Here is a 230,686-nt window from a genome sequence, read left to right on the forward strand (position 1 = left end):
TTAAAGGATAAATGCTCTTTTAAAACAATAACTTAAGAAATAATTAATCTAATTACGCGCAATATTTTCACCCTTTTGCTACTCAGTTTTGGACTTTTCCAGCCAGCTTATGCGCAATTTGGCTCATTTTTTGGCCCTGACTTTGGAATTAAATCGTTTCAAAACATTTTTGTATTTGAAAACGAAACAGCCTTAAATGACTTTGTAAATTCTGGCTGGACTTTTGGCTGCCAAGTTACCGCAGCAGCCAAATATGAAAAAGATGGTGAGGCCTATCAAGACGCAACCGTTGTGGCTCCGGGCGTACTAATGTATCAACTTACCGACTCCGGCCTTGCCGCAGAAATTACCGGCAAAGGCACGCAGTACTATAAGAATACGGACGTAAATAAATAAAATTCGTATTCGATGACTCCCAGCATTAGGGAGTCATCTGCGCATTGAGTTTTACTTGACTAGGGTCGTGCAATTTATTTAAAGCGGAAAAGTACGCTTTTGCAGAGGCGGCAATGATGTCAGGATCAGTGCCCACCCCATTCACAATACGCCCACCTTTCGCTAAGCGCACCGTAACCTCACCCTGCGATTGAGTTCCTGCTGTGATCGCGTTTACCGAATAAAGCAACTGCTCTGCACCACTCTGCGCTATCACTTCAATTGCATTTAAGCTGGCATCCACCGGGCCATTGCCTTCGGCTTCAGAGCTAATCTCTTTATCACCCATGCGAAATGTCACACGCGATTTAGGGCGCTCACCAGTTTCTGAATGCTGGCTCAATGAAATGAATTTGTAATGCTCGCCCTCTTCTGCTGGAGCTGAATCAGACATGATGGCAATAATGTCTTCATCAAAAATTTCCGCTTTTTGATCGGCCAGGGCTTTAAATCTAGTAAATGCCTCGTTCAAATCCGATTCAGCTTCTACGGTAATTCCCAATTCTTGTAAGCGTTGTTTAAAAGCGTTGCGGCCTGAGAGCTTGCCTAAAACAATCTTATTGGCAGACCAACCCACATCCTCTGCACGCATGATTTCATAGGTGTCGCGGTTCTTCAAAATACCGTCTTGATGAATGCCTGAAGTGTGAGCAAATGCATTAGCACCCACTACCGCCTTATTAGGCTGAACCACAAAACCGGTGATCTGAGAAACCAATTTAGAAGCCGGAACGATTTGGGTTGCGTCAATACCGCAGACCATATCAAAGTAATCCTTGCGAGTGCGCAATGACATCATGATCTCTTCCAAGGCGGTATTGCCAGCGCGCTCACCCAAGCCATTAATAGTGCACTCAATCTGACGAGCGCCACCTATTTTCACTCCAGCTAATGAATTGGCAACCGCCATGCCCAAATCGTTATGGCAATGCACCGACCAAATTGCTTTATCAGAGTTCGGCACGCGCGTACGCAAGGTTTTAATAAATTCTCCATACAACTCTGGAATCGCATAACCTACCGTATCCGGAATATTGATCGTTGAAGCGCTTTCATTAATGACCGCCTCAACCACGCGACATAAAAAATCCATTTCCGAGCGATAACCATCTTCAGCCGAAAATTCAATATCTGCCGCCAAGTTACGAGCAAAACGAATCGAGCGCTTAGCTTGCTCTAAGACCTCTTCCGGGGACATGCGCAACTTAACCGCCATATGCAATGGACTCGTGGCCAAGAATGCGTGAATACGTTTTGCGTTAGCGGCTTGCAATGCATCGGCAGCACGCGTGATGTCCTTGTCATTGGCTCTAGCGAGTGAGCATACGATGGAGTCTTTAACAGCTGCAGCTACGGCAGAAATTGCCTGAAAGTCACCCTCTGAGCTAGCTGCAAATCCAGCCTCAATCACATCCACCTTAAGACGCTCTAACTGACGTGCAATGCGCACTTTTTCGTCTTTGGTCATAGATGCACCAGGAGACTGCTCTCCATCACGCAAGGTGGTGTCAAAAATGATTACTTTGTCGCTCATCACTACTATCCAGTTTTGATACTTATATTTAATTACAGCTTAATTTAATCTTTAAAACAAAAAAAACCAGCAATTTGCTGGGGCTGGTATGTGGTGGCTAATGAATATCTTTTATCTCATTAATTCAGACCTTACCCGCCCCAAGCTTGAGGATTAGCGCTAGCAGAAGGAGGCCAGTTAAAGGCGAGAAATTGATCAACATGGTTGAAATATACCCCAAAAAGAGTGGTTTAGCTAAAACGCTTGCCACTCAGTCTTTCGCATGCCCAAATGACATAACCAGAGATTGAATACACCACGAATAGACCAAATAGAGTTAAAGGCGGGTTGGATGAGATCAGCACAAAGGTCAGAATCATCAATACCATGACACCAAATGGCACGCGGTAACGAACATCTAGGGCCTTGCCACTATAAAAACGCGCGTTCGAGACCATGGTTAAACCTGCGTACACGGCAATGAAGAAAGTTGCCCAAGGAATGGCTGTATCTCGCACCGGGATCTTATTGTCATCGGTCAGCCAGATAAAACCAGCCATTAAAGCGCCAGCTGCTGGACTAGGTAAGCCCTGGAAAAACTTCTTATCTACGACACCAGTATTTACATTAAAACGTGCCAATCTCAATGCCGCTCCTGCGCAGTAGGTAAATGCGGCCAACCATCCCCATTGACCCAAATCTTTTAAGGCCCACTCATAGGCAACTAATGCCGGAGCAACACCAAAAGAAACCATATCCGCCAGTGAATCGTATTGCTCTCCAAAAGCGCTCTGCGTATTAGTCATGCGAGCGACTCGCCCATCCATGCCATCAAGCACCATTGAGGCAAAAATAGCAATGGCCGCAATTTTAAACTGGTGATTCATCGCATTAACGATGGCATAGAAACCGCAAAATAAAGCAGCAGTTGTAAATGCATTCGGTAAAAGATAAATGCCCTTGCTACGCAAGCGGGGCTTTTGAGGATGCAGCTCCTCTACCTCGCAATCAACCCCATCACCCAATTCTTCCGCCAACTGGTGTGCAGAGGATGCGGTAGATCTATGAGAAAAGCGGCTACGGTCTATGCGACCACGACGGCGAAATGTAGTCAAAAAATATCCTAGTGAATAATATTTCGAATCAATCTAAGCCAGGCAAACGCGCCAAGGCTGTATTTGTTGCAAATACTTTATCACCAACACTAACTAGTGGCTCTGCAGTCAACGGCAAATACACATCAACACGTGAACCAAAGCGAATAAATCCATAACGCTCGCCCACTTTAAGACGGTCACCGACATGGATGTAGCAAAGAATGCGGCGAGCCAGCAAACCAGCAACCTGAACCAAAGTCACGATTTGACCATTGGCATCAATCACAACGGCATTACGCTCATTCTCTGTTGATGCTTTATCCAAATCCGCGTTTACGAACTTACCAGGGAAATACTGAACTTCCTTCACCAAGCCGTTTACTGCACTACGGTTTGAGTGAACATTAAATACATTCATGAATACGCTAATTTTGAGCGCTTCACGACCAGCGTAAGGATCGTTGGTTTTTTCAACAACCACGATACGCCCATCAGCAGGAGATAGCACTAAATCGCGACCCATAGCAGGAATACGTTGTGGGTCACGGAAGAACTGCAGAACAAAGATAAAGATGATCCAAAGAGGCCATGACCAAACAATACCACCAAGATAGTGGACAAGTAAAGTCACTGCCCCCACTAACGCCAAATACGGCCATCCTTCTTTCGCAATAATGGGGTGTGGATACATCATCTTTGTTCTGAGTCTTTGAATGAACTTCTATAAATGTGACACTTAGTTCTTAGTTTGATCAACCAATTTGTTCTTGGCAATCCAAGGCATCATGGCGCGCAATTTAGCGCCCACCACTTCGATGTCATGCTCTGCATTCAAACGACGACGTGAAATCAATGTTGGAGCGCCTGCCTTATTTTCAAGGATGAAGTTCTTCGCATATTCACCAGTCTGGATGTCTTTTAAGCACTGACGCATTGCGTTCTTAGTGTCTTCTGTAACAACACGTGGACCGGTCACATACTCACCGTACTCAGCGTTATTAGAGATTGAGTAGTTCATGTTGGCAATACCACCTTCGTAGATCAAGTCAACGATCAACTTAAGTTCATGCAAGCACTCAAAGTAAGCCATCTCAGGAGCGTAACCAGCTTCAACCAAAGTTTCAAAACCTGCTTTGATCAATTCAACTGCGCCACCACAAAGAACAGCCTGCTCGCCGAACAAGTCAGTTTCAGTTTCTTCGCGGAAGTTGGTTTCGATGATGCCGGCACGACCGCCGCCGTTTGCTGTTGCGTATGACAAAGCAACATCACGCGCTGAACCAGATTTATCTTGGTAAACAGCGATCAAATGAGGAACACCACCACCTTGAGCATAAGTACCGCGTACTGTATGGCCAGGCGCTTTTGGAGCAATCATGATGACGTCCAAGTCAGCGCGTGGCTGAACTTGACCGTAGTGAACGTTAAAGCCATGAGCAAGCGCCAGGGCCGCGCCCTGTTTGATATTGCCATGCACTTCTTTATTGTAGACGTCAGCGATTTTCTCGTCAGGCAACAACATCATGACTACGTCGGCATCTTTAACCGCTTCGCCAACTTCTTTCACTGCCAAACCAGCATTGGCCGCTTTACTCCAGGAAGCACCATCTTTACGCAAACCAACAGTAACGTTGACGCCAGAATCTTTTAGGTTCAATGCGTGCGCGTGACCTTGTGAACCATAACCAATGATGGTGACTTTCTTGCCCTTAATGAGGGACAAATCAGCGTCTTTATCGTAAAACACTTGCATGCTCTTTCCTTGTATTGAAAATGTAATTAATGCAGTAATCAGTTAAAAAAAATTAAACTTTGAGGATACGCTCTCCACGACCAATTCCAGATCCACCCGAACGGACAGTTTCTAGAATCGATGCGCGATCGATCGAATCAATAAAGGCATCCAGTTTGGCACCATCACCAGTTAACTCAATGGTGTAACTCTTATCGGTCACATCAATGATGCGACCGCGGAAGATATCAGTAGTGCGCTTCAGTTCTTCACGTTCTTTACCTACAGCGCGAACCTTAATCATCATCAGTTCACGCTCAATATGCGGGCCTTCACTTAAATCAAAGACTTTCACCACTTCCACTAGACGATTCAAGTGTTTCGTGATTTGCTCAATCACATCATCAGAACCAAAAGTCACGATGGTCATCCGAGACAATGACGGATCTTCGGTAGGCGCAACACTCAATGTATCGATGTTGTAACCGCGAGCAGAGAAAAGACCTACTACACGTGACAATGCGCCCGGCTCGTTCTCAATTAGTACAGAAATAATATGGCGCATTAGAGATCCTAACTAACCAACAGCATTTCAGTGATACCTTTGCCAGCTTGAACCATAGGCCAAACATTCTCCTCTGGGTCAGTCTGGAAGTCCATGAAGACGGTACGATCTTTTAAACGAATCGCCTCCTTGAGAGCGTATTCAACATCAGACTTCTTCTCAATACGCATACCAACATGACCATAGGCTTCAGCCAACTTCACAAAGTCTGGCAATGAGTCCATGTATGAACTGGAATAGCGCTTGTTATAAGTCAACTCTTGCCACTGGCGCACCATGCCGAGATAACGATTATTCAGGGAAACAATCTTTACAGGGGTGTCATATTGTTTGCAAGTAGATAACTCTTGAATACACATCTGAATGGAGCCTTCACCAGTAATAGTGAAAACATCCTTCTCGGGGAACGCTTTCTTGATACCCATGGCGTATGGCAAGCCAACACCCATAGTGCCAAGGCCACCCGAGTTAATCCAGCGACGTGGTTTATGAAACTTGTAGAACTGAGCGGCCCACATTTGATGCTGACCTACGTCAGAGCAAATGAATGCATCGCCACCAGTGAGCTCCCATAACTTTTGAACAACGTACTGCGGCTTGACGATTTGAGAGGCTTCATCGTACTTCAGACAATCTTTTTTACGCCACTCGTTAATCTGAGCCCACCAAGCAGCAACTTTATCGCTGTTTTTACGCTGGCCAGCAGCTTTGAGTTGGGCAGTCATCTCAACTAATACCTCTTTGAGATTACCGACAATAGGAACATCGACCTTCACGCGCTTAGAAATAACGGATGGGTCGATATCAATGTGAATGATTTTTCGCGGATGACTTGCGAAGTGTGCTGTATTGCCAATCACGCGATCATCAAAACGCGCGCCAATCGCAATCAACACATCACTGTGCTGCATGGCCATATTGGCTTCATAAGTACCGTGCATACCGAGCATGCCCAAAAACTGTGGGCTTGTTCCAGGGAATCCGCCCAAGCCCATCAAGGTATTGGTAACGGGATAACCCAAGAGGTCTGCAAACTCTTTTAATTCAGGGGCTGCATCAGACAAAATCACGCCACCACCGGTGTAGATGTATGGACGTTCTGCTTCTTGTAACAAAGCTACTGCTTTGCGAATCTGACCGCTATGACCCTTAATCACCGGGTTGTAGGAACGCATTTCCAGAGTTTCTGGATAAACAAATGGTCCCTTGGCTGCAGATACGTCTTTAGGAATATCAATCAACACGGGACCGGGTCGACCGGTCTGTGCGATGTGGAAAGCCTTCTTGAGTACCAGCGGAAGATCTTTCACGTCTTTTACCAAGAAGTTGTGCTTCACCACTGGGCGAGTAATACCAACGGTATCCGCCTCTTGGAAAGCATCTTCACCAATAGCGTAGGTTGGCACGTTTCCACTGATGATCACCATCGGAATCGAATCAGTGTATGCAGTAGCGATACCGGTTACCGCATTCGTTACGCCAGGACCTGAGGTCACTACAGCGACGCCAACCTTACCGGTTGCGCGCGCATATCCATCGGCCGCATGAACCGCCGCTTGCTCGTGGCGAACAAGAATGTGTTCAAACTTATCCTGCTTAAAAATTTCGTCATAGATAAAGAGAACGAAACCACCTGGGTAACCCCAAACGAATTCAACACCCTCTCTGTGCAGTGCATGCACGAGCATATCTGCGCCAATCATTTCTGGAGGCGCTGCGTCATTATTTGTATTTGCTGTGTCTTTGTTAGCTTTAGTAGCTAAAAATTCGGCGCTGCTTGTATTCATCTTCTTTCGTCCTTTGCAATTTTTGGTAAAAAATTGTTTGGTCTGCTCTATCTCCTGCTTATGGCCTGAGTTCGAACGGCGCTGCTACCGGAAAAAACCACTGCACCACTTCTTGAATGAGATTCTAGGTAGTAATTCCTACATTCTATAGCAATCCCCTAAATTGACCCAATTCCTAATGATTCAGGTCTAATCCAGTGCATGGCAGCAGCCCAAGAACTATCTGACTTTTTAAGTAGTGTCGAGCAGCGCGTTTTTAAGCAGGCGGTCTATGCTGTGCGCGACGACGATGCTGCCCTAGATATTGTTCAGGATGCCATGATCAAGCTGGCTGAAAAATATGGGGATAGGCCCGCAGCGGAACTCCCCCTGGTATTCACTAGAATTTTGCAAAATCGCATTCATAATTGGTTCAGAAGACAAAAGGTCCGCAATACCTGGGTCACCCTGTTTTCCAATATGTGCAAAAAAACCGATGAAAAAGACGATTTTAACCCCATAGAGTCTTTGTCAGCCCCAGATGACAGTGAAATGCACCAAGATTGGGCACACAAACTGGAAAAAAAGTCAGCTTTTACAGGCTTTGGAGTCAGAAATATCTAAATTACCCGTACGTCAATGAGAAGCCTTCCTAATGCGTTATTGGGATTAGCTAAGCATTACTGAGACGGCCAAAGCAATGCGTTGCAGTGAAGGTAGTGTCAAAACACACTGCTCTAGGGCCACCCAAACATTAGATAAAGCATTGAAATTAAAAGGAATTACGCTGTGAAACACTTTGATGAACCATTGACTCAGACCCAAGCCGATCAATTTGGTCAGGCTAGCGCTGCCCTGCTTCGCCAAGGTACCCAGAATATTCCGCAAAATATCAAATACCGACTTTATGCGGCACGTATGAAGGCCGTAGCCATTAAAAAGCCTGAAAAAGTGCGCATTCAAAAAGCGGTATTGGCTGGCACATCTCGCAATTTGGCCTCAGGCTCAAATGGCCTATGGGATACCGTAGGCTGGATCGCCCCTTTAGTTGTTTTGATTTTTGGCCTTATCTGGATTGCCCAATGGCAACATAACTCTCGCATCAATGACATCGCCGAAGTTGATGCAGCCCTTCTCTCTGACGACGTGCCACCAGACGCATATGCTGACAGCGGGTTCATGGCCTTCCTGAAGAATGGTCCCTTATCTGACTCCAGCAATACATCTGATTCGGTTCGCAAATAATTCAGACGCTGAATGTCAATTACCAGTAAAACATTTTGGGCAAGCAGCTTTGTGTTGCTGACGACTCTATCTGCCGTTCAGATTGGCCCTGTTCTAGCGCAAACGCAGACTAGCGGCGCTCATGGAAAATCCACGGCTATCCCCGAAAAAAAACCAGACGGTACGTTGGAAAGTCTCAAGCCTGCTCAACAAAAAATCCTTGCGCCACTGGAGGACGATTGGGACTATATGCTTCCGGATAGTCGTAAGAAATGGATTCAGGTGGCGAATATTTACCCCAAAATGAGCGCGCAAGATCAAGAGCGCCTCCAGTCGCGCATGACTAGCTGGTCCAATCTCTCACAAAAAGAGCGGCGCATCGCGCGTGAAAATTACCTTGCTAGCCTCAAGTTCCTCGCCGAGAAAAAGGCAGAGGCGTGGAGCGCTTACCAAAAACTGAGCGACGAACAAAAAAAGAAATTGGCAGAGTCTGAGCTTAAGAAAAAACCAACAGCTGCAAACGCCCCGACACTACAACAACGCCCGATCTCACCAAAAGCAGCTCTTCCACCAGCCGCGATTATTCCCAGCTCACCTTCGCCTGCACCAGTTGAAAATTCAGGGGCCAGCGCGGACAGCGCCCCTTCTATAATTCAGGAGTTTATGACCCCCGCCGAGCTTAGCGCATTACCATCACCGCAGTTTTGGCGTCGGGTTGCCTGTGGCCTCTACGAACAACTCGTATTGCTTGGTGTTATTGCCATCACCTTTTTAGTGCCAAATCTTGGGCTTGGAATTTTATTTGGCATCTCCTTGCCCAGTTGGCTCACCTTCATATACCTCTACGCCGTCTTAGGAATTTATTTTGTCTGGTACTGGACGAAGTCTGGGCAAACACTTGCCATGCAAACTTGGCGCATCCGAATTATTGGAGGCAAAGGATTTAATCTCACTAGACGACAGGCTTATTGGCGCTATGTCTATGGCTCTCTATGGTTAATTCCCTGCGTTCTTTTGCAATGGGCTTTTCATTTGCAAAAGTGGCAAATTATTGAAATGCTCTTTGCTGTTGCGCTCTTTATTTGGCCACTAAGCATCTATTTGGATCGTCAAACTATCTTGTATCGACAAAGCCTTCCAGACAGGCTCGCTGGCACTCGCTTAGTTGAGCTCCCCAAGAACCTGGTGACCCTGTCCTAACTACTTGGCTCTAGACCTCACGCAGGCATTCAATCGCCGTTGTCTTCTGAACGCTTTTGAAAGCGGTAACCGGATGCGAGACAGGCAAGCACTCCAAAAGCAGCCCCCATCAATAAGGCCTGACCGAAGGCGTGAAATTCGATTTCCAATACGTAGCGGCCTAATGCCAAAGCAGCCACCCCCGAACCCAATCCCGCAAGGATGCCCGCCAACAACCCAATCACCACTAATTCAGTATTTGCAATGATCCCTAGCGTGCGTTTAGAGGCACCCAAAGCCTTCAGTAAAGCCGCATTCTTAAAGCGCCCATCTTGTGTAGCAGCAATTGCGGATAGGAGCACCAAGACCGCGGCAATAACAGTAAATACCAATAACAAGCATAAGACCGAGGAACGTTTGTTCAGAACTTCCTGAATTTGCCAAAGCGAAGTGGATACATCAACAATGGTTAAGTTGGGATAGGCTTGACTTAACCGATAATCCAAGGAATCTTGCACTGGCGGTTGATAGTAGGACGTAATCCAGGACTGAGGTAATGCCTGTAACTGAGCGGCCGGCATGATGACAAAGAAGTTCACACGCATGGAGCCCCAGTCCAGTTTTCTCAATGAAGTAATGGGGGCTGTTATTTGCTCCCCCGCCACCTCAAATGTTAGTTCATCACCCATTTTTAATTTTAGGGTTTTTGCAATCCCCGTTTCCATTGAGATCTGCGGCGCATCGCCCTCAATCCATTTGCCCGACAATATTTGATTGTCTGATGGCAATTGATCCGTGTAAGACAAATTAAAGTCACGGTCGATAAAGCGTTTCGCATTTTTTTCTTCTGAATAATGATTTGGAGTCACGGCACTTCCATTCACTTCAACCAAACGACCCCTTACCATTGGATAAAACTGCGGGGTCGAAATGCCTGCACCCCGAAGAGATTTAGCAAGGCTTTGTTTTTTCTCTTCTTGGATATTAATCATAAAACGATTTGGTGCATCACTCGGCACACTCCCTTGCCAGGCACTTAAGAAATCTGCACGCATTAATAAAACCAATAACAGTGCCATTAATGCAATACTCAATGCGGTAACTTGTACAAGCACTAAACCACTACTTCGGCCTTGGGATAGGGCAACCAACCTGAGCGTAAAGCGCTTGGTGGGTATGGCGCAAAGCAATCGTAAAATTCCCCAAGACGCAAGAGCAAAAAGCACTATCGCGACTGAAAAACTAATGCATGTTCACAAAGCCAATTTCCAATCTCTAGCCGCAGCCATAATCAATGCAACTGTAGCACCCATCCCAAAAACAGCAATCCAAAAGGTGGAGATGTTGACTACATTCAATTCATTTCTATCGTCTTTGAATTTGCGCCTAAGCATTTCAGAACCGCGCAGACGCTGACCTGTTTGCGTGCGTAGCGATAGGCGGATAGAGCTATAGCTACCGCAGCTATCATGGCGGTCACAAGCGCGATCAATGACAGAAACCGGTCTGCGCGTTCGAGCGCTTTACGCATCAATGGTTTGGCATTTTTCAAAGTTTCAATGCGAACACCATTAAGCCCATTTATTTCCATATATCCGGCAGCCCATGCTTCATACCTAGCAATTTGCTCATCTGCACCAGCCAGCAATACTCGATAAGTAACCCTGCTTCCTATTCCAATGAGGCCGGTTGCGCTTAAATCAGCCATGGACATCATCACGCGGGGTGCGAAGTTCATAAAACCGGCGCCTCGATCAAGCTCGCGTTCTAGAGTGGCATCGATCACAAAGGATTGGCGGCCAATTTGCATCACGTCTCCTTCTTGCGCATGTAGGGTTGCCAACATTGCGGGATCGACCCAAACAGAGCCCTGTTCAGGTCCAGTAGAAATAGTATTGCTGCTACCTTTTGAATGAATGCGCAATGAACCGCGAAGAGGATATCCAGGGCTGACTGCTTTAATAGACCACAGCTTGCTGTTTACGCCAGCGGTAACCATGCTTGGAAACACCACAGTTTGCGCAACCATCAAACCACTGCTTTGCGCCTGCTCTACAAATAAATTGGGTAATGGTTGAGCAGAAACAATGAGGAAGTCTGCAGCTAGCAGCTGACGAGCGTCGTATGCGCAAGCCATTTGCATGCGATCCGCCAAAACATTTACGCTCGAAAGCGCGGTTACCGATAGGATTAGCGCTACAAAAAGCCAAGCCAACTTAGAGCGAAACTCACGCCTCAAACTACTGAAGAAGCGAAGAATAGATTGACTCAAATTGCCTGAATTTGGCCGCCATCAACACGCATGACGGTGCCTGTAATAAAAGAGGCATTTTGACTAGCCAAAAAAGCCGCCGCATCTCCATACTCCTCGGGATCGCCATATCTTCCCATGGGTATTTGTCTCAAGCTAGCCTTAACAACGTCTTCGTAACTAGTACCTTCACGCTGCGCTGACACATACCAGGCAAAACACGATCGGTAATCGCAATGAGCGATAGCACCATATCGTTAAAACTCTTTTGCCAGAGCGCGGGATCTTGTCCTGCAGCCTGTGTTGGTGGTGGGCCGCCAGTATTGTTGATCAAAATATCGATTGGGCCCAACTCACTTTCAACCCGCGTAATCAAGCCATCAATCACCGAAGAATCTGAGAGGTCCCAATTGAGCGCAAGCGCCCTCCCTCCGGCAGTCTCGATTAATCCAACCGACTCTTGTAAACCTTCGGCATTGCGCCCAGCAACAGCCACCTTAACTCCCCTCGCGAGCGAGCGACACAGCCATGGCCTGCCATAAGCCACGGCTAGAAGCCATTACCAAAGCTATCTTACCCTGTAATCCCAAATCCATCTAATCTCCAAAGACTATTTTTTATATTTTTAATCCAACTGCAATTTTTGTTTGGCTACTACCTCTTTGTAGAGGGTGTACTCCGCTTTAATCTCTTTTGCAAATGCCTCAGGACCATTCACATTAATAATGGAACCAGTGTCTTCGATCCGTTGTTTGACACCAGGATCCATCACCACCTTTTGAAGCGCTGCACTTTATCCACAACATCTTTTGACATACCGGCAGGCCCCCAAAGTCCGTAGTAAGCCATTCGATTTACTGGAGCAAGGCCCACTTCAGCAAAAGTAGGCACATTCGGCAGTTGAGCCAAACGGCTTTGGAGCGGCAATCACAATCGGCACTAGCTTGCCATCTTTGATAAATGGCAGCGACGAAGGCAAGTTATCAAAAATCATGGAGACCTGCCCGCCTACTGTATCCGCTAATGCAGGACCCGCACCACGATAGGGAATATGGACAATGAATACACCAGTCAAACTCTTAAACAACTCCGTTTGCAGATGGCCAATTCCACCAGTTCCCGAGCTTGAATAAGAATACTTACCGGGATTCGCCTTCAATACTTGCATAAAAGTCTTAAAGTCCTTGGCCGGAAAAGATGGGTTAACTGCGATGATATTCGGCGTCGCTGCGATATTGCTAATAGCCGTGAAATCAATGACGGGATCGTAGCCAATCTTCGGATTAATTGCTGGATTAGCCGCTGTCGTCGAAACTGTCGCTATGCCGATGGTGTAACCGTCCTTAGGTGAACGCATGACTTCTAAAGCGCCAATAGAACCGCCGCCGCCTGCTTTATTCTCAACAATCACTGGCTGACCCAGCTGACGTCCCAACGCATCGCCCACGGCTCGAGCGATGATATCGGTGCTACCACCTGGCGCAAAGGGCACAATCAAGYGAATAGGCTTAGTAGGGAAATTTTGTGTCTGAGCATTTGCCTGCAATACAAAAGAAAGTGATACAGCGATAAGCAGAAGTTGAATGAAGCGAATTGCAAAAGATTTCATCTGTTTACTGACCTAGTGGTTTTGGTAAATTAGCTGCATATTTTGAGAGCTGGCCTTCATACTCCTTGAAGATCGCAGCTAGGGCTTGCTGTTGACCCACAACAAGCGCCTCTGGCGTATTGTCTTTGAGTGCAATTCGTTTTGAATAACGATTTGCACCAATCAAGGGATTGGCTTTACCCCCTGTGCTTTCGGACAAGAAGAATTCAACACCAACCACTTCCTCAGGCTTGATGCGGTAGTCGCCATAACACTCATTTACCGTCAGCTGCAAAGTGTAATAAGGGAAAAAGCTATTATTCTGGCCAACCGTCGCCGCAAAGATATTGGCCTTATTCAGCCACTGACGTTCAGCATTTGAAATCATCTCGGCCGGAATGACGGTGTAGACATTGTAAAAATCTTTTTCGTAGCACTGATCACCCAAGCGATAGACCAAAGCTCTCCCATCAAATGGTGGCGCCACACTCACAGACCCAACGTTTAACCAAACATTGGAGCGAGTTTGAATGGCTGGCCCAGTTCGATCAGGCGAAACCATCCAGCTTGTTGGCGTCACCGGCGCTCTCGTTGGCAAAGAGCATGCGGTTAGCACCAATATCGCCACTATGAATAGCATTCGTTTAATCATTTTTGCACTCCAGATGCGTCAGCGCCATTTAGTGGTGGCGTCATTTTTGCCGGTGACTCACCCCAAATGAAACTTGATCGAGATTGACTGGCAATCCGGCTGAACTCATTCAAGTTTTCGCTAGCTTGTTTTAGGTTCTCAATCGTCAAACTGGTATCGCCTTGAATGCTGGTCACCGTTTGACGTAAAGCTACCATCGCTCCAACCAATTCACGCATTAGCACGCCAAGCTCATCTTTGTCTGTAACCTTGACCATGCGAGCCATAATGACATTCAACCGCTTCACAGATTCAATAAAGCCCTCATTTCCTTTGCCATCACCTGCCATTAATACATTAAGGTTACCCAGCAGTGCGTCTAACTTCTTCTGGATACCATAAATATTCATATCGTTGAGAGTGCTGATCAACTTCTGAGTACCAGAGATGATTGCATCAGCCTGGTTTGGAAGAGAGGGAACAACTGGATACTCGGGCTTCCATGAATAAGGCGATTGCGGAGAGCCGACTGCACTTGCAACAAAGTCAAACTCCACATAATTTACGCCCGTAATACCCATAGACTTCACGCGCGCGTAAATTATTTTTCACAAACTCGCTGATTTGGTTTTCATTCACCTTATCGCCAAAAATTTGCATTCTGACAACAACATACTCGCGGCGATCGTGAAAAGGCAAGTCTTTTTCATATATATCGCCAGATAGTCCAATTAAGGTGACCTGTCCGATCTTCACACCCCTAAAGCGAACCGCGGCACCAGCATCCAATCCGTTAACAGATTGCTTCATGTAGGTCTCTACGTAAAAAGATTTTTTAAAGATCTGCCCTGAACCAAAGATCAAAATAATCGCTAAAAGAACCCCTATTCCAGCTAAAATAAATACACCTAAGCGGAAAGAATTCGGATTTGAGTTGTTGCTCATGCTGCGTCCTTACGCATAATGAAATTGAAGAATTGATGCACTCTTGGGTCTTTGCTGGTATCTCTCAATACCTTTTGGTCACCCTCGGCAATAATGCCCTTGGCGTCCTTATCTAACATGATGACTTTATCTGCGATGGCGTAAATACTGGCCAACTCATGGGACACAATCACAAACGTAATGCCTCAGTTCTTTGATAAATCCTGGATCGTACTATCCAGATCAGCTGAAGTAATTGGATGAAGACCCGTTGAAGGCTCATCCAAAAATAGAATTTTAGGGTCGAGCGCCATTGCCCTGGCAATCGCCGCACGTTTTTGCATGCCGCCACTGATTTCGCTAAGCATATAAGACTCATAAGGTAGAAGCCCAACCAGGTCTAGCTTGCAACGTGCAAACAAATCCATTTGCGCCTGAGTTAACTGCGTATATTCCTGCATAAACAAGGTAACGTTATAAAGCAGATGCATCGAACCCAAAAGCGCGCCCTGCTGATACATCACCCAGAAACTGGTCATGATCTTTTGGCGCTCAGCGCCCACTGCTGTTGTGATATTTTGCCCCTCAATGAGGACATCCCCAGCCAAGGGTTGATATAAGCTAAATAGATTCTTCAGTAGACTTGATTTTCCACAACCAGAGCCTCCAAGAATCAAAAAGATTTCTCCGTTATTGACGGTGAAATTGAGGTTCTGCATCAGAACCTTAGATCCATATCCTACCGTGAGGTTTTGGACATCAATTGCGTATGAGGATTAATTTGGTGCGTCCATCAGAAGCCTGTTGTATAGGAGATGAAAGCAAAGATACCGTCAACGATGACGCTCATGACAATACGGCTAACCACTGCACGAGTTGCCGAGATACCAACGGCGGCAGCGCCAGTTCCAGTTTGTATGCCGCGCAAACATCCCATCGCCGAAACCACTACACCAAAAAGCGTTGCCTTGAGCAATCCAGACAAAATATCTTCTACATCCACAGCGGAAAGCATACCGTTGTAGAAATTAATAAATGGAATGCCATAAATCAACATCGTCAGCATCGAGAAAAAAATACTCACGATGTCGGCAAATAAAGTCAAAATAGGCGCAACCAAAATACCGGCAAGTACTCGAGGCACAACCAAGAATTGAATCGGGCTTAAGCCACCCGACACCAATGCATCTACTGCGCTGTTCACCGTCATCGTACCAATCTCAGCAGCAAAGGCAGCCGATGATCGTCCGGCCAACAAAATCGCGGTAATCAGCGGGCCCATTTCACGAACAATGCCTAGGGCCGCTCATGGACCAACAAAGGAGACGGCACCAAATTATTGCATACCAATCGCGGCCTGAAAGGAGAGAATGACGCCAATCAAAAATGCGACCAATCCAACAATGGGCAGAGCGGCAATACCAGCCACTACCGCGGCATTAACAAAGTCACCCCAGCGAACTTGCCTGGGGTTGCGAGCATACCACACCAAATCAGCAAACAAATGTCCAACAAAATCAATCAGCCCCGCCACATCATCAAGCAAATTCTGCACAGCCATTCCAGTGCTGACAATCAAATTGCGTCTTGGCTTTACAACGGGCGCTGGAAATAAGTTAACAATTGGATCAAACTCTTTTAAAAGCGGCTGATAGCGCTCATTTAGACCCACTAACTCAACTTTACCGCCAGCAATAGTTTGCGCTTCTTCCATTGAAATCAAAAAAGCAATGCCAGCGCCATCTAGCGAAGTAATCGCCGCAGAATCCACGCTCAGTGTTTTTAATTTGCCATCGCCTTGCTGTAACCACACATCTTGAGCATCGCGAATCTGAGTCCACACACCACCAAAGGAGTACACATTGACGATTCCACTCAACGACACCTTTTGCAGTGGCGGCATGTGTTTGCTCCCAAACAGCGACTGGAGCCGCAGAATTAGCGGAAATGGTGTCAGAAATGCTAATCGTCAAACTATAAGGGATCTATGTGAAATTGATGAAAAACACATAAAAAAAAGAAAAAGGGCCCAGTTTTTCAACTAGGCCCTCATATAAGATGGTGCGGCTGGCAGGAATTGAACCCACGACCCCTTGGTTCGTAGCCAAGTACTCTATCCAGCTGAGCTACAGCCGCAACAGCCATAATTATGCCATGGAAGAGAAGAACTACATCACACCCGCAGGTCACGAGCGCATCAAAACCGAGCTTCTGCAGCTCTTAAACCTTGATAGACCGGAGGTTGTCAAGGTAGTCCACTGGGCTGCTAGCAATGGAGATCGATCCGAAAATGGGGACTATATCTACGGAAAAAAGCGCCTAAGAGAGATTGATAGGCGCATTCGCTTTCTCAATAAACGCCTAGAATTTGCCGTGGTTGTCGATAATTCCGCCAGAAAAACCGGCGAAAATGATGCTGATCAGGTATTTTTTGGCGCTACCGTCAGTTACAGCGCCCTTGATGGCCCAGAAGCCGGCAAAGAAACGGTTATTACCATCGTCGGCGTAGATGAGGTTGACTTGGACAAAGGGCACGTCAGCTGGGTATCACCCATAGCAAAAGCCATCATTAAGTCCCGCATTGGGGATTGCGTCTTTATCCAAACCCCAACCGGCCCAGCTGAAATTGAAATCCTAGATGTTCAGTATTTGTAAAATTAAATAGCACGGGTTCGTGTTACGCGCATCACATCTGGGTTAGCGCGTAAGCTTCGCATCACCTTAGAAAGGTGTAGGCGATCATAGACCTGAATCGTAAAGCGAATGGTGACAGAGTCTTCATTGTAGCGATCTTCCATGGAAACATTCATGATGTTAGAATCAGCTGCGGTCACGCTACTGGCAACCCTGGCCAACACACCTTTTCCTTGACGTGTATCGATGGCCAAATCCAATTCAAACTCACGGTTAAGCTCTTTTCCCCACTCCACCTCAACCCATTTGTCACCATCTTTGGAAAGCATCCGCAAAGCCAACGGACAATCATTGGTGTGAACTTGTAGACCTTCGCCCTTGCCCAGATATCCGATAATGTTGTCACCTGGAATCGGATGGCAACAACTTTGAAAGTGAATCGAATTGCCCTCACGACCATCCACCAAAATCGCCTGGCGTTGATGGGGCTTGATCTCTTGATTTGGCGATACCCAATCCGCGGCGCCCAAGCGCATCTGCTCATCACCACCTTCATCATCAATCAAAAGTTTCAGACGAATAGCCAGCTCTTGAGGCGACCTTCTTCCCAGGGCAATATTGACACAAGCCTCTTCACGAGTCTTGTCCCCAGTCCAATGCATCAGCTTTTCCCAAATTTCAGGAGTAAGCAATGCGGCATCTACGCCCTGTTGGCGCAAAGCATTCGCCAACAGACGTTCACCCAGCTGCAAAGACTCGGAATAATGCTTGGTCTTCAAGGAATGGCGAATAGATGCCCGGGCTTTTCCGGTACGCACAAATGCCAACCAACCTGGATTCGGTTGTGAGCTCGCGGAAGTAATCACCTCAACAATATCGCTATTTTTTAGCTCGCTGCGTAAAGGCAATTGCAAACCATTGATCTTGACCGCAACACAGGTATTGCCTAGGTCACTATGTATTGAATAGGCAAAATCTAAAGCGGTTGCACCCCTAGGTAAAGCTCTGATCTGACCAGTAGGCGTAAAGACATAGACCGCGTCTGGGAATAAATCAATTTTGACGTGCTCTAAAAACTCTTGAGAGTCCCCACTGCTATCCTGAATGTCCACCAAAGACTGTAGCCATTGATGGGCTCGGTTTTGCACTTCGCTCATATCTGGTGAGCCATCTTTATACGCCCAATGCGCCGCTACACCCGCCCCAGCAACCGCATGCATATCAGTCGTACGAATCTGAAACTCCACAGGCACTCCTGAGGGGCCCAGTAAGGTCGTATGCAATGATTGATAGCCATTCAATTTAGGTATCGCAATGTAATCCTTAAATTTGCCTGGCATAGGCTTGTATAAAGAATGCAAAATTCCAAGTGCTCGGTAGCACTCATCAATTGACTGTACCGTTACCCGAAACGCATAGACATCGAGCACCTGTGAAAAACTGAGATGCTTTGAACGCATCTTGCTATAGATGCTAAAGAGGGTTTTTTCACGGCCACGAATGTCCACCTCTAAATTGGCTTTGGCAAATGCCATACGAGAAGCCTGCAAAATCTTCTCAACCATTTCCTTACGATTGCCACGCGCCCGTTTTACGGCGCTCTCAATGACGCGAAAGCGGATCGGCATGGAATAGCGAAAACTTAAATTCTGCAGATCACGATAAATCACGTTTAAACCAAGTCGGTGCGCGATTGGCGCATAGATTTCAATAGTTTCAGCGGCTACACGGCGACGCTTCTCCATCGGCACCGCATCGAGAGTACGCATATTATGCGTACGGTCTGCCAGCTTAACCAGAATAACGCGAACATCACGCGCCATCGCCATAAACATTTTGCGAAAACTTTCTGCTTGCGCTTCCGCATGACTCTGAAACTCCAACTTATCGAGCTTGGTGAGACTCTCAACCAGTTCAGCAACTTTGTTGCCAAACTTTTCAACTAAGTCAGCCTTTGTGCAACCCGTATCTTCAATCACATCATGGAGTAGTGCCGCCATGATGGATGGCGCATCTAAACGCCAGGTCGCACAGAGTTCCGCCACAGCCACTGGATGCGTAATATAGGGCTCACCACTATGACGATATTGACCTAAATGAGCGGCATCAGAAAACTGAAATGCTTTTTTAATCTGCGCAATCTCTTCAGGCGTGAGATAGCCAAGCTTGGAGATTAAGCCCTCAATAGAAACAACTTGGTGTTTTAAGGGTGTACTAGGGGCCGATGTGGGCCCAAATAAATGACGACTCGATTGCGCCAATAAGGATGCAATGATCGATTTCTTGCCATTTATATCTGTTGGTGTATCCAACAGATCTGCTTGGTGAGATCCAAGCGAGGCTTCATTAGACGAAACCCCTCCTGCTAATTCCGATGTATTGGTTGTTCCTAAATGGAGCTCCACACCGGACCCCTTTTTTACAAAGGTACTTTAGTCAACATGTCACGGTCAGTCACGCCAGCCGCCACTTCGCGCAATGCAACTACAGTGGCTTTATCTCTAGACTCAACACATGGAGAGTGACCTTGAGCTAGTTGGCGAGCGCGATAAGTCGCAGCCAACACTAATTCAAAACGATTTGGGATGGTTTTAAGGCAATCTTCTACAGTAATACGGGCCATGCTGAACTCACTTAATTTAGCTTCAATAACCGATAGGATAACTGATTAGACCCCTAAGCGCCTTAAAAGCGCTGTATTTCTGGCCATACTGGGGCCTGAACGCAGGCGGCTTGAAGCGAGGATATGCTTCAGATCCACCAAGGCTTGATCAAAAGAATCGTTCAACACGATGTAATCCGCCTCATGGGCATGCATTAGCTCCACGTGGGCGGCCGCCAAACGACGCTGAATCGTGGCCTCATCATCTTGACCACGCTTACGCAGTCGTTCTTCTAAGACATCAATAGACGGTGGAACAATAAAAATCCACTGCACTGACGGAATAAGCCTTCTAATTTGCTGAGCGCCCTGCCAATCAATCTCCAGCATGACATCGCTACCCGCCTTCATCTGCGACTCAATCCAAGGCTTGGATGTTCCATAAAAATGACCGTGCACTTCCGCCCACTCCAAAAAATGCCCTTGGTCGCGCTCTTCCAAGAACGCTTCTTTTGTCAAAAAACGATAATCTTTGCCGTCTACCTCACCAGGTCTTGGCGAGCGAGTAGTAGTTGATAAAGATAACTTCAGGCCCTGGTCTTCCTTTAACAATGCATTAACCAATGACGACTTGCCGGCGCCCGAAGGAGCCACAATCATCAACATACTGCCTTGGTAGGATGGTGTCAAAGTAGAGTTTGTCATCAGTAGAAAATATGGATCACTCGAGGTTTTGAACTTGCTCACGCATTTGCTCAATAAACAACTTAAGTTCTAACGCTGCTTGTGTGTATTCTTCGGATGCAGACTTAGAGCTTAAGGTATTGGCTTCGCGATTGAGTTCCTGCATCAGAAAATCTAGGCGTTTACCAACTGGACCCTTACCATTGAGCGCCGTATCTACCGCCTGAAGGTGTGTGTTTAAGCGCGCGAATTCTTCAGCAACATCAATACGAACTGCATAACCACCTCTTGGCGAATGCGTTCCATGAGCTCTGTTCAAGCCTTCGCTTGCTCTTGGGCTGCCAATGCCTCAGCCAATCGTTCTGTGAGTTTTTCTTGATGCTGCGCCACATATTCAGGAACTTTTGGCTCAATCACCTTAACAATGTCGCGCATCTTAGCGGTAATACTGGTGAGCACTCCAACCAAAGCCCTGCCTTTGGTATGACGACTCTCGATCAAGGAATCTAATGCTGCTCGCCCTGCTTCAACAGCAGCACCAATCCAACTTTCCTCTTCGCCGCGTGGCTCAGAAACGACTCCAGGCCAACGCAATATTTCAGCAATACTAAATTCCTGCGCCTTGGGAAATGCATCTTGTGCTTTTTCTTGTAGGGTATATAAAGCATCTAAGCGGTCTTTGTTAATGGCGCCAAGGGCATGCGGGTTTGACTTAGCCGAATTGGCTGCTCCGGCATTCACTCGCCATGCGGCCCTAAACTCCACCTTGCCTGAAGATAATCGTTGGGTAGCCATCTCTCGTAGCGCAGGCTCAGCCCCGCGGCATTCGTCCGAAAGACGAAATCCTAGATCCAGAAAGCGGCTGTTGACAGCCCGACATTCCACCTGCAGATCAGCAACTACGCCCGCTCTTAGGGAGACGTGGCGAGAAGCGCTGCCATAACCAGTCATGCTCGATATCATATGGACATTGTAGATTCATTATTGATCCAGACCAAAACCACAGGACCCCATCTCCATGAGCACTGCCAATCCAGCTAATATTGCCCGCCCTAGCGGCCGTCAGCCAAAAGATCTGCGCCCGGTAACTATATCTCGAGCCTTTACTCAGCATGCAGACGCCTTTGGCGACACCAAGGTTTTCTCCACTGCCAGCATCCTCGAAAAAGTACCTCCCCATAAGAGAAAGGCTCGGGCGAAGGTTGGGTCACCGCCAAGTACGGCATGCTGCCCCGCTCTACCCACACACGCAGCGATCGAGAGGCAGCTCGTGGGAAGCAATCTGGTCGCACTCAAGAAATGCAGCGTCTGATTGGACAAGCCATACGTAGCGTCTTTGATTTAAAAGTTCTAGTCGAAAGAACCATCCATCTGGGCTGCGATGTATTGCAAGCGGATGGCGGCACCGGCACCGCATCCATTACCGGCGCTTATGTGGCTGCCCGAGATGCTGTGAACCAATTACTCAAGAGTGGCGCCCTCACGCAGGACCCTATCATTGATAGCGTTGCCGCAATCTCCGTTGGAGTTTATCAAGGCGTACCAGTTCTCGATTTGGAGTACCCTGAAGACTCCTCATGCGATACGGATATGAATGTGGTCATGACTGGTAAAGGTGGAATGATTGAAATACAAGGTACTGCCGAAGGCGCAGCCTTCTCAAGAACCGAGCTCAATGCCCTGCTAGATTTAGCTGAGCAAGGAATAGAAGAGCTCACACAAATGCAAATTCAGGCATTGAAGTAAAGATCGCAATGCAAAAGCTTGTTCTCGCATCCAATAATGCCGGCAAGGTCAAAGAATTTCAGGCGCTCTTAGCTCCTTTAAATTTTCAAGTTGTTCCTCAGGGTGAGTTAGGGATACCTTCTGCGGAAGAGCCTCACTGCACCTTTGTTGAAAATGCCTTGGCCAAAGCGCGTCATGCTAGTGCGGCATCTGGGTTGCCGGCATTAGCCGATGATTCGGGAATTTGCGCACATGCTTTAAATGGCGCGCCTGGTGCTTTATCAGCTCGCTTTGCAGGTGAACCCGGCAATGATGCAGCTAACAACCAAAAGCTCATTCAAGATTTAAATGGCAAGAGTGATCGGGGCGCACATTATGTTTGCGCACTGGTATTGGTCAATAGCACAGATGATCCAGAGCCCTTAATAGTGCAAACCCGTTGGCATGGGACGATTGTGAATCAAGCGTCTGGCAGCAACGGCTTTGGCTATGATCCTTACTTCTTTTTGCCAGAGCAAAATTGCACCGCAGCCGAACTAGATCCCGCAACAAAGAACTTGATTAGTCATCGTGGTCAAGCTTTACGCGAACTCATTGCACAACTTCAAGCTCGTGCTTCATTCCAACCCTAATAAAGTGAGCCTTGGCGCACTGCCACCGCTGGCTTTGTATATTCATTTCCCTTGGTGCGAAAAAAAATGCCCCTATTGTGATTTCAATTCCCATCAAATCAAGGACGGAAAAGTAGGCTTTGATGAACAACGCTATATCAATGCACTCATTGCAGACTTGGAAACTGAGCTCCCCAATATTTGGGGGCGTCAAGTACATAGTGTTTTTATTGGCGGCGGCACCCCAAGTTTGCTATCTGCAGAAGGCATGGATCAATTGCTTTGCGCTATCCGCGCCAGAGTCAATTTAGAGCCAGATGCAGAAATTACTATGGAAGCCAATCCAGGCTCAGTTGAGGCTGATAAGTTTGCTGGCTTTGCCAAGGCCGGGGTAAATCGGGTCTCATTAGGCATTCAAAGCTTCCAGGATGAGCAACTAAAAGCATTGGGTCGCATACACAATGGTGAAGCGGCAAAGCGCGCCGTGCAGATTGCGCTGGCACACTTTAAATCCGTGAACTTAGATTTAATGTATGGCCTACCTAATCAGACTCTTGCCGCAGCGAAAGCCGATATAGAAACCGCCCTATCCTTCAAAACACCCCATCTGTCTTTTTATAACCTGACTTTAGAACCCAATACCTACTTCGCCAGCTTTCCACCCAATTTACCCGGCGAAGATGAGATTGATGCGATCTATGAACACAATTTAGATTTACTCACCAAGACAGGCTATCAACGCTATGAAATTTCTGCGTATGCCCAGAAGAATCAAGAATGCAAACATAACTTGAACTATTGGCGCTTTGGCGATTACATCGGTATTGGCGCAGGAGCGCATGGCAAAGTTTCATACCAAGACCGAATCACGCGGCAAGTTCGAGAGCGCCAACCCGAAGCCTACATGACTGCGATGGAAACCAAAGGCAATTCACTGATTGAAAACCGTGAGATAGCAGCTAAAGATCTTCCTTTTGAATTTATGCTCAATACCCTAAGACTGACCGATGGCGTTGATACCAACACCTTTAGCGAGCGCACTGGCTTGCCTTTAAGCGTCATTGGCAAAGGTCTGAAAGAAGCCAGCAACAAAGGGTTGTTAGACGACAATCCCAGTAGATTAAAAGCCACTGCAATGGGAATTCGCTATCTCAATAATTTACAAGAGCTATTTTTAGACTAAAGGTAACTTTTGATTGTTATTTGCCAGTCAAAGCTGGAGGCTCACCATTTGAAAATGCAGTGACGCCATTTTTAAAATCAGCACTATCGTATGTTTCAGCAATTAAATCATCGCAATCAGGTAAATTGTTTTTAATTAACCGTGCCAATGCTAACTTGCTGGATTTTTGCGTAGTAGGCGCTAATTTACTGAGTCGCTCAGCGAGAATTTCAGCCTCGTTATCAACCTCTTCTTGTTCATGAATGGCAAACACATAACCGTGCTGGATTCACTCTTCAGCAGAAATCATTTCCGTCAACAAAAGCATCCGTTTGACGATATTGATATTGAGATGATCCGCAAGCCAAGCTATCTTTCCAACCGACAAACAATTGCCTAAAGTTTTTGCTATAGGCAGACCAAATTTAGCGCCTGGTGTAGAAATCCGAAAATCACAGCAGCTAGCGATTGCTAGCCCCCCAACTGCCATACCATCAATCACAGCAATTGTTGGAATGGGTAAAGTAGCTAAAGGAGCTAAATAGACATCAATCCCCTGTTCATAGCGGATTCCATCCTGACCGTCGTGAAAACTCGCAAATTGCGCAATATCACTACGCGATACAAAAGACTTTCCTCCGACGCCACGCAGTATGGTGACGCGTACCCTCGGATCTTTAGCAATACTTTCGCATATCGTCTTTAAGCTCTGGTACATGTGGGCAGTCATCGCATTGCGCGCCGCCACATGATCAAAGTTAATATGGGCAATATTGCCGCGCACCTCTAACAAAACTTGCGCCACATTACCCACTTGACTCAATTTACTCATGCAGCGTTATTCAGCCTTGATATTTCAACTCTTCACGAGGCGCTGATATTTAGCCAACTCGCCAGCCAAGAACAAACTAAATGCAGCAGGCGTTGCGGAACCTTCAGGTTGCAAACCTTGCGCATCGAGCGTTTTCTTAATTGGTGGATCAGCTATAGCAGCCTTTACCGCCTGATCAATCTTATTTACTACGGCTGGATCCATGCCTGTGGGACCCATGACGGAGTACCAATTCGTAACATCAAAGCCAGTAATGCCAACTTCGTTAAAAGTAGGCACATTCGGAAGAATAGACAAACGTTTTGGCGTTGAAATGGCCAGGGCTTTCAGGCTACCATCTTTAATCTGCTGCAAATTGGGAGGCAGGGTGTCAAAGTTCATCGTAATTTGCCCGCCAAGTAAATCGATAATGGCTTGACCGCTACCTTTGTAAGGGACGTGATTGAGTTGAATGCGAGCAATCTTGGCAAATAAGACTCCTGCCAAATGTTGTGTGCTGCTGATGCCTGAAGATCCATAGGTCATCTGACCAGGATTCGCCTTAGCAATGGATATAAGCTGCGAAACCGAGTTCACAGGTAATTAGGCTTTCACAACCAATACATTTGGAACATACCCAAGGTAAGTAATTGGAGTGAAATCGGTTGCGGGATTATAGGGAACATTTGTTAGCACATACGGCGCAATCGCATTCGAGTTGGAATGTCCCACGAATAAAGTATAATTATCTGGCGTGGCTTTAGCGATTTGATCGGCCGCTATCGTACCAGCCGCACCAGATTTGTTTTCAACAATCACGCTCTGACCAAGAATCTCACCCATCTTTGGCGCAATCGCAAGAGCAACAATATCAGTACCGCCGCCTGGCGCAAAACCAACGATCAATCGAATTGGTTTTGCGGGATAGACTTGCGGACCTACTGCAAAAAATGAACTTGTGGCCAGCGTAATTGCTAGCAAGCCACGCATAGCCCACCGAGGTGTTTTAACCAACATAAAGTCTCCAACAATATGTTTTTATTGTGTTTGATACTATTAGAGGGTAATTCTAAACATATAAAAACAATTGAGACAATGACGAAAACATCTATAAAAAAATGGCTCTTTGAGTGATGCCAGCACGCAACCCTCTAAGCCACTACCCCTATTGGGAGTCCGTGTTCTTGACGTAAGTCAAGTGATGGCTGGACCCTATTGCTGCATGTTATTAGCCGACTTAGGTGCGGACGTCATCAAGATTGAGCAGCCTAGCACTGGTGACCAGACACGAGGCGCCATCGGATTCAAAATGAAGGGTTTAGTAGCATGGGCTTTCTAAACATGAATCGCAACAAACGCAGTCTGACCTTAAACCTCAAAACTGAGGCAGGCAAAAAAGTATTTTTTGAGCTCGTTAAAACAGCGGATATCTTGGTTGAAAATTATCGCCCCGGTGCAATGAAAAAACTCGGCATTGATTATGCCTTCTTGCAAGCAATCAATCCCGGCTTAGTCTATGCCAGCATCTCGGGCTTTGGTCAAACGGGTCCTTGGGCAGATCGCCCAGGCTTTGATTTACTGGCGCAAGCAATGTTCGGCGTCATGAGTGTCACCGGCCATCCAGATGGACCCCCTGTTAAAGCGGGCGTACCAGTTGCCGATATTGGTTGTGCACTATTCGTGGTCTACGGAATTTTATCGACCTACATCGGCAAGACTAAAACTGGTGAAGGCCAATTTATTGATGCCTCACTCTTTGATTCCGCGCTGGCGTTTTCAATCTGGGATACTGCTCAATACTGGGGTACCGGTGTCGAGCCTTATAAGCTCGGCACAGCAAATCATATGAGTGCGCCCTATCAAGCCATGAAAGCATCTGATGGATATTTTGTGATGGGTGTCACGAATCAAAAATTATGGAAATTACTTTGCGACAAAATTGATCGCCCAGAATTATTTGAAGATGCCCGCTTTAAAACCAACCCCTTGCGTTTGGCCAATCGCCTAGCACTTGCTGCGGAATTGGAAAAATCCTTCGTCAATAAAACCAGTGAGGAATGGGTTGATGTCTTACTGGCTGCCGGCATTCCAGCAGGTCCAATCAATACATACCCACAAGCATTTGATAGCGAACACGGACGTCATCGTAAGATGCGCATGGAAATCGATCATCCTATTGAAGGCACAGTGCCCAATATTGGCTTTGCCGTCAAGGTGAATGGCATCCCTCAAGAGGTATACCGCCATCCCCCTTTGCGGGGCGAACATACCGGTGAGCTTTTGGCTGAACTTAAGATCACAGGCGAAGAACTCAAATCACTGGAATCCGGCGGCGCTTTTACCCCATAAAACACACTGCCCCCAGCTAAACGAAAGTAAAGCGGGCATTAAAAAAGGGCTCACAGAGCCCTTTTTATTTTCTGACCACCACTCACACTACTCAGCTTATTTGCCGGCCGTAATGGCCATCTCTTGCACCGCAAACGGATCCTGTGCTGGGTGCGCAGCCGGTTTTGGCGCTGCCTTTGACTTAGTGCCCGGCATGAGTTCAAAGTTGGGTACAAACACAGTCAAAGATCACCATCAAACTTCACCTTGCCTTCCGCTAACAATTTGTCAAAAGTCGTTTGGCCACCCATCACTTGTTCAAGATCACTGCGATTTAAAGTGACTGTTAGATTTGGATTTTTAGCTTGCTGGCCTTTTAATGTTCGCTCAAGCAGCATTACTCATTTCAACCACAAACTTTTCACCGTTATCTGGTGTGGATAGATTAAGCACAAAGTTCATACCAGCAGCTTTCTTGCTATCCATACTAATAGCCAAAGCATTGAGCCAAAGCGCTGTGGTCATCCCTTTAATCATGTCGGGACCATTTGATTTTGGTGAAGCGCCTGTTGTCATACCATGACCTAGTTCATATGCAGCACCCAGAAAGCTATTACGCATACTTGGGCTTTCTTTTTGATAGCCAATTTGCTCAAAAATATCCGCCAGCAAATCTTTAGCATCCGTATTGTTTGGCTGCGCATAAACCAATTTATTGACGATCTCCATGGCTTCTCGATACTTACCTTGCTTATATAGCTCTTTATCCTTGGCCAAAATCTTGGCAGAGCCACCCATCATCTCAACATATAAAGGGGCAGAATCTTTGGGCGAAAGAGGTGCAAGGGTTGCTGGGTTGGCATCCCAGTAACCGAGATAGCGATTAATCACGGCACGGCTGTTGTGCTCTTCAGATCCATGATAGCTATGCCGCCCATTGCTTTTTCAAGCTCTCAGGCTGCTTATAGACATTCTGGCTTTCGTTAATCGCGACGCCATTATGTACCAAGCGAAGCACTTCGTTATGCAAGTGCGCATAGCTATCGCGCTGCGTACGCATCACTTCTTGAATACGCTCATTACCCCAACGCGGCCATGTTGCGAAGCAAACATCACTTCACTCTCATTGCCATAGCGATATAGCGCATTGTTAATATTTTTGGACCATGCCAGGGAATCGCGCAACAAAGCACCGCGCAAGGTATAGATGTTGTGAATGGTGCCAGTAATATTTTCCGCAGCCCAAAAGGCCTTGAATTGGGGGAAGTAGGCGTTCATTTCCGCAGGGGCTTCTGTACCGGGCGTGTTTTGGAACTCCATTTCGACGCCATCGACCGTCATCTTTTCATAAGGTTGGTTGATATAGACATTGGGCTCAATTAAACCCAATTTACCAGCGGCGGTATTTTTACCAATCGATTGATCTACGTGCCCAAATGGACTACGAGGCAACAAGACTCCGTACCGGAAGTACATTCTGCGAGTCATGGCATTACCTGAATAAACGTTTTCAGCAATCGCATGATCCATAAAGCCTGCTGGAGCAATCATTTTTCCATTGCCGCTCTTGACATCCGCTTCATCGACGACACCACGTACACCGCCAAAGTGATCTCCGTGCGAATGTGAGTACACGACGGCTACCACCGGACGTTTACCGAGTTTTTCATTTGCCAGCTCGAGGGCTGCGCGCGCTGTCTCCTGAGCAGTCAACGGATCAAAAACAATCCAACCACTATTGGTTTTAATAAAACTGATATTCGCCATATCAAAGCCCCGAACCTGATAGATCTTGCCTGGTACAACTTCATATAGGCCGTATCCCATATTCAAAAGCGCCTGGCGCTGCAAAGAAGGATGTATGCTATCAAAATCCTTGCCCTGCAAGAGAAATTCATAGCTACCCATATCCCATGCCACATTACCAGCATCAGCCATGATGGCCTTATATGGAGGCGCAGCTATACAACCTTTTTTTGATTCCTCAAAATCACGCTTATCCTCAAACGGCAGTGTTTTACGCAAACCGTTTTGTAACTCCACGGTATAACCAGAGGGCATCTTGCCTTTAGAATTAAAATGCTTGCCTTGCATTGCGCCGGGATCGGCAACTACTCCTCCTCCACCAGCCGCTAAAGCCAGTCCAGAACTAATAAACGATGCCGCAAGTGCGATTTGAGTGAGTTTGATTTTCACATTCTTCTTTTCCATATGAGATGAATATCGTACAAATGCCAAATATCAAATGATATGACGTGCCCCGATCAAGGCAATTAGCCGAAGAGCTAATAAAAATCCACTTACCTACAATGAGGCTATTGAATGAATAGGTAATCGCATCACAAACTTTGCGCCACCGCCAGAGTTTGCCTCATGCCAAATAGCACCTCCGTGACGAGTCACTATATGCTTTCATAATCACAACCCCAGACCCATACCAGCGCCTTTACTAGTTGACAAGAGATCAAATAACTTGGATTGAGAATTTAGAGGAATACCATCGCCATTGTCGGCAATACTCAATTCAATGTCCTGGCCTGCAAATCCCCAAGAAAGAAAACATTATTTTGTTCGTTTGCTGCGAATCAGCCAAAGCTTGAATTGCATTGTTGATCAAGTTAAGAATTACCTGCTGTATCTCACCCCGATTGGTATTGAAATACAAATTAGATTCTATGTTTTTCTTTACCGTAATGTTTTTAGAGAGAATTTCAGGGTTAGCAATATTAAACACTGACTGAACCAACTCACCCACATTAATTCTGGAGGTTGGAATTTTGTCATCCATAAAGATAGAGCGCAGCGAACCAATGATATTGGCGGCCCGTTGGTTATCTACCAACAAGGTATCCAATACTTCTTTTTGCGTAGCGGCATTTAATTGCCCATCCTCCAGCTTTTTTGTAAAAACTGAATGTTCAGACTTGAGGCTCCCAAAGGTTGATTGAGCTCATGGGCAATGGATGCTGATAATGCTCCCGTAGCAGCAGTTTTGTTAGCCTGCAATAATGAGGAAATCAGTTGCTCGCGCTCTTTTAAAGGGCTGCGAATTTCCTTGTTTTCCCCTTCAGATCCCATATTGGCTACGGTAATTTGCTCAGTCCAATATCCACTAATTGCTATATACGATAAGGTTGTCATCACCATCTTGGTGACTGTAAAGAGAATCAAAATTTGCGGTATCTGCTCAACCTGCCTAATGATTCGCGAGGAGGATATTAAAACACCCAGGCGCCCGAGGGCAAACAGTCATTCCGCCGCGCTCGCATACTGTAGATACGCAATCTGACTGGACGATTCCCGTCTTCGGGTTTGCCGTATTTCAATGCTTTGCAAAAAATAAAATCCGCTAGCCAAAACACACATAAAGGCGGTGCGGATCTCAAAATTACTTACATTCCTCAAGAATTCAAACACGAGCAAAAATACGAATACAGAAATCGCGAATCCAATTTTGCAAGCCTGCGGGATGGGCCGATTTAAAGACAAACAAAACAGCGCTTGCAATACTGCCGCCACATAAAATAGGGCATCATCGATGGTGAAATTAAATTCAGGCTTAGCAATATCATCTATAACAACAATGCCACCCCCAAAGATAAGCAATGTCAAAATATACTTGTCAGCAATGAGCTCATCCAGTACGGTCTCGGTTTTACAGTATTTTGTGATCTGCAGGAGTAATAAACACCGAAGAACAAGCGCATCTGAATAATGGCCAGAATGAAAAAATAGAGGGCTATCAACAATTTCATAGTGATATCGTACAATGGGCTAATAATAGGTAGTCGCTAAACGTTATCCCATTATGTATTAGCCCTAGGGCCACTGCTCCAGTCTTCATCTTAAAATATTACGCAGCCTTTCAATTCTCAGAATCAATTAAGCCATTTAAGATGAAGCTCCATCTGCGATACCCACTGTATTTATGCTGCATTTTGGTTTTTCTAGGTAGCAATTGTGCACAGGCTCAATCCGCCTTATATAACGTCGCCAATAATTACCTCAAGAAACGAGCCGATGCCTTCATGACAATCACTGGCCACTCCCTTACGCCAGACGTCACAACGGGATCTTTATCGATTCGCAATAATGATGGTGATAACTCAGCTTTACAGATGCTTGCATTAGGGGGTGGCGATCGGATTTGCGCCAAGTTCCCACTGTATCTCGAAGGAACACTAGCAGTGAACCGATCCAACCCCACTTTTACCGATGGCATCGCTGGTAGCTCTGTCACGGTCCAGGTGCATTGGAACAGCATCACGGGCACCGGTGGGATTGGCCGGGATTTTCCAATTACGGATGAATGACGTTTCAGACCGATCGCCAATGTCATGCTTGGGAATTGAGATAGCGATCTTTCCATTGCTTCCAGGGTGATTCAAAATCGCACTGGAGTAGACATGCAATTTTTAAATGGCGGACGTATGAACTCATGCGGCCTGGGTGGATCTGTCATGCTCGATTACGAGCATTACAAACCAGATCAAGAAATATATGTGGAATTACGCTACCAAGATTCCCGTGCAAACATTTGACTCATCGACCGCCGTTAAGGGCTCTGCTGGTTCTCAAAGCATCGCTTTGTGGGCTCGCAGTCGCATCCCCACTCCGATCATCCTATTAGATAGACCATTACGAGCCATCTTTGAATTAGCTCATACAGAATTCTTGGGCAATTTGCGCGGTGCCCTAGGTTTTGATTCCCTATCCTCAGTCGGTACCGGTATTGCATTAGATCGCAGCGCCTCAGACCCGATCTTCTCGAGAATTAGGGTCGTATTTAGATACCAATTTTGTCAAAATGTGCATGGCACATCCATAGGCTTAGCGGCCAGTTTTTAGCATCGCAAAGGAAAGCAAAAAAATAGGCCAAAGGCCTCTTTTTATATTTGGCGGAGGAGGTGAGATTCGAACTCACGGAGGACTTTCATTCTCGCCAGTTTTCAAGACTGGTGCATTCAACCGCTCTGCCACTCCTCCAAGTACTTGAATCAGCTTCGATTCAAGCCCTAGATTATAAAGAACTTTTGATTTGCCAGTCTAAATGCTTGGCAATGGCTAGGCTGGAGGTCAATCCTGGAGACTCAAAGCCATATAAATTAAAGAGTCCTTCAAAGCCATGGTCCTTGGGCGTATTGAAGCAAAAGTCGCCCGCAGGCGCATTGGTCGGGACTATTTTGGCTCTTACGCCTGAATAATCAGGTTGTAACGCACCATCTTTTAGGCCTGGCCAGTAAGGTCTTACAGCCTCATAAAAGCCTTCCCCCCGCTTTGGATTGACTGTGTAATCAATTTGGTTTTCTTCATTGATTTCCAACCATTCCACATCAGGACCAAATTTTGCTTGCCCACCCATATCCAGCGTGAGATGAACGCCGAGGCCACCAGGTTCTGGAATGGGATAAATCAAATGCTGAAATGGCGATTTCCCTGAAAGAGAAAAATAATTTCCTTTAGCAAAATACGCTTTAGGAATTTGCTCTTGAGAAAGCCCCCTCAATCTTTTGCGCTACTGCCGGCGCACTCATGCCAGCGCAATTAATGAGAAGTTTCGTTTGAATCTTCATACCGTCAGCGCCACCGATCTCCAACTCAAATCCGTCCTGTGCATTGACGCCTAGTGGCTTAGCGCTGATGAGTGTTGACTGATAAGCAATCATTCCCCCAGCATCCTAATTTCGGGAACGCCATTGTTTTGCGTTTTATAAAGAAAATAGCGCTTAAATCATCTCATTGGGTTTCATCGCTTGCGACGATGAGTTTGCCGTAACGCGCTGTTGATACCCGATAATCGCGACAGTATTCATATAAGAGGCGATTGCCCTCAACACAAAGCTGGGCTTTTAAAGAATCCTTTGGGTAATAGATGCCAGCATGAATGACATCACTGTTTCTGGCGCTACTAATCGTGCCAAAAGCACTCTCGCGCTCGAGCAAAATGGTTTCCCTGCCTTGCAAGGCCATCTCTCGCGCCACAGCCAAACCCACAACTCCCGCGCCGATAACAACGCAATCGACCTGCTCCATCTATTTGTCTCGTCTCATCTAGAAATTCTCTTTTTAATTGATCGATACATACTGAAATATACCGAAATCCTAACATTTTCAGTGTTTTAGAGGGGTTTTGCGGGGATCTTGATAAAATCTAGCAATGTCTTCTACCCTCAACAAAAATACATCTCATTTGCCTGGTACAGCCATTACGGCTGTCGATGTGGTTTTAGACACCGCCTATCAAAATATCAGCACCGCACAGTGGAAAAAACTATTTACTGCCGCTAAAGAGGCTGCAATCCCTCAGTTTATTGTCGATATATTTGCCGGTAAGCCTATTAACCAAAGCGAGAATCGCCCTGCTCTACATTCGGCCTTACGCAATCTCTCCAAAACACCAGTCGTGCTTGATGGCAAGGATGTCATGCCAGCAGTTGCTGATGTATGGCGTCGCATTGAAGCGCTGTGCAATAAATGGGTTGGCGTTACCGATGTCATTCATATCGGCATTGGTGGTTCCGATTTTGGTCCACGCTTAGCAATTGAAGCGCTTGCTCATGTACCTGGCATTGAGAGCCATGGCATGCGCATGCACTTCCTTGCCAATATTGATACCGCTGAATTAGCCCGTATTTTGGCTAAGGCTCTGCCCCATAGCACCCGCGTCATTATTGTCTCCAAGTCCTTTACCACTCTAGAAACCAGTATGAACGCTAAGGCGGTTGTCACCTGGCTAAAAGACAGTGGTTTGACGAACAGACAAATCAACAAGGCTTTATACGCTGTCACCGCTAACGTGCCTGCCACCAAAATATTTGGCGTTGAAGAAGACCATATTTTCCCTTTTTGGGCTTGGGTCGGCGGTCGTTACTCCGTTTGGTCTGCTGTTGGCCTACCAATTGCTTTGCAATATGGCTATAAAACCTTTGAGAAATTTTTGGCTGGTGCGCATGCCATGGACTTGCATTTCAGAGATGCGCCTCTAGAAGAAAATCTACCCGTCATCATGGCGCTCGCGCTATTGCATCAGCAAGAAAAACACAAAATCAAAGCTTATGCTGCGATCCCGTATGCTGATGCGCTCGATTGGTTTCCGAAGTGGTTGCAGCAACTCGATATGGAAAGCAATGGCAAAAGCATTGGAAAAGATGGTAAAGCAGTAAAACACTCTTCACCGGTGGTCTTTGGTAGCGCTGGCAGCAATGCACAGCACTCCTATTTCCAGCTGTTCCACCAAGGTCCCGAAATTATCCCAATCGACTTCATTGCGGTACGCAAACCCATGAGTGAGCGCCATGAAGCGCTTGCTCATCACCGAATATTGCTCTCCAACTGCTTAGCTCAAGCTCAGGCTTTAGCCCATGGCAAGGATGCCACCAATCCAAATGATGTTTACCCCGGCAAGCGCCCTAGCAATCTCTTATTGCTGCCCGAGCTGAATGCCTTTTACTTGGGTGCGCTATTGGCGCTTTATGAAAATCGCGTAGCCACCTTAGGGGCGCTTTGGAATATCAATAGTTTTGATCAGCCCGGAGTGGAATACGGCAAAGTACTTGCCAAACCAATTGAAAAGGCTTTGAGCAGTGGCTCACAAGATATCCAAGCCAATGACTTTATCGATGCAGTCACCGCAGCACGAATAAATTTTCTAAATAGTCAATAACCATTATTTAACTCATCACCTATCTGCCATGCAATTGTCCCCATCTATTTTTAAAGCGTATGACATTCGTGGCATCATCGATCAAACCTTAGATCCCTCGATTGCCAAATTGATTGGCCAGGCTTTTGGCACTGAGATGCGCAATCTCGGCGAGACGGAGATAGTGATTGGTCGCGATGGTCGCCTATCAGGCCCTAGCTTAATTGAGGCCTTGACTGAAGGCCTGCTATCGACCGGAATTAATGCGATTGATCTGGGCATGGTTGCCACCCCAATGGTGTACTTTGGCGCTAATCAAATGCTCAATGGTAAAAAACCAAAGTCTGGCATCATAATTACCGGTAGCCATAACCCACCCAACTACAACGGCTTCAAAATGGTTTTTGGTGGCGCTGCAATTTATGGCGATCAGATTCAGGAACTGCGCAAGCGCATAGAGGCAAAAGACTTTGCCACTGGATCCGGAACAAGAAGCACTTTCGACATCTTCCCGATGTACCTGAATCACATCGTTGGCGATCTCAAATTAACTCGCCCAATGAAGATTGCGATCGATTGCGGCAATGGTGTTGGCGGTGCATTTGCAGGTAAATTGTTCAGAGCTTTGGGTTGCGAAGTACAAGAACTCTTCTGTGAAGTGGATGGCCATTTTCCAAACCACCATCCAGATCCTGCGCATCTTGAGAATCTGCAAGATCTCATCAAGAACTTACAAACAACCGACAATGAGCTTGGCTTAGCCTTTGATGGCGATGCCGATCGCTTAGGTGTAGTTACCAACGATGGTCAAGTGATTTTCCCTGACCGCCAACTGATGCTTTTTGCTAAAGATGTACTCTCTCGGAATGCGGGCGGTCAAATTATTTATGACGTCAAATGCACTCGTAACCTTGCTGCCTGGGTAAAGCAGCACGGCGGCGAACCTCTCATGTGGAAAACAGGTCACTCACTGGTAAAAGCTAAGCTCAAAGAGACTGGCGCGCCTCTCGCTGGTGAAATGTCTGGTCATATTTTCTTTAAAGACCGCTGGTTTGGCTTTGATGATGGTTTGTATACAGGCGCTCGTTTGTTGGAGATTCTTTCTAAAGAAAAAGATCCGAATCAAACACTCAATGACTTACCAAATGCGATTTGCACCCCTGAACTACAACTGACTTGCGCTGAGGGTGAGCCTTTTGCCTTATTGGAGACCATTAAGGCCAATGCCAAGTTCCCCACTTCAGAGTCAATCAATACGATTGATGGTGTACGCGTTGAGTACAAAGATGGATTTGGTCTTGCTAGACCATCAAATACCACTCCTGTAGTGGTGATGCGCTTTGAGGCTGATAGCGATGAGGCGATTGCCCGGATTCAAGCAGAATTTAAGGCGGTATTGTTGTCGGCTAAGCCGGATGCGAAGTTGCCTTTTTAAGAATCCAACAGAGAAATCTAGTGTCAAGTAAGATTTCGTATGAATTCAACTGCCAGCACCCCTATTTCATTTGATTACCCCCAGCAAGACTCTGCTGGAGTCACATGCACTGCCCAGGCTTGGGCGAAGACCCACCCCAACTTCATAGCTCCGAGAAGGCAGCTGTGATTGCCCGCATCAAACAATTGTTGAGTGAAAAAGATGCGGCTTTAGTTGCCCACTATTACGTCGATGGCGATATTCAAAATTTGGCTTTATCTACTGGCGGCTATGTTGCCGACTCATTAGAAATGGCGCGCTTTGGCACAAATCATCCCGCCAAAAATTTGATGGTTGCTGGCGTGCGCTTCATGGGTGAAACCGCCAAGATTTTGTCTCCAGAAAAACGGGTCTTCATGCCGGACTTAGATGCAACCTGCTCTCTTGATCTAGGAATGGCTTACAAGGAATTCTGAATTGCCTTGAGAATGCTTCTGGTGAAATTGTGATTGATGAGCCTATTCGCGTAAAAGCATTAGGATGCATCGAGCGCATGTTGGATGTCACGAAACATCACCCTGACCTGCTTGCCAAAGCGCAGCATGGCTTTGTAAAAAATATTGGCGCAGCTTAATTTAGTTATTGTTTTTCTTGTTTACCTCTTCATTCTTTTTGAATGTATTTTTTGCAATTTTTATTTATAGCTAGATATTGTTTTTCATATTTGAATATAACGAAACACTCGAGCAAGCCCGCCAACGTAATATTGCAGATGCACTCATGGAAGACATTGGCACTGGCGATTGGACTGCAAAGCTAGTTCCCAGTAAACCAGTTAAAGCCCAGCTGATTGTTCGTCAAGAAGCCGTGCTTTGCGGCGTCTACTGGTTTGAAGGAACACTCAAGAAACTCGACCCCAATACGAAAGTGACCTGGCATTACCTTGAGGGTGACTTGATGAAGTCAGACACCAAGGTATGTGACATCAAGGCCGACTCTCAGGCCCTGCTTTCTGCTGAGAGTACTTGCATTCACTTCTTGCAAACACTTTCGTGGACGGCAAGCATTACTCGCCAACACGTAGATGCGATTGCTGGTGCTAGTCCCAATCCAAATGGCTGCGCAGTGCTGGATACACGCAAGACCATTCCGGGATTACGCCAGGCACAAAAATATGCAGTACTGGTTGGTGGCGGAAAAAATCAACGTTTAGCCCTATGGCATGGCATTCTCATTAAAGAGAACCATATTGCTGCCGCTGGCAGCGTAACTGCCGCCCTGAAAAATGCGCAAGCCTTAAATGCTGGGGTAGATATTCAGATTGAAGTAGAAAACTTTGCTGAATTGGAGGAAGCTTTAGCGGCAGACGCCAAGAGCATTCTGCTAGATAACTTTAATACCGAGCAAATGAAACAAGCTGTAGCTATTACTTCTGGCAGAGCTTTGCTCGAAGCCTCTGGTGGCATCAATCTAGATCAAATGCGCGCTATTGCCAGCACTGGTGTTGATCGCATTTCACTGGGAAAACTCACCAAGGATGTGAACGCCGTTGATTTTTCAATGCGCATCTTGTAGTGGCTTCAAGCATTTAGTAGCGATACAAATATAGACTCACTCATCTTAGCTTGGCGATACGAATATTTGTCACCTTCCTAGGGGTAAGCATAGGAGATTTTTCAAGACACAATGTCTTCATATTAGAAAAATCATGCTTTGTTAATAAGCCATAATTATTTAAGGATTCAGCTAGCTCTAAGAGCTCGTTCAGGACTCTTTTTGCTTCAGTCTTGATTTTTGATTCATAGCAATTATTCCCTTTAAAAGCATTTGCCTAATTAGCCCTCCCCATACCCCTATAAATCATCTGCCGCTCTAGTGCGTTACGGATGAACTCAATATTACTTCTCAAGCTATAACACTCAGCAGTGGCAAGCTTAGCCGCTTTTGATCTAAGCACTCTTCGCTCCATCTCATTGAGTACCTCAATATATTCGCTTCTACGATTAGGGTCAAAATTCTCGATTGTGGTTTGTTCAAATTTATCCAATTCTTTATAAATTGAATTAATCTGCTTCTTCGCCAAATTGGTTCTGTAAGTGGGAATTGATTTAATAATGGGATAAGCAAACGCCGCAAAGGGAAGCAAGAGGAAGAACATGCGCTCCAAGAATTCAGTCAACCAAAATGGCAGATCCTTCATTAGAATCGGCATACCTTTTTGAGAAAAAAACTTAGCCTCTTCGCTCAATGGTGCTTCGGTATTCATGTAGACAGGAAACTCCCCCGCCTTTGAGAAATACGATTTGGGGCCATTAATCTCACGGGCGGCCTCTAAAAAAAGCACCTGGATAGCTGGGATGCAGGCGATCGTCAATCAAGAGATTGGTGGTAGTGGGGATGAGCTGGATAGTGTGATCGCGAATATTGTTTCCTAGCTCAAAACCACCCATCGGCACAGAAACCTCCTCTAAACAAGGCAATAAACGAGTATAGTCATCTGCGCGCTGAAATGTAGACAGCCTAATAGCGGGATTTGTAATTAGTTTTTGGACATTTGGAGAGTCAAAGCCATCTACTAAAACAACGCCATCGATTTGACCCGACTCTAGCGCTTGTACTCCATCGGCATTTCCAAGTCTTAATAAATTTGGAGAATGAGTATTTAAATTATTTAACTTAAATATATTTAACGCCTGCGTACGTGTGCCACTGCCAACCGGTCCAATATTAATCTTCAGCTTAGCGATATCTCGGTCAGTAATATGAGCACGCTCATTAAAGACATCCTTGCGATAAAAAATCCATACTGGCTCATGGTCCACACTACAAAGAGACTGAACACCGGCTCAGTTTTCTACCGCAATCATTCCTCCTTGTACAAAGGCTGCCTGTATGTTGGGTCTTTGCGATCTATCAGGTGCTGGAGATTTTCTTTAGAGCCATGCGTCTCCACCAACTGAAGATCAATTCCTTTTTTCTCAAAATAGGATTTGTATTTCTCACACAGGACCTTGTAGGAGCCGCCTGAACCAGTAGCCATCAACACCTTATTGGGCGGCGCAGGTTTTGCAAACCAGATCAAAACAGTTAAAGCAAGAATAAGAACAAATATCAGCGGCCACACTTCTTTTAAAACGCCAAACCTTAATCTCATCTGCAGCGGTTTGGTAAACCGCTGATATGTGTTCGTAGCCCTCTTCTTTCAAGCTAGCCATGACACTCCCCCGTTTGCTTTTGCTAGCTTAGCACCAAAAATCACTGTTTTATCTGGTCGAGGTTTAACTTGAGCTGGGTTAGCCTGGTCTTATGCTTCTATGCAGCTGAATCGCTCTCAGCGCCTTCCACTTGGGGAGTCAGAATAGTTGGATAAGACACTGCCCAAGTACCGGGGTAATCGCGGCTGTAATGCAGCCCCCTACTTTCTCTACGCATAAGCGCCGATCGAACGATAAGCTCCGCACACTCCAGAAGATTTCTAAGCTCGATTAAGTCACGCGTCACCTTAAAGTTAGCGTAATACTCTTGCACTTCATAACGGAGGAGTTTAATGCGATGAAGCGCTCGCTCAAGACGTCGATTGGTTCTCACGATACCGACGTAATTCCACATCAGAGAGCGAAGTTCGTCCCAGTTATGAGCAATCACCACTTGCTCATCCGCATCTTCAACCTGACTCTCATCCCAAAGTGGCAGATTTGGCATTGCTGGCGTCTTCCAAGAAGAAATATCTTCAGCCGCAGCTTTACCGATCACTACACACTCTAATAAAGAGTTGCTCGCTAAACGATTGGCACCATGTAAACCGGTGTAGGTTGCCTCGCCTACTGCATAGAGTCCCGGTAAATCGGTGCGACCTTTAAGATCAGTCACCACACCACCGCAGGTGTAATGCGCCGCTGGCACTACCGGAATAGGCTCTTTAGTGATATCTAAGCCGATACTTATGCAGCGTGCATAAATCATCGGAAAATGCTCTTTAATAAATGCTTCGCCAAAATGGGTAGCATCTAGATGAACATAATCTAAGCCATGCTTCTTCATCTCAAAGTCGATTGCCCTAGCGACAATGTCACGCGGAGCTAATTCATTGCGGTCATCGTGCTCTGACATAAAACGTGTGCCATTAGGTAGCTTCAATAAACCACCCTCTCCACGCATCGCTTCGGGTAATCAAGAAAGTGCGGTCACTCGGGTGATACAAACAAGTCGGATGAAATTGAATAAATTCCATATTGCCTACACGGCAGCCTGCGCGCCAGGCTATGGCAATACCATCACCAGTGGCGATGTCAGGGTTGCTGGTATAGCGATAAACCTTACCCACACCACCAGTAGCCAAAACCACCGATTTGGCTTCAATCGTTTCTACGCGATTATTTTTAATGTCGAGTGCATACACACCATAACAACGATTCGGCTTGGTGCGCTGCGTTTTTGCATCTAATTGACGATTAGTAATGAGATCAATAGCAATCCAATGCTCCAGAATCTGAATATTTTTATGCGCCCTCGCTTTATCCAAGAGTACTTCATGAATTGCTTTGCCAGTTGCATCTGCAGCGTGCGCAATACGACGATGACTATGGCCACCTTCACGGGTTAAATGCAAAACCATGAGGCCCGATTTATCTTCTGTAAATGGAACGCCCTGCTCAACCAACCAACGCATGGCTTCCGCACTTTCTTCAGCGATATACCGGGCTGTTGATTCCACCACAAGACCTGCACCAGCATCCAAAGTATCAGCTACATGAGAATCTATACTGTCATGCTCTTTGTCTACCACCCTAACAATACCGCCTTGAGCCCAAGCTGTAGCAGCCTCACCTAGACCGCGTTTAGCCATCAAAATCACGGGCTGAGATTCAGCCATGTGCAAGGCAACAGTCAGACCAGCTAAGCCTGCCCCAATAATGAGGACAGGATGCTCAGCTTTACTGCTGGAGCTTGAGGAGGGTTTTGAACTGGCCATCGAGGTCTTATTCTAAAGGTCGTCCGAGATATTCGCTTATTTATCGCTTAATGTCTCGATAGAAATTTTCATGAAACCCTATAGAGTCCAAATAAATTAGTCTTAACCCACCATCCACCGAATATCCAAGCAAATAAAGCTGGTTGCCACTTCTAAACTGAAATACCCACAATTCAGACAAGTCGCCCTTCTTTTTTCTCCAATGGTGGGTTTTTAGCCACCTCGACTACAGCGTCATCGACATCCTGGGCGATTTTGTCATTTAGTTTTTTGTATTGTCTAAGGAATCGGCGTGTTTGCAATACATTACCGTCTGGACGATAGCCATCTTTAAAAACAAAAATGCGGAATATCAATGCCGTGGCACTTGGCCGTCTTGAGAATTGTCTCCCCTTCATAAGAAACAATCGTCTTGCCATCTAGGTTGAACTCAACAGTTTGCAACTCGAGTGCTTGAGGATTTGTTGGTGCGTTCATGTTTGTCTCGTTATTCCCTGATTTTTATATGTACTGTTATTAAGCTACTTCTTCCGGGAAATATTTATGAATACAGCGGATTGGATTTGGAGCGGCTTGACCTAGACCACAAATAGAAGCGTCAACCATCACGGTTGCTAGATCTGCTCAAGTTTCCTGATCCCAGGATTTAGCCTGCATCAATTGCGCAGCCTTGCCTGTACCCACGCGACAAGGAGTGCAGTGACCACAACTCCTCATGCTCAAAGAAGTGCATGACATTCAACGCCATATCGCGTGCTTTTTCTTTATCTCTCAACACCATGACTTCGGCTGATCCGATGAAACATCCATAAGGCTGCAAAGTATCACAGTCGAGCGGAATGTCGTTCATAGTTGCTGGCAAGATACCGCCAGATGCTCCGCCTGGTAAATAACCGTAGAACTTGTGACCCTCTTGCATGCCGCCACAATATTCATCAATCAGTTCTTGGATGGTAGTACCTGCTGGCGCTAGTTTTACTCCTGGTTTCTTCACACGGCCACTGACGCTAAAGCTACGCAGCCCCTTGCGGTCATGACGACCGCAAGAACTAACACTCGGGGCCACGTTGCACAATATCGCGCACCCAATAAAGCGTCTCAAAGTTGTGCTCTAAAGTTGGCCTACCAAATAAACCAAATTGAGCGATGTATGGAGGACGCATGCGAGGTTCGCCGCGCTTTCCTTCGATACTTTCAATCATTGCGGACTCTTCACAACAAATATAGGCGCCTGCGCCGCGACGCAACGCAATATTGGGGCAACTGGAATGGAGGATTAGCCTTGAGCTTTGCCACTTCCGCCTCGAGCAACTCTCGACAACCATGGTATTCATCGCGCAAATAGATGTAGAAAGCATCGATGCCCACTACATTTGCAGCAATCAACAATCCCTATAAGAAACGATGGGGGTCGCGCTCCAAGTAAGTGCGATCTTTAAATGTCCCTGGCTCACATTCGTCGATATTGACTGCCATCAACTTTGGAGCAACTTGATCTTTTACAATGCGCCACTTACGACCCGCCGGAAATCCTGCGCCGCCTAAACCGCGCAGACCAGAATTCTCCATGGCTTGAATGATGCTCTCGGCATCTTTCAAGCCTTCATCAATTTCTTTGGCTAAAGCGTAACCGCCTTGAGCGCGATAAGACTCGTAACCCACATAATCAGGGAAAACTGCTTGCATCTCACCCTGTGGTGAAATGCCCTGCTCGGCCAATGAAGCTGGATCAAAGTTGGCGTCATCTTTTGCCATTGGCTGAGTAGTGAGCTTATTGCTTACAGCAGCTTTCACCTTGTCGGTCGTCGCAAACAAAACGGGATATTGATGAACTACGGCTACAGGCGCCTGCTCGCATCGACCCACGCAAGGGGCTGCAACCACTTTAATCTTGGGATTGCCCAGGATGCTTAGCAATTTTTCTAATAAGTTTTGCGCGCCAGCCAACTCACAGGCAATGCCATCGCAAACACGAACAATGATATCCGCAACTGGATCATCACTGCGCACTACTTCGAAGTGATGATAGAAGGTGGCTACTTCATACACTTCAGCCATCGGCAAATTCATTTCCTTAGCCAAGGCAACTAAGTGGCGATCGTGCAAGGCAAGGTATTCATCATTTAACTTGTGAAGATTTTCAATCAGCAAGTCGCGACGATGTGGTGCGTTACCAATTAATTGACGCACTTCAGCGATTGAAGCATCATCCGCTTGGCGCCCCTTCAACTTACTCTTACGGCGAATGGTTTCCATCAAATCACCTGAAGTTGCAACCGCAACCACTTTGACCTCTCCAGAAGGCTTTGGATGATTCATAGTTCGTAGTCTCTAATTTTTATAGTTATTGCTATTTTTGCTTTGCACCACTGCAACGCTTTATCCCGTTTTGCCAACCAAAAACCCTGCTAAGCCAAATACTTAGCAAATCCATTGATATGCAAAATAACGCTTTATTTTGGGTTATTTAATGCCCTAAGTCCTTGACGTTGCTCCAGGACTTGAATTCAGGGTTTACCCTGTTAAAGGAGGGATGGTGAAGACTTGTCGCCAGGCGGCAAAGAGTAATCCAACTTGCGCTCATATAGTCTGGCTTTGTAACAGTCTTGATAGCCCTTACTGCCAATTTGCCAGCCGATAGACGTACAGCCATCCTGGGCGGCCTGCTCAATCGAGCCACAACCAGCCAGACCCAAAAGAGCAACTATACAATGGATATAAAGAAAATGTGCAATTTTATTGAATTCATGACCTCAAGTCTACTTGATGCTGATCGCAACATCGAGAGGAATACCCTCTTTCCCAGCCTCTACCGTCTTCACTTCACCCAGCTGAATGCGATCTTTTAGACTGGGGTCTGCTTTGACCATAAACCCATAAGCCGCCTTTGCCCTAGTTTTTGCTAATTCTTTCAACTCAGAGTCCGTTACTTCAATACCCGCAATTAACTCGGCGTGTAACTGCTCGTTTCGTTTCTCGCCATCTGGAAGCATCAACAGTCGCTGACCCAACTTGATGCGTCCAACATATTGAGCGTATGCCGCCTTTAAGCCAGCCTGAACTCTTGGGTCTGACAGGCTCGGTGCGGGAACCGGCTCACCCGGAGTTAACTTGAATCCCGCATCCTTCAAAATAGCCGTATCCGCTTTTGCCCTGGCAAGCTCTTTCCTGTCCTGTACAGAATCGTAAGTACCAATAACCTCTAAACTGGAGTTAGGTCGTTTGACCAGGTATTCACCAAACTGTTCTAGCCGATCTTGATCGGCCGCCAAGAACACGGCTTCGCCAGGAACGGCATTGATGTCCTCCTCACCACCAAGACCCATTATGGCCGCCAAGGCCCTAAACGGTGCTGTAGCAATATTCGTCAAAACATTGCTAATAGCCTGCCACACCAAGCCACTCGCACTAAATTCTGGAGAATCAACATTACGAGCGATGCGAACCGTTACGTCAATGGTGTGATCTGAATCCTCTAGCAAAGCGATTGCCAAACCCAGGGGCAACTTTTTGCCAGTAAATTCCGGCACTTCATCACCTAACACCACCTTCTTGATGATGATTTGATTGCTACCATTTAACTCGCCATCTTTAGCGCGGTAATTTAAATTGAGATTGAGGCGACCGCTGGCAATCTGATAGCCAGCAAATGTCATCACCGCAGGATTGAAAGCGGACAAGGGTAAGTTCCGATAGGTCATCGTGATGTCATGGTTGCGTCTTGGATCATCAAAAGACGCCTGCCCTTTCGCCCGCATGCTTCCCGAACCTACAACGGCCCCATCCATAGCCACAGTGGCAAAACGTCCAGGAGTATTGCTAACTCCTAAAAGCGTGGCATTAAATTTTTTCAGATCCAACTTCAAATTTGGGCGCATTGCTAAATCAGAAAAGAACACCTCACCATTCCTCAAATTGATAGAACGAATATCCAAATTGAATTCGGATGATTTATCTGGCTTAGAAGAATGTACAGTGTCAGGTTTCGAATCAGCAGCGGGTTTAGAAAACAATCTTCTGAAATTAGAAAAACCGTCTTCATTAACTTCAAACTGGAGGGTTGGTGCATTGATCACGATCTCGTCAATGGCAAGCGCGTTACTCGATCTCTGTTTTGACTTAAGGCTTCTGTACTCAAGCTTACGAACATCCGCCATCTTCCACACAATCAACGGCGTTTTTTGCCCCTTCTCCAGGACGGATAAGTCTGAAATATGAATATCACCAGAAACCACATCGGCACTGCCGCCAATACCAACTGTTAGCCCTGCATTCATAACACCACTTTCACCGACTAACTCCTTGTTGGCCGGCAACAAGGAAATAATGGGCGCCATTGACAGGTTCTGAATCTCCACCTTTCCATATACTGATTTTGAATCGGTATTGAAATCCCAATGGGAGTTGATTCTGCCATCATCTAGCCTCATATTCAATTGCGCGCCTAATTTACCTGGCTGAGGATTATCCAATCCACCAGTAATGGCAACGTGCTGATAGGCAACGCTCTTATTCATACCGGGTATCGCTATCTGCAAGGCTCCAAGATTAAAGTCATATTGCCCACGAACTCCTGTAACCACACCATTCTTATCGTAGTTAGCCACATCAAGCATCTTCATCGTAAAAGGTTTGAGCTCTTCCTTGAGTTTTCTTGAGTCATCCTGCAGGCTGAATGATGCGGAGTTCACCAATAACTCATCAATGGATATTTTGAGTGGCTTCTTGGGTTTGCTCGGATCGGAAGATGGTAATGATTTCTCAACAGATGCGATGAATTCTTGCCAATTCCACACTCCTGAATGAGCGCTCTTAGGTAATCGCTTTTCTACCAGCACCTTAGGGTCTTCAAGCAAAATCTCATCAAAACCTAATTCACCCAATATGAGCTTGGTCCATTTCAGAGTAATGGCGAGCTTTTTAAACTCCAACAGCTTGGAGCCACCCTCTTTTGCCAGATGAAGACTATCAAGCTCAATCTTGAGTCTTAGCGGAGAAATGCTGAGATCTTGGTAAGCAAGGTCGTAGCCAATCTTGTCGCCAAATTCAGCGACTGACTTTTTAACAAAGCCTGGGACCATTAGATGCGCCCCTGCCCAAAAAATCATTGCGCACAAGAACATTGTGGCAGCGAATCGAATCAGCCACTTAGTCAGACGAGGAAATTGACTTAGAACCATTGAATGCAATACAAAAACTTTAATCAATCAAATCATTTACTGCGCAGGTGGAAAGCCTACTTTTTGAGTCCACATATTATTAAATACGTGAATAACCGGTTTCTCATAAACACCCGCTTTAGTGAAAGGCTCGTCCTTTAACCAAGCATTTACATCTCCCCTACTTGGAAAATCAATTGCAAGCAAGCTGCCAACAGTAGTCTGACCATCTTCAGAGGTAAGGGGTCCAGCAAAAGCCATGCGATCAGCCAGTTTCGCTAAATAAGCGCGGTGCTCAGGCCGAATCTGAACGCGCAAATCAGCAGCGCCAGGGCGATCCATCAACAAGATTGCAAAAATCATCTTTCTATCCATCTGCTAATTGGTTTTTTAATACTTACTCACCAAGATACTACGGCAAGTTATAAAAGAAAAAAAACCACCCGAAGGTGGTTTCAATACTGCTTGGCGGAAGGGGCGGGATTCGAACCCGCGGTAGGCTATTAACCTACGCACGCTTTCCAGGCGTGTGACTTAAACCGCTCATCCACCATTCCGTACAGCCCCAGATTATACGGTTGCCGAAAGGGTTTGCTCTTAAAAACAGCTATAAGCGCTTACAGAGACTCTTTGAGTTGGTCCAAAATCGCTGGATTTTCAAGGGTTGAAGTGTCTTGAGTGACCTCTTCGCCTTTAGCAATCACGCGCAAGAGACGGCGCATGATCTTGCCAGAACGGGTTTTCGGCAAGTTATCACCGAAACGCACGTCCTTAGGCTTGGCGATTGGGCCAATCTCTTTACCGAGCCAGTTGCGCAACTCAGTAGCAACCTTTTTCGCATCCTCACCAGTCGGACGACCGCCTTTCAGCACCACGAATACACAAATCGCTTCGCCAGTCAGATCATCAGGGCGACCTACTACTGCTGCCTCAGCGACCAATGGGTTAGCAACCAAGCAAGATTCAATCTCCATCGTTCCCATGCGGTGACCGGAAACGTTCAACACGTCATCAATACGACCGGTAATGGTGAAATAGCCAGTGTCTTGATTACGGATCGCGCCATCACCTGCGAGATACAAAGTGCCGCCCAACTCATCTGGGAAATAGGATTTCACAAAACGATCTGGGTCATTCCAAATCGTGCGAATCATTGAAGGCCATGGACGCTTCACAACCAAAATACCGCCTTGACCATTTGGAACATCAACACCCGCTTCATCAACGATAGCCGTTTGAATCCCTGGCAATGGCAATGTGCATGAACCTGGAATCATTGGGGTTGCGCCAGGCAATGGGGAGATCATATGACCACCAGTTTCGGTTTGCCAGCAAGTATCCGCGATTGGGCAACGTGAGCCACCCACATTTTCGTAGTACCACATCCACGCTTCTGGATTAATCGGCTCGCCAACAGAACTCAAGAGACGCAATGAAGATAAATCAAAACTCTTTGGATGCACAGTTTGATCATTACTAGAGGCTTTGATCAAAGAACGAATCGCTGTTGGAGCTGTATAAGATGCCTTATGTTTTTGAATCATTTCCCAGAAACGTCCAGCATTTGGATATGTTGGCACGCCTTCAAACACAATCTCAGTGGCGCCAACAGCGAGTGGGCCATAAGTAATATATGAGTGACCCGTTACCCAACCAATGTCAGCAGTACACCAGAACACGTCATTTGGTTTGATGTCAAAGGTCCACTTCATTGTGAGAATGGCCCACAAGAGGTAACCGCCGGTAGAGTGCTGAACACCTTTTGGTTTACCGGTTGAACCTGATGTGTAAAGAATGAACAATGGATGTTCAGCGCTTACCCACTCTGGATCGAAAGTCGTTGTTTCATTCGCTACGATTTCTTGCATCCAAACGTCACGGCCTGCCTGCATCGTAATATCAGTGCCAGTGCGCTTGCTCACAATCACATTCTTTACTTTAGGGCATTCACCAGTCGAGAGCGCTTCATCGCAAATGGCTTTGAGTGGCAATGCTTTGCCGCCACGGAACTGTCCGTCTGCGGTAATCACTGCAACAGCACCAACGTCCATAATGCGATCGCGCAAAGCTTGCGCAGAGAAGCCACCAAATACAACGGAGTGAATCGCGCCGATACGAGCGCATGCTTGCATGGCAACAATACCTTCAATGGTCATCGCCATATAGATAATGACGCTGTCACCAGAATTGATGCCCATCTTACGGAGTACGTTTGCCATTTTGCAAACACGCTCCAGCCTCTCTTTGTAAGTTACTTTGGTTACTGTGCCGTCATCGGCTTCAAAAATGATGGCTTTCTTATCACCTAAACCCGCCTCAACTTGACGATCTAAGCGGTTATAAGAGACGTTCGTTGTGCCATCCTCAAACCATTTATAGAAAGGCGCTTTGGACTCATCCAATACTGTAGTAAAGGGCTTTTTCCAGTAGATGTTCTCGTTAGCAAGGCGACCCCAGAAACCGTCGTAATCTTTTTCAGCGTCGGCGCAAAGCTTGTTATAGGCTTCCATGCCCGGAATCGCCGCACCCTTAACAAAGTCCGACGGTGGGTTAAAAACGCGGTTTTCTTGCTTTAATGGTTCCATGCTTCACAGCCCTCTATCAAATCATCCATAATCTAAAATCAACTACAAACGCGAGCAAATGTCGCAAAATGACAGGTTTTCACCCTCAAGATCTAAGCAGATAAGTGAAAACACTTGGGATTTGCTCTATGGCAAACCCTTAAAATGGGGCAAACCTTACTAATAATGTGGAAATAAGCCAAAAACCATGACCAATATTAAACAAAACGACCTCATTCAAAGCGTTGCGGACGCCTTTCAATTTATCTCCTACTATCACCCCAAGGACTTCATTACCGCCATGGGCAAGGCTTATGAACTCGAACAAGGTCACGGCGCCAAAGATGCGATCGCGCAAATTTTGACCAATAGCCGGATGTGCGCGGAAGGCCATCGTCCAATGTGTCAGGACACCGGCATTGCTGTGGTTTTCCTCAAAATTGGTATGAATGTGCAATGGCCAGATGCCACGATGAGTGTTTCTGAAATGGTGAATGAAGGTGTGCGTCGCGCCTACCTCAATCCTGACAACACCTTGCGCGCTTCCGTACTAGCGGATCCAGCAGGCAAACGCAAAAATACTGGCGATAACACTCCAGCAGTAATCCATTACGCAATCGTTCCGGGTGATGATGTGGAAGTCATCTGCGCCGCTAAAGGTGGCGGTTCAGAAAACAAAGCGAAGATGGTGATGCTCAATCCATCAGATTCGATTGTGGACTGGGTTCTCAAAACCGTCCCTATGATGGGCGCCGGTTGGTGCCCGCCCGGCATCTTGGGAATTGGTATTGGTGGCACACCAGAAAAAGCCATGCTCATGGCCAAAGAATCATTGATGGAGCAAATTGATATTCAAGAACTTATCGCTCGAGGAGCGAAGACACGCGCAGAAGAATTACGTTTAGAGCTTTATGAAAAAGTAAACAAGCTTGGTATTGGCGCGCAAGGTCTTGGTGGCTTGGCTACTGTTCTCGATATCAAAATCATGGAATACCCAACACATGCCGCTTCATTACCTGTGGCAATGATTCCAAACTGCACAGCTACCCGTCACGTGCATTTCCATTTACATGGTGATGGCCCAGCCAAGCTAGACAAACCTTCGCTATCTGACTGGCCAACAGTGACCTGGACACCGGATGTTCAGAAATCCAAGCGTGTGAACTTAGATACTTTGACAGCCGCAGAAGTAGCCAGCTGGAAACCAGGCGAAACACTATTGCTAAACGGCAAAATTTTGACTGGTCGCGATGCGGCACACAAACGCATTCAAGATATGCTCGCCAAAGGGGAGGAGCTACCAGTGAGCTTCAAAGATCGAGTCATTTATTACGTTGGCCCTGTTGATCCAGTACGTGATGAGGCGGTTGGCCCTGCGGGACCTACAACAGCAACACGCATGGACAAGTTCACAGAGATGATGCTGGCTAAAACTGGGCTGATCTCCATGATTGGTAAAGCTGAGCGTGGCCCAGTAGCGATTGAGGCAATCAAGAAACATAAGTCCGCTTACTTAATGGCTGTTGGTGGAGCTGCTTACTTGGTATCTAAAGCAATTCAGACCTCTAAAGTGGTTGGCTTTGCCGACTTAGGCATGGAAGCGATTTATGAGTTTGATGTCAAAGACATGCCTGTGACAGTTGCAGTCAACTCTGAAGGCATTTCGATGCACGAGACTGGACCGAAAGAATGGCAAGCGAAGATTGGCGGAATTCCGGTCAAGCTTGCTTAGTCCATTTGCTCGCAGAGTTTTAAGCGAAACCCGGCACCCCATTGGCACTCATCGGAGTATTTGATTCTGGCGTTGGAGGCTTATCCATTTTGGATGAGGCTCTACACCAGCTTCCCCAGCACGATTACATTTATCTTGCCGACTCCGCTAACGCACCCTACGGAGAGAAATCGAGCGAGTGGATCGCCTCACGTAGCCTCAGCTTATGCAAACTATTAGCAAGTAGAGGGTGTAATGCCATTGTGGTTGCCTGCAATACCGCAACCGCTGAAGCGATTAAACAAATACGAGCGCAACTCTCTATCCCCATCATTGGCGTAGAGCCTGGCATCAAGCCTGCGGCAATGCAGTCTCAAAATCATATTGTGGGCGTCTTGGCCACCGAGGCAACCCTCAAAAGCGATAAATTCAATGCCTTATTAGCAACGCTGCCCAGTGACTGTCGCTTCATTAAGCAAGCAGGAGCAGACTTAGTTCCTCTGATAGAAGCGGGCAAAGCCGATGGTCAAGACACTTTAGAGTTACTAGCCACGCATCTCGAGCCCATTCAAGATGCAGGCGCTGATACCTTGGTATTGGGATGCACTCACTACCCTTTTTTAAGGAAAGCGATCTGCAAGTTGCTTGGAGAGTCGATTACCTTAATTGATACCAGCGATGCTGTTGTTAGGCAGTTAAAGCGACAACTAGAAACCATTAAACAGAGTAGCAACCCCAAATCCACTTTTGGATCGATTCTATTGATGAGCAGTAAAGATGAAAAATCTCTGCTATCGATGGCGCAAGATTTAATGTCTGCTGATTTGACAATGTATTCAGTGCAAGCACGTATCTTAGGCGAGGCAGGATGAGTGCTCTACTGAAAAATGTGGATGTCTATATTCCATTCAATAAAACTGAACGCATCATTATTGGCATCGTATTGCTTTTACATGCCCTCCCTGCTTTAGAGTTTTTGCACTTGAGCAAACGCACCCACGCACATTGATGATGCGCGCGTCATGGCAAACTTGGTCAGCCCAGAATTAGCCAGTCAAAGCCAGCAACCTCCTGCGGCTACTCCGCCAAAACCAAAAGAGGAGAAGAAAGCTATTCAGGAAAAGCCGAAAGAAAAACCTACTGATAAACCCAGCTCCACCCAGGCACAACAAGCGCCACAACAAAATCAAACTCAGAGCAAATCGGATGCGCAGACCCAAAATGCATCTGTAGCCCCCGCTACCAGTGGGGGTGCTAGCGGAACTCCAATTCAAACCGACATTGGTAAACTAGTTGTGCTTTACCAGCCAGATGCGGATGCTTACTACCCTTCATTCTCAAAACGTGCCGGTGAACAAGGCGCAGTCGTAGTGCGATTGATTATTGACGAAACGGGTAGCGTAGAAGATGTGGCGTTACTGCAATCAAGCACCTTCCCTAGGTTAGATCGCGCGGCTACTGATATTGGCAAACGCTATCGCTTCAAACCTTTTTTAGTAAATAGCTCACCCCAAAGAATTTCCACTAATCTTTTAATCAAATTTAACCTCAAGCATTAATCAATATGAACATACCATTTGGAATTGCAAATCTCTGGATTGAAGACGATGCGATTACCCGATTTGTAGCGATTGCTCTACTCACCTGCTCTATTGTGACGTGGGTGATCTTGCTAACCAGACTGTGGGATTTACGCAATCTACGAAAACTAAAACCTGAGCTTGAGCGGTTCTGGCGTGCCACATCATTTGATCAAGGCTTGCAAGCGTTTAGCAACCACGCATCCAATCCTTATTATCAAATTGCGCAATTGGCTACCAAGGCATCAACCCATCACCAAAACCAATCCACCAATCACCGCGAACTCCTGCAAACACTCAACTACTCAGAGTGGATGGCAAGAAGCGTGAAAAAAAACAGCATTGATACGGTTGCCGCTGGACTTCAAAAAGGCTTGACCTTCTTGGGATCTACAGGCGCAATTGCTCCGTTTATTGGCCTCTTTGGAACGGTGTGGGGCATCTATCACGCCTTAATCTCCATCAGCAGCTCGGGTAGCGCGCAGATCGACCAAGTTGCCGGACCAATCGGCGAAGCGCTCATCATGACCGCCCTTGGACTGGCCGTAGCGATTCCCGCCGTTCTCGCCTTTAACGCCATTAATCGCGCCAACAAATTATTTCTTGCGGACTTAAATCGTTTTGGCAATGACCTATTAGCCTACTTTGTCACTGGTGCCCGCCTTAACTCCGGGGAATCATCATGTCTTTTCACATTCAGGACGACCAAAACGACGATAACATCATGTCGGCAATCAACATAACGCCAATGGTTGACGTCATGTTGGTGCTGTTAATAATCTTTATCATCACCTTGCCTGTGATTCAGCAAGCAGTGAAAGTGGAGCTACCAAAAGCAAACAGTGTACGCAATGAAGTGAAGCCTGAATCAGTTCAATTATCAATTGATGCCAAAGGTCAAATCTTCTGGAATAGCACGCCGATTGATTTAAAAACCTTTGATGGTTATGCTGAGAAAGCTGCTCAAAAAGATCCTCAACCAGAAATTAATCTTCGCGCCGATCAATCGGTGAAGTATGAATATGTTGCGCAAGTGCTTGCAGCATCACGCCGTGCGGGCTTAACTAAGCTCGGATTTGTGACAGAGCCAAACTAAGTTTATTTGCTCTTGTATGGCATCTTAGAGGGCAAACACGACTCTTCGGAAGTATGGGTGCCATTTCCAATGGTTTCGCCAAAAATACCACCGTGTATTTTCTCTACCTTCTTAAACTTGCCGGTGACAGGGTCAAGGGTAATATTGGTTAGAACATTGCCGGCCGGATAAGAAACACCCATTACTTCTTGGGGCTCAAACTTTGCCTCAATTGAAATCAAAATATTGGGGCGTGCAAGAACGACACTCTTAACTCTTTGGGACCCAAACGCATCGGACTGATCTAAATCGCGGCCATCTAAAAATACTTTTGCCTTTTGAGAACCTGAAGCAGGTATGATTTTCATTTCATAGTCTTCGGTGTAGTTTTTTGCCGCACGTTTGCAATTGAACTCAAGTACGTCGACACCCCATGCAGCGATGAGGCGCACAGACACGAGCAAAGTATTAGTTGGAGTAATTTCATAAATGAGAACTGAGTGTCTGTGGTGCCCGAGGCCGGAATCGAACCGGCACGACTTTTTTGAGTCTGCAGATTTTAAATCTGCTGTGTCTACCGATTTCACCACTCGGGCTCGCACGAACCATAAAGCCGTGCTAAATAAATCAAGACAAGCGAAATTTTAGCATGCAAGCTCCCTATAGGCTCCTAGAGCCCTTTTTTACCTAACCGTCCAAGCCTAGGGTGGATAAAACAATTAAAATACTTTCATGAATTTACTTGGTAAATCAAGTGGGGCAAGCAAGCTTTTACAAGCTACCCTATTGCTAAGTGGCTTATGTCTGTTGGCAGCTTTGGCCGCTACCATCCTCTATTTGTATTCCGCCAAATCCAACATTTCAGGTAAGCGCACGATTAAGGGCCTCGGAGACTCCGTAGCCATCACCTTTGATGAAGTCGACATCCATCATATCAAAGCAAAAAGTCAGGCTGACGCCTACTGTGCCTTAGGCTATCTGCATGCCAGCGAACGATCCTGGCCAATGGAAATGAATCGCCGTATTGCTAGCGGACGACTCTCCGAAATTTTAGGCAATGACACCGTAAAAATTGATCGCTTTGTGCGCACACTGGGTATCAAGCGTGCAGCAGAACGTCAATTTGATCGCTATCCCGTTTCTGCCAAGCGACTGCTGAAAGCATACGCGGATGGCGTAAATGCTGGCAATGCGCAATTGGGATGGGCGCTTCCGATTGAATACTTCTTAACTGGAGCAAAACCAGGTCACTGGTCTCCAACAGATAGCCTTGCCTGGATACTGATGATGGCTTATGACCTCGGTGGGAATTGGCAAAAAGAATTGCAAAGACTCGAACTCTCTCAATATCTCAACACCAAACAAGTATGGGAAATCACTCCACCCAACTAACCCGGTGAACCAGTCAGCAATATGGATTTTGCTAAGCTGTATAGAGATCTCGGGGTCTTTCACCCAACCCAAGGCCCCGCAGAAAAAACCTCAAAATTTACCTTCTACAGAGTTAGGTCAGTGGGATCAGTTCGGCGGTAAAGACGGTATTGGCTCTAATAACTGGGCCTTAAGCGGCAAGCTAAGCGCTTCCGGTAAACCGCTAGTGACCAATGACCCTCACCTTGGATTATCTGCGCCAGCCATTTGGCACTTCGCCCATCTTGAAGCCCCTGGATTAAATGTGATCGGTGGAACGCTCCCCGGAATTCCAGCAATTGTTTTGGGCAGAACAGAGAAATTCGCCTGGAGCTTTACAAATACCGGCCCCAATGTTCAAGATGTATATATAGAACAAAGTGATGCAAAAAATCCTGGCATGTATCGAGGCCCAGATGGTCCACTTCCATTCAAAGTGCATCAAGAGATTATCGATATCAAGGGATCTCCGTCCCTTACTGTTCTAGTAAAAGAAACTCGACATGGCCCCGTTATCTCTGACTCGTATGCACGCGCTAAACGTGCTATTGATACCGATCACTATGCCCTAGCATTGCGTTGGACAGCGCTCGACATTGAACATCAATCGGTTGTTGGTTTATTCGAAATGAACCGTGCAGTCGACTTGGATCATTGCAAACAGGCGCTACGCAAAAATTATGCGCCCATGCAAAATGTGGTGATGGCCGATACAGATGGCAGTATTGCCTATCAAGCCGCGGGAATCGCCCACAAAAGACTGTTGCATCATGGTTTGTATGGTGTGGCATCAGCCCCCGGGTGGGAACGTCAATATGACTGGAACGGTTATGTTCCATGTGAACAGCTTCCTGCTAGCAACAATCCAGATAAAGGCTGGATAGCGACCGCCAATCAAAAAATCATTGCTGCTAACGACCCCAACCCCTTAACCAGCGACTGGGATTTGCCTGCGCGCTATAACCGCATTGTCGAATTCATCAAGTCTAAAAACATCCATTCATTTGATGATATGAAAACAATGCAAGGCGACACCCTATCTCTTGCGGCCACTCCACTTTTAAATCTATTTAAGTCCAGTCAATCCTCACACCCCTTAACCGCCAAAGCCATGGAAATTGGTAGAAGCGTTGATGGCGATATGAAATTAGATAGCGGAGGCGCTCTCATATTTAACGCTTGGGCTGATCAATTGACGCGTAATCTTTTATCTAGACTGGGTTATTTATTTTCAGATAACTACGGATTGCGAAACTATCGATCGCCTTTACTTTATCAAGTTCAGCATGCCAACAGCCCCTGGTGTGACGACCCCAAAACTGAGCAAGTGGAAACCTGTCAAGAGTCATCTAACATTGCCCTTGATAAAGCACTGGAATACCTCAGCAAAGAATATGGCAACGATCCTAAAACTTGGCTTTTGGGCAAAGCGCATATAGCAATCTCTGAGCATCGCCCATTTAGAAAAAGTCCACTGCTTGGTAGTTTTTTAATATAAGAACTCCTTTTCCGGGAGACAGCTTTTCAGTCAATGTGGGACGTTTAGAACGTTTACGATCCAAGAATCCATATGAAACGCTGCAGGCCCCTAGTCTGCGCAATATTTTCGACTTATCGAATCTTGAAAAATCAGTCTTCATATACCAAACAGGCCAGTCTGGGTGGGTGCAAAGCAAGCTGTATCGCAATATAAACTCCATGTGGGCAAATAGCGAATATCTTCCATTGCAAATGAAGCCTGAATCGAGCAATCGCCAACTCGAGCTAGTAAATAGGTAGCAGTCTGGCGAGCCTCAAAAATCCCACCCCCTGCTTTGGGCAGGTAAAATGACTGCATTGTTACCGGTCATTTAAGGGCTTCTCATGAAAAAAATCATTTCTCTATTTGCTTTAGGCGCCTCCTTGATCTGCTCAGGCAACGCACTCGCGGAATGGCAAGAAATTGGCAAAACAGATGCGTTTACTGTTTTTGTAGATACGGCAACCCTTCAAAAATAAGGCGATAAATCTCAAATCTTATCCATGTTGGATTTTAAAAAGCCTGGACAAAATCCAAACACCAAAGAAAAAGTGAGTTCGATTATTGGCCTAAATGAATACGACTGCGCTACTGTGAAATACCGCCCCATTGAATTTAAAGCCTTCACCGGAAATATGGGCAAAGGACAAGTAGCGGAAGAGCAAAACAAACTCCAGATAGCCCGTTCGAGACGATTGAAAATGGTTCCTGGCCAGCAGGGGTTTATAACGTTGCCTGTCGCGCTAAGTAATCTGTATTTATAAGGCTATTTACTTACATAAGCGCCGCTATTTCTGCTTGCTTTATTATCGGTTGCACAGCCCCTCTAGCCATACTGAGCAGCTCAAGTACAGCAGCAGCTAGCAGCAAACAAATTCCGCTCAGAAAAAGAAAAAGTCGCTTGTTCACGAAACAGTAATGCTAGCGTGATTGACTGCCTCATATCCATTATCACCGACCCATCTGAACTCGAGAGTTCCAGACTCTACAGCAACTGTCGTGAAGATGATTAATGGATGAGCGCCGATTCCAGAATAAAAAATCCGCTTTAAACACCTCAACGTTGTTGTAAGTGCAAGTGAGTGTGCGAATAATATCTCGAGGAATTCATTTGCCACTTTCGGTATACCGAAAGCCAGACTCCATATCATGCGGCGCAATTGCACGGATCTCGATAATGACATCTTTTTTCCGTTGTCGGCATAGTGATGGATGTGCGAGAGGTTTTACTCATACCATCTCCGTACAAGCAGAAAGGGTTACCAGAGTTTCAGCCGAGCCTTGCCAGAAGGTGCCGTTATTCATCTGCGCAATTGCCCAGACTCTTTGGCTATCAGCCAAACGGACACAAGGTGTAATATTCGCAGCGCCTGATCTAGGGGTAAGGTAAACAGCAAAAAATATTTGGGAGCGGATTTCCCTCTGCAATCACATGAATAGTCTTGACATAATCATTAGCTGTCATTGGACTCTCAACACTGACTTTAAGGACTACTAAATTTCCATTTTCCACCAACGGGGGAATGGTTAAGGTGACTTTGCCGTCTCGAATAGCGGCGATGGTGAATGGTTTTTTCATTTCAGGTTTTCGTTATTTAACGTGGCCAAGAAAGCGATGACATCCTCTATCTCTTGACCAGTCAAGATAGTTTGGCCTGCAAATTTAGATGTCACTCGGTTAAGATGAGTCGTTTGAAAATACGCTGGCATGATAGTTTGTGAATTAAAGTGCGCCGCATTCACGATCCGAGCTCGTAATTGCGGAATATTCAAGCGAGCTACGCTCATTTTTCATTCAGGCGCCAAGTTGCCCTGAAAGCATTCTTCTGGACATGGCCAGCTGTGACACAGCAAACACAAACCCGTTTGACGCCTTGTCACAATCGCCCTGCCACGCGCTGGATTACCCGACTCTGAAGAAAGGGGTTCGAAAATCGAATCCCCTGCAATCGTTTGAGCTTGCGCAACCGAGAGATTGAGGAAGGCTAGCATCAATAACGCTAGCGCAACCCTCTTTCTCATGGACGCAATTTCATCAAGCCGAGCCTTAAACCAACTTGATGCCGCTGTTTTTCAGAGGCACAGTACGTAGACGCTTACCAGTAGCACGATCGATTGCGTTCAGAACAGCGGGCGTCGCAACCGCAATCGTTGGCTCACCTACACCACCACAGTCTTTACCACCACCCTGAATGATGATTGTTTCGACCTTAGGCATCTGATAAAGGCGAATGGAGTTGAAGGTGTCGAAGTTCTTCTGAATCACAGCACCCTGCTCAATCGTGATCTCTTCCTCAAACAATGCGGATAAGCCGTAAACAAACGATCCAGATACTTGTCGAGCCACTTTAGCAGGATTCACTACATAACCCGGATCAGTCGCCGCAACAATACGATGAATCTTCACCTCATTACCGTTGGTAACCGACAATTCACAAGCTGCCGCAACATAGCTGCCGAAGGAGCGCATTTGCGCAATACCACGGTAGACGCCGGGTTTAGCCGGTTTAGTCAAACCAATACCATCCGCCACGGCATTTAATACCGCAACTGCACGCGGGAATTTCTCCATGTGCTTGCGACGGAACTCAACTGCATCCATACCAGTCACTTCAGCCAGCTCATCCATAAAGGTTTCAATAAAGATGGCATTTTGATTCACATTCACACCACGCCAAAAGCCAGGTGGTATGTGGGTGTTGCGCATAGCGTGATCGATATTTAAATTTGGGAAGCTATAGGTAATACCATGCTCACCAGTTGGCTCAACGCCTTGGAAGGCCAATGGATCCTTACCTTTGTTCGCAGCAACCACCGCTGGACGAACAGATGCCAAAATAGATTGGCCAGATAAACGCATATTGACCGCTGTCACATTCTTTGTATCATCAATCGCCGCAGACATCTTACACATCATGACTGGATGGTAGCGACCTTGAGTCATATCTTCCGCACGTGTCCAGAGCAACTTAATTGATGTGCCTGGCATTTGTTTAGCGATATTCACAGCTTGTGTGGTGTAGTCTTGGAAAGCGCCTCGACGACCGAAGCCACCACCAAGACTAACCTTGTAAACATTGCACTTTTCAGCAGGCAAGCCCCACGCGGCAATCACCGCGGCCAAGAATGCTTCACCATCTTGTGTTGGAACCCATACCTCACAAGAATCCGCGGTCCACTTAGCAGTGGCTGTTTGCGGCTCCAAGGTGGCGTGATTCAAGAATGGATAAAAATAAGTAGCTTCAAGAGTTTTGGAGGCACCAGACATTGCCGCCTTCACATCGCCATTCGCATTGTGAACAAAGGTGTCATCGGCGCTTAAACCCTCTTCCAACATCTTTTGAATAGAGGCGCTAGATACATTCACATTGGGACCGCTATCCCAAATAACGCTGACTTGATCCAAGGCTACTTTTGCCTGCCAGAAAGTTTCGGCGACAACTGCTACTGCAGAATCGCCTACTTGCACTACTTTTTTCACGCCCTTCATGCTCTGCGCTTTTGCGGCGTCGTAACTCTTTACCTTGCCGCCAAAAACAGGTGACTCTTGAATAGTTGCCACCAACATGCCTGGTATTTTCAAGTCAATGGCATAGATCTGTTTACCGGCGACTTTATCGTCAACCCCGTCAATACGATTAACAGACTTACCAATGAGACTCCACTCTTTTGGATCTTTCAATGGCACCTCTTTAGGCACTTCCAACTGAGATGCCGCTACAGAAACAGCGCCAAAAGTCATTTTCTTACCAGAAGGTGTGTGTAATCACGCTATTTTTGCAACGCACTCCGAGACGGGCACATTCCACTGATTGGCAGCAGTCTGAATCAACATCATGCGGGCAGCGTCGCCACCTTTACGCACATATTGTTCTGAAGTGCGAATACCACGGCTTCCACCAGTTGAATAACTACCCCAGGCTGCTTTGCGCTTTAAGCTCTCAGCCGGACTTGGGTACTCATAGCTCACTTTTTTCCAATCACATTGCAACTCTTCCGCAACCATCTGCGCCAAACCGGTAATAGTTCATTGCCCCATTTCGGAATGAACAATGCGCACAAGCACATCATCATTTGGCTTTACCACTACCCATACACCAATTTCTGGAGTAGACAATGGAGTCATTGCGGTAGTGCCGGAACCCATGGCGGCATGAGCGGTAGACATCAATGAGAAATCAAAACCAATTGCTAGACCAGCTGCAACTGCGCCAGAGCCAATAACAAAGTGGCGCCGGGATGTATTTGTATTTGTAGTCATTTTTATATTCCCTTAGGCCTTGCTTGCCGCATGAATTGCTTCATGAACTTGCTGGAAAGTGCCGCAACGGCAAATGTTAGTAACAGCTGCATCAATTTGCGCATCTGTAGGTTTTGGTGTGTTGCGCAATAAGGCTGTGGTTGCCATCACCATGCCAGACTGGCATTAGCCACACTGAGGGACATGGTTATCAACCCAGGCCTTTTGTATCTTGGAGAGTTGAGCATTCTTCTCTAGGCTCTCAATAGTCTCAATCTTTGTACCTTCAGCCGCAGAAACAGTGATTGAGCAGCTGCCAATGGCTTGACCTTCAAATAAAACTGTACAAAAACTGTACAGGCGCCACATTGGCCAACACCACAACCATACTTGGTACCCGTTAATCCGACGTACTCACGGATTACTCACAACAATGGGATTTCTGGATCTACATCCAGCTTGTACTTTTTACCATTCACATTTAGTTCGGCCATGCGTGCTCTCCTGTTATTTCTTATTTATTGTCTTCAGGGCGCAGAAATACCCCTTTGATTCGTGTGAATATCTTAACCAAGAAATCATTTATTGCTATGCAACATAAATTCAGGCGCTGTAAGATCGCTAAATGATTTTTTGTCTCGTACAAATCCTCCTTTTTCAGAGTCTTGGTGAACTGGTCTCTAAATTTCTGTTGCCCACCCTACCAGGACCAGTGATCGGACTCGTTCTACTGGTAATTTGGTTGGTATTGCGCAAAGGCATTCAAGCTGAACTCGCTATGGTTGCCGATGGTTTTAGCCAGTACCTAGGCTTGCTATTTGTACCTGCTGCTGTGGGGGTAGTACTTTTCTTGCCTCAACTCCAAGCCCATGCACTAGCGATTATTAGCGCGTTAATCGGTAGCGTCATTCTGACGATCGCTTCCAGCGCTTTCGTCGCGAGCCTTTTGAGCAAGAAAGAATCTCATGAGTGAGCAGCACTCTATCGTCGAGATTTGGGTCTATCTATCAGGAAGTCCACTATTTGCCTTGTTTATTACCTTGGCAGCCTATCAAATTGGCTTGAGTATCTATAAAGGCAACTCACCAAAATCCACTTGCCAATCCTGTTGCAATCGCCATTCTGATTGTGGCGAGCACGATTCAATTCATTGAGATGCCATACTCAACGTATTTTGAAGGCGCTCAATTTATTCATTTCCTATTGGGCTCGGCGACAGTCTCTTTGGCGATACCGATCTACCGCGGTCTTAGCAGCCTCAAAGGAAGATCCATTCCTTTGATAGTCTCGCTTTGCACTGGCGGCCTCGTATCCATTGTCAGCGCGGTTAGTATTGCCACTTTACTTGGGGTCGACTCCAGCATTACTTGGGCAATGTATCCCAAATCAGTCACAGCGCCAATCGCTATGGATATTGCGGAGCAGATTGGCGTGTCACCCACCCTTACTGCTATCTTTGCGGTAAGTACCGGGATATTGGGGGCGATCTTAGCGCCCTTTGTTCTCAATGCTTTAGGCATGAAAGCGTGGTGGCAAAGAGGTTTCGCAATTGGAATGGGCGCCAATGGGATTGGCACTTCACGCGCCTTTAGTATTCATCCAGAAGCGGGAACCTATGCCAGCCTCGCTATGGGTATGAACGGCGTTGTCAGCGTCGTTGCTATCCCCGTGATTTATGACCTATTTAATCAGTGATCATTAGGCTGCCAATAAATCTGGGATCTGGGCGTGCTTCACTTTAGGCTTAATAGTCTTTCTAACCTTCCACAAATCATATGCAGCTTGTTCAGCCAACCAGATACTTGCATTACCACCGTTTTCAATACCTAACCATGCCTCAATTCTCAAAGCCATCTCTGGTGAAATTGCGGCTTTAGCATTTAATACTCGAGATAAGGCAGCTCTAGTAACCCCAAGTTGCTCCGCAGCAGCAGTCACAGTAATCCCGAGGGCGGGCAGAACGTCATCACGCAATGTGAGTCCTGGGTGCGCAGGGTGATGCATTTTTCTCATTTTTATCATTAGTGGTAATCCTGATAATTTACTAATACTACATCTTCACCTTCAAATCTAAAAGTCACTCTCCAGTTGCCGCTCACGCAAATTGAATAATGGCCAACCAGTTTTCCGCCTAAAGAATGCAATCGCCAACCAGGAATATTTACGTCCTCCCAGCTGCGCGCTTCATTCAACCTTGCCAACTGACGTGAAAGGCGAGGAGCATGATTGCTTTGGATGCCTGCACGACTTCCGGTCTCAAAAAATAATTGCAATCCTTTGTGCCGGAACGATTTAATCATAACATATTGTATAGCGTTGCTATACAACTATTCAAGTCAATTTAACACCTAATTTTTACTCGGTTAATTGACTTTCATTGCATCCAGACTCAGTTGCCTTGCGGACTTCATAGGCCAGCTTAATTTTTAAAAATTCTGTTCGGTTTTCGCCCGCTAATGTTTTCTTGCCGAGACTATTCAAAAGTGGGGAGAGCTCGGAATCTAAAGTTAAGCGATTGAGCAATTCGGCATACGCTATTTGAATGGCCGCCGATGGCTTTGGCGTAGTCCGAATATAGCCAGAAATGACATCGTCAGCCTGTTGCTCTTGATTAATGCTAGAGAGATAAATAACAGAAGCCTTAATCATTTCAGGATCTTTTGGTAGCGCCTTGACACCCTCGCGCATCACCAAAACACCAGCATCTGGGTGGCCAGCATCCTTATAGACATCTGCCAACTTTAGTCTCAGCCAAGGGGTATTCGAATCCAAGACAATCGCCCGCTTCAGAACCCCAATAGCCTTATCGGCATCGCCCTTGGCGATAAATTCATCCACTTCCGCATTCATCAATTGCAGACGTAAATAATTAAACCGATTGGGATCAGCGCCTGACAACCTAGCCGCAGCATTAATCAAGGCAGAGGCCTCAGCCCTTCTGCCCGTCTGAATGCAAAGAGTGATCATGCCCTGCAAAGCCGTGTCGTTATTCGATTCGAGCTGGAGGGCGTCACCAAAATATTTCTCGGCTTGGGAATACTGCTTTTTGCCAGCATATGCCCTACCCAATTGCGCCAACCCCTCAGCCCCTTCGCCATCTACTTTGATCGCGGCATTTGCCTTATCCAATCCTAGAGAGTAATTTCCAGCATTATTTGCATCGGCAGCTTCTCGTATCAACTGCCAGTAGCGACTAGTGACAATCAAGCTATTAGCAGCTTGCTCAGGTATGCATTGCGCTCCACAGAAAAACATATCTCCACGTTTTTGAACCCTAGCCAAATGCCCCTGAAATAGGTACTCTTTGCCATAGCTATCTTTTACCTGCAACTCTACCTTATCCCCAACGATGGGCAGAAACTCGAGCGGCGCCTTGAAGCCAATAGCACTAGCGGAAATGTCTACCACTTCAGCATGCACTAATTTTTGATTAGGGACAAATGTCACGTCGACCTTGCCGGTGCATAAAATTCTATGAAAGAGCGAATTTGCTTTCTTTCCAAGAAAGCTCCGATAGACATAATGCCTAGCCAAACGTTCAAGCAACACCATACGCAGGTGGCGAGAATGTTTTGATGCCACATGGGCTCGGTGACCCATCTACCGGCAGCAATAAAAATAGAAATGATATTGATCCCTATAAAAATAAACAACGGAAAAGCATCTTCACTTAAATGCTCTTTTTCATTGGTTTTGCCTTTAGGCGTTACTACAAATTTTTGTTTCCACGAATTGATCAACACAGGGAGTATTTCGCGTATCAGGCGAAATCCCCTGACAGTCTCGTAAATCTCCGAAAAGAATAGCTGACGAGAGCCCGCAAAGAAATAGGGCATCACGACTAATATGCTTAACGCATAAGGTATTTTGAGGTAGACCATCTCTATCCAGCTAGCTGTGTAGACATTTAATCCCAATATTAAAAATGCAGATGGGGCTAAAAAGAAAACGTAGCGAGCAAATCCAAACAACCATGAGTAACAGGATGTGAAATAAGCAATTCGCTGGGGAAACTTTAAGCCCTTCATAAATAAAGGGTTGTAGTGCATCAGAATCTACAGCATCCCCTTACCCCAGCGTGAGTGCTGGGTCAGGTAGTCAGTATGCGACTCTGACGAGAGCCCACAAATCATAGGGCGATTGATATAGCAGCTGTTATATCCAAGACTATGAAGCTGTAGAGAAGTTTCAGCATCCTCGGTAATCGTCTTTACGGCAATGCCACCTATCTCCATTAAATAGGTTCTGCGCAAAATCGCGGCAGAGCCACAGAAAAAACTGGCATTCCAAAAGTTCATCGCTGGCTGAATCTTGCGATAGAACATCTCACTTTCGTCTGGCTTGTTATACATTCCAGTTAAATTGGAATTCACCGGTGTTTGATTGATAAAGAAATGCGGGGTTTGCACCACAAATAGCTTGGGATCAATCAAAAATTGGCCCACTGTATTCGTCAGAATATCTTTGGTGGGGATTTGATCACAGTCCAGAATAAGAACCAATTCACCGCTCGTATGCTGTAAGGCATTGTTGATATTGCCTGCTGTTGCCTTTTGATTCGTTTCGCGAGTGAGGTAGTGAATGCCTAATTCTTTTGCGAGTCGGCGTAGTTGATAGTGTCTTACCCAAGCCCCCACTCCATGTTGATGGCTATGGCGCTTTGTATGTGTACCCCCATCATCCGGTATGTAAATATTGCGCTTATCTTTTGGGTAATTGATCTGAGTGGCGGCCGTCGCCGTCATGCGGACAATATTGTCAGGCTCATCATAGGTAGATATGAATATATCTACCGTTGGATAACTCTTAGTATCCGCAGGTAGCGGCACATATTTTGTTGATAGCGGTGAAAAGTTCACAAACATATCAAACAAAAAATAATGAGAATCCATAGAGCTCCGCCAAAAATAGCAGTGACATACCTATAAAGTCAAAAATGCCTGAGTACTGCAAAGTATCGGTAATTCGCCAAGCAACATATCGACAACTAACGAATAGAGCAAGAATGATGAATACTGAGCGCCACGGCTATTTACTAAAGCGCTTAGTGTTAGACATCAGAAAAATAATGGCAAATGAGCCCCAGCCGAGATACATCTGGCCCATAATAGAAAGAATGTCTTCAGAATACGCGACCGCAGCGATCAATAAGATCGCGATCAGGAATAAAGCCGCAAAAATTTTTACTGAGCGGTGATGCATAAATAGTTCAATTCAATATCAAATAACCATAAAGTAAACCGCAAGCAGATCTAAACAGCTGTCAGGTTTTTTGAGAAGACTATCTTGAGAAAAACTGAGTAAAAAAACTGTAATACTGGGCGATACCCAGCCATCAAGGCAAAGATGGCGGATAAGGCGATTAATATCAATATTATCAGCTTTATTCCGAACGATCTGGCGGGCTGGGCATGGGGATCAATGGCCCCTACCCCCTCAAGCCTCCGCTGATTAACCTCGACTTCGCTGGGGCTCCAGGACGCCTCATAAACATTCAACCCCTGGTAACGACCGCCGTCTGACAATTGTTTGGTAAAGCGGCTAAATGTCTTCGCTTTTCCTGCAACCTGCTCATGAAATGACTCTGAAAGATTGATCTCTCCCGGACTTGCGGTATCAGATAAAAACTTTGCCCAAGCCGATCCATCGGAATAGATACCCAAGTCAATCGAAAGCAAATTAATTTCCCCGAAAATCTGAGTTTCATTTAACAGATCTATTCTGTGTTGTAGTTGTACGGCGCAATTTAAGGCCAGGAGAGTGTCGTTAAAGAGGTATTGACTTTGCGATTCATCGCCAGCGAGCTTGCTGCCACTGTGGCGCACAATTTCCTCGTTGATTAGAGCAGTTACCGCCAAAACATAAGCTAGATCTAGGCTTGCATCAGACTTATCGACCAAATGCAGATTGCAAGCGCGAATACTGAAAATTGCTTGAGACTCAGGCGGGATTGATTGCTGTAAAGCCAAGCTATGATGCTTTCAGTTATGCGAATGGAGATAAAAATCTGACAAACAATAAGATGATTGTCAATACAATAATAAATACCGCAGCCGCCACAAGATCTTTAATGATTTTGATTTCGGGATGCAGATCTAATGTTAAGTGATCGCATATTTTTTCAATGGCGGTACTCAAAGCCTCTACAGCCAAAAGCGCAAATGATAGAACCGTTAACAAAACAGGGTGATAGCAACAAGCAAAAGAACCAACTCTCTTTGAGCTGATCGCGCTTTCAAGAGGGCGCGCAAGCCATTCATCGCATTTTTAGTGGCTAGAAAAATATTCTTATTTTTATACATTACCACTCCATACTTCTACCCTGTTTCTACCGGCCATTCTAGCCTTATACATTGCCTGATCCGCCGTTTTATAAAAAGCTTTAAAAATGGTCACGGGATTATTCTCGCCAAAATATCGAGGATCATAGGTTGACATCCCAATACTAATGGTTATAAAAATCTCTGAACCATGATCTGAAAGGGTGGGGTTGCTTGCAACCCACCGACGTAATCGCTCTGTCACCTCATAACAATCCTCTTGGGAACTTTCTGGCAAAACAACTAAAAACTCTTCACCACCCACCCTACCCAGAATATCAATAATGCGCAATTGTTCTCGACAATGTTTTACAAGATTCGCCAGAACAGAATCGCCACAAGGATATCCGTACTGATCATTTACATTTTTAAAATGGTCGATATCCAGCATTAAAAATGAGATTGGATGACCACTACGCAAACCTCTCTCAATCTCTATTCTTGCCCTGGAAAAAGTTTCCGAACGACTCAGGGCCCCAGTTATCCGAATCTACTTTAGAAAACTGATCTAATGCGCGATTAAGGCAATCACATATACAACGATTGCCAGAATCATGCTATTTATGCAATGTCAATAGTGGACTGAAGAGCATTGTCGCCATCCATAAGCGCAAATGCAGCATCAACAACTTTAGCATCCAATGAGATGCCAGCCTCCGCGTGAACCTGACTCATGGCAGCTACAAGACCTTTTGCAGGAGGATAAGGGCGGTGCGTGGCCATTGCTTCAATGGTATCGGCCACAGCTAAGATTCTCGCTGCAAGAGAAATCTCATCACCCTTTAAGCCAAACGGGTAACCACTCCCATCTAAGCGTTCATGATGTTGACGAACGATGTCAGCAATTGGCCAAGGAAATGGCACATCTTTAAGTATTTGGTAACCCGACTCAACATGCCCTTGTACTAGCTTGATTTCAAGATCCGTCAGGCGTGTTGGCTTGGTTAAAATGTCTGACGGTACAGCCACCTTTCCGATGTCATGAACCATTGCAGCCATATATAGCGCCTGAACCGTCTCATCACTCATCCCCATTTTTTTAGCGATAGCCGTTGCAATAGAAGCAACTTTTTTTTGATGGCCCGCGGTATAGGGATCACGCCATTCCATTGTTTTTGCCATAGCTTCGATAGTTGCACGTAATGCGTCGTCCAAGCGCTCTTGGGTTAATTGCTTTTCATGTATCTGATCATCCAATTTATGTTGACGCTCTATAGGTCTTAGGCCAAACCCAATTTCTTGCGCCAGGCTTTCGAAGAGTTGAACCTCAGAATCACCAAATGCATTTGGAACTTTGGAATCAACCAATAGACAACCATAGGAATGACCGCCATCAACACTTGGAATGGGGCAACCCACAGCAGAACGAATTCCATATTCGCGAGCCCTTACCATCCAAGGCAAAAATCCCTCGTCAACCTCCGAATCTTTAATGACATTCGGCTTGGCCGTACGTATGCAAGTGCCACCAGGCACCAGGCCGGTAACATTTTGCTCAGACCAACTGACAGAAATATTTTTAATATACGCAAGCGCCGACCCAGTCCCACCAATAACAGCAACCGTCTTATTTGAATCGTCTTCAGCTTTTCCCACTCAGGCTAATACATAAGGCCCCTGCGCGGCAATGGCACTACAAACTTCCGCCACCAATAAATCGACAGAATCCGCGCGAGCTAAAGCGGCAGCGGCTTAAGATAATGAAGATAAAGCCCAGCCTCGCTTTTCGAGCTCTCTTTTGTAGCCTCGTACATGGTGCTATCAAGCTCTTTACGATTAATATTCATGCTTCCATTATGGCGCTAAAAAAATGGCTACTTTACAAGTAAGCCGTAAGAGGCAATCTGACCTTTAAAAAAGGAATATCAACTCTTCCATGATGTAGCGATAGAAATAATTAGGACACAAGAATCCGGCTGACTTACCATACCCTGCCCGCGTCTTAAAGTAGTAATCATTCGAAGCAACGGGACTGGTAGCAGCTAACTCATATAGCTGAGTCGTCGTGCTAGGATCTTGATTTACCGTTTGTCGACCAACCCCTGCAGTACCAATCAATATCCACCCAGCAATACGTTTTCTAGCGCCAAAAGCAATCATCGTTTCGTTATAGTCGTTTGGATTAAAGTAGTTATTCACCACATTCGTATTAGTGTCGCGATACTGGCGATATCGCAATTGCGCAGTCAAGCCATATTCAGGAAGCAAGTCATAAATTAATTTTGCTTTTAGAGTGGGACGTGTATTAGTGTCCGAAAAATACATATTTCCAGCCATCACAATCGCAGAGAGACGTTCAACAATTTGCTGCTCAATACTGACGCCGCCAAAAGTGTAATAAATGCCATTAGCTAAAGAATTTTGCGTCTCAACACGATCTCGAGTCACAAATACTTCGGCCTTGGTTTAGTCTGTCACCCGAAATCCATAATTACTATCGGTAGTCAATAAGTTATATCCATTTTGGGTGTGATAGCCAATATTGAGGTTGTATCCCAAGCCAGTTCTGGGGTTAATGGCTTTAGTGAACAAGGCGTAGACCTCGGCCGATGAATCCCAATTACCCTGCGTGAAGTAATTGTGCTGATAAGTAAACCCCGTATTTTTGTCTCCGTGCTCATAAAATGGCATGTAGCCAGCGCTGTATTTATAGGTAGAAAAACCCTCGCTATCAGAGGCAATATAAGCGTTTGGAATGGAGATAGCTTATTTAGAAGGAGTATCTTCTTGCGCCCAAGCAGATGTATGAGACATGAAAACAAAACATGCTGCTAATAGGGTCGATTTAGCTTGAGCACTCATTTTGCACCCCAGCTCTTTTTTTAAGCTCAGTAGTTGTGAAATATAGCCCAATACGCAAGCTGGCTGCAAAATCAACCCATAGGCGAATACGTAAAATAAAAAAACCAGATATATTCGCCCTCAGCATCAAATTCTCCTCCGAAAACATTTCTCGACCTTTTAAGCACATTTGCCAGTTAAATAAGAAAGCCATTGGCAATAAAGCCAATGTCATTGGGCCAACAATCCAAAAGTTTCCAAAGCAGGCCCGAATAATTCCGGGAATAAAACCAAAGCTGTAAGCGATATCCATCAAGAAGAACATGGTGTTCCACCAAACATACAGCGTGGTTCATCTTGGTTTAAATAAAATCATTGGATTTTCTTTAAAGGTTTCCATTAAGCCTCTAGACCAACACTACCTTTGTCTTGCAAATTTTCTCAAAGTATTGGGACAGTCAGTAAACGCTCTTGCATCTTCCGCATGCCCCACGCGATACCCAGCTAACAAAATCTTCCAAGCAAGAACAATGTCCTCGCACACCATCTTAGGCCAGCCACCCATCTCATTTAATACTTTGCGGTCATATAGGGAGAATGCACCTTGCGCCACTAGCGTGCCTTGGAATAAGGGCTTAATCCGCTTAATGCTGGCAATCCCCAGGAAATAGTCCCACTCTTGCGCCTTGGTAATCCAATTTTCTCGAGAGTTCCGAATCAAAATCGTTCCAGCCACTGCCTTTGTGTCAGAGGGGTCAGAGAGATAGCGTCCCACTAGTTTGCGTACTCCATCTTTAAAAATATAACTATCGGCATCTACAGAAATCACAATATCTGTATTGCACTGAGTTAAGCCGTGATTAAGAGCCGCAGGCTTCCATTGATTGTGAATCAAATAATCTCATTGCAAATTCGGATACTCTTTAGCAGTGTCACGGACTAAATCTACCGTATTGTCATAAGAGCCATCGCTAATCACAATAATTCGGATTGGGGCTGGATAGTCTTGCCTGAATAAACTAGTCAAGGTTGAAGTAATAGCAGTCTCCTCGTTATAGGCAACCATCAAAATGGTTACCGGAGGATATTTGTGCTCTTCAATCACCTTGGGACGCTTATCAAAGAACAGGGCGACACAGACGAAAGCATTCATACCGCCCGGAATGATCGCGATAAAAGTAATTAAGAAGTAGGCAAGAGGCGCCCCTATCTCACGACTTAAATCCGCATACAAAGGCTGTGAAGCAMAAATAGARAAACCCGCCAATGCCAACGAAAAAGCAAGGGCGCTCATATATTTAACTTTTACCGGTACGTATAAAATAGTTCCAAATTTAATGATTACTTGTATAAGTATGCGCTGATTTAAGGCTCAAATAAAGAACCCAGAGTGATCTTAAATAATTTAATGGGCAATAAAAAAGCCCCCGCAACACTGATTTGGAGCTTTTCAAACTTCAGAATTTGATGGGGCGAACGACGGGGCTCGAACCCGCGACAACCAGAATCACAATCTGGGACTCTACCAACTGAGCTACGTCCGCCACAGTAGATTCAAGATTATAGCTTTTGAGGCAAAACCCTGTCAAAAATGCCTCAGATGCGGGGTTTAAGCACCCTCAAGCTCAAAAGCAGCCCAATCCCCAAGGCATAAGCTCGCATCAATGAAAAAGTCGGTGATTGCCGCTTTGCTCTGAACTTTAGCTAAGGCATGGTGGTCCGACAGACGCTGCCGCCAATAACGCGACCCCGCCCTACCGTGAGCTAAACCTAAAATGTGCCTTGTGAAGGCGCCAATATAAAAAGGTTTGCCCTTGGCTTGGCATTCATCAAACCAAGCGTGCACTTGCTTCACCAATGCGATTTGAATGCGATGCCACTCGGTTTCACTGAAGAGGTATCCAGCAGCATCACCATCCGTATTAATCATGTCATCCCAACCCAATAGCAAAGCCGGGAAATGATAAGCCGCCCTGCCCACCATAAAACCATCAAAGTCATTCCAATGACCCGCGATTTGCTCATTGGTTTCTAGTCCGCCATTGAGTAGCACTGTTAAATCAGGAAATTGTTTTTGCGCATCTAAACGAAGTTGCGCAGCCACCTCATAGTGCAATGGTGGTTTGCTGCGATTTTCTTTTTGAGATAAACCTTTAAGTACTGCATTACGCGCATGAATCGTTACCTGACTTGCGCCAGCATCCACCACGGCAAGAATGAAGTTAAGGGCAAATTGATAGTCCTCTTTTGAACTTAATGCATCCATTGAGTCTAGACCCAAACGATGCTTTACTGAGATCGGAATATTCACAGCACTTTTCATCGAGCGCACGCACTCAGCGACTAAGTTAGGCTCAGCCATCAAACAAGCGCCAAAGGCGCCGCGTTGAACGCGCTCTGATGGACAGCCACAATTGAGATCAATCTCATCATAGCCCCACTGTTGCGCTAGTTCGGCAGATTTTGCTAAATCAGAAGGCTCAGAACCACCTAGCTGAAGTACAACCAGATGCTGGTCTTGCGAATAATCCAAATGGCGCGGGACATCACCGTGCAATAGAGCGCCAGTAGTCACCATCTCAGTGTAGAGAACAGCTTCTTTGGTGAGCGTGCGATGAAAAGAGCGGCAATGGCGATCGGTCCACTCCATCATGGGGGCAACAGCTAGACGTTTCTTTTGTCTATTAGTCATGAACTTCAATAAATATCGATTGACCATCATTTTAAATGCATCAGGGCAACCGAAGTTGCCCTTAGCTTTATTTCACAAAGACGTCAGTCTATTGATTTCAACTGAGATAACTTGGCCTCTAGCTCAACTGCAAGGTCTAAAGCGCCGATATAACCAGACTTGAGATGGTTGGTGAGATCTGGATCACCCACCATGGTGCCTAATGTTTCTACTAGACTAAAAATTAGTCCTTTTGCGGCTCCAGCGGCAATCGTATTGCTGGCTACAGCTTGATCGATGTGATTTACCGCATCCAAGAAATAATCGTGCCCTGGAAGACCATCTGGTCCTAACGCCTCTTTAGTCATTTGTTGTGCCCTCTGATTTAGAGCATTTGATCTACTTTATAGAAAAACTTACGCGCATAAACAAGAATTTCTTTATCAGTAGGATGCTCAACAGTCTCTACGCCAACAATCTTTTCAGCAATCTTCGCGTCATGATGATGCGCGTCGTTAATCAGCTCTAATTTTACAGAGCCCGGGCCAAGAATTAAAATTTCTTTGGATTCATTTACAGTATTAATAACTGAATGCAAATATTTGGAATCTAGGGCCGCCTTACCACTTCCAACTTCCCCGCCCTTGTGGTGCAAGTGAGAGTGAGTGGTTTTACTGCGAATCACTTCAGCCTCGCTAGCCTCTTCGCTCAAAAACATGACATGAGCGTCTTTATGATCGACCAAAATAGCTGCGTGATTTAATTACATATTCTTCCTATGATTAATATTGACTATTTTTTAAGAATACTCTTCACCAAGCAAGAAATCATTGAATCATTTGATTTAAGTCAAATTACTCCATTTGATTAAAGATTACTAATTTAGCCTCAGCATTAATTGACTAGTAAATAATCTTGCTTTTTTGTTGATGGGGTCAGCAAATGAGACCTCTTTGGCCAGCAATTGCAGTGGCTTTGAAAAATCTAAGTCATATTCTTGGTATGGCGTGAGAACGGGATAAATCTGATCATTTTTAATGGGAATACCCAAAGCATTCAAATGACACCGCAGTTGATGTTTTTTTACAGCTACCAAGCGTCAATCGATATTTTGCCCACTCAACCTTAACCTCTAGAAGCTCAATCAGGGTATCTGAATTGGGCTTGCCCGGAACTTCGCTCATTTGCAAGAAATGTTCTGACTCTTCTATGCGGCTTTGACGTGTCATTGGTAGCCGTTCGGCTAGATCTTGAGAATATGGCGCTATCGCCTCATAGACTTTTCTAACCGCCCTATCGCTGAACAAATTTTGGTATTGCGCTCGTTCGCCTGGATTGATTGAAAAGATCGCTAGGCCCGCGGTATCTCGATCAATCCGATGAATGGGGCTGAGATCTTGCATGCCCGTTATCTTCTTAAGACGATTAAGTAAGGTTTGATGCAAGTACAAACCACTCGGAGTAACAGGCAGAAAATGGGGTTTATCTGCCACCAGAATATGCCCATCGTGATACAAAATAGTTTCTTGAAACGGAATTTCAGGCGCTCTCGCCAATCTCCTGAAATACAGCAGATGGGTATTAGGCTGGCAAGCGTCTCTTGCCGTCAAACATTGACCATCTAGATTTAAGATTAAGCCATCACTAAAGCGTTGCTCCCATTCATCTGTCTCGATATGAGGAAATTGAGCAACAAAAAATGCCAGTAAATTCGGATAGGTTTGATCACCAGGCAAAAATACCCGCGATGCCGAGACCCCTTCTGAATTAACCTTCATCAAACTCCACTAGTAGATGCCTTAAGAATTCAGTTTAAATTACGCCTACATAGAAACTGATATTGACAAGTTTTCCATTCATCAGAAAAGAAAAAAAACCGCCCGTAGGCGGCTTTTCTTAAACATAGTAAATATTTAGTCAGCGTAAATGCCGGCAGCCTTAATAATCGGGGTCCACAACTCAATCTGCGCCTTCAGGTGCTTCTTCAGCCCTTCTGGAGATGCATTTGCTTGCGATGGAATCTCGACACCTAACTCAGCCATATGCTGTTTGTAGAGCGGATTCTGAATAGCGCCCTGCAATGCCTTAGCCAACTTATCCATCTCCGCTTTAGGCGTACCTTTTGGCGCATAAACACCGTGCCAAACTTTCACTTCAAAGTTCTTCAAGCCCTGCTCATTCAAGGTGGGAATCTTGTCAAAAGCCTTAATGCGCTGCATGGTTGTTGAGCCATAAGGTTTGACTACGTTTGTCGCCAACTGACCCGAGAGATTAGTAGTCTGATCACACATCAATTGCACCTGACCGCCAATCAAATCGGTCAATGCAGGCGCGGTACCTTTATAGGGAACGGTCGTCAAATCCAATTGAATACGGCTCATAAAGAGCAAACCACATAAGTGGCTAGCGGAACCAACACCCGCATTGGCATAAGCAATCTTGCCGACATTAGCCTTTATATATGGCAGAAGTTCTTGGAAATTTTTAGGTGGCAAATCTTTATTGCCAACCAGAATCATCGGCACGTCAGCGACCTGACCAACATACTCATAATCATTCATTGGATCAAAGCCCAAATTCTTATACAAAGCCGGGGCTGTTGACATACCAATATGATGAATTAGCAAGGTATAGCCATCATTCTTGGAGTTGATGACTCGCTTAGCGGCAATCGTGCCGCCAGCACCAGGACTGTTGTCCACAATGACCTGGCCTTTAAGCTGCTTACCCATAGCAAGGGCAAGTTCACGCGCTACTTTATCGGTTGGGCCACCAGCAGAAAAAGGTACTACCAAAGTGATTGGGCGATCGCCCGGAAAATCAGCTGCCTTAGCAGCGGAAATATTAACGCCTATTGCGCAAATGGAAATTGCTGCAATGCGGAAAATTGATTTGGACATTTTCACAGTAATCCTAGCCTTTCATGGTCAAACAAACAAAACGCTAGTTTAGAGAATTTGTTACTTTTGCGGGAAAAAGTCTTGAGAATTCTCAAGACTTTGGCTTTTATACCAGGAAATATCGCTCCGTTATCCATAAAGCCACTGTAACCAGTCCGATCATGATGGGAACCGCCACTAAGGGCCCTATCGCCGCAGCAAATGCGGCCCCAGAATGAATTCCAAAAACCGCTATGGCCACCGCTATGGCTAACTCAAAGTTATTGCTTGAGGCCGTAAAAGACAAAGTGCAACAGCGCTTTTAATCCATGCCCATTTTGCTAGTAATGACAAAGGTAATTAAAAAAAATCACCCAAAATAAACGAGCAGTGGCACTGCGATTGTGAAAACATCTTCCGGCAGCTGGAGAATCAATTTATCTTTCAAGCTAAACATCACGACGATAGTGCAGAGCAACGCGATTAAGGTAATTTTTCCAATCCTAGGCACAAATTGCGCGTAGTACCAATCTTTACTGACAAACTTGAGCATACAAAACCGGGTGAGCATGCCAGCCACGCAAGGGATGCCACAGTAAATCAGGACCGTTGTCGCGATCAGGACCGTTGTCGCGATTTCAGAAATCGTAATGTTGATATTGGATCCGGCCAAACCAAAATACGGCGGTAATACTGTCAAAAAGAGATAGGCGTAGACACTAAAGCACAAGACCTGAACAATAGCATTGAATGTAACCAAACCAGCGGCATATTCAGCAGACCCTTTGGCAATATCGTTCAAAACAATCACCATCGCAATACAAGGAGCAATACCGATCAATACCAGACCCGCCATGTATTCAGGCTGATCGGACACAAAGGTAATTGCCAAAATGAACATAAAGGCTGGAGCAATAATCCAATTCATCAAAAAAGCAATGGCAAAAATCTTCTTATCCCTAAAGACATCAGGCAAATCCTCATAACGCACCTTGGCAACAGGGGGATACATCATCAAAATTAAACCAATCGCAATCGGATAATTAGCGCTCCCCACCTGAAATGAGTTAATGAGGCCTTCCACCACCGGAATGAAAGAACCCAGACCAATACCAAAAGCCATGACAGCGAAAATCCAAATCGTTATTAAATAACGATCTAAGAATGATAATTTTTGAGTGACTAAATTCATGATGATGTAGGTATTTAGGTCTGCGTATGTATTTGTTCCAGTGAGATGGAGGCCAGCTTTTCCAAGGGCATATTTGCAAGGATATCGAGTCGCTTTTTGAGGCCAATCATGACCTCGTTGAACGCCCTTCTCTTTTCATCATCTGAACCCTGAACTTGGGAGGGATCCGGAAAGCCCCAATGCGCTGTCGCTGGACTGCCTGGCCAAAAAGGACAAGTCTCGCCAGCAGCGTTATCACAGACCGTCACAATAAAATCCATCTTTGGCGCAGAAGGCACACTAAACTCATCCCAGCTTTTGCTTCTGAGTTTTGATTCAGGGTAACCCAAGTCTTTTGCAATCTCTTCGGCAAAAGGATTTACCCGCGTGCCGGGAGTAGATCCAGCGGAGCACCCCACGAATCGACCACTAGGATGGGTTGAGGCTAGCGCCTCGCCCAATACTGATCTAGCCGAATTGTGGGTACACAGAAAAAGAATGTTGTACTGCTTCATAGTGATTTAGACCGCTTGGTGACTTTCACCGTGGTGCAATCCTTTCCACCACAGCAGTTTTCTAATAAAAATCCACTCAGACTTTGTACCAAATTAGCATTGGGTCGATAAATTAAATTTCGACTCTGCCTCTCAACCAATAAGAGATTGGCGTTCACCAACTCTTTTAGATGGAAACTCAAGGTTGCATTAGGGATACCTAATTTTTCAATAATTTGACCAGGCGTAAGGCCAACATCACCCTTCTGCACAATCAAGCGAAAGACATTGAGCCTGGACTCTTGCCCTAGCGCTAAAAAAGCCTGTACCGCATCTGTATTTTTCATATTTCCAATTATATAGAAATATATGACATTAATATGACAGGCCCCATGTGGCCTGTCATAGATCTACCGTTTACTTCTTGAGCTTGCCAAAAGCCGCCGCCATCGCATTATTTATAGGAGGAGCCTGTCTTCTCTCCTCTTGAGGCCTTCTAGCTTCAGTCGATTTCAGGCGATTTAGCGCTCTTTGTTCAGACTTGACTCCCGGTTTAGTGGCCTCATCGCTTAATCGCATGGTTAAAGCGATGCGCTTGCGCTTTTCATCAGCCGCAAGCACTTTGACTTTAACCACCTGCCCTGCCTTGACCACACTATGGGGATCTTTAACAAAGGTATTGGAAAGCGCGGAAATATGTACCAATCTATCTTGATGCACGCCAATATTCACCAAGGCTCCAAAAGCGGCCACATTGATAACAACGCCCTCTAGAATCATGTCCGTTTTGAGATCGCTGATTTTTTCTACGCCATATTTAAATGTGGCAGTAGTAAATTCCGGACGTGGATCACGGCCTGGTTTTTCTAATTCCTTGATGATGTCGGTTACCGTCGGTACGCCAAACTGACCATCAGCATACTTCTCTGGTGCAAGTGATTTAAGCAAGCTGCTATCGCCGATGACTTCTTTCACACCTTTCTAATGTCCTTCAATATCTTCTCAACGAATGGATAGGATTCTGGATGCACTGCAGAAGCATCTAATGGATCATCACCATTCATAATGCGCAAGAATCCAGCGGCCTGTTCGTACGTCTTATCTCCAAGACGTGGAACGCTTTTGAGTTCTGCTCTGGATTTGAATGCGCCCTTACTGTCTCGATAAGCCACAATTCCTTCGGCCACCGTGGAACTCAACCGTGAAACCCTCGCCAATAGGGGCGAAGAGGCGGTATTGACGTCCACGCCAACAGCATTTACGCAATCCTCCACCGCTGCCACTAGCGATTTAGCCAACTGAGTTTGCATCACATCATGCTGATACTGACCAACGCCAATCGATTTAGGATCAATCTTGACCAATTCAGTCAGTGGATCTTGAAATCTACGCGCAATCGATACGACGCCACGTCAAGAGACATCCATGCCTGGCAATTCTTTTGAAGCATATTCCGAGGCGGAGTAAACCGATGCGCCTGCTTCTGACACAACGATCTTGGTGAGCTTGAGCTCCGGTTTTGCTTTAATAAAATCCCGTGCAAGTTTGTCTGTTTCACGAGAGGCAGTGCCATTACCAATCGCACTTAAAGTCGCATTGTGTTTCTCGGCTAGCTTAGCCAAAGTATGCAATGAGCCCGCCCAATCATTGTTGGGTTGATGGGGATAGATCACATCCGTGTCGACTACCTTCCCAGTAGCATCGACTACCGTCACCTTGACGCCAGTGCGCATGCCTGGATCTAGGCCGATAGTGACTCTAGGGCCAGCAGGATCGGCCAAAAGCAGGTCTTTCAGATTACGCGCCAATACATTGATTGCCTCAGTTTCTGCGCGTTCACGCAATGCTGTCATTAACTCCGACTCTAAATGCAAGGAGCACTTAATGCGCCACGTCCAGCGCACGGTGTCAGCCAACCAAGCATCTGCTGGTCGACCTTCGTTTTTGATCTTGAAATGATTAGCAATTCGATTTTCGCAAGGATTTTGTGGCGAATCCCACTTGGGCTTTTCTTCTTCAGAGTCTAAGCGCAAGCTCACCATGAGCATTTGCTCACGACGCCCCCTAAATAGAGGCAAAGCGCGATGAGATGGAATGGCTTTAATCGGCTCAGAGCCATCAAAGTAGTCAGCAAATTTTTCACCCTCTTGCTCTTTGCCAGAAATCACTTTGGACTCTACGACCCCATGATCTTGCAAATACGTTCTGAGGGACTGCACAAGAGCGGCATCTTCAGCAAAGCGCTTCATCAAAATTTGACGTGCACCTTCAAGAGCGGTTTTCGTATCAGGCACACCGGGTTATCGGTGCCATCAACCTGAACAGCCTCCCTGACATATTTCGTGGCTTCTGTTTCAGAATCCAGCTTTGGATTATTTAGCAGATCATTTGGCAGAGGTTCAAAGCCAGCTTCCAGAGCAATTTGCGCTTTAGTTCTACGCTTAGGCTTGTACGGCAGATAGAGATCCTCTAAGCGAGTCTTATCTTCGGCCAACATAATGGCCTTTAGCAACTCTGGCGTCATCTTGCCTTGCTCTTCAATAGATGCAGCGATAATTTTACAATGATCTTCCAGCTCACGCAAATACGTTAAACGCTCTTCTAGTAAACGTAACTGCGCATCGTCTAGGCCGCCAGTCGCCTCCTTGCGGTAACGGGCGATAAATAGAACGGTGTCGCCCTCATCCATCAGAGCTATAGCGACAGCTACTTGAGCTGACTTGGCGGAGAGTTCTTTGGCAAGACGTTGTTCAATCGATGGGAGCATGTATTTGATTTTCTTACTCTGATGTGTTTCTATTTTTGGAATATTTGCATTATCTGAAGAAGAAAAGCCACCCGGAGGTGACTTTTATTGTGTAGCTTAAGCTAGCTTACTCGCGTGAGGCTTTTTTACGCTCATGCTCCTTGAGGTAGCGCTTACGAATACGGATACTCTTCGGTGTTACTTCAACCAATTCATCATCATCAATGAATTCAACTGCGTATTCCAAGTTCATGGCGATCGGAGTAACCAGGCGAACCGCTTCGTCAGTACCAGAAGCACGAACGTTTGTTAATTGTTTACCTTTAATTGGGTTCACAACCAAATCGTTATCGCGACTATGAATACCGATCACCATACCTTCGTACAAAGGATCTCCAGGGCTTACGAACATACGACCGCGGTCTTGTAACTTCCACAATGCGTAAGCAACTGCTTCGCCATCGTCTTGGCTGATCAACACGCCATTATGACGCTCACCCAAGATGCCGTCTTTAGCGGGCGCATAAGAATCAAATGTATGACTCATTAAACCGTTACCACGAGTCATGGTCATGAAATCGCCTTGGAAGCCAATCAAACCACGTGCCGGAATGCGGTACTCAAGACGTGTACGGCCTTTACCATCGCTAACCATATCGAGCAATTCACCTTTACGCTTGCCCAAGTCTTCCATTACGGCGCCTTGAGTAGTGTCTTCTACGTCAACCGTTAAGTTCTCATACGGCTCCATCTTCACGCCATTTTCCTCATGGAAAACCACGCGTGGACGGGATACAGCTAATTCGTAACCTTCACGACGCATGGTTTCCACCAAGATGGTGAGATGCAATTCGCCGCGGCCTGACACTTCAAATACGGTGTCATCATCAGTGTCCTTCACGCGCAAAGCCATATTCGATTTCAATTCACGATCCAAGCGTTCGCGAATCTGGCGACTAGTAACAAACTTGCCTTCACGGCCAGCCAATGGACTCGTATTCACCATGAAGTTCATGGTCAATGTAGGCTCATCAATCTTCAGCATAGGCAATGCTTCAGGGGTGTCTGGCGCGCAGATCGTTGTTCCGATCGCCAAATCTTCAATACCGTTTACCAATACGATATCGCCAGCCTGCGCCTCATCTACCAATTCACGTTCTAAACTGCGGAATTGCAATACTTGATTAATACGGCCTTTGCGTTGCACACCCTCAGGACCATCCATGAATACTACGTCCATGCCTGGTTTCACTGTGCCACGATTTACACGGCCCACACCGATCTTACCAACGTAGGCGCTGTATTCAATAGAAGTAATTTGCAACTGCAATGGACCTGCTGGATTGTCATCACGCACTGGTACATGCTTTAACACGGTATCGAACAACAGGCGCATATCACCTTCACGAACATCATCAGTCATGCCAGCATAACCATTTAGACCGGATGCATAAACGACTGGGAAGTCTAATTGCTCTTCGCTAGCGCCTAATTTGTCAAACAATTCAAAAGTGGCATTGATTACATAATCTGTGCGAGCACCTGGGCGATCCACTTTATTAATCACCACAATTGGCTTCAAGCCTAAAGCCAAAGCTTTCTTGGTTACGAAGCGAGTTTGTGGCATTGGTCCTTCAACTGCATCAACGAGAAGCAAGACGCCGTCAACCATCGAGAGAACACGCTCCACCTCACCACCGAAGTCCGCGTGTCCTGGGGTATCAACAATATTGATGTGTGTGCCGTCATACTCCACCGCACAGTTCTTGGAAAAAATAGTAATACCACGCTCTTTTTCCAAATCGTTTGAGTCCATGACGCGTTCGGTCACTTTTTCATTGGAACGGAATGTGCCAGATTGGCGCAAGAGTTGGTCAACCAAGGTAGTTTTACCGTGGTCAACGTGGGCGATGATGGCGATGTTACGAAGTGCGCGTTTAGTCATGTGAAGCTTCTACAGTTAAAGATAAATAAAGGGGTTATAAATATTGATTCATTAATGAGCCTGTGAAATTAAGCGCTTTGGATGCAAAACTCCAGAACGCCAATCAGCAGTGTCAATAAAGTTATGGGTAGCAGCAGTAGCGCGATAGATGGCAGATTGAGTGGAACACGTTGCCCCATCTCAAGACGCTTAGCTTGTTGCTCATCCACGGTTAAGTGTGGCAAGGTTTGCAGGAGCGCGTCCACCGGCGAGATATAGTCAGCGCTATTTTGCAGACCACTCTGAATAGACTCAATCGTAAAAGATTGTTCAAGATTAAGATGCCCTACTTCAGTACGGCGTAAACCAACTAAATGAGCACCACAGCCCAGTGCGTTACCAATATCTTCGGCAAGTACAAGAATATAGGTACCATTACTACAGCTCACTTCTAAAGTAGCTTCTGGCCAATGGATCTCTGTCCAGCGAATGGAGTGGATAGTGATGTCGCGTGGGGCACGCTCTAATTCAACACCGGCGCGAGCATACTCGTATAAAGGTTTGCCATCGCGCTTGAGCGCTGAATACATTGGCGGCACCTGAGAAATCGCCCCAGTAAATTGAGGAAGCAATGCATCTAATGCGGTTTTAATTGTCGCTTCGTCTGCAAATACAGGCAAAGGCAGCTCTTCAATAATGAGACCTTCTGCATCACCAGTATCGGTGCGCGAACCAAACTTCACACGCGCGATATAAGTCTTATCAGCCTCAAGCAAATCCTGTGAATATTTAGTGGCCTCACCCAAGCAGATTGGTAATAAGCCCGTAGCCATAGAATTCAAGGTGCCAGCATGACCCGCTTTATCCGCATTGAAGGCGCGCTTAACAGCGGTTACCGCACCCTGCGAACTCATTCCAGCGGGTTTATCTAGCAGCACTACGCCGTCGATTCTGATGACCATGAATTACCTTGTCTCGTCTTTATGATCGCTCTCTACGGCCTGATCGATCAATCGAGACATTTCTATGCCATGCTCAACCGAGCTGTCATAGTGAAAATGCAATGTGGGCACAGTATGAATGTGCAAACGCTTAAACAATAGTGAATGTAAGTAGCCTGCTTTTTCCTGAAGCGCCTTTAATGTATGCTCAGGCTCCGCGCCCAAAACAGTAAAAAACACTTTTGCATGCGCGAGATCGGGAGTGAGCTCGATACTTTGCAGAGTAATCAAGCCCAAACTGGGGCTACGCAATTCACGAGGAATCAGTTCGGCCAGGTCTCGCTGAATTTGATCGGCGAGACGCTGGTTGCGATGCGGGCTAGTTTTATGCATATTACCCAGAATGCTTAGAGTGAACGCGCCACTTCATTTACCTCAAACACCTCGAGCTGATCGCCTTCTTTGATGTCGTTATAACCTTTTAATGACAGACCGCACTCAACACCGGAACGAACTTCTTTTGCGTCATCTTTAAAGCGTTTGAGAGAATCCAGCTCGCCAGTCCAAATAACCACGTTGTCACGCAAGAGACGAACGCTTGAAGTACGTTTAACGATACCGTCAACAACCAAGCAACCAGCAATCGCGCCCACTTTAGATACCAAGAAGACCTGACGAATCTCAACGAGACCAGTGATTTCTTCTTTCTTATCTGGAGTCAGCATACCACTCAGAGCTAACTTCACTTCATCTACAGCGTCATAAATAATGTTGTGATAACGAATATCCACGCCATTGTTCTCGGCCAACTTACGCGCTGCTGCATCTGCGCGGGAGTTAAAGCCAATAATCACCGCTTTAGAAGCAACTGCTAAGTTCACGTCAGTTTCAGTGATGCCACCTACCGCAGCGTGAACGATTTGCACTTTCACCTCTGGAGTAGAAAGCTTCATTAAAGACTGGGATAAAGCTTCTTGAGAGCCTTGAACGTCTGCCTTGATGATGAGTGGCAACAACTTCGCCTCAATCGCGCCTTCACCCATGTTTTCCATCATGTTTTCAAGCGTGACTGCTTGCTGCTTAGCGAGCTTCACATCACGGAACTTGCCTTGACGGAATAATGCAATCTCACGAGCCTTACGTTCATCTGATACCACCTGAACTGACTCACCCGCTGCAGGAACTTCTGCCAAGCCTTGAATTTCCACAGGAATCGATGGGCCAGCCTCATTACATGGCTTACCGTTCTCATCCATCATAGCGCGTACGCGACCAAATGTAGAGCCAGCTAATAACATGTCGCCACGCTTGAGCGTGCCAGATTGAACCAATATAGTTGCAACTGGGCCCTTGCCTTTATCCAAACGAGCTTCAATGACCAAACCTTGTGCTGGAGCCTCTTTTGGCGCCTTGAGTTCCAAAATTTCCGATTGCAAGAGAACGTTCTCGAGCAATGCATCAATGCCTTCACCTGTTTTAGCGGAAACCGGAATAAATGGCACATCGCCACCGTATTCCTCGGGAACTACTTGCTCTGCAACCAATTCTGTTTTTACACGCTCAGAGTTCGCTTCTGGTTTATCAATCTTATTGATCACCACAACCAATGGAACGCCACCAGCAATAGCATGGTGAATCGCTTCTTTGGTTTGCGGCATTACGCCGTCATCAGCCGCTACCACCAAGATCACAATATCGGTTGCCTTGGCACCACGAGCACGCATTGCCGTAAAGGCTTCGTGACCTGGAGTATCCAAGAAGGTAATCATGCCGCGCTGGGTTTCCACGTGGTACGCACCAATATGCTGAGTAATGCCGCCAGCTTCACCAGTAGCTACTTTTGCAGCGCGAATCTTATCGAGCAAAGAAGTTTTACCGTGGTCAACGTGACCCATCACCGTTACTACTGGTGGACGTGGCAACAATTCCGCATCATGACCATCAGTACCCAAATCTAAATCTGGATCATCCAATTTGGCAGCATGGGCTTTATGACCCATCTCCTCAACGATGATCATAGCAGTATCTTGATCAAGTACCTGGTTAATGGTGACCATTTGGCCCATACCCATCAACAACTTAATCACTCCTGCACTCTTGACCGCCATTGCGTGAGCTAACTCAGCAACAGTAATCGTCTCTGGAACATGCACATCACGTACCACTGGTTCTGTTGGAACCTGGAAGTTGGTATCCACGTTGGCTTCAGCAATTTGACGTTGCTTCTTACGGCCACCGCCTGAACGCCAACCGCCAACTCCACCCGATGAATCACCGCGAGTCTTGAGGCCACCAGGTTTCTTGGCACCTTCTTCTTGCCAAGTAGAGGATGTCTCAGAAGATTTAATCGTTTTGCCGCCAACTTTAGCGACCGCTTTCTTTTTGTCGTCGGCGCCTTCTGCTTTTGCAGGTTTATGCAAAGTGCCTTTTTTCGCTTCTTCTGCAGTAATTTCACTTGGCGCTTTTAGAACACGAGCTGGGGCACTCATCATGTCGCGAATCGCTAAAGCTTCCGCTTCGGCAGCAGCACGACGCGCACGAATATCTGCCAATTCTTTTTCTTTGCTAGCAGCTAAATCTTTTTCAACTTTGTTAGCTTCAGCCTTTTTCTCTGATACAACTGCGGCAGCGGCTGGCGCCTCATCCACAGGAGCAACTTCCTTAACCACTGGAGCAGCCGCCTCTTTTTGGCGCACCTCTTCAGCCGCCTTCATTTCCGCCTCTTGGCGGGCTAGCAATTCAGCCTGGCGAGTTGCTGCAGCTGCGCGCTTCTCTAGCTCTTCCTCAGAAATAATTGGCTTAGCTGGCGCGGCAGGAACAGTTTCTTTAACTGGTGCTGCTGGAGTTTCTTCAGGAGCTTTATCCCCTGCTTTTACTAGCACACGCTTTTTGCGAACTTCCACTTGCACGGTGCGAGTACGTCCAGCAGAGTCTGCCTGACGAATCTCAGAACTCTCACGCTTGATTAAAGTAATCTTTTTACGAGCGCCAGTATCTGCGCTGCCATGTGCTTTTTGCAAATGCTCGAGCAGGACAGTTTTGTCCTTTTCGGTGATGCTATCGTCCTCAGAACCTTTTTCAATGCCGGCCGCCTTCAACCGCTCTAAAAGGTCTGGCGCGGTACGTTTTAATTCTTTAGCTAGTACTTTTACTGTTGTTGCCATGCACTACTTCCTCTCATGAAGTAAACCAATGTTCGCGCGCTTTCATGATGAGCGTTTTCGCAGTTTCTTCGTCAATTTGTGTCGCCTCAACCAGCTCATCAACAGCCAGTTCAGCAAGGTCATCACGGGTATGAACTTGATTTTCAGCAAGCTTGGCAATCAGTTCTGTTGTCATGCCTTTTAATGAGCGCAAGTCTTGTGACACCTCGCCAATACGGTCTTCTTTTGCCAACTCCATCGTTAACAAAGAATCACGGGCGCGAGTACGCAACTCATTCACTGTGTCTTCATCGAAAGAGTCGATCTCCAACATTTCAGACAATGGTACATAAGCCACTTCTTCCAATGTATTAAAGCCTTCTTCAATCAAAATATCCGCCACTTCTTGATCCACATCCAACTTATCCATAAATAATTGGCGTACAGAAGAAGCTTCTTTTTCTGTTTTTTCAGCTGACTCTTCAGGAGTCATGATGTTGATTTGCCAACCAGTCAAATCACTCGCCAAACGAACGTTTTGTCCGATGCGGCCAATTGCGATTGCCAAGTTTTCTTCATCAACCACCACATCCATTGCATGGCGCTCTTCGTCAACCACGATAGAAGACACTTGGGCTGGAGCCAAGACGCCAATCACAAATTGGGCTGGATCTTCAGACCATAAAACGATATCAACTGCTTCGCCAGCAACTTCATTGCGGACAGCAGTAACACGAGTACCACGAACACCAACGCAAGTACCAATTGGATCGATACGCTTATCGTAAGTAATCACGGCGATTTTCGCGCGGATACCAGGATCACGGGCAGCGCCTTTGATCTCGAGCAAACCTTGCTCCATCTCTGGAACTTCGTTCTCAAACAACTTGATCAAAAATTCTGGGCAAGTGCGTGAGAGTTCGATTTGTGGGCCGCGTGCTTCGCGATCCACTTTAAGAATGTATGCACGCACACGGTCACCAGAACGTAAGTTCTCTTTTGGAATCATTTGATCGCGACGCAGCAATGCTTCAACGCGACCGGATTCAATGATGAGGCCATTTTTGTCGGCGCGTTTAACGGTACCAGTCATGATTTTTTCGCCACGCTCAAGGTAGTCGTTCAAAATCTGTTCACGCTCAGCATCGCGAATGCGCCGCAAGATCACTTGTTTGGCAGCTTGTGCGCCAATGCGGCCGAATGCTAAAGATTCAATTTGCTCTTCGATATAGTCGCCAACTTCGATGTCGGCAAGTTGCTCTTGGGCTTCAAATTGCAAAATCTCTTTATCCGGCTCTTGCAAACCGGCTTCGTTTGGAACAACCAACCAACGACGGAAGGTTTGGTATTCACCAGTATCGCGATCAATTGAAACGCGGATATCCACGTCTTCTGTCGCATAACGCTTCTTAGTTGCAGAGGCTAAAGCCATCTCCAGCGCTTCAAATACGATAGCTTGTTCAACGTTTTTTTCACGCGCTAACGAGTCTGCCAACATGAGAACTTCTCGGCTCATGACTTTCTTCCTTTGAAATCAATAACAGGGACCAACCGAGTCTTATCGACTTCGGCTAAAGAAAACTCCAATTGAGAAGGCTGACCATCAGCACCCTCAAATACCAAACCAAACTTTGCGTCTGGTGAATTCAATTCACCACTCAGCAAGCCTTGCAACTCACCACGAAAATTCTTGCGATTACCAACGGCAACACGCAACTTCAAATCTACTTGCATACCAGCGAAGCGCTCAAAATCAGCAGCGCTTTTTACCGGACGATCCAATCCTGGGGATGAAATCTCTAAGCGCTCGTAAGGAATGTTTTCAACGGGCAAGGTATAGCTCAACTGATGACTCACCTTTTCGCAATCCAACACCGTAATCAAGCGCTCATAATCTGGGTTTTCAATCGTGACGCGCAACAAACCTCCGGCTTCACGCTCAATATCAACTAGCGTGTAACCCAAGTTTTCCAGCTCTGCAGAAATAACCTGCTGATCCTTCACGACACCCCTTCATATCAAAATGGCAACAAAAAATGGGCTTCAAAGCCCATATTCTCGAAATTCAGAACAGACCGACTTACGTTGATCGCAACATCAGTCGGTAACAACTAAAAACAGCAGAATCCCGCTGTAAGATCAAAATTATAGCCTATTTAAGAGAAAATCGATACAAATCAGAAGCTTTCGCCTGGATTGCGCGGTTTTCTATGTCCTTTCTTCAAGGGTTTGCGCCCTTTTGGTCCACCTCTTTTTGGGCCATTTCCAGGGGTCTGCGGGTTGCCAGTCACAAAAGCAGACTGGCTATGATGAACTTTGCCACCTTTACTGCGATTTTGGCCTTGCCAACCTTGACCACTACGCCCACCTTGACCACCCTGACCTGGTCTACCGCCCTGGGTGCGACCTCGGAAAGGCCCGCGACCTTCACCAAAACCTCCGCCGCCAGACTTGCCGCCTCTACCCTGGTGCGTTAAGCCATTATGGCCGCTCGCTAAGGTTAAGGCGTCACGAGAACCCCAATAAGAAACCGAGGTTTGCATTGGATCAGGCTGAAAATTCTCGCCAGCAGGACGACGATCACGATTATTTGGATTTGGGCCACGACCCTTGTCTTGTGGCTGCGGCATTTTTAAGCCAGCAGACTTCATCAAGTTATAGATACCGCCAGCCTCAATCTCTTCCCATTTACCCCGTCTTAAACGTGGAGGCAACAAGAAGATGCCATAACGAGTTCGAATTAAGCGAGAGACTGTATGTCCCACCGCTTCAAACATGCGACGCACTTCGCGATTACGACCCTCATTTAATGCAACGTGATACCAACGGTTAGCGCCATCACCACCACCCATTGCCAAGCGCAAGAATTTAGCCTGGCCATCATCGAGCGTAATCCCACTCTTCAATAGGGATGTGTTTTCTTGACTCAACTCACCAAAAATGCGGACAGCATATTCACGCTCAACACCATAACGAGGGTGCATCAAACGATTGGCCAATTCACCAGAAGTAGTGAAAAGCAATAAACCTTCAGTATTAAAGTCCAATCGACCTACGGCAATCCAACGCCCTTGACCCGGCTTTGGTAAACGATCAAACACAGTTGGACGACCCTCTGGATCTGATTGACTCACGATTTCACCAGCAGGCTTGTGATACATGATTACACGTGGTGGCTTAGTCTGAATCTTGCGATGCACAGGCTTGCCATTAATACGCACTTGATCCGTAGGTCCGATACGTTGACCAATATGAGCCGACAATCCGTTAACCGATACACGTCCTTGAATAATCAAGTCCTCCATATCGCGGCGTGACCCCATGCCAGCATCAGCCAAGACCTTGTGCAACTTAACCGTGTCTTCATCGTCAGCGTCGTCATCAAGACCATCCAGATCTGCCCAAACTTCATCACGCAAACTCAGCGGTAAATCATCCACATTCGCAAATTGCAAACTACTGACTTCGTCTTCTGTTGGCGCATCCGGATCCTCATCCTCACGCGAACGCTGAGCGCGCTGTGCGCGACGCTCAGCGCCAGTTTGATGAGAAATCTCGCTCTCGCTCACACCATCAGGATTTTTTGCTTCTTCAATTTCTGGCGCATCTAAAGCCGCATCAAATTCACCGGAGACTACTGAAGCAAATAAGGCTTCGCTCTCTACCGCATTTGGAACCAACTTGGAGGATGGGTTATTGCCGCCCTCTCGTGGGCCATTAGCTTCGCCACCCTCACGACGTGGCCGATCTTTATTGAATGGACGCTTCTTATTAAATGGGCGTTTGCCTGAGCCTTGGCGGCGTGGGCGACGTTCTCCACCCTCCCCACCCTCAGCCTTCTGGCCATCAGCATTTGATGGCGCAGCGTCTGAATTGGAAGGGGTTGCCGATGGATTGACTACCGTGGATGAATTGTTTTCGTTGGCGCTTGTCATTAATAATTATTTGGTTTCGTCTGATTGATCTTCAGGCTCAGAGGTAACTTCTTCTGCAACTTCAATAGTTGCTTCTTCCACAACCACTTCAGTTGTTTCTACTTCTGTAATTTCGACTGCTGCAGTTTCCATCTCTACTGATGCTTCAGCTTCATTCACTTCTTGCGCTTCTGCATCAATCACTACGGTTTCTACGGTTGCCGATGGATCAAATTCCATCACAGCTTGCCCCAATTGTTCCGCAGCAGCCATCGGCGCAGCATCTTCCAAGATTGGCAAGCTTTGTAAATTAGTGAGGCTGAGGTCATCTAAAAATTGTTTAGTAGTGGCGTATAAGCCTGGGCGACCAATCGTTTCTTTATGGCCAATAACTTCAACCCAACCACGATCCTCGAACTGCTTCATTACGTTGCTACTAACCGCAACACCGCGAATCTCTTCAATCTCGCCACGAGTTACTGGCTGACGATAGGCGATGATGGCTAAAGTTTCCATCACGGCGCGTGAATACTTTGGTGGCTTTTCTGGAGTCAGGCGGTCAAGATACTCGCGCATCGAAAGACGGCTCTGAAAGCGCCAACCAGTCGCGATATGCACTAACTCCATGCCCTTATCATCCCAAGCACGCTGCAGCTCGACCAATGCCTCGTCAATATCTGCCGTGGTGATGTCTTCAGCAAATAAGCGAGACAAATCAGCAACGGCGAGGGGCTCCTGTGCGCATAGGATGGCTGTTTCAATTACGCGCTTATTGTGATCGTCCATAAAAGTCTGGCTACCAGGAGCAATCCTGATTAAGCTTTAAAAATGTATTTCAGTAATGGGTTTTGGTGTTCTCAAGCTACTACGGACAATCTATCTCATCAGTTCTTATTGGGATATGCCCGCGCTGAAACGAAATCCTTTTCGCTCACCTTGCGCCCATTATAAGGTAGGCTCAATACAATAGACACATACACAAAAAACTCGCTAAACCCCCTTTCCCCATGCTTGACGCCCCAGATTGCGACGAGCGCCGCAGATTCCTGAGTCTTGGAATTGGCATGGGCAGCCTTTTCGGTGCCGCAGGCCTGCGCTCTTGCAGCCTGATTGGCCGCAAAAAACCGGTGCTGGGATTAGTTTTGGGCGCCGGGGCAGCCCAAGGCATCAGACCCGATATTGTTGTGGGCAGTAGTGCCGGCAGTGTCATTGCTGCCTTATTGGCCTCTGACGCAACTGGAAATGAGCTTAATCGCCTTGCTCTGAATCTAGATGAGGCGACTATTACCGATTGGGGCCTCCCCTTTGCTGGCCGTTTTGGCGGACTCATCAAAGGGGATACCCATGCAAAACATGGTTAACCGAGAGGTGCAAAACAAATCCATCTAGCAAATGCGTATTCCGCTTGGCATTGTTACCACCGAATTGCAGTCAGGTAAAGGGGTTTTATTTAGAACTGGTAATACCGGTCTAGCGGTACGCGCTTCCTGCAGCGTGTCCGGAGTTTTTCAACCAACAGTCATTAGCGGAAAAGCATATGTTGATGGTGGTTTAGTTGCCCCAGTACCCGTGAGCTACGCAAGACAGATGGGCGCAACCCTGGTGATTGCGGTCAATATTTCTTCCGAGCCAGTGCACCAAGATGCCAGCGGAACTTTGGTCGTTTTGCAACAAACCATTTCGGTTATGCAAAGAAGCATTAATCAATATGCATGAAAAAGTGCCGACATTGTCATTCAGCCGCATTTAAAACAAATGAGCAGTGGCGATTTCAGATCCAGAAATGCCGCTATTTTGGCTGGCGAAATTGCAGCGCAAGAACAAATGGGATCGATTAAAGAGACGCTGAAAAGCTAGGCATTTAATCTCCATTCTGAAAGCGTGGTATAGTTCGATACATCAAATTGTAACTACAATTTGATGTATGGAGATTACTTATGATCCATCAAAAAATCTACTCAATATTCGACACCGAAATCTATCCTTTGAACAGGTGGCAGAGTTTGATTTTGAAACAGCAATTTTTACTGTTGATAAAAGAAAAGATTACAGAGAAATTCGAAGGTGCGCCTTAGGCTATCTTGGCAATAGACTTCATGCGCTGGTATTTACAGAAACGCCTAATGGAATGCGAATCATTAGCTTTAGAAAAGCAAATAAACGAGAGATTGCCAGTTATGAATAAAAAGAGGAAGAGTGATCAAGATGACTTTGAGTGGACCAAGGCAAAGGTCAAGGCATCTAAAAAAATTAATTCCCTACCAAAGTCTTTGCAGCAAAAACTTGCTTCACGAAAAACAAGAGGGCCACAAACTAAGCCAACTAAAGTTTCGACAACCATCCGCCTATCAAGTGATGTAATTGAAACATTTAAGGCCACTGGAGATGGCTGGCAAACCAGAATTGATTTCGCTCTTAAGCAATGGCTCAAAGAGCATACGCTAGCTTAAAGGCTGCGCGACTTACGCTTTAGGTTTTTAACGTCGTTGAGAAGTTCTTGGCGTTCGGAGTCATCCAGATTATCGCTACCATCTAAACGACGCGCTCCGTCAAAACGCTTATCCCAATAGAGGCTGCCAAGATCATCGACGCGAACATTCGTACCTTTGGAGGGCGAATGAATAAATTTGTTATCCCCGACGTAAATACCAACGTGAGAAAAAGTTAAGCGCATGGTGTTGAAAAAAACCAAATCACCTGGCTGCAATTCTTCACGCGTAATTGCCTTGCCAACACGACTCATTTGAGTGGATTTGCGTGGCAACAAAAATCCGAGCTTATCTTTAAAGACATAACCTACAAAACTGCTGCCGTCTAATCCAGATTGCGGCAATTCAGCATCCCAGCGATAGCGCACACCAATCACTTCCATGGCGCGATTAATCAATTCTTCTGATTTGCCAGTAACGGTATCTGCCAGACGATCTGAAACGCGGGCAATGTAAGAGCGTCCAGCTTGAAACATACTTTCCTTTGGCACAGCAGTTTCTGAATTAGCTTCAACCACAGGGTCAACCGCATACGCAGATACGCAAATGAAGGCACTCAGACCAAAGTCCAGGAGTTTAGAAAGCATTGTTTTTTTCAATAGCATGCGACGAGTTTAACAAAGAACACCCAATTTACCAAGTCTTCAATATTTACTTAAGTCTTTGTTTATAAAGATAATTTTTCCTAAAATGCGGGCTAGCGCACCAATTTAGCCCATTTCAAGGGGTTTTACCCTTCGCTAAGTCAGCTCTGCTGCTGCAAAAAGCTCTTTTGTATAAGTTTGACGGGGGTGCTTAATCAAGGTTTCTGTATCGCCAAAGTCCACCACTTTGCCGCCCTTGAGAACCATGACCTCATGGGACATTGCCCTGATGACCGCTAAATCATGGCTAATCATGAGATAGGCCAAGTTGTATTTTTTCTGTAGCTCCGTTAACAAGGCTAGCACCTGCTTTTGGATCGATACATCCAAAGCAGAGGTGGGTTCATCTAAAACCAAAATTTGTGGGCGAAAGATTAATGCGCGGGCAATAGCAATCCGCTGACGCTGACCACCAGAAAACTCATGGGGATAACGCAATAGTGCGGAACGATCTAAACCCACTTCTTTTAGCATGTCCACCACGCGAGCTTCACGCTCTGCCGCAAACAACTTTGGAAAGTGCACATCCAAACCTTCTGAAACAATCTGAAACACATTCATACGTGGCGAGAGCGAACCAAACGGGTCCTGAAAAATGACTTGCAAGCTTGAGCGCAGCGCCCTTCTCTCGACAGGCTTCAGTGTTTGCCAGGCATTGCCAAGTACGTCCACATCGCCAGAGACTTCTGCCGCTGAGTCGCCCAGTAAACCAAGCACCGCCATTCCCAACGTTGTCTTGCCAGAACCCGATTCACCAATCACGCCAATGGTTTGACCTTGCTTTAATGTAAAGCTCACTTTTTTGAGCACTTTATGAGGCGGCGCTTTTTTAAACCAAGAAGTTAACTCTGAGCTGGGGTAAGCAACCGATAGCTCTTCGGTTTTCAGCAGCACGGGAGCTAAAGGCATGAGTGGCGCCAAGTCACGAACTGGCTCACTATTAACCAAAGCTCGAGCGTATGGATCCTCAGGATGCTCAAAGACCTGCTTCGTGGATCCGGACTCCATTAAATTGCCTTGATTTAATACCGCGACACGCTGAGCAAAATGTTTCACCAAATTGAGATCATGGGTGATTAACAAAATCCCCATGCCGCCATCATTCTTGGATTCTTCTTGCAACTCTTTGAGCAAATCCAAAATCTGCAAACGCAAACTCACATCTAACGCTGTTGTGGGTTCATCTGCAATCAGGAGGCGAGGCTTACATGCCAGGGCCATCGCGATCATCGCACGCTGTCTTTGGCCACCAGAAAGTTGATGCGGATAGGAATGAAAGCGGCGCTCAGGATCAGGGATTCCCGTCTTACGAAGTAAATCTATCGCAGCATCAATCGAATCTGCTTTAGAAATTAAGGGCTGGTAAATTTGTACCGCCTCAATGATTTGATTGCCAACAGTAAATAGCGGGTTCAGCGCGGTCATGGGCTCCTGAAACACCATTGCAATCTCACGCCCACGAATCTCCCGAATGTCCTGAATAGACATGGAGAGCAAATCCATCTCGCCCTTTCCGTCTTTTCTATTCCAGAGAATCTTTCCACTTACCTTGGCACCTTCAGGCTCCAATCGCAATGGCGCTAAGGCTGTAAGCGTTTTGCCTGAGCCCGACTCCCCTACCAGAGCAACACGCTCACCGATCCCAATCTCTAAATCGAGATGATTAACGGCGAATTTTTCACGTCGGCCAGCTCCAAAAGCAATACAAAGATCTGCGTAACGTAACAAGCTCATGAGCGCCCTCCACTCATCATGCCCGCTTTGCGAGAATCAAACGCATTACGCAATGCCTCGCCCATAAATGTTAATAGCAGTAGTGTTGCCACCAAAACAACAAAGGTAGACAAAGAGATCCACCATGCATCGAGATTGCTCTTGCCTTGGGACAGCAATTCACCGAGGCTTGGCGTGCCGGGAGGAACTCCCAAACCCAAGAAATCCAAACTGGTGAGAGACAGAATGGCGGCACTCATTCGAAATGGTAAAAAAGTAATCACTGGTGTCAAGCTATTAGGCAGAATGTGGCGCCACATAATTTGCAAATTCGTTAAACCCAATGCTCGCGCCGCACGGACATACTCTAATGCGCGGTTACGGAAAAACTCCGCTCTGACATAGTCTGATAAACCCATCCAACCAAAGGCAGCTAATAAAATAATCAACAAAGAAACGCTGGGGTTAAATATTGAAGCAAAGATGATCAACAAATAGAGCTCTGGCATCGCCGACCAAACCTCAATCAGACGTTGCGAGATTAAGTCGAACTTGCCACCGAAAAAGCCCATCAAAGAGCCGGTGATGATGCCAACGCTCACACCGACAATCGTTAGCGCTAAACCAAAGAGAATAGATAAGCGAAAACCATAAATCAAACGCGCCAGAACATCGCGCCCGCGATCATCAGTCCCAAGCCAATTTTCCCAAGAAGGTGGTGCCGGGTTGGGAACTTTAGAAAAATAGTTGAGCGTCTCGTAGCTGTAATGAATCGGCGGGTAAATTGCCCAGTTACCGTTGCTCGTGATGTTGTTACGAATATCTGGATCCAAGAAATCAGCTGGTGTGGCGAAATCTCCACCGAAGACAGTTTCTGGCTGACTCTTGGCGATCGGAAAATAGAAATGCCCTGCATAGCGAACGACCAAAGGCTTGTCATTGGCAATCAACTCGGCACACATCGACAAACCGAAAAGCGCCAAAAAGATCCATAGGCTGGCATAACCCGTGCGACTATTTTTAAACCGTTGCCAACGACTCATGAACCACCTCCCGCGCCAAACTGAATGCGTGGATCAACATACACATAGCAAAGGTCAGAAATCAGCTTAGTAAATAAGCCGATTAAGGTGAATAAATATAAAGTGCCAAAGACCACCGGGTAATCCCTGCGCATCACTGATTCATACGATAGAAAGCCAAGCCCATCCAAGGAGAATAAGGTCTCAATCAATAATGAACCCGTAAAAAAGGCGCCAATAAAAGCCGCCGGAAATCCAGTCACTAACGGCAAGAGCGCATTGCGGAAAACATGCTTCCACAACACTTGTTTTTCAGTAAGACCTTTCGCTCTAGCAGTGAGAACATACTGTTTTCGAATCTCTTCTAAGAAAGAATTCTTAGTCAGCATTGTGACTACCGCAAAGCTACCCAGAACAGATGCAGTGATTGGGAGCACCAAATGCCACAAGTAATCCATCACCTTGCCAATCAGACTGAGATCACTCCAGTTGTCTGACGTTAAGCCTCGTAGCGGGAATATTTGCAAGAAGCTACCGCCGCCAAAGAGAACCAGTAATAAAACTCCCAATACAAATCCCGGTATGGCATAACCCACCAGAATCATGCTGCTAGTGATTGCATCAAATCGCGAGCCATCACGCACCGCTTTAGCGATACCCAGAGGTATTGAAACTAAATAGGTGAGAAAGAAGGTCCATAAACCGATGCTGATCGACACCGGCAACTTAGACACCACCAGACTCCAAACACTCTCGTGCTGGTAATAACTTTGACCCAAGTCAAATCGAGCAAAGCGGCCGAGCATCATGAAGTAACGCTCAATAGGTGGCTGATCAAAACCATATAAAGCCTTTACCTCTTCGAGGCGCTGCGCGTCAACGCCTTGTCGACCTCGATATGTTGCACCAGATCCGGAAGATTCTGAACCACCAGTAGCCGAACTACCATTGCCTTTTAATTCAAGGACCATTTGCTCAACAGGCCCACCCGGAACAAATTGCACAACCGCAAATGTCAGGGTTAACACACCCAAAATCGTAGGAATCATTAAAAGCAAGCGCTTAAAGATATAGGCGCGCATTTGACCTTGCATTATTTAGACCCCTCTTTCCACCAATTTTGCATGATCCATGCCTCCGCCGAGTAATACAAAGGCGGCTCTGGGTAACGCATCTCGTGACGGAAAGCAACGCGATGAGTGGGATTGTACCACTGCGGCACAACGTAAAAACTATTCCACAAGACACGGTCTAGCGCTCTAGTAGCGGTTCGCAGTTGCTCCCGATTTTGAGCCTTGGTAATTTCATCAATCAAAGCATCAACTACTGGCGATTGCACACCAATCACATTATCAGAGCCCTTTTCTTTAGCGGCCTGGCTACCAAAGCGATCCCACAGCTCGTTGCCGGGGTTTTGAGAATCCTGAAAACGAACGGTGGTCATATCAAAATCGTATTCATTCATACGCTTTTGATGCAAAGTCAAGTCACTTGTGCGGATATCAACCTGCACCCCGAGTTTTTCCAAATTACGAACATAGGAAGAGATAACCCTTAAGAAAAATCCACCGTCTTCCACAATCTCAAATCGAAACGGCTCACCCTTTTCATTGCGCAATGCGCCGTCTCGATATTGCCAACCAGCATGCATGAGAAGCTCACGCGCTTTTTTTAAATTCTGGCGCAAGCTACCAGGAGATTTTGTTGATGGCGCCGCAGGCATTGGGCAAAATACAGCATCAGGAACCCACTGTGGATATTTTGCCTTTAAAGGCTTGAGTAATTTCAACTCGTCCTCCGTGGGTTTGCGTGGGCCGTCAAAGTTAGCGCTCAAATCACTATTCGTAAAATAACTATTGATGCGACTATATTGATCAAAAAATATTTGTCGATTGAGCCACTCAAAATCCAACGCATAACCCAAGGCTTCACGCACCCGTGGATCTTTGAAGATGGGACGCCGTACATTCATCGCGAAACCTTGCATCCCTGCGCCGTTATGATTGAGAAACGCGTTCTTTAAAAGAATTCCTTTATCAAACTTTGAGCCGACGTAGCCTTTGGCCCAAATCTTGGCGCGATACTCCACTAATGCATCAAACTCCCCTGCCTTAAAGGCTTCCAGCCTGACGGCATCATCGCTGTACAGCTTGTATATAACTCGATCAAAGTTATAAAAGCCAACGCGAATATTTAAAGGTTTGCTAAGTTGATCTACCCAATAGTTTGGGTTCTTTTTATAAACAATCGACTTACCGGCTTTAAAAGATTCAATTAAATAAGGGCCACTTCCAATAGGCGCCTCAAAAGCCAGTTTCTCAAAGGGAATCATGGAGCCATCTGGCCGCTTGCCCCAGGTACGCGAAAAAACTGGAAATGTTCCCGCCAGGATCGGTAACTCTGAATTGTCATTCTTAAAATCAAAGCGAATGGAGCGATCAGATAATATGACCGCCTCTTTGATATCCGCAAAAGTTGTCTTATAACGAGGATGTGCTTTACCACTCATTAAAGTATCAAAGCTGTATTTCACGTCTGCCGCCAAAACAGGGCTGCCATCGGAAAATTTTGCCTCCGAGCGAATGTGAAATGTCACCGATCTACGATCTTTAGCTACCTGAATATCATCAGCCAATAAGCCATAAATACTAGATACCTCATCAGCGCTACCTTCCGCCAGCGATTCAAACATCAACTCAATTCCAGGCGCAGTAATGCCACGCAGGGTAAATGGATTGAATTTATCGAAACTGGTTCTTTGGCCTGGATTTGGCAACACCAAGGTTCCGCCGCGTGGAGCATTGGGATTGACATACTCAAAATGGGCAAATCCCTCGGGATACTTAGTCTTGCCATATTGCGCAATTCCCTGCCCCGCCATGGCGGCGTTAGCCCCCAGCACTACTAGCAGGGCTAGCAAGAAGTAATGGGTAATGTGGCGAATGGGATTGAGTATGAGCATATATGCAACAATTGTAGATCGCTAATCATATTTGAAGCAAAGGACACATCATGGGCTTTCTCTCTGGCAAAAAAATTCTCATTACCGGCCTCCTCTCGAACCGCTCTATCGCCTATGGCATCGCCAAGGCCTGTCACCGCGAAGGTGCCGAACTGGCCTTTACCTATGTAGGTGAGCGCTTTAAGGACCGCATCGTTGATTTCGCAAAAGAATTCAATACCGAACTCATTTTTGACTGCGATGTAGGCAGCGACGAGCAAATTAGCGCTCTATTTAAGGATTTAGCCAAATCCTGGACCCAGTTTGATGGTTTTGTACATACGATTGGTTTTGCACCACGCGAAGCCATTGCTGGCGACTTCTTAGAGGGCCTCTCTCGCGAAGGCTTCAAGATTGCGCATGACATTTCTGCATACAGCTTTCCAGCGATGGCAAAAGAAGCATTACCGATGTTGCGTGATAAATCTTCTTTGCTTACCCTGACCTATTTGGGCTCTATGAAAAATGTACCCAACTACAACACCATGGGCTTAGCAAAAGCCTCTTTAGAAGCTTCTGTGCGCTACCTCGCTGGCTCAGTCGGCCCTAAAGGCATGCGTGCTAACGCTATTTCTGCAGGCCCAATCAAAACCTTGGCAGCCTCTGGCATAAAAGGTTTTGGCAAGATCTTGGAAGCCGTAGAACAAACCGCGCCACTGCGTCGTAATGTGACCATCGATGATGTCGGCAATACTGCGGCCTTCTTGTTGTCTGATTTGGCAAACGGCATTACCGCTGAAATCATTTATGTTGATAACGGCTTTAGCCAAGTAGTTGGCGGAATGGATGAAGTTTGAGCGTTCCACTACGCGAAGCCCTGAAATTTTGGGCTAAGCTAGGCTTCATCAGCTTTGACGGTCCAGCAGGACAGATCGCCGTTCTGCACCAAGAGTTAGTCGAAAAGCGTCGCTGGATTTCTGAGCGGCGCTTATATGCACTGAACTATTGCATGCTACTTCCCGGGCCTGAGGCGCAGAAACTAGTTACCTATATCGGATGGTTAATGCACCGCAGCTGGGGCGGTATTCTGGCAGGCGCGCTTTTTGTTCTACCATCCCTCTTCATACTGATTGGTCTGTCCTGGGTCTACCTCACCTTTTGGCAAGTATCCTGGATTGCTGCGATCTTTTTTTGGTATAAAGCTAGCAGTTACCGCCATTGTTCTATATTGCTGCATTCAGAATTGGTAAACGCACTATTCACAATCAAGCACTTCAATGGAGTGCATTCGGCTCATTCCTGACTATCTTTATTCTGAATCTCGCCTTTCCAATGCAGTTCTTCCCTACGTTTATCAAGGTGCTGTTGATCGCTTTCACTGGTTAACCGCCAAGCAAATGATCGATCGACTTGCGCTTGGTGAAACTACACCGGGCCCGTTGATTATGGCGGTCGCTTTCGTTGGCTACCTTGCAGGTCATATTCAACATTTAATAGGCGCAAACAAGCCATTTTGGTTTGGCGTGCTTGGCGCATGCATTGCTACTTGATTTACCTTTCTCCCTTCTTTCTTTTTTATCTTGGTTGGCGGACCGTTAATTGAATCCACTCATGGCAAGCTCGGATTGACGGCACCACTTACCGCCATCACCGCAGCAGTGGTTGGCGTTATCGCCAACCTGGGACTATTTTTCGCCTATCACGTCTTTTTACCTAGCAGAATTGGGGGCCCATCTCTTGGATCTCCATTCTGATCTGCGCTTTGGCAGCGTTAGCCCTATTTAGATTTCAAAAAGGCGTGATGACCGTTTTAGGCGGCTCTGCGCTAGCAGGACTCTTACTTCACTTTGCCGCTGTCTTGATGGGGTAAGCCTTCCCCAGGATTGGCATAATGGAAGTCATGCGGATCGAACCTCAAACCATCACCCACCTTCAAGAATGGCTTGGTAAAACTGAGTCTATTCAGGACACCGTTACAGCGGCACCTGTGCGCGCTCTCTCGGCGACTTTAGATCGCGAAGATCCAGCGCCTGGCAAAGGGACGTTTCTACCGGAGCTGTGGCATTGGCTGTATTTTCTGCCGTATGCCCGCGAATCAGAAATCGGTCCTGATGGTCATCCAAAACATGGCGGCTTTCTTCCCCCAGTTCCATTACCGCGACGTATGTGGGCTGGCAGTCGCATTGAATGATTAAAGCCATTGGCAGTTGGCGATGAGATTGAACGGGTCTCCACGATTGAATCGGTTACCCATAAATCCGGTCGTACTGGAAACTGGATTTTCGTTTTGGTCAATCACAAAATCTCCAATCAAAATGATCTCGCAATCATTGAAGAACATGACATCGTCTATCGCGATGCGCCAGGACCTGACGATAAACCTGTAGCGCCAACTCCCGCCCCGACTGACGCCAAGTGGAGCAAAATCATTACGCCGGATGATGTCTTGCTGTTTCGTTATTCGGCCCTGACTTTTAATGGTCACCGCATTCACTACGATCGCAAGTATGTGACTGAAGTGGAGCGCTATCCAGGGTTAATTGTGCATGGGCCGTTAATTGCAACTTTATTAGTTGACTTGGTACGACAAAGCATTCCCGATTGCAGGCTTAAAAGTTTTGAGTTCCGTGCCATCCGCCCCACTTTTGATATCAACATTTTCAAAGTGAACGCCAAACCAGATTTAGAAAAAGATTCTAGCGGAAAAACGATTTCGATTTGGGCGCAAGATCATGAAGGCTGGCTCACGATGCAAGCCACCGCCGTTTTAGCATAGGGGCGATGATGAGCAATCTCCATTTCTCTCGCGAGTTAGCTGCGTTCGCAGCCAACCTTCAAACAGCGGATATTCCCAACGAAGTCATGAATCGTGCTGAAGATTTATTGGTCGATTGGTTTGGTTCGGCGATTGCTGGCAAAGGCTCTCGCCCTGTCGAGCTCATTACCCAATTCGCACAAAACATGGGCGGATTTAATGCAAGCAATACCGGCCCCTCCGAGGTTCTTATCTCCCGCAAATCTTCGAGCCCTTTTTTAGCTGCCATGGCTAATGCGGCCGCATCCCACGTTGCCGAGCAGGATGATGTTCACAATGGCTCTGTCTTTCATCCAGATACAGTAGTCTTTCCGCCGGCACTTGCCTGCGCGCAAGCGCTTGGCGCTTCTGGTGAAGAATTATTGGTTGCCGCAGTCGCAGGCTATGAGGTTGGCATTCGAGTTGGTGATTTTAGGTCGTTTACATTACAAAGTGCTCCATACCACCGGAACTGCTGGAACATTAGCTGCAGCAGCGACTGTAGGTCGCCTTCTTAAACTCAATCCAGAACAAATGCTCAATGCCTTTGGATCTGAGGGCACCCAATCAGCCGGCCTTTGGGAATTGCTACGTGATGCGGCGGACTCCAAGCAATTACACACGGCGCACGCCGCCTCCACTGGCTTGATGTCAGCCTATATTGCACAGGCTTGGTTTACTGGCGCCGAGCACATTTTGAAAGGTAAGCAAGGACTTGCTGCCGGCATGTCCAGCGATAGCGATCTAAGTAAGTTGGTTGATCGTTTAGGCAGTCGCTGGGCTTTAGCGGAAACCAGCTTTAAGTATGACGCCTCATGCCGACACACCCACCCTGCAGCGGATGCCTTGCTGCCAGTAATACTGACAAATAAGTTAATCCCTAGTGATATCGCCCAAGTGGAAACACTCGTTCATCAGGGCGCTATTGATGTTTTAGGTCCAGTCACTGATCCAGCTACCGTTCACCAGTCGAAGTTCTCTATGGGTACAGTGCTGGCCTTAGTTGCCCACTATCAATTTGCCGGCCTCCAAGAGTGTGATCAACACTTTCATGACGATGAAATCTGCGCCTTCCGTGAACGCGTTTCCATGCAGATCGACCCCGCTGTGGATAGCGCCTATCCACAGCGGTGGATTGGTAAAGTCAAAGTGCATTTGAAAAATGGTCAGGTTTTAGAGGGCCGTGTAGATGAACCCAGGGGCGATCCTGGTAATACCCTATCACGAGAAGAACTTACCGATAAAGCCATGCGTCTAGCGGCTTTTAGCGATGGCGCAACTCCAGAAGAGATGCGCCAAGCAATTGATCTCTTGTGGAATCTCCGCAAACAAGCCAAGATAGGATTTCTCCTGACATCGGTATCCGCTATTTAATTGACTTATTTTTCTACTTTGATATGAATCCACTGAATACGCCACTGGGCTTTAGCACCAACTTCCTCTTTGTCCCAGGTACACGCCCAGAACGCTTTATCAAGGCGCTTGATAGTGGAGCTGGTGGCGTTGTAGTGGACTTAGAGGATGCGGTTGCCGAAGAAGATAAAGTCAAAGCGCGCGATGCGATTCGCAGTGTATGGCCCAACTTTAGCGCAGACTAAAAGAAACGCTTGGTGATTCGCACAAATTCTCCAGGTAGTCAGTTTTATGCGGCTGATTTAATTCTGGCTCAAGAACTTCAGGTTGCATGCTTATTGATTCCGAAGAGTGAATCGCATGATCAGATTAATGGCGCAGCTTTAATTCTTCCAAACACTGCGATCATTCCCATGATTGAAACCGCAATTGGCTTAGATCAACTTAAAGCAATTGCAAACTCGAATCAGGTCATTCGCCTCGCCTTGGGAAATCTCGATCTGCAGGCGGATCTTGGCATGGTATGTGATCGCCAAGAAGCTGAACTACAAACCGCGCGCTATCAAATCGTCTTAGCGTCCCGCCTTGCGCAGATTGCACATCCGATTGATAGTGTCACTCCTTCCACCGACGATGTAGAACGCATTACGGATGATGCGGAACGCGCAAAGCGTATGGGCCTTGGCGGCAAGCTCTGCATTCATTCAAAACAGGTTGGCATTGTTGTCGCAGTCTTTACTCCAACCGAAGAAGAGTTGGCTTGGGCGCATCGAGTGATCGAAGCAGACAAGGCATCCAAAGGCGGCGCCGTAAAACTAGACGGCCGCATGATCGATAGGCCAGTAGTGTTATTAGCTCAAAGGGCTTTAGCTATTACTGGTAAACACTAGGGCTAGCGAAGACAAAAATAGTTATAAAAATGGCAAAATTGGTCTACATGAACACAAGATGGAGACCCAACTGAAAATGAAGAAATTTTTGTTTTCTGGAATTGCTGCAGCCATAGCCGCCACCGCATTCCTCAGCACCACTGCCCTAGCTCAAAAAGATTGGCCCACCAAATCCATTACCTTAGTCACTCCATTTGCCGCTGGCGGCCCTACTGATTCAGTAGCACGCTTAATTGCCGTCCCTATGGGTCAAGCGCCTGGACAAACCGTTGTCGTTGAAAACGTCAACGGCGCTGGTGGAACGATTGCCAGCACCAAAGTAGCGCGCGCTGCTCCTGATGATTACACCATCTACCATATGGGAATGGCAACGGCAAACGCGTTGTATGACAAGCTCCCATACGACACGCTAAACAACTTTGAATACATTGGCCAAGTTGCCGACGTGCCAATGGTCCTCTTACGCAAGAAAGACCTGCCTGTCAACAACTTTAAAGAGCTCGAAGCCTATATCAAAGCGAATGGCTCAAAGGTCACGATGGCAACGCGGGCCCTGGCGCCGTTTCACAGCTATGCGGACTGCTATTTCAGAGCCGTATGGGTGTGAAGTTAACCAATATTCCTTACAAGGGAACTGGCCCTACCCTCACGGATTTATTGGGTGGTCAAGTTGACCTGCTTTGCGATCAAACTACCCAAACCATCCCCTACATTAAAGATGGTCGTGTAAAAGCGTTTGGCACAACCACTCTCAAACGCTTGCCAGCCATCTAAAATGTTCCCACCTTGGGTGAGCAAGGCTTAAAAGGCTTCGAAGTTAAAGTTTGGCATGGCATGTACACACTACAAGGCGTTCCTAAGCCAATCCTAGATAAGTTGAATGCCGCTTTGAAGATTGCGCTTTTAATACGCCGGATGTAAAAAACGTCTTGAGGATGCCAATATTGATATCGTCTCACCAGACAAAATGACTCCCAAAGGACTTAGATCACATCTGGAAGCAGAAATTAATAAATGGGGTTCAATCATTCGCAAATCGAATATTCCAGATTGAGAATGAAATGCAATCAACCAAGAGCCAGCGTTATGCTGGCTTTTTTATTTTGATGCTTCATTTTTTTAATGCCAGCCCATCCCATTCTTATCCTGGCCTGAACAAATATCCTGAGCGCGCCTTATCGCGACGCCTCCTGTAAAGCGCTCCAATACAAGAAAGTAGCGCCCAAATTGCCAGGAATGGATCCAGCAAGTAATCCCATAGATTGGCTGACTCATGCCAATTGGCGGACCAGGCCAGAATAGCAATCGCGATAATCCAAACACCTTTAGACCAATTCACCAACGCGCAGACCACAGCGAATGCCAAGACTGTCACCAAGAAGAGAATTGAGCCATAACCCCATGCATAAGGATCGATCATTCCCAAACCTAAAGCAAAGGGATAAAAACAGAAGGCGATCAGGGCTACTGTCAATTTAAATGCCATAGGCGTTTGCTTATTGGATGGTAGCAATGAACTCCACCACAATAAGGTCAACACAATACTTAAATCACCAGTAACGCCACGAACGTATGCGATCAATGGCAACTCCATGCCCAAGCCTAGTGGCCAAAATAATAAATTCCCGATCAGTAGAACGAGCACCAGCTTAGAGGCAAATGGCAATGGGTTTTTGGAGAATTTTTGCACAGCCCAAATACACACTACCGCAACCGATATCGATAACTCGATTAACGCCAAGGTTTGCATTAAGGAATTCATGGTTTAGCCTCCTGACCAGATGCATCCGTCTCAAGCGCTTGCGCTTTACTGAGGGCCCGCTTTAACCATGCGCCAGAGAAATAGCGGTGCCGAATTTTTTTACGATCCCAGGTATATACCAAATGCGCATCATCCCCATCTACAGTAATCAAATAAGGGTATGAGAATTCTTTGCGCTGCACTTCAGGCAAAGCCTCATCATCCTCTAGCACTTCAACGGTTTGCCACTTGCCCAATCTGGAGCTACTCATTAACAAAACCAGCCGATATCGTCCTGCTTCGATATTGTTTAAAACTAAAATGCGGACTCCATTGCGAAGAATGAGGCCGGTTAGTGCGGAATTCGGATTCGCGATAGGCAAGTCTGCGGATGACTGCCAACTTTGACCTGTGTTTTGGGTTTGGCTAACGGGAATTTGCTTTGGCAGACCAGAGCTACGCATTTGCCGAAAATAAGCACTGGCGTCCTGAGCATCATTCACAAAAACTAAAGGCTGAATCGCGCTACGTCCCGAGCTCATGCGGCGCTTATCAATCACCTTGTCCGCATCTACTCTCAAGAACTCGCCAAAACGCCCTATCCATTCATGATAAGCAGGAACGCCCAGTGAGCCATCAGTAAACATCACGCTAGGTGACTTCACGAGCGTGCTGAGATTCAATAAAGGAGAACCAATTAAGCGCCGAGGATTGCTCCATGTCAAACCATCATCATCAGAAGTGATTGCGGAAACGGAGCTGCCGGCCCAGCCGCCGATTGAAACCGTCACAAAGAATAATTGCAATCGCCCATCAGGCAACCTGCTGGGCACTGGATTGCCTACTTTAGCGATGTAGCGCGATAAACCCTTTTCGGCAACAACGCGATCCATCACAGCAGTCGGAGCACTCCAATTGGCGGATTGAGGATCGTAAACGGAGCTGTATATGGAAACATCGGCCGCACCCTCGCGACTACCCGCGAACCAAAATGCCCGAACCGCACCATCCTTTAAGGCGATCAATGAAGCCGCATGCACCGAGGCTGCGCCCGTATCTGGAAGCCAATTAAATTGGGAGGCTGGAACAGCGCTTTTAGATGAATTTTTAGTCTTTAGTGTTGCGGCCTCATCCAAGACTTCATCCACCGGAGCTAAAGAAGGGGTGGCAAATGGCGCCCAAGCTGGACGACTATCAATATGTAAAAAACCGATTACTGCGGCAAGCAATAAGAAACATAAGGCAACGATATGACTCATCTACAAACATCCTTCACGTTTGATGCATCCGGCATAGCAGCTGGGGTAGCAATCAAATACTCGTTAACAAATAAATGCTCACCAATTTTTCCAGATAGCATCTCGACAATTTCTTCATTAGAGTGACGCGCGCGCATTTCCATTCTTTGACCAACAATCTGACAGGATTCACAGAGCTCAGGCAGCGCTCCTAATGGCGCATGCACTGCTACTAGAGGATAGCGTGTCGTCAAGAAATCAATATCACCAGCGTCTTTTGCCAAATAGCCATACAATTTTGCTCCTGGTATTAACAAGCGATATTCCTCATCCTTGGCCCGATAGTCACAAGGAATCCAAACCTCTTTATCCTGCAACTGGGCAATCGTTTCTGCGGAATAGCGCCCCAATCGCCCCTCAAGAGGAGTGAGACTACTCGTTAATGCGCAATACACCAGAAAGCAGGCGGCCAATGCTAGGGTTTTTGTTTGGCTACGCCTAAACAATCCAAGCAACACAACGAGTAAACCAAAACCCATCACAATCCAATGACAAGCGGAATAAGTCCATACCCCAGCATCACCCATGAACTGGGAATGCTGGAGATTGATTCCAATCCATAGCAGCAGCGAAAGCACTAACAGCTGTAGCAGCAAGGCAATACGAAATCCCCATAGCGGCAAGCGATCCCAATGCAAAGCAATCAATGCGGCAAATGCGGGCATCACTGGCAAAAGGTAGCGACCCGATCGTTGACTAGGCAAACTAAACACAATCAAGAATGCCGCGATCAGGAGCAGCAATAAAACTTCTTCCAGATTGAGAAAGCGTCGCACGCGCCAACACTGCATCAAACTGGAAATGAGTACGAAACTAAATAAACCTGCATTAGCAATCGTAGTCAATACCAACAGCCAAATGCTGTCACCCCCTCTAAACCAATCCATGACATAGCTGGACTGTCGCGCAGCAAACTTACCAGCATTCTCGCCAAGCACAAACTCTTTCCATAGCGCATTCGGGTTGGGATCTAGGACAAACCACAAGGCAAAAACCCCTAGAGCGAGTGCTGCGATCATGATTAACTTATATAGATCCCGAATGAGTACTTGTGGAATGCTCCACTGGCGCCAACGCCAGTAGTACAAGCCCAGAGCAAATGAAGTCGGAACAATATAAGCAAATGATTTTGCAAATAAGGCGATACCGAAACAAATTCCCGCCATTAATGGGAAAAAGACTTTCGACTCAAAAGCACTCTTACCCCAATACAAGATCGCAAAAAATGGCACTGAAATCCAAAATACTTCAGGGGGGTCAGCTAAAAATGGACGACCGTAACGATAGGTCGCAAAAAAGGAGAGCCAAACCAATGCCGCCAAAATTCCTGTTTGTGTTTTACCGCTAAAGCGACGTACCGCCAAAAACAATAAGAACGCTGTTATGCCGGTGTACACAACACTCGGCCAACGCAAATTAGCCAAAGTCCAATCCTTCGCCCAGTGAGAGCTGGCAATCCCCTGCCAAAAAATCAGCGGTGGCTTGGTATTTTTAATGCCCTCCATTTCGGATTGCAGCGGCAACCACTCTCCTGAATCAGCCGTCATGCGCACAATGTGCATATAGGGATATTCATCACCGTTTTTGGGCGCAAATCGACTATCCAAGCCATAAATATAGGTAAATACACCTAAAAGCAGGATCAATATGGCAGAACGGTCAGCAAATAAGGTGCGCATAGCTATAGTGTATAGGGTTTACAAGAAGCCGCCATCAAACTACTGCTACCTATATCTTTGAATGAGCTTATAAGAAATGATTCTGATGCGATTGCCCATTTTTAGACGCATCTTGTTTAAGATGTTAACTAAATCACCTACAACTGATTGCCTAGCAATTTCCCAAACGGAGAACGACCATATGCGAGCAAGGTATTTAAAACCTGCAACTCTAGCTTTTATATTGAGTGGTTTCGGCCAATGTAGCGGCATTGCCCTCGCGCAAAACGCCGATGCAAGTAATCTATACAAACGGAGTCTTGCTGCGACCTGCGCAAATTGTCATGGAACTGATGGCAAAGGAGTGGTTGACGGTGGCATTCCTTTGATTAATAGCCTCCAGATGCTAACTCAACTTAAGGCATTCAAAACCGGTTCTCGTGAAGGGACCATCATGCCGCAACTAGCCAAAGGCTACTCTGATGAGCAACTCGAAACCATCGCCAATCAACTTAGCAAGAAACAATAAGGAGGAAGCCCACCATGGATCGTCGACACTTTATTGGTCAAAGCGCTGCTGCGCTTGGCTTGCTCGCAGGCTTCTCTGGTCAAGCCCGCGCTAATTTACAAAAAGCAGAAATTCTCGTCATTGGCGGAGGATACGGCGGAGCAACCGCCGCAAAATATCTGCGCTTATTCTCCAATAACACGGCAAAAGTAACCCTCATAGAACCAAACGCTTCTTTTGTTTCTTGCCCTTTATCCAATTTAGTCGTAGGCGGCTCCCGCACGCTTGCGGACATCACAACACCTTATGACAATCTCAGCAAACGACATGGTGTCAAGATGATTCAAGACACCGTCACTGGCATTGACCAAGCCAAGAAAATAGTCAAACTGGCTTCTGGCAAAACTTTGCGCTATGACAAAGCCATTGTTTCGCCTGGGGTGACCTTAATGATGAAGAGCATCGAAGGTTTGACGCAGGCCAATAAATCAGGCGCTACCTTGCCAGCCTGGAAGGCAGGTCCTGAAACGACTGCTTTACACAAGCAATTAGCCACTATGCGTGATGGCGGCACCTTTGCCATCAGCATTCCAGAAGCGCCGTATCGCTGCCCCCCCGGCCCTTATGAGCGGGCTTGTCAGGTCGCGAACTATCTCAAACAAAACAAACCCAAATCCAAAGTGCTGATCCTGGATGCAAACCAGGATGTGATCTCCAAGGGCGCTCTCTTTAAAAAAGTATGGGCCGAGCAGTACCCAGGAATGATTGAGTACTTACCAAAATACAATGTCACTGCGGTAGATGGAAAAACGAAAACGATTAAGTTCGAAGTGCAAGATGACATCAAGGCGGACGTTTTAAATCTACTTCCCGCTATGAGCGCCGGTGAAATCGCCGTCAAAACGGGTCTCGCCAATTCGAATGGGCGTTGGGTGAATGTCAATTACATCAACTTTGAATCCACAGCGCAAAAGGATATTCATGTGCTGGGCGACTCTATCCAAGTAGCCCAAGCCATGCCCAAGTCTGGACATATGGCAAACCAATATGCCAAAGTTGCCGCCGCGGCAATTGTGGCTGAACTCAGTGACTGGGAGGTAAACCCCGCGCCTGTGCTTACGAATACTTGCTATAGCTTTGTGAATGACAAAGAAGTCATTCATGTTGCAAGCGTGCATCAGTACAACGCAGCCGAAAAGACTTTCAAGCCGGTGCCTGGTTCGGGCGGCTTATCCCCTGCACCCTCAACACTGGAAGGTGTCTACGCCTGGGGTTGGGCTCACAACATCTGGGCAGATAGTCTGGGTTGATCTAACTCAACACTTCTAAAAAGAGGCGTTCGCGCCTCTTTACATCGCCGCATAGATACCTATACTGAGGAAAACATATTCAATATTTGGAGGCTTAATGAACATGACCCCTACCTCACCCAAAGATTCATCTAAATTAGAAGACGCCATTGAAAGATGGACTGTTCCTATTGAAAATTTATTTGTTTCTTTATTTCATCGAATCGCTCTATTTAGTATTGGCGCGGCAACCGTTTGGTCGGCGGCTGTTGCATTCCGAGGAATGGTCAACAAAGCATCGATCTCCATTGAAGATCTACTCTTGCTTTTTATCTATTTAGAAATTGGCACCATGGTGGGGATTTATTTCAAAACCAACCGCATGCCGGTGCGCTTCTTAATCTATGTAGCCATTACTGCAGTTACTCGCCTCATCATTGACTTAGTCAACACCAAACATGAAGCGGATATGCCCATCCTCTTTATGGGATTGACCATTCTGATTCTGGCTTTAGCCAATGCGGTGGTGCGCTACGCATCCTTCAAATTCCCCAGCAGAACTGGGGAAAATGAATAAGAATTTAGGTCGGAGGCAACGCTCTCAGCATATTGATAAGGGTGTTCACCCCTATTTAAGCAATTGCGTATGTAATCAATGCTAGTGCGCAAGGAATAGTAGTCGCCGGACATGCGTTTCGAAACCCTAATTTTTTAACGCTTGATATTCGAGCAAATTCAATCTCTTTAGATACTCATCTCTCTGCTCGCTACTGTAGCCATCAAGCAATTCCTATTCCAATGCGTTCAGAGAGCCATACAAGCGATTGATCTTATTTTGCATTCGCTTGGTCCTGTAACCAGGAAGCGACTGCAGAATAGGTTATGCAATAGCGCAAAAGGGCAGCAGAATGAATACCAGACGATTAATCAGTTCCGCAAACCAAAACGGCACATAGGTTGATAGTAATGGGTAATGATTATTTTCATAATGCACTGCTATAGAGGGCTATCCGGTAAAACAGAGTCCTTAAAGGAGGGGGACTCTCCTCTCTCCGAGAAAAATGATCCACGACCATTGATTTCACGAGCCGCCTCTAGAAATCAAAATTGGATCGCCGGATGCATACGATCATCCACCAATAAATTTGTCGTAGTGGCAAGCAACTTCATATCCTGTGATGGGAAATTCCGCTTCAGGTCAAATGATCCTTGAGGCACATTCAAAATGTGAAGGTAAGGAATAATTTTGACGTCAGCCTCAGCGCGCTTAAAGGTGACCAAATGCAAATTAGGATCACTCAATAAGGCCTGAACATTTGGCGCCTCGTAGGCATCCACGATAAAAGCGCCGTCAATTTTGCCTGACCTTAGGGCTTTGACCGCCTCGGCATCCGGCAGATATACAAACTGCGGAAGATGATCGAATCCTGATGCATCTAAAATCCTCGATGCTTGCGCATAAGTGCCACTACCCTGCACACCTATGGAAATAGTCTTTTTGGCCAAATATTTAAAGTGCCCGCTATGCGCCTCTATTTCACCATTCTTACTTTCAGGACCGCGATAAAAAAACCAGATCGGGTCGTAAGCGATAGCGCCCAGAGATTGCACCCCTTTTACCTCTTTGGTATGAGCGACTCCAGCCTGAACGAAAGCGGCCTAAATAGGATCGTTGCGATCAGCTAGGCGATGAATATTTTCGTGAGCACCGTTAGTCGGCACTAGCTCTAACGTAACATCCTTCTTTGCAAAATAGTCAGCATACTTTTTTCCGAGAGCCTCATATGACCCACCAGCAGATCCAGTTGCGAGCTGAACGTGATTAGGGGGTGGAGGATCCGCGTACCACCAGATCCCCATGAGGATGCCCAGGAGAAGCAGGAGCAGAGGCCAAGCCTCCTGAAGAAACTGAGTAAAGTCACTCCACCTCTCCTGAGCAGCCTCAGAAAGACCAAAGAATGTTTCTTTGATATCTTGTTTAAAACTTCCCATGTGCTACCGATCAGCAATTTTAGTTCAAGCTAATGATAATAGGCTTATCCAAACCCCTTCAATTGGCTCCTGAACACCCTTAAATCATCCTCATTCTCAGAAAATCCCAAGATCGAGGCTATGCCGACCATGGCTGGCTTAAAAGCTTTCACTCCTTTTCCTTCGCCGGCTACCATGATCCTCGCTTTATGGGGTGGGGTAACTTACGAGTAATCAATGAGGATCGTGTTACTGCAGGCATGGGCTTTGGCAAACATGGTCATCGCAATATGGAAATCATTAGCTATGTGCTCTCTGGAGAAGTGGCGCCTCAAGATAGCATGGGTAATATTAAGTCCATTCCCCCCTGGGGACGTACAACGCATGAGTGCTGGCAGTGGCGTAACGCATAGCGAATTCAATCACGACAAAGATCAAACTACCCATTTTTTACAAATCTGGATAGAGCCTAATGTTTTCGATATTGAGCCTAGCTATGAGCAAAAAGCTATCCCGGTAATCGAAAAAGATGGGGTATTACGTGTGATTGCCTCGCCCACCGGTGATGCTGGTGCCGTAAAAATTCATGCTGATGCTATTGTGTATGCCGGACTATTTAATGGCGCTCAATCAGCAACACTGTCGCTTAATCCAAAGCGTAAGGCCTATGCTCACTTTATCCGCTGGTCACTAACCATTACCATTAATGGCCAGCAATTAAGTAGTGGAGACGCCCTATTGATTGAGAACGAATCCATCCTGAAAATAGGCGGTGGAGTTAATACAGAAGTGCTGATTTTTGACTTGAGTCATTAATTCATGCGGAAGCTCAGCATACGATCTGGTCATTACGCCTGAGACCCAAAAATCATGATTGAAATCTCCGACAAGAAACTAGCTGGACCGATGATTCGCTTACACCCCAACGACAATATTGTGGTTGCGCGGGTTGATGTTGGTATTGGCACGGAAGTGCCTAGTGAAAATTTCACAAGTCGTATCCAAATACCAGCGGGATACAAAATCGCATCCAAAAAAATACGGGTCGGTGAACCCATTCTCAAATACAACGTCACCGTGGGTTTTGCTAATACAGATATTGAAGCCGGCACTCTAGTCCACAGCCACAATACTGAGTTTCGCGCATTTGATCGCGACTACGCTTATGCGGGCGAATACAAACCAACTGAACTATTACCTGAATCTGAACGTGCCACCTTTCAAGGTTATGTCAGACCCAACGGAGAAGTGGGAACGCGCAATTTCATTGGCATCCTTTCTACCGTCAACTGCTCTGCAACGGTTGTTAATAAAATTGCGGATTGGTTCACGCCAGAACGATTAAAAGAATTTCCAAATATAGATGGTGTAGTGGCGTTTAGTCACGACATAGGCTGCGGCATGGAAATGAGTGGCGAGCCAATGGAGTTACTTCGTCGCACGATGGCTGGATATGCTCTTCACCCCAACCTCGCAGCCGCACGGATTGTAGGCTTGGGTTGCGAACGCAATCAGCTCAAGGGCTTAATGGAGCAGGAAGATCTGACTGCGGGTGCAAATTTACATGCCTTCATCATGCAAGAGTCAGGCGGCACACGCAAAACGATCGAAGCGGGTATTGAAGCAGTCAAAGCATTGCTACCAGAAGCTAATAAAGCAAAACGGGCAACGGTTTCCGCCAGTCACTGATGCGTTGGACTGCAATGCGGCGGTTCAGATGGCCTCTCCTCTATTACAGAGAACCCAGCATTAGGCGCGGCCATTGATATTTTGTCGCGTCATGGCGGCACTGGCATTCTTTCGGAAACGCCGGAGATCTATGGCGTTGAACATAACCTCACTCGTCGTGCAGTGAGCAAGGCTGTTTGCGAGAAACTCATTAGCCGTATTCGCTGGTGGAAAGATGAGTATTCCGTTGGTAGAGATCTGCAAATTAATGGGCAGGCAAGCCCTTGCAACCAAATTGGCCACCAATACGCCGATGTATCAACGTCTGACTGAGGATATGGAAATCAATTGCGGGTAAATATTAGATGGCACTGTCTCCGTCCAAGTAATGGTAGAATGGATATTTGAGTTGTTTCTGCGTACCGCCTCAGGTGAACCCTCCAAGAGTGAACTTCTCGGTCTGGGCGACTATAAATTTGTACCCTGGCAAATTGGGGTAATGAGCTAAGAGAACGGTAGAATTAATCCTATTAGCTAAACCCAGACTGAAGCGATACTGAAACAAGCTTATGAAATTTAGGGATTACTACGACACACTCGGCGTTCCTCGCAGCGCGACTGAAGCTGAAATCAAAGCAGCGTATCGCAAGCTAGCACGCAAATACCATCCAGACGTTCATAAAGAAGCTGGCGCTGAAGAGCAATTCAAGCAAATTGGCGAAGCGTATGCCGTTTTAAAAGATACTGAAAAACGCGCAGCTTATGATCGCTTTGGAGAGAATTGGAAAAACGGTCAAGCCTTCACCCCTCCCCCAAATTGGAATGAAGGCTTTGAATATTCTGATGGCGGATTTGGTGGTGGCCACCCAGGATATGGTGGTGGCTTTGAAGGCGATCAAAGTGAATTCTTTGAATCCCTCTTTAGCAGAGGAAAACATCGCCAAGGTGGGCGTGGTGGCCATTCCCGTCAGGGCATGAACTTCAAAGGACAAGACCATCACGCCAAAATACTGATTGATCTCGCAGATGCTTATAACGGAGGCAAGCGCACTATCGCTCTGCATGTGTCTGTGCAAGATGCCAGCGGTCATGTCAGCACCCAAGAGCGCAAGCTAGACGTCAGCACTCCCAAGGGCATTAAGGCCGGTCAAAATCTGCGCCTCTCTGGACAAGGTGGGCCTGGCGTTGGCGAAGGCCCTGCCGGCGACCTCTATCTAGAAATCAATTTCCACCCCAATCCCATCTATCGAGTTGAGGGCAAGGATGTGTTCATCGATATTCCTTTGGCACCATGGGAAGCAGCACTAGGCACAACAGTCAATGTTCCCACAGTACTCTGGAGTTAAAAATTCCAGCAGGTACGGTAGCTGGTCGCAAGATTCGCCTGAAAGGCAAAGGCGTACCAAGCTCAGAGCCCGGTGACTTGTATGTCGTCCCCACGATTACTCTGCCTCCCGCGCAAACGGACGCAGAAAAAGAGGCCTACCAACAATTTGAAAAGGCTTTTAATTTCAACCCGAGATCTCACTTGAAGGGATGATGAATATGACGCAAACCAATATCACCTGGATTGAAGGCCAGGTAGTTGAAGATGAAGTTCATATGACAATGCTTGAACTTTCACATGCTTCGCGTACTCCAGAAGACCTCATCATGACTTGGGTTTCAGAGGGCGTCTTAAGCCCCGCAGGATCCTCCCCTGAGGATTGGCGTTTTAGTGGCGACTCACTGAGAAGAGCCAAAACAGCAGCTCATCTCACTCACGATTTAGAGTTGAATGTGCCAGGCGCTGCCTTAGCGCTGGATCTGCTGGATGAAATTGCTCAACTCGGCGCGCGCATTCAGCGCGGAGAGTCAATAAGGAATCGAATTAGGATTCAGAGCGGCTTAAGAGCTGCTCCCAGCGCTGTAGCTTCAGATCCAAATCAGATGTAATTTCGCTCACGCGCGCTTGCATGCTCGCCGCCAACTCGGGCTCATTTTTATATAAATCCGGATTGCTCATTGCAATACCGATGTCTGCTTGCTCAGTCTCTAATGCTTCAATCTGTATTGGTAGAGCTTCTAGTGCTTGACGTTCTTGACCGTTCAGTTTCTGAACCCCACTTTTTACAACTGGCTTTACTTCCGCCTTAGCCTCCAGCTTTGCCTCTGCTCTGGCTTCTACTTTTTCTCCTGACTTCCCATTAGCGCTGGATGCGCGCATTTTGTCTAAACGCGCTTTTTGAATCTTCCAATCTTCGTAACCGCCATCATACTCGCGCCAGAAGCCATCACCCTCATTCGCAATAATGCTAGTGACGACGTTATCCAAGAAATAGCGGTCATGGCTGACCAAGAAGACAGTGCCCTTATAGTCTTGCAAGAGTTGTTCGAGCAAATCTAAAGTATCAATATCCAAGTCGTTGGTTGGTTCATCCAATACCAATACATTGGCAGGACGAGCAAACAGGCGAGCTAAAAGCAAGCGGTTACGTTCACCACCAGACAAAGTGCTAACGGGGGAATTGGTTCTCTCTGGCGCGAATAAGAAATCACTTAAATAACTCTTAACGTGTTTTTTGTGACCATTGATTTCAATCCATTCGCTACCCGGGCTAATGTAATCCTCTAGCGACGCATTCAGATCAAGACCTTCTCGCATTTGATCAAAGTAAGCCACTTCAATTCGGGTTCCCATGGTTGCAGTACCAGAGTCAGGCGCAATCGTACCCAAAATCAACTGGAGCAAAGTCGTTTTACCGACACCATTGGGGCCCAACAAACCGACCTTATCACCACGCAAAATAGTGTCCGTGAAATCTTTCACAATCGGACGATCATAGCTCTTACTAACGTTCTGCAAATCAGCCACAATCTTGCCACTGCGATCGCCAGCAGAAACTGCGAGCTTTACCTGCCCCATAGCATCTCTACGTTCGGCACGACTGGTGCGTAACTTTTCTAGGCGCGCAATGCGGGCAACGCTGCGTGTACGGCGCGCTTCAACCCCTTTACGAATCCATACCTCTTCTTGCGTCAGCAATTTATCCGCCCGAGCATTCGCTAAAGACTCCGCACTGAGCTCTTGCTCTTTTACAACTTCATAGTGCGTAAAGTTGCCAGGGTAGCTGCGCAAAATGCCGCGATCGAGCTCGACAATCTGCGTACAAACGTTATCCAAGAAAGCGCGGTCATGGGTAATCAGAATGACCGAGCCTTGATATTTCTTGAGTAAAGCCTCCAACCAAGAAATAGAATCCAAATCCAAATGATTGGTCGGCTCATCAAGCAAAAGAACATCAGGCATCTCCACTAAAGCCCGAGCAAGGGCAACCCGCTTCTTTGTTCCTCCAGAAAGCGTATTAATCTTGAGTTCCGCATCGAGATGCAGGCGATCCAAAGTTTCATGAACCCGCTGCTCCCAATTCCAACCACTCACAGCCTCTAATTGCGATTGCACTTCATCTAAGCGATGGTGTGAAGCATCATCCCACTCCCCTACGGTCAACGCCTCATACTCTTCACGCAAGGCTTTTGCTTGCGCTACGCCCTTAGAAACCGCATCAAAAATGGTTTCCTCGGCCTCAAAGATAGGCTCCTGAGGAACATAGGCGATCCGCAGCCCTTGCTGATATTGCAAGAGGCCATCATCCATTTTTTCTATACCAGCCAAGATCTTCAATAAAGAAGATTTACCAGTGCCATTTCGGCCAATTAAGCCAACACGCTCACCGGATTCCAGTGAAAAAGCGGTGTTTGCGAGGAGGTCAACGTGGCCAAAAGCCAGTTTTGCATCAGTGAGTACGATTAAAGCCATGGCGACATCATTATCGTCACTTCGCCAAAAGATAAGATATTTCCGTCAATTTCTGCGAGACTATCTCTTATATGACCTGCAAATTAACCCATTCGGCACCCCGCCTCATTCTCTTTGCTGGGCATGCAGGCACAGGTAAATCCACATTGGCCAAAAAGACCTTGCCACTCTTAATTGAAAAGACGGGAGAAGATTTTTTCTTTCTTGATAAAGGCACGGCATATGGCGCCTTTAGCGCTCATGTGATGCAGCTAACTACTGGCAACCCAAACGATCGTGATAGCCCCTATTACCTCGAAAACCTACGCGATTGGGAATACCAAGGCCCCATTGATATTGCTAGAGAAAACTTGCTACTCGGGGTTAATGTGGTGCTCGTTGGACCCTTCTCAAAAGAAATTCAGAGCGGGGAAATATTTGATGCTCAGGCGCGTGGATTGCCACCACAAACTACTATTCAAATTGCCTGGATCGATCTAGAGGAATCTGAGGCTAAACGACGGATAGAAAAACGTGCTGACCCACGAGATAACTGGAAGCTTGATCGCTGGAAGCAATACACCAAGCGTAGAACTGAACCGCCAGCCCATTCTGCATTGCATCGATTTGATAACTCAGTCTTTAGTGAAAGTGATTTTGAGAAGTTTATGGAAGACTTAGTGTGATGAGCGCTAAAGCTAAGGACAAAAAAATAGAGCCCCTCAGGAGCTCTATCTCAAGACCAAAGAACTGAGTTCTTAGAACTTATAAGTCACACCAACTGCTGGCATCCATGGGTTCAAAGTCAACTTACCAATGTTTGCACCATTGCTTACAGTCTGCACGTTAGTAGCGATTGTTGCATATTTCACATCAACGTTAATACCCCAGTTTTTATCAAACATGTAATCTGCGCCAATTTGACCTACAAAACCAACGCTTGATGGCTCAACCTGTAATGCAGCGGTTGTATAGCCAGGGAAGTTTTGGCGATTACCAAAAATCGTGTAGTTACTACCATCGCCAACATAAGGCTTAAATGCGCTTAAGTCCGTGCAATGATATTGGGCCAGCAATGAAGGTGGTAATGCAGTGATTTTGCCGATATTAGCGCCACCAGCAGTAATATTTACCTGTTGTGGCCATGTCAACACTAATTCAGCAGCGATGTTTTTGGTGAAAAAGTAAGAAACGTCAAACTCAGGAATCCACTGGTCCTTTGCCTTCACATTCAAAGCCTGAACAGCTCCAGTTTGACCATTCTGCCAAAGGAGGTCCACTGCGCGCACACGCACCATCCAAGGATTCTCTTACCATCCAAGGATTCTCTTGGGCTTGAGCTTTCGCTGCGATTGGAGCTAAAGAGGCTACATCAGCCATTGCCGCTACGAGTGACTTAATACGCATGATGATTTCCCTTTTGTTGTCAATTGCAATGGAATCATTTTTGAATTGATATTCGTAATGTAGTTTGATTGCAATCAAATGAAAGAGGTATGGGGATTTTTGGTTTGCTAAAAAGCAACACAGTTTTAAGGCTTATTTGATCTAGATCAAATTCACTATATTTTGACCTACAAAACCTTGGAATAAGTGCCTTTTGCTTGAGACTCTCTGAGATGGCGATCAAACGTCATCGCCACACGCCTAGCCAATAAACGACCTTTGGTGGGAACTACTATAGACTCGCCCACCCAATCTAAAAGCCCCGCTTCACCTAGACCTTTTAACCATTCTATCTCGACTTTAAAGTACTTCGAGAACTCAATTTGATGCGATGTCGCAAAAGCCTTGGTATCTAAAGCAAACTGACACATCAACTCACCAATCAACTCTCGGCGTCACAAGTCATCTTTATCCAGACGTAAACCCCGCAGCACTGGCAAATGCCCGTGATCTAGGGCCTCGTGATACTCATCTAAAGTGCGCACATTTTGAGAATAGCAATCATCTACCTTGCAAATAGAAGAAATGCCAAAAGCCAATAACTCACACTCCGATTGCGTGGAGTAGCCCTGGAAATTGGAATGCAGCTTCCCTTCTTTTTGAGCGATAGCCAACTCATCATCTGGCTTGGCAAAATGATCCATGCCAATAAAAACATATCCAGCCTCACCCAAGCGCTCAATCGTATTGGAAAGAATATCCAACTTATCCGCAGCGTGTGGCAAGTCAGCCTCAGCAATCCGACGTTGCGGTTTAAAGATATGAGGCAGATGCGCGTCGTTATAAACAGATAGGCGATCGGGATTCATGGCCAGAACAGCGTCTACTGTTTCTTTAAAGGTTGCTGGCGTTTTTTTGGCAATCCATAGATTAAATAGACACTTCTCAATTTGAACCCATATTTCTTGACCAATCCATAACCGCTTGGGTTTCTTCAATCGTTTGGATGCGATGCACAACTTCTTGAACTGCCAAATTAAAATCTTGTACGCCTAAGCTAATCCGATTAAAGCCAAGCTCGGCCAAGAGTGCGATATCTTTTTCGGTAACGCGCCTCGGATCAATCGCAATAGAATACCCACCGCCGGGCGACAACTCAAAATGCTCGCGAGTATGGTGCATGAGCTCAATCATTTCTTCATGAGATAAAAATGTGGGTGTTCCACCACCCCAATGCAGCTGAGTGACTGGAATTTTCTTCTGGGCACCCATGGCCTTAGTAACCATTGCCATCTCTTTGGCGAGATACTTAATGTATTGAGCGCTACGACCGTGATCTTTAGTGATGATTTTGTTGCAGCCGCAGTAATAGCAAATATTCGGGCAGAACGGTAAATGAAAATATAAAGAGAGAGGCTCGTCCGCTTTGGCCACTCGCTCTAGAGCGCCTAAGTAATCTGCTTCAGAGAAATCGCTATGAAATCGATCGGCACCGGGGTAAGAGGTATAGCGAGGCCCGTTGATGTCAAACTTTTTCAGCAACTCTGGATGAAACAGCACCTCCCTTTCTTCAATCGATGAAAGGTTTGCTGCTAAGTTCACTGCGAAGCTCATAAAAGGCTTGTGTGTTTACTTTGACAAATAGTCTAGGGCAACGGCTTCAGCTACTGTAATCCCATCGACACCTGCAGACAAGATTCCGCCAGCATACCCAGCCCCTTCGCCTGCTGAGTAAAGGCCTTTGATATTCAGGCTCTGGTAATTGGCGCCACGGGTAATTCGCAAGGGGGAGGATGTGCGCGTCTCCACTCCAGTTAAAACGGCATCCTTCATGGAGAAGCCTTTAATTTGCTTCTCAAAAACAGGGATCGCCTCGCGAATGGCTTCGATAGCATAAGCAGGCAGACTATCCGCAAGATCGGTCAAATGCACTCCTGGCTTATAGGATGGCAGCACACTGGCAAATTGAGTGGAGGGCTTGTCTGCCAGAAAATCACCAACCAATTGCCCAGGCGCCTCATAAGTGCCGCCACCAAGCTCAAATGCTTTTGACTCTATCGCCCTCTGAAATTCAACACCAGCCAGCGGGCCGCCTGGATAATCCTCTGGAGTAATACCAACCACAATGCCTGCGTTCGCATTACGCTCGTTGCGAGAGTATTGGCTCATACCATTAGTGACCACTCTATTTGGCTCAGAAGTAGCAGCCACGACCGTACCGCCAGGGCACATACAAAAACTATAGACTGAGCGACCATTTTTAGCGTGATGAACTAATTTGTAGTCTGCAGCTCCAATTAATTCATGGCCTGCATGAGGACCTAAGCGCGCTTTATCAATTAGTGACTGAGGATGCTCAATCCGAAAGCCCACTGAAAAGGGTTTGGCCTCCATGAAAACACCCGCATGCTGCAAAGCCTCGAAGGTATCGCGTGCACTGTGGCCTAAAGCCAAGATCACATGACTGGCTGGCAAGTCCAGCTGCCCTTCTATCTTAACTCCAGTAATTTGCCCATCCTCAATATCAAAGCCAATTACTTTTTGCGAGAACCGAATTTCGCCGCCCAAGTCGATAGTTTCTTGACGCATCTTTTCGACAACACCTACCAAGCGGAAGGTGCCGATATGGGGCTTGGCGACATAGGTGATTTCTTCAGGAGCGCCCGCTTTGACAAACTCATTAATGACTTTGCGGCCATAAAACTTCGGGCCTTTAATCTGACTATATAACTTGCCATCTGAAAAGGTGCCGGCTCCACCGTCGCCAAACTGCACGTTGGATTCTGGATTCAATTTATTTTTACGCCATAAACCCCAAGTATCTTGAGTGCGCTCACGAACCTGTGTGCCACGCTCAAGCACAATCGGCTTACAACCCATTTGCGCCAACACGAGAGCAGCAAAAATGCCGCATGGTCCAAAACCAACCACTACGGGGCGCAGTGTTTGACCTGTAGATATAGATTCAGGTGCTTTTGCCACAAAGTGATAGCTCGTATCTGGAGATGGCCTGACATGAATATCACCCGCGTACTTTTGGAGCAGAACTGCCTCATTCTTTGAAGACAAATCCACGATATAAATAAACGCTAAGGCGACATTTTTCCGAGCATCATAGCTACGCTTGAAGACCTCAAACCCTATTAAGTCCTTCACATCTAGATCCAAGCGCTTAAGAATCGCCTTCTCCAAAGCTTCGGGAGCATGGTCGATTGGAAGACGCAATTCAGTGATACGGATCATGGGCTATTCAACACACAGTCATTTAGGCATTTCAGCCCCCTTGGGGGCTACAGCTTAAATAATATTGGTTATGGGTTCACTCCAGCCAGGAGTTCATTCATAAAGGCGATAATGCGTCATGGCTCTACGCGCAACTATCCACAAAGCCGACATTCATGTCGCAGATTCTGCCCGTCACTACTATGGCAGTCACTCATTAACCATCGCCAAGCATCCGTCAGAGACTGAGCAGCGAATGATGATCCGCATCATCGCGTTTGCATTGCAGGCGCACGAGGACTTGGTATTTACTAATGGTCTGAGCGATACCGATGAGCCCGATCTTTGGATTAAAGACCTCACTGATGCGATTAAGCTTTGGATTGAGATTGGTCAACCAGATGAACGACGCATCCTGAAAGCCTGTGGTCGCGCAGATCAAGTGGTTGTCTATTGTTATGGTGGGCACACTAGCAAAATCTGGTGGGATGGCATTGCGCACAAACTCACCCGCGCCCGAAATTTACAAGTATTCTCTATTCCAGCAGACCAGGCCGAAGATCTCAATAAATTGGTTGAGCGCAGTATGGTCCTGCATGTGAATATTCAAGATGGTGAGGTCTATGTATCTTCCGATCAAGGCGAGGTCACGATTACTCCTGAGATTTGGCGTAACAATCAATAGACGCTGATGATGAAGGTAGTGGTTTTCGATAACAATGTCTTGTTAGAGCTATTCGTCTTCAATAACTTTTAGGATACTTCACCTAAAACAAGTACTCATCGAGGGCAAGATAGATGCCCTAGCCACCCCAAGCACATTAGAAGAATTCGCTGATGTGGTTGCGCGCCCCTTGTTTTCATTGGATAAAACCCAGCGAGAACACATTCTCCTGCAGTGGCATTGCTTAGCAAGAGTATTGGATGATCAAACCTTAATCAGGGCGCCCTGGATATGCCAAGACACCGATGATCAAGGCTTTTTGGAGCTGGCATTCACGGCAAAACCTTGCACCTTAGTCAGCAAAGACAATGAGGTACTGCGGTTCGCGCATAAGGCAATCCAGGAGCACGTCCTGATTACCGCAGACTAATCAGCACTTTCTCTATAAACCTTGCACGGCTTGTGCGACAATCTCAAAAGACCTTAAGCGCGCCCGATGGTCAAATATTTGCCCAGTAAAAATCAACTCGTTAGCACCCGTGGCATCCAACCAATGACGCATGCCTTTTTGAATGGTCTCTAGCAACCCAACCACTGAAACCTGCAAAGTGTGATCTGCAGCCGCTCTTTCATGGGGCTCACAAAAATCATCTAGATTTGCTATCGGGGGTGGCAATTGCCCACGAGTATTGCGGCGCATTCTCACCACGTTCTGCTGGAGAGTGGTGAAGAGGTGTTGTGCCTTTTCATCAGTATCCGCGGCTACTACGTTCATCACAAATGCACTGTAAGGTTTGGCTTGTTGGGCTGAAGGCTTAAAGAGCTCTCGATATCTTTTCATTGCTTCAAGCAATTGTTCTGGTGCGAAGTGAGAAGCAAAAGCGTAAGGCAAACAAAAATGGGCGGCTAATTGCGCACCATAAAGACTGGATCCCAAAATCCAAATCGGTACATTGGTGTTCATGCCCGGAATAGCTTTGACAGATTGTCCATCTTGAAGCGGGCCAAAATAATGCTGGAGCTCTCGAACGTCTTGCGGCAAGCGATCATCACTACCCAGCAAATCACGACGCAAAGCCCTCGCCGTCATTTGATCTGTTCCAGGCGCCCCTACCCAAGCCCAACTCGATTCGCCCTGGATAGAGCGACTCTAGAGTGCCAAATTGTTCAGCAATCACCAGCGGAGCGTGATTGGGCAACATCACCCCTCCAGAGCCCACTCGAATCTGGGTAGTGCCTCCAGCGATATACCCAACAAGCACTGCCGTTGCAGAGCTCGCATTACCTGTCATATTGTTGTGCTCTGCTACCAGTAGCGGGTATAGCCCCATTTTTCGGCGTGTTGAGCCACGTCCAATGAGTTACGAAGCGCATCCGCTGCGGTAAAGCCCTGCGGAATCGGAGATATATCTAGAATGGAGTATGGGATGGAATTTGCCATCGCTAGATCATACCGAGAAAGCGCATTGTTGACATGAGTAAACCAAAATTAGCGGATCCTGACGATGGCCTTTTTAACCCAGGAAGCAAACTCAGGCATGTGAAGACAGGCGGCTTTTATAAAGTCGTCTTGCTCGCTAATGTAGAAGCCACTCTCGAGTCCGCCTATGTTTATGACTCCATGCAATCACATGATTGTTGGATTAGACCCAAAGCAGAAATGGAAGATGGACGCTTTGAACTCATCAGCGAATAAGAAAGATCAGTCATCATGTCCGAAGAACGCATTACCAACCTAGAAATCAAGCTCAGCTTTACCGAAGACCTTATTGAAAAGCTCAATGAGACTGTCTATAAGCAACAACAGCAAATTGAGTTCCTCTATCGCGAACTGAAGACCATCAAAGAACAGGCCAGCAGCACTGGTGGTGGAGGCGGTAGTCTGAAAGATGAAATTCCGCCGCACTACTAATCAACTGCTAAGATAGCCATAAGGCAATAAATCCTGACAACATATAAAGGAATATTTATGAGTAACTTAACGCTCTTTCTAGTCCAGTGGGGCTTAACTTCCCTATCACTTTGGGTTGCTAGTTATATTTTCAGCGGCTTGCGCTTTGCAGATGGTGGTTCACTATTGATCGCCGCCCTACTTTTGGGCTTTGCTAACGCGATAGTGAAGCCTTTACTCATTCTCTTCACCTTGCCACTAACAGTCGTAACCATGGGCCTTTTCTTGCTCGTGATTAACGCATTAGTGTTCATGCTCGTTTCCGCATTGGTCAGTGGCTTTACGATCTCTAGCTTCTGGACCGCATTTTTTGCCAGCATCTTTATTTCTTTATTTAGCCTTTTTGTTAGCGGCTTAGTTGTCTAAGAAATACTTTCCCGAGCTGGGAACTTCTTACTTGCTCGCAGAGTAGATATCAGACCAAGGACGCAGCGCTGCTTTACAAGGCTGCGACTTGGTCGCCAAAGATTTGGCATTTTCAGCGGCGATACTAATTCCACCAGTCAAAAAGCCGAGCCCAATCGAGACGGCGCTATTAACAACACCAGCCTTGTTTACCCCAGTCTGAGGGTTCTGCAAGGTACCGCCGATATTAACGAGCCCCGCTAAATCTAGACCCGTTGTTAATCCTGACTTTTCTCTTGGGTTGATCTTGATATTTAAAGTCTCACTTGCCAGCTTGACCGAGCCAGACAGTGTGATACCCAAGCGGTCAGTCTCAACTCCAACCGAATTCTGAATATTCACTATGCCATTATTGATTGGCAAATATGGAACAGCACACTCCAACACGGTTTGATTAGATTTTTTATACAGTGGGTTTATCACATCAAATACAGTGATGATGAAGTCACCACCCTTATTAAGAAACTTCGCATCCAATGTGCTCAGGCCTACAGATACTTGGATAGCGCCAGTAGCGTGACTTAGTAACTGATGGGGACTCACGCCACTGCCCCGCAGATTCCAGGCCATATGTGCACTTCCACCAGCAACCTTCGCATTCGCATCTGTAGTGACAATCATTTGCTCCAAGGTAAAGCCGCTAGCGAGACCTTTAAAGGATATTTTGGGAGTCGGGCTATCAAAAGCAATGATGGCAATTTGGGCATGGGCACTGCCTTTACCAATATTAAAACTGAAATCATTTGCATCAATGCTATTTTTCTTAAATTGCAACGTCGTTTTGAAGTTTGAGAACGGGGTTTGCCCTGGGACGGCAAGTTCAGCAATATTGATATTGATAGAGCCGTCAGCCAACGGCAGAAAATCAAATGGCAACGGCTCATCTGAGAAAAAATATTTACCCTGAGCTTGGCGGACAGGAGCAGAGTGGGACTTTCCAGCGGAACCTGCAATAGCCGCAGATCCTGCTAATGGCGCTAAATCGAACGCTTTAGAGCGCAGATTGATATTCAAGTGCGGCAATACTTGCGGGTTCTTATCAATTTTGCCTGCAATAGCTAGCGACTTACCATTGAGCGTCAAAATCAGATCTAAATCCATTTTTACAGGCGTCTGATCCCATCCAAAGTAGGCGTCAAGAAGCGAGCTTGTTTTCCCTTGTAAATTCAGGCTGTGCTGAGCGTATTGCAGATCCATAAAAATTTCAGACTTACCGGCGTGACCGCTAAAAGAGAGCTTTGGAAGCTTGAATAACTTCTCAGCCTGACCGCCATCCTGATAGTGAATGCGGGCATCTGCGATATCGAACTCACTTAAAGAAGCAAACACACTGCTGCTGGTGTCACTGACCGTGGGCGAAGTTCCGGAGGTGGATGTCGCCATGGTTGGCGGGGTAAAATTCCAATTACCCACTCCAGCCTGATTGGCCTGCAGATTCACCTCCACGCTGGTGACACCTATTTTGCCAATTTCAACACGCCTCCTCAAAATAGCGGCAGCACTCTAATATCTAAATCAATTTTCCCAATCGTGAGCATATTGGGATTTCTGGCCCATGGCGCATTACTGAGGGAGATCTGCTCTGCACTCACACTAATCGATGGGAAAAGATGAAGGCTTACAGGACTGGTAATTTTTAAATCACGCCCAGTGGCTTCTTTGACAGAAGCACTCAGAAGCCTGGTTAATTGAGTAGGATTAATAAACGAAGCGGCATATCTGGTGCCGAACCCAACTGTCGCAAGAAAAGCGACAAACGCAATAAGAGAAATTTTCAGGGCTTTGCTCATCCAGCCATTCTAAAACGAGCATAGGTTACGAACCGCCACCAATCATCTCTAGACTAAAATAAGCACATGAGCACCGATAATTTACCGAAGTGTCCTGCCTGCCAGGAAGCTATGACCTACCCCGATGGGGAGAATTACATTTGCGCCCAATGTGGCCATGAATGGCCTATGGCAGCAGCCGCAGAAGAAGTAGAGGCTGGACTCATCGTCAAAGATGCGAATGGCAACCTTTTGGCGGATGGTGACACCGTTACCCTCATCAAAGACTTGAAGGTCAAAGGCTCATCCACTACCCTCAAAGTTGGCACCAAAATCAAAGGTATTCGCCTAGTCCCGGGCGATCACGAAGTGGATTGCAAGACCGAAGCAGGCAATATGCTGCTTAAAGCCTGCTTTTTGAAGAAAGCCTAAACTCATCAGAGCCTGGCTTTCTTCTATACAGAAGATTAGGCGCTCGCCTTTTTGAGAACTGCGTCGATCTGATCCTTGAGAAGAAGTTTCTCTTTCTTGAGGATCTCAATCTCCTCTGGAGTGCTTGGCTCGGAATGGGCTTCCATTCTTTGAATCTTCTGATCCAAATTATTGTGCTTATCAAATAAATGGGAGCAGTGACGATCTGACGTTCTCAACTTAGTAATGAGTTCGCGATATTCAGGCAACATAGATCCTCTTGAAGTTTTGGTTGTAAAAACTGCTCTTGCTCAGTTTAGCAATCCTATATTGCAAGAACAATGCCTATTGCCATCTTTTTTCTTGTGCCCCTCCCCTTGTAATCCGAAGGAAAAACCCCATATAGAAAAGACAATTTCCCGATGGGATTTGCAGTAATATCATCTAGTGCATTAAGCATAATAACTACCAAAAGAAGGGTAATAGGCCATGGCTACAAAAAAGTCTCCAGCAAAAAAGAAAGTAGCTACCACGGTGATAAAAAAAGCCCCTGCAAAAAAAGCTGTCAAGAAAGTTGCCAAGAAAGCGGTAAAACAAGCTTCATCCAACGCGCCAAAGGTAGATCAATATGGTCTAGAGCAAGATGATGAATTTTACGGCCTGTATTTTGCGCAGTCCAGCAACAAGGGACTAGTTGAAGTCAAGCCTTGCACCTTCTCTTTGATGCATTGGTGGAAAGGTTTGCTTGGCTATCCTGACATGATTGAAATCTCCAAAGGCAGCAATACTGCGATGCTGCAGTTTGAATCTACTTTTGGTGATGGTGATTCTGGCGAGACTGAACTGACAGAAAAAGATGTGTTAGATATTGACCACATCATCGAAGTTGATGAAGAGGAAATGCTGATCTCCCTCTACTCCTATGTGCCTATTCCGGTACCTGAGAAATTGGTTGGAGCATTGAGTCTAGCGATTTTGAACATTAATCCAGAAACTCGCTACGGCAGTCTAGAACTTTGCTCTACCGAGAATGAAGAAGACGAAACCGAGCATTTCTTGCGCTACCGTGCAGCAACTTATTTACGCGGCATCAAGTCTGGCAAGGTGGAAGCCATCGAAAGCATGGTTACCAATGGCTCTGAGCTCTTTGGTCTCGCTTTAGAGGCGATGTGCGTTAACAAGTCCATCAAAAAATGGTTGCTCAGCTAATCAAACGTCAATCCATGGTGAATTAACTAACCGCCACTACCTGCAAAGGTAGATATAAGTCAATGAAAAACGGTCAATGACCGTTTTTCTGCTTTCTAGAATCGCCACCGTTCTTTTGCCCTGCTTCTTGCATTCGGCAAGCGCGACATCCTGAGCCTCGCTCTCTTTTGCCGCTTTAGGAGCATGTACACCAATCATGCCATCAGACTGCTGATAGACACCAAAGTCGCTTTGCGGAGTTGAACAAGCAAACAGGCCTAAGCCCATACTCATCAGCATGACTTTATTGAAGGTTTTCATTGCATCCTCACTGTTACTGCAATATTAAAGCACCCAAATCGCAGTCGACGAAAGGCTTTACGATGATTCATTTATCTTGAATATTGGCTAAAAACATCATTAAATTCAATAACTTACATAAATTAATCCACTATATTTCAGAAACAGTCCGCTTCTTGGTTAGCCGTAAGGATGTGAGCGCCCAACCTCAGATGGCAATTAAACTAAACCCTCCTTGGCAATGCAAATTCACACTAAAAAAAGATCAAGTGCAATTTAGATTCATAACCTCGAAAGCAATTCCCCTCTTGCTATGTATTGCATTTCAACATTTTCAGGCAGCCCCTGTCGAAATCAAGGTACATGACGAGCTTATTACCGAGCATCATGAATCTGGCTTAGAAATAGAAACCAACTGATACCAACCAAGCGCCGCTCAAGGCATGAAATCCAATGTATTTCAGACTAGACTGGAGTATGCCTATGGCATTACTCCGAGCAGCGAAATCGCTATCAATGGCTTCTTCAGCAGATACAACGACATCACTTATGTGAATGGCGGCAAGATTAGTCAGATGTATATCCCCACTCATGATGAAGAAGGATACTGGCACTACGGGGTTAAAAATGAAATTGTGTACCTCAAGGATTATTGGAGGCGACCTCCAACTTTATTACGAAATGACACCCATTCTGGCCCTGCAGCTAGAAAAATGGCGCTTCACCATCAATCCTTCAGTGGATTTTGGCTTAAATAAAAGCGGTGGTATCGTCTTTGCCCCAACTGGAAAAATTGCCTACGTCATTACCCCACACACCTCGGTTGACGGAGAGTACTACAACGAAATGAGTAATACGACAAATGTATTCCCCATGGCCCAGCGGTTTAATACCGCCTATCTCGTCATCGATAGCAAGATTGATAAATTCAACATTAACTTTGGTGTAGGCAAAGGCACCAACCTCAATAGCGATAACTGGGTGATCAAACTGATTGCAGCCATTAGCTTTTAATCAAAGCCTAATTAAAGACACATAAGCGTCACATTCGCTTGCAAACACAAAGGATAGAACGTAGGATCAAGTAGTCGGCAATTAATATAGGAATAATCATGAGCCAAAACAATTAGTAAAACAGCTTTTCAAAAAAACTCGATAAATTAGAGTCTGATAGAGAGAAACTGATCGATAAGCTAGATAAAGCATTAGAAAAGTTGGACAAAAAAGAAGCCGCTAAGAAAGCACTGACCAAAAAAAAATCCGTAGCGGCAAAGAAATCGCCTGCTAAAAAAGCAACTCCCAGGAAAAAGCTCCTGCCAAAACAGCGAAACCTATCGAAGCGGTCTAATGGGTCAGAAGAATGAAAAAAAAATCTAGAGCAGTCTAGCTACGAATCCCAACTTCGACTATTGCAAATTGAGTTAGTAAAACTTCAAAATAATCTGATTAGTAACGGCGATCAAATTCCGATCATATTGGAGGGCCGAGATACTGCGGGCAAAGATGGCACTATAAAAGCCATCACCCAACATCTGAGCCCACGCGAAACTCGCGTTGTGGCGCTGAGCAAACCTTCTGATAGCGAGTCAGCCGAGTGGTATTTTCAGCGATACGTAGCTCAATTACCCAAAAAGGGTGAGTTCGTTTTGTTTAACCGCAGCTGATACAACCGCGCTGTGGTTGAGCGAATAATGAATTTTTGCACCAAAGATCAATACACCAACTTCATTGAGACAGTAAATGAATGTGAGTCCATCTTGGTGAGCTCTGGCATTACTCTACTCAACTATTATTTAGATATCTCCAAAAAAGAGCAGGCTATCCGTCTTCAAGATAGGGAGCAAGACCCGCGCAAGCAATGGAAAATTAGTCCAATTGATCAGCAAGCTCAGAAGAAGTGGAATGCCTATAGCCAATGCAGACATGACATGCTAGAAAGCACCAGCCCCAAAGATGCACCCTGGACAATTGTGAGAGCGAACGATAAAAAGTTAGCCAATTTAAATTTGATCCGAGAGCTGCTATCCAGGGCTTCGTATCCTGGAAAAGATAAAAGTCTACTCAAGGTTGATAAAGAGATCGCCTTCCAGTGGGATGGAAAAATCTCGACACTCGAAAAATAAAGTCTTAGAAACTTAGAAAACTTCTGGGACGTACATCTCGGGAGGCACTGGACCGCGCAGATAGTCTGGGTTGTGAACGCGTTTTGGCAAAGTAATCACCGGATGATCAATCTCTTCATATGGGATTTGACTAAGCAGATGGGTAATGCAGTTTAGGCGCGCTTTTTTTATCATTCGCGGCAACTACCCACCATGGCGCCTCAGGAATATGCGTACGCTCAAGCATGGTTTCCTTGGCTTTGGTATAGGCCTCCCAAAGTCTTCTCGCTTCTAAATCCATGGGACTCAATTTCCACTGCTTCAATGGATCATGAATACGCATCATGAAGCGGTTGTATTGCTCATCGTCCGAAATGGAGAACCAATATTTGATGAGAATCACGCCTGAGCTAATCATCATCTTCTCAAGATCAGGTACGGTTCTTAAGAATTCTTCATACTCCTCGCCAGTACAAAATCCCATCACCCGCTCAACACCTGCGCGATTATACCAACTGCGATCAAATAGAACTATCTCACCCCCTGCAGGCAAATGGGAGATATATCTTTGAAAGTACCACTGAGAGTTTTCTCACGTTCGTTAGGCGCCGGCAATGCGACAACCTTACAAACACGGGGATTGAGTCGCTGAGTAATGCGTTTAATCGCTCCGCCCTTACCCGCTGAATCACGCCATTCGAACAAGACCGCAACCTTAAGTGTATTAGCCACCACCCAGTCTTGTAACTTTACTAGCTCACCTTGGAGCCTAAAAAGCTCTCGAAAGTAAACATTGCGTGGAATTTGCGACTGACTGTCGCCATCAGGAGAAAGGCGATCATCATCGAGCTCCATTTCAAGCTCTTCATCCATGCTATCCAGAATTTCTTCTTGAGCACGGCGATAACACTCGGCCATTTCCGTATGCTTTGATGTCATTGATTTCTCACTCCTAGAATACATTTATAGCTAGAAATGATGACATTTTTATTACATAAGGCGCTGATTACCATTTAAATGACTGGAAATGGCTTCTTGGATATGTAGAGCCAACCACTTCCGATCCTTGGGTGCTGCTGGACTAGCCCCGGAGGGTGATCAAAAGATCAGCTCCACGACAAGTTTACGGTCATGCAATATCTTTGACATCGATTCAAGCAAACCCATGTCCCCGACAAAGGCGGCTGCATTACTTCCCTGGTCGGACTCTAGAGTTTGATAGGAAATCGCCAGGGAATACATGGGCACTTGAGCAATCACAGCAGATTCAAATAGATTCGGCTTGCAGGGCAAAACGTGCTACCCCACGGTAGACGTCCCCTCCGGAAAGATGCAGACAGACTTGGTTTCCAGAACCTTACCCACCTCGTTGGCGATATGTCTTCCATGACGAGTGTTGTCGCGCTTAATGAATAAGGTTCCCAGCTGATTTGCCGTCCAACCAAAAATAGGCCAACCCTCCACATCCGACTTCGCGACAAAACGGATGGGTTTATAGGCATTAATTGTATGAATATCCATCCGAGAAATATGATTTGCCGCAAGCAGGTAAGGAGTAGATGGAAGAATGTCTGCGTTTTTTAACTGTAATTGAATGCCAAAAAATATTGAGCAACTTTTTGGACCACTGTTGAATCAAGTTATTTTTTGGTTTTTCTATCAGAAAATGGAAAACGAAAAAATAGCGTTGCCAAACCGCCACCAACATGAACCCAGACCCGTTCCCAGGGCCAAGCTATAGCCCAAGATGCAAATGCAGCATATTTTGATGGAAGATTCTTACTCATATGGGTTAGCAATATAAATCAAGTTGAAGAAAAGATGGCGTCGTCATAAAACTGACTTCCAACTGTCATGCCAGTTTCATACTGGGTTGGCTTAATACTGTTTCACGATGCATTACAAAGCGATCTGGATTTCAGACGTACACCTAGGAACATCGGGGTGTCAGGCGAACTACCTTTTCGATTTCCTGAAGCATAACGAGGCTGATCAGTTCCACCTTGTAGGCGACATTATCGACGGCTGTAGGCTAACAAAGTCTTTCTATTGGCCACAATCACACAACGACGTAGTACAAAAACTCCTGCGTAAAGCACGCAAAGGTAGTGAAGTGCTCTACGTTCCCGGAAATCATGATTAAAGCGCCAGACAATTTTTTGGCCTCTCCTTTGGGGATGTGAAAGTAGTAGAAGAGATTACTCATATAACCTCAGATGGCAGACATCTATGGGTCACTCATGGCGATCAGTTTGACGGAGTGATGCAATACGCCAAGTGGCTTGCGTACGTTGGCGACACTATGTATTCCTTCATCCTTTACGTGAATCGCTACTTCAATATGCTGCGCGCCAAGATGGGCTTGCAGTACTGGTCACTCTCTCAATACTTGAAACATCAAGTCAAGAACGCAGTGAGCTATATCGCGGACTTTGAACACATTATGGCCAGAGAGGCTAGATTGCGCGGATGCGATGGTGTTGTTTGTGGACATATTCACAAAGCAGAAATACGCGAAATCGATAGCCTGCTGTATTGCAATGATGGTGACTGGGTCGAGAGTCTCACCGCTCTTGTAGAAACACAAACTGGCGAACTCAAAATCATTCACTGGCCACATATCAAAGGCGAGCCAGTTGAGTTTCCTGAACTTACCCTTCAACCTGCTATCGAATCACTCATCAAAGAGGCTGCACTATGAAAATCATGATCATTACCGACGCATTGGATCCGCAAGTAAATGGGGTTGTTTGCACACTAAAGCAAACTCGCGCTGAACTAACCGCGATGGGTCATGAAGTAGAAATGATCACGCCGAATGGATTTAAATCCATTCCATGCCAAACCTATCCCGATATTGCTTTATCACTATTTCCCGGCAAAGCAGTGGCTTGCCGTATTAAAGCATTTGCCCCCGATGCAATGCATATCGCGACCGAATGTCCTTTAGGTTTATCTGCGCGCGCATACGCAGTCAAGAATCAACTACCCTTTTCCACTGCTTACCACACACGTTTTCCTGGGTATGTCAAAGCGCGCACCGGCATTCCTCTGGAAATGACTTACGCATTTATTCGCTGGTTTCATAAGCCCTCAATGGCAGTCATGGCGCCAACCATTGTTGTTAAAGATGATCTTGAAAAGTACGGCCTCAACAATATAGTGCTCTTGTCAAGAGGGGTTGATTTAGATATCTTCAAGATGCAAGACTCAAAAGCACTCAATACTGCTCACCAGATTTTCTTATATGTTGGGCAGGTGGCCATTGAAAAAAACATCAACGCATTTTTAGAAATTGATTTACCAGGATCTAAATGAGTGGTAGGAGACGGTCCTGTGATGGCCGGAATAAAAGAAAAATATCCGGAAGTAAATTACCTTGTGGTACTGGAGCAGCCAGAGCTGGCAAAAGTATATGCAGCCGCTGATGTATTCGTATTTCCAAGCAAAACCGATACCTTTGGTCTCGTTTTATTAGAAGCGATGGCTTACGGCACTCCAGTAGCCGCTTATCCAGTCACCGGCCCTATTGACGTCCTCAGAAATTCCAATGCTGGCGCTATGAATGAAGATTTGCGTGAAGCTTGCATGCAGGCCTTCAAGATGCCTCGTGAAGTCGCACGTGCACATGCGGAAAAATTCTCCTGGAGAGCCGCTTCGGAACAGTTTGCAAATCATCTCAAGCCCGTACCCACCCCAGAAGTACACGTTACTGCACTTGCTTAAGAAAGCGCCATGAACCCCCCCCTTATCACATAGACCAAAATCCCCACAAATGGAATAGAGGTGTTGCCAGAGCATGGCACGCAGCTAAGAACTTTTGGTGCGGACTGGTTTATGCATTCTTAGAGGAAAGTGCATTTAGGCAAGAGCTCACTTTATTTGTTTTGCTCACACCGATTGCGATTGCACTGCCAATCACGCTGCTCGCAAAGTCTTGACTCATCTCTTCCTTGCTAATGGTTCTGGTAATTGAGCTCCTACACTCAAGTGTTGCGGCGGCGATTGATCGCATCTCATTTGATCACCATGACCTCTCTAAGCGAGCAAAAGATTTTGGCAGCTCCGCCGTCATGCTCGCCCTCTTAGTGGCAGCACTTTTGTGGTCCGCAGTATGCATTCCCTTAATTGTCATCATCTAAATAACTCATTAACTAAACAATCACTCTCCAAGGCTGACCATGTCTGATATCCCAAACCCAATTGGCTCATTTGAAATTTTTGCCCCCAAGAAAGTCAAATCTCTCAAAAGAAATAAGGCTAATACCCTCAAAAAAACTTCCCAAAAAGTTAGCAAAAAAACTGTTTGGAAAGAAATTTGTCACGAAGACGAGAGCTGAATTAAGAGAAGCCAATATCGAGCCCGCGATTCAAATAGAAAAACCTAAAAAGCCCTCTTTTCAAATCACCTGGGCTAGCACCCATGGCGATATCAAAGAAGCGCAAAGGCTGCGTTATAAAGTGTTTGCAGAAGAGATGGGTGCAAACCTACCAAGCAACGCCGAAGGTTTAGACGTCGATGAATTCGACGCTTATTGCGATCACCTATTGATTCGTGATCAAGATAGCTTGAAGGTAGTTGGCACTTACCGTGTATTACCTCCCCATAAAGCGCAAGAAATCGGACGCCTTTATTCTGACTCTGAGTTTGACTTATCAAGGCTGGATCATCTCCGTCCTAAATTAGTAGAGCTTGGCAGATCCTGCGTGCACCAAGACTATCGTTCTGGTGCTGTGATCATGGCGCTATGGAGTGGTTTAGCCCAATATATGCAAAAGAATGGTTATGAAATCATGCTGGGCTGCGCCAGCATCCCCATGGCTGATGGTGGTCACCTTGCAGTCAGCCTTTATAACTCTCTTAGCAATGATCAAATGGCGCCCACAGAGTTTCATGCCTTCCCATGCCTGCCTTTGCCGCGTGAGAAGTTAAATGGCGGGCTCGATGTACAACACCAACCCTTGCTTAAGGGATACCTGAAACTGGGAGCAAAAATTTGTAGCGCTCCAGCCTGGGATTAAGACTTTAATACCGCAGACGTATTAAAACGATGCTCAGACTTTCAGAAATTAACCCGCGTTATGCCAAGCATTTCCTGGGGCTTTAATTTTTGAGTTTCAATGAATTAAAAACCACTTCAGAACGAAGTGGTTTTTTTATGCGCACTGCGCTTCTATTACCTAAAGCTCACTTGATAAGAGCGGCCAATCCTCTCCCACTCCGCAGCCTCTTTTAGAAGACTAAACTCCGTTAGCGGATGCTCGGCAGCCCATTCTTTCGACAGGCCCACTAAATAAGAGCCATTATGCTCAGAAACTTTTACTTTCGGAAAGTTCGCGTCGCTACGACCACGACAGAATACTTGCGCTAATCGCAAACAAAATAGCATGCGCCAATCTTCAAAACTATGATTGTTGGCCAGCTTGCCAAGCTTACCGGTATGCCCAATGAGTAAGGCGGCAAGCCTTGCCTGATCGTTCTTCGAGAACCCTGGCATATCAGCATTGCCAACTATATAGGCTGAATGCTTGTGATAACCGTTATGAGAAATAGATAAACCAATTTCATGTAGATTGGCGGCCCACTGTAATAAGGCCACATTATCTGCCCTACTCTCCGACTCAGGTTTCGGCAATTGCTGCAGAAAATCTGCCGCCAAGTTACCCACTCTATCAGCCTGCTCTCGATCAACGGCATACCGCTGCATAAATTGCTCAACAGTCACATAACGCATGTCATGGTGTTGCGAGCGACCAAGCAAGTCATACAATACACCGCTGCGCAATGCGGCATCGGTCACCTCCATTGCTTCGATACCCAACTCATCGAAGACGGCCAGCATAATCGCCAAGCAACCTGGCCATACAGCGCGCCGATCATCTTTTAGGCCAATGAGCTCAACTTGATTGACATGCTCATACTTCAGCAGATGCTTTTTAAGATTCTTTAAACCATCACGGGTAATCAGACCACTGGCGCCATTGACGCGCCCCATGGTCAAGCCATCGCCGCTACCATTGAAATTGTTATTTGCAATCAAATCAGCCAAGGCTCTAGCGGTTCCTGAAGAACCAATCACCTGCTTCCAGCCACTTTGTAAATAAGCCCCTGAAATGACCTGTATTTCGCGGCGAGCAGCGAGCTCCGCTTCCTTGAAGGCATGAGCATCAATATTACCTCTAGGGAAAAAGCGCATGCTATGAGAAACGCAACCAATATAGAGACTCTCCATTAGCTTGGGCTCATAACCTTTGCCAATAATGAATTCGGTAGATCCTCCACCTATATCCACAACCAATCTGTTGCCTTGGACGGCTGGCACTTCATGCGCAGCGCCAATGTAGATGAGACGAGCTTCTTCTACTCCGGCAATCACCTCAATGCGAAAGCCCAAAGCCTCTTGAGCATCATCTACAAATTGCTGAGCATTCTTAGCCACACGTAATGTATTCGTAGCAACCGCACGAACATTCGCTGAGTCAAATCCGCGGATGCGCTCACCAAAACGCCGAATGGCTGTTAAGCCTCGCTGATAGGCATCGTTACCCAGTAGTTTATTTTCCGTAAGGCCAGCGGCTAAACGCACCGTTTCGCGCAATGTATCTATTGGACGTAGCTGGGTCCCCGAGTGAGTATTAACCGCCTGAGCTACCAGCATGCGAAAGCTATTCGACCCTAAATCCACTGCAGCCACAAGGTCTACGGAGTTCGCTGAGGGATCTACGGGATTGCCGGCCAAATGACTTCCTATGAATGAATTGCTACATCAATTATGTCTATTTTATGTATAAACCATGACACATTGATAAATTTCTGGGAAGCCTCAAGAGCTTGGGCGCAGACCTGCTGATTAGGCTGCTAGATTTTGCTCGGAGCTGGAGCAATCCCGATTGCCAAAGCTACATCAAATACAGCAATCTCCAGACTTTGGCTTCAAAATGGCGCTACATGAGCGACAACGAAATAAGTGCTGAGTAGTGCCGGGCTCAAGATGGATAGCCTCTGAGGCTTGGCAATGAGGGCAAGTAACGATTGATTCTAAAAATGCAGCATTTGTATTCACCATGCCATAGTGGACTTCGATTATTTCAAGGTTGTGACAAAACAGATCAACCGCTTAATCCGTTGTGCTTGGACTCCAAAATGCCTGAGCGACAAACTCTTGATCGGCGATTTTTGCAATCAGCTGATCCATTTCATCGCCATCTACAGCCGAAGCAGTTAAGACAGCCTGAATTTCAACATCATCACTACCAAATTGATGCACCTCAATATCTTGAGTCTGATAGCCCGCCTCTTCTAAAGTTTTGATGCATTCCTTTAATGCATATTTTTGAGCATGCTTTGGGGTGATGATATAAACGGAAGTAGTCACCTCAACAGCATCGGTATCAAGCGGCTGACGGTTGATTAAGTTCACCACCGGACGCAAGAAGGTATTGGCTGCCAGAATAAATACCGTGGCTAGCGAGGCCTCTCAAATTAAATCTGCTCCTGCACATGCACCAACGGCACCAGATGCCAATAGGGTAGCGCCAGTGTTGATACCCCTAACATTACCCTCCTCTCGCATGATCACACCAGAGCCCAAGAAGCCTATTCCTGAAAGTACATATGCCATCACATGAACAGCGCCATCATGACCCGTGAGGCGATTTGCGGCATCTACAAAAATTGCGGCGCCTAATGCCACGAGAATATTAGTACGCAAACCTGCGGTTCGTTGGCGATACTGGCGCTCGAGACCATTAAACCACCCAGGGCAAAGGCTGCCAATAAACTGATCGCCGTATCTATTAAGGATTGCTAGTTGATGTTGTTAATAAATTCCATGGGAAGCTTGCTCCGTCCTATCTATATATCGAGCGTCAATCTATCTAAACTTGAGGCGGTGATGCATAGCTTACAAGTGGTCTTTAATTTGCAAATGATCCAATTTTTCTATGGGCAAATCCATTAAAAGCTCTATGCGATTACGAAACCCCATCTCTACTTGCTTGAATGCATTTATCATGTCGGCATCGCCGGAATCAACTGCCGCAGGGTCCGCAAACCCCCAATGCGAAGTGACTGGGTGTCCGGGCCAATAAGGGCACTCCTCACCGGCAGCGGACTCACAGACCGTAATGATGAAATCCATTTTCGGAGCGCCATAGGTACCAAATTCGGTCCCAGCTTTTGCTGCGAAGAAGCTCAAGCGGGTAGCCTCCCTCCCTTGCCATACGCAACGCAATTGGATGAACATAGCGAGCAGGTTTAGAGCCTGCTAAATAGCCTATAAAACGACCTTGACTTAAGGTGGTTGCTAAAACCTCCACCAGAATGGATCCAGCAGAATTGCCCGTACATAAAAATAGAATGTTGTATTGTTTAGGCATTGTTTTTACAAAAATATTTTTGACTAAACAATTTCATCAAGGCAAAGAGAGAATCGATTTTATACGAGAAACTGTTTTCCATCAAAATCAGTTACTTGCCTCTGAACAAGAACGATCTTTTCTTGCTTAGCTACAATAGACTGAGCATCTCCGCCTTGTCTGAGTGCGATTGAAAGATACTTAACGAGATTTTCAGTCATAGCATTTAAGTTATTCATAAAACAGAGCAATCATATTCTTCGTTTATGGCAGTTTTATTAACTTCCAAGCCTATGCGATAGATCGCGCTTTGCATAAGCCCGCCTCGCTTCATACCAGCTCTGCAAAATCAGTAAAATAAATTTTCCCATAACGCCACCCCTTTGATTAAAGATTGACTTTCACCCACCCTTGTGAAGCCTTAATGGAAAGTAGAGGTCTATTTTGGCGTTCAAACATGACAGCGTGATGTCGCGCTGATGACCGCATGATTAATTAGCAGCTTTACTTAGGATGAGGGCGAATCAGGACTTTTTTGACATCCAAAGCCTCTGATAGGCCTAAATAAAACCTGATTTAAAACACTAAAATCCGTTTTGTCATATTACTTTGCTAGGATTGGTCTTATCTTGATTTGTAGATGGAAACCATATTGGCAAATATCAATATGAAGACGCAGTAAAGCAATTGCAAGAAACAGGCGCTATTGGTCTGGTTGATTTCAAAAACCTTCCACATGAAGATCTCGTAGAGTTATTTGAAGAGATCAAAGTGTGGTGTCCTTTATGCGAATGGCAAAGCAAAAAAGCTGCCGAAAGAATCCAAAAAGAAGAAAAAGAAAAAGAAAGACTGAAAATGAAGCAGCTATTCTGTCTTTAGGGAAGCGAAGCATAAACTTGATACCCCTTCCTGGCGTGCTCTCAATAATCAGCTGTGCTTGATGTCGATTGGCGATATGCTTAACGATGGCCAAGCCAAAACCCGTTCCACCAGTCTCTCGGGAACGGCTTCTATCCACTCGATAAAAACGCTCCGTCAATCGAGATAGATGTTCAGAAGCGATGCCAGGACCAGTATCGCTCACAGAAAACTTACCCTGTCCCTGTTCATTCACACCCCATTGCACGTCAATCGAGCCAATCTCATGGGTATAGCGAATCGCATTTGAAACTAGGTTACTAAAAGCGGAAAGAATTTCCCTCTCTCCTCCCAATAAATTTCGACTTGTATCTACGTGGAAATTTAGTACGTGCTTGCCTTGAGAAAGGGCTTCAGCATCGTTTTTTAACAGCGCCAATAAAGTTTCAACTTTTACCACTGTGTTCGTGGCTGGTAATGCATTGGACTCGAGATTGGCAAGGGTTAATAGATCCTCAACCAAACTTTTCATGCACTGCGCCTGGGACATCATCATGGTCAAGTACTAGTCCTGCTGCTCTTTCTTGAGATCCAAGGATTGGACCGTCTCCAGAAAACCCATTAACACCGTAATCGGCGTGCGCATTTCATGAGAAACGTTGGCCACGAAATCCCGACGCATTGCATCCGCTTTTTGCAGGTCAGTTACGTCCTGAACCAAAAGAAGGTGGCGCTTCTGACCAAAAGGGAAGGCTTGCAACATCAGACTTAAAGCGCTGTCCGAACCCATGCGCTCCATCAAAAGAGGCTCTTCAAAATTGCGTTTATTCAGATACTGAATAAATTCAGGACGGCGAATTAAGAAATTAATACGCTGCATGACATCGCGCTTAAATATCAGCCCCAAGAATCTTTCCGCAATACTATTACACCATTCAATTGGGTCATTCTCATCTAGCATCACAATGCCGTTAGGCGATGCCTGGAATGCCTCAATAAAGTGATCGTGTTGCTGCTCAATATTGCGAATCCGTTGCTTTAAATTCCGCACAAGACGTTGGAGTCTAAAAAATATCTCCTCCCAAAATCCGCTTGGCAAGGGTATGCTTTCGACCGAATCCGCAAGAAGATATTTTCTCAGGCGCGCTAGATTAATGTAGGCATATACAAGCGGTATCGATAACACCGCGCTTCCTGAGGCAATGGCCCACTCTGCGCCCCAAAAAGACATCACCATAAACGCGGCAGTCAATGCGACACAAATAATGACAAAAAAACGGGTTAGAACGGATAGCATGCTGCAATATTAGAGCATCTCTCGAACCCCCTAGTGATTTTGCTCAAAATCCAGGGGCGACTACTTAAGTCTCGGCAGGTGTCTTGGTAATGTGGTAACCGCTGCCACGCACCGTCTCAATGTAACGGTCGCAGTCAAATGGCGCGAGGGCGGCTCGTAAGCGTTTGATATGAACATCAACCGTTCTTTCCTCGCTATACACCTCACTACCCCAGACCTTATCCAACAGACTTCCCCGTGAGTGAACTCGTTCGGGATTAGCCATGAAATATTGCAATAGGCGAAACTCAGTTGACCCCAAGGCAATTGAGCTTGGCTCCCGGTTTGGCCAGATAGCCAATACATGATGAGAACTCGGATCTAGTTTCAGAGGGCCGACAGCCAGTGGTCCGGTATCCTCTATTGGCATCTGTCTTCTGAGTATTGCCCTAACACTGGCTATAAGCTCTTTAGGCGAAAAGGGCTTGGTGACGTAGTCGTCTGCGCCTGAATCAAGTCCTAGAACTTTATCCGCCTCATCGCTTTTTGCAGTGAGCATCAAGATTGGTAAAGATTTAGTAGGCTCATTTGAACGCAGCTCTTTAGCAAACTGTACTCCAGACTTCCCCGGCAACATCCAATCTAGAATGATCAGATGAGGCAATTGATCCCTCATCATTGTCAAGGCAAGATCCGTTTGCATTGCCCTTTCACCTTCATATCCCGCATGGGAAATGTTAATCGCGATCAATTCTGCAATTGATGGCTCATCCTCAACTATGAGTATGCGGTGAGTCATTATTAGCGATCCTAATTACTGTCTGTTCGCTTCGCGCACTAAATCTTCATGCGGAATATGACGAACATCAGAGCCTTTTGCGATATAAATCACAAACTCTGCAATATTTTTAGCATGATCACCGATGCGCTCAATTGCCTTAGCAATAGTGAGCATATCAAGACCCGTGCTAATCATGTGCGGATCTTCAAACATATAGGTAATCAGCTTACGGACAAATCCTCTAAATTCCTCATCAATCTGGCGGTCCTCTTGAACCACTTCGGCAGTCGCAATCGTATCTAAACGGGCAAAAGCATCAAGACTTCGACGCAGCAAAGAAATCGCCATTTGACCCGACAAACGAATCTCGGCAACGTTAATGTTATGTGGGAGCCCAGACTCAATTAAGCGCTTCGTACGATTAGCGACTCGCTCCGCTTCATCACCAGCACGCTCTAAGTTTGTAATAGCCTTTGATACCGCCATCACCAGACGAAAATCTCGCGCAGTAGGCTGTATACGTGCAATCAATTCTGTACAGGCTAGATCAACCTGAATCTCTAGATCGTTTACTAATGTTTCGTTCTCGATGACGACATTACAAGTATCGATATCCATTTGCGTAAAAGCGCGCATGGCTGTTGCAATCTGTGATTCAACCAAACCACCCATTTCAAGCAAACGGCTTGAGAGTGAGTTTAGATCGGCGTCGAATTGTGAGGATAGGTGTTTATCTGGCATATATGTCTCCAATTAACCGGCGCGACCGGTAATGTAATCTTCCGTCTCTTTACGCTTAGGCTTAATCAATATCTCGTCAGTTTTGCCATACTCAATGAGACTACCAGAGTACATATAGGCCGTGTAGTCAGATACGCGAGCTGCTTGCTGCATATTATGCGTCACAATGGCAATGGTGTAACCATTCTGCAACTCATGAATTAACTCTTCGACCTTACCAGTCGAGATGGGATCCAAAGCGGATGTTGGCTCATCCAGGAAGATTACCGAAGGTTTTACCGATACACCACGTGCGATACATAAACGTTGCTGCCGGTCACCAGACAACGATAAACCACTCTGATTTAGCTTGTCCTTAACCTCATTCCAAAGGGCCGCTTTATTCAGAGCCCACTCTACACGCTCATCCATTTCAGAGCGCGATAGCTTTTCATATAGACGCACACCAAAGGCGATATTTTTATAGATCGACATCGGAAACGGGTTTGGCTTTTGAAAAACCATACCGATTCTTGAGCGCAGCAAATTTAAATCCTGTCCTGGCTCGAGAATATTCTGCCCATAGAAGTTAATCTCCCCTTCCGCGCGCTGACCAGGGTTAAGATCGTACATACGGTTCAGAGTGCTAAGCAAAGTAGATTTACCGCAGCCTGATGGCCCAATAAATGCAGTTACCTCGCCTTGTTCGATATCCAAATTAATCTTTTTAAGACCCTGAAAGGCACCATAATAAACATTCAAATTGCGCACTTCAATAGCGTTAATAGCCGATTGATTCGACTCTTAATTTAACGTATCCACTCTACCCCCTTGACTATCACTCTGATTTAAGTCAAACATTGTTTTCAGATTACTCATCATCCCTGCACCTTGTCTCGAAATACCACGCGAGCAAGGATATTTAATCCAAGTACCGCAAAGGTAATTAGCAATGCACCACCCCACGCCAGGTCAACCCAATTGTCATAAGGACTCATTGCAAACTGGAAAATCACCACCGGCAAATTAGCGATTGGCGCATTCATATTTGTTGAAAAGAATTGATTATTTAAAGCGGTAAAAAGCAAAGGAGCTTTTTCACCGCTAACTCGAGCAAGCGCGAGCAAAATACCTGTCATCACACCACTCTGGGCGGCGCTCAGGGTCATCATGAAGGCCACCTTCCATTTTGGAGTACCCAAAGCATAAGCTGCCTCACGCAAGCTACCCGAAACCAAACGGAGCATGTTTTCGGTAGTGCGCACAACAACTGGAATCGCAATTAAAGCTAAGGCAATGGTGCCAGCCCATCCGGAGAAGTGACCGACTTGAGCAACTACAAACGCATAAACAAACAATCCAATCACAATAGAAGGCGCCGACAACATAATGTCAGTGACACAGCGCGTAACAGCGGCAACCTTGCTGCGATCTCCGTATTCGGCAAGATAAAGTCCAGCAAGCACTCCAACCGGGGTGCTAATTAATGTACAGCAGCCAATCAACATCAAACTACCAACAATCGCATTGGCAAGACCACCACGGTCAGATCCCGGCGCAGGAGTGCTATGCGTAAAAAGATCTAAGTGAATAGAAGAGAAGCCCTTCATCACTAAGACACTAAAAATCCAGAATAAAAAAAATCATACCCAATCCCATGGCAGCCATGGATAGAGTGAAGCCAATCTTATTAGTGAGTTTGCGACGCGCAAAGACTTCTGGGTTGATATGGTGGCCTTGTTCATGATTTCCAGCCTCGGCCTCACCAAATTCATTGGCAAGCGTAGAGGCAATCGACGTACCTGGTGCGCATAAGGAAGCCGATAGACGTTGCGCATTTCCAATCACAAAGGTAACCGCCATGGTTTCCCCTAGCGCCCTACCTAAATCGAGCATCACACCCCCAATAACGCCTACCTTTGTATAAGGCAGCACTACACTCTTAACCACTTCCAAGGTGGTGCCGCTAATACCATAGGCAGACTCTTGAAGAACGGGCGGAACGATCTCAAATACATCACGCATGACGGAGGCAATAAATGGAAGAATCATCATTGCCAGAATTAAGCCTGCGCAGAGAACGCCAATGCCATTGAAGGCGCCTGAAAATAAGACCCCTAATCCAGGGATTTTTCCCAAAGTAGCCGCTAGAGCAAGCTCAATGTATTCCGCAAATAATGGTGCAAAAATAAAGAAGCCAAACATCCCGTAAATACTCGATGGCACAGCCGCCAACAATTCCACTGCAGTACCTAGGGGTCTACGAAGTGGACCTGGACACAGCTCGGTAAGGAAAACAGCAATGCCAAAACTCAGCGGCACTGCACTCAATCAAGCAATGATGGAAGTAACTAAGGTGCCATAGATAGCAATTAAGTCGCCAAACTCCCCATTCACAATATCCCACTCTTGGGTAAAGAAAAAGCCGATTCCAAAGGTGTGCAGCGCTGGCCAGGCATTCATTACTAGCGAAATAATGATTCCCAACAAGGCAATCAAAACGCTACAGGCAAAAAAACTGCGTAATGCCATGAAATAAGAAATCCTGCACGCGTTGAATCTTGGCAATGCTGAGTGCCTGTGGCGTTGGAGCTGAATGAGATTGAGCGTTGTCCATCATAGTTTGCGCATATTGATACAGCCAAACAGCCCCACCTTAGTGGAGCCGTTTGATTTTTGTGAAGATAAGTCGCGATTCGCAAAATTTACTTTGTGATAATCTTGCTAAAAACGTGCTTGCGGATACAGTCAGTTGTTTTATCTGGCAAGTCAAAGAACTTCAATACTTCAGCTACGTTCGCTTTATTTTCTTGGTTTTTGTAAATCAGAATAAATGATGCGCCAGTAATTGGCCATGATTTAGCACCAGAAGCATTGGTAATAAATGTACCCATACCTGGAATTGCTGCCCAATCGGTACTCGCTGCAGCAGCCGAGAATGTAAGGTCATCTGGAGCAACAAATTGACCATCTTTATTCTTCAAAGAAATAAAAGTCATTTTGTTTTTCTTGGCATAAGCATATTCAACGTATCCAACAGAGTGCTTCACTCGTGTTACGTTTGCTGCTACACCCTCATTACCCTTGCCACCTACTGTGGAGGCTGCAGGCCACTTAACGGAAGCGCCTCAACCAACTGAGTCTTTAAACATCGAGCTAGTTTTAGCCAAGTAGTCAGTAAAGATCGCAGTTGTGCCAGAACCATCCGCATGCACAACAACAGTAATTGGACCACTAGGAATATTGACGCCTGGGTTCATGATTGCAATACGCTTATCACTCCAATCGGAGATCACGCCCTGGAAAATATCCAATAATGTTGGGCCATCCAACTTGATCTCGCCTGGTTTCACACCATCAACGTTAATCACAGGAACTACGCCACCAATAATTTCCGGGAACTGAACTAGGCCATCCTTTTCTAAATCATCGAATTTCACTGGATTATCAGTTGCACCGAAATCGACAGTTTTAGCTTTGATCTGTTTAATACCGCCAGATGAACTAATGGACTGGTAATTTAAGTTAGAACCGGTCTTGGCCTTAAATGCTTCAGCCCATTTAGCGTAGATTGGGTACGGGAATGTTGCGCCCGCGCCAGTCACGTCTACCGCAAATGCTGTTGGAGCCAATGAAATAGCGCCAATAACGAGGGCTTTTTTCAAAAAAGATTTCATTTAACCAGTCCTTAAATTGAATATGCGCAAGAGCGCGATACAAGAACGATACGGCGACAATGCGACAGCTATGTGACAAGTCCGTGACTCCCAAAAACTGCCTTAAAGGGGTCTCAAAGCGGTATTTGATCCAATCAAGGTACATGGGCGACACACCGGGAGTCGTAAAGTGGGTCTGCTCGCCTGGCAACTGAATTCTTGTCACATTTGCACCCGAAGCACACATCTGCTTTTGATAGAGTTCATGCATTACTGGAGGAACAGCGGTGTCTTTTGTGCCCGAATAAATAATGACTGGGGCAGCTGGATTTACAGGAGGAACACTGCCATCAATGAACGCTTTTATCCAAGCTGAAGAATTACTTGGTTGAGGTTTGATGAGGGACTTATAACGATCTCCATAGGCATAGGTAAAGCGATCAGCCATCACGTGAACGCATTTATTTCTGGAAAGCTTATCAGCCACCATTGCACCCTCATCAGTCAATACATCAGTTAACTTGAGACCAGGGAACGCCGCCTGCGTTCCCAATAGACCCATCATGTAGTGAGCAAATAAAAAATACATTCGGAACATTGGCCTGCGTGAAGCCATTCATGATTTTGACTGCTTCTTCATCATTACTTAGCGTTTTAGGCAGCATGACTGCTAAATCTTCAGGCGCCAATGCAACAAAACCTAAATACTCCAAACCATCGGCAGCAGTACCTTTTTGCGCCAGGTATTCAGGCTGGCTAGCGGCTGCAATCGTAGCGCCACCGCCTTGTGACCAACCATAGACAACGGTCTTTTTGCCTGCGCCCACTTCTTTCGTAGAGCCAGCTGCTCTAGCCGCATTAATCACATCCCGACCATTGGTGCGCGCAACAGCATATTGATGCTTACCGCCACCACCATGACCTTGATAGTCCGTTGCAACCACCACATAGCCTTGATCAATCAACTATTGACCATTCGGAATACCAAAATCTGTCCAAGACTCCCCAGCCATTAAACAGTACTCATTCAAAGCGCGAGTTGGATCGATGATTTGAGATGGGCCACAGTTTTGCGCAGAGCCGGTTGTGCCATGCGCCCAAGTCAAAACTGGCCTACCTTCTTTTGGCGCAGGCCCTACTGGAGCAATGATCGTACCCGTGGCAATTGTTTTTCGCCCAGCCACATCAAAAGAAATGTAGGCAATTCTCCAGGCCTGCGCCCCTTTCAGGGAAGTGGCTATCTTTTCTTACTGGATCACCTGGCCTAGATTACCTTCAGGCGCCATCTTCATGACTGAGGCATAAACAGGTTGCATTTGGGGATCAGCATGAGCTGCAGAAAAGCCAATACCTACCAAAGAACCAACTGCCAAAGTGGAGAGTATTTTTTTCATGATCTGGATAGTGGAATTGGGATTCAAAAACCTTAGTAAACACTATCCCAAAACAAGATCCAATGGTACGAAAATTTATTAGCCTTTGGCGGGGGGGGGGGAGACCAAAAATTCACCCTCCCTGCAAGTCCATCATTACCTATAAAGCCGATCTAATACATGGCTTGCAAGGTAAATTTACTCCAATCTCATCCATTCAGCATTACTAAATCTACGTTTAACTAGTGGGCAGATTGAACTCTCTGACAACATCACTCAACTTACTACAGCTCATAAATGACTAGTAGCTAACTGAATCAAATCTGATGCGCATACCTCCCAAGTTGGACGATGCAAAAAGATAAAAACCCCCATCAAAAGATGGGGTCTCAAAATAACGACTACGGGATAGACTCCCAAGGGCCGTCAAGGAGATAAAAATTAGCTAGAGAAACTCTCGATTAGTTTGCGACGCATTGGACGCAATACAAACCAAGCCAAGATTGCAGCAGCACCGTTAAGGATGATCGCTACCCAAAAGACAGATTCCCACCCACCAGTAACTGCAGCCAATACACTGAATAAAAGAACTAATAATGAAGCCGTTCCATTAGCCGTATAGCGAAGACCTGCATTGCCCGCCGCAAATTTTGAGCCAAATGTATCTGCATTGGTAGATGGAAAGAAGCTGTAAATCTCACCCCACGCAAAGAACACAAGACCGGTTAACAATACAAACATGACGGGGTCTTGACCGAAATAGTAAAGCCCAAGTATGCCTACGCACTCAAAAGAGAAGCATAAAGTCATCGTTTGTTCGCGGCCAATCTTGTCTGATACCCAACCAAAGAAAGGACGTGTAAGACCGTTTAATACTCGGTCTACAGTCAAAGCGAATGTCAAAGCTGGAAGGGCCAAACCAAGAATGCTTACAGTTACACCAGCAATTTTGAAGTCTTTAGCAATTGGGCCTAACCGTGCGGTAGCCATCAAACCACCAGCTGCAACCATGACAAACATCAGGTACATAATCCAGAACACAGGCTGCTTAACCATTGCAATGGTTGTATAGTCTTTGCGGGATTTAGCAATAGCAGACTTAACTGTAGTAATAGCAGACTTAACTGGCTTAGATAACATGCGACTTAAAAACACAACAATTGCTCCCTGCCCTATACCGAAATACCAAAACGCATTTTGATATCCATCAGCAGCAATCATCTTGACAATTGGAATAACGGTTAATGCAGAACCAGCCCCGAAACCGGCAGCAGTCATACCAGCAGCCAAGCCGCGAGGCTCTGGGAACCACTTAAGCACATTACCTACGCAAGTACCGTATACAGCGCCAGCGCCAACACCGCTAACTGCTGCAGCGATGTAAAGCATTGTTAAGGCATCGGCATGGGCGTTCATTATCCAGCCTAAGCCGCACAAGATACCCCCACCACATACCACCGGACGTGGACCGAATTTATCAACCAAATAACCCTCAATCGGAACAAACCAGGTTTCGGTCAAGACAAAAATCGTAAATGCTATTTGAATCGCTGAGCGGCCCCAACCAAACTTCTCATCAATTGGATTAACAAACAATGTCCACCCATATTGCAAGTTTGCAATCATGGACATGCAAATAATTCCAATTAACAATTGGAACCATCTACCCAAAATGGGCCTGCTGCAGCTTGATCGTTCATAACGTCTCCATTTTTAATTTTTAAAAAGATTGCATGTAATTATTCTTACTTAGACAATTTCTACATTGACTCATATCAAGATTATTTCAAGCACTTACATAGGGTTTTCCTGCTATGGATATCAGATCACCTTGTCGTGACGTAATGCGATTAAGTCATCAGTGGTGTAACCCAGCTCATGCAAAATCTCATCAGTGTGCTCACCAAGCAATCGTGAACGAGTGACTTCTGTTGGGCTATCAGACATCTTGATTCGGTTGCCAACAGTGAGGTACTTGCCACGAATCGGATGATCCACTTCAACCACAGTACCAGTAGCACGTAACGCGGGCTCCTCAGCCATTTCTTTCATGGAGAGAATTGGGCCACATGGAATCTCGTATTTATTCAATACATCCATCACTTCAAACTTAGTCATCGTCATGGCCCACTTTTCGATCTCGCCGAAAATTTCCATGCGGTGTGGCAAACGCGCCATGGGTGATGCAAACCGCACATCCGTAATCCAATCTTCACGACCGATTACCTTGCAAACCGCTTCCCAAACTGGAGCCTGAACGATGACATACATATAGGCGTTAGGATCGGTTTCCAAATCCTTACATTTCACAATCCAACCAGGCTGACCACCACCAGAAGCATTGCCAGCACGGGGTACGGAGTCGCCGAACTCACCATTCGGAAACTGCGGATACTCCTGCATCAAGCCGTTGCGCTCCAAACGTTGCTGGTCATGCAGCTTCACACGGCACAAATTCAATACCGCGTCTTGCATAGCCGCCAATACCTTTTGCCCACGGCCAGAGTGCGTGCGCTGATAGAGCGCAGTCACGATACCACAGGCCAAATGCAAACCCGTTCCACTGTCACCGATTTACGCACCGGCCACCATAGGAGGGCCATCATCAAAACCAGTTGTTGATGCAGAACCGCCTGCACATTGCGCTACGTTCTCATACACTTTGCAATCTTCATAGAGGCCAGGACAAAAGCCTTTTACAGAAGCCATGATCATCATTGGGTTGAGTTCTTGAATACGCTCCCAAGAAAATCCCATGCGATCGAGCGCACCCGGTGCAAAGTTCTCAACCATGATGTCAGAAATTTTGATCATCTTCTCTCACACTTCTTTACCCTCTTAAGTCTTCGTATCCAAAGTCAAAGAACGCTTGTTGCCGTTCAACATAGTGAAGTACAAAGCATCTGCACCTGGGCTATCACGTCATTGGCTACGAGTGACGTCGCCAGCGCCTGGACGCTCTACTTTAATAACGTCAGCGCCATACCAAGCCAACAACTGAGTGCATGCAGGACCTGCTTGTACGTGCGTAAAGTCAATAATGCGAATACCGTCTAATGGTTTAGTCATGCTTGTTTCTCCTTAAGTCTTTCTTGTTTGCTTCTAAATTAGTCTTGGATTACTTCGTAGCAGCTGCTGTGGATGGGTTTAAGTTTGTTAAACGTCCACTCTCAGTACCTGCGGTTTCATCAATCACAGCATTGATGAGGGCTGGTTTACCGGCTCTGAAGTGCGGTCAAAAATAGGGTTACCACACTTCAATGTTTCTAGTTCGCCAATTAATAATTTTTGGCGAATTTTATCTGAGACTTGAATCTTCAAGCGATTAATCACTTCCAGCGCATCCTTACAAGTCGTGTTGTCAGGTAAAGTTGGGCCGCTAGCAATGACCGACGGATCATCACCCGTAACATCTGAAACAAGATAGGTACTGACCTTGGCATTGCCACAATACCGCAATAATCCACCGCCTTTAATCTTTGAGAGATGTCTGCGAACACAGTTCATTTCATGAATGGTGGCACCAGAGGCTAGAAGTTGTGTATTAATACTCGTCTTATCTTCCACACTAACTCCGTCGGTAGGCAAGGCCATCAATGGTGAGCCACCACCCGATAACAAGCAAATCACTTGATCATCAGATTTAAGAGTGTGTAATAGATCTAATCTCTGCTGAACACCTACCTCACCCATATCATCCGCAACGGGGTGGGCTGCTTCAGTCACTTTAATACGTTCACAAGAAATGGCGTGTCCATAGCGTGCAATGCCTCGGCCTTCGATTTGTGCAAATTCCTCTGGCGACCAATATAAATTAGCAGCGTCCTAAAAGGACTTTGCCATCAGGCCAGAAGCTTTGCCCGCGCCCATAACAATTGTCTGACCATTGACCGGTCTAGGAAATTCTCATTTAAAGCAACAAAATTGGGGTTTGCAGCCTCGATTGAAACGTTTAGCAAATTATTTAGAAAGCTTGTATTTTTATCTTCAGTCATTCTCTATCTCCATTTATCCTGTATTTCTTAATCCTGCGGCAATTCCATGAATATCAACATGAATCCCTCTTTGGGTGGACTCATCCGCTATACCCTGGCGACTTTTCTTAATTAACTCTACTTTCAACCGATGTAGTGGATAAATATGCGGCATACGGCGTTTAATAGAATCAGCGAGCTGAGGAGCATTTGCCAACCGTCGATTATTACCTGTGATGAGCTCTAGTGCCTGAGTTGTTTTATTCCATTCGGCTTTAATCATGGAGAAAATATGTTCTCGCAGTTTAGGATCTTCCACTAACTCGCTATATATGGCAGAGATTGATAAATCACTTTTAGACATTGCCATATCAATATTTGAAATTAATGTATTGAAAAACGGTCACTCCGCATACATTCTTTTTAATAATGTTGTTACCGCTAATTTTTTATCGACATTAGACTGTTGGAGCAATTCGGTCACTCCTGAACCAAATCCATACCACCCAGGTAAGGTCAGACCACATTGCGCCCCACTAAATCCCCAGGGAATAGCTCTTAGATCTTCAATCGCCATCCCCTGCTTACGAGCTGACGGCCTTGATCCAAGATTTAATGTGGCAATTTCCTGTATAGGCGTAGCACTAGAAAAATACTCAGAGAATCCCTCTGTCTCATAAACCAACTCCCGGTAAGAAGACATGCTGATTGCTGAAGGTAAGTTAGCCGCCTCAAGACAGTCATCTGGAATTTTCTTATTTGTTGGCAACAAACTGGATTCCAAAGTAGCATCTACCAATATCTCCAAGTTATGGCGACCTAACCGGGGGGGGTTAGAGTACTTTGAACTGATTACCTCACCCTGCTCGGTTAGGCGTATTGGCCCAGAAGCCGTTCCAGCTGGTTGAGCTAGGATTGCATCGTGACTTGGGCCACCACCACGGCCAACTGTTCCGCCCATTCCATGTGCCAACCTTAATTGAATACCTTGAGAAGCGCCGTGTGTAAATACTTTTGAAAGGGTAACTTCTGCACAATACAACTCCCAATTACTCGTTACGATACCGCCATCTTTATTGCTATCGGAGTAGCCTAAAACAATATCCTGCTGCGCTCCAGATTGTTTAACAAGATCTGAGATTCCAGGAATTTCGTAGAATTCCTCCATGATGCTAGTAGAGTTACGCAAGTCGTCAATGGTTTCAAACAATGGTGATACCAGTATTTTGGTTTGAGAATTTCCTCGTAAGACTCCTGTAAAAATCCCAGTTGCTTTTTGGAGTGCTAGGCCATCCAATAAGTCGCTTACAGATTCAGTGTGACTAATAATGTAGTGACGAATTGATTCTCCACCATATAACCCCAGCAATCGTTTAGCAGTAGAGAAAATTGCCAACTCAGAGTTAGCTAGATCGCTATAGTCATAACCCGATATTAAAAGTGGGCGAACATCTTTTAAAGCCTTTATCAGCACGGATCGCTTTTGCTCTTCGCTTAGATTTGCGTAGTTCGGCTCAATTTGAGCTACTTTAAACAGCTCCGTTATCACTTCTTGATGTTTGTCAGAACTCTGCCTCAGATCGATTGTTGCCAAGTGAAATCCAAATGCACGAACCGAGCGAATAAGGGTATTCAATCGCTCATCCGCTAATGCCTGGGGGGCGTATGCCTCCAATGAATCCTTGATGATTGGTAAATCAGCAATCAATTCTCCTGGAGTGGAATATGCCAATTTAGAGGAATCGCCATTATTTTCAAATGCACTAAAAGTAACGCTAATACGATCAGCAATACCAACTAACGCTCGGCGATATGGCTCATTAATGCGGTGTGGATTCATATCGGACGATTTTTGCGATAATTTTTTAAGCTCATCACTGACATTAACGAAAAAATCAGATAACGATAGCTCTCTAACTAAGAAGGAAATCTCCTTTAGATAATGCTGACCTATTAAGTGTGCCTGGATGCGCATCGCATACTCAAGACAGTTCGCATCTACATTGGGATTACCATCTCTGTCGCCACCTATCCATTGCCCCATTCGCAAGAAAGCCGAAGATACTTCCTTACCAAGTACCTTTTCTAGTTGGGCATAAATTTTCGGAATATCACCGACAAATGTGAACTCATAGTATGAAAGCGCGTTTTCTACCTCATCGGCAACTGTCAAAGTGGAGCGTCTTAGTAACCTTATAAGAGATGGAATCTATCTTGTAAGAGTCGGGGTAACCTGAAAATCTTAGGCCCTCTCTCACCGTAATTTTTCGTAACGAGCTACTGGTAACAACAGCAATCTTTCCAGCCTCGGTTGCCACTATGGTTGGAGCACACCCTTTTGGGTCAATAATGGTCATAATTGGAAAGGATAGTTTGCCTGTGACGATGTTGTAACCGGGTGGCTTAGTTAAATCAAACTCACGCTTTGAAACCCCTTTGTGAATCACCTTCTTTTTGGGGTGCTCAAATCGCAAATACCCCTTGCTCACCAAATCTTCCAAGTCCTCTTTTAAGGTTTTGGATTCATAAAAAGTCTTAATTTCTTTTAGAGTGAAAGGCATCCCATCCATCCAATCAATGCCTTTTTGTACGGCCCACTCTTTACTGCGACGTTTTCTCAGCAAGGAACCTAGCAACTTTTTTTGTTCGCGTGTTACCTTGCCTTTATAGTCAATGTCCCAAGAATGGATGTTCCTACTTCCGCCACGCTTATCCTTGATGCACTTTCCCTCGAGATCTTTTAATGAATATTTTTTCAATAAAAGCTTCACAAAGGAAGGCTCCCCCTCATTCACATTGTGCTGAATGAATTGAAAGCAGGTTTTTTAGGTTCGGAGTGTACTCATTAATGATGGGAGATGCTTTCTTGTCACCCACAATATAGATTCTCTTGCGAACTTGGGGTACACCAAATTTCGATGAATCTAAAACAGCCCATGACACGTGGTAGCCAATTTTTTCAATGTCTTGAGAATGGTATCAAGCGTTTTCCCGCCATCATGGTTTACCAGTCCCTCTACATTTTCAAGAAGAAATCCGTGAGGAGATTTTTCTTTGAGAATTTTGACAATTGTAAAAAATAAGCGGCCCCTCTCATCCAAAAAACCTTTGCGATTTCCAGCAGCACTAAAAGGCTGACGAGGAAAGCCTGCCAGTAGATAGTCAAACTTGGGAATTTCTTTAGGGTCTATTTTGGTAATGTCGCCATGAATATGCGAGTTCTTAAAATTTTCTTTATAAGTAGTAAGTGCCGAATCTTTGATTTCGCCTGTAAAGACGCATGCTGTATGTACATTTAAGTTTTTTACATGCATTTTCAAAGCCGATTCTTGTACCACCCAATCCAGAAAACAAATCAATCATACGTATAGTTTTTTTCACGAATGCACCTAATTTTTTTCTATTTTAATCATTCATGACAATGGCGGAGAAGGAGGGATTCGAACCCTCGGTACTATTGCTAGTACGCCTGATTTCGAGTCAGGCACATTCGACCACTCTGCCACTTCTCCGGAATCGATTAAAAATTATAGCTAGCAATTCAGGATACCCTACTTACGATTATGGGATTTAAGGCTTCTTGAACCTTAGAAGCAAAAACCCAATAATTATCCATGGTCAAAAAATCACAATCAAACCCGAAAACATCCAAACCGCCTTTTAATAAGGCAAAGTTTCTTCGTGAAACAAAAGAGCTTCGAGACTCGATGAAAATGGGTAAATCAGTTATCAGACAAATGCGTGATGAAGCTCGGTATTAATTAAATTGGTTTGAGCACTGCTAAACCACCCAAGTAAGGCTGCAATGCCGTAGGAATTGCAATGCTACCGTCTACTTGTTGCTTATTCTCCAGCAAGGCAACCAATGCTCTACCTACTGCAAGGCCAGAACCATTTAAGGTGTGCACCAATTCTGGCTTGGCTTGACCCTCTTTGAATCTAGCTTGCATGCGTCTTGCCTGGAAATCGCCCATGCTGGAGCATGAGCTAATTTCTCGGTAAGCATGTTGTGATGGCACCCACACTTCCAAGTCATAAGTCTTGGTGCTGCCAAAGCCCATATCACCAGTACAGAGCAATACCTTTCTATATGGAAGCTCTAAAAGCTCTAGGATTCTTTCCGCATGGCCTGTGAGATCTTCTAATGCTTCCATAGAATCTTCTGGTTTGGTGATTTGCACCAACTCTACTTTGTCGAATTGATGCTGACGAATCATGCCACGCACATCACGACCATAGCTGCCCGCTTCTGAGCGAAAACATGGTGTGTGAGCCACGAATTTCATTGGTAAGTTATCGGCATTAACGATTTCATCTCTAACCAAATTAGTTACTGGTACTTCTGCTGTCGGAATGAGGTAGAAGTTTTCTGTTTTTGCTTCACCCTCATTTGTTCCTTTTGTATCTTCACCACCCATTTGACGAGGCACTTTAAATAGATCTTCTTCAAACTTGGGTAGCTGACCTGTACCGCGCATTGAAGCCGCGTTCACCATGTATGGCGCATAGACCTCTTGGTAGTTGTGTGCCGTAGCGTGGGTATCAATCATGAACTGCGCTAAGGCGCGGTGCAATCTAGCAATAGGTCCCTTGAGAACCACAAAGCGCGAACCGCTGATCTTGGCGACCACTTCAAAATCCAAGCCTAATGGACCACCGAGATCAACGTGATCTTTAATCTCAAAATCAAAAATGGGTTGCTCACCCCAACGCTTGACTTCTTTGTTTTCCGTTTCATCTTTGCCAGTAGGCACAGAGTCATCTGGCAAGTTAGGGATACCAATTAAGAAATCAGAAATCTCTGCTTGAAGCGTGCTTAATCGTGCTGCGCCAGATTCCATATCCGTGTTCACTTGTGCAACCTCAGCCATTTCAGCTGCCGCATCCTCGCCCTTGCCTTTTTTCATGCCAATTGCTTTAGACAACTGCTTGCGTTTGGCTTGCAATGCTTCGGTACGGGTTTGCAAAGTTTTGCGTTCCGATTCCAGGGCGTTGAATTTCTCAACATCCAATTGGAATTTGCGAGTCGCTAAACGCGCAGCAACTGCGGTGATATCTTTGCGGAGTAATTGCGGATCAATCATATGGAGCTTTACTTGGGTCTGGTTCGGTACTGATTAAGTATTTAGTAAATCTGGTGGCTCTAGTTCAAGCGCAAGACTTCCGCCCCAGCTGGCGGAGTAAACGTAAAGCGATTGGCTGGCAGGTTCACATTGAGTTGAATCTTATCCAGGGTAACCAGGACTACGCTTCCAAGCCCATCGGTTAACTCCAGCGCTTTGGGCAAGCCATTGGTCATGCCGATGGAGATCTTGGTATAGGGAAGATCATTTTTGTTCTTAGCACTAGGATCCTGTTTAGGAGTCAGGGCTACCCACTTCATGCCTAAGCGCTCTTCGCTTTCAAGCAAGTCAAAGTGCTGATCCAGGGAAGCTTCACCAAACAAAATGGCTGCCGGTGTTGAAGCGAGAGCTTGGCCTGCTGGACGAAAGGTTGCCTGGTTTAAATCTGTATCCCACAAGATCAATTGCTTACCATCAGCAATGAGCTTTTGCTCGTATGGTTTTTGGGTATCCCAGATAAAACGTCCAGGACGCTGAAACACAAAATGCCCCTGGGTTTGGCGTACGAATTTTAAACCCTTGTCTTGTGACTCATTGGCTTTAGGTGCGCGTAACTGTTGCTGCACAAAATCACCTTCAGCAGTTTTGGAGTTGCGTACAAATTGACGTAACTGCTCTACGCCGCTTTCAGATTGGGAGAATGCTGCACTTGAAAAAAAGATACTGGCAATTGTCAAAATTGCTACATTTAGAAATCTTGTCATGAATACTTACTCAGAGGGGCGATGCAAAACCTCGCGATTACCACCGTTACCCATTTTAGAAACAAGGCCCGCTTTTTCCATATCTTCAAGTAAACGGGCTGCACGGTTGTAACCGATGCGCAAATGACGCTGTACCAACGAGATGGATGGACGCTTGTTTTCGAGAACGATGGCCACTGCTTGATCGTACAGCGGGTCGGCTTCGCCACCACTTTCACCGGTTAAGGCATGGACATTGGCTTCATCAGCACCTTCGAGTACACCATCAATGTAATTGGCTTCACCCTTCTCTTTGAGCCACTCAACCACGCGGTGCACTTCATCATCAGATACGAATGCGCCATGCACACGTACTGGCAAGCCAGTTCCCGGCGCCATGTAGAGCATGTCACCCATACCGAGCAATGCTTCTGCGCCATGCTGATCCAAAATCGTACGACTGTCAATTTTGGAGCTGACTTGGAAAGAAATGCGGGTTGGCACGTTAGCCTTAATCAAGCCAGTGATCACGTCAACGCTTGGACGTTGCGTTGCCAATACCAAATGAATACCTGCTGCACGAGCCTTTTGCGCGATACGCGCAATCAACTCTTCAATCTTCTTGCCAGAAACCATCATCAAGTCGGCCAACTCATCGATCACAATCACAATCACTGGCGCTTTGTAAATTGGTTCTGGATCATCCGGAGTTAAGCTAAATGGATTGGTGAGTTTTTCACCTTTCTCTTCCGCTTCCGCAATCTTCTTATTAAAGCCGGCTAAGTTACGAACACCGAACTTGCTCATCAGCTGATAACGGCGCTCCATCTCATGTACTGCCCAATTAAGCGCATTATACGCCTGCTTCATATCTGTTACCACTGGGCACAGCAAATGCGGGATCTTGTCGTAGATTGCCATCTCCAGCATCTTCGGATCAATCATGATCAAACGCACTTCGTCAGGCTTAGCCTTGAACAGGAGCGACAAAATCATGGCATTAATACCAACAGACTTACCAGAACCAGTAGTACCCGCAACTAAGCAGTGGGGCATCTTGGCCAAGTCAGCCACCATAGGGCTGCCGGAAATGTCTTTACCGAGAGCCAGTGTGAGCAATGAATGATTATCGTTATAGACCTGTGAAGTCAGAATCTCTGACAGATATACCGATTGACGTGTTGGATTTGGTAATTCCAAAGCCATGCAAGTCTTGCCAGGAATGGTTTCCACTACACGCATACTGACTACGCCTAGTGCGCGAGCTAAGTCACGTGAGAGATTAACAATCTGACTACCCTTCACGCCAACCGCTGGATCAATCTCGTAGCGCGTCACTACTGGGCCAGGGTAGGCAGCAATCACGGTTACCTGAACATTGAATTCCGCTAACTTGCGTTCAATTAAGCGAGAGGTAAATTCCAAGACTTCAGCAGAAATAGTTTCTTTGGCTTCAGGCACTGGATCGAGCAATGCCAGTGGCGGCAATTCTGAATCCGAAATATCCACAAATAGTGGCTGTTGTTTCTCACGCTCCACTCGCGCACTCTTTGGAATTTCGACTGGTGCGCGCACAATTTGCACAGGCGCTGCAACTTCAACACGACCGCGGAACTCTTCTACAAGCTCGTCACGTTCTTCAGCGGCAACTTCACCTAACTTGCGATCTTCCTCGCTATCGCGACGCTCACGAATGCGGTGATAAGCCACCTCTAAGAAACGTCCTACTTTCTCCGCAACGTCTAACCAGGAGAAATGCAGGAATAAAGATAAGCCAGCACATAGGCCAAATAGCAAGACTACAGTAGAGCCAGTAAATCCGAGAGACATTTGCAATTGGTCGCCAATCAACTCACCCAAAATGCCGCCAGGCGGCCTAGGAAGCTGCCAAGACAGCGAATGCATGCGAATGGACTCAAGACCCATGCTGCACGCTAAGGTCAAACCAAACCCCAACCAACGCATTAATAAGGAGTCTGGCTTCGCCTCTGGGGCTGGCGGCAAAGGAACGCTCCACAGCTCACGCCAGCCATCGAGGACTCGACGCCAAAACAAGGCTACCCACCAAAAGGCAGAAATACCAAAGATATAGAGCATTAAATCGGCTAAATAGGCCCCAAAACGACCCCCCAGGTTCTTGGGCGCCTCAAAACTGGCATGAGACCAGGCTGGGTCAGCCCTGGAATAGGTCAGCAAAATGGCGAAGAAGCCCAGGCAAAGAACCAGGGAGATGAACCAGCGAGCCTCTAATAAGAGGCGGGGCATCCTCCCCTGCCCACCATTTTCTGGGGGGTCAGGGCTCAATGGAGTCTTGGACTTCGGGTATGCGGTTCTAGCCATGTTCTACCATTGTAAACAAGCAAATCTATAATTTGGATATGACTACAAATACCCCAAAACACTCTAAAGTTCTGATCCTCGGCTCTGGCCCTGCCGGCTATACAGCCGCAGTCTACGCTGCCCGTGCAAATTTAAACCCTACCATCATTACAGGCCTGGCTCAAGGGGGTCAATTAATGACCACCACCGACGTGGAAAACTGGCCAGCTGATGCTGATGGCGTCCAAGGCCCAGAGCTCATGGATCGTTTTTTGAAACATGCTGAGCGCTTTAATACCGAAATCGTTTTTGACCATATTCACACGGCAGCCCTCAAAGAGAAGCCGATTCGCTTAGTCGGTGATTCTGGAACGTATACCTGCGATGCCCTCATTATTTGTACCGGCGCTTCTGCTCAATACATTGGACTGCCAAGTGAAGAAGCATTCATGGGTCGTGGTGTTTCCGGTTGCGCAACCTGTGATGGTTTCTTTTATCGCAATCAAGATCTTTGCGTAGTAGGCGGTGGTAACACCGCAGTTGAAGAAGCGCTCTACCTCACTGGGATCGCCAAGAAAGTAACCGTGATTCATCGTCGCGATAAATTCCGCGCTGAGCCAATTTTGCATGACCGCTTAATGGCGAAAGTAGCTGAAGGCAAAGTGGAGCTCAAATTGAACTCCACTCTCGATGAAGTTCTTGGTGATGAAAAAGGTGTTACTGGTGTACGCATCAAGAAACAAGATGGCAGCACTGAAGACATCGCTGTAACTGGCGCCTTCATTGCCATTGGCCACAAACCGAATACCGAACTCTTCGTTGGCCAGCTTGATATGAACAATGGCTATCTCAAGACCCACTCCGGCCTTGAAGGCAAGGCCACCGCTACCAATATCCCTGGTGTGTTTGCAGCTGGCGACGTACAAGACCACATCTACCGTCAAGCCATTACTAGCGCCGGCACTGGTTGTATGGCCGCATTAGATGCGCAACATTATTTAGAAACATTGGAATAAGTTTTCTAACTGCGCAATAGAAAAACGCCTAGTATGCTAGGCGTTTTTCTATTAGGGGAGCGATGCTGCAACCCAGTTTTCAAGAGCAAGGTTTAGAACCCTCTTAAACTCAGACATATTATTAGTAACCAAAGTTAAGCCGTGACTTCTGGCGTGAGCTGCAATATGAATATCATTTATTCCAATGGGCTGACCCGCGCGCTCTAGAAAAGCCTTAATTTGCCCATAATGCTGAGTTGCATTAATGTCATATGGCAAACCCTCTAGATGGCTAACAAAGTCTTCAATAACATTGAGATTTTTGTCTACATGCGCACTTTTTTCAGCGTCATAAATCAGTTCTGCCAATGTAATTGCTGATATAGCCATGCGATTAGCATTTTTGTTGAAAACTTTAAGCGCCTCTAGTGGTTTTCGCTTTATGACATAAATAACAATATTTGTGTCTAATAAGTACTTCAGCACTAGAGAGGTTTCCTATCGCCTTGCTCCTGAGAGCCTCTCTTATTCATGAAGTCTTCGCTTACACCTTCTGCAGTCAAAAAGAAGTTGTCCCACATATTTTCTATAGGCGCAATGATGCGCTCACGACCTTTTGAGCGCACGTTAACCTTGCGCACATTTTCCGGAAATCGCATTTCTGCAGGCAATCTCACCGCCTGAGTACGGTTGTTGGTGAACACTGTTGAAATAGCCAAAATTTGACCCTCTTATATAGCAATTAATCTAATTTCAACCCCTTTGAGGGGAATGGCCGCCATTATTGGGCTTGAGTGAACTTTTGTTCAACATTTCCCACTCCAGATCATCCTCCATTTCATGCGCGAAGATTTGCATCTATGTAACCGGATTTAATGCCTCAATATCGACAAAACCCTTTGGAAAGGTTTTGGAATTTGTAACATCCACGCTTACTCTAATTAACTTAAATTTTTTCATAAACCAAATAATCATTAAAGAAATAACCAGATTATCGAAATAGCGATACCAATAAAAAACGCCTAGCAGTGCTAGGCGTTTTTGTTTGTTGCTACTACTTATTTCTTGCTTTTGATTTTCGTTATTTCTTTTGTTGCGTAACCAGAAATCACTGGCAAGAGTGGTACGATGAGCAATGCCACGATGTTGATGATCTTGATGAGTGGGTTCACAGCAGAACCCGCAGTATCTTTGTAAGGGTCGCCTACGGTATCGCCAGTTACTGCTGCTTTATGCGCTTCAGAACCTTTGCCGCCGAAGTTACCCTCTGCGATATATTTCTTCGCATTGTCCCAAGCGCCGCCACCAGTACACATGGAGATCGCGACAAATAAGCCGGTCACGATCGTACCCATGAGCAAACCACCCAATGCAGCAGGTCCTAATAAGAGACCAACAACGATTGGAGCCACTACCGGCAAGAGAGAAGGAACAATCATCTCCTTAATCACTGCTGAGGTAAGCATGTCCACCGCCTTACCGTACTCCGGCTTGGCAGTGCCCTGCATGATTCCAGGAATGTCACGGAACTGGCGACGCACTTCCTCAACTACCGCTCCAGCGCAACGACCAACCACTTCCATCGCCATTGCACAGAACAAGTAAGGAATCATGCCACCAATAAAGAGGCCAATGATCACCATGTGGTTAGACAAATCAAATGACACTTGCTGGCCAATACTCTTCAAGGCATGGGTGTAGTCAGCAAAGAGTAGGAGTGAAGCCAAACCAGCTGAACCAATCGCATAACCTTTAGTCACGGCTTTAGTGGTATTGCCAACGGCATCTAATGGATCAGTAATATCGCGCACCGCCTGTGGCAAACCTGCCATCTCTGCAATGCCACCTGCGTTATCGGTAATTGGCCCATAGGCATCGAGTGCCACCACAATGCCCGCCATCGACAACATCGCAGTAGCTGCAATCGCGATACCGTACAAACCAGCCAACCAATACGCCGCCAAAATCGCTGCGCATACAAAGAGCACTGGATAAGCAGTCGCCTTCATCGAAATACCTAAACCAGCAATGATGTTGGTGCCGTGACCTTTGGTAGATGCTTCATCAATATGTTGCACTGGTTTGAACTGAGTGCCAGTGTAATACTCAGTAATCCAAACCAATCCCGCTGTCAGCAGCAAACCAACTACGGTTAAACCGAACAAGCGCCATTGGCTACCAGGGATGCCAAAAGCATCATCTGGCATGATGAAATTCGTCACGAAGTAGAGAACGCTATGAGTGACAAACCGCCAGCGATGATCAAGCCTTTATACAAAGCAGGCATCACATTCTTCATACTAAGAGTTGCTTTTACAAATGAGCAGCCGATGATCGACGCAATGATCGAAACGCCACCAAGTACGAGTGGATAAATAATCGCGGCTACTGGTGCAGCGGCAACCATTCACGAACCTAAGACCATGGTTGCAATTAAAGTGACCGCGTAAGTCTCAAACAAGTCAGCCGCCATACCTGCGCAGTCACCGATGTTGTCGCCGACGTTATCAGCAATTACAGCAGGGTTACGTGGATCATCTTCCGGAATTCCGGCCTCAACCTTACCTACTAAGTCAGCGCCAACGTCTGCACCCTTAGTAAAGATGCCACAGCCTAAACGCGCGAAGATGGCGATGAGCGAGGAACCAAATGCTAAACCAATCGCGGTCGCAAAATCGAGGAAGAGCGCCATTAGAACGGTCAAAACCACCCCGACCACGGCAATCGTTTTGTATTGGCGCGACAAGTATGCCGCCGCATTCTGCTGAATCGCCTCGGCAATTTCTTGCATCTTGGCGTTGCCAGTGCTTTGCTTCAAGATCCAGCCACGCATCACAAACCCGTAAATTACGGCTAGCACACCGCACGCCAAGGCAAAATACAAGCCTAAAGTGACATTACTCATGCTTGAACTCCCTAAAGTTAATCATTTGTTAATCTTTATTGTTTTGCATAACCCGCACTTAGGTAGACCTGGTTCGCGAAAGCTATAAACTATGGTCTTGAAGCTTTATCAGTATGTAGCAGAATCACCCCTGCGCCCCCTTTATATAGGATCAGAGTATTTACTAACCACTATTCGGAGTATTTATGAGTCTCGACAACGTCAAGCCAGGTACAAAGATCCCTGAAAGCTTCAACGTCATTATTGAAATCCCAATGAATGCGGATCCAATCAAATATGAAGTAGATAAAGAGAGTGGCGCAATTTTCGTTGACCGTTTTATGAGTACTGCAATGCACTATCCATGTAACTATGGCTACATCAACAAAACAATCGCTGGTGATGGCGACCCTGTTGACGTTCTCGTAATCACTCCATTCCCACTCATTCCAGGTGTAGTTGTTAGCTGCCGCGCTATTGGCATCTTGCACATGGAAGATGAAGCTGGTCAAGATGCTAAATTGTTAGCCGTACCTGAAGACAAAATTTTGCCTATCTACACTCACTGGCAAAAACCAGAAGACATCAACCCACTTCGCTTAAATCAAATCCAACACTTCTTCGAGCACTATAAAGATCTCGAAAAAGGCAAATGGGTACAAGTAAAAGGCTGGGGTGATGTTGCTGATGCGCATAAAGAAATTCTGGAAGGCATCGAACGATACAACAAAGAGAGCAAGTAATTTTCTAAATTATTGATAAGGCTTTGTGAAACGGAGTGAGCGCACAAAAGATTGCTTTAGCCCAGATCAACCCATTACTGGGTGATTTGGATGGCAATGCGCAACTCATTCACAAGGCCGCTCTTGATGCCTTTAAGCAAGGCGCCAAACTCGTAGTAACCCCGGAGCTCTCGCTCACTGGCTACCCCCCTGAAGATTTATTGCTCCGCTCTGCTTTTATTGAAGCTGCAGAGCAGCAGCTTGAACTCTTGATGAAAGAGCTCGCTCAATATTCCGAGCTGACCGTTATTGTCGGTCACCCAAAACACACATCAGCAGGCCTGCAAAACTACGCATCTGTTTTACAAAACGGCAAAATCATTGCGGGCTATGCAAAACAAGAATTACCCAATCACGAAGTATTTGATGAGGTGCGTTACTTCGTGCCAGGCAATCAATCCTGCGTATTTGAATGCGAAGGCATTTGTTACGGATTGATTCTCTGTGAAGATGCGTGGCATGTTGGTCCAGCTATGCAAGCCTATGCTGCTGGCGCTCAAACATTACTAGTGCCCAACGCCTCGCCCTATCACCTCAAGAAAGAAGAGTTACGCATTGAAGTATTGCGTGAGCATATTGCAAAGACTCAAATGCCGCTGTTCTACGTCAATGCGGTTTGCGGCCAAGATGAATTGGTGTTCGATGGCGGCTCGTTTGCTTTAAATGGCAAAGGTGAAGTCATGATGGCGATGCCCCAGTTTGAGACCGGCTTGGGCTTTGTTTCAGTCTCACCTTCCGGTGAGCTAGACAAAGGCTTCATTGCCCCACCCCAATCCGTTGAAGCACAAGCCTATCAAGCGCTCGTCTTGGGTGTGCGTGACTATGTCAGCAAAAATCGCTTCCCTGGCGTCATTATTGGGCTTTCTGGTGGTGTCGATTCCGCTTTGGTTCTAGCGATTGCGGTAGATGCCTTGGGTGCCGATAAAGTGCGCGCCGTCATGATGGCTTCTCGCTATACAGCGGATATCTCCTGGATCGATGCGCGTGAGATGGCTCAAAATTTGGGCGTGCAATACGATGAGATTCCGATTAGCGGCCCAGTAGACGCTTTAGAGGAAGCGCTTGCAGAACAATTTAAAGATTTACCAGTAGACGCTACTGAAGAAAATATTCAGGCGCGTGTGCGCGGCACTTGATTGATGGCACTCTCGAATAAAACAGGTCGCCTTGTATTAACCACTGGCAACAAAAGCGAAATGGCTGTTGGTTACTGCACTCTCTATGGCGACATGGCTGGCGGCTTCGCAGTCATTAAAGATATCGCCAAGACACTGGTTTATCGCTTATGTGCTTACCGCAATAGTCTGACACCAGTCATTCCCGAACGGATTTTGACCCGTGCGCCTTCTGCAGAATTACGTCCCGATCAAAAAGATCAAGATAGCCTGCCATCCTATGAAGTGTTAGATGGCATTGTTGAGCGCTATATGGAGCAAAACCAATCAATTGCGCAAATCATCGCCGCAGGCTTTGATGCTGAGAGTGTCGAAAAGGTAACGCGCTTGATTAAGTTAAATGAATACAAGCGTCGTCAAGCACCACCGGGTGTCCGCGTAACTACCCGCGCGTTTGGCAGAGATTGGCGCTATCCAATCACATCGCAATTTAGAGCCTAGACACCCAAAAACTGCCGGATTTTTGGCAAGCCACTCAAGTTCTAGATATGATTACTGCATTAGGGGGAATAAATGAAATTAATTACATCCATCATTAAGCCGTTCAAACTCGATGAAGTACGTGAATCATTGGCTGAAGTAGGCGTTACAGGCTTGACCGTTACTGAAGTCAAGGGTTTTGGCCGTCAAAAAGGTCACACCGAGCTCTATCGTGGCGCTGAATACGTGGTCGACTTTTTGCCCAAGGTAAAAGTAGAAGCAGTGGTATCCGATGACCGCGCGGAAGCCGCTATCGAAGCAATTACCAAAGCAGCCCGTACCGGCAAGATTGGTGATGGCAAGATTTTTGTTACCGCAGTAGAGCAAGTCATTCGCATTCGTACCGGCGCAACCGATAACGCAGCAGTTTGAAAACTGCTTCAGCCCATTATTCAAAACAGCGACTTAGTTAGCCGCTGTTTTGATTTGAACTATTTTTTATTGAATCAACGCAACTGAGAGTCAGTTGAATTTAATGGAGCAACAGGCTGAATCATTTCAGCCGGCTCCAAAATAATCGTTTTGCTACCTGTACTACCAATGCGAACCTTCGCGCCCTGGTAGTACAGATAAACCTGGTTTAAGCCGCCCGTTAACACCTTCAGTGGCGGCTTGCCATACACACTCACACCAACACCAGGCTCTAAGTTTTTGCTCTGCGTCTTGCCAGCAGCATCCACTAAACAAACTGTTTGAGCAGTTTTTGACTGTAGATAAACCATATCGCCCGCTTTTTTGGGCGCATCCGGCTTGTAATTTAAAGCTGCCGCATCAGCAGCTGGGCATTCGGATGAAGCCACTGCCGCAGCCGGCTCTGGAGCAGCAACATCGGCGGCAGGCTTGGCATCTGCAGCCCCCGCTGGAGGTGCCGCCTCTGGAGTCATCTCTTGAATAATGACTACCTCTTCTTTTACTGGCTCAGGAAAAAATAAGGGGCGTAAGTTCACGACAGAAAAAACGACTGCGGTCCCAATAGCGACTAGGAGAAAAAGTTTCTTTTTTTTGGGTTTGCCTGCGTTTTAGATTTCATACCGTAATCAACAATACCGTCGGATATTTTTTATTGTTGATTTTTTCAGGCTTAGATGCCGCTACTTTTTCTGCTGGAGCAATTTCTTTTTTTTCTTCTGTTTTTCTACTTTTGCTTTTTCAGCATTGGGGGTGTTCTCAACGGCAAAAGTCTTCGCCCCCTCCTGCAAATTTACTTTTGTGTCAGCGGTCTTAGCGGGTTGTACTGCATCACCAAAATCAAATGCCTCTTCGGGCTTGAGCTTTAATAATTCAGAGACCTTTTTGGCGGCTGTAACCTTATTTTGATCGCCGTAAAAACTACTACCCTCACCACTTTCGCTTTGCTCTATTTGGCGAACCGAGAAACAAGACATCCCAGACAAGTCCTTTGTACTTAAACCAAGACTTTCTCTGGCTTTTGTAAAAGCTTCTTTACGTATCTGCGGAAGTTTGTCTGATTTATTCACTATGCAGTAATCATCTTATACGGAATTAACATTATTAATACTAATACCACAGCACTACACGAGCCATTAGCCACAAAGCTCACTATTTATAAAGGATGATTCTAAATATTGGATTCAAGATACTTTTTAACCAGCACCTGCAATGAATCCGCATGCATTTTGTCCATTACCCTAGCCTTATGCACTTTAATAGTGGCATCCGTAGTGCCCAGCTTTACCGCTATATCCTTATTTAGCAGGCCTTTAATGAGCCATCCACAGACCTCGCGCTCTCGAGGAGTCAGACTTGCGTAATCCTTCTTAGCCTCAACATCCAGGGAAACCCGCCTGAGCTGACGATCATCAAACTCAATCGCATCAGAAACCGCCTTCAGCAGCTCCTCTAGGTTAAATAGGAAATCTAAAGCCCCCTTCTTTAATCCCTGAACAATCCGATGGAGATGACTTTGTCCGATCACAAATACGATGGGTGTTTTGCGACCCAATTTGTGGAGCTTTTCCTGCAAATCAAACCCGGTCAAAGCCGGCATCTGCATATCCAAAAAAATGACCGCAGGAGATACAGGAACCGATTTTTCCAAGAAAATAGCGGCCGAAGCATAGTCTTCAACGAGATAACCCAATTCCCTGAGCATTCTGGAAAGAGAAACCCGCATGGATTCATCATCAATTAGGTAGATATGGCCGACTTTAGTCATTGAATTCAAATGGAAAAGTAATAGATGGGCTAATGTACTGCAGCGTCTTTTGCATAGCTATTAAGTTTGAAGCTAGCATTCTGAGCTTATATTGATGATTTAATGAGATTTTTATATTGCATTGCAACAATTGGCCTGATTTACCTGACCCCCTCTAAAACACCCTAAAACCCATCTCACGACACAATAGAGCCTTTCGACACAAACCTTTTCTGGAGTAATTAGCATGAAACGCCTTAATGAACGCTCGCGTAATGTCACCGAAGGCGTTGCTCGCGCACCCAATCGGTCGATGTATTACGCAATGGGCTACGAAGAAAAGGATTTCGTCAAGCCAATGGTTGGTGTTGCGAATGGTCACTCCACTATCACCCCCTGCAATAGCGGTTTACAAAAATTAGCCGACGCTGCGGTTTCCGCACTTGAGGGCGCTGGCGCAAAAGCGCAAATGTTTGGCACGCCGACCGTTTCTGATGGCATCGGCATGGGTACCGAGGGGATGAAGTATTCACTCGTCTCACGTGAGGTCATTGCCGACAGTATTGAAACTTGCGTCAATGGCTTGTGGCAAGACGGTGTAGTAGTCATTGGCGGCTGCGATAAAAATATGCCAGGCGGCATGATGGCTTTAGCAAGAACCAATGTTCCTGGTATCTATGTATACGGCGGCACCATTAAGCCAGGCCACTACAAAGGCAAGACTCTTAATATTGTTTCCGCGTTTGAAGCAGTTGGTGAATTTACCTCCGGCAGAATGAATGAGGAAGATTTAAAAGGGGTGGAGCAACACGCCTGCCCAGGTAGCGGATCTTGTGGTGGCATGTATACCGCCAACACCATGAGCTCCGCCTTTGAAGCCCTAGGCATGAGCCTTCCTTACTCTTCCACTATGGCTAACGAAGATGCCGAAAAAGTCGCTAGCGCACACGATTCTGCTGTTGTATTGGTTGAGGCAATTAAAAAGAATTTGCGCCCACGCGACATCATCACTAAAAAATCCATTGAGAATGCCGTAAGCGTGATCATGGCGGTTGGTGGATCCACCAACGCAGTGTTACATTTCTTGGCCATTACTAGCGCCGCTGAAATTGACTGGGCTATCGATGACTTTGAACGCATTCGTAAACGCGTGCCGGTCATCGTTGATATGAAACCATCTGGAACTTATCTTGTAACTGATTTACATCAAGCAGGTGGCATTCCACAAGTCATGAAGATTTTGCTTGATGGTGGATTTCTCCACGGCGATTGCATGACCATTACCGGTAAAACCATTGCCGAAACATTAAAAGATGTTCCATCTGTACCACACGCAGATCAGAAAGTCATTCGCGCTTTAGATGATCCTTTATACAAGCAAGGTCACCTGGCCATCCTGAAGGGCAATATCTCTCCAGAGGGTTGTGTTGCGAAAATTACCGGCCTCAAGAATCCTTCAATCACTGGTCCAGCTCGGGTATTTGACTCCGAAGACGACGCCATGACAGCCATCATGGCGCAAAAAATTAAGGATGGTGACATTGTTGTGATTCGTTATGAAGGCCCTAAAGGTGGCCCTGGTATGCGTGAAATGTTAGCTCCTACCTCTGCCCTAGTGGGCCAAGGCTTGGGTGAGTCAGTAGGCCTCATCACCGATGGTCGCTTCTCCGGCGGAACTTGGGGCATGGTTGTGGGTCACGTAGCCCCTGAAGCGTATGTTGGTGGCACCATTGCCCTGATTAACGAAGGAGATTCAGTTACCATCGACGCCCATAAGTTACTCATCCAACTTAACGTGGATGATGCGGAGATCGCCAAACGTCGCGCGGCTTGGAAGCAACCGAAGCCACGCTATACCCGCGGCCTCCTTGCTAAATATGCCAAGCTAGCCAGCACTGCAAGTAAAGGCGCTATCACCGATCTAAACTTAAACGATTAAATAGCCGCCTTAAAACAAAAGCCCCTAAATAAAAACTAGGGGCTTTTTATTTCCTTAACGACTGAATATAGCAATTGATTCTATTAGTGCTTCATCGCTCCGCCATGGCCAGTATCCATCGCATTCACCCGCATTTTCACTTCCACCTCACCAGCTTTAGCAAATTTCAATTTCACTGGCACAGTTTCACCTGCAGTTAAAGGCGCTTTGATATTGATAAACATGAGGTGAAAGCCGCCTGGCTTTAATTCCACTGCACCACCTGCAGGCAGGGTGATATCTTTTACTTGACGCATCTTCATCACATTGCCATCCATAGCCATTTCATGTAATTGCACTTCACCAGCCACTGGGGAGCTAGCAGAAATCAATTGATCGGCAACACCCTTATTCTCAATCTTCATAAAACCACCCGCCACTTGTTGGCCTGGAGCTGTGGCGCGTGTATACGCATTTTCAATCTTAATTGCGCCCGCTTTTATCTCCTGAGCCTGCGCTGAAAAACCCATGCTCAAGGTAACGAGCAACACAGCTAAAGTATTACGTTTCATATTCATCCTTTTTTTAGTTAACCTCAAAACCTAAGATATTGTCCAAGCTCTATCTTACTTCCAATTACTTAGCCAGGAAACCAGCTTCAGTCATTAACTGTTTTTGCAAAGCCTCATTCAAGGCAAGCAAATTTCTAAACTCTTTACCGGTCATGAATGTTTGGTTAAATGCGCCATCGATCATGAATTTTTTCCACTCTGGTGTTTCACGAACTTTTTTGAATAAGTTCACGTAGAAGTCAATTTGCTCTTGAGTTACGCCTGAAGCCATAAAGATGCCGCGCAACATGGTGTAATCCGTTGGCACGCCAGCCTCTTTACATGTAGGAACGTCATACCAAGATTGTGTTGGGGTTACCTTTTCTTTGTATGGCATACGAGTATCGTCAAATACGCAAAGCGCACGCCACTTACCGGCACGCCATTGAGCCACAGCTTCGATTGGATTATTCACAGTGGAGTCAATGTGATTGCCTACCAACTGAACCGCTATGTCACCACCGCCTTTAAATGGCAAGTATGTGAATGTAGCGCCAGTCGCTTTTTCAATCGCAACAGTAATAATTTGATCTTCAGACTTTGAGCCTGTGCCACCCATCTTAAATTTTCCAGGGCCTGCTGCTTTAGCGGCATCAATATATTCCTTGGCTGTTTTGTATGGCTTCTCAGCGTTATCCCACAAAACGAATTGATCAAGCGCCAACATCGCTACTGGAGTAATGTCTTGCCAGCTCAATGGAATACCAGTAGCCAATGGAGTGGTAAACAAGTTCGAAAGTGTGATCACGATTTTATTGGGATCACCTTTTGTTTCTTTCATCGCCAAGAAACCTTCAGCATCGGCACCTGCTGCCTTGCTCACAGGGATGATGGCCTGCTTCATTAAATTATTGTTAGTAATAATCCCTTGGATCATGCGCGCCATTTGGTCTGCGCCACCACAAGGACCGGCGGGAATAATGAATTCAACTGGTTTGTTTGGCTCCCATGCTGCAAATGCAGGTGAAACACCAACTGCACCGAGGGCTAAAGCGGTAGAAATTATTGCCCCTTTTAACCTCATCGTCATAAAGTATGTCTCCGAAATGGTTTACCAATTTAAAATTGGCTTATCTAATGTGAGAGTGATTTTTAAACAAGATGGAAAAGCAGAACTTGACTGCCATCAATAATTTCGAAATCGTTACACATAGGCTTCTGAAATCTAGTAGAAACCCTTATAAATCAAGCCAAAGACAGTAGATAGTGTACTTTCATCTCGAGTAAAAAAAACCGCATTCGTTGAAGGAAAAATGCAGATTTTTGCCAGCTCTTTCATTCTCCGCTAATCTCCGCTAAACCAAGAGTTTCCCATTAATACATTGATGAAATGGTGCCGCTTTCCGGAATCGAACTGGCGACCTTTTCATGAAGAATGAACTGCTCTACCAACTGAGCTCAAGCGGCAAATCTATTTTGATTCTAACGGAATCGATCCAACAGTTTTTTGCTGGCTTTATCCAACCGAGTAGAGTCTTTAATGAGAAACTGCAAGCTATTAGAGTCAGCTATCAGCAATGTATTGCCTGCAATCCTGCGAATATCTTCTTCACCTTTGAGGCGAATACGGGTTGGGCCGCGATCGGTCTCTATATCCCAAATACCGGGAGTGGCAAAGGTGGATACCTTGGTGATTTTCTCAATGACCGGCATGAGTTCGCGTTCAGCCAATTCTTCCTCAATCAATCCCAGCTCCGCCTCAGAGATCGCGGCCATATTGGGGAACCAGCAAAGCTCTTTGCCGGATTAATTCATGATGCCGATACCAGCACCCGGCGCAGTAATTGGAAATGCTCTAACCGGATGAACGCCAACATGACGCTCACCTTTACTGTCAAGAAAGACAAGGCGGCCTAATGCATCACGCTCTAGCTGATGAGCCTGACTCATACCCCGCCCCCAGTTTTCTTAGCCACTTCTGCTAGTTGCTCTTCCAAGCTTTCACCAATAGCGCCGCCCTCAACCAACTCTGCAGCATGACGCAATTTAGCTTGATACAAAATGTAGTAAGCGCCCAGGGCTTCCATTCATCGTGCGAGCCAATTTCCACAATCTCACCTTTATCCAGAACCACTAAGCGATCAGCTTTGCGGGGAGTGGATAGGCGATGCGCGATGGCAATGATTGTACGCCCATTAACCAAGTGTTCTAAGGCGCGCTGAATTTCTTTCTCAGTAGTGGTGTCCACCGAAGATGTGGCTTCATCCAAAATTAAAATACTTGGATTAATCAATAAGGCTCGCGTAATCGAAATCCGTTGACGCTCGCCACCCGATAGGGATTGACCACGCTCACCGACCAATGAGTCGTAACCCAGCGGTAGACGAAGAATGAATTCATGAGCATGGGCTGCGCGTGCGGCCTCAATAATTTCTTCGCGAGTCGCATCGGGTTTGCCGTAAGCAATATTCTCAGCAATCGTGCCAAAGAACAAGAACGGTTCTTGCAACACCAAGCCAATTCATTTGCGATAGTCGGCAATACCGATGCTGCGGATATCGCGCCCATCCAAAGAAATAGACCCGGAGCTCACATCGTAGAAACGACAAATCAAGTTCACTAAAGTGCTCTTGCCAGAGCCACTATGACCAACCAAGTCGATCATTTCGCCTGGGGCAATATCGAGGTCAATACCTTTACTGACCGCACGGTTGCCGTAACGGAAACCCACGCCACGCAAGGAGATACGGCCTTTGACTTCACCCAGCGGCGCTGGATTAATCGGCTCAGGAATACTGGAGACGTGATCGAGAATGTCAAAAATTCGTTTAGCCCCCGCCGCCGCTTTTTGGGTATGCGAAACAATCCGACTCATAGAATCGAGACGAATATAAAAAACGACCGATGTAAGCCAAGAAGCCGATCAGAACACCAACAGTCACTTTTTGATGAGCAACTTGCCAGATACCAAAACCCCACACTACCAGCAAACCCGTTTCAGTCAGCAGCGTCACCGTAGGAGAGAATAATCCCCATACTCGATTGACACGATCATTGATTTGTAAATCGTGTTTATTGGAATCCACAAAACGTTTGAGCTCGCGATCTTCTTGCGCAAACGCTTTAACAACGCGAATACCTGGAATAATATCGGCCAAAATGTTGGTTACTTCAGACCAAATGCGATCGATCTTTTCAAAACCAAAACGCAAACGATCGCGCACCACATGAATCATCCACACAATGAAGGGCAACGGCGCCAAGGTAACCAAAGCGAGCAAAGGATCAATTGATACCAAGATCGCCGCCGTCATGGTGATCATCAATACATCGGTTGCAAAATCCAGGGCGTACAAGGAGAGGAAGACGCAGATGCGATCCGTCTCTGCGCCAATACGGGCACTCAAATCACCCGTTCTCTTGCCGCCAAAATACTCAAGCGACAGTTTGAGTAGATGCTCAAAAGTAGTGTTACGTAAATCCGCACCAATGCGTTCGCTCACTAAAGCGAGCAGATAAGTCTTCCACCAACCCAAACCCCACGCAACGATCGCAGCACAAAACAAAGCCAAGAGATACATTCTGGCCAAATGAAAATCATTTGGTTGCCACGCTCATACGAAATCAGTACATGATCCATTAATGGCATGGTGAGATACGGCGGAATTAAAGTCGCGGCAGTAGAAAGCAGTGTTAATACGAAGCCAAGCAGTAACTGCTTTTTGTAAGGACGAGCAAAACGCCAAAGCTTGAAGAGGCTCCACGTAGATGGTGGCGCATCATCCTCTGGATCACACGTTGGACAAACATCGGAATTGGCGGGCTTGGGACTCAGGTAAATCGGGCAAACCTGCTTGTCATACTCGCTGACCTCACCCGCGCTAATTTCTTCGCCACGATTGAGTTGCCTAAAGCTAGATTGCAAACGAAGTACTTGCGGGTTCACAGCCAAAGTGAAAGTCCAAGACTTGAGCAACTTCTCGGCGGTTTCCATCCTTAAATGACCTACTCCAGCATGATCGCCATGGACTAAATGGGCGCCCTCCCACAACTGCCAGGATTCAAACACCTGGCCATCAGTCCAAAATAAACCTTGATCACTCAGCAACAATAGGCTTTTTTCAAAGCGTAAATCTGCATCCAAATCCAGCTCAACCCAGGCCAACAGGGCTTCTAGACTCTTTATCGGAGAGTGTTGACCAGCCAACACAGCCTCCCAATGGCTTGGAAACATGAGGGCAAAATGTAGGATTTGTGGCTTCATTGACCGTAAAAGTATAGCCATACCTCTATAACAGGATGGTAGGTCCACATCTTGGGACCACGGAGATGCTTAACGCTGAGAATCTCAATGGATTTATCTAGTAATTGGGGCATATATGCAGTGTTGCGATGGTCGGCGCCAGAGTTTTGGCGTTGACGCGTCAGACAGCCTCTCTGTTTCTAGTAGTTATTGAAAAACTCACAAAATTAGCAAAAATACATAAACAGGCCTAGTTAGACAATTTAACGGCTTTTGGGCTCTGAAAGTTGACAGGAGCAATAAATCTAAAAAATTCAGCTCCACTATATATTGGCGATTTAGAGGACTACCACGCTAACCTAATTTCCGGCTTGGATGATCGCCTGGTCAAAGCCCTCCCAAGCTTAGTTGAACATCGCTGCAGCTATGGCGAAACTGGCGGATTGTTGAAGCGCGTCGAAGAAGGAACTTGGCCCGCTCACATTCTTGAACACCTGACTTTAGAACTACAAAACCTAGCCGGCATTCCAGGTGGATTTGGTAAAGCGCGTGATGGTGATAGACGCGGCGTTTACAAAGTGATGGTCAGCGCAATTAATGAAGAGGTAACACTTACCGCCCTCAAATACACGCGCGATCTTTACCTGGCATTAGCTCAAGATACCAAAGACTGTGTGGTTGAAGTACAAGACATCATTGAGACGCTCCGCGATCTTGGCGACGACCTTTTGTTAGGACCGAGCACCGCTTGCATCGTTAATGCTGCTGAAGAGCGCGGCATTCCTGCCATACGCTTATCTGAAGGCAACTGAGTGCAGTTGGGATACGACTCCAAACAACGTCGCATCCGGACTGCTGAGACCGATCAGAATAGCGCAATCGCCGAAACTATTGCTCGAGACAAAGATTTAACCAAGAGCTTATTGCGCACCGCCGGAGTGCCAACTCCTGAAGGTAGAACGGTTACTAGCCCTGATGATGCTTGGGAAGCGGCACAAGATATTGGTCTGCCGGTGGTTGTAAAGCCGATTGATGGCAATCATGGTCGCGGTGTATTGATTAACGTCTATACCCAACAAGAAATTGAAGCTGCCTATGCGGTTGCGATTGATGAAGGTGGTGACGTATTCGTTGAGCGTCACATTGTTGGCGATGAACATCGCCTACTAGTAGTTGGCAATAAAGTCGTTGCTGCTGCAAAAGGTGAAACTGTTTGGGTTATCGGCGATGGCAAACATACAGTCCATGAATTGATGCGAATTCAGATCAATTCCGATCCTCGTCGCGGCACCGCTGAAGAACATCCACTCAATCCAGTGCGAATCGATTCCGCAGTTGCGCTCGAATTAGCCCGTCAACAATTAACTGGTGACAGCATTCCCGCCATCGACCATAACGTACTGATTCAAAGTAACGGCAACGTTGCATTTGATGTGACTGATTTGGTTCATCCTGATGTTGCCAGCCAAGTGGCTTTAGCAGCTCGCGTTGTAGGCCTTGAAATCGCCGGCGTTGATTTGGTATCGCAAGATATTAGCAAGCCGCTGCCAGATCAAAACGCAGCTATTGTTGAGGTGAATGCCGGGCCTGGCCTGTTAATCCATGTAAAACCTGCGAGCGGCAAACCCCAACCTGTTGGCAAAGAGATCGCAAATCACCGCTTCCCTCCTGGCGCGGATTGCCGCATTCCCGTGGTTGGTGTTTGCGGTGAACGTGGCAAAACGCCCGTTGCCGAAATGATTCCCCACTTCTTGCGCTTGACTAACGTCTATGTTGGCCTCTCCTGCAGCAAGGGCTTATTTTTCCGCAATCGCACCATCCCCAATTCCAATGCGTCCAATTGGGAGAATGCCCGTCGCACCCTCCTCAACCGCGCGGTAGAAGCCGTAGTGATTGAAAATAATCACCTATCCATGCTGATTGAAGGTTTGGCCTATGATCGCTGCCAAGTTGGCGTAGTGCTGAACGTGGATCCCAAGGCGAATTTTCCGCAGTATGCGATCTACAATGAAAATCAAGTCTTTAGCATTGTTCGCACTCAAGTGGACGTCGTTCTGCCAACGGGTGTCGCCGTTCTTAATGCGGATGATGCCATGTGCGTTCAGATGGCCGAGCTTTGCGACGGTGAAGTCATTTTCTTTAGCGAAAACTCTGACTCCGATGTCGTTAAGATCCACCTGCAAAATGGTGGACGTGCTGTTGCGATCGGCAAACAACAAATTACTTTGAAGGCTGGCAAGTTGGATCAAAAATCCATTCCCGTGCCACGTCATTCGGAAGCAAGCAGCTCTACTCCTTTGAAGACTATGAATTTAGGCGCAGCAATTGCCGCGGCCTGGGCTTTAGAAATTCCGTTCAATGTTATCGAAGCAGGCGCTGACACTCTTGCGCCTGACGCCACTACTGCTACAGTGGCTTAATTGGAAATCACCCGTATTCGCATGTTGCGCGGCCCAAACTTATGGAGCCGTCACACCGCTTTAGAAGCGATTTTTTCTTGTGATGAGTCAGAGCGCTCCATCGACTCTATCCCTCAATTTGAAATCAAAATTCGTGAACGCTTTCCGCAATTGGGTAGTATGCGTCCGGCGGTCACAACGAAGTACTCTCACTTGCTCATGCCTTAGAGCATGCGGCGCTCGGTCTTCAAGCCCAAGCAGGTTGCCCCATTACTTTTAGCCGTACCGTGCAAACGATCGATGCCGGCGTTTATCAAGTAGTCGTTGAATACACCGAAGAAGTAGTTGGCCGCATGGCTTTTGACTTTGCTTTCGCATTGATACAAGCAACTCTGAATGACGCTCCTTTTGATCTAGCGGCCGCCCTCTCAGAATTAGAAGCGTTGTACGAAGATGTTCGCCTAGGACCCAGCACTGGATCCATCGTGGATTCCGCTGTTCAACGCAATATCCCCTATCGCCGCATGACTGAAGGCAGCATGGTACAGTTTGGTTTGGGCAGCAAGCAAAAACGAATTCAGGCGGCGGAGACTAGCGATACCAGCGCAATCGCTTCAGCAATTGCGCAAGATAAAGAGTTGACCAAGAACTTACTTGCAGCCGCCGGGGTTTCAGTACCCCTTAGCGAAGTAGTTACTACCGCAGATGACGCTTGGCGTGCCGCTCAAAAAATCGGTGGTCCGATTGTTTTAAAACCCAAAGATGGCAATCAAGGCAAATGGGTTGTTGCTAACATTCAAACCGAAGAGGAAGTACGTGCCGGCTGTATCGTTACGCAAGCCTTTGGTCGTGAACCTATTGTTGAGCGCTATCTTCCTGGTGCTGACTACCGCTTGCTCGTAGTGGGCAACCGACTCTCCGCAGCAGCGCGTCGCGAACCTGCACAAGTAGTGGGTGATGATACCCATATCGTTGCTGAACTGGTAGAAAGAGAAAATAAAAATCCATTGCGAGACGACGGTCATGCAACTGCGCTCACCAAAATCCGCTGTGACGATATCGCACTCGCTCACTTAGAGAGCAATGGTTTAAGACCTCAGTATATACCCAAGACTGGTGAGCGCGTTTTGTTGCGTCACAATGCCAACCTCAGCACTGGTGGCACAGCAACCGATGTTACCGATGATGTTCATCCAGATGTAGCTATAAGCGCAGTAGCAGCAGCGCAAATGATTGGTCTTGATCTTGCTGATTTCGATATTCTCTGTGAATCTATTTACAAGCCATTAGAGCAACAAGGTGGCGGTATTGTAGAAGTGAACGCCGCGCCTGGTTTGCGCATGCACCTTAAGCCTTCTTATGGCAAGGGTCGCCCAGTGGGTGAAGATATCGTCAACATGATGTCCCCCCCCCAGGTGAAGATGGCCGAATTCCGGTAGTGGCCGTAACTGGTACCAACGGTAAAACCACTACCGTGCGCCTTATCTCTCATTTATTAAATGAAACGGGTTTGCGTGTAGGCATGACTGGTAGAGATGGTGTTTATATCAACCATCGTTTAATTGATACGGGCGATTTCAGTGGTCCTAAGAGCGCACGCAATGTACTCATGCATCCCGACGTCGACGCCGCCGTTCTTGAAACAGCACGAGGCGGCTTACTAGGTGAAGGTTTAGGCTTTGATCGTTGCGAAGTTGCCGTCGTTACCAATATTGGTGAAGGCGATCACTTAGGCCTTAACTACATTACTAGCGTTGAGGATTGAGTCGTACTCAAACGTGTCATTGTCCAGAACGTAGCCCACACCGGCGCAGCCGTCCTCAATGCCGCAGACCCAATGGTCGCCAAGATGGGTGACAAACACTCTGATCGAATGATCTTCTTTTCGCAAAATCAACATCACCCGGTGATTATCGCGCATCGCGCTAAAAACAAAAAAGTGATTTTCTTTGATGGCACCTACATTGTTGCATCCAAAGGCTCACGCGTCATGTTCCGATTCCCTGTTAGCGAAATTCCCCTTACGCAAAATGGCGTCCTGGGTTTTCAGGTGGAAAATGCGATGGCAGCCATTGGTGCCGCCTGGGCTTTTGGCCTGGATGCAGAAAGGATAGCCCACGGACTTCATAGCTTGGCAAGCGATCCCAATGCGGTATCGGGCCGCTTTAACCAATTCCAATGCAATGGCGCCACAGTCATCGCCAATTACGGCCATAATCCCGATGCTATGCGCGCTTACTAGCGCCGTAGAAGCGATGAAGCCTAAAAAGAGTCACCTGGTCATTAGCGGCGCAGGTGATCGTCGCGACGAGGATATTCGCGACTTAACTCGCATTCTAGGCAACGCTTTTGATAGCGTGATCCTCTATCAAGATGCCTGTCAACGTGGTCGCGAGGATGGTGAAGTATTAAAGCTACCGCAAGAAGGCTTGGTTGGCGCTACCAAAGCAAAGCAAGTTCAAGAGATTCATGGTGAATTCAAAGCCATTGATACCGCCTTGAATGATCTTTCAGCTGGTGACATTTGCCTCATCCTTATTGATCAAGTTGAGGAATCACTTGCTTACCTTAAAGAAAAGGTACGGCCGTAAGACAAAGTGCTCTTCCAGCATAGTCCCTTCATTGCATTTTCTAAAATATTTTGAAGACAATAAAAAACACAATCAAGCGATTGGGTTTTTTATTAGTTCAGGTCGATTGGATTATGAATGATAGTGCTGAATACGATCAATCTCTTCTTTCGATCCAAGCATGACTGAAACACGTTCGTGCAAATCGGTGGGTTGCAAATCCATAATGAGATCTGTGCCATTGGTAGAGGCGCCACCAGCCTGCTCTACCAAGAAGCTCATGGGGTTCGCTTCATACATCAAGCGCAACTTGCCAGGCTTATGGGGTTCACGCTGATCCCATGGATACATGAAAACTCCGCCGCGAGATAACACACGATGCACATCAGCCACCATAGAGGCAATCCAGCGCATATTGAAGTCCTTGTCACGTGCACCACTCACGCCAGCCAAGCATTCTTCAACATAGCGGCGTACTGGATCAGCCCAGTGACGCATATTGGACATATTGATCGCAAACTCTTTGGTGGAATGCGCAATCTTGACCGAATCTTTAATCAGCAAAAACTCGCCCGTTACTTTATTCAAAGTAAACATGACCACACCATCACCCAAGGTCAAAGCTATCGTAGTTTGTGGGCCGTAGACCACATAACCAGCCGCCACTTGATGGCGACCTGACAATAAAAAGTCAGCGGTTTGCAATGGTACATTGGGGTCTTGTTTCTTGAGAACTGAAAAAATAGTTCCAATAGAGACGTTTACATCAATATTCGATGAGCCATCCAACGGATCAAACAACAGCAGGTAATCACCCGTGCCTTGAACTGGAACAGGCAATTCCATCTCTTCTGAAGCTAGTCCAGCGAGAGATTTACAACCCTGCACACCCTCAATTAATAAATCATTCGCAATGATGTCGAGCTTCTGCTGAACCTCACCCTGCACGTTACCCGTTCCCGCGGAACTCAACAAGCCAATCAACGCACCCTGCGCCACTTCATGACTAAGAGTGGAGCAGGTATCAACTACTGCGGTCAGCAAATCTTGCAACCCAACCGGAATGGCAGCGCCCGCTGGCTTGGCAGAGGCTAAATATTGCTTGAAATTGATATGAGTACTTGAGGACAAAGGTATTTCTCCAGTTTTTCAATATGGTCTGATGAGTCTTTTGGCTCTAATTGACTCTATTTTGCATTTATTTGGGGCGCCTAGTTATCCAAAGCCTTTCCAATCACTTCCCGCACATCTGGAGACAGCGTTTGGCATGCTGAAACCCGCTCCAAAGCCGCCTTCATGCGACCTTGATAGGGTTTGACAAATAAGCGCCAACGATCCAAGGCTCTGGCTAAGCGTGCGGCTACCTGAGGATTAATGGGATCTAAAGCCAAAACGCTATCAGCCCAAAACTCGTAGCCGCTACCATCGGCCTGATGAAAGCTTGCCGGATTATTGGCGCAGAAGGCATGAATCACGCTACGAACCCGATTAGGATTGTTTAACTTGAATGCAGGATGCTCGCGAAGTTTTTTCACTTCCGTGAGCGTGGAGTCAAGGCCATCTACTGGAGGACGACTCGACTGCAAGCCAAACCATTTATCAATGACTAAAGCATCGTTAGCGAATCGATTGTAGAAATCAATTAAGCAATCTTTTGCCGCTTTTGCACCATGCACTACCAACGCGGATAAAGCAGCATAGCGATCTGTCATGTTGTCAGCAATGTGATATTGGTTGGTGACCATAGGAGCCCATACTCCTGGCGCAGCCTCAAGCAACATACTCAATGCGAGATTTTTAAGCGCACGCTTGCCGGCATCCACCCCATCCGACTTAAACGGTCCGGGGGTTTGCATTTGCTGATACAAGGCGGCCCACTCCAATTGGAGTTGCTTAGCAATTTCCTTGCGGAAAGCGCGGCGCGCACTGAAAATCTTCTGTGGATCAACGCTGGTGCATTGCTCATACAAATAGGACTCCGCTGGCAACGTTAAAGCCAGGTCCTTGAAGGTTGGGTCTAAATCAGGATCGAGCAAGATATTGCGATAAGCCTCAATCAGCTTGGCATCTGGCAAACGATTGTTGAGGATCATTTGCATAGCCAGTTTTTGACCTGCCTCCCAACGATTGAAGGCGTCATCATCGCTAGAAAACAAGGTCAGAAGATCTGCTTCGCTTTGCTCAAAATCCAAATTAATTGGGGCTGAAAAATTTCGATTAATCGAAAGCACTGGACGTTCTGCGACATTGTCAAAAGCCCATGTTTGAGTCTCTTGAGTTAGCTCTAGCAACTTTTCTGATTGATCATTGCCCTTGGTGATCAAACGCATTTTCAGTGGCATATGAAAAGGTTTTTTCTCCGGTTGGCCGGGACTAGGCGCGCAACTCTGTGTCAGCGTCAGCTGGTACTGTTTTTTGGCGACATTATAATGCTCCTGCACTTTCACCCTCGGGGTGCCTGCCTGGCTATACCAATTCTTAAACTGGGCTAGGTCCTTACTATTGGCATCCGCCATAGCCATCAAGAAATCATCACAAGTGACTGCTTGCCCATCATGGCGCTTGAAGTACAAATCCATCCCTTTACGGAAACCTTCTTTTCCCAACAGGGTCTGATACATCCTCACTACCTCAGAGCCCTTCTCATAAACGGTAACGGTATAAAAGTTATTAATCTCTTGGTACTCATTTGGGCGAATCGGGTGCGCCATTGGACCCGCGTCTTCTGGAAACTGCAATTGACGCAATAGTCTGACATCTTCAATACGTTTAACAGCCCTGCCGGATTCGCTACCCATTTGATCAGCGGAAAACTCTTGATCTCGAAATACGGTTAAACCTTCTTTTAACGAGAGTTGGAACCAATCCTGACATGTGACGCGGTTTCCAGTCCAGTTATGAAAGTATTCATGCGCGACAACGCTTTCAATATTGGCAAAGTCAGCATCGGTAGCCGTTTCGGGGTGAGCGAGCACAAACTTGGTATTGAAAATATTCAAGCCCTTGTTTTCCATCGCGCCCATATTGAAATCACTTACAGCCACAATCATGAAACGCTCTAAATCAAGCTCCAGCCCAAAGCGCTTTTCGTCCCAATGAATGGAGGCAATGAGCGAATCCATGGCGTGACGCGTCTTCTTCAGATCATGCGGCTCGACCCAAATCTGCAATAACTTCTTTGCCCCGCTAGTGGTGGTAATAGTCTCCTCTATGCATTCCAACTTACCTGCAACTAGAGCAAACAGATAGGACGGCTTAGGAAATGGATCCTCCCAGGTGGCGCTATGCCAACCATTGGGCAGCTCTTCTGCATTCAGTAGGTTACCGTTAGATAACAAGACTGGACACTCTGCCTCGCGAGCACGTAAGGTGACGCGATAGCGCGCCATTACATCGGGGCGATCCAGAAAATAGGTAATTTTTCTAAAGCCTTCCGCCTCACACTGAGTGAAAAAGTTTCCATTGGAAACATACAGACCCATCAATGTAGTCTGTTTCTCGGGAACGCAGACACAAATCATTTCCACGACAAATTTTTCTTTACCTTCATTAGGCAGAGAATGAATCATGAGTGTCTCTTGGGTTAATTCAAAATGACGATGCGCTTCGCCATTGATACGTAAGCTCACAAACTCGAGCTCGTGCCCCGTCAACACTAGAGGAGCGCCCAGCTCAAAACTTTTCCCCGGCAATACCGCAATCCGACTCTTCACAATAGTTCGAGCAGGATCTAAAGCAATATCGAGCTCTACTTGATCAAAGGTATAAACGGGCGGACGGTATTCGAGACGACGACAGCTCTGGGGAAGATCGGTTTTCATGAATCTATTTTAAGTCTATACCAGCAGACTTGTTGTCATTGGTCTGATTCTCAAAATCGACCCTGAAAGAGCGGGTTCATCCAGCTTCAAACTCCACGTTGAACCCACTCCCTTTCGAAAATAACTCCCTATGCAGCCAATAAGGCTTCAGCAGCTTCAAAGTCCAGGCCTTGTGCAATGGCAACAGGCTTTGAAGTCAAAATACCCTTATGGATACTTAAGCCATTGCGGAAATGATGATCTATCGACAGCGCCTTCAGCACCCCGCGGTTGGCCAAAGCCTCAACAAAAGGATAGGTTGCATTGGTTAAAGCAAAGGTAGATGTTCTTGCGACCGCTCCTGGCATATTCGCGACACAATAATGAATCACGCCATCCACTACAAAAGTAGGGTCTGCATGAGTAGTTGGTTTGGAGGTTTCACAGCAGCCGCCCTGATCAATCGCCACATCCACCAAAACTGAGCCTGGTTGCATTTTTTTGATCATGTTATGTGTTACCAACTTAGGTGCCGCAGCACCAGGAAGCAATACCGCCCCAATCACAACATCAGCCTTGCTTACCTCTTGTTCAATTAGCAAGCTGTCTGAGTAAAAGGTTCTCACCCGATTTCCGTAGAACATATCAATTTGTCGAAGACGCTCAATATCGCGATCAAAAATACACACGTCTGCACCCAGTCCCACCGCCATCTGCAAAGCATTACGCCCTACTACACCGCCTCCCAAAATCACAATCTTCGCTGGCGAGACTCCTGGAACGCCGGCCATCAGAACGCCCAGGCCGCCATTTGTTTTTTCTAAATGCGATGCAGCCGCCTGAATCGACATACGTCCAGCTACCTCACTCATTGGCGCCAGCAAAGGCAAGGCGCCATTCATGGCAGTAACCGTTTCGTAAGCGATACACGTCGCGCCCGACTGCAATAAAGCCTTAGTTTGCTGAGGATCTGGAGCCAAATGCAAATAAGCAAACAAGATTTGATCTTCACGCAACATCGCGCACTCCTGCGCCTGAGGTTCTTTAACTTTGACAATCATCTCTGCCTTTTGAAACACTTCTGCCGCGCTATTAATTAAGCTGGCTCCAGCAAGTCGATACGCCTCATCACTCAAACCGATCTGCTGACCAGCACCCCGTTGAATCAGGACGGAATGCCCCTGTTTACAAAGCCCACTCACATTACCAGGTGTTAAGCCCACCCGAAATTCATTATTTTTTACCTCTTGAGGTACGCCAATAATCATTACCATCTCCCATTATTTAAATGCATGCTTGATTGCTGTTTTACGATGTAAGCCCATGACATAAAACATCACGAGATACACACCCAATAAACACGGCCACACAATTAATGCGATCCGTGCATCCTCATGAAAGCCCATCAACACCACTACCAAGGCAATGAATGCCAGAGCAAACCACTAGGAATAATGCCACCAAGGAGCGCGATAAGCTAAATCAGCCACTTGGCTCTTCGAGAGGGAACGACGGAATTGAATCTGCGTAATTAAGATTGCGATCCAAACCATTAAGCCAGTAAAGGTCACCGCCGCAATCATGTATTGAAACGCCTTGTCGGGCACAAAATAGTTTAGAACGACGCCAGTCATGCTTCCACCAATGCCATTTGGAAAAAAGCCGCCGTGTTGCCATAAATTACTCAAACCTATCCGCTGCCAATCATTGGTGAAGTCAAACAAAATCACAGCGCCTCCAAGTGCAATCATCGCGGCAATGGCCACCACCTTAATCAGAGCAAACCAAAAATCACATTCACCACACACCTTTACTGCGATGAGATTGATTAAGCCCATCATCACAATTGAGGAAAGCGCCCAGAGCCATTGCGGCGTTTCTGGAAACGAAATGCCCATATAAATACCAACTGCCGTGACTTCCGCAATCCAAACCACCACCCAATAAGTCCAATGCCCAACAGCTTACCATATAATCGACCAAGGGATCGACATAAGAATTGGTATAGGCCGCGAAGGAGCCCGATACCGGCTCATGAACCGCCATCCCGCCGAGCGTGCGCAGAACAATGAAAGCAACAATCCCTGCTAACAGATACCCCAAGAGAATGGATGGCCCGGCAATTTGAATAGCACTTGCCGATCCAAGAAATAGCCCAACCCGATCGTTGAGCCTAAGGCCATCAAGCGGATGTGTCGTGCTGTGAGGTGGCGTTTTAAGCCAGTATGTTCAGTCTGCAAGAGAGGCCTCCTTTCAATTTGTCGTTGGCAACTTCTCAACGGAGCAAAGTCTAGGGAGAACTAGTGCGAAGTACTAGAGGAGAAAAACTACTCAAGTGACTAATTAATAAATACATCTAATCAGATAAAAATAAAAATGTCTTTTAAATCAACGGCAGTCTTTGCCATAAATAATTGATGACTGCAAAAGAATCAGTAATTTCTTACAGGGAATCCCCTTAAGAATTTAAGGCGTTTTTACTGAGTATTGCTGGGCAGCAATCAGATTGAGTATTTCAGCCGCGGCGGCCAAGCCACAAGCAGCTGTCACCATCACAGTTGAACCATAACCTGAACACGCAAGCCCACCGCTAGAGGCGCCAGCGCGTGGCTCATGTGAATAGATGACGCGAATGCCAATTTTTTTCTTTAGGTTTCTAGAAAAACCATGGTCCTGCCTAAGCCCTTGACGGACTTTGGCCAACAATGCATCTTGTTCCGTGCGCGAAAGATCTGCACGGCGTACCGAGGTGGGGTCTGATTTCCCGCCTGCGGCACCACACATGACCAAAGCACGTTGATTTTTAACCGCCCAGACAGATAAAGCGATTTTGGTTTGCACTGAATCAGTGGCATCCAATACCAATGCATCTTCTGGAATGAGTTGATCCAGATTTTCTGGCTCTAAAAATTCATCGCAAGCGGTGAGCTTGATCTCTGGATTGATTTGCAAAATGCGTTGAGTCATCGCCTCTACTTTGGCTTTGCCATATTGCCCCTCTAATGCGTGTAGCTGCCGGTTGGTATTACTCTCTGCTATGTGATCAAAATCGATCAAGACCAGATGACCTATACCGGTTCTCGCCAAAGCTTCTGCAGCCCAGGAGCCAACCCCACCCAGACCAGCCACCACTACTATTGCATTTAAAAAGCGCTCACGCAGCTCGGGCCCATAGAGTCTGGAGACTCCCCCAAAACGACGATTTTCTAAGCTGCCGTCTACCTTGTCTTCTGCCATAGCTTCTCTTTATACTGAAAAAATGGACTCCATTGCTCAACTCCGCAAAAACCTTTGGTCAGCTCTCAGACACCGAGGTTCCTCACGACCCATTGGCGCTTTTTCAGCTCTGGTTTGATCAAGCAGTAAAAGCGGAGTGTCCGGAACCAAACTCCATGACCCTAGCGACAGCAGATCAAGCAGGCAATCCATCAGCCCGTATTGTCTTACTAAAAGGCGCCGATCAAAACGGCTTTACCTTTTTCACCAACTACGAAAATCAAAAGGGGCGTGATTTAGCTATTCGACCGCAAGCTGCCCTACTCTTTCATTGGCATGAATTAGAGCGCCAGGTGCGTATACAGGGCATTGTTGAGAAGGTTAGCGCGGCTGAAAGCGACGATTATTTTCATTCGCGCCCGCCCGCCTCCAGAATTGGTGCCTGGGCATCCCCGCAAAGCGCTGTCATACCGAATCGCGAATTGCTTGAAGAAGCGGAAAAACGCTTTAAAACGGCTTTTGGTGAAAAGCCTCCTCGCCCAGAGCATTGTGGCGGCTATCGTTTACATCCAACTGAAATTGAATTTTGGCAGGGTCGACCTTCTAGACTGCATGACCGCATGCACTACAAACTAGAAGGTGGAGAATGGCGCCTGAATCGCCTCGCTCCCTAACCTGTCAAAGCCTTAAAGATATTGAGGTGCTATCAGCGCTTTAAATTTCGTCCTGAATTTAGCAAGCTTGGACGCAACCACTGCCATGCAATACCCTTGATGTGGATGTTGCTGAAAATAATTCTGGTGATAATCTTCTGCAGGGTAAATCGTTGGCGCAGCCTCAATCTGCGTCACAACTGGATTAGAGTAAATCCGAGAATCCTCTAACTCCCGAATGACCTCATGCGCAATCTTTAACTGCTCTTCGCCATGAGTGAAGATGACCGAGCGATCTTGTGTACCGTAATCATTCCATTGATAGTTCAAGGTAGTTGGATCATGGATGACAAAAAAGAGTTCGAGCAAACCCCTCAATGAAATCACCCTAGGGTCGAATAAAACATCCACAATCTCTGCATGACCTGACACTCCGGTACAAACTGCCTCATAAGTCGGATTAGGCCCAGCGCCACCGGCATAACCAGAAACCACAGACTGCACCCTGGTAATTTGCTGATAAACCGCCTCAAGACACCAAAAACAGCCTCCACCCAAGGTGGCACGCTCTAACAGGGGTTTTTTTATCTAAATTTGTTTCCATGGCTTTATCATGATGCGTTATTCAAATGCCCGCTCACCATTAATAGACTATGAACCGCTTCACTATCCAGCTCGACGAAATTAAAGCAGCATATGCTGCCGAACAAAATCCCACAATTGAAGTCAGGCTAGATCGCATAGCTCGCATTGAAAAAATGATTGAAGTCAATGAAGAAAAGATAATATGTAAAGCCTTAATGGCCGACTTTGGTGTACGACATCCAATAGAGACACGTCTAGCTGAATGCCAGATGATTTACCAAGCATGAAAATATACGCGCAAGCACTTCAAAGAATGGATGAAGCCTGAGCAAATAGAGGTTCCCTCGCATATGGGCGCTTCACAAGCTTGGATTGAAAGTCAGTCGCTGGGTGTTGTTGGCATTCTGAGTCCATGGCATTACCCAGTGCAATTGGCGCTCATTCCGGCGATTGCCGCTTTTGCCGCTGGCAATCGCGTTTCGTTAAAACCATCTGAACGAAGCTCTCGCACCTCAGGCTTTATTGCCAGCCTAATTCAGGAGTACTTCCACCAAACCGAATTTTGTGTCACTACTGGCGGGCCAGATGTAGCAGAACAATTTGCAACGCTACCTTTTGACCACCTTTTTCTTTACCGGTTCTGGAACGATCGGCAAGAAAGTGATGCGCGCTGCCGCTGACAACCTCACTCCAGTCACTTTGGAGCTGGGTGGGACAACCCACGTCATTGTTGATAAGAGTGCCAAACTAAAGGATGCTGCCGCTGCCATCATCTACGGCAAACTGCTGAATGGCGGACAAACCTGCATTGCACCAGACTATGTTTTGCTAGATCCCCGCACTCAGGACTCTTTTATTGCAGAACTTCAGGCCGCAGCTCAAGCGCAATTTAGCAACCCTGAAGAATTAACTTGTCCAATTAATGAGAAGCAACTGGAATACTGGCAGCACTTAGAGCGATGCTCTAGAGCGTGGAGCAAAAGCCATTCCCCTTCTAAATAATCCTGGTGCATGGGCAAGACCATTCGAGCCACTAGCGCTAACGAATGTTCCACCAGAGGCGCGAGTACTGCATGAAGAAATCTTTGGACCTATTTTCCCGATCGTGACTATTGCCGATGCTACTGCGGCAATTGCTTATGTCAATCACAAACCCAATCCCCTTGCTTTGTATTGGTTTGGTAAAGACAAACAGAATCTCAAGCGTGTTTTAAGTGAAACCCGCTCTGGTGGCGTTACAGTCAACGACACACTGCTACACATCACCATTGAGGATTTGCCTTTTGGTGGCGTAGGTGCAAGCGGTATTGGCAGCTATCATGGTAAAGCAGGGTTTTTATACGTTCAGTCATCAAAAATCGATTCTGGAAGTGCGCGGTTTCTTTGGTTTAAATTTATTTAAGGGAAGTAAAATCGCACGCCCTCCTTATGGAAAAATGACAGAGTGGCTTTTGCGTTATTTGAAGTCAGTCTTCAAGCCAGCAGCAATCGCACTGCAAACCCGATAAACATGCTGCCAGCCAATATCCAGAGGGCCGAGGAAACACGGAGATGCGCCTGAAAGAATTTAAGAAAAATTTGCCCCGCGACAATCAGGCAGGTCAAATACGTCATACTCAATATTTGCAAAACTATCGCGAGATAGAAAAAGGTATGCGCGGGATTCTGAAAAGCCGAACGAATGAATTGCGAAAAGAAAGCAATAAAGAAAAAGATTGCTTTTGGATTGGTCAGCGATAACGTTAACGCAGCCACAAGTGGATGTAACTGCATCAAACGCATTTGAATCTCATAGGCCTTCGCTTGCTCTCCCATGGACCAACGTTGCAAACCACTTCGCAACAGACCATACCCCAGCCACGCCAAGTAAGCGGCACCTACAATACGCACAATGCTGAAGATGATGGGCGAAGAGATCAAGATAGATGCTGCGCCTAAAACGACAGCCATCATGAGAATGGAATCGCCAATGAAGATGCCAAGTGCACCCCATGCGCCAGAACGCCAACCCTTTTGAAGCGCAATAGTTAAGACGTAAAGAGAGTTTGGGCCAGGCAACAAAATAATGAATAAGGTACCGAGCAGATAACTAGAGAAATCTACAATTCCGGCGTTGCTAGGGGATAAGAGACTAAATGAGAGCCATTCCATCTCCATATCATAATTAATTCGGGAAAACCCTTGTAATCTGGTTCTCAAACTGTCATAATTGGAGGCTTTTTTAAGCAATTTGATTCATCGCCCCCCAGCTCTATTTCAGCGTACCGTTTAGAAGTGAAGTCATAAACACCGAAGTTCCAAAAACGCGCTGCCGCTTGTCTGATGGTCGATGCCTTTGACCATCGCACCCTGTAAAAAACTATGGGTGCAACATATGGAGACATCCCTTACAGGGGATGTGTAATAGCATGATTTTTTCTAAAGAAACTAAACACGAGTCGAAAGCCTCAAAGAGTACTGGAAATGAATTCCAGAATTTCGCCCTAGCGGCATCACTCCTTAAAAATATTGCTGAGCTGGGTTTTACCCAAGCCACTTCCGTGCAAGCTCAGGTTATTCCTGCAGCCTTAGCAGGTGGTGACTTATTGGTTAGCAGCCAAACCGGTAGCGGAAAAACCGCAGCCTTTTTATTGCCTTTGATTAATCAGCTCATCGAAGACAACCCGAACAGCTCACCTGTTCCAGGTCGCGCACAACCCAAAGTGTTGGTGCTCTGCCCTACTCGTGAATTGGCTCAACAGGTTGCCGCCGATGCAGTGAACTTAGTTCGCGGCATGAAAGGTATTCGTATCGCAACCGTTATGGGTGGCATGCCTTATGGCAAGCAAATTCAAGCGTTAAAAGGTGCATTGTTAGTTGTTGCAACTCCAGGTCGTTTACTCGACTTATGCGACAGCAAAGCCATTCGCTTAGACGACGTCAAACAACTCGTTATCGATGAAGCTGATCGCATGCTTGACATGGGATTTGCCGACGACCTCGAGGCAATTGATAAACGCTGCGCAGGCCTCAACCAAACTTTGATGTTCTCTGCTACTTTCGCGCCAAAGATTATGTCTTTAGCAAATGAGTTGACCACAGATGCCAAGCGTATTGAACTTGCTCACGCAGGTGAAAAGCACGCCAACATTGAACAGAAGTTGCATTGGGCTGACAGCACGTCACATAAGCACAAGTTACTTGAGCATATTTTGGACGCTGCCGACCTAGATCAAGCGGTCGTGTTTGCGAGCACTCAAATTGAGAGCGAAAAAATTGCTGACACATTGCGTGCTAACGGCTATGAAGCAACCGCCCTTCACGGCGCAATGCCTCAAGCGGTGCGTATGCGTCGCCTTGAGTCGTTACGTAAAGGTCACACCAAGATTTTGGTTGCGACAGACGTAGCAGCTCGCGGTATTGATGTGCCACGCATTAGTCACGTAATCAACTTTGGTTTGCCAATGAAACCGGAAGACTATACACACCGCATCGGTCGTACCGGTCGTGCGGGTCGCAACGGCGTTGCTATCACTTTGGTTGAACATCGTGATCGCGCGAAGATTCGTAATATCGAACGCTTCACACAGCAAGATATCGTCGCTTCAGTCATTGCTGGTCTTGAGCCACAGGCCAAGCCAAGCTCTGGCGGTGGCGGTGGTCGTCCTGGCGGTGGTCGTCCTGGCGGTGGTCGTCCTGGTGGTGGTCGCTCTGGCGGTGGTGGTGGTCGCTCTGGCGACTCACGTCCAGCACGCCCAGCAGGTGGCCCACGTTTTGCGAAGCCTAAGTCTGGCGGTCAGCGTCGCAACTTTAGCGGCAACTGAAAATGATTCACCGTAATCGTCTCCGTTCTGCATGGAATCGAGTCGGTTCCGGTGAAATCCATCGGGCGCCACGCGAGTGGCAACCCTGGCTAAGCGATACCGGATCTCTCACCAAAAAAAATTGAGAAGGCAATTGGGCAAAAACTAGAAGTTCAGGTTTTGCGTGACTGCCCTCAAGCACTCAATAGCGACGAAAGTCGCTATTTTCATTTGCAGCTCAGACGCTGCAGAGTGCGCGAAGTATTGCTCTGTTCCAACGGAGTTCCTTTAGTGATGGCGCATAGCGTCATTCCCACCCTGAGTTCTAGCGGCAGCAATCATGCCATTTTGCACCTAGGCACTAAGCCGCTAGGTGCAGTGCTGTTTAGCAAAAAACGTAAACACTCTAAAGCCAAACCTCCGCGCGACATTGCTCGATTAGATAAAAGTAGTGAGTGATGGAAAAAATGCGCTAAGCACTTTCCTGGTCTGAGCTCGCCATTATGGGCGCGACGCACCCTCTATCGTTTAAAGGGTCGCCCTATCTTGGTCAATGAAATTTTCTTACCCACCTTATTGAAGGCTGCGCAGTTTTAGCTATTCGCTTTTACTTTTAGATTGTTAGCCAAGCTAACGTTGATTTGATCAAGGCCTCATCACCAGGTTCGCTAGTTAAGACCTCTCCAAAGCCAATTAACTCCGCTGCATCGGTGATATTGTGATGTGAACACAGCGCACTGGCGCCATTAAGGTTTTGGATGAATTGGTCTTTCATAACCTCACCAAGATAACGCACAGCCTCAGAAGAGGTAAGCAACCAAAGTGATTTACTCAAATCCATCTCGCGAATTGCAAGCCATGCAGGATTATCAATATCCAAAGGCACGCGACTATAGCTTGAAATAGCCTCCACAGTGGCGCCAGCTGTTTTTAATGTATCAGCCAACCAGTCGCGACCGCCATCACCTTTGAAGATCGCCACTTTTTTATCCCGCCAATTCCATCGCAGGGATTGGAGTTCCTGCCATAAACCCTCGGAATCCCAATGTTCATTGTTCCCTGGAACGATGATCGACGTCGGATTTTTCTCTGAACCTATGCCATGCTTCTTCAGAGCCAGGTAACTACTACCCCCCATCACACCAATGGGAATAATCTTTTTGGAAAAATCTTGCCAATCCCGCTCTAGCAAACGCATCACACTTTCAATCGCATTTGGACTTACAAAAATAGTGAGATCGGCATCACTCAATACAGTGGCGATATGGTCAGCCAAATGCTCATCAGATTTGGGGACAATGGTCAGCAATGGAAGGGAAAGGATTTCTGGAAGGCTGCGCTTTGCGACTCCATTTGCTTCAATTGCCCTAGTAAGCACCTCGACCAACTGACGAGCCTGTCCACTCGGTCTTGTAACAATGATGGTTTTCGTGCTCATGCCAATGGCGACTTTGTGCTTGAATTATTGAGGTAAAGCAGGGATTAAATCAGCCGCGCCCTGTGACAGCAAGTCCTTTGCAACCGCAAGCCCCAGAGCCTCGGCGTCTTCAACCGACTTCACTTGAGCGCTTCCCTTAGCCAAACAAATTGCTTTGCCATCCGTACTCGCCACAAAGGAGCGAATCTGCATTTGATTTTGATCCCATACCGCATGCGCAGCTAAGGGCACTTCACAGGAGCCGCTCAGCTGACGCGACACCATACGCTCGGCAGAAACCGCAAATAAGGTAGGCCAGTCATTTAATGGAGCCAACCATTGTTTGACGTTGGGATGCTTTCTTAAAGTTTCGATACCCAAAGCGCCTTGACCTGCCGCAGGAGTGTAAGGATCATAGGGTAAGAACGCGCGTATGCGTGACTCTAGACCCAACCGCTTTAAACCAGCAGCCGCCAAAATAATCGCCTGATACTCGCCACGATCCAGCTTACCCATCCGCGTATCTAAATTGCCACGCAATGGCTGAATGACTAAATGAGGAAATGTCGCGCGCAACACCGACTCACGGCGCAAGCTCGACGTACCTACAATCGCACCGTGCGGAAGATCTTCAAGGCTGGCAAAGTCATTCGAAACAAATGCATCTCTTGCATCCTCTCTAGCCATCACACAAGCAAGGTCAAATCCTTCAGGCATGACCATCGGTACATCTTTTAAAGAATGGACCGCTAAATCAGCCTTTCCATCTTCTAGGGCTGTTTCGAGCTCTTTTACAAAAAGACCCTTTCCACCCACTTTTGAGAGGGCTTTATCTAATATTTGATCTCCTCGGGTGGTCATCCCCAAGATCTGCACATCACAGTCGGGATAGAGCTTTTTAAGGCAATCTCGGACGTGCTCCGCCTGCCACATGGCTAAACGACTTTCGCGGGAGGCAATTACGAGGCGCTTTGGAGCGGCAAAGGGGGTGGAATTCTGAGTTTGGGACATAACATTTAAAATAATCAAAGACCTACACCAATATACTGCGTTTATGAGCTCATCAAATAATTCCTTAGCCAACAAAGCCCAAGCTTGGTCGGCCCGTTTTGCCGAACCTGTCGACGAACTGGTTCAGCGTTATACCGCCTCTATTGGCTTTGATCAACGCTTTGCGATGGTCGATATTGCCGGCTCCCTGGCTCACGCTGAAATGTTGGCTGCCCAAAAAATCATTAGCACCCAAGATTTAGCGGACATTCAAAATGGAATGGCTCAAATTAAGAGCGAAATCGAGTCCGGTCAATTTCATTGGCAGCTTGCGCTTGAAGACGTTCATCTCAATATTGAGGCACGCTTAACTGCATTAGTTGGCGATGCTGGCAAACGTTTGCATACTGGTCGCTCACGCAACGATCAAGTCGCTACTGATTTGCGTCTATGGTTGCGTGGTAGCGTGGATGATATTGCCGTCACACTGAAATCCTTGCGCACGGCCCTATTGGATCTCGCTGAAAAACAGGCATCCACCATCATGCCGGGTCACACCCATCTGCAAGTAGCGCAGCCGATCACCTTTGGTCACCACTTGATGGCCTATTACGAGATGTTTAGCCGCGATGCAAGTCGCTTAGCGGATTTACGCACTCGCTTTAACCGCTTACCCCTAGGCGCTGCGGCCTTAGCAGGCACCACTTACCCTATTGATCGCGAGCAAGTTGCTAAGACGCTTGGTTTTGATGGCATCTGCAATAACTCCTTAGATGCCGTATCTGATCGTGACTTTGCCATTGAGTTCTGCGCCTTTGCCTCTATTTTGATGATGCATATCTCCCGCTTGTCTGAGGAACTCATCCTATGGCTGAGCCCTCGCTTTGGCTTTATTGAGTTGCCTGATCGCTTTTGCACTGGTAGCTCAATCATGCCGCAGAAAAAGAATCCAGACGTACCAGAATTAGCTAGAGGTAAGACCGGTCGTGTTTATGGCGCTCTGATCTCTTTGCTGACTTTGATGAAAGGTCAACCACTCGGCTATAACAAAGATAATCAAGAAGATAAAGAACCATTATTTGACGCGGTAGATACCGTGCAATATACCTTACGCATTTTTGCCGACATGATTCCCCACATTGAAGTCAAAGCGGAAGTGATGAAGAAAGCTGCGGAAGAAGGTTTTGCAACCGCAACCGACTTGGCTGACTACTTGGCTAAAAAAGGATTAGCTTTCCGCGATGCTCATGAAGCTGTGGCTCATGCCGTAAAAGCTTGTGTTGGCAGAAACTGCATGCTGACCGATCTCAGTCTCTCTGAGCTGCGTTTTGCTTGTGGTCTTGATAGCCGTCCTGAGCTCATTAGCGACGATGTGTTTGCCGTGCTCACGGTAGATGGTTCAGTGCAGTCACGTCAACATGCTGGTGGCACCGCCCCTGCTCAAGTACTTGTCGCCATTAAACGGGGTCGCGCAGATCTCTAAAACACATGCGGTTTTGGCTCACACTCTCCACAGGCATTGATCGTATAAACGCGTTTTTAGGCAAGGCAGCCAGCATTCTGATTTTGCTGTCATGCGCCGTATCCGCGATCAATGCTCTTCTTCGTTATGGATTGGATATCAGCAATAACTGGCCTCTAGAGCTGCAGTGGTATCTCTTTGCTGCAGCCGTCATGTTGGGTGCCTCTTACACCCTAAAACGCAATGAGCATGTCCGTGTGGACTTAATTTATTCCCACCTCTCGGATCGCGGACGCTTGTGGGTTGATTTATTTGGCTTGATTTTCTTTTTAATGCCTGCCTGCATCTTATTTTCCTGGCTCTCGTGGACCACACTCTTTTATCCCTCTTGGCTAGTGATGGAGCACTCATTGAACTCTGGGGGATTGGCGCGCTATCCAATTAAATTTGTCGTGCCGTTTGGATTCTTCATGCTAAGCCTGCAGGGCCTCTCGGAAATCATTAAACGGATTTGCGCCCTTCAAGGGAAAATCGCCTTACCCGCCGAAGACCTTCATTACGAAAAGCCAATGCAATGATTCCATTGGAGTGGATGCCGCCTTTAATGTTTGCTGGACTAATCGTCTTTATGCTGATCGGCTTTCCGGTTGCTTTCTCACTAATGGCGGCTGGTTTATTTTTCTCCTTGATCGCGATGAGCGAGGGATTTTTTGGAGTCGCTTTTTTACACGCTATTCCTCAGCGCATCTTTGGTAGCGTGCTTGCAAACGATCTACTGCTAGCCATCCCCTTCTTTACCTTCATGGGCGCAATCCTAGAGCGCTGCGGTCTTGCGGAGGAAATGCTGGACTCGATGGGGCAGTTGTTTGGACGGGTACGTGGGGGCCTGGGTTATTCCGTCATCATCGTCGGGTTTATCTTGGGCGCTATTACTGGCACGGTAGCCGCTCAGGTGATCGCTATGGCGATGATCTCATTACCAGTGATGATGCATTACGGCTACAACATGCGCTACGCTACGGGCGTTTTGGCAGCCTCTGGAACGATTACCCAATTAGTACCTCCATCGCTGGTGTTGATTGTCTTGGCCGATCAACTCAAAACTCAGAGCGGTAGTGCCGATGTAGGCAGCATGTATCTGGGTGCTTGGGGTCCATCGCTTTTGCAGATCGCCCTCTTTGCACTCTATACATTCTTTTTAAGCCGCGTCCGCCCAGACTATTTACCGCCGGTTCCAGAGAGCGATCTAACCCTGAGAGGCTGGGTACTTTGGAAGAAGTGCTTAATGGGAATCATCCCTTCAGCAGCGCTGATTTTCTTGGTCCTTTGCACGATTATGACTGGTATTGCAACCCCTACTGAATCTGGAGCCATGGGGGCAATGGGCGCCTTGCTGCTCGCCTGGCTGCGCCGCTACAGCATTCCTAATTTAAAAGGGTTAATCCAGGAAGCCTATCAAAACACTATGGGTATTACTGCCATGGTGGTCTTTATCCTCATTGGCTCAACTTGCTTCTCGGTCGTGTTTCAAGGGGTGGATGGCGGGTTCTGTGTTGAAGAGCTGTTCTCTAATTTACCTGGTGGCTGGATTGGCTTTCTGACCGTCGTGCACTTATTTGTTTTCTTCTTGGCCTTCTTCTTGGACTTCTTTGAAATTGCATTCATTGTGGTGCCAATGCTGGCGCCAGTAGCAGTGAAACTGCTATCGCCCGTATTGCTCGACTCCATGAATGGCAATCCCCAGGCAGCAGCTAGCGCTGCTCTGGTTTGGTTTGGGGTAATGCTTTGTGTAAATATGCAAACCTCTTTTATGCATCCACCATTTGGCTTTGCTCTTTTCTACCTTAGAGGTGTCGCACCTAAAGAGGTAAAGAGTAGCGATATTTACTGGGGCGCCCTACCTTGGGTGGGCTTGCAGTTGGTCATGGTTGTGCTAGTAATGGCCTTCCCCGCTCTGGTAACCACCCTCTTAGATAAGCCTGCGGCGGTTATACAAAGTCAGGATTTCAATTTCACAGACGGCGAGGACAAGACCGATGCATCGTCAAACAACGTGGATGAAGATGCTCCGGTGACGTTTCAGCTAGATAAGCCTATCAAATAAAAATGCCCCGCAAGCAGGGCATTTTTCAAAACATTTCAGATTACAGCTGGCAATCCCGCTCTTGTCTTACACAGTCAACGTAGTACTCGCTTTTACCATCAATACTAGTTTTCACTAGTCCATGAATGTCTGTTTCAAATCCTGAGAATTTCTCATTGAAGTCACGTGCGAAGTAAAGGTAATCCACAATGCGCTTGTTAAAACGCTCGCCAGAAATGAGTAGCGGAATGCCAGGAGGATATGGCGTAACCAACATTGCGGTCACTCGCCCGTCCAATTGATCGAGCGGCACACGATCTACCTGCTTGTGCGCCATCTTCGCCCAAGCTTCGGAAGGCATCATGGCTGGCTCCATATCCGAGGTATACATCTCAGTAGTCATACGCGCTATATCACGGCCCTTATAAAACTCATGAATTTGTTGGCAGATATCTTTTAAACCAACGCGCTCATAGCGTGGATGCTTCGCCACGAACTCAGGCAACACTTTCCACAAAGGCGCATTCTTATCAAAGTGGTCTTTAAATTGCTGTAACTCCGTTACCAAGGTATTCCAACGACCCTTAGTAATGCCGATAGTGAACATGATGAAGAAAGAGTACAAGCCGCACTTCTCTACGATCACGCCACGCTCAGCAAGGTACTTGGTAACAATGCTGGCGGGAATACCCATAGATCCAAAGTTACCTTCAATGTCCAAGCCTGGTGTGACAACCGTAGCCTTAATTGGGTCGAGCATATTGAAGTCTTTGGCCAGCTTGCCAAAGTCATGCCAAGCCGCGGATGGCTCTAAAACCCAATCCGAACGCTCGCCGATACCTTCTTCAGCCAAATGATCGGGACCCCAAACCTTGAACCACCAATCAGCACCAAACTTGTCATCCACTTCCCGCATAGCGCGACGGAAGTCCATCGCTTCAGAAATGGATTCTTCAACGAGAGTTGTGCCGCCCGGGGATTCCATCATGGCTGCGGAAACGTCGCATGAGGCAATGATGGCGTATTGAGGGCTAGTTGAAGTGTGCATCAAATAGGCTTCGTTGAAGCAATCACGATCCAGCTTGGCATCTTCCGCGTCCTGAACCAATACTTGGGAGGCCTGAGATAAACCGGCCAGCAACTTATGAGTAGACTGAGTAGCAAACATCAAACTCTTCTTGGTACGCTTTCGGTCAGAGCCAATAGCATGCATATCTTTGTAGAAAGGATGGAAAGCGGCATGTGGCAACCACGCCTCATCAAAATGCAAGGAGTCGACTTTGCCATCAAGCATTTCTTTGATCATTTCAACGTTGTACACAATGCCGTCATAAGTACTTTGAGTCAAAGTCATGACGCGAGGCACTACATTCTTATCTTTGATGAATGGATTGGCATCAATTTTCTTCTTGATGTTTTTCCACTCGAACTCTTCTTTTGGAATTGGTCCAATAATGCCCAAGTGATTACGCGTAGGCATCAAGAAAATAGGAATCGCACCCATCATGGTGATGGAGTGAATGACGGACTTGTGACAATTACGGTCAACCAATACAACGTCACCTGGGGCAACGGTAGAGTGCCACACAATTTTGTTTGAGGTAGAAGTACCGTTGGTCACAAAGAACAAATGGTCGGCATTAAAAATACGAGCGGCATTACGCTCGCTCTGCAACACTGGACCGGTATGGTCCAAGAGCTGACCCAGCTCTTCTACCGCATTACAGACGTCAGCACGGAGCATATTTTCACCAAAGAACTGATGAAACATTCGCCCTACCGGGCTCTTGAGGAAAGCAACACCTCCAGAGTGGCCAGGACAATGCCAAGAGTAAGAACCTTCAGAAGCGTAATTGGTTAAAGCGCGGAAGAATGGCGGCGCCAACGAATCCAAATACACCTTAGCTTCACGAATGATATGACGCGCTACGAACTCAGGGGTATCTTCATTCATATGAATGAAACCATGCAGCTCGCGCAAGATGTCATTTGGCATATGACGCGAGGTACGGGTTTCGCCATACAAGAAGATCGGAATATCTTCATTGCGCTTGCGCACCTCAGTAATAAAAGCGCGCAAATTATTTAATGCGGGAAGATCGTGACCTTCAGAATCCGATACAAACTCTTCATCATCAATTGAAACGATGAAGGTGGAAGCACGAGAAGCCTGTTGCGCGAATGAAGTAAGGTCGCCATAGCTGGTTAAACCAATAACCTCCATGCCTTCATTCTCGATAGCTTCAGCGAGGTCGCGAATACCCGATCCCGAAATATTTTCGGAGCGGAAGTCTTCATCAATAATGATGATTGGAAAACGAAATTTCATAAAAAATCCCCTGCTAACTTATCCGAAGTATTCGGAATCCACTTATCAAAATTAGTTAGATCGATGATTCGATCTCCGTCTGGTAATACCGTGACTATATCAACAAATGTCGCATTTTGCTGCACATCTTTGGGAAAATACACGTGGCGGGCATAGACCTGATTAGGCAAACTCTCGTGATAGCCAGTAAAGGTAATCAATAAATGCCATTGACGTTCAATATCGATTTTACCAAGATACGCTTTTAGTGCGCTTGTTTCATCCATGCTATGCATGGCCGTCCAAGTCAAAGAGAAGACAGGACTCTCTGAGCGATGCAACGGCAATTCAACAGAGCGACGATATCGCTCGCCCTCTGAAGTCATGCTTTCTGCAATCAACCACAAGTGTAATTGAGCCTCGACAATGTGTGAACTACGATCATTATCCACGCGAAATTTAAATGTTTGTACGCCGTCATGACTACCAACTATACAGCCACCTTAGAAAAGCGCACGCCCGCAGTTTGGCGAGTAAAACGGGAAATTGCCAAACCCATTGTCAACGCGGAATACACAATGCCAAAGAACGCTTCAAAAGTAACAATCATGTTCGCCCAATGTCCGACAGGCGTCATGCGACCATAACCGATTGTCGCCATGGTTTGCACGCTAAAGAAAAAGACATCAAGCAAAGAGCCAGGCTCAGCGTGGGTTATCGCACCATCGCCACAAGCCAAGTAAGCTAAAGCGAATCACAGATTGGTCGATAAGCAAACAAAGATAACCAGCAATAGAAAGCTGACCCAGCTAGTACCTCACAACCAATGATAAAAATTGTTTTCTGGACACGCTATTTCAGTACGCGAAAGAGTCGCGCGATATTCATCTAAATTAATTCGCGCAGGACGGCGACTGAAATGGAACTTACGCACTGCCGTAATGGCCTAGGTCTTGGGCAGGGTAACACCCCGCTGACCTTGATACTTGCCACCGCGATCTTTATAAGATGTGCCACATACTTCGTCGCTCTCGAAAAAGAGCACTTGCGCGCAACCTTCGCCAGCATAAATTTTGGCAGGCAATGGAGTAGTGTTTGAAAACTCTAAAGTGACATAACCTTCCCACTCTGGCTCAAATGGGGTTACGTTCACAATAATTCCGCAACGCGCATAAGTACTCTTACCAACGCAGACTGTCAGAACGCTACGTGGAATTTTGAAAGACTCAACCGTTCTTGCCAACGCAAAAGAATTAGGAGGAATGATGCAAACATCACCCTTGAAATCGACGAAAGATTGTTCATCGAAATTCTTAGGATCAACGATGGTGCTATTGATGTTAGTAAATATCTTAAATTCGTCTGCGCAACGAATGTCATAGCCATAGCTTGATGTGCCATAACTTACGATTTGGTTGCCGACGGCATCTTGGCGTACTTGCCCAGGTTCAAATGGGCTGATCATGCCTTGCTCGCCCAGGCGGCGGATCCAGCGGTCTGATTTAATAGTCATGGCAGAATTGTAAAACCTTCGCCCTCACCTGCCAACGAATTTATTGGGGTTTTTGGCTAAAAACGACCCTCTCTGGCGCGTTATAGATCTCGAAGTGTTTACCGGAGCAACGGGAGAGGATGGTGATCTTGGTTTTACGGGCTAACTCCAGACCCATCAAGGTCACGCCAGAGCGAGTTCAAAGGAAGGGGATACCCATCTGAGCGCCCTTGATAACCATCTCCGACGTGAGGCGTCCGGTGGTAAAGAAAATCAGATCTTTGCCCGGCTTATTGGCCAGCCACATCAAACCAGAAATAGAGTCGACCGCATTATGACGACCCACATCCTCGATAAAGTGCAGTAGACGCACTCCATCTTGACCATCCCGCTCATAGACTGCACAGGCATGCACTGAGCCGGACTTCTTATAGATGGTGTCATGGGTTCGCATGGAGTCGATTAAGGCAACTATTGCCTCTTGGGATAGTACCGGACCCTCAGGCAACTGAATCTCCGACATCTCCTCGATAAAACCCCCAAACATCGTTCCTTGCCCGCAGCCGGTTGTCACCACCCGCTTGCTTGTCAGGGCGTCAATATCAACCGTACTCCGACGGATTTTAACGGCAGCAGAATCGGTTTCCCAGTCAACCTGGATGCTTTCGATATCGTCCGGAGACTCGACCAAACGCTGATTGCGCAAATAGCCCAGAACCAGTGCCTCTGGGGCGCTCCCCAAGGTCATGAGGGTCAGGACTTCACGCTTATCTAAGTCAATAGTTACAGGGCGCTCGCCAGGAATATGGGTGGTTTTTAGGTACCACATCTCATCCATGACCTCGACCTCGTGCACCAATGACACAGACGCGCAGGACATTTGAATGGTCGGTTTTGCTGCCATAAATACTCTCTAAAGTCGGACTGAGGTGAAGTTTATCGGGGTTTATGAAGGCTTCACGGTGCTTAACTTTAAACCGCAGACTAAAATCACTGCATAAGCCAGCATACTTGAGTGCTGCACATCATTTAACCTTCTTATTATTTAAGTCCGCATTACATGAGCAGTTCCCAACGCCGCCTTCTCGTCACCTCCGCCCTGCCGTATGCCAATGGTCAGATCCACATTGGTCATTTAGTGGAGTATGTCCAGACCGATATTTGGGTACGCTTTCAGCGTATGCGAGGTCACGAGGTGCACTACGTTGGCGCCGATGACACACACGGCACCCCAATCATGTTGCGCGCGGAACAAGAAGGTCTTACCCCCAAAGAACTCATCGCCAATGTTTGGAAAGAACATAAGCGTGATTTTGACAACTTCCACATTTCATTTGATAACTACTACACCACTGATAGTCCAGAAAATGAAAAGTTAGCCCAAAGTATTTATCTCAAGCTACGCGATGCTGGACTGATTGAAAAACGCGCAATTGAACAAGCCTACGATCCCGTTAAAGAAATGTTTTTACCGGACCGTTTTATTAAAGGCGAATGTCCTAAGTGTGGCGCCAAAGATAAATACGGCGATAACTGTGAAAAATGTGGCGCGACTTATTCTCCTACCGATTTAAAGAATCCTTTTTCAGTGGTTAGCGGCGCAACACCAATCAAAAAGATTTCTGATCATTACTTCTTCAAACTTTCAGATCCACGTTGCGAAGCATTCTTACGCGAGTGGACTCAAGTCAGAACCCCTTTACAGCCTGAAGCTCGCAATAAGATGAAAGAATGGGTTGGCCAACCTAGAGAGAGCAAGCTTGGTGACTGGGATATCTCCCGAGATGCCCCGTATTTCGGCTTTGAGATACCCGATGCACCAGGCAAGTACTTCTATGTCTGGCTCGATGCTCCCATTGGCTACTACGCCAGCTTCCTCAATTATTGCCAGGCTAAAGGCCTTAATTTTGATGAGTGGGTACAGCCCGATACCACTACCGAGCAATATCATTTCATCGGCAAAGATATTCTGTATTTCCACACCTTATTCTGGCCGGCTACCTTGCAATTTGCAGGCTATCGCACACCAACCAATGTTTTTGCTCATGGCTTCTTAACTGTTGATGGCGAAAAAATGAGTAAGTCACGTGGCACTCTCATTTCAGCCAACAGCGTGATTGAGTGCGGCTTTAATCCAGAGTGGTTTCGCTACTACTTCGCGACCAAACTCAACGACAGCATGGAAGATTTGGATTTGAATCTTCAAGATTTTATTGCGCGCGTGAATAGCGACTTACTTGGTAAGTACATCAATATCGCAAGTCGTAGCGCTGGGTTCTTAGTCAAGCGATTTGGCGGCATTGTTTCTGATGAGGCGATGAGCAATCCATTGCTAAAAGAGATTGCTGCCACCAGTGAAAAGATTGCTGAACTATATGAAGGACGTGAATACGGGAAAGCATTGCGCACCGTCATGGAGATTGCAGATAAAGTGAATGCTTTTGTAGATGAGAATAAGCCCTGGGAAATTGCCCAAGATACAGAGCGTGCAGCTGATTTGCAGAAAGTTTGCAGTATTACCCTTGAGGCATTCCGTATGCTGAGCCTTTACCTCAAGCCAGTCATTCCGCAGGTTTCGGCTGGTGTGGAGGAGTTTTTATCGTTATCCCCGCTGCACTGGGCAGATATCAATACCCCCCTTTCCAGCAAAAATCCGATGAAACCCTACAAACACCTCATGACACGGGTAGAAGCCCCACAAATTGAGGCTTTGCTGGCTGCAAACTTGTAAAAAGCCCCCTAAAAAGCACCTACAATGGCGGTTGTAGTCCCTAGATAACTTTTTGAATTAATTTTATAAGTTATTGAATTTATTGAGTATTTTAGGAAATGTCATGGCAAGATATCAATCTGAATTCACCCAGTTCTTAAATGAACTCAAATCCGAGAAACCACACCTCGAGGCGGAGCAGCAAGCTGGTCGTGCCCTCCTGTGGGATAAAGAACCATTAAGTGTTGAAGACCAGCGCCGCGCAAAAGCCGCCAAACTCAAACAACGCGCCTACGTTTATTCGAATGACTGAACCTAGCGCTCAGCCGATTTCAGATCTTCTTGATAGCGCACCATCGGTTACCGATGGCATGTCGGCTGCTTTCGCCAAGTTATACGGCGAACCACTTTTTAAGCTTCCTGCTGACCTCTATATTCCACCTGATGCGCTGGAAGTTTTTCTAGAGGCATTTGAAGGGCCTCTCGATTTATTGCTTTACCTGATTCGCAAACAGAACTTCAATGTTCTCGATATTCCTATGGCCCAGGTTACTCAACAGTACTTGAGTTATATCGACCAAATCCGCCATTACAATCTTGAACTTGCCGCAGAGTATCTGCTCATGGCTGCGATGTTGATTGAAATCAAATCACGCATGCTCTTGCCAATGAAGAAGGCAGACAGTGAAGAAGAGGTAGAAGATCCGCGCGCAGAACTAGTTCGTCGTCTCTTAGAGTACGAGCGCATGAAGCGAGCCGCTCAAGAACTGGATCAGATCCCACAACAAGGTCGTGACTTCCAAGTAGCTCACGGCTACGTAGACACCACCATTGCTATTGCTTGGCCTGATGTCAATGTAGAAGACTTGCAAGCAGCCTGGCGCGATGTTCTACACCGCGCCAAACTTACTCAGCATCACACTATTACTCTCGAAGAGCTATCTGTGCGTGACTTTATGACGCGCATCTTACGTCGCTTGCAAAGCACGAAATTTGTGGAATTTGGTGAGCTGCTTGAAGATGCCATCAAATCTGGCAAAGGTATTCCAGTGGTGATCGTGAACTTTATCGCCATGCTTGAACTCTCACGTGAAGCCCTAGTAGAGATCACGCAAGCTGAGCCGTACGCGCCAATTTATGTGCGCCTTGCCTATACCCCTGTTGCATGAAAATCATTAGTGACATTCAAGAGCTGCGAGACCACTTACGCGGTCAAAATCGCGCCTCTTTCGTGCCGACAATGGGCAACTTACACGAGGGTCACCTCTCGCTCATGCGCCTCGCAAGACAGCATGGTGATCCAGCGGTCGCCAGCATCTTTGTGAATCGCCTGCAGTTTGGTCCTAATGAAGATTTTGATAGCTACCCGCGCACCATGCAGGCAGATATCGACAAACTTGAAAAAGAAGGTGTCTACATCTTATTTGCGCCAACCGAGCGAGATCTATATCCGCAGCCACAAGAATACCGAGTTGACCCACCGCAGCAACTGGGCGATATCCTTGAAGGCGAATTCCGCCCAGGATTCTTTAAAGGGGTTTGCACCGTTGTCTTGAAACTCTTTTCTTGCGTTCAGCCTAAAGTTGCTGTGTTCGGCAAAAAAGATTACCAACAACTGATGATTATTCGTCAGATGGCCAAACAATTCGCTTTGCCTGTGGATATTATTCCTGGCGAGACGATGCGCGCGGAAGATGGTCTAGCCCTCTCCTCACGCAATGGCTATCTCTCAACTGAAGAGCGAGCAGAAGCGCCGGAGTTACAAAAGGCGCTGAGAGAGGTTCGTGAACGCGTTCTCCAACTTAAAGATCGCACCAACCAATCCATCTCTGAGATTGAAAAAGTAGCAAGCGCCTCTTTAGCAAAACGTGGCTGGCAGCCGGATTACATTGCTATTCGCCAGCAAAGCGATTTAGCCCCTGCTTCTAACGAGCAACTTCAGGCTGGTGAGCCACTCGTTATTCTGACAGCGGCCAAGCTTGGCAAAACCCGTCTGATTGATAACCTAGAGATTTAATTCTGTAGATTTTCTAGGGCCTTGCTCGTCCCATGGAAATCTTGCGCTAGAGAGCTCTTCCATAAGCTCTCGCTTGCTTAATGATGACCTTCTTGAATTAGTGCGCTCATATCCTAGAGACGACTCATCTTCAGCGGGGATCTCAAGGCTCTCATTTTTTACATCCGCCACCTCAGAGCTTTGATTTTTTTTTTGATGGAAGTATCTATTTTGGATTGGGTGGTCATCGCAGCATTAATTAGGCACTCACGCAAAAGATCTACAGATCGAAGAACTGCCCTACTTCTAGATGCAACTCTTTAGCCAATTCAGCACCAGTAACCTTGCCTGCAGCACCTTTAGCTTTGAGGACTTCAATCTGACCGCCGTGACAGGTGATCAAGAATGAATCCAAGGTAATTTGCGTGACCTCTCCAGGCTTGCCTTTAACAGCGCCAAAGGTGGCAGCAACATGCTTATGGAAATCATAGATCTGCACCTTTTGTGCGCCAAACTTAGTCCATGCTCCAAGGGCAAGATTGCAGGCACGGATGAGGTTATAGATTTGACTAATATGCGTCGCCCAATGGATTTGTGCGGCATTCGACGCAAACCAACCTTCGTAGTTAGCCTGTGATTCATCTTGCACCAATTCTTGATGCTTGCCTGCAACTACAAGATCCGCAGCTTCAAGCAGCGCTTTAACACCAATCGTGAACAGATGATCAAAGTAAATTTTTCCCAAGGTGTCATTAGGTCCAATAGCTACTTCTTTTTGCAAAATCACCTCACCTTCATCCAAGCCATCGGATGGACGGAAGATAGTTAAACCCGTCTTTTCCTCCCCCAGCGCAATCGCCCAGTTAATGGCGCTTGGGCCATGGTACGTAGGCAGCAAAGATGGGTGATATTGGATAGTGCGGTGCTTCGGAATCTTACAGAGCTCTTGGTAGCACAAATTGCAACACATACGCCATCACACAGATGTCTGCATTGCTATCAATCATGGCCTGCGCGGCCTCTGAACTCTTTAAAGACGCGAACTGCAAGGGGTTTAAGCCCCTTGCTTGCGCAGCTTCTTTTAAGACTTCCGGTTTGCTTTATTTGGGATTGTCGGGTGGGCAGAAAACAGCGACCACTTCGTCGCCGAGATCTAACAAAGCCTCTAAAGCAGCTTTACCAAAATCCGCACTCCCAATCAAAGCAACGCGCATCTTATATCACCTTGTCGTGACGTAATGCGATTAAGTCATCAGTGGTGTAACCCAGCTCATGCAAAATCTCATCAGTGTGCTCACCAAGCAATCGTGAACGAGTGACTTCTGTTGGGCTATCAGACATCTTGATTCGGTTGCCAACAGTGAGGTACTTGCCACGAATCGGATGATCCACTTCAACCACAGTACCAGTAGCACGTAACGCGGGCTCCTCAGCCATTTCTTTCATGGAGAGAATTGGGCCACATGGAATCTCGTATTTATTCAATACATCCATCACTTCAAACTTAGTCATCGTCATGGCCCACTTTTCGATCTCGCCGAAAATTTCCATGCGGTGTGGCAAACGCGCCATGGGTGATGCAAACCGCACATCCGTAATCCAATCTTCACGACCGATTACCTTGCAAACCGCTTCCCAAACTGGAGCCTGAACGATGACATACATATAGGCGTTAGGATCGGTTTCCAAATCCTTACATTTCACAATCCAACCAGGCTGACCACCACCAGAAGCATTGCCAGCACGGGGTACGGAGTCGCCGAACTCACCATTCGGAAACTGCGGATACTCCTGCATCAAGCCGTTGCGCTCCAAACGTTGCTGGTCATGCAGCTTCACACGGCACAAATTCAATACCGCGTCTTGCATAGCCGCCAATACCTTTTGCCCACGGCCAGAGTGCGTGCGCTGATAGAGCGCAGTCACGATACCACAGGCCAAATGCAAACCCGTTCCACTGTCACCGATTTACGCACCGGCCACCATAGGAGGGCCATCATCAAAACCAGTTGTTGATGCAGAACCGCCTGCACATTGCGCTACGTTCTCATACACTTTGCAATCTTCATAGAGGCCAGGACAAAAGCCTTTTACAGAAGCCATGATCATCATTGGGTTGAGTTCTTGAATACGCTCCCAAGAAAATCCCATGCGATCGAGCGCACCCGGTGCAAAGTTCTCAACCATGATGTCAGAAATTAACGCTGCTTCCAACTCTGCTGGCGTAGTTACGTAGTAACCAACACCACCAAATGCTTCAAGCATCTTGTCGTAACGCGCATCCTTAACGAATACTGTCGGCGCAACATCAGCACCACCAGTTGGATTTACGTCAGTTCCGCGATATACGCCATTGTTATTAAACACAACGGGTAGTAATTGGACGCTTGTAACGGCAAACGGTTTCTAATTCCATACCGCTAAAACCAAACGCGCTATCACCCTCAACCGCTACGGTTGGCAAGCCGCTAGTTACGGCTGCGCCAATGGCATAACCCATACCAATACCCATGATGCCCAAAGTACCAGAGTCAAAACGTTTTCGTGGCTTGTACATGTCAACGATTGCGCGGCAATAGTCGAATGTATTCGCGCCTTCATTTACCAAGCTCACATCTGGATTCTTCTTGATCACATCACGAATCACACGCAATGCGCCATGGAAGTTCATTGGCTTTGCTTCTTTAGCCAATGTCTCCGCCATCTTGGCCGTGTTCTTGTCTTTCTTCTCAGTAATTGCAGCAATCCATTCAGCGCTTGGCTTCGGAACAGCTGACATACCCTTCAAGAGCTCGCCTACGCATGAACCGATATCGCCAATCAATGGAGCGGCAATTTGTACGTTGCTATCGACTCCGTTTTCCTGAATATCAATCTGGATAAATTTCTTAGGCTCTTTGCCCCAAGTGTGACCTTTACCGCGCGCAAGCAACCAGTTCAAGCGCGCACCACCCAATAACACCGCATCAGCTTCGGCCGATACAAATGAGCGCGCCGCAGAAGCGGACTGTGGATGGTTGTCTGGCAATAAACCTTTTGTCATCGACATTGGCACGTAAGGGATGCCTGATTTTTCAATCAAATCACCAATCTCTTTATCGGCTTGCGCGTAAGCAGCGCCTTTGCCCAACAAAATCAACGGACGCTTCGCACAAATCAACGGACGCTTCACACCCTTGAGTACGTCTAACGCACGCGCAACCGCATCAGCCGCTGGGGTTTGGCGTGGAACTGGATCGATTACCTTGAAGATGGATTTCTTGGCCTCTTCAACAGACATAGTCTGGCTCAGCAATTGAGCTGGCAAGTCTAAATACACACCACCTGGACGACCAGAAACAGCTGCGCGAATCGCGCGCGCAAAACCAATACCAATATCTTCAATGTGATTAATACGATATGCAGTTTGCAATATGGCTTAGCAGCATTGAACTGATCCATCTCTTCGTAGTCGCCTTGTTGCAAGTCAACGATTGCACGCTCGCTTGAACCAAAGATCAAAATCATTGGGAAGCAGTTCACAGTCGCGTTAGCAAGCGCTGTCAAACCATTCAAGAAACCAGGCGCAGAAACAGTCATGCAAATACCTGGCGTTTGCGTCATATAACCCGCAATCGCCACAGCATTACCTGCATACTGTTCGTGACGGAAACCAATAAAGCGCATTCCCTCCGCTTGAGCCAAGCGACATAAGTCAGTAATTGGAATACCAACTAAGCCGAACATCGTATTGAGATCGTTCGCCTTTAATGCATCAATGACGAGATGGAAGCCATCTGTTAATTGTGTGTTTTGGTTATCTGTTGTCATAGAAATTTTTATGTGAATTGCCCAGGCTCGCAAAGAGCTTGAGCAACTTTAGCTTTCGCTAAGGTCTCCAATTTAGTTATTAATCGCACAAAGGGTTTTGCTTCCCGCTGAGGCTGAGATGAATATTAGACTTGGGAGTGGGGTTCATCATTGACTTCGGTCAATTTCCCCCTAAATCCCGTAATTACAGGACAGATATCGACTTAGACAAAAAGCTCTTTGTGCTTCGTTTTCAAGCGGCTCAAGGTCTCAGGAGAGAGGTTGAGATAGGCTGCCAACTCTTTTTTAGGAAGCAATTCAAATAAATCCTCGTATTTACGCAAGAAGCGCTCTACTCGTCCTGGGGCGTCAAGCATATGCAAGGTGATGGTATGGGCCATGATTTCACTCATGAGACGCATCACCTCAAACGCAAAGCTTTCCTTGAGAGGCTTGTGCTGCTCGAGACATTCCGCCCATTTCTTCAATGGTATGCGAGCCACGCGGGCTTTGGTAACATTGGCAATACTGTAGGGGGCAGCCGTCTTGAGGCGCCAAGCAGCATAACTAGTTTCAATATCATTTTCGATGGCAAAACGCAGAATCATCTCTTTTGCATCGGAACTAGACACAATGCGCTTCAGAATTCCATCCAAAACGAAGTATTGCTCCATCTGATGATCGCCTTGGTGGAGCAGAATTTCCGATTTTTTCAGATCAGAGATGTCTAAAGGACGCTCTAACTCAGCCATTGTGGCCTAATCTAAGCTTTTTAAGACTGAGTTTTGACTCAACTGCAGATGAATCAGGTTTTTTCGGGGTGCTTATCTAATGCGGTCATCAATACTTACGCCTAGACCGTCTATTGTAGGCTTTTTTACCCCTGAAATCGGGGGGTTTACACCAAATACCCCAATAGGTCAGCTAGAATGCCAAGGTCATGGTTCTTTATTGCAGTGCAATAAAGTTAAACGGTAAACACTAAACGTGTGCTGCCCCCGCAGCGGTAGGTAAAAAATGCGTCTTTATTAGCCGTCAAAGACGTCAGGAATCTGACAAAGCCACTGTGCGCGTCAATCGCATGGGAAGGCCAGATTCTGATATTTACTAGCCCGGATACCGGCCAAGACAAGTGGAATTTTACGGACGGGGATATTCGCGCGCCAATGATGCGCAACCCGCGCCTCATTGACGCTTGAACTCCTGCACGGGAACTTCTGTGCGACCCAGCTAACGTGGAAGTTAGATGGGTAATCGATAACAGAAAGTCAGTCATGAAGCAGCAGTTCAACAGCAAAAAAAATTAGCGCCTTATTTTGCGCAGGTTTACCCGCCTTTAGCAGCACGGCATTTTCACAAAACAACTCTAGTGTTTCGGTTGCAACAGCTCCAAACACAATAGACCCAATTATTGTTACTGCAACTAGATTGCCAACACCCGGAAACAATGTTTTGGCTGACGATACATATATTGGCCCTGAAGAAATTGAGCAAGCCGCTCAAACAAGCCTTCCAGAACTACTTCAACAACAAAGGGGAATTCAAATCTCAGGCTCAGGCGGTGGCGGAAATGTTTCAAGCGTTTATATACGTGGAACAAATAACAACCAAAGCTTGGTACTTGTTGATGGTGTAAGAATGGAATCATCCTCTCTTGGAGGGCCAATCTGGAATGCAATACCAGTCTCATCCATAGATCACATTGAAATCATTTATGGACCCCTTAGCACCATGTATGGCGCCGATGCAATGAGTGGCGTGATACAGATCTTTACAAAAAAGGTGGCGATCGAACTGAGATAAATGCCTCCTCAGGATACGGCACATATGGAACGAGCATCAACAACCCAAGCATCAGCGGCACAATTGATGGGGCTAATAAAACCGCCTATTCAATTGGCGTTATCCAAGAAAACTCACTAGGGTTTAATACGGTAGCGCCGAATAATGGCTGCTCACTAGGCTTAACATTTTTCGCCACAAAAAATAGTTATCAATATCCAATGTCGGCGGGCTATGACTCAAACTCTTCAGAGTCAACTATGATTCCCGTTATAGACAATGCAGTTAATAATTTATTTAGTGTTGCCGCCTATTCCAAGAATCAAATAAACGCAAAATGGCAAAGCATTTTTCAACTGTCCAGCTCGAATAGCACTGGGCAGAACCTGACCGGCTACAGCAATGACACAATAAACACTCCAGAATATGATTTGCACTGGCAAAATATAATATTGTCATTGGACAAGATACCCTGCAAGTGCTAGCTGAGCGCCGTATTCAGTACGTATATGCATCCAACTCTGTAAATGGCACCCAAGGTGGGTGTGGCCCTCAATGGGGGATGCCCGATATCCCATGCATAGTGAGCCAAAGCCGCACTACAGACTCTATTGCTGGCTCATACCAGCTAGAGAGGGGCGACAATCTTGCCAGCGCATCCATTAGAAATGATTCAATCTCCAGTTATGGCTCAAAAGTAACCGGAAGCATTGCATATGGATATTTCTTTACCAGACAATGGCGCGCAAATATTAACTACGGCACAGGGTTTAGAGCTCCTACATTTAATGAGCGCTTATTACTCCGGATCAGGTAATAGCACCCTCTCGTCCGACACCAATCGAAACATTGAGGCGGGACTTCAGCATGAGACAAGAGTCTATGATTTACACCTCGTTGCCTATCAAAATAATGTTCAGAATCTCATCCAGTGGCAACCTAAAACATGTGATATCAATGGCCTCTGGGGGCCAGCCAATTATGGTCTGGTGCAAATTCGAGGGGTTTCGCTTGGTGGGAATGCAAGGCTGGGAAATTACACACTCAAGGCCTCCTTTGATATTCTGAGTGCGATTGATCAAAAAAACAAATTTAGATTTACCTAATCGCGCAAAACAAGTTGTCAATCTAGGGGCCGAATATCGACTCAATAAATTTGATATAGGAGCGAATGTAACCATTTCTGGCCAATGTTACGGAACTCCTGCCTCAACGACTAACACTCCATGGATAGCGCCGTACGCACTTGCAAACCTTTACGCTAGCTATGAGTTTGATCGTCAGTGGACCGCCTTTGCTAGATGGAACAATATCTTCAATAGCAACTACCAACTCACTTATGGGTAGCAATACCCCTGGCTCAAATATTTTTGCCGGTATTCGCTATGCTAGAATGCCAATATGAGCGAATTGACCTCAATCCCTCCAAGCGATAACTCCAGCGACCTAGATTCGCTACATGCCTCCATTGCTAGGCTGGCTGAAAAAATTGCATCGATTACTGAGGCAGTACAAAACCTCAATCAAAATCGAGCGCAACTTGAAAACAAAATTGAAGATGCTCAAAAACGAGTTCAGCACATCTTAAGTTGTCTTCCAGAACAAAGTGATGGTCGACAACTTAATCTACTTTGCGAAGTTGCCACACCCAACAATCCAGAGGATGACAATGAGCCAACAACGCATTGAAGTAAGCCTTGCTGGGAAAAAAATTACTTTAGCAACCAGTGCTGACTGAACATGAGCCATTATTGCGAGCTGCATGCGTCCTGGTGGATGAACAAATTCAGTTAGCCATTAGCGGTGGCAATCGCAGCATTGAACGTGCCAGTATGATGGCCGCGCTCAAAATTGCTGGCGACCTCATCACATTACAAAAAAATCAGTCGCATCAAAGTACTTCATCCAATGTGAGCTCTGATGAAGTCACTCGTCTGCAGAGTGAGATTCGCGCCCTTGAAGATCAAGTAGATTCTTTGATGCAAACCCTTTCCCTGCCTGGTTCGCCAAGGCCAATAGTTCCTTGAACCGATGCGCAAGCATCCGGAACGATCTTTACCTTGTGGGCGTGAGCGTTTTGAAAGTTCACAGTGCCAACTTAGACTTGGCCACTCCCTGAACCTCTTAATGCACCCGAAGCAGAGTAGCCGCTCCACCTTGAACCTTAGGCTTCAAGATGACGGCCTAGCGGCTAAGGCGGGGAATTCATGTCACTAAACGATATCTTGATGTTATGCGGAAGCAGCTCGGGATTTTTAGCTGGACTTATGGGTATTGGTGGCGGAATGATTCTCGTGCCATTCATGATCCTTGTTTTTAATCACCTTGGGTTTAACCAAGAAGTGATTGTGCACATGGCAATTGCAACCGGCATGGCTACCATCCTATTTACAACCACATCCGCTGTTTGGGCACATCACAAACATGGCTCGATTGACTGGAAGCTAGTTGCTTCACTGAGTCCCGGCTTGGTAATCGGCAACTTAATTGGTGGTAGCGAAATCTTTGAAGTCTTAAATACCTCCTGGCTTTCACTCTTTTTCGCCATTTTCATTGTCTACACCTCAATCCAAATGTTGCTCAACAAAAAGCCTAAGCCCGGCAGAGAGTTGTCCAGTCGCTTGGGTTTGTTTGGATTCGGATCTTTTGCTGGCGCCTGATCCAGGCTAGTTGGAGCTGGTGGCGCGTTCATCACAGTTCCTTTCATGCTCTGGTGCAATGTCAAACCACACGTGGCCATGGCCAGCTCTTCTGGCTTGGGTTTCCCGATTGCGGCAGCGGCTACAGTAGGCTACATGTATGGCAGCTGTGGACACCCCAACCTACCCCCAATCTTTAGGTTTTGTTTACTTGCCAGAGGTAGTCTGCATCGCCGTGGTCAGCATCTTCACGGCACCAATCGGAGCGAAGATGGCGCGCACATTAAATGTGGCGCAGCTCAAGCGCATCTTTGGATTAATGCTGCTCATGCTCGCGGCCTTCATGTTCAATGAAAGCCGAAAAGCATTTGGTTTTTAATTAAGCTGTGTACTGTTGACGCAAGATATTCTTTTGCACCTTACCCATTGCGTTCCGAGGTAAATCAGAAACAATTTCGATGCGCTTGGGGATTTTGAAATTCGCAATTTGCGTTTTCAAAGTAGCAATCATCGTATCCGCATTTAATTTAGCACCGGCCTTAGGCGCCACCACCGCCATTACCGCCTCACCAAAATCAGGATGTGGAATACCAATCACAGCGCTTTCATCTACACCAGGCATATCATCGATAAAGCTTTCGATCTCTGTTGGATAAACGTTGTAGCCGCCAGAAATAATTAAATCCTTGCTACGGCCGACAATGCATAAATAATCCTTAGGTGCCTTGCCACCATTGGCATCGCCACCCCAGCGTCCAACGTCGCCGGTCTTAAACCAACCGTCTTTAGTAAATTCTCCATCGGTTTTCTCAGGCATACGCCAGTAACCCTTAAATATATTCGGACCCTTTACCTGAATACCGCCAATTTCGTCGACTTTGCACGGCTTATTGTCTTCATTAACAACGCGCACTTTGACGCCCGGCAATGGCAATCCAACCGATCCACCAACTCGCTTACCTGTGTAAGGGTTCGACACTCACATCACTGTCTCGCTCATACCGTAGCGCTCTAGAATCGGCTGACCAATAACTTCTTTGAAGGTATTAAACGTTTCCGTTAGCAAAGGAGCTGATCCAGAAATAAACAAGCGCATATTGCGCGCCACTTTCTTATTAAAACCTTTGTCAGCCAATAAGCGGACATAGAATGTTGGCACGCCCATCATGACTGTTGATTGCGGCATATGTTTAATTTAGTTGCGCAGTATCCAATCGTGGCAACCCAATCATTTTGCTGCCATTAATCAGCGCGCCATGAGCCGCCACAAATAATCCATGTACGTGGAAGATAGGCAAGGCATGCAGTAAAACATCGCCTTTTTTCCAGCCCCAGAATTTTTGCAACACCTGAGCATTGCTGCCCAAGTTCTGATGAGTCAACATGGCGCCCTTGCTGCGGCCAGTTGTACCGGAGGTATACAGAATTGCCGCTAAATCATCGTCTTTAGCGGGAACCGTTTTAAATTTGTCGCTCAATCCTGCGGCGCGCTCCAATAAGGTACCAGTGCGGTTTTCATCCAAGGTAAGGACATGCTTAGTGCCAGCCTTGGCGGATACTTTAGACACCCAAGAAAGATTTTTACCACCGCAAACCACTACCGCCGGCTCTGCGTTTTCTAAAAAGTATTGAATTTCAGCGGATTGATAGGCGGTATTGAGAGGTAAATAAATGTACCCGGCACGAATCGTAGCGAGATACAGAAAAAGCGCTTCTGGAGATTTTTCAACCTGCACTGCAACCCTAGACCCCTCGGAAGCGTAAAGCTGACAAGTAAATTTGCCAGCTTTGCTGTAGCTGCTTCCAGGTCGCCACAGGAGTAATAAAGACCATCATGCGTCTCGAGAGCACACGCTTTTTTATCTTTTGGCAAACCTTTTTCCAATAGCGAATATAAATTCATTTGAACTTCAAACCCAAGGGGCAATATTTCATAAAAATTCTTAATCTAATTTAACGACTGAAGCTTTAGCTACGGCAGCCCAACGCTTGATATCGGCACTCACAAATTTGCCAAAAGCAGGGCCAGATAAGTTAGGCGTATCAGAACCATTATTGGTCCAGATCGTTTTTAAGTCAGGAGTATTAAGCGCCTTTTGAACCTCGACAATCATGCTGTCAACGATGGGCTGAGGCGTTCCCTTTGCAGCAAACAGGCCATACCAGGCCGAAACCTCGTAACCTACTAAACCAGACTCTGCGGCAGTTCGAACATCCGGAAATCCTGGTGCGCGCTTTTGAGAAGCCACTGCAATCACCACAATAGAGCCATTTTTAATTTGCGCGGCAGAAGATCCCAACCCGTCAAACTCGATATCCACTTGGCCGGCAATCAAATTCTGCATAGCTGGACCCGCTCCGCGATACGGGATATGGGTGATAAATGTTTTTGTCAGCATCTTAAGCTGCTCAGCTGCAAGATGATGTGAGGAGCCATTGCTAGCGCTCGCATAATTAAATTTGCCAGGATTCTTGTTAAGAAGCTCAATAAACTCTTTGAGATTTTTAACTTGAACATTTTTCGGATTCACCACGATCACTTGAGGTGGGTTTGCGACCATGGCTACAGGTATAAAACTTTTCTCAATGTCGTAATCCAAGTTTTGGTACATAGCAGGAGCGATTGCGTGATGCGCGGCGCCCATGCAAAAAGTGTAGTCATCGGGTGCAGCCTTGGCGGCAATTGAAGCACCCAAAGTACCTCCAGCGCCGCCACGGTTATCGATCACAATCCGTTTACCCAATTGCTTGGTTAATTGAGCTGCTAAAGGCCTAGCAAACGCATCTGTTCGCCACCCGCTGGAAACGGCACAATCACCGTAATCGGCTTATTAGGCCATTCTTGAGCGCACACCAATCAAGGTGCTGCGCAGATTAAAAATATCGCCTTCTTCAGGCTTACCGAAAAGCATGACTGTTTAAACATCTCGTCTCCTCCACTTGCCACTATTCATGGCTATGTACATTATGAATACCGCAAAATCGCCAACCATACTACCTGGATCCTAGCGTCCAGTTTACCTGTACCCCTTAAGTGGATCTCTTTGGACCCTGCTTGAGAGCATCTCCTCCAAAATTTCTCATCATGGCGCCATTAAGCGGCCAACAGATCTTAAATACACAATTTCACCATTAGCGAATTTCTCATGGGTTTCTTCGACATTCCCCAAGTCATACAGATAATTCACCATCAAGCCGGCTAATTGACGAAAACCTTTACGCGATAAATCTCCAGCCCAATTCACTAGATGCAGCTTTGCGCCGTTACCTAAATGGAACTTAGCCACGGGATTGCCGTTACGCCCTGTTGAACCAAGTTCAAGATAAATAGCAGCCAAGCAAAGCCTCTTGCTCTTTAGGTGAAGCTAAATCTGGATGCCACCCCGCACTTAATTTCTCCGTCCAAGATTGCGCATCCAACTTCAACGCAGCCAAAGCGTGATCACGAGCCGTTCTTAAGTTAGGCTTGAATCGCTCCGCTGGCACATCCTCACCTAAATTAGCTCCTGCCGATACCCAATCCATAAATCCCAGGATGGGAGACAAGGTGACAAATGTTTTCAGCCCAGGGCATTCAGCATACAGCTGCTCGGCAACGCGCTTAATTAAACAGTGCCCCATCGAAACACCGCGAAGCCCAGGCTCACAGTTGCTAATGAAATAGAAAACCGCCACTTTATAGTGTGAAGGCTGATCAACCGTCTCTGCCTTCTTGTCCACCAAAGGTGTAATCACCGTTGGGATCTCCGGCAACAAAGCGACTTCCACAAAAATCAGCGGCTCACTTGGTAGCTGCGGATGGAACAAGGCAAAGCAACGACGATCTCGCTGCAGTCGACGACGTAAGTCATCCAAGCCATCAATGGCGTGTACCGCCTCATGCTGAATCAACTTCTCCAGAACCTCTGCTGGGGATTTCCAGTCCACGCGATGCATCTTCAAAAACCCTGGATTAAACCAAGATGTCAAAAGGTGGCGCATATCAAAATCAACCGCAGCAAGTTCCGGCTTTTTATCTAAGATCTGCAAAAGATCGCGACACATTTGCACCGCTGCGGCAGTGCCATGGTCGGCGCGATTTAAGAGACGAAATAATTCTTTGCGAGGTGACTCAGAAACTTTTTGTAGGTGAATGTAATTACGCGCTGTTGCTTCGGATGCGAAATTTTGGGCGGCTTTCAGAACCGCATCCACTTGAGGATTTAATTTCTCAAATAGGCAAGTAAAAAAAGGGGGGTGCTGATCTTTTGTAAGCTTACGATAGTTATTCACGACATCATCTGCCATGCTGACTGCGTTCGCTTCGCCTCTCTCGGAAATTAAGCGCTGGACAGCATTATTTGCTTTAGACAGGTTGCGAGCTTTTGCTAATTTTTCGAGCATGTCATCTTTTCACAAAAGCAAAACGATAAAAATACGATCAAATTCAATTTAGTACCCATGATAGGCAAAATCAATTAAGTTAAATGAATGTTCATTAACTTAAAGTTAATTAATACAATACGACCTCGTGGTATATCAGAGGTTTTTGCGATGCAACATGCGGGCTTCAGCCGCTAAGGCAACAATATTCGAATTGGGTTCATTAGCCTGAAGATACAGTAAACCAATTCGTTGGGTAACCTGGTACTTGGGCGGTAAAGGGGTAAATTCAATCGCATCACCCATTAATGCCTTCACCCTTCCCGGCAATAAGGAGCGACCGAGAGCGCCTGAGACCATACTCATGAGTGAGAAGATGTCACAAACCTTCATCACCACATTAGGGTTAAACCCCGCCAACTGAAATGCCTCATAAAACCCTGAGGTTGTCGCAAATCCATCCTGCAGGGTAAGAAATTTTTCATTCTGATACTCAGATCAATCAATTTCGGCTTGAGTGGGCTTGCTATTTTTTGAGGAAACTAAATACGGTTGGTCCTCAAAAAGGGGTACCACCTGCACTCCTTCGGGAAGATTTTGCGAGGGCACTGCAATAACCACTGCAGCCAAGCTACCCTCGGTTAATCGCTTCATTAATTCTTCATTAGATCCCAGATACAAATCAATATCCAAGTCCGGTCTACGAATTTTCGTACCCATAATCACACGGAGAATGATATTGGCAGTCCATGAGCACATTGCACCCAAACGAATTTGCTCACTCTCCACCCCTGCTTTTGCTCTCGTCTTTTTCAGAATGCGATCTACATCAGCCAATAAATCCACACTTGCTTCATCCAAGTAGAGTGCGGCTGGCAAAGCCTTTAATTGACGCTCTTCTTTGATAAACAAAGGGCAACCAATCCCCGACTCCAATGAATGAAGTGCTTTGTGAATACTGACTGAACTTAAATGTAACTCTTCGGCCGTTCTAGAAAGATTGCCAGTGCGTACAAATGAACAAAGAATCTCTAACTTACGTAGCGTGAGCTCTTCATTCAACATAAATATGTGCGTCTATTAAAGACTCTTGGATTTAAATGCGGTCATCAGGTACACGCCAAACACAATCATTGGCACGCACAGCCATTGACCCATGGATAATCCCAATCCCAGAAGACCTAGAAAAGCATCTGGTTCGCGCGCGTATTCCGCTAGAAAGCGGCAAATTCCGTAACCCAATAAAAAGAAGCCTGATACTTGACCAACACGCCTGGGCTTGCCCGCATAGATCCATAGCGCCACCCCAAGCAGTAGACCCTCGCCCAACAGCTGATAAATCTGCGAGGGATGACGCGGCACCGTATCTACCAACGGAAATACCATCGCCCAAGGAAGATCCGTGGGTCTACCCCAAAGCTCTCCATTAATAAAGTTTCCTAGACGACCAAACGCAAGGCCAAAGGGAACCAGTGGAGCAACCAAGTCGCTCACGACAAAAAAAGTGGTCTTCCGTTTTTTTGCAAACCAATAAAGCGCGGCAAGAACCCCCAGCAACCCTCCATGAAAAGACATGCCGCCTTCCCAGATTTTGAAAATACTCAAAGGGTGGGTTAGGTAAAAACCGGGCATGTAGAACAAGGCATATCCCAAGCGTCCCCCAATGACTACACCTAGAACACCTGCAAAGAGTAAATCCTCTAGATCTTTATAAGTCCAGCCTAATGCCTGATAACGTGAAGCCAGAATACGCAGGCGACCTACAAGCAAGAACTGAGCAAAGGCCATCAGATACATCAGGCCATACCAATGAATTGCAAAAGAACCTATGCGAATCGCCGCGGGGTCAAACTGGGGATGAATCAACATAGGTCTTAACTTTTAGATTGGTCAAAGTTATGCAACTCGTGACCAAAATCTCGATAAGCTTTGTAACGTTCGCGTCCAGCCAAACTCTCCGCCTCATTCACAGTAACTACCTCAACAATTCTGGGGAAGCGCGCTACAAGGGCTGGAATATCACTAGGCATACGCATACCCAAATGAATCATGACATCGGCGTGAGGCACGCTAGCTAAGGCTGGAGAGGCAAAATCATCAGTCAAGACAATCGGCGTTTCCGCCGCAGCCTCATCCTCAATAAAACAGTTTGGCAAAAAGTCTGCGCCCCTGAACGACCATAAGAGGTCATTTAACTTGAATAAGTCAGCCCTCTCCCCCACCATCACGATATTTCGAACCGGCTCACCTTCTGGCGTAGCGCTCCAAATCTTGCGCGTTAAACGACAGGCATAATCCAGCTTGTCACTGACATTGCTATGAAAATCGATGCGCGCCATGGAGTATTTTTCTAAAAATTCAAAACTGCTTACTTACGCTCAAGCAAGAAATTCACCAACAAAGGAACCGGCCGACCAGTGGAACCCTTAGCGGCACCACTCCTCCAAGCGGTTCCTGCGATATCCAAGTGAGCCCATTTATATTTTTCAGTAAAGCGCGACAAGAAACAAGCCGCGGTCACACTACCGGCTGGACGTCCGCCAATATTGGCCACATCTGCGAAATTGGATTTGAGTTGCTCATGATAGACCGCGTCCAAAGGCAAGCGCCAGACAGTATCCAAGGAAGCATGACCCGCTTTGGTGAGCTCGTTAACTAAGCCTTCATCCTCAGAAAACAAACCGCTGTGAACATGCCCCAAGGCAATAATGCAAGCACCAGTTAAAGTGGCAACGTCAATGACTGCGGCCGGCTTAAAACGCTCTACATAGGTTAGCGCGTCACACAGAATTAAACGACCCTCGGCATCCGTATTGAGAATCTCAATTGTTTGACCAGACATGCTCTTCACAATATCGCCAGGACGTGTAGCCTGTCCTGATGGCATATTTTCACAAGTAGGAATGACGCCAATCACATTTTTCTTTAACTTCAGTAAAGAAACGGAGTACATCGTACCAATTACGGATGCGGCGCCACACATGTCGTACTTCATTTCATCCATAGCTTCACCTGGCTTGAGCGAAATGCCGCCAGTGTCAAAAGTAATACCCTTGCCAACCAAGACGATCGGCGCTTCGCCAGCCTTACCACCTTGATGACGCATCACAATAAATTGTGGCGGCGTATCAGAACCTTTGGCAACTGATAAGAATGAGCCCATTCCAAAAGCTTCAATTTGCTTACGACCCAGTACTTCCACTTTTAAGCCAGTCTTTTTGCTCAAGCCCTGTGCGGTTTTACCCAAGTAAGTTGGCGTGCAAATATTCGGTGGAAGATTGCCTAAATCCCTTGCCAAATTCATACCTTCAACCATGGCCATACCCTGATCAATAGCAGCTTTCAACTCTTTGGCGCAAGCATCATTGCCCGCAAACGTGAGTTGCTTAAAAGTATCCGCTTTATCTCTGGCTTTAAATTTCATTGCCGGCTGACGAACCCCAAAGCGATAAGCTTGGTCGCCAGCGTATTGAATAGTCAGGCGAACCTCTTCAGCGATAAATTCAGCCGTATGGGCAAGCGCAAAACTCGGAGTAAACCAAAGCGCGTTTTCAATCGATCCGCCACTAAGCACTTTCAACGCAGCGCGCGCTACCTTGGAATACGTAGTCAAGTTTCGTTCGCTAGCAAGGTGAATATCACCTAAACCAACTAGCAATACTCGCTTCGCTTTCACGCCATTGGTAGCCCAAGACTTTTCTGCGCGCAACATACAAACAGATGCCTGCTTGGAATCCAAGTCCCCAACAATATTGGCATGATTCACCGACCCGCCAAGTAATAGATCAAGCGCCGACAACAATCCCGCTTTTGCCTTGGCGCCCTTGACTCCGGAAAAGCCATCAAAATCGACCTTTGAATAAGCCATCACCAAACAGTCGGTATTGTGGCCAAGCAGGAATTGAAGGCTAGATTTCTGGAGTTTTGGACTCTGAAGGTCGGCTTGATGGAAAATCTTGGTACTAAATTGAATTGTCATAATCTATTACGGTGCTTTGGTCGTTTCAAAAGAGGGGTAATTGCTAATCTGGTAGGTTTATCCATTATCCTCCGATATAAGAATAATCCCCTTATCCATAGCAATATAAGCCATTTACTAACTTCAATCACCCCAAGAATCCAGAACCTTATTTCTCATGATTTTTAAACAGGTCCTTCGCCGCGAACTCAGTTTGACGACTGGTGGGGTCTTTTTGGTCTTAGTCACCATTATGGTGACTACGTTAGTGATTCGAATTTTGGGTTACGCCGCCAATGGCGTGGTAAATCCCGAAGATGCGCTCGTTTTAATCGCCTTAGCCACCTTGGGATACCTAGCGGTTCTTTTAACCGTTTCCTTGTTTGTTGCCACTCTCATTGTGTTGGTGCGCTGGTACAAAGATTCAGAAATGATTGTTTGGTTCGCGAGTGGCTTAAGCGTTACCAATCTCATTCGCCCCATTCTCCAATTTGCCACTCCACTCATCATCATCATCGCTTTACTTGCCCTCTTTGTCTGGCCCTGGGCAAATCGAGAATCCACTTTAATGAGTCAGCGTTTTCAACAACGTGATGATGTGTCCATGCTGAGCGCCGGACAATTTAAAGAATCGGCAAAAGCGGAGCGGGTCTTCTTTATTGAAGAGCTTGATGTGGATAAGAGCGAGGTAAAGAATATCTTTGTGGCCGACTCCAAGAATGGTCGCCTCAGCATTGCGGCGTCATCTACAGGCTATATTCAACATTCTGCAGGCGGTGAAAAATCTATCATCCTTCATAACGGCAGGCGCTATGAGGGACAACCTACTCAGCCCGATTTTAGAATCCTGGAATTTAACGAATACAGCACCAAGATCCGCAGCAAAGATGCCTTAGCGCCGGCACCGCGAGACCGCGAGAAGACGGTTACTGAACTTCTCAATGATCCCAGCCCAGCCTCCATTAATCCCAATCGCGCGGAATTACTCTGGCGCATTGGCTTGCCTTTGATGGCTTTAGGTCTAGTGCTGATTGCGATACCCCTCGCCTACGTCAACCCACGCCTAGGTAACTACACCGCCATGTTCTACGCGGTCCTGATCTACTTAATTTATAGCAACCTGCTGAATCTGACGCAAAACTTTGTCTCACAAGGCAAGGTCAGCGTCTTTGTTGCGATCTGGCCAATTCATTTGCTGGCTCTACTGATTGCAACAGTCTTAATTCGCAATCGCATCAATCCATCATTGAAGTGGTGGCTTCGTCAATTACCCGCTTCGATGGCTCGCAAATGAAGTTGCTCTTCCCCTTTATATATGAGCGCTATTTAGCCAAGCAGATTTACGCTGCTTTTGGCTTTATCTTATTTGCCTTGGTGGCTTTATTTTTGTTTTTTGATATTTTGAGTGAGCTCGGCTCTGTGCAAGGCGCTTATACACTTCCCCTTGCCTTACTCCATGTTCTTCTCAAGGCGCCTAGCCGTATCTCTGAGATCATTCCGATTGCAGGCTTAATCGGCAGTATCTATGTTTTTGCCATGCTCGCCAGTCAGTCTGAATTCACCATCTTGCGTATCGCTGGTTTAGATGTCAAATGCGGTCTCATTACCCTCGCCAAAATTTCACTTCCTTTAATAGCGCTAACACTCATCATGAGTGAATGGGTTGGCCCATATACCGAAGCCAAATCTGACCAGATTCGTATGAAAGCAATGGGGTCGGCCTACTCATCCCAATTTAGAACGGGTGTCTGGGTAAAGGATTGTCTACGAGATGAAGATGGAAGAGGCCCCGTTCGGCCAGGCGTGCGCTATGTCAACGTAGGCAAGGTTGATAAAGATAATGAAATTCGCAATATCCGTATGTACGAGTTTGATGACACTTACCATCTCCTCTCCATTCGAAGCGCAGTCTCTGGTCAGTTTGATGAAACCGGCATCTGGGTTCTCAATGATGTGACAGAAACTCGCTTTAAAGAAACCAAGCAGTCCGATCCACTGAACCCTGTATTCACTGCGCAAACTTTTACGCACCCAATTGTCACCCTGGAATCCGAAGTTACTCCACAGATTCTGAATTTTCTCTTAATCAGCCCAGAAAAAATGTCGATCGTAAGTTTGGGTCGTTTTATCTCGTATCTGCGGGATAAAAAGCAAGATGCGCAACGCCACTCCATTGCCTTCTGGCAAAAAGTGATTTACCCGTTCACGATTTTCGTCATGCTCACTCTCGCGCTTCCTTTTGCTTATTTAAAAGTACGTGCTGGTAGCGTTGGCATTAAGGTCTTCTGTGGCATCATTCTGGGAATTAGCTTCCAACTATTTCACTCTCTATTCTCAAATATGGGGCTTTTGGGATATTGGCCAGCCCTCCTCACCGCCATTACCCCTCCCCTGCTCTATTTCTTTTTGGGGCTGCTTGGATTGCGCCGGGTTTCAAGGGCTTAAGACCCAAAGATAATTTAGAATGTGATTCCTATATCTTTGTAGATATATAGATAGGAATCCTCATGAATCTTCATCAATTCCGTTTGGTGCGGGAAGCCGTGAGGCAAAACTTCAATTTAACGACTGCCGCTAAGGCGCTCTTTACCTCTCAGCCAGGCGTATCCAAAGCGATTATTGAATTGGAAGACGAATTGGGTGTGGCGATCTTTCGTCGCCACGGCACACGCATTCGGTCACTCACTGAGCCAGGTAAACGTATTTTGAGTTCGATTGAGCGCATTCTCGATGAAGTAGAAACACTCAAAAGAGTAGGCAAAGATTTTGCCAGCCAAGACCAAGGAAGTTTTGTGATTGCCACTACGCATACTCAAGCCCGTTATACCCTTCCAAAAGTGCTCTCCGAATTTACGAAACGCTGTCCAAAGGTGAAGGTCAGCATTCAGCAAGGTAGTCCAGGTCAAATTGTCGAACTACTGACACATGATCGCGCCGACATTGCCATCGCCACTGATGGCATTGCCAATACCCAAGGCGTGCTCGCTCTCCCTGGATATCGGTGGCAGCACGTATTGATGGTGCCTTTGAGTCATCCACTCCTAAACCAAGCAACACTGACTCTGGAAGAGATCGCCAAATACCCAATCATTACCTATGACAAAGCATTTGCGGGTCGCAGCAAAATTGATGCCGCTTTTGCGCAACGAAACATCACGCCCGATATTATTTTGGAAGCAATTGATGCCGACGTGATCAAGACCTATGTAGAAACTGCCATGGGTATCGGCATTGTGGCGGGCCACGCTTACGACCCTGATCGAGATCGCAATTTGAAAGTCATTCCGGCAGGACACTTGTTTGGCAATAACGTCACCCATCTCGGTGTCAAACAAGGCGCTTATTTGCGCTCTTCTATCCCTTCATTGAGCTCTTTTCGACAACGCTAACAAAGAAGATCGTTGAGCAAGCAATGTCGAATGAATCCGATACTTACGAGATTTAATTGGGATCAATAGCTGATTAGCTATGTGAGTGGTGCCTCGGGGCGGACTCGAACCGCCACGCCTTGCGGCACCGGATTTTGAGTCCGGCACGTCTACCAATTCCATCACCGAGGCAGGTGTTTGCAGTGGAAATTCTGCTTAAAACTTTGCTACTTTGTTACTGCTAAGACATAAGAGTTTAACAAAAAATTGGGGCTTACCCCATACCTTAGGTCTAGAACCCCTTAAAATGAGGTCTTCTAGCCAAATTATTAAAAGGAATCACCCGTATGGCCGGCCATTCGAAATGGGCCAATATTCAGCACCGCAAAGGTCGTCAGGACGAAAAACGCGGCAAGATTTGGACCAAACTCATTAAAGAAATTACCGTTGCCGCCAAATTGGGTGGCGGCGATGTTGCAACCAATCCTCGTTTACGCCTGGCTATTGATAAAGCCAAAGACTCGAATATGCCAAACGACAACGTGCAAAGAGCGATTCAGCGCGGCACCGCTTCACTTGAAGGCGTGAACTATGAAGAAATTCGTTATGAAGGCTACGGCATGAATGGCGCCGCCATTATTGTTGATTGCTTCACTGATAACCGCACCCGTACTGTTGCGGAAGTGCGTCACGCCTTTAACAAAAATGGCGGCAATATGGGAGCCGAAGGTTCGGTAGCTTTCTTATTCAAACACTGCGGAAAAATGTTGTTTGCTCCAGGCACTAGCAAAGACCAACTCATGGAGGTGGCTTTAGATGCCGGGGCTGAAGATGTCATCACTCACGATGACGAATCCCTGGAAGTGTTGTGCCCTGTACTTGATTTTTCTAAAGTGCAAGATGCTATTGGCAAAGCAGGTCTCAAACCTGAACTAGCAACAGTCGCCATGCGCCCTGAGACGGAGATTGCATTAGAAGGTGAACAGGCGGAAAGCATGCAGAAATTATTAGATTCGCTAGAAAACCTCGATGACGTTCAAGAAGTATTTACGAACGCCGCACTTTAATTACTTTATTTAAATATTAGATAGCTTGTTATGAAAATTCTACTTATTGGCTCTGGCGGACGCGAACACGCATTGGCTTGGAAGATGGCTCAATCCCCTCAAGTGCAAACGGTATACGTTGCCCCTGGTAATGGTGGCACCGCAACCGCCAAGCAGGCTGCAGCAGACATTGAGAATTTGCCAATCACTGGATTGCAAGAGCTTGCTGATTTTGCGAAACGCGAGAAGATTCATTTGACCGTGGTTGGTCCTGAGGCCTCGCTTGCCGCTGGCATTGTGGATGTCTTCCGCAATAACGGCCTACGCATTTTTGGACCAACTCAATTAGCGGCGCAATTGGAATCTTCAAAAGACTTTTCTAAAGCCTTTATGAAACGCCATGGCATTCCAACAGCGGATTATCAAACGTTTTCTAATGCACTCGAAGCACATGCGTATATCGATGCCAAAGGCGCTCCGATTGTGATCAAGGCAGACGGGCTTGCCGCTGGTAAAGGTGTTGTTGTTGCCATGAACCTTGAAGAAGCGCATGCTGCGGTTGACATGATGTTGGCTGATAACAAACTCGGCAATGCAGGCGCACGTGTTGTGATTGAAGAATTCCTCACCGGCGAAGAAGCCAGCTTCATTGTTTTAGTTGACGGTAAAAATGTGCTTGCATTGGCTACCAGCCAGGATCACAAACGCTTACTCGATGCCGATCAAGGCCCTAATACTGGCGGCATGGGCGCTTATTCTCCTGCTCCAGTGGTTACCCCGGAAATTCATGCGCGCGTATTGCGTGAAGTGATCATGCCTACCGTTAAAGGAATGCAAGCCGATGGCATTCCCTATACCGGCTTCCTCTATGCAGGCTTAATGATTGCGCCCGATGGCAAGATCAAGACTTTGGAATTTAACTGCCGTATGGGCGACCCAGAAACACAGCCGATCATGGCGCGCCTGCGCAGCGATCTCGTGAACGCACTTAATCATGCTGTAGATAGCACACTCAATGAAGTAGAGCTGGAATGGGATCGTCGCACTGCCTTAGGGGTTGTGCTTGCCGCCCATAGCTATCCAGACACTCCTCGCGCCGGTGATGTCATCACCGGCATTCCTGCCGATACTGAAGATCAAATTACCTTTCATGCTGGCACAAAACTAGAAGATGGCAAGATAGTGACCTCGGGTGGACGTGTGATGTGTGTTGTTGGACTGGCCGATACAGTTCGGGGCGCCCAACAAAAAGCATACGAAGCAATCAACCACATTAAATTCGATGGCATACAATATCGCAAAGATATTGGCTATCGCGCTATCAAGTAATTTTTACAGTGAGAGCACTCTTGTCAGATCAACACACTCAAATCGATATCGCAGCCTTAAAAGATTATTTTTTAGGCTTGCAAGATCGCATCACCAGCGCCATGAGCGGTTTGGATGGAAAGGTCTTTGTTTCCGATGAATGGCACAAGCCTGAAGACAGCAAACTCAAAGGTTATGGCCGCACTTGCATTTTGGATGGCGGCAACATCCTAGAAAAAGGGGGCGTAGGCTTCTCCCATGTTCGCGGCGATCAAATGCCACCCTCCGCATCGCATCATCGCCCTGAAGTCGCAGGTCGCAGCTTTGAGGCCATGGGTGTCTCTCTTGTTTTTCATCCAAACAACCCCAAAGTGCCCACCACACATATGAATGTGCGCTGTTTCATTGCGCAAGCACCCGACAAAGAACCGGTATGGTGGTTTGGCGGCGGTTTTGATCTCACCCCTTATTACGGCGTTGATGAAGACTGCAAGCACTTTCATCAAACCGCCAAGGACGCTTTAGATCCTTTTGGCGAAGAACTCTACCCCCGCTTTAAAAAGTGGTGTGATGAATACTTCTACTTAAGGCACCGGGAAGAGCCCCGTGGTATCGGCGGCGTTTTCTTTGATGACTTTAATGAGCTTGGTTTTGAAAAGAGCTTTGCGATGACTCGCGCTGTTGGCGATGCATTTATTACTGCCTATTTGCCGATCGTGCAACGCCGCTATCAAGATAGCTTCACACCAAAAGAAAAATCATTTCAAGAATATCGCCGTGGTCGCTATGTGGAATACAACCTCATCTTCGATCGTGGCACTATCTTTGGTCTGCACTCTGGGGGTCGCACTGAATCCATTCTGATGTCACTGCCACCCGTAGTTCAATGGTGGTACAACTGGCAACCCGAGCCCAGCACGTCTGAAGCCAAGCTTTATGACCACTACCTTAAGCCACGCGACTGGCTAGCCTAAGCACCCATCATTGAGCACCATTAAAAAAATTGGCATTCTTGGTGGCATCTTTGACCCTCCTCATATCGGCCACTTAAAACTAGCCACGCATTTTGCCAAGCTACTGCACCTAGATGCGCTATTACTCATCCCCAGTGGTGAGCCATGGCAAAAAGGTTTTGGCATTACTCCAGCAGAAATCCGCTTGCAATTAACTGAGGCTGCTGGCATTGATTTAGCGCGTGCGTTTTTATATCTCAAAATCTCCACCCAGGTTGGCATTGATCGCATAGAAGTGGATCGCGCTGGCCCTAGCTATGCGATTGATACCGTCAAAGCACTACGCGAGCGCTTTGGAGAAAGCGCCAGTCTCATTTGGCTAATGGGGGCAGACTCTTTGCATGTACTACCGAGCTGGAACTCATGGGACAAACTGAGTCAATACGTTAATTTTGCGGTTGCCACAAGGCCACAGCACGACTTAAATGAGCCAACCAGTCCTGAAGTAAGTCAATTTTTGCAAGAACATCAGACAAAGGACGCTGCTGCTCTTGAAAACCAAGCTGCAGGCCTAATATACATTGATGAAAGCGTGAATGTCGATCTGTCCTCTACTGCTCTACGAAACCGCCTGAAATCCAGCTCTAGAAGCACTGTTGCATCTGAGCAAATTCCAACCCACACCCTAGAAATCATTACAAATCTAGGCTTGTATCAGTAATCAAGCTAAGATCACCCTAAATATAAAAAAATTATTGCCTGGAAAATATGGACTTACGTAAATTACAACGCGTCGTGATTGATGCTTTGGAAGATGTAAAGGCACA

210 protein-coding genes, 8 tRNA genes, 1 other RNA gene, 54 pseudogenes and 1 riboswitch (1 of these 274 cut by a window edge) are annotated in these 230,686 nt (G+C 46.5%); of the genes and pseudogenes, 96 read left to right on the forward strand and 177 right to left on the reverse strand.

Annotation, left to right across the window (positions count from 1 at the left end; genetic code table 11):
- The first annotated feature begins 75 nt into the window (after positions 1-75).
- Positions 76-396 carry a YSC84-related protein gene (locus DXE35_RS04945; RefSeq protein WP_231970018.1) on the forward strand — a complete coding sequence of 107 codons (321 nt, stop codon included), beginning with the start codon at positions 76-78 and terminating at the stop codon, positions 394-396.
- Between the two features lie 25 nt (positions 397-421).
- Here the strand turns inward: DXE35_RS04945 and DXE35_RS04950 are convergent, their stop codons facing one another.
- The 6 genes from DXE35_RS04950 to DXE35_RS04975 form a co-directional block, all read right to left on the reverse strand.
- Entirely contained in the window at positions 422-1,969 is a 1,548-nt protein-coding gene (locus DXE35_RS04950; RefSeq protein ID WP_114689764.1) for a 2-isopropylmalate synthase, read from the reverse strand.
- 230 nt (positions 1,970-2,199) lie between these two features.
- On the reverse strand, positions 2,200-3,063 hold the full coding sequence (gene pssA, locus DXE35_RS04955; protein WP_114689765.1) for a CDP-diacylglycerol--serine O-phosphatidyltransferase: 864 nt from the start codon (positions 3,061-3,063) through the stop codon (positions 2,200-2,202).
- Between the two features lie 28 nt (positions 3,064-3,091).
- Complete coding sequence (locus tag DXE35_RS04960) at positions 3,092-3,739, reverse strand: phosphatidylserine decarboxylase (RefSeq protein WP_114689766.1); 648 nt, start codon at positions 3,737-3,739, stop codon at positions 3,092-3,094.
- Positions 3,740-3,781: 42 nt separating this feature from the next.
- Entirely contained in the window at positions 3,782-4,798 is a 1,017-nt protein-coding gene (ilvC, locus tag DXE35_RS04965) for a ketol-acid reductoisomerase (protein ID WP_114689767.1), read from the reverse strand.
- A gap of 52 nt (positions 4,799-4,850) precedes the next feature.
- Positions 4,851-5,342, reverse strand: a complete 492-nt coding sequence (ilvN, locus tag DXE35_RS04970; protein WP_011902903.1) for an acetolactate synthase small subunit — start codon at positions 5,340-5,342, stop codon at positions 4,851-4,853.
- Between the two features lie 8 nt (positions 5,343-5,350).
- A complete protein-coding gene (locus DXE35_RS04975; RefSeq protein WP_114689768.1) occupies positions 5,351-7,129 on the reverse strand; it encodes an acetolactate synthase 3 catalytic subunit in 1,779 nt (592 codons plus the stop codon).
- A gap of 201 nt (positions 7,130-7,330) precedes the next feature.
- Here DXE35_RS04975 and DXE35_RS04980 point away from each other — a divergent pair.
- The 3 genes and pseudogenes from DXE35_RS04980 to DXE35_RS10425 all read left to right on the forward strand — a co-directional run bounded on the left by DXE35_RS04980 (position 7,331) and on the right by DXE35_RS10425 (position 9,532).
- Positions 7,331-7,901 (forward strand): annotated as a pseudogene (locus DXE35_RS04980) (RNA polymerase sigma factor).
- On the forward strand, positions 7,898-8,353 hold the full coding sequence (locus DXE35_RS04985; protein ID WP_114689769.1) for a DUF3619 family protein: 456 nt from the start codon (positions 7,898-7,900) through the stop codon (positions 8,351-8,353). The pseudogene DXE35_RS04980 and the gene DXE35_RS04985 overlap by 4 nt, the downstream one beginning before the upstream one ends.
- Before the next feature lie 12 nt (positions 8,354-8,365).
- Entirely contained in the window at positions 8,366-9,532 is a 1,167-nt protein-coding gene (locus DXE35_RS10425; RefSeq protein ID WP_231970019.1) for a DUF3106 domain-containing protein, read from the forward strand.
- Between the two features lie 29 nt (positions 9,533-9,561).
- On the opposite strand, the gene DXE35_RS09690 is transcribed toward DXE35_RS10425, so the two are convergent.
- The 12 genes and pseudogenes from DXE35_RS09690 to DXE35_RS05035 all read right to left on the reverse strand — a co-directional run bounded on the left by DXE35_RS09690 (position 9,562) and on the right by DXE35_RS05035 (position 17,041).
- Positions 9,562-10,626, reverse strand: coding sequence for an ABC transporter permease (locus DXE35_RS09690; protein WP_197713977.1), 1,065 nt, complete (start codon positions 10,624-10,626; stop codon positions 9,562-9,564).
- 239 nt (positions 10,627-10,865) lie between these two features.
- Positions 10,866-11,783 carry an ABC transporter permease gene (locus DXE35_RS09695; RefSeq protein ID WP_197713978.1) on the reverse strand — a complete coding sequence of 306 codons (918 nt, stop codon included), beginning with the start codon at positions 11,781-11,783 and terminating at the stop codon, positions 10,866-10,868.
- Positions 11,780-12,358, reverse strand: a pseudogene (locus DXE35_RS11370) (SDR family oxidoreductase). Before DXE35_RS11370 ends, DXE35_RS09695 begins: the two are co-directional and overlap by 4 nt.
- A 29-nt stretch (positions 12,359-12,387) precedes the next feature.
- Positions 12,388-13,371 (reverse strand): annotated as a pseudogene (locus tag DXE35_RS05010) (tripartite tricarboxylate transporter substrate binding protein BugE).
- Positions 13,372-13,375: 4 nt separating this feature from the next.
- The gene (locus DXE35_RS05015) at positions 13,376-14,002 is read right to left on the reverse strand and encodes a PqiC family protein (RefSeq protein ID WP_114689770.1); all 627 of its coding nucleotides are present in this window, start codon (positions 14,000-14,002) and stop codon (positions 13,376-13,378) included.
- Positions 13,999-14,562: an MlaD/PqiB family protein gene (locus DXE35_RS09700; protein ID WP_197713979.1), complete on the reverse strand. Its 564-nt coding sequence runs from the start codon at positions 14,560-14,562 to the stop codon at positions 13,999-14,001. Before DXE35_RS09700 ends, DXE35_RS05015 begins: the two co-directional genes overlap by 4 nt.
- A complete protein-coding gene (locus tag DXE35_RS09705) occupies positions 14,528-14,926 on the reverse strand; it encodes an MlaD family protein (protein ID WP_197713980.1) in 399 nt (132 codons plus the stop codon). The genes DXE35_RS09700 and DXE35_RS09705 overlap by 35 nt, the downstream gene beginning before the upstream one ends.
- Positions 14,923-15,099, reverse strand: coding sequence for a hypothetical protein (locus DXE35_RS09710; protein ID WP_197713981.1), 177 nt, complete (start codon positions 15,097-15,099; stop codon positions 14,923-14,925). The genes DXE35_RS09705 and DXE35_RS09710 overlap by 4 nt, the downstream gene beginning before the upstream one ends.
- A gap of 12 nt (positions 15,100-15,111) precedes the next feature.
- Complete coding sequence (locus tag DXE35_RS05025) at positions 15,112-15,624, reverse strand: ABC transporter ATP-binding protein (RefSeq protein ID WP_197713982.1); 513 nt, start codon at positions 15,622-15,624, stop codon at positions 15,112-15,114.
- Positions 15,625-15,698: 74 nt separating this feature from the next.
- Positions 15,699-16,187, reverse strand: coding sequence for an MlaE family ABC transporter permease (locus DXE35_RS09715; protein WP_197713983.1), 489 nt, complete (start codon positions 16,185-16,187; stop codon positions 15,699-15,701).
- Between the two features lie 54 nt (positions 16,188-16,241).
- Positions 16,242-16,808, reverse strand: coding sequence for an ABC transporter permease family protein (locus DXE35_RS09720; protein ID WP_197713984.1), 567 nt, complete (start codon positions 16,806-16,808; stop codon positions 16,242-16,244).
- 156 nt (positions 16,809-16,964) lie between these two features.
- A tRNA-Arg gene (locus DXE35_RS05035) sits at positions 16,965-17,041 on the reverse strand.
- Positions 17,042-17,059: 18 nt separating this feature from the next.
- On the opposite strand from DXE35_RS05035, the gene greB reads away from it, so the two are divergent.
- Positions 17,060-17,560, forward strand: a complete 501-nt coding sequence (gene greB / locus DXE35_RS05040; protein WP_114689771.1) for a transcription elongation factor GreB — start codon at positions 17,060-17,062, stop codon at positions 17,558-17,560.
- Positions 17,561-17,562: 2 nt separating this feature from the next.
- Here the strand turns inward: greB and DXE35_RS05045 are convergent, their stop codons facing one another.
- From DXE35_RS05045 to DXE35_RS05060, 5 genes are all read right to left on the reverse strand, one after another.
- Positions 17,563-19,854 (reverse strand): RelA/SpoT family protein, encoded by a 2,292-nt coding sequence (locus tag DXE35_RS05045; RefSeq protein WP_231970153.1) that lies wholly within the window; start codon positions 19,852-19,854, stop codon positions 17,563-17,565.
- A 104-nt stretch (positions 19,855-19,958) separates the two neighbouring features.
- The gene (gene rpoZ, locus DXE35_RS05050) at positions 19,959-20,162 is read right to left on the reverse strand and encodes a DNA-directed RNA polymerase subunit omega (protein WP_114689773.1); all 204 of its coding nucleotides are present in this window, start codon (positions 20,160-20,162) and stop codon (positions 19,959-19,961) included.
- A gap of 45 nt (positions 20,163-20,207) precedes the next feature.
- Positions 20,208-20,846: a guanylate kinase gene (gene gmk, locus DXE35_RS05055; RefSeq protein WP_114689774.1), complete on the reverse strand. Its 639-nt coding sequence runs from the start codon at positions 20,844-20,846 to the stop codon at positions 20,208-20,210.
- A 16-nt stretch (positions 20,847-20,862) separates the two neighbouring features.
- Positions 20,863-21,144: a DUF1732 domain-containing protein gene (locus DXE35_RS10440; protein ID WP_231970022.1), complete on the reverse strand. Its 282-nt coding sequence runs from the start codon at positions 21,142-21,144 to the stop codon at positions 20,863-20,865.
- The gene (locus DXE35_RS05060; RefSeq protein WP_231970023.1) at positions 21,141-21,776 is read right to left on the reverse strand and encodes a YicC/YloC family endoribonuclease; all 636 of its coding nucleotides are present in this window, start codon (positions 21,774-21,776) and stop codon (positions 21,141-21,143) included. The genes DXE35_RS10440 and DXE35_RS05060 overlap by 4 nt, the downstream gene beginning before the upstream one ends.
- A gap of 67 nt (positions 21,777-21,843) precedes the next feature.
- On the opposite strand from DXE35_RS05060, the pseudogene rph reads away from it, so the two are divergent.
- The 3 genes and pseudogenes from rph to hemW all read left to right on the forward strand — a co-directional run bounded on the left by rph (position 21,844) and on the right by hemW (position 24,344).
- A pseudogene (rph, locus tag DXE35_RS05065) lies at positions 21,844-22,571 on the forward strand (ribonuclease PH).
- Between the two features lie 8 nt (positions 22,572-22,579).
- Positions 22,580-23,182, forward strand: coding sequence for an RdgB/HAM1 family non-canonical purine NTP pyrophosphatase (rdgB, locus tag DXE35_RS05070; protein ID WP_114689775.1), 603 nt, complete (start codon positions 22,580-22,582; stop codon positions 23,180-23,182).
- Positions 23,121-24,344 (forward strand): radical SAM family heme chaperone HemW, encoded by a 1,224-nt coding sequence (gene hemW, locus DXE35_RS05075; RefSeq protein WP_231970024.1) that lies wholly within the window; start codon positions 23,121-23,123, stop codon positions 24,342-24,344. The genes rdgB and hemW overlap by 62 nt, the downstream gene beginning before the upstream one ends.
- A 16-nt stretch (positions 24,345-24,360) precedes the next feature.
- Here the strand turns inward: hemW and DXE35_RS10445 are convergent, their stop codons facing one another.
- From DXE35_RS10445 to DXE35_RS05085, 3 genes and pseudogenes are all read right to left on the reverse strand, one after another.
- Positions 24,361-24,597, reverse strand: coding sequence for a Clp protease/crotonase-like domain-containing protein (locus tag DXE35_RS10445; protein WP_231970025.1), 237 nt, complete (start codon positions 24,595-24,597; stop codon positions 24,361-24,363).
- A gap of 15 nt (positions 24,598-24,612) precedes the next feature.
- A complete protein-coding gene (locus DXE35_RS05080; RefSeq protein ID WP_231970026.1) occupies positions 24,613-25,155 on the reverse strand; it encodes an enoyl-CoA hydratase-related protein in 543 nt (180 codons plus the stop codon).
- Between the two features lie 24 nt (positions 25,156-25,179).
- A pseudogene (locus tag DXE35_RS05085) lies at positions 25,180-26,151 on the reverse strand (Bug family tripartite tricarboxylate transporter substrate binding protein).
- A gap of 109 nt (positions 26,152-26,260) precedes the next feature.
- On the opposite strand from DXE35_RS05085, the pseudogene DXE35_RS05095 reads away from it, so the two are divergent.
- Positions 26,261-27,483 (forward strand): annotated as a pseudogene (locus DXE35_RS05095) (CaiB/BaiF CoA transferase family protein).
- Positions 27,484-27,704: 221 nt separating this feature from the next.
- Here DXE35_RS05095 and DXE35_RS10970 read toward each other — a convergent pair.
- The 8 genes and pseudogenes from DXE35_RS10970 to DXE35_RS05120 all read right to left on the reverse strand — a co-directional run bounded on the left by DXE35_RS10970 (position 27,705) and on the right by DXE35_RS05120 (position 31,074).
- On the reverse strand, positions 27,705-27,860 hold the full coding sequence (locus tag DXE35_RS10970; RefSeq protein WP_269459864.1) for an alkyl sulfatase C-terminal domain-containing protein: 156 nt from the start codon (positions 27,858-27,860) through the stop codon (positions 27,705-27,707).
- Entirely contained in the window at positions 27,850-28,038 is a 189-nt protein-coding gene (locus DXE35_RS11375) for an alkyl sulfatase C-terminal domain-containing protein (protein WP_415070294.1), read from the reverse strand. The genes DXE35_RS10970 and DXE35_RS11375 overlap by 11 nt, the downstream gene beginning before the upstream one ends.
- 15 nt (positions 28,039-28,053) lie before the next feature.
- Positions 28,054-28,380 (reverse strand): annotated as a pseudogene (locus DXE35_RS11380) (alkyl sulfatase dimerization domain-containing protein); the annotation flags it as partial.
- A gap of 141 nt (positions 28,381-28,521) precedes the next feature.
- Positions 28,522-29,658: an alkyl/aryl-sulfatase gene (locus DXE35_RS10455; protein WP_231970027.1), complete on the reverse strand. Its 1,137-nt coding sequence runs from the start codon at positions 29,656-29,658 to the stop codon at positions 28,522-28,524.
- 222 nt (positions 29,659-29,880) lie between these two features.
- On the reverse strand, positions 29,881-29,985 hold the full coding sequence (locus DXE35_RS11220; RefSeq protein ID WP_331851936.1) for an ATP-binding protein: 105 nt from the start codon (positions 29,983-29,985) through the stop codon (positions 29,881-29,883).
- Between the two features lies 1 nt (position 29,986).
- Positions 29,987-30,316, reverse strand: coding sequence for a sensor histidine kinase (locus tag DXE35_RS05110; protein WP_114689780.1), 330 nt, complete (start codon positions 30,314-30,316; stop codon positions 29,987-29,989).
- Between the two features lie 23 nt (positions 30,317-30,339).
- The gene (locus tag DXE35_RS05115) at positions 30,340-30,633 is read right to left on the reverse strand and encodes a hypothetical protein (protein WP_162784962.1); all 294 of its coding nucleotides are present in this window, start codon (positions 30,631-30,633) and stop codon (positions 30,340-30,342) included.
- A gap of 78 nt (positions 30,634-30,711) precedes the next feature.
- Positions 30,712-31,074 carry a hypothetical protein gene (locus DXE35_RS05120; protein ID WP_162784963.1) on the reverse strand — a complete coding sequence of 121 codons (363 nt, stop codon included), beginning with the start codon at positions 31,072-31,074 and terminating at the stop codon, positions 30,712-30,714.
- Positions 31,075-31,400: 326 nt separating this feature from the next.
- Here DXE35_RS05120 and DXE35_RS10460 point away from each other — a divergent pair, with 326 nt between their 5' ends.
- The 3 genes from DXE35_RS10460 to DXE35_RS10465 all read left to right on the forward strand — a co-directional run bounded on the left by DXE35_RS10460 (position 31,401) and on the right by DXE35_RS10465 (position 32,310).
- Positions 31,401-31,775, forward strand: coding sequence for a hypothetical protein (locus DXE35_RS10460; protein ID WP_231970028.1), 375 nt, complete (start codon positions 31,401-31,403; stop codon positions 31,773-31,775).
- A 93-nt stretch (positions 31,776-31,868) separates the two neighbouring features.
- On the forward strand, positions 31,869-32,003 hold the full coding sequence (locus DXE35_RS10975) for a hypothetical protein (protein WP_269459866.1): 135 nt from the start codon (positions 31,869-31,871) through the stop codon (positions 32,001-32,003).
- Positions 31,990-32,310, forward strand: a complete 321-nt coding sequence (locus tag DXE35_RS10465) for a hypothetical protein (RefSeq protein WP_231970029.1) — start codon at positions 31,990-31,992, stop codon at positions 32,308-32,310. Before DXE35_RS10975 ends, DXE35_RS10465 begins: the two co-directional genes overlap by 14 nt.
- A gap of 48 nt (positions 32,311-32,358) precedes the next feature.
- Here the strand turns inward: DXE35_RS10465 and DXE35_RS05130 are convergent.
- A tRNA-Ser gene (locus DXE35_RS05130) sits at positions 32,359-32,448 on the reverse strand.
- A 34-nt stretch (positions 32,449-32,482) separates the two neighbouring features.
- Positions 32,483-33,495 (reverse strand): annotated as a pseudogene (locus tag DXE35_RS11385) (NAD(P)/FAD-dependent oxidoreductase).
- A 124-nt stretch (positions 33,496-33,619) separates the two neighbouring features.
- On the opposite strand from DXE35_RS11385, the gene pgi reads away from it, so the two are divergent.
- The 5 genes and pseudogenes from pgi to nadC all read left to right on the forward strand — a co-directional run bounded on the left by pgi (position 33,620) and on the right by nadC (position 38,093).
- Entirely contained in the window at positions 33,620-35,125 is a 1,506-nt protein-coding gene (gene pgi, locus DXE35_RS05140) for a glucose-6-phosphate isomerase (protein ID WP_114689783.1), read from the forward strand.
- A 28-nt stretch (positions 35,126-35,153) separates the two neighbouring features.
- Entirely contained in the window at positions 35,154-36,539 is a 1,386-nt protein-coding gene (locus DXE35_RS05145; protein WP_114689784.1) for a phosphomannomutase/phosphoglucomutase, read from the forward strand.
- Between the two features lie 39 nt (positions 36,540-36,578).
- Positions 36,579-36,991: pseudogene (gene nadA / locus DXE35_RS05150) on the forward strand (quinolinate synthase NadA); the annotation flags it as partial.
- 32 nt (positions 36,992-37,023) lie between these two features.
- Positions 37,024-37,152: a quinolinate synthase NadA gene (locus tag DXE35_RS10980; RefSeq protein WP_162784964.1), complete on the forward strand. Its 129-nt coding sequence runs from the start codon at positions 37,024-37,026 to the stop codon at positions 37,150-37,152.
- An 86-nt stretch (positions 37,153-37,238) separates the two neighbouring features.
- Positions 37,239-38,093, forward strand: a complete 855-nt coding sequence (gene nadC / locus DXE35_RS05155; RefSeq protein ID WP_114690383.1) for a carboxylating nicotinate-nucleotide diphosphorylase — start codon at positions 37,239-37,241, stop codon at positions 38,091-38,093.
- Between the two features lie 256 nt (positions 38,094-38,349).
- Here the strand turns inward: nadC and DXE35_RS05160 are convergent, their stop codons facing one another.
- The 12 genes and pseudogenes from DXE35_RS05160 to acs form a co-directional block, all read right to left on the reverse strand.
- Positions 38,350-38,784 (reverse strand): hypothetical protein, encoded by a 435-nt coding sequence (locus DXE35_RS05160; protein WP_114689786.1) that lies wholly within the window; start codon positions 38,782-38,784, stop codon positions 38,350-38,352.
- 52 nt (positions 38,785-38,836) lie between these two features.
- On the reverse strand, positions 38,837-39,340 hold the full coding sequence (locus tag DXE35_RS05165) for a TAXI family TRAP transporter solute-binding subunit (RefSeq protein ID WP_114689787.1): 504 nt from the start codon (positions 39,338-39,340) through the stop codon (positions 38,837-38,839).
- A gap of 41 nt (positions 39,341-39,381) precedes the next feature.
- Positions 39,382-39,672 carry a hypothetical protein gene (locus DXE35_RS09280; protein WP_162784965.1) on the reverse strand — a complete coding sequence of 97 codons (291 nt, stop codon included), beginning with the start codon at positions 39,670-39,672 and terminating at the stop codon, positions 39,382-39,384.
- Positions 39,673-39,830: 158 nt separating this feature from the next.
- Positions 39,831-41,490: pseudogene (gene nadB / locus DXE35_RS05175) on the reverse strand (L-aspartate oxidase).
- Between the two features lie 40 nt (positions 41,491-41,530).
- Positions 41,531-41,608, reverse strand: a complete 78-nt coding sequence (locus tag DXE35_RS11390; RefSeq protein ID WP_415070296.1) for a type II toxin-antitoxin system RelE/ParE family toxin — start codon at positions 41,606-41,608, stop codon at positions 41,531-41,533.
- 55 nt (positions 41,609-41,663) lie between these two features.
- On the reverse strand, positions 41,664-41,888 hold the full coding sequence (locus tag DXE35_RS11395; RefSeq protein WP_415070015.1) for a type II toxin-antitoxin system RelE/ParE family toxin: 225 nt from the start codon (positions 41,886-41,888) through the stop codon (positions 41,664-41,666).
- Entirely contained in the window at positions 41,821-41,967 is a 147-nt protein-coding gene (locus tag DXE35_RS05185) for a 2Fe-2S iron-sulfur cluster-binding protein (RefSeq protein WP_114689789.1), read from the reverse strand. Before DXE35_RS05185 ends, DXE35_RS11395 begins: the two co-directional genes overlap by 68 nt.
- Before the next feature lie 39 nt (positions 41,968-42,006).
- Positions 42,007-43,809 (reverse strand): annotated as a pseudogene (locus DXE35_RS05190) (NAD(P)H-dependent oxidoreductase subunit E).
- A gap of 440 nt (positions 43,810-44,249) precedes the next feature.
- A complete protein-coding gene (locus DXE35_RS05195; protein ID WP_114690384.1) occupies positions 44,250-46,670 on the reverse strand; it encodes a DUF748 domain-containing protein in 2,421 nt (806 codons plus the stop codon).
- A 36-nt stretch (positions 46,671-46,706) separates the two neighbouring features.
- On the reverse strand, positions 46,707-47,012 hold the full coding sequence (locus DXE35_RS05200; protein ID WP_114690385.1) for a YciI family protein: 306 nt from the start codon (positions 47,010-47,012) through the stop codon (positions 46,707-46,709).
- Positions 47,013-47,115: 103 nt separating this feature from the next.
- Positions 47,116-47,206, reverse strand: a tRNA-Ser gene (locus tag DXE35_RS05205).
- Positions 47,207-47,266: 60 nt separating this feature from the next.
- On the reverse strand, positions 47,267-49,234 hold the full coding sequence (gene acs / locus DXE35_RS05210; protein ID WP_114689790.1) for an acetate--CoA ligase: 1,968 nt from the start codon (positions 49,232-49,234) through the stop codon (positions 47,267-47,269).
- Between the two features lie 187 nt (positions 49,235-49,421).
- Here acs and DXE35_RS05215 point away from each other — a divergent pair, with 187 nt between their 5' ends.
- From DXE35_RS05215 to DXE35_RS05235, 5 genes are all read left to right on the forward strand, one after another.
- Complete coding sequence (locus tag DXE35_RS05215) at positions 49,422-50,945, forward strand: fumarate hydratase (protein ID WP_114689791.1); 1,524 nt, start codon at positions 49,422-49,424, stop codon at positions 50,943-50,945.
- Positions 50,946-50,986: 41 nt separating this feature from the next.
- Positions 50,987-51,796, forward strand: coding sequence for a glutamate racemase (gene murI / locus DXE35_RS05220; protein WP_114689792.1), 810 nt, complete (start codon positions 50,987-50,989; stop codon positions 51,794-51,796).
- Positions 51,797-51,946: 150 nt separating this feature from the next.
- A complete protein-coding gene (locus DXE35_RS05225) occupies positions 51,947-52,483 on the forward strand; it encodes an energy transducer TonB (RefSeq protein ID WP_231970034.1) in 537 nt (178 codons plus the stop codon).
- A 5-nt stretch (positions 52,484-52,488) separates the two neighbouring features.
- Positions 52,489-53,247 carry a MotA/TolQ/ExbB proton channel family protein gene (locus DXE35_RS05230; protein ID WP_114689793.1) on the forward strand — a complete coding sequence of 253 codons (759 nt, stop codon included), beginning with the start codon at positions 52,489-52,491 and terminating at the stop codon, positions 53,245-53,247.
- Positions 53,187-53,600, forward strand: coding sequence for an ExbD/TolR family protein (locus DXE35_RS05235; protein WP_114689794.1), 414 nt, complete (start codon positions 53,187-53,189; stop codon positions 53,598-53,600). Before DXE35_RS05230 ends, DXE35_RS05235 begins: the two co-directional genes overlap by 61 nt.
- A 2-nt stretch (positions 53,601-53,602) precedes the next feature.
- On the opposite strand, the gene DXE35_RS05240 is transcribed toward DXE35_RS05235, so the two are convergent.
- Both DXE35_RS05240 and DXE35_RS05245 read right to left on the reverse strand, forming a co-directional pair.
- Positions 53,603-54,037: a hypothetical protein gene (locus tag DXE35_RS05240; protein WP_231970035.1), complete on the reverse strand. Its 435-nt coding sequence runs from the start codon at positions 54,035-54,037 to the stop codon at positions 53,603-53,605.
- Between the two features lie 49 nt (positions 54,038-54,086).
- A tRNA-Leu gene (locus DXE35_RS05245) sits at positions 54,087-54,175 on the reverse strand.
- A gap of 136 nt (positions 54,176-54,311) precedes the next feature.
- On the opposite strand from DXE35_RS05245, the gene DXE35_RS10985 reads away from it, so the two are divergent.
- The 5 genes from DXE35_RS10985 to DXE35_RS10495 all read left to right on the forward strand — a co-directional run bounded on the left by DXE35_RS10985 (position 54,312) and on the right by DXE35_RS10495 (position 57,272).
- Entirely contained in the window at positions 54,312-54,971 is a 660-nt protein-coding gene (locus tag DXE35_RS10985; protein WP_197713986.1) for a penicillin acylase family protein, read from the forward strand.
- A 28-nt stretch (positions 54,972-54,999) separates the two neighbouring features.
- A complete protein-coding gene (locus tag DXE35_RS10990; protein WP_197713987.1) occupies positions 55,000-56,487 on the forward strand; it encodes a penicillin acylase family protein in 1,488 nt (495 codons plus the stop codon).
- Positions 56,488-56,522: 35 nt separating this feature from the next.
- Positions 56,523-56,768: a penicillin acylase family protein gene (locus DXE35_RS10995; protein WP_269459867.1), complete on the forward strand. Its 246-nt coding sequence runs from the start codon at positions 56,523-56,525 to the stop codon at positions 56,766-56,768.
- 84 nt (positions 56,769-56,852) lie between these two features.
- Complete coding sequence (locus DXE35_RS11000; protein WP_269459868.1) at positions 56,853-56,987, forward strand: hypothetical protein; 135 nt, start codon at positions 56,853-56,855, stop codon at positions 56,985-56,987.
- 24 nt (positions 56,988-57,011) lie between these two features.
- Positions 57,012-57,272, forward strand: a complete 261-nt coding sequence (locus DXE35_RS10495) for a surface-adhesin E family protein (protein WP_231970036.1) — start codon at positions 57,012-57,014, stop codon at positions 57,270-57,272.
- 466 nt (positions 57,273-57,738) lie between these two features.
- Here the strand turns inward: DXE35_RS10495 and DXE35_RS11400 are convergent, their stop codons facing one another.
- The 8 genes and pseudogenes from DXE35_RS11400 to DXE35_RS05280 form a co-directional block, all read right to left on the reverse strand.
- Complete coding sequence (locus tag DXE35_RS11400; protein WP_415070022.1) at positions 57,739-57,936, reverse strand: thiosulfate oxidation carrier protein SoxY; 198 nt, start codon at positions 57,934-57,936, stop codon at positions 57,739-57,741.
- Complete coding sequence (locus DXE35_RS10500) at positions 57,884-58,087, reverse strand: thiosulfate oxidation carrier protein SoxY (protein ID WP_231970037.1); 204 nt, start codon at positions 58,085-58,087, stop codon at positions 57,884-57,886. The genes DXE35_RS11400 and DXE35_RS10500 overlap by 53 nt, the downstream gene beginning before the upstream one ends.
- Positions 58,084-58,296 carry a cytochrome c family protein gene (locus DXE35_RS09750; protein WP_197713988.1) on the reverse strand — a complete coding sequence of 71 codons (213 nt, stop codon included), beginning with the start codon at positions 58,294-58,296 and terminating at the stop codon, positions 58,084-58,086. The genes DXE35_RS10500 and DXE35_RS09750 overlap by 4 nt, the downstream gene beginning before the upstream one ends.
- Positions 58,297-58,299: 3 nt before the next feature.
- Positions 58,300-58,500, reverse strand: coding sequence for a cytochrome c family protein (locus tag DXE35_RS09755; RefSeq protein WP_231970038.1), 201 nt, complete (start codon positions 58,498-58,500; stop codon positions 58,300-58,302).
- A 55-nt stretch (positions 58,501-58,555) separates the two neighbouring features.
- The gene (locus DXE35_RS05275; RefSeq protein WP_231970039.1) at positions 58,556-60,250 is read right to left on the reverse strand and encodes a xanthine dehydrogenase family protein molybdopterin-binding subunit; all 1,695 of its coding nucleotides are present in this window, start codon (positions 60,248-60,250) and stop codon (positions 58,556-58,558) included.
- A 24-nt stretch (positions 60,251-60,274) separates the two neighbouring features.
- Positions 60,275-60,514, reverse strand: coding sequence for a hypothetical protein (locus tag DXE35_RS10505; protein WP_231970040.1), 240 nt, complete (start codon positions 60,512-60,514; stop codon positions 60,275-60,277).
- A gap of 21 nt (positions 60,515-60,535) precedes the next feature.
- Positions 60,536-60,769: a hypothetical protein gene (locus DXE35_RS10510; protein WP_231970041.1), complete on the reverse strand. Its 234-nt coding sequence runs from the start codon at positions 60,767-60,769 to the stop codon at positions 60,536-60,538.
- A 12-nt stretch (positions 60,770-60,781) separates the two neighbouring features.
- Positions 60,782-61,242 (reverse strand): annotated as a pseudogene (locus tag DXE35_RS05280) ((2Fe-2S)-binding protein).
- A gap of 131 nt (positions 61,243-61,373) precedes the next feature.
- On the opposite strand from DXE35_RS05280, the gene DXE35_RS05285 reads away from it, so the two are divergent.
- Together DXE35_RS05285 and DXE35_RS05290 are read left to right on the forward strand one after the other, a co-directional pair.
- Positions 61,374-61,721, forward strand: coding sequence for a CidA/LrgA family protein (locus DXE35_RS05285; protein WP_114689795.1), 348 nt, complete (start codon positions 61,374-61,376; stop codon positions 61,719-61,721).
- 155 nt (positions 61,722-61,876) lie between these two features.
- On the forward strand, positions 61,877-62,443 hold the full coding sequence (locus DXE35_RS05290) for an LrgB family protein (protein WP_231970042.1): 567 nt from the start codon (positions 61,877-61,879) through the stop codon (positions 62,441-62,443).
- 3 nt (positions 62,444-62,446) lie between these two features.
- On the opposite strand, the gene DXE35_RS05295 is transcribed toward DXE35_RS05290, so the two are convergent.
- The 31 genes and pseudogenes from DXE35_RS05295 to scpB all read right to left on the reverse strand — a co-directional run bounded on the left by DXE35_RS05295 (position 62,447) and on the right by scpB (position 90,518).
- Positions 62,447-62,761 (reverse strand): HigA family addiction module antitoxin, encoded by a 315-nt coding sequence (locus tag DXE35_RS05295; RefSeq protein ID WP_114690387.1) that lies wholly within the window; start codon positions 62,759-62,761, stop codon positions 62,447-62,449.
- Between the two features lie 8 nt (positions 62,762-62,769).
- Positions 62,770-63,048, reverse strand: coding sequence for a type II toxin-antitoxin system RelE/ParE family toxin (locus tag DXE35_RS05300; RefSeq protein WP_114689796.1), 279 nt, complete (start codon positions 63,046-63,048; stop codon positions 62,770-62,772).
- Positions 63,049-63,103: 55 nt separating this feature from the next.
- Complete coding sequence (locus DXE35_RS05305) at positions 63,104-64,195, reverse strand: PilZ domain-containing protein (RefSeq protein ID WP_162784966.1); 1,092 nt, start codon at positions 64,193-64,195, stop codon at positions 63,104-63,106.
- On the reverse strand, positions 64,192-64,797 hold the full coding sequence (locus DXE35_RS09285; RefSeq protein WP_162784967.1) for a hypothetical protein: 606 nt from the start codon (positions 64,795-64,797) through the stop codon (positions 64,192-64,194). The genes DXE35_RS05305 and DXE35_RS09285 overlap by 4 nt, the downstream gene beginning before the upstream one ends.
- Positions 64,798-64,803: 6 nt before the next feature.
- On the reverse strand, positions 64,804-65,640 hold the full coding sequence (locus DXE35_RS05310; protein ID WP_114689798.1) for a glycosyltransferase family 2 protein: 837 nt from the start codon (positions 65,638-65,640) through the stop codon (positions 64,804-64,806).
- Between the two features lie 360 nt (positions 65,641-66,000).
- On the reverse strand, positions 66,001-66,717 hold the full coding sequence (locus DXE35_RS05315) for a hypothetical protein (RefSeq protein ID WP_114689799.1): 717 nt from the start codon (positions 66,715-66,717) through the stop codon (positions 66,001-66,003).
- Positions 66,718-66,733: 16 nt separating this feature from the next.
- Entirely contained in the window at positions 66,734-66,928 is a 195-nt protein-coding gene (locus DXE35_RS11405; protein WP_162784969.1) for a diacylglycerol kinase, read from the reverse strand.
- A gap of 114 nt (positions 66,929-67,042) precedes the next feature.
- Positions 67,043-67,558: a GGDEF domain-containing protein gene (locus DXE35_RS05325; RefSeq protein ID WP_114689801.1), complete on the reverse strand. Its 516-nt coding sequence runs from the start codon at positions 67,556-67,558 to the stop codon at positions 67,043-67,045.
- A 71-nt stretch (positions 67,559-67,629) separates the two neighbouring features.
- Entirely contained in the window at positions 67,630-68,664 is a 1,035-nt protein-coding gene (locus DXE35_RS05330; protein ID WP_197713990.1) for an HD domain-containing phosphohydrolase, read from the reverse strand.
- A gap of 255 nt (positions 68,665-68,919) precedes the next feature.
- Positions 68,920-69,456: a hypothetical protein gene (locus DXE35_RS05335; protein WP_114689802.1), complete on the reverse strand. Its 537-nt coding sequence runs from the start codon at positions 69,454-69,456 to the stop codon at positions 68,920-68,922.
- A gap of 18 nt (positions 69,457-69,474) precedes the next feature.
- Complete coding sequence (locus DXE35_RS05340; RefSeq protein ID WP_114689803.1) at positions 69,475-69,699, reverse strand: hypothetical protein; 225 nt, start codon at positions 69,697-69,699, stop codon at positions 69,475-69,477.
- A gap of 154 nt (positions 69,700-69,853) precedes the next feature.
- Positions 69,854-70,174, reverse strand: a complete 321-nt coding sequence (locus DXE35_RS10515) for a hypothetical protein (protein ID WP_231970043.1) — start codon at positions 70,172-70,174, stop codon at positions 69,854-69,856.
- A gap of 93 nt (positions 70,175-70,267) precedes the next feature.
- A pseudogene (locus tag DXE35_RS10520) lies at positions 70,268-71,143 on the reverse strand (glycosyltransferase family 2 protein).
- A 174-nt stretch (positions 71,144-71,317) separates the two neighbouring features.
- Positions 71,318-71,393, reverse strand: a tRNA-His gene (locus tag DXE35_RS05350).
- Positions 71,394-71,458: 65 nt separating this feature from the next.
- Positions 71,459-72,541: a tRNA dihydrouridine(20/20a) synthase DusA gene (gene dusA / locus DXE35_RS05355; RefSeq protein WP_114690388.1), complete on the reverse strand. Its 1,083-nt coding sequence runs from the start codon at positions 72,539-72,541 to the stop codon at positions 71,459-71,461.
- A gap of 83 nt (positions 72,542-72,624) precedes the next feature.
- Positions 72,625-72,888, reverse strand: a complete 264-nt coding sequence (locus DXE35_RS05360; RefSeq protein ID WP_114689804.1) for a hypothetical protein — start codon at positions 72,886-72,888, stop codon at positions 72,625-72,627.
- A gap of 17 nt (positions 72,889-72,905) precedes the next feature.
- A complete protein-coding gene (locus tag DXE35_RS05365) occupies positions 72,906-73,265 on the reverse strand; it encodes a translational machinery protein (protein WP_197713991.1) in 360 nt (119 codons plus the stop codon).
- Positions 73,266-73,554: 289 nt separating this feature from the next.
- Complete coding sequence (locus DXE35_RS05370; protein ID WP_197713992.1) at positions 73,555-74,298, reverse strand: pseudouridine synthase; 744 nt, start codon at positions 74,296-74,298, stop codon at positions 73,555-73,557.
- 135 nt (positions 74,299-74,433) lie between these two features.
- Positions 74,434-75,420 (reverse strand): tripartite tricarboxylate transporter substrate-binding protein, encoded by a 987-nt coding sequence (locus DXE35_RS05375; protein WP_114689805.1) that lies wholly within the window; start codon positions 75,418-75,420, stop codon positions 74,434-74,436.
- A gap of 349 nt (positions 75,421-75,769) precedes the next feature.
- A complete protein-coding gene (locus DXE35_RS05380) occupies positions 75,770-76,522 on the reverse strand; it encodes an arsenic resistance protein (RefSeq protein ID WP_269459869.1) in 753 nt (250 codons plus the stop codon).
- 83 nt (positions 76,523-76,605) lie between these two features.
- Positions 76,606-77,085 carry an arsenate reductase ArsC gene (locus DXE35_RS05385; RefSeq protein WP_114689806.1) on the reverse strand — a complete coding sequence of 160 codons (480 nt, stop codon included), beginning with the start codon at positions 77,083-77,085 and terminating at the stop codon, positions 76,606-76,608.
- The gene (locus DXE35_RS05390; RefSeq protein ID WP_114689807.1) at positions 77,082-77,411 is read right to left on the reverse strand and encodes an ArsR/SmtB family transcription factor; all 330 of its coding nucleotides are present in this window, start codon (positions 77,409-77,411) and stop codon (positions 77,082-77,084) included. Before DXE35_RS05390 ends, DXE35_RS05385 begins: the two co-directional genes overlap by 4 nt.
- A 70-nt stretch (positions 77,412-77,481) precedes the next feature.
- Positions 77,482-79,831, reverse strand: a pseudogene (locus tag DXE35_RS05395) (Tex family protein).
- A 106-nt stretch (positions 79,832-79,937) separates the two neighbouring features.
- Complete coding sequence (gene typA, locus DXE35_RS05400) at positions 79,938-81,755, reverse strand: translational GTPase TypA (protein ID WP_114689808.1); 1,818 nt, start codon at positions 81,753-81,755, stop codon at positions 79,938-79,940.
- A gap of 68 nt (positions 81,756-81,823) precedes the next feature.
- Positions 81,824-82,696: a tRNA pseudouridine(55) synthase TruB gene (truB, locus tag DXE35_RS05405; RefSeq protein ID WP_231970044.1), complete on the reverse strand. Its 873-nt coding sequence runs from the start codon at positions 82,694-82,696 to the stop codon at positions 81,824-81,826.
- A gap of 3 nt (positions 82,697-82,699) precedes the next feature.
- Positions 82,700-83,068 (reverse strand): 30S ribosome-binding factor RbfA, encoded by a 369-nt coding sequence (gene rbfA, locus DXE35_RS05410; RefSeq protein WP_114689809.1) that lies wholly within the window; start codon positions 83,066-83,068, stop codon positions 82,700-82,702.
- A 14-nt stretch (positions 83,069-83,082) separates the two neighbouring features.
- Positions 83,083-85,839, reverse strand: a complete 2,757-nt coding sequence (gene infB, locus DXE35_RS05415) for a translation initiation factor IF-2 (protein WP_114689810.1) — start codon at positions 85,837-85,839, stop codon at positions 83,083-83,085.
- Positions 85,840-85,852: 13 nt separating this feature from the next.
- The gene (gene nusA, locus DXE35_RS05420) at positions 85,853-87,334 is read right to left on the reverse strand and encodes a transcription termination factor NusA (RefSeq protein ID WP_114689811.1); all 1,482 of its coding nucleotides are present in this window, start codon (positions 87,332-87,334) and stop codon (positions 85,853-85,855) included.
- Complete coding sequence (gene rimP, locus DXE35_RS05425) at positions 87,331-87,822, reverse strand: ribosome maturation factor RimP (protein WP_114689812.1); 492 nt, start codon at positions 87,820-87,822, stop codon at positions 87,331-87,333. The genes nusA and rimP overlap by 4 nt, the downstream gene beginning before the upstream one ends.
- Positions 87,823-87,995: 173 nt before the next feature.
- Complete coding sequence (locus DXE35_RS05430; RefSeq protein WP_114689813.1) at positions 87,996-89,753, reverse strand: pseudouridine synthase; 1,758 nt, start codon at positions 89,751-89,753, stop codon at positions 87,996-87,998.
- 6 nt (positions 89,754-89,759) lie between these two features.
- Positions 89,760-90,518, reverse strand: a complete 759-nt coding sequence (scpB, locus tag DXE35_RS05435; protein ID WP_114689814.1) for an SMC-Scp complex subunit ScpB — start codon at positions 90,516-90,518, stop codon at positions 89,760-89,762.
- Between the two features lie 278 nt (positions 90,519-90,796).
- Here scpB and DXE35_RS10525 point away from each other — a divergent pair, with 278 nt between their 5' ends.
- The 4 genes from DXE35_RS10525 (at position 90,797) to DXE35_RS05450 (ending at position 92,182) form a co-directional block, all read left to right on the forward strand.
- Complete coding sequence (locus DXE35_RS10525; RefSeq protein ID WP_231970045.1) at positions 90,797-91,093, forward strand: patatin-like phospholipase family protein; 297 nt, start codon at positions 90,797-90,799, stop codon at positions 91,091-91,093.
- Between the two features lie 31 nt (positions 91,094-91,124).
- Entirely contained in the window at positions 91,125-91,448 is a 324-nt protein-coding gene (locus tag DXE35_RS10530) for a patatin-like phospholipase family protein (RefSeq protein WP_231970046.1), read from the forward strand.
- 208 nt (positions 91,449-91,656) lie between these two features.
- Positions 91,657-91,917 (forward strand): BrnT family toxin, encoded by a 261-nt coding sequence (locus DXE35_RS05445; protein WP_114689815.1) that lies wholly within the window; start codon positions 91,657-91,659, stop codon positions 91,915-91,917.
- The gene (locus tag DXE35_RS05450; protein ID WP_114689816.1) at positions 91,910-92,182 is read left to right on the forward strand and encodes a BrnA antitoxin family protein; all 273 of its coding nucleotides are present in this window, start codon (positions 91,910-91,912) and stop codon (positions 92,180-92,182) included. Before DXE35_RS05445 ends, DXE35_RS05450 begins: the two co-directional genes overlap by 8 nt.
- Here DXE35_RS05450 and DXE35_RS05455 read toward each other — a convergent pair.
- From DXE35_RS05455 to DXE35_RS05475, 5 genes are all read right to left on the reverse strand, one after another.
- Positions 92,179-92,808 (reverse strand): C40 family peptidase, encoded by a 630-nt coding sequence (locus DXE35_RS05455; protein ID WP_415070036.1) that lies wholly within the window; start codon positions 92,806-92,808, stop codon positions 92,179-92,181. The genes DXE35_RS05450 and DXE35_RS05455 overlap by 4 nt on opposite strands.
- Positions 92,809-92,961: 153 nt before the next feature.
- Entirely contained in the window at positions 92,962-94,599 is a 1,638-nt protein-coding gene (locus tag DXE35_RS05460; protein ID WP_114689818.1) for an ABC transporter ATP-binding protein, read from the reverse strand.
- Positions 94,596-95,621 (reverse strand): ABC transporter permease, encoded by a 1,026-nt coding sequence (locus DXE35_RS05465; RefSeq protein ID WP_114689819.1) that lies wholly within the window; start codon positions 95,619-95,621, stop codon positions 94,596-94,598. Before DXE35_RS05465 ends, DXE35_RS05460 begins: the two co-directional genes overlap by 4 nt.
- Complete coding sequence (locus DXE35_RS05470) at positions 95,618-96,682, reverse strand: microcin C ABC transporter permease YejB (RefSeq protein WP_174220959.1); 1,065 nt, start codon at positions 96,680-96,682, stop codon at positions 95,618-95,620. Before DXE35_RS05470 ends, DXE35_RS05465 begins: the two co-directional genes overlap by 4 nt.
- An 11-nt stretch (positions 96,683-96,693) precedes the next feature.
- On the reverse strand, positions 96,694-98,562 hold the full coding sequence (locus tag DXE35_RS05475; RefSeq protein WP_114689821.1) for an extracellular solute-binding protein: 1,869 nt from the start codon (positions 98,560-98,562) through the stop codon (positions 96,694-96,696).
- Positions 98,563-98,612: 50 nt separating this feature from the next.
- Between DXE35_RS05475 and fabI the strand changes: the two genes are divergently transcribed.
- From fabI to DXE35_RS05505, 6 genes and pseudogenes are all read left to right on the forward strand, one after another.
- The gene (gene fabI / locus DXE35_RS05480) at positions 98,613-99,398 is read left to right on the forward strand and encodes an enoyl-ACP reductase FabI (protein ID WP_114689822.1); all 786 of its coding nucleotides are present in this window, start codon (positions 98,613-98,615) and stop codon (positions 99,396-99,398) included.
- Positions 99,395-100,241: pseudogene (locus tag DXE35_RS11410) on the forward strand (chromate transporter); the annotation flags it as partial. The gene fabI and the pseudogene DXE35_RS11410, both read left to right, overlap by 4 nt.
- Positions 100,242-100,432: 191 nt before the next feature.
- A pseudogene (locus DXE35_RS05490) lies at positions 100,433-101,317 on the forward strand (HTD2 family dehydratase).
- An 8-nt stretch (positions 101,318-101,325) separates the two neighbouring features.
- Positions 101,326-102,709, forward strand: a pseudogene (locus tag DXE35_RS05495) (MmgE/PrpD family protein).
- A 23-nt stretch (positions 102,710-102,732) separates the two neighbouring features.
- Positions 102,733-103,578, forward strand: a pseudogene (locus tag DXE35_RS05500) (HpcH/HpaI aldolase/citrate lyase family protein).
- A 58-nt stretch (positions 103,579-103,636) separates the two neighbouring features.
- Positions 103,637-104,632 (forward strand): annotated as a pseudogene (locus DXE35_RS05505) (tripartite tricarboxylate transporter substrate-binding protein).
- Between the two features lie 87 nt (positions 104,633-104,719).
- Here the strand turns inward: DXE35_RS05505 and DXE35_RS05510 are convergent.
- The 3 genes from DXE35_RS05510 to DXE35_RS05520 are packed head-to-tail and all read right to left on the reverse strand — an operon-like array spanning position 104,720 to position 108,296.
- Positions 104,720-105,340: a hypothetical protein gene (locus tag DXE35_RS05510; RefSeq protein ID WP_114689823.1), complete on the reverse strand. Its 621-nt coding sequence runs from the start codon at positions 105,338-105,340 to the stop codon at positions 104,720-104,722.
- Complete coding sequence (locus DXE35_RS05515) at positions 105,337-106,578, reverse strand: sialidase family protein (RefSeq protein WP_114689824.1); 1,242 nt, start codon at positions 106,576-106,578, stop codon at positions 105,337-105,339. The genes DXE35_RS05510 and DXE35_RS05515 overlap by 4 nt, the downstream gene beginning before the upstream one ends.
- A complete protein-coding gene (locus DXE35_RS05520) occupies positions 106,575-108,296 on the reverse strand; it encodes an ArnT family glycosyltransferase (protein ID WP_114689825.1) in 1,722 nt (573 codons plus the stop codon). The genes DXE35_RS05515 and DXE35_RS05520 overlap by 4 nt, the downstream gene beginning before the upstream one ends.
- 223 nt (positions 108,297-108,519) lie before the next feature.
- On the opposite strand from DXE35_RS05520, the gene DXE35_RS05525 reads away from it, so the two are divergent.
- The 3 genes from DXE35_RS05525 (at position 108,520) to DXE35_RS05535 (ending at position 110,649) form a co-directional block, all read left to right on the forward strand.
- Positions 108,520-108,804 carry a c-type cytochrome gene (locus DXE35_RS05525; protein WP_231970047.1) on the forward strand — a complete coding sequence of 95 codons (285 nt, stop codon included), beginning with the start codon at positions 108,520-108,522 and terminating at the stop codon, positions 108,802-108,804.
- Between the two features lie 14 nt (positions 108,805-108,818).
- The gene (locus DXE35_RS05530) at positions 108,819-110,093 is read left to right on the forward strand and encodes an NAD(P)/FAD-dependent oxidoreductase (protein ID WP_114689826.1); all 1,275 of its coding nucleotides are present in this window, start codon (positions 108,819-108,821) and stop codon (positions 110,091-110,093) included.
- A gap of 97 nt (positions 110,094-110,190) precedes the next feature.
- Entirely contained in the window at positions 110,191-110,649 is a 459-nt protein-coding gene (locus tag DXE35_RS05535; protein ID WP_114689827.1) for a phosphate-starvation-inducible protein PsiE, read from the forward strand.
- 524 nt (positions 110,650-111,173) lie between these two features.
- Here DXE35_RS05535 and DXE35_RS09760 read toward each other — a convergent pair.
- Positions 111,174-111,683, reverse strand: a complete 510-nt coding sequence (locus DXE35_RS09760) for a TAXI family TRAP transporter solute-binding subunit (protein ID WP_197713993.1) — start codon at positions 111,681-111,683, stop codon at positions 111,174-111,176.
- A gap of 48 nt (positions 111,684-111,731) precedes the next feature.
- Positions 111,732-112,064, reverse strand: a complete 333-nt coding sequence (locus DXE35_RS09765) for a hypothetical protein (protein ID WP_197713994.1) — start codon at positions 112,062-112,064, stop codon at positions 111,732-111,734.
- 86 nt (positions 112,065-112,150) lie between these two features.
- Between DXE35_RS09765 and DXE35_RS05545 the strand changes: the two are divergent.
- From DXE35_RS05545 to DXE35_RS05560, 4 genes and pseudogenes are all read left to right on the forward strand, one after another.
- Positions 112,151-112,859 (forward strand): annotated as a pseudogene (locus DXE35_RS05545) (pirin family protein).
- Positions 112,860-112,913: 54 nt separating this feature from the next.
- Positions 112,914-114,219, forward strand: a pseudogene (locus DXE35_RS05550) (UxaA family hydrolase).
- 61 nt (positions 114,220-114,280) lie between these two features.
- Positions 114,281-115,251 (forward strand): annotated as a pseudogene (locus tag DXE35_RS05555) (DnaJ C-terminal domain-containing protein).
- Positions 115,252-115,256: 5 nt separating this feature from the next.
- Positions 115,257-115,646, forward strand: coding sequence for a chaperone modulator CbpM (locus DXE35_RS05560; RefSeq protein ID WP_114690390.1), 390 nt, complete (start codon positions 115,257-115,259; stop codon positions 115,644-115,646).
- Here the strand turns inward: DXE35_RS05560 and DXE35_RS05565 are convergent.
- On the reverse strand, positions 115,582-117,510 hold the full coding sequence (locus DXE35_RS05565) for an ATP-binding cassette domain-containing protein (protein ID WP_114689828.1): 1,929 nt from the start codon (positions 117,508-117,510) through the stop codon (positions 115,582-115,584). The genes DXE35_RS05560 and DXE35_RS05565 overlap by 65 nt on opposite strands.
- A gap of 71 nt (positions 117,511-117,581) precedes the next feature.
- On the opposite strand from DXE35_RS05565, the gene DXE35_RS05570 reads away from it, so the two are divergent.
- Positions 117,582-118,175 (forward strand): AAA family ATPase, encoded by a 594-nt coding sequence (locus tag DXE35_RS05570; RefSeq protein WP_114689829.1) that lies wholly within the window; start codon positions 117,582-117,584, stop codon positions 118,173-118,175.
- Between the two features lie 72 nt (positions 118,176-118,247).
- Here DXE35_RS05570 and DXE35_RS05575 read toward each other — a convergent pair whose 3' ends face one another.
- The 5 genes from DXE35_RS05575 to DXE35_RS05585 all read right to left on the reverse strand — a co-directional run bounded on the left by DXE35_RS05575 (position 118,248) and on the right by DXE35_RS05585 (position 122,118).
- Complete coding sequence (locus DXE35_RS05575) at positions 118,248-118,778, reverse strand: OmpW/AlkL family protein (protein WP_231970048.1); 531 nt, start codon at positions 118,776-118,778, stop codon at positions 118,248-118,250.
- 285 nt (positions 118,779-119,063) lie between these two features.
- A complete protein-coding gene (locus DXE35_RS10545) occupies positions 119,064-119,321 on the reverse strand; it encodes a hypothetical protein (protein ID WP_231970049.1) in 258 nt (85 codons plus the stop codon).
- A 9-nt stretch (positions 119,322-119,330) separates the two neighbouring features.
- Positions 119,331-119,873 (reverse strand): oxygen-independent coproporphyrinogen III oxidase, encoded by a 543-nt coding sequence (locus tag DXE35_RS10550; RefSeq protein ID WP_231970050.1) that lies wholly within the window; start codon positions 119,871-119,873, stop codon positions 119,331-119,333.
- A complete protein-coding gene (locus DXE35_RS10555; RefSeq protein ID WP_231970051.1) occupies positions 119,821-120,477 on the reverse strand; it encodes a radical SAM protein in 657 nt (218 codons plus the stop codon). The genes DXE35_RS10550 and DXE35_RS10555 overlap by 53 nt, the downstream gene beginning before the upstream one ends.
- Before the next feature lie 27 nt (positions 120,478-120,504).
- Entirely contained in the window at positions 120,505-122,118 is a 1,614-nt protein-coding gene (locus DXE35_RS05585) for an NAD(P)/FAD-dependent oxidoreductase (RefSeq protein ID WP_114689830.1), read from the reverse strand.
- A gap of 118 nt (positions 122,119-122,236) precedes the next feature.
- Here DXE35_RS05585 and DXE35_RS05590 point away from each other — a divergent pair, with 118 nt between their 5' ends.
- Both DXE35_RS05590 and DXE35_RS05595 read left to right on the forward strand, forming a co-directional pair.
- Positions 122,237-122,782: a YaeQ family protein gene (locus DXE35_RS05590; protein WP_114689831.1), complete on the forward strand. Its 546-nt coding sequence runs from the start codon at positions 122,237-122,239 to the stop codon at positions 122,780-122,782.
- Positions 122,783-122,891: 109 nt separating this feature from the next.
- On the forward strand, positions 122,892-123,191 hold the full coding sequence (locus DXE35_RS05595; RefSeq protein ID WP_231970156.1) for a PIN domain-containing protein: 300 nt from the start codon (positions 122,892-122,894) through the stop codon (positions 123,189-123,191).
- Between the two features lie 12 nt (positions 123,192-123,203).
- Here DXE35_RS05595 and DXE35_RS05600 read toward each other — a convergent pair.
- Positions 123,204-124,202, reverse strand: a pseudogene (locus DXE35_RS05600) (LLM class flavin-dependent oxidoreductase).
- Positions 124,203-124,235: 33 nt separating this feature from the next.
- Between DXE35_RS05600 and DXE35_RS05605 the strand changes: the two are divergent.
- The 3 genes from DXE35_RS05605 to DXE35_RS05615 are packed head-to-tail and all read left to right on the forward strand — an operon-like array spanning position 124,236 to position 125,078.
- Positions 124,236-124,457: a hypothetical protein gene (locus DXE35_RS05605; RefSeq protein WP_114689832.1), complete on the forward strand. Its 222-nt coding sequence runs from the start codon at positions 124,236-124,238 to the stop codon at positions 124,455-124,457.
- Between the two features lie 15 nt (positions 124,458-124,472).
- Positions 124,473-124,673, forward strand: coding sequence for a SlyX family protein (locus DXE35_RS05610; protein WP_114689833.1), 201 nt, complete (start codon positions 124,473-124,475; stop codon positions 124,671-124,673).
- Between the two features lie 57 nt (positions 124,674-124,730).
- Positions 124,731-125,078, forward strand: coding sequence for a phage holin family protein (locus tag DXE35_RS05615; protein ID WP_114689834.1), 348 nt, complete (start codon positions 124,731-124,733; stop codon positions 125,076-125,078).
- Positions 125,079-125,105: 27 nt separating this feature from the next.
- Here DXE35_RS05615 and DXE35_RS05620 read toward each other — a convergent pair whose 3' ends face one another.
- Both DXE35_RS05620 and DXE35_RS05625 read right to left on the reverse strand, forming a co-directional pair.
- Positions 125,106-126,563, reverse strand: coding sequence for an AsmA family protein (locus DXE35_RS05620; RefSeq protein WP_162784970.1), 1,458 nt, complete (start codon positions 126,561-126,563; stop codon positions 125,106-125,108).
- A 38-nt stretch (positions 126,564-126,601) separates the two neighbouring features.
- On the reverse strand, positions 126,602-126,907 hold the full coding sequence (locus tag DXE35_RS05625; RefSeq protein WP_114689836.1) for an AsmA family protein: 306 nt from the start codon (positions 126,905-126,907) through the stop codon (positions 126,602-126,604).
- Between the two features lie 66 nt (positions 126,908-126,973).
- Between DXE35_RS05625 and DXE35_RS05630 the strand changes: the two genes are divergently transcribed.
- On the forward strand, positions 126,974-127,318 hold the full coding sequence (locus DXE35_RS05630) for a zinc ribbon domain-containing protein YjdM (protein ID WP_114689837.1): 345 nt from the start codon (positions 126,974-126,976) through the stop codon (positions 127,316-127,318).
- 35 nt (positions 127,319-127,353) lie between these two features.
- On the opposite strand, the gene DXE35_RS05635 is transcribed toward DXE35_RS05630, so the two are convergent.
- Complete coding sequence (locus tag DXE35_RS05635) at positions 127,354-127,569, reverse strand: YdcH family protein (protein WP_114689838.1); 216 nt, start codon at positions 127,567-127,569, stop codon at positions 127,354-127,356.
- 217 nt (positions 127,570-127,786) lie between these two features.
- Between DXE35_RS05635 and DXE35_RS05640 the strand changes: the two genes are divergently transcribed.
- Positions 127,787-128,506 carry a hypothetical protein gene (locus DXE35_RS05640; protein WP_114689839.1) on the forward strand — a complete coding sequence of 240 codons (720 nt, stop codon included), beginning with the start codon at positions 127,787-127,789 and terminating at the stop codon, positions 128,504-128,506.
- Positions 128,507-128,542: 36 nt separating this feature from the next.
- On the opposite strand, the gene DXE35_RS05645 is transcribed toward DXE35_RS05640, so the two are convergent.
- Entirely contained in the window at positions 128,543-128,806 is a 264-nt protein-coding gene (locus DXE35_RS05645; RefSeq protein ID WP_114689840.1) for a hypothetical protein, read from the reverse strand.
- Between the two features lie 606 nt (positions 128,807-129,412).
- Here DXE35_RS05645 and DXE35_RS05660 point away from each other — a divergent pair.
- Both DXE35_RS05660 and ppk2 (DXE35_RS05670) read left to right on the forward strand, forming a co-directional pair.
- On the forward strand, positions 129,413-129,799 hold the full coding sequence (locus DXE35_RS05660) for a hypothetical protein (RefSeq protein ID WP_162784971.1): 387 nt from the start codon (positions 129,413-129,415) through the stop codon (positions 129,797-129,799).
- A gap of 371 nt (positions 129,800-130,170) precedes the next feature.
- Positions 130,171-130,908 (forward strand): annotated as a pseudogene (ppk2, locus tag DXE35_RS05670) (polyphosphate kinase 2); the annotation flags it as partial.
- Positions 130,909-130,920: 12 nt separating this feature from the next.
- Here the strand turns inward: ppk2 (DXE35_RS05670) and ppk2 (DXE35_RS05675) are convergent.
- From ppk2 (DXE35_RS05675) to DXE35_RS09770, 3 genes and pseudogenes are all read right to left on the reverse strand, one after another.
- Positions 130,921-131,826: pseudogene (ppk2, locus tag DXE35_RS05675) on the reverse strand (polyphosphate kinase 2).
- Between the two features lie 159 nt (positions 131,827-131,985).
- On the reverse strand, positions 131,986-132,180 hold the full coding sequence (locus DXE35_RS10560; protein ID WP_231970052.1) for a hypothetical protein: 195 nt from the start codon (positions 132,178-132,180) through the stop codon (positions 131,986-131,988).
- A gap of 6 nt (positions 132,181-132,186) precedes the next feature.
- On the reverse strand, positions 132,187-132,495 hold the full coding sequence (locus DXE35_RS09770; protein WP_197714056.1) for a lysophospholipid acyltransferase family protein: 309 nt from the start codon (positions 132,493-132,495) through the stop codon (positions 132,187-132,189).
- A 292-nt stretch (positions 132,496-132,787) separates the two neighbouring features.
- On the opposite strand from DXE35_RS09770, the pseudogene DXE35_RS05685 reads away from it, so the two are divergent.
- From DXE35_RS05685 to DXE35_RS05700, 4 pseudogenes are all read left to right on the forward strand, one after another.
- Positions 132,788-133,588, forward strand: a pseudogene (locus DXE35_RS05685) (UDP-2,3-diacylglucosamine diphosphatase); the annotation flags it as partial.
- A pseudogene (locus DXE35_RS05690) lies at positions 133,585-134,613 on the forward strand (glycosyltransferase family 4 protein). The pseudogenes DXE35_RS05685 and DXE35_RS05690, both read left to right, overlap by 4 nt.
- A 29-nt stretch (positions 134,614-134,642) precedes the next feature.
- A pseudogene (locus DXE35_RS05695) lies at positions 134,643-135,029 on the forward strand (diacylglycerol kinase).
- Between the two features lie 232 nt (positions 135,030-135,261).
- A pseudogene (locus DXE35_RS05700) lies at positions 135,262-135,995 on the forward strand (GNAT family N-acetyltransferase).
- 69 nt (positions 135,996-136,064) lie between these two features.
- Here the strand turns inward: DXE35_RS05700 and DXE35_RS05705 are convergent.
- The 26 genes and pseudogenes from DXE35_RS05705 to DXE35_RS05815 all read right to left on the reverse strand — a co-directional run bounded on the left by DXE35_RS05705 (position 136,065) and on the right by DXE35_RS05815 (position 160,029).
- Positions 136,065-137,546, reverse strand: a complete 1,482-nt coding sequence (locus tag DXE35_RS05705; protein WP_114690391.1) for a Ppx/GppA phosphatase family protein — start codon at positions 137,544-137,546, stop codon at positions 136,065-136,067.
- Positions 137,547-137,792: 246 nt separating this feature from the next.
- Positions 137,793-137,954, reverse strand: a complete 162-nt coding sequence (locus DXE35_RS11415) for a GDCCVxC domain-containing (seleno)protein (RefSeq protein ID WP_415070049.1) — start codon at positions 137,952-137,954, stop codon at positions 137,793-137,795.
- 51 nt (positions 137,955-138,005) lie between these two features.
- Positions 138,006-138,685: pseudogene (locus tag DXE35_RS05710) on the reverse strand (MgtC/SapB family protein).
- Positions 138,686-138,791: 106 nt separating this feature from the next.
- Entirely contained in the window at positions 138,792-139,085 is a 294-nt protein-coding gene (locus DXE35_RS11480) for a low molecular weight phosphatase family protein (RefSeq protein ID WP_462803958.1), read from the reverse strand.
- 926 nt (positions 139,086-140,011) lie between these two features.
- The gene (locus DXE35_RS10565) at positions 140,012-140,635 is read right to left on the reverse strand and encodes an ATP-binding protein (protein ID WP_231970053.1); all 624 of its coding nucleotides are present in this window, start codon (positions 140,633-140,635) and stop codon (positions 140,012-140,014) included.
- A 33-nt stretch (positions 140,636-140,668) separates the two neighbouring features.
- Positions 140,669-141,400 (reverse strand): phosphate regulon sensor protein PhoR, encoded by a 732-nt coding sequence (locus tag DXE35_RS10570; RefSeq protein ID WP_231970054.1) that lies wholly within the window; start codon positions 141,398-141,400, stop codon positions 140,669-140,671.
- Between the two features lie 64 nt (positions 141,401-141,464).
- A complete protein-coding gene (phoB, locus tag DXE35_RS05725) occupies positions 141,465-142,178 on the reverse strand; it encodes a phosphate regulon transcriptional regulator PhoB (RefSeq protein ID WP_114689844.1) in 714 nt (237 codons plus the stop codon).
- Between the two features lie 15 nt (positions 142,179-142,193).
- A complete protein-coding gene (phoU, locus tag DXE35_RS05730) occupies positions 142,194-142,901 on the reverse strand; it encodes a phosphate signaling complex protein PhoU (protein WP_114689845.1) in 708 nt (235 codons plus the stop codon).
- Positions 142,902-142,913: 12 nt separating this feature from the next.
- Complete coding sequence (gene pstB / locus DXE35_RS05735) at positions 142,914-143,666, reverse strand: phosphate ABC transporter ATP-binding protein PstB (protein WP_114689846.1); 753 nt, start codon at positions 143,664-143,666, stop codon at positions 142,914-142,916.
- Positions 143,667-143,758: 92 nt separating this feature from the next.
- Positions 143,759-144,608, reverse strand: a pseudogene (gene pstA / locus DXE35_RS05740) (phosphate ABC transporter permease PstA).
- Between the two features lie 15 nt (positions 144,609-144,623).
- Positions 144,624-145,497: pseudogene (gene pstC, locus DXE35_RS05745) on the reverse strand (phosphate ABC transporter permease subunit PstC); the annotation flags it as partial.
- Between the two features lie 88 nt (positions 145,498-145,585).
- Positions 145,586-146,557 (reverse strand): annotated as a pseudogene (gene pstS / locus DXE35_RS05750) (phosphate ABC transporter substrate-binding protein PstS).
- Positions 146,442-147,134 (reverse strand): lipase family protein, encoded by a 693-nt coding sequence (locus DXE35_RS10575; protein ID WP_231970055.1) that lies wholly within the window; start codon positions 147,132-147,134, stop codon positions 146,442-146,444. The pseudogene pstS and the gene DXE35_RS10575 overlap by 116 nt, the downstream one beginning before the upstream one ends.
- Entirely contained in the window at positions 147,049-147,501 is a 453-nt protein-coding gene (locus DXE35_RS10580; RefSeq protein ID WP_231970056.1) for a lipase family protein, read from the reverse strand. The genes DXE35_RS10575 and DXE35_RS10580 overlap by 86 nt, the downstream gene beginning before the upstream one ends.
- Entirely contained in the window at positions 147,502-147,720 is a 219-nt protein-coding gene (locus DXE35_RS10585; RefSeq protein WP_231970057.1) for a hypothetical protein, read from the reverse strand.
- A 63-nt stretch (positions 147,721-147,783) separates the two neighbouring features.
- Positions 147,784-147,930: a hypothetical protein gene (locus DXE35_RS10590; protein WP_231970058.1), complete on the reverse strand. Its 147-nt coding sequence runs from the start codon at positions 147,928-147,930 to the stop codon at positions 147,784-147,786.
- A gap of 420 nt (positions 147,931-148,350) precedes the next feature.
- Positions 148,351-149,583: an oxalate/formate MFS antiporter gene (oxlT, locus tag DXE35_RS05760; protein WP_231970158.1), complete on the reverse strand. Its 1,233-nt coding sequence runs from the start codon at positions 149,581-149,583 to the stop codon at positions 148,351-148,353.
- A gap of 147 nt (positions 149,584-149,730) precedes the next feature.
- Positions 149,731-150,978: pseudogene (gene frc, locus DXE35_RS05765) on the reverse strand (formyl-CoA transferase).
- Positions 150,979-151,101: 123 nt separating this feature from the next.
- Positions 151,102-151,692, reverse strand: a complete 591-nt coding sequence (locus DXE35_RS05770) for a DUF4147 domain-containing protein (RefSeq protein ID WP_114689848.1) — start codon at positions 151,690-151,692, stop codon at positions 151,102-151,104.
- A gap of 225 nt (positions 151,693-151,917) precedes the next feature.
- Positions 151,918-154,056: pseudogene (gene ppc / locus DXE35_RS05780) on the reverse strand (phosphoenolpyruvate carboxylase).
- The gene (locus DXE35_RS05785; RefSeq protein WP_162784973.1) at positions 154,040-154,642 is read right to left on the reverse strand and encodes a class I SAM-dependent methyltransferase; all 603 of its coding nucleotides are present in this window, start codon (positions 154,640-154,642) and stop codon (positions 154,040-154,042) included. Before DXE35_RS05785 ends, ppc begins: the two are co-directional and overlap by 17 nt.
- A 28-nt stretch (positions 154,643-154,670) precedes the next feature.
- Positions 154,671-155,197, reverse strand: a pseudogene (dcm, locus tag DXE35_RS05790) (DNA (cytosine-5-)-methyltransferase).
- Positions 155,198-155,305: 108 nt separating this feature from the next.
- Positions 155,306-155,395, reverse strand: a tRNA-Ser gene (locus DXE35_RS05800).
- 249 nt (positions 155,396-155,644) lie between these two features.
- On the reverse strand, positions 155,645-156,967 hold the full coding sequence (gene serS / locus DXE35_RS05805) for a serine--tRNA ligase (RefSeq protein ID WP_114689853.1): 1,323 nt from the start codon (positions 156,965-156,967) through the stop codon (positions 155,645-155,647).
- Positions 156,968-157,026: 59 nt separating this feature from the next.
- The gene (locus DXE35_RS05810) at positions 157,027-157,710 is read right to left on the reverse strand and encodes an outer membrane lipoprotein carrier protein LolA (protein WP_114689854.1); all 684 of its coding nucleotides are present in this window, start codon (positions 157,708-157,710) and stop codon (positions 157,027-157,029) included.
- Between the two features lie 6 nt (positions 157,711-157,716).
- Positions 157,717-160,029: a DNA translocase FtsK gene (locus tag DXE35_RS05815; RefSeq protein ID WP_114689855.1), complete on the reverse strand. Its 2,313-nt coding sequence runs from the start codon at positions 160,027-160,029 to the stop codon at positions 157,717-157,719.
- 38 nt (positions 160,030-160,067) lie between these two features.
- Here DXE35_RS05815 and trxB point away from each other — a divergent pair, with 38 nt between their 5' ends.
- A complete protein-coding gene (gene trxB / locus DXE35_RS05820; RefSeq protein ID WP_114689856.1) occupies positions 160,068-161,024 on the forward strand; it encodes a thioredoxin-disulfide reductase in 957 nt (318 codons plus the stop codon).
- 51 nt (positions 161,025-161,075) lie between these two features.
- Here trxB and vapC read toward each other — a convergent pair whose 3' ends face one another.
- The 3 genes and pseudogenes from vapC to DXE35_RS05835 all read right to left on the reverse strand — a co-directional run bounded on the left by vapC (position 161,076) and on the right by DXE35_RS05835 (position 163,908).
- Positions 161,076-161,489 carry a type II toxin-antitoxin system tRNA(fMet)-specific endonuclease VapC gene (gene vapC / locus DXE35_RS05825; RefSeq protein ID WP_114689857.1) on the reverse strand — a complete coding sequence of 138 codons (414 nt, stop codon included), beginning with the start codon at positions 161,487-161,489 and terminating at the stop codon, positions 161,076-161,078.
- On the reverse strand, positions 161,489-161,722 hold the full coding sequence (gene vapB, locus DXE35_RS05830) for a type II toxin-antitoxin system VapB family antitoxin (protein ID WP_114689858.1): 234 nt from the start codon (positions 161,720-161,722) through the stop codon (positions 161,489-161,491). The genes vapC and vapB overlap by 1 nt, the downstream gene beginning before the upstream one ends.
- Before the next feature lie 339 nt (positions 161,723-162,061).
- A pseudogene (locus DXE35_RS05835) lies at positions 162,062-163,908 on the reverse strand (sodium-translocating pyrophosphatase).
- Between the two features lie 185 nt (positions 163,909-164,093).
- On the opposite strand from DXE35_RS05835, the gene ppa reads away from it, so the two are divergent.
- The 3 genes and pseudogenes from ppa (at position 164,094) to DXE35_RS05850 (ending at position 166,696) form a co-directional block, all read left to right on the forward strand.
- Positions 164,094-164,630, forward strand: a complete 537-nt coding sequence (ppa, locus tag DXE35_RS05840; protein ID WP_114689859.1) for an inorganic diphosphatase — start codon at positions 164,094-164,096, stop codon at positions 164,628-164,630.
- Between the two features lie 35 nt (positions 164,631-164,665).
- Positions 164,666-166,285: pseudogene (locus DXE35_RS05845) on the forward strand (NAD+ synthase).
- Positions 166,286-166,357: 72 nt separating this feature from the next.
- Positions 166,358-166,696 carry a P-II family nitrogen regulator gene (locus DXE35_RS05850; protein WP_114689860.1) on the forward strand — a complete coding sequence of 113 codons (339 nt, stop codon included), beginning with the start codon at positions 166,358-166,360 and terminating at the stop codon, positions 166,694-166,696.
- Between the two features lie 74 nt (positions 166,697-166,770).
- On the opposite strand, the gene DXE35_RS05855 is transcribed toward DXE35_RS05850, so the two are convergent.
- From DXE35_RS05855 to DXE35_RS05865, 3 genes are all read right to left on the reverse strand, one after another.
- Positions 166,771-167,271: a hypothetical protein gene (locus DXE35_RS05855; RefSeq protein ID WP_114689861.1), complete on the reverse strand. Its 501-nt coding sequence runs from the start codon at positions 167,269-167,271 to the stop codon at positions 166,771-166,773.
- Positions 167,272-167,415: 144 nt separating this feature from the next.
- A complete protein-coding gene (locus DXE35_RS05860; RefSeq protein WP_114689862.1) occupies positions 167,416-167,802 on the reverse strand; it encodes a RodZ family helix-turn-helix domain-containing protein in 387 nt (128 codons plus the stop codon).
- A gap of 101 nt (positions 167,803-167,903) precedes the next feature.
- Positions 167,904-168,500, reverse strand: coding sequence for a response regulator transcription factor (locus tag DXE35_RS05865; RefSeq protein ID WP_114689863.1), 597 nt, complete (start codon positions 168,498-168,500; stop codon positions 167,904-167,906).
- A gap of 226 nt (positions 168,501-168,726) precedes the next feature.
- Here DXE35_RS05865 and ilvD point away from each other — a divergent pair, with 226 nt between their 5' ends.
- Positions 168,727-170,418, forward strand: a complete 1,692-nt coding sequence (gene ilvD, locus DXE35_RS05870) for a dihydroxy-acid dehydratase (protein ID WP_114689864.1) — start codon at positions 168,727-168,729, stop codon at positions 170,416-170,418.
- 83 nt (positions 170,419-170,501) lie between these two features.
- Here ilvD and DXE35_RS05875 read toward each other — a convergent pair whose 3' ends face one another.
- The 5 genes and pseudogenes from DXE35_RS05875 to DXE35_RS05895 all read right to left on the reverse strand — a co-directional run bounded on the left by DXE35_RS05875 (position 170,502) and on the right by DXE35_RS05895 (position 175,182).
- Positions 170,502-170,969, reverse strand: coding sequence for a copper chaperone PCu(A)C (locus DXE35_RS05875; RefSeq protein ID WP_114690392.1), 468 nt, complete (start codon positions 170,967-170,969; stop codon positions 170,502-170,504).
- A 64-nt stretch (positions 170,970-171,033) separates the two neighbouring features.
- Positions 171,034-172,038, reverse strand: a complete 1,005-nt coding sequence (locus tag DXE35_RS05880) for a Bug family tripartite tricarboxylate transporter substrate binding protein (protein ID WP_114689865.1) — start codon at positions 172,036-172,038, stop codon at positions 171,034-171,036.
- A gap of 301 nt (positions 172,039-172,339) precedes the next feature.
- Positions 172,340-172,415: transfer RNA gene (locus DXE35_RS05885), tRNA-Lys, on the reverse strand.
- Positions 172,416-172,430: 15 nt separating this feature from the next.
- A pseudogene (locus tag DXE35_RS05890) lies at positions 172,431-172,898 on the reverse strand (cyanophycin metabolism-associated DUF1854 family protein).
- A pseudogene (locus tag DXE35_RS05895) lies at positions 172,895-175,182 on the reverse strand (cyanophycin metabolism-associated ABC transporter). The pseudogenes DXE35_RS05890 and DXE35_RS05895 overlap by 4 nt, the downstream one beginning before the upstream one ends.
- 338 nt (positions 175,183-175,520) lie before the next feature.
- On the opposite strand from DXE35_RS05895, the pseudogene DXE35_RS05900 reads away from it, so the two are divergent.
- Positions 175,521-177,611 (forward strand): annotated as a pseudogene (locus DXE35_RS05900) (cyanophycin synthetase); the annotation flags it as partial.
- Positions 177,612-180,181: pseudogene (cphA, locus tag DXE35_RS05905) on the forward strand (cyanophycin synthetase). It begins immediately after the preceding pseudogene.
- A 111-nt stretch (positions 180,182-180,292) separates the two neighbouring features.
- On the opposite strand, the gene DXE35_RS05910 reads toward cphA, so the two are convergent.
- The 5 genes and pseudogenes from DXE35_RS05910 to DXE35_RS05930 all read right to left on the reverse strand — a co-directional run bounded on the left by DXE35_RS05910 (position 180,293) and on the right by DXE35_RS05930 (position 187,197).
- A complete protein-coding gene (locus tag DXE35_RS05910) occupies positions 180,293-181,291 on the reverse strand; it encodes a class 1 fructose-bisphosphatase (protein WP_114689866.1) in 999 nt (332 codons plus the stop codon).
- Between the two features lie 80 nt (positions 181,292-181,371).
- On the reverse strand, positions 181,372-183,981 hold the full coding sequence (gene pepN, locus DXE35_RS05915; RefSeq protein ID WP_114689867.1) for an aminopeptidase N: 2,610 nt from the start codon (positions 183,979-183,981) through the stop codon (positions 181,372-181,374).
- A 128-nt stretch (positions 183,982-184,109) separates the two neighbouring features.
- Positions 184,110-185,228, reverse strand: coding sequence for an alanine dehydrogenase (gene ald, locus DXE35_RS05920; protein WP_114690393.1), 1,119 nt, complete (start codon positions 185,226-185,228; stop codon positions 184,110-184,112).
- Between the two features lie 12 nt (positions 185,229-185,240).
- Positions 185,241-186,200 (reverse strand): annotated as a pseudogene (locus DXE35_RS05925) (hypothetical protein).
- 226 nt (positions 186,201-186,426) lie between these two features.
- Positions 186,427-187,197 (reverse strand): tRNA threonylcarbamoyladenosine dehydratase, encoded by a 771-nt coding sequence (locus DXE35_RS05930; protein ID WP_114689868.1) that lies wholly within the window; start codon positions 187,195-187,197, stop codon positions 186,427-186,429.
- Between the two features lie 32 nt (positions 187,198-187,229).
- On the opposite strand from DXE35_RS05930, the gene pdxH reads away from it, so the two are divergent.
- Positions 187,230-187,850, forward strand: coding sequence for a pyridoxamine 5'-phosphate oxidase (gene pdxH / locus DXE35_RS05935; RefSeq protein WP_114689869.1), 621 nt, complete (start codon positions 187,230-187,232; stop codon positions 187,848-187,850).
- 12 nt (positions 187,851-187,862) lie between these two features.
- Here pdxH and msrA read toward each other — a convergent pair whose 3' ends face one another.
- Positions 187,863-188,387: a peptide-methionine (S)-S-oxide reductase MsrA gene (msrA, locus tag DXE35_RS05940; RefSeq protein ID WP_331851938.1), complete on the reverse strand. Its 525-nt coding sequence runs from the start codon at positions 188,385-188,387 to the stop codon at positions 187,863-187,865.
- A gap of 95 nt (positions 188,388-188,482) precedes the next feature.
- Between msrA and DXE35_RS05945 the strand changes: the two genes are divergently transcribed.
- From DXE35_RS05945 to DXE35_RS10600, 4 genes are all read left to right on the forward strand, one after another.
- Positions 188,483-188,701: a hypothetical protein gene (locus tag DXE35_RS05945; protein WP_114689871.1), complete on the forward strand. Its 219-nt coding sequence runs from the start codon at positions 188,483-188,485 to the stop codon at positions 188,699-188,701.
- Between the two features lie 30 nt (positions 188,702-188,731).
- Positions 188,732-189,094, forward strand: coding sequence for an aldehyde dehydrogenase family protein (locus DXE35_RS11005; protein WP_114689872.1), 363 nt, complete (start codon positions 188,732-188,734; stop codon positions 189,092-189,094).
- The gene (locus DXE35_RS11010) at positions 189,030-189,416 is read left to right on the forward strand and encodes an aldehyde dehydrogenase family protein (protein ID WP_269459870.1); all 387 of its coding nucleotides are present in this window, start codon (positions 189,030-189,032) and stop codon (positions 189,414-189,416) included. The genes DXE35_RS11005 and DXE35_RS11010 overlap by 65 nt, the downstream gene beginning before the upstream one ends.
- A gap of 79 nt (positions 189,417-189,495) precedes the next feature.
- Positions 189,496-189,816 (forward strand): aldehyde dehydrogenase family protein, encoded by a 321-nt coding sequence (locus DXE35_RS10600; protein WP_231970161.1) that lies wholly within the window; start codon positions 189,496-189,498, stop codon positions 189,814-189,816.
- 71 nt (positions 189,817-189,887) lie between these two features.
- On the opposite strand, the gene leuE is transcribed toward DXE35_RS10600, so the two are convergent.
- The gene (leuE, locus tag DXE35_RS05965) at positions 189,888-190,565 is read right to left on the reverse strand and encodes a leucine efflux protein LeuE (protein WP_162784975.1); all 678 of its coding nucleotides are present in this window, start codon (positions 190,563-190,565) and stop codon (positions 189,888-189,890) included.
- A gap of 257 nt (positions 190,566-190,822) precedes the next feature.
- Here leuE and DXE35_RS05970 point away from each other — a divergent pair, with 257 nt between their 5' ends.
- Both DXE35_RS05970 and DXE35_RS09785 read left to right on the forward strand, forming a co-directional pair.
- Positions 190,823-192,217, forward strand: a complete 1,395-nt coding sequence (locus DXE35_RS05970; RefSeq protein WP_114689875.1) for a DEAD/DEAH box helicase — start codon at positions 190,823-190,825, stop codon at positions 192,215-192,217.
- A 159-nt stretch (positions 192,218-192,376) separates the two neighbouring features.
- The gene (locus DXE35_RS09785) at positions 192,377-192,655 is read left to right on the forward strand and encodes a chorismate--pyruvate lyase family protein (RefSeq protein ID WP_231970060.1); all 279 of its coding nucleotides are present in this window, start codon (positions 192,377-192,379) and stop codon (positions 192,653-192,655) included.
- Between the two features lie 154 nt (positions 192,656-192,809).
- Here DXE35_RS09785 and DXE35_RS05980 read toward each other — a convergent pair whose 3' ends face one another.
- Both DXE35_RS05980 and hemC read right to left on the reverse strand, forming a co-directional pair.
- A complete protein-coding gene (locus DXE35_RS05980; RefSeq protein ID WP_114689876.1) occupies positions 192,810-193,634 on the reverse strand; it encodes a uroporphyrinogen-III synthase in 825 nt (274 codons plus the stop codon).
- A gap of 24 nt (positions 193,635-193,658) precedes the next feature.
- Positions 193,659-194,624 (reverse strand): hydroxymethylbilane synthase, encoded by a 966-nt coding sequence (gene hemC, locus DXE35_RS05985; RefSeq protein ID WP_114689877.1) that lies wholly within the window; start codon positions 194,622-194,624, stop codon positions 193,659-193,661.
- Positions 194,625-194,667: 43 nt separating this feature from the next.
- Here hemC and argH point away from each other — a divergent pair, with 43 nt between their 5' ends.
- Genes argH through DXE35_RS06000 form a run of 3 tightly spaced genes read left to right on the forward strand, consistent with a single transcriptional unit; the run spans position 194,668 to position 198,169 of the window.
- Positions 194,668-196,086: an argininosuccinate lyase gene (gene argH / locus DXE35_RS05990; protein WP_114689878.1), complete on the forward strand. Its 1,419-nt coding sequence runs from the start codon at positions 194,668-194,670 to the stop codon at positions 196,084-196,086.
- Between the two features lie 5 nt (positions 196,087-196,091).
- Positions 196,092-196,643 carry a TRAP transporter small permease subunit gene (locus tag DXE35_RS05995; RefSeq protein WP_114689879.1) on the forward strand — a complete coding sequence of 184 codons (552 nt, stop codon included), beginning with the start codon at positions 196,092-196,094 and terminating at the stop codon, positions 196,641-196,643.
- A complete protein-coding gene (locus tag DXE35_RS06000; protein ID WP_114689880.1) occupies positions 196,640-198,169 on the forward strand; it encodes a TRAP transporter large permease in 1,530 nt (509 codons plus the stop codon). The genes DXE35_RS05995 and DXE35_RS06000 overlap by 4 nt, the downstream gene beginning before the upstream one ends.
- Positions 198,170-198,209: 40 nt before the next feature.
- Here DXE35_RS06000 and DXE35_RS06005 read toward each other — a convergent pair whose 3' ends face one another.
- From DXE35_RS06005 to DXE35_RS06025, 5 genes and pseudogenes are all read right to left on the reverse strand, one after another.
- Positions 198,210-200,477, reverse strand: a complete 2,268-nt coding sequence (locus DXE35_RS06005) for an arginine/lysine/ornithine decarboxylase (RefSeq protein ID WP_114689881.1) — start codon at positions 200,475-200,477, stop codon at positions 198,210-198,212.
- Positions 200,474-200,908 (reverse strand): hypothetical protein, encoded by a 435-nt coding sequence (locus DXE35_RS06010; protein WP_231970061.1) that lies wholly within the window; start codon positions 200,906-200,908, stop codon positions 200,474-200,476. Before DXE35_RS06010 ends, DXE35_RS06005 begins: the two co-directional genes overlap by 4 nt.
- 38 nt (positions 200,909-200,946) lie before the next feature.
- Complete coding sequence (locus tag DXE35_RS06015; RefSeq protein WP_114689883.1) at positions 200,947-201,195, reverse strand: potassium channel family protein; 249 nt, start codon at positions 201,193-201,195, stop codon at positions 200,947-200,949.
- A gap of 207 nt (positions 201,196-201,402) precedes the next feature.
- Positions 201,403-201,969, reverse strand: a complete 567-nt coding sequence (gene dcd, locus DXE35_RS06020) for a dCTP deaminase (protein ID WP_114689884.1) — start codon at positions 201,967-201,969, stop codon at positions 201,403-201,405.
- A 40-nt stretch (positions 201,970-202,009) separates the two neighbouring features.
- A pseudogene (locus DXE35_RS06025) lies at positions 202,010-202,852 on the reverse strand (formate dehydrogenase accessory sulfurtransferase FdhD).
- 156 nt (positions 202,853-203,008) lie between these two features.
- On the opposite strand from DXE35_RS06025, the gene metG reads away from it, so the two are divergent.
- The 4 genes from metG to panC all read left to right on the forward strand — a co-directional run bounded on the left by metG (position 203,009) and on the right by panC (position 206,675).
- A complete protein-coding gene (gene metG, locus DXE35_RS06030; protein ID WP_114689885.1) occupies positions 203,009-204,679 on the forward strand; it encodes a methionine--tRNA ligase in 1,671 nt (556 codons plus the stop codon).
- Between the two features lie 103 nt (positions 204,680-204,782).
- Positions 204,783-204,971: a DUF3460 family protein gene (locus DXE35_RS06035; protein ID WP_114689886.1), complete on the forward strand. Its 189-nt coding sequence runs from the start codon at positions 204,783-204,785 to the stop codon at positions 204,969-204,971.
- Positions 204,964-205,827, forward strand: a complete 864-nt coding sequence (locus tag DXE35_RS06040) for a segregation and condensation protein A (RefSeq protein ID WP_114689887.1) — start codon at positions 204,964-204,966, stop codon at positions 205,825-205,827. Before DXE35_RS06035 ends, DXE35_RS06040 begins: the two co-directional genes overlap by 8 nt.
- A complete protein-coding gene (panC, locus tag DXE35_RS06045; protein ID WP_114689888.1) occupies positions 205,824-206,675 on the forward strand; it encodes a pantoate--beta-alanine ligase in 852 nt (283 codons plus the stop codon). Before DXE35_RS06040 ends, panC begins: the two co-directional genes overlap by 4 nt.
- A gap of 259 nt (positions 206,676-206,934) precedes the next feature.
- On the opposite strand, the gene DXE35_RS06050 is transcribed toward panC, so the two are convergent.
- From DXE35_RS06050 to DXE35_RS06065, 4 genes and pseudogenes are all read right to left on the reverse strand, one after another.
- Positions 206,935-207,552 carry a methionyl-tRNA formyltransferase gene (locus DXE35_RS06050; RefSeq protein WP_231970062.1) on the reverse strand — a complete coding sequence of 206 codons (618 nt, stop codon included), beginning with the start codon at positions 207,550-207,552 and terminating at the stop codon, positions 206,935-206,937.
- Between the two features lie 317 nt (positions 207,553-207,869).
- Positions 207,870-208,847: pseudogene (gene frc / locus DXE35_RS06055) on the reverse strand (formyl-CoA transferase); the annotation flags it as partial.
- Positions 208,848-208,853: 6 nt separating this feature from the next.
- Positions 208,854-210,464 (reverse strand): annotated as a pseudogene (gene oxc / locus DXE35_RS06060) (oxalyl-CoA decarboxylase); the annotation flags it as partial.
- A 203-nt stretch (positions 210,465-210,667) separates the two neighbouring features.
- Positions 210,668-211,284: pseudogene (locus DXE35_RS06065) on the reverse strand (Crp/Fnr family transcriptional regulator).
- Positions 211,285-211,367: 83 nt separating this feature from the next.
- Positions 211,368-211,585, forward strand: a riboswitch (cobalamin riboswitch).
- A gap of 310 nt (positions 211,586-211,895) precedes the next feature.
- Here DXE35_RS06065 and DXE35_RS06070 point away from each other — a divergent pair.
- The 7 genes and pseudogenes from DXE35_RS06070 to DXE35_RS06100 all read left to right on the forward strand — a co-directional run bounded on the left by DXE35_RS06070 (position 211,896) and on the right by DXE35_RS06100 (position 215,243).
- Positions 211,896-212,246, forward strand: a complete 351-nt coding sequence (locus DXE35_RS06070; protein ID WP_162784978.1) for a TonB-dependent receptor — start codon at positions 211,896-211,898, stop codon at positions 212,244-212,246.
- A 541-nt stretch (positions 212,247-212,787) separates the two neighbouring features.
- Positions 212,788-213,331 (forward strand): annotated as a pseudogene (locus DXE35_RS06085) (TonB-dependent receptor domain-containing protein).
- Positions 213,294-213,572, forward strand: coding sequence for a TonB-dependent receptor domain-containing protein (locus tag DXE35_RS11420; protein WP_415070068.1), 279 nt, complete (start codon positions 213,294-213,296; stop codon positions 213,570-213,572). Before DXE35_RS06085 ends, DXE35_RS11420 begins: the two are co-directional and overlap by 38 nt.
- A gap of 54 nt (positions 213,573-213,626) precedes the next feature.
- Complete coding sequence (locus DXE35_RS06090) at positions 213,627-213,914, forward strand: hypothetical protein (RefSeq protein ID WP_114689895.1); 288 nt, start codon at positions 213,627-213,629, stop codon at positions 213,912-213,914.
- 83 nt (positions 213,915-213,997) lie between these two features.
- Positions 213,998-214,114, forward strand: a pseudogene (locus DXE35_RS11485) (cell division protein ZapA); the annotation flags it as partial.
- A 99-nt stretch (positions 214,115-214,213) separates the two neighbouring features.
- Positions 214,214-214,432: non-coding RNA, 6S RNA (gene ssrS, locus DXE35_RS11490), on the forward strand.
- Positions 214,433-215,243: pseudogene (locus DXE35_RS06100) on the forward strand (sulfite exporter TauE/SafE family protein).
- On the opposite strand, the pseudogene DXE35_RS06105 reads toward DXE35_RS06100, so the two are convergent.
- From DXE35_RS06105 to DXE35_RS06140, 8 genes and pseudogenes are all read right to left on the reverse strand, one after another.
- Positions 215,244-216,767 (reverse strand): annotated as a pseudogene (locus tag DXE35_RS06105) (malonate--CoA ligase). It abuts the pseudogene before it with no gap.
- A gap of 40 nt (positions 216,768-216,807) precedes the next feature.
- Positions 216,808-217,721, reverse strand: a pseudogene (locus DXE35_RS06110) (Bug family tripartite tricarboxylate transporter substrate binding protein).
- A gap of 226 nt (positions 217,722-217,947) precedes the next feature.
- Positions 217,948-218,202 carry a malonyl-CoA decarboxylase domain-containing protein gene (locus DXE35_RS11015; protein ID WP_269459871.1) on the reverse strand — a complete coding sequence of 85 codons (255 nt, stop codon included), beginning with the start codon at positions 218,200-218,202 and terminating at the stop codon, positions 217,948-217,950.
- Positions 218,183-219,247, reverse strand: coding sequence for a malonyl-CoA decarboxylase domain-containing protein (locus tag DXE35_RS06115; protein WP_269459872.1), 1,065 nt, complete (start codon positions 219,245-219,247; stop codon positions 218,183-218,185). The genes DXE35_RS11015 and DXE35_RS06115 overlap by 20 nt, the downstream gene beginning before the upstream one ends.
- Positions 219,248-219,382: 135 nt before the next feature.
- Positions 219,383-220,291, reverse strand: a pseudogene (locus tag DXE35_RS10605) (LysR family transcriptional regulator).
- 15 nt (positions 220,292-220,306) lie between these two features.
- Positions 220,307-221,095 (reverse strand): prolipoprotein diacylglyceryl transferase, encoded by a 789-nt coding sequence (gene lgt, locus DXE35_RS06130; RefSeq protein ID WP_114689898.1) that lies wholly within the window; start codon positions 221,093-221,095, stop codon positions 220,307-220,309.
- Between the two features lie 5 nt (positions 221,096-221,100).
- Positions 221,101-221,565, reverse strand: a complete 465-nt coding sequence (locus tag DXE35_RS06135) for a DNA polymerase III subunit chi (protein ID WP_114689899.1) — start codon at positions 221,563-221,565, stop codon at positions 221,101-221,103.
- 29 nt (positions 221,566-221,594) lie between these two features.
- Positions 221,595-223,199, reverse strand: coding sequence for a leucyl aminopeptidase (locus DXE35_RS06140; RefSeq protein WP_415070301.1), 1,605 nt, complete (start codon positions 223,197-223,199; stop codon positions 221,595-221,597).
- 163 nt (positions 223,200-223,362) lie between these two features.
- On the opposite strand from DXE35_RS06140, the gene lptF reads away from it, so the two are divergent.
- The 3 genes and pseudogenes from lptF (at position 223,363) to DXE35_RS06155 (ending at position 226,629) form a co-directional block, all read left to right on the forward strand.
- Positions 223,363-224,478 carry an LPS export ABC transporter permease LptF gene (gene lptF, locus DXE35_RS06145; RefSeq protein WP_114689901.1) on the forward strand — a complete coding sequence of 372 codons (1,116 nt, stop codon included), beginning with the start codon at positions 223,363-223,365 and terminating at the stop codon, positions 224,476-224,478.
- Positions 224,475-225,629 (forward strand): LPS export ABC transporter permease LptG, encoded by a 1,155-nt coding sequence (gene lptG / locus DXE35_RS06150; protein WP_114689902.1) that lies wholly within the window; start codon positions 224,475-224,477, stop codon positions 225,627-225,629. The genes lptF and lptG overlap by 4 nt, the downstream gene beginning before the upstream one ends.
- A 62-nt stretch (positions 225,630-225,691) precedes the next feature.
- A pseudogene (locus DXE35_RS06155) lies at positions 225,692-226,629 on the forward strand (CysB family HTH-type transcriptional regulator).
- A gap of 30 nt (positions 226,630-226,659) precedes the next feature.
- Here the strand turns inward: DXE35_RS06155 and DXE35_RS06160 are convergent.
- A tRNA-Leu gene (locus tag DXE35_RS06160) sits at positions 226,660-226,744 on the reverse strand.
- A gap of 155 nt (positions 226,745-226,899) precedes the next feature.
- Between DXE35_RS06160 and DXE35_RS06165 the strand changes: the two genes are divergently transcribed.
- The 5 genes in view from DXE35_RS06165 to rsfS are tightly spaced (at most 47 nt apart) and all read left to right on the forward strand, a layout consistent with a single transcriptional unit that may run on beyond the window.
- Complete coding sequence (locus DXE35_RS06165; RefSeq protein WP_114689903.1) at positions 226,900-227,619, forward strand: YebC/PmpR family DNA-binding transcriptional regulator; 720 nt, start codon at positions 226,900-226,902, stop codon at positions 227,617-227,619.
- Between the two features lie 30 nt (positions 227,620-227,649).
- Positions 227,650-228,927 (forward strand): phosphoribosylamine--glycine ligase, encoded by a 1,278-nt coding sequence (purD, locus tag DXE35_RS06170; protein WP_114689904.1) that lies wholly within the window; start codon positions 227,650-227,652, stop codon positions 228,925-228,927.
- A gap of 41 nt (positions 228,928-228,968) precedes the next feature.
- Positions 228,969-229,880, forward strand: a complete 912-nt coding sequence (hemF, locus tag DXE35_RS06175; protein WP_114690394.1) for an oxygen-dependent coproporphyrinogen oxidase — start codon at positions 228,969-228,971, stop codon at positions 229,878-229,880.
- Positions 229,881-229,890: 10 nt separating this feature from the next.
- Positions 229,891-230,580: a nicotinate (nicotinamide) nucleotide adenylyltransferase gene (gene nadD, locus DXE35_RS06180; protein WP_114689905.1), complete on the forward strand. Its 690-nt coding sequence runs from the start codon at positions 229,891-229,893 to the stop codon at positions 230,578-230,580.
- Positions 230,581-230,627: 47 nt separating this feature from the next.
- Positions 230,628-230,686: the start of a ribosome silencing factor gene (gene rsfS, locus DXE35_RS06185; protein ID WP_114689906.1), read on the forward strand. The gene runs 331 nt beyond the window's last position; only the first 59 of its 390 coding nucleotides appear in the window; its start codon is at positions 230,628-230,630; its stop codon lies beyond the right edge, outside the window.

Origin of the sequence: Polynucleobacter necessarius (assembly GCF_900095215.1) — a bacterium.
Classification (GTDB): domain Bacteria; phylum Pseudomonadota; class Gammaproteobacteria; order Burkholderiales; family Burkholderiaceae; genus Polynucleobacter; species Polynucleobacter necessarius_H.

What these genes read in the sequence shown, in the direction of transcription:
- DXE35_RS04950 (WP_114689764.1), bottom strand. Translation starts at nt 1,969, where the DNA reads ATGAGCGACAAAGTAATCATTTTTGACACCACCTTGCGTGATGGAGAG.
- DXE35_RS04960 (WP_114689766.1), bottom strand. Translation starts at nt 3,739, where the DNA reads ATGATGTATCCACACCCCATTATTGCGAAAGAAGGATGGCCGTATTTG.
- ilvC (WP_114689767.1), bottom strand. Translation starts at nt 4,798, where the DNA reads ATGCAAGTGTTTTACGATAAAGACGCTGATTTGTCCCTCATTAAGGGC.
- ilvN (WP_011902903.1), bottom strand. Translation starts at nt 5,342, where the DNA reads ATGCGCCATATTATTTCTGTACTAATTGAGAACGAGCCGGGCGCATTG.
- DXE35_RS04975 (WP_114689768.1), bottom strand. Translation starts at nt 7,129, where the DNA reads ATGAATACAAGCAGCGCCGAATTTTTAGCTACTAAAGCTAACAAAGAC.
- DXE35_RS10425 (WP_231970019.1), top strand. Translation starts at nt 8,366, where the DNA reads ATGTCAATTACCAGTAAAACATTTTGGGCAAGCAGCTTTGTGTTGCTG.
- DXE35_RS05015 (WP_114689770.1), bottom strand. Translation starts at nt 14,002, where the DNA reads ATGATTAAACGAATGCTATTCATAGTGGCGATATTGGTGCTAACCGCA.
- DXE35_RS09700 (WP_197713979.1), bottom strand. Translation starts at nt 14,562, where the DNA reads ATGGGTATTACGGGCGTAAATTATGTGGAGTTTGACTTTGTTGCAAGT.
- DXE35_RS09705 (WP_197713980.1), bottom strand. Translation starts at nt 14,926, where the DNA reads ATGAGCAACAACTCAAATCCGAATTCTTTCCGCTTAGGTGTATTTATT.
- DXE35_RS05025 (WP_197713982.1), bottom strand. Translation starts at nt 15,624, where the DNA reads ATGCAGAACCTCAATTTCACCGTCAATAACGGAGAAATCTTTTTGATT.
- DXE35_RS09715 (WP_197713983.1), bottom strand. Translation starts at nt 16,187, where the DNA reads ATGGGCCCGCTGATTACCGCGATTTTGTTGGCCGGACGATCATCGGCT.
- DXE35_RS09720 (WP_197713984.1), bottom strand. Translation starts at nt 16,808, where the DNA reads ATGCCGCCACTGCAAAAGGTGTCGTTGAGTGGAATCGTCAATGTGTAC.
- greB (WP_114689771.1), top strand. Translation starts at nt 17,060, where the DNA reads ATGGAAGAGAAGAACTACATCACACCCGCAGGTCACGAGCGCATCAAA.
- rpoZ (WP_114689773.1), bottom strand. Translation starts at nt 20,162, where the DNA reads ATGGCCCGTATTACTGTAGAAGATTGCCTTAAAACCATCCCAAATCGT.
- gmk (WP_114689774.1), bottom strand. Translation starts at nt 20,846, where the DNA reads ATGACAAACTCTACTTTGACACCATCCTACCAAGGCAGTATGTTGATG.
- DXE35_RS05060 (WP_231970023.1), bottom strand. Translation starts at nt 21,776, where the DNA reads ATGACTGGTTATGGCAGCGCTTCTCGCCACGTCTCCCTAAGAGCGGGC.
- rdgB (WP_114689775.1), top strand. Translation starts at nt 22,580, where the DNA reads ATGCAAAAGCTTGTTCTCGCATCCAATAATGCCGGCAAGGTCAAAGAA.
- DXE35_RS05080 (WP_231970026.1), bottom strand. Translation starts at nt 25,155, where the DNA reads ATGAGTAAATTGAGTCAAGTGGGTAATGTGGCGCAAGTTTTGTTAGAG.
- DXE35_RS10970 (WP_269459864.1), bottom strand. Translation starts at nt 27,860, where the DNA reads ATGCTGCTTGAGCGAACATTAAAAGGCCAGCAAGCTAAAAATCCAAAT.
- DXE35_RS11375 (WP_415070294.1), bottom strand. Translation starts at nt 28,038, where the DNA reads ATGACAACAGGCGCTTCACCAAAATCAAATGGTCCCGACATGATTAAA.
- DXE35_RS10975 (WP_269459866.1), top strand. Translation starts at nt 31,869, where the DNA reads ATGCAATTTTTAAATGGCGGACGTATGAACTCATGCGGCCTGGGTGGA.
- pgi (WP_114689783.1), top strand. Translation starts at nt 33,620, where the DNA reads ATGTCTTCTACCCTCAACAAAAATACATCTCATTTGCCTGGTACAGCC.
- DXE35_RS05145 (WP_114689784.1), top strand. Translation starts at nt 35,154, where the DNA reads ATGCAATTGTCCCCATCTATTTTTAAAGCGTATGACATTCGTGGCATC.
- DXE35_RS05160 (WP_114689786.1), bottom strand. Translation starts at nt 38,784, where the DNA reads ATGAATACCGAAGCACCATTGAGCGAAGAGGCTAAGTTTTTTTCTCAA.
- DXE35_RS09280 (WP_162784965.1), bottom strand. Translation starts at nt 39,672, where the DNA reads ATGAGATTAAGGTTTGGCGTTTTAAAAGAAGTGTGGCCGCTGATATTT.
- DXE35_RS11395 (WP_415070015.1), bottom strand. Translation starts at nt 41,888, where the DNA reads ATGAAGGGGAGACAATTCTCAAGACGGCCAAGTGCCACGGCATTGATA.
- DXE35_RS05185 (WP_114689789.1), bottom strand. Translation starts at nt 41,967, where the DNA reads ATGAACGCACCAACAAATCCTCAAGCACTCGAGTTGCAAACTGTTGAG.
- DXE35_RS05195 (WP_114690384.1), bottom strand. Translation starts at nt 46,670, where the DNA reads ATGGTTCTAAGTCAATTTCCTCGTCTGACTAAGTGGCTGATTCGATTC.
- DXE35_RS05200 (WP_114690385.1), bottom strand. Translation starts at nt 47,012, where the DNA reads ATGATTTTTGCAATCTTGTTGATGGATCGCCCTGGCGCTGCTGATTTG.
- acs (WP_114689790.1), bottom strand. Translation starts at nt 49,234, where the DNA reads ATGGAACCATTAAAGCAAGAAAACCGCGTTTTTAACCCACCGTCGGAC.
- DXE35_RS05215 (WP_114689791.1), top strand. Translation starts at nt 49,422, where the DNA reads ATGACCAATATTAAACAAAACGACCTCATTCAAAGCGTTGCGGACGCC.
- DXE35_RS05225 (WP_231970034.1), top strand. Translation starts at nt 51,947, where the DNA reads ATGGCAAACTTGGTCAGCCCAGAATTAGCCAGTCAAAGCCAGCAACCT.
- DXE35_RS05230 (WP_114689793.1), top strand. Translation starts at nt 52,489, where the DNA reads ATGAACATACCATTTGGAATTGCAAATCTCTGGATTGAAGACGATGCG.
- DXE35_RS05235 (WP_114689794.1), top strand. Translation starts at nt 53,187, where the DNA reads ATGTCTTTTCACATTCAGGACGACCAAAACGACGATAACATCATGTCG.
- DXE35_RS10985 (WP_197713986.1), top strand. Translation starts at nt 54,312, where the DNA reads ATGAATTTACTTGGTAAATCAAGTGGGGCAAGCAAGCTTTTACAAGCT.
- DXE35_RS11000 (WP_269459868.1), top strand. Translation starts at nt 56,853, where the DNA reads ATGAAAAAAATCATTTCTCTATTTGCTTTAGGCGCCTCCTTGATCTGC.
- DXE35_RS10495 (WP_231970036.1), top strand. Translation starts at nt 57,012, where the DNA reads ATGTTGGATTTTAAAAAGCCTGGACAAAATCCAAACACCAAAGAAAAA.
- DXE35_RS10500 (WP_231970037.1), bottom strand. Translation starts at nt 58,087, where the DNA reads ATGAAAAAACCATTCACCATCGCCGCTATTCGAGACGGCAAAGTCACC.
- DXE35_RS09750 (WP_197713988.1), bottom strand. Translation starts at nt 58,296, where the DNA reads ATGAGCGTAGCTCGCTTGAATATTCCGCAATTACGAGCTCGGATCGTG.
- DXE35_RS09755 (WP_231970038.1), bottom strand. Translation starts at nt 58,500, where the DNA reads ATGCTAGCCTTCCTCAATCTCTCGGTTGCGCAAGCTCAAACGATTGCA.
- DXE35_RS05275 (WP_231970039.1), bottom strand. Translation starts at nt 60,250, where the DNA reads ATGACTTTTGGCGCTGTTTCTGTAGCGGCATCTCAGTTGGAAGTGCCT.
- DXE35_RS10505 (WP_231970040.1), bottom strand. Translation starts at nt 60,514, where the DNA reads ATGGTTGCGGAAGAGTTGCAATGTGATTGGAAAAAAGTGAGCTATGAG.
- DXE35_RS10510 (WP_231970041.1), bottom strand. Translation starts at nt 60,769, where the DNA reads ATGACTACAAATACAAATACATCCCGGCGCCACTTTGTTATTGGCTCT.
- DXE35_RS05285 (WP_114689795.1), top strand. Translation starts at nt 61,374, where the DNA reads ATGATTTTTTGTCTCGTACAAATCCTCCTTTTTCAGAGTCTTGGTGAA.
- DXE35_RS05295 (WP_114690387.1), bottom strand. Translation starts at nt 62,761, where the DNA reads ATGAGAAAAATGCATCACCCTGCGCACCCAGGACTCACATTGCGTGAT.
- DXE35_RS05300 (WP_114689796.1), bottom strand. Translation starts at nt 63,048, where the DNA reads ATGATTAAATCGTTCCGGCACAAAGGATTGCAATTATTTTTTGAGACC.
- DXE35_RS09285 (WP_162784967.1), bottom strand. Translation starts at nt 64,797, where the DNA reads ATGCACTACAACCCTTTATTTATGAAGGGCTTAAAGTTTCCCCAGCGA.
- DXE35_RS05310 (WP_114689798.1), bottom strand. Translation starts at nt 65,640, where the DNA reads ATGGATTCTCATTATTTTTTGTTTGATATGTTTGTGAACTTTTCACCG.
- DXE35_RS05340 (WP_114689803.1), bottom strand. Translation starts at nt 69,699, where the DNA reads ATGCCATTTTATGAGCACGGAGACAAAAATACGGGGTTTACTTATCAG.
- DXE35_RS10515 (WP_231970043.1), bottom strand. Translation starts at nt 70,174, where the DNA reads ATGTTCTTCTTGATGGATATCGCTTACAGCTTTGGTTTTATTCCCGGA.
- dusA (WP_114690388.1), bottom strand. Translation starts at nt 72,541, where the DNA reads ATGACTAATAGACAAAAGAAACGTCTAGCTGTTGCCCCCATGATGGAG.
- DXE35_RS05360 (WP_114689804.1), bottom strand. Translation starts at nt 72,888, where the DNA reads ATGACTAAAGAGGCGTTAGGACCAGATGGTCTTCCAGGGCACGATTAT.
- DXE35_RS05370 (WP_197713992.1), bottom strand. Translation starts at nt 74,298, where the DNA reads ATGAAGGTTAATTCAGAAGGGGTCTCGGCATCGCGGGTATTTTTGCCT.
- DXE35_RS05375 (WP_114689805.1), bottom strand. Translation starts at nt 75,420, where the DNA reads ATGTCCAAATCAATTTTCCGCATTGCAGCAATTTCCATTTGCGCAATA.
- DXE35_RS05380 (WP_269459869.1), bottom strand. Translation starts at nt 76,522, where the DNA reads ATGGCTTTTGGTATTGGTCTGGGTTCTTTCATTCCGGTGGTGGAAGGC.
- DXE35_RS05385 (WP_114689806.1), bottom strand. Translation starts at nt 77,085, where the DNA reads ATGAAGCAGTACAACATTCTTTTTCTGTGTACCCACAATTCGGCTAGA.
- DXE35_RS05390 (WP_114689807.1), bottom strand. Translation starts at nt 77,411, where the DNA reads ATGAAAAATACAGATGCGGTACAGGCTTTTTTAGCGCTAGGGCAAGAG.
- typA (WP_114689808.1), bottom strand. Translation starts at nt 81,755, where the DNA reads ATGACTAAACGCGCACTTCGTAACATCGCCATCATCGCCCACGTTGAC.
- truB (WP_231970044.1), bottom strand. Translation starts at nt 82,696, where the DNA reads ATGGTCATCAGAATCGACGGCGTAGTGCTGCTAGATAAACCCGCTGGA.
- rbfA (WP_114689809.1), bottom strand. Translation starts at nt 83,068, where the DNA reads ATGCATAAAACTAGCCCGCATCGCAACCAGCGTCTCGCCGATCAAATT.
- infB (WP_114689810.1), bottom strand. Translation starts at nt 85,839, where the DNA reads ATGGCAACAACAGTAAAAGTACTAGCTAAAGAATTAAAACGTACCGCG.
- nusA (WP_114689811.1), bottom strand. Translation starts at nt 87,334, where the DNA reads ATGAGCCGAGAAGTTCTCATGTTGGCAGACTCGTTAGCGCGTGAAAAA.
- DXE35_RS05430 (WP_114689813.1), bottom strand. Translation starts at nt 89,753, where the DNA reads ATGACAAGCGCCAACGAAAACAATTCATCCACGGTAGTCAATCCATCG.
- scpB (WP_114689814.1), bottom strand. Translation starts at nt 90,518, where the DNA reads ATGGACGATCACAATAAGCGCGTAATTGAAACAGCCATCCTATGCGCA.
- DXE35_RS10525 (WP_231970045.1), top strand. Translation starts at nt 90,797, where the DNA reads ATGGGCAGCCTTTTCGGTGCCGCAGGCCTGCGCTCTTGCAGCCTGATT.
- DXE35_RS10530 (WP_231970046.1), top strand. Translation starts at nt 91,125, where the DNA reads ATGCGTATTCCGCTTGGCATTGTTACCACCGAATTGCAGTCAGGTAAA.
- DXE35_RS05445 (WP_114689815.1), top strand. Translation starts at nt 91,657, where the DNA reads ATGGAGATTACTTATGATCCATCAAAAAATCTACTCAATATTCGACAC.
- DXE35_RS05450 (WP_114689816.1), top strand. Translation starts at nt 91,910, where the DNA reads ATGAATAAAAAGAGGAAGAGTGATCAAGATGACTTTGAGTGGACCAAG.
- DXE35_RS05455 (WP_415070036.1), bottom strand. Translation starts at nt 92,808, where the DNA reads ATGCTTTCTAAACTCCTGGACTTTGGTCTGAGTGCCTTCATTTGCGTA.
- DXE35_RS05460 (WP_114689818.1), bottom strand. Translation starts at nt 94,599, where the DNA reads ATGAGCTTGTTACGTTACGCAGATCTTTGTATTGCTTTTGGAGCTGGC.
- DXE35_RS05465 (WP_114689819.1), bottom strand. Translation starts at nt 95,621, where the DNA reads ATGAGTCGTTGGCAACGGTTTAAAAATAGTCGCACGGGTTATGCCAGC.
- DXE35_RS05470 (WP_174220959.1), bottom strand. Translation starts at nt 96,682, where the DNA reads ATGCGCGCCTATATCTTTAAGCGCTTGCTTTTAATGATTCCTACGATT.
- DXE35_RS05475 (WP_114689821.1), bottom strand. Translation starts at nt 98,562, where the DNA reads ATGCTCATACTCAATCCCATTCGCCACATTACCCATTACTTCTTGCTA.
- fabI (WP_114689822.1), top strand. Translation starts at nt 98,613, where the DNA reads ATGGGCTTTCTCTCTGGCAAAAAAATTCTCATTACCGGCCTCCTCTCG.
- DXE35_RS05510 (WP_114689823.1), bottom strand. Translation starts at nt 105,340, where the DNA reads ATGAATTCCTTAATGCAAACCTTGGCGTTAATCGAGTTATCGATATCG.
- DXE35_RS05515 (WP_114689824.1), bottom strand. Translation starts at nt 106,578, where the DNA reads ATGAGTCATATCGTTGCCTTATGTTTCTTATTGCTTGCCGCAGTAATC.
- DXE35_RS05520 (WP_114689825.1), bottom strand. Translation starts at nt 108,296, where the DNA reads ATGCGCACCTTATTTGCTGACCGTTCTGCCATATTGATCCTGCTTTTA.
- DXE35_RS05530 (WP_114689826.1), top strand. Translation starts at nt 108,819, where the DNA reads ATGGATCGTCGACACTTTATTGGTCAAAGCGCTGCTGCGCTTGGCTTG.
- DXE35_RS05535 (WP_114689827.1), top strand. Translation starts at nt 110,191, where the DNA reads ATGAACATGACCCCTACCTCACCCAAAGATTCATCTAAATTAGAAGAC.
- DXE35_RS09765 (WP_197713994.1), bottom strand. Translation starts at nt 112,064, where the DNA reads ATGGGAAGTTTTAAACAAGATATCAAAGAAACATTCTTTGGTCTTTCT.
- DXE35_RS05560 (WP_114690390.1), top strand. Translation starts at nt 115,257, where the DNA reads ATGACGCAAACCAATATCACCTGGATTGAAGGCCAGGTAGTTGAAGAT.
- DXE35_RS05565 (WP_114689828.1), bottom strand. Translation starts at nt 117,510, where the DNA reads ATGGCTTTAATCGTACTCACTGATGCAAAACTGGCTTTTGGCCACGTT.
- DXE35_RS05570 (WP_114689829.1), top strand. Translation starts at nt 117,582, where the DNA reads ATGACCTGCAAATTAACCCATTCGGCACCCCGCCTCATTCTCTTTGCT.
- DXE35_RS05585 (WP_114689830.1), bottom strand. Translation starts at nt 122,118, where the DNA reads ATGATCCGTATCACTGAATTGCGTCTTCCAATCGACCATGCTCCCGAA.
- DXE35_RS05590 (WP_114689831.1), top strand. Translation starts at nt 122,237, where the DNA reads ATGGCTCTACGCGCAACTATCCACAAAGCCGACATTCATGTCGCAGAT.
- DXE35_RS05605 (WP_114689832.1), top strand. Translation starts at nt 124,236, where the DNA reads ATGAGTAAACCAAAATTAGCGGATCCTGACGATGGCCTTTTTAACCCA.
- DXE35_RS05610 (WP_114689833.1), top strand. Translation starts at nt 124,473, where the DNA reads ATGTCCGAAGAACGCATTACCAACCTAGAAATCAAGCTCAGCTTTACC.
- DXE35_RS05615 (WP_114689834.1), top strand. Translation starts at nt 124,731, where the DNA reads ATGAGTAACTTAACGCTCTTTCTAGTCCAGTGGGGCTTAACTTCCCTA.
- DXE35_RS05625 (WP_114689836.1), bottom strand. Translation starts at nt 126,907, where the DNA reads ATGAGCAAAGCCCTGAAAATTTCTCTTATTGCGTTTGTCGCTTTTCTT.
- DXE35_RS05630 (WP_114689837.1), top strand. Translation starts at nt 126,974, where the DNA reads ATGAGCACCGATAATTTACCGAAGTGTCCTGCCTGCCAGGAAGCTATG.
- DXE35_RS05635 (WP_114689838.1), bottom strand. Translation starts at nt 127,569, where the DNA reads ATGTTGCCTGAATATCGCGAACTCATTACTAAGTTGAGAACGTCAGAT.
- DXE35_RS05640 (WP_114689839.1), top strand. Translation starts at nt 127,787, where the DNA reads ATGGCTACAAAAAAGTCTCCAGCAAAAAAGAAAGTAGCTACCACGGTG.
- DXE35_RS05645 (WP_114689840.1), bottom strand. Translation starts at nt 128,806, where the DNA reads ATGAAAACCTTCAATAAAGTCATGCTGATGAGTATGGGCTTAGGCCTG.
- DXE35_RS05660 (WP_162784971.1), top strand. Translation starts at nt 129,413, where the DNA reads ATGAAATTGTGTACCTCAAGGATTATTGGAGGCGACCTCCAACTTTAT.
- DXE35_RS05705 (WP_114690391.1), bottom strand. Translation starts at nt 137,546, where the DNA reads ATGCTGGTAGCTCAGGCGGTTAATACTCACTCGGGGACCCAGCTACGT.
- DXE35_RS11415 (WP_415070049.1), bottom strand. Translation starts at nt 137,954, where the DNA reads ATGGTGAATACAAATGCTGCATTTTTAGAATCAATCGTTACTTGCCCT.
- DXE35_RS10565 (WP_231970053.1), bottom strand. Translation starts at nt 140,635, where the DNA reads ATGAAAAGTTTGGTTGAGGATCTATTAACCCTTGCCAATCTCGAGTCC.
- DXE35_RS10570 (WP_231970054.1), bottom strand. Translation starts at nt 141,400, where the DNA reads ATGCTATCCGTTCTAACCCGTTTTTTTGTCATTATTTGTGTCGCATTG.
- phoB (WP_114689844.1), bottom strand. Translation starts at nt 142,178, where the DNA reads ATGACTCACCGCATACTCATAGTTGAGGATGAGCCATCAATTGCAGAA.
- phoU (WP_114689845.1), bottom strand. Translation starts at nt 142,901, where the DNA reads ATGCCAGATAAACACCTATCCTCACAATTCGACGCCGATCTAAACTCA.
- DXE35_RS10575 (WP_231970055.1), bottom strand. Translation starts at nt 147,134, where the DNA reads ATGTTCCGAATGTATTTTTTATTTGCTCACTACATGATGGGTCTATTG.
- DXE35_RS10590 (WP_231970058.1), bottom strand. Translation starts at nt 147,930, where the DNA reads ATGAAAAAAATACTCTCCACTTTGGCAGTTGGTTCTTTGGTAGGTATT.
- serS (WP_114689853.1), bottom strand. Translation starts at nt 156,967, where the DNA reads ATGATTGATCCGCAATTACTCCGCAAAGATATCACCGCAGTTGCTGCG.
- DXE35_RS05810 (WP_114689854.1), bottom strand. Translation starts at nt 157,710, where the DNA reads ATGACAAGATTTCTAAATGTAGCAATTTTGACAATTGCCAGTATCTTT.
- DXE35_RS05815 (WP_114689855.1), bottom strand. Translation starts at nt 160,029, where the DNA reads ATGGCTAGAACCGCATACCCGAAGTCCAAGACTCCATTGAGCCCTGAC.
- trxB (WP_114689856.1), top strand. Translation starts at nt 160,068, where the DNA reads ATGACTACAAATACCCCAAAACACTCTAAAGTTCTGATCCTCGGCTCT.
- ppa (WP_114689859.1), top strand. Translation starts at nt 164,094, where the DNA reads ATGAGTCTCGACAACGTCAAGCCAGGTACAAAGATCCCTGAAAGCTTC.
- DXE35_RS05850 (WP_114689860.1), top strand. Translation starts at nt 166,358, where the DNA reads ATGAAATTAATTACATCCATCATTAAGCCGTTCAAACTCGATGAAGTA.
- DXE35_RS05865 (WP_114689863.1), bottom strand. Translation starts at nt 168,500, where the DNA reads ATGACTAAAGTCGGCCATATCTACCTAATTGATGATGAATCCATGCGG.
- ilvD (WP_114689864.1), top strand. Translation starts at nt 168,727, where the DNA reads ATGAAACGCCTTAATGAACGCTCGCGTAATGTCACCGAAGGCGTTGCT.
- DXE35_RS05875 (WP_114690392.1), bottom strand. Translation starts at nt 170,969, where the DNA reads ATGAAACGTAATACTTTAGCTGTGTTGCTCGTTACCTTGAGCATGGGT.
- DXE35_RS05880 (WP_114689865.1), bottom strand. Translation starts at nt 172,038, where the DNA reads ATGACGATGAGGTTAAAAGGGGCAATAATTTCTACCGCTTTAGCCCTC.
- pepN (WP_114689867.1), bottom strand. Translation starts at nt 183,981, where the DNA reads ATGAAAACCGATCTTCCCCAGAGCTGTCGTCGTCTCGAATACCGTCCG.
- ald (WP_114690393.1), bottom strand. Translation starts at nt 185,228, where the DNA reads ATGATTATTGGCGTACCTCAAGAGGTAAAAAATAATGAATTTCGGGTG.
- DXE35_RS05930 (WP_114689868.1), bottom strand. Translation starts at nt 187,197, where the DNA reads ATGGCAGAAGACAAGGTAGACGGCAGCTTAGAAAATCGTCGTTTTGGG.
- DXE35_RS05945 (WP_114689871.1), top strand. Translation starts at nt 188,483, where the DNA reads ATGAACCGCTTCACTATCCAGCTCGACGAAATTAAAGCAGCATATGCT.
- DXE35_RS11005 (WP_114689872.1), top strand. Translation starts at nt 188,732, where the DNA reads ATGAAGCCTGAGCAAATAGAGGTTCCCTCGCATATGGGCGCTTCACAA.
- leuE (WP_162784975.1), bottom strand. Translation starts at nt 190,565, where the DNA reads ATGGAATGGCTCTCATTTAGTCTCTTATCCCCTAGCAACGCCGGAATT.
- DXE35_RS05970 (WP_114689875.1), top strand. Translation starts at nt 190,823, where the DNA reads ATGATTTTTTCTAAAGAAACTAAACACGAGTCGAAAGCCTCAAAGAGT.
- DXE35_RS05980 (WP_114689876.1), bottom strand. Translation starts at nt 193,634, where the DNA reads ATGAGCACGAAAACCATCATTGTTACAAGACCGAGTGGACAGGCTCGT.
- hemC (WP_114689877.1), bottom strand. Translation starts at nt 194,624, where the DNA reads ATGTCCCAAACTCAGAATTCCACCCCCTTTGCCGCTCCAAAGCGCCTC.
- argH (WP_114689878.1), top strand. Translation starts at nt 194,668, where the DNA reads ATGAGCTCATCAAATAATTCCTTAGCCAACAAAGCCCAAGCTTGGTCG.
- DXE35_RS05995 (WP_114689879.1), top strand. Translation starts at nt 196,092, where the DNA reads ATGCGGTTTTGGCTCACACTCTCCACAGGCATTGATCGTATAAACGCG.
- DXE35_RS06000 (WP_114689880.1), top strand. Translation starts at nt 196,640, where the DNA reads ATGATTCCATTGGAGTGGATGCCGCCTTTAATGTTTGCTGGACTAATC.
- DXE35_RS06005 (WP_114689881.1), bottom strand. Translation starts at nt 200,477, where the DNA reads ATGAAATTTCGTTTTCCAATCATCATTATTGATGAAGACTTCCGCTCC.
- dcd (WP_114689884.1), bottom strand. Translation starts at nt 201,969, where the DNA reads ATGACTATTAAATCAGACCGCTGGATCCGCCGCCTGGGCGAGCAAGGC.
- metG (WP_114689885.1), top strand. Translation starts at nt 203,009, where the DNA reads ATGAGCAGTTCCCAACGCCGCCTTCTCGTCACCTCCGCCCTGCCGTAT.
- DXE35_RS06035 (WP_114689886.1), top strand. Translation starts at nt 204,783, where the DNA reads ATGGCAAGATATCAATCTGAATTCACCCAGTTCTTAAATGAACTCAAA.
- DXE35_RS06040 (WP_114689887.1), top strand. Translation starts at nt 204,964, where the DNA reads ATGACTGAACCTAGCGCTCAGCCGATTTCAGATCTTCTTGATAGCGCA.
- panC (WP_114689888.1), top strand. Translation starts at nt 205,824, where the DNA reads ATGAAAATCATTAGTGACATTCAAGAGCTGCGAGACCACTTACGCGGT.
- DXE35_RS06090 (WP_114689895.1), top strand. Translation starts at nt 213,627, where the DNA reads ATGAGCGAATTGACCTCAATCCCTCCAAGCGATAACTCCAGCGACCTA.
- DXE35_RS06115 (WP_269459872.1), bottom strand. Translation starts at nt 219,247, where the DNA reads ATGCTCGAAAAATTAGCAAAAGCTCGCAACCTGTCTAAAGCAAATAAT.
- lgt (WP_114689898.1), bottom strand. Translation starts at nt 221,095, where the DNA reads ATGTTGATTCATCCCCAGTTTGACCCCGCGGCGATTCGCATAGGTTCT.
- DXE35_RS06135 (WP_114689899.1), bottom strand. Translation starts at nt 221,565, where the DNA reads ATGGCGCGCATCGATTTTCATAGCAATGTCAGTGACAAGCTGGATTAT.
- lptF (WP_114689901.1), top strand. Translation starts at nt 223,363, where the DNA reads ATGATTTTTAAACAGGTCCTTCGCCGCGAACTCAGTTTGACGACTGGT.
- lptG (WP_114689902.1), top strand. Translation starts at nt 224,475, where the DNA reads ATGAAGTTGCTCTTCCCCTTTATATATGAGCGCTATTTAGCCAAGCAG.
- DXE35_RS06165 (WP_114689903.1), top strand. Translation starts at nt 226,900, where the DNA reads ATGGCCGGCCATTCGAAATGGGCCAATATTCAGCACCGCAAAGGTCGT.
- purD (WP_114689904.1), top strand. Translation starts at nt 227,650, where the DNA reads ATGAAAATTCTACTTATTGGCTCTGGCGGACGCGAACACGCATTGGCT.